This is a genomic window from Streptomyces sp. NBC_01012 (genome assembly GCF_045162755.1).
GTDB lineage: Bacteria > Actinomycetota > Actinomycetes > Streptomycetales > Streptomycetaceae > Streptomyces.
Map to the genome: position 1 here is coordinate 5,368,193 of NZ_CP108688.1, position 230,686 is coordinate 5,598,878.

Sequence of the window (230,686 nt, forward strand, 5' to 3'; positions counted from 1 at the left end):
TCGAGGAGCCCGACGAGGACTCCGAAGATGTCATCGACTGGCTGAAATTCACCGAGAGCCGCAGCGAGCGACGCGAGGAGGCCCGCCGGCGCGGGCACAACCGTATGGTCGCGCTGATAGTCGTGGTGGCTCTCGTGGTCGTCGGCGGAGCCGGTTACCTCTGGTTCGCCGGCAAGATCCCGGGAGTCTCCGGCAAGGACGAGCAGAACGCCACCGCGAGCGGTCCGCAGAAGCGGGACGTCATCGTCGTCCATCTGCACAACACCAAGAAGGGCGGCACCTCGACGGCGCTGCTCGTCGACAACTCCACCACCGGCCAGGGCACCACGGTCCTGCTCCCCAACTCGCTGGCCGTGGCCGCCGATGACGGGTCCACGACCACGCTCGGCAAGTCCGTCGACGACGACGGATCAACCGGCACCCGTGAGGCGATCGACACCCTGCTCGGCACCAGCATCAGTGGCACCTGGCGCCTCGACACCCCGTACCTGGAGAACCTCGTCGAGCTCGTGGGCAACATCGAGGTCGACACCGACACGGCCGTGCCCGACTCCAAGAAGGGCGCGGACCCCCTGGTGAACAAGGGGGAGGCGCAGACGCTGAGCGGCCCGATGGCCGTCGCGTACGCCACCTACCAGGGCTCGGGCGAGCCGGAGACCAAGCAGCTGGCGCGCTTCGGAGAGGTCATGCGAAGCGTGCTGCGCAAGCTGTCGGAGGATCCCAAGGCCGCGACCCTCACCATCGAGACCCTCGCGCAGATCCTCGACCCGTCCCTGCCGGAGCAGGACCTGGGCGCCTCGCTGGCGAAGCTGGCCGGGCACGCCAAGGTGGGCGACTACAAGACGGAACTGCTCCCGGTCCAGGACGACGGCACCCTGACCGAGAAGGCGACCGAGGATGTCGTCAAGGACGTCCTGGGCGGCAAGGTGAAGGCCCCGGACCAGGGTGCGGCCGTACGCGTCGGCATCAAGAACGCCACGGGGAACACGAAGGGCACGGAGTACGCCAGGGTCCAGCTCGTCAACGGCGGCTACGCCTTCGTGGACAGTGGCAAGGCGGACACCGCGACCTCGTCCGAGGTGGTCTACGAAGCGGCGGAGGACAAGGCCGCGGCGGTCGAGGTCGCCAAGACGCTGGGTCTGCCGGACAGCGCGGTGAAGAAGGGGAAGACCGCGGCGAACGCCGATGTGTCGGTCACCATCGGACAGAACTACAAGATCGACGACCAGACGTCGTGACAACCTCGCGACGGTCTCGCGCGGGCGAGGTCGTCAGGGCTGTCGGCGGTCCGTGAGACCCTAGAGGTTGATCTGACCGCCGACGAAAGCCTGCATGTGACCGCCACGGACCGCTCCATCGAGCTCATCAACGCCGCTGCCCAGGCAGCGGCCGACCGGCTCGCGCACGACATCATCGCCTACGACGTCAGCGACGTGCTGTCGATCACCGACGCCTTCCTGCTGGCCTCGGCTCCCAACGACCGCCAGGTCAAGTCGATCGTCGACGAGATCGAGGAGCGGCTGCAGAAGGAGCTCGGCGCCAAGCCGGTGCGCCGCGAGGGCGACCGGGACGCCCGCTGGATCCTCCTCGACTACGTCGACATCGTGATCCACGTCCAGCACAGCGAGGAGCGTGTGTTCTACGCGCTCGAGCGGCTGTGGAAGGACTGCCCCGAGATCGACCTCCCCGAGGACGCTCTCAAAACCCGGGGCAAGGCCGAGGAGCACGCCCAGCTCAACGGCGGCACGGAAGGTGACCAGAGCTGAACGGCAGCACGAGCGGCAGGGGCCGCAAGATCGTCCTCTGGCGGCACGGCCAGACGGCATGGAATCTGGAGCGCCGTTTCCAGGGTTCCACCGACATCGAGCTGACCGGGACCGGCGTCGGTCAGGCGCGCCGCGCCGCCCGGCTGCTCGCCTCGCTGGAGCCGGACGCGATCGTGGCGTCCGACCTGCGACGGGCAGCGGCCACGGCTGCCGAGCTCGCCTCGGTCACCGGACTCGATGTCGCCCATGACGCGGGGCTGCGCGAGACGTACGCGGGTGCCTGGCAGGGCCTCACGCACGAGGAGATCGTCGAGCAGTACGGCGAGCAGTACGCCGCGTGGAAGCGCGGTGAGCCGGTCCGCAGGGGCGGTGGCGAGCTGGAGACCGAGGTCGCCGACCGGGCCGCCCCGGTGGTGCTGGAACACGCGGGCAAGCTGCCCGACGCGGGCACGCTCGTCGTCGTGAGCCACGGCGGCACGATCCGGACGACCATCGGCCGTCTGCTCGGTCTCGAGGCCCACCACTGGGAGGGGCTCGGAGGGCTGTCCAACTGCTGCTGGTCCGTGCTGGGCGAGGGCGCGCGCGGCTGGCGCCTGCTGGAACACAACGCCGGGACGCTCCCGGAACCCGTGCTCGGGGACGACGACTAGGACGGCCTCCCGAGGCCCCCTCGGGGCGGCGGGGGCCGGATTTCACTTTCCGGCTCGTCGCAGGCTAAAGTTCTTCTTGTTCGCGACGCGGAAACGCACGGAAACACAGCGAACAGCGGGGCTATAGCTCAGTTGGTAGAGCGCCTGCATGGCATGCAGGAGGTCAGGAGTTCAATTCTCCTTAGCTCCACAGGCAAGATCCCGTCCCCGGCAGGGGGCGGGATCTTTTTTTACCGGTTGTGGAGAACCGGAGCGGTGACACGTGCCGGTCCTGCCTCAACTGCCCTTGCCCGCCCGGGGCAAGGGCCGACAGGGTGCTCCCGCGCCTTCCTCGCAGGTACGCCGGACGATCCGGTGCCCTCCCTCCGGCCCGAACGCGCCCGGTCGGGACGCTCGTCGGGCTGACCCTCTTGCGAGGCCATGGCAGAATCGGAGCGCCGGAGGGGGCGACGGACCGATCGGGAGGGAGCGCGATGCCTGCGAGCCGCGTACGGGCCCCAGGCCCGCCCCTTACCCCCACGGCGATCCACCGGTCCACCCTCCGCCTCTACGCCACGTGCACGGCCTGCGGCCGCCCCCGGAGCTGACCGGATGGGTGCACACAGGCGGAAGTGCGACTGGTGCGGCAGCGGTACGCCCATCGTCCGGGACATGGACCCGGTCAATGCGGAGTTCCAGTACTGGTGCGAGGAATGCGCACGGGCGCTGATCATAAAAGGGGACCCCATCGAGACGTACCGTGAGCTCGAGGGTGAGCCCATCTACGGTCGGCTCCTCGAGGAGCACTGCACACTCAAGCGGTTCTACTCCTTCGCCACGGCCTGACACGGCGCCTCAGGGCAGGTCGCCCCCGTGGAGCAACCGCTGGTCAGGGCGTTCCGCACCGGTCATATGCGGACAGAGTGGAAACGATTTTTGATGGGCCGCCGGGACCGTGTAATGTTCTCGATGTCGCCAGGGAAACCGGGCGGCACACTTCACAGCACGGGGCTATAGCTCAGTTGGTAGAGCGCCTGCATGGCATGCAGGAGGTCAGGAGTTCAATTCTCCTTAGCTCCACAGTGAAGAAGCGGGTCATCCGAATGGGGTGACCCGCTTCTTGTTGTCCCGCTTGCCGTCCCGCTTGTTGTCGTGATCGGCAGTCTCGGCCCCGTCTCCAGCGCCGTCCCTGTCCTCGCCGGGCCGGGTGACGGGCCCGTGCGGTACCCTGACGCCATGCGTGCCGTACGCCTTCTGCTTAGCGAGCCGCGCTGATCATTCCCGACCGGTGAGAATGCCTGGTCGGACTCGGCGCGGCGTCCCCTCCTGTGCGAGGGGATTTTTCGTTTCCGTAGACGTGTGTCCGTAGACGTGTGTCCGTGGACGTGGGCGCCGGCAGATGACGATCGATGGAGCTTTGAGGATCATGAGCGAGACGAACACCGCGGCCGAGGTGGCCGCGCCGCACCGCTACACGGCAGCGATGGCCGCCGACATCGAGGCACGCTGGCAGGACTTCTGGGACGCCGAGGGGACGTACGAGGCTCCCAACCCGACCGGTGACCTGGCGGGCGATCCGGAGCTGGCCGCCAAGCCGAAGAAGTTCATCATGGACATGTTCCCGTACCCCTCGGGGTCCGGACTGCATGTCGGCCACCCGCTGGGCTACATCGCCACCGACGTCTACGCCCGCCACCAGCGGATGACCGGGCACAACGTCCTGCACACCCTGGGCTTCGACGCCTTCGGCCTGCCGGCCGAGCAGTACGCCGTGCAGACGGGCACACATCCGCGGGCCTCCACCGAGGCCAACATGGAGAACATGAAGACCCAGCTGCGCCGGCTGGGCCTGGGTCACGACAAGCGCCGTTCCTTCGCGACGATCGACGCGGAGTACTACAGGTGGACCCAGTGGATCTTCCTGCAGATCTTCAACTCCTGGTACGACACCGAGGCCGACCGGGCCCGCCCGATCGCCGAACTGGTCGCGCAGTTCGAGAGCGGTGAGCGCCCGGTACCCGGCGGCGGCCGGTGGGACGAGCTGAGCACCGCCGACCGCGCCGACATCCTGGGGCACTACCGCCTGGCGTACGCCTCGGACGCCCCCGTCAACTGGGCGCCCGGTCTCGGCACGGTGCTGGCCAACGAGGAGGTGACGGCCGACGGGCGCTCCGAGCGCGGCAACTTCCCGGTCTTCAAGTCCAAGCTGCGGCAGTGGAACATGCGCATCACCGCCTACGCGGACCGGCTGCTGAACGATCTGGACGGGCTGGACTGGCCCGAGGCGATCAAGCTGCAGCAGCGCAACTGGATCGGCCGCTCCGAGGGCGCGCGTGTCGGCTTCCCCGTCGACGGGGCAGGGGACATCACCGTCTTCACGACCCGTCAGGACACCCTGTTCGGCGCGACCTACATGGTGCTGGCCCCCGAGCACGAGCTGGTCGAGCGGATCATCCCCGCCGCCTGGCCCGAGGGAACCCACCCGGTGTGGACCGGCGGCCACGCCAACCCGGCCGAGGCCGTCACCGCCTACCGCAAGCAGGCCGCGGCCAAGTCCGACGTGGAGCGCCAGGCGGAGGCCAAGGACAAGACCGGTGTCTTCACCGGCGCCTACGCGACCAACCCGGTCAGCGGCGAGAAGGTCCCCGTCTTCATCGCCGACTACGTCCTGATGGGCTACGGAACCGGCGCGATCATGGCCGTACCGGCGCACGACGCGCGCGACTTCGCCTTCGCGCGCGCCTTCGAGCTGCCGATGCGCTGTGTCGTCGAGCCCTCGGACGACCGGGGCCTGGACCCCTCGACGTGGGAGAACGCGTTCGCCCCGTACGAGGCCAAGCTGGTCAACTCCGCGAACGAGGAGATCTCGCTGGACGGCCTGGGCGTCGTCGACGCCAAGGCGAAGATCACCGAGTGGCTGCAGGCGCAGGGTGTCGGCGAGGGCACCGTCAACTTCCGGCTGCGGGACTGGCTGTTCAGCCGGCAGCGCTACTGGGGCGAGCCCTTCCCCATCGTGTACGACGAGGAGGGCATCGCCCACGCGCTGCCCGAGTCGATGCTGCCGCTGGAGCTGCCCGAGGTCGAGGACTACTCGCCGCGCACCTTCGACCCGGAGGACGCCGACACGCAGCCCGAGACCCCGCTGTCGCGCAACGCCGACTGGGTCGACGTCACGCTGGACCTGGGTGACGGCGCCGGCCCGCGTAGGTACCGTCGAGAGACCAACACCATGCCCAACTGGGCCGGTTCCTGCTGGTACGAGCTGCGCTACCTGGACCCGCACAATGACCAGCGGCTGGTCGACCCGGCGGTCGAGCAGTACTGGATGGGACCGCGCGAGGGCCGGCCGACCGGTGGCGTCGACCTGTACGTGGGTGGCGCCGAGCACGCCGTGCTGCACCTGCTGTACGCCCGGTTCTGGTCGAAGGTGCTGCACGACCTGGGGCACATCTCGTCCGCCGAGCCGTTCCACAAGCTGTACAACCAGGGCATGATCCAGGCCTTCGTCTACCGGGACAGCCGCGGTATCGCGGTCCCGGCCGCCGAGGTCGAGGAGCGCGACGGGGCGTACTACCACGCAGGCGAGAAGGTCAGCCGCGTCCTGGGCAAGATGGGCAAGTCCCTGAAGAACGCCGTGACGCCCGACGAGATCTGCGGCGAGTACGGGGCGGACACCCTGCGGCTGTACGAGATGGCCATGGGCCCGCTGGACGTCTCGCGTCCCTGGGACACCAGGGCCGTCGTCGGCCAGTTCCGGCTGCTTCAGCGGCTGTGGCGCAATGTCGTCGACGAGGAGACCGGTGAGGTCACCGTCGTGGACACGGAGCCCGGCGAGGACACCCTGAGGGCGCTGCACAAGGCCATCGACGGCGTCGGCCAGGACATGGCGGGCATGCGCTTCAACACGGCCATCGCCAAGGTCACGGAGCTGAACAACCACCTGACGAAGGCGGGCGGTCCGCTGGCACGGTCGGTCGCGGAGGGGCTGGTGCTGCTGGTCGCCCCGCTGGCGCCGCACGTGGCGGAGGAGCTGTGGCGCCGGCTGGGCCACACCGGATCCGTCGTGCACCAGGACTTCCCGGTCGCGGACCCGGCGTACGTCGTGGACGAGACCGTCACCTGTGTGGTGCAGGTCAAGGGCAAGGTCAAGGCGCGCCTGGAGATCTCCCCGTCGATCTCGGACGCGGAGCTGGAGGCGCTGGCCCTGGCCGACGGGAACGTCGTCGCCGCACTGGGCGGGGCCGGGATCCGCAAGGTGATCGTGCGGGCGCCGAAGCTGGTCAACATCGTTCCCGCGTAACGGCGCCGGGGCGGTCTGGCGGCGCTCCCGGCAGGCGGTCCCGGCAGGCTTGCCAGGGCTTTCCCCTACGGGCAGGTTGAGGGTTCCGGTGGAACCCCCAACCTGTCTGTTCCGTTTACGGTGGAAGGGGTGACCGCACACCGGCGGCCCGCCCGACGACCCGAGGGACGTTCATGGAAGCCGTGATCCTGATCCTGGCCCTGCTGTTCGTGGCCTTCATGGCGCTCGGGGTGTATGCCGGTGTGAAGACGGTGCGCGCGGCCAAGCGTGGTGTGGACCGGACGGTGACGCAGGCGCGCCGCTCGGTCGAGAACACCGCCCTGTGGGCCAAGAGCTACGGCCAGCCGGGCGTGCAGGGAGAGCTCGCACAGCTGAGGCTCACGCTGCGTACATCGATGCGTGCCACCCAGGACGCGCTGAACGCCGGGGTGGCGCAGGACGGCTCCCTCGCTGAGTCGCTGGGGCTCTTCCAGCGTCTGAGCGTGCACGGACACGAGCTCGACGACGAGCTCAAGAGCTTGGAGCGCGAGCCGGACCGGGCGACGGTGGCCTCGCTGCTGCCGGGCCTGAAGGAGCGCACCGAGCACATCACGCACTCGGCCGAGTCGCTGCGCTGGGCGGCGCGTGACAGGGCCAAGCGGTTCGCCGACGACGATCTGTCCGCGCTCAAGGCACAGATCGATCTGGAGGCCGGGGCCCTGCGTCACTGGACGACCGAGGAGCCCGCGGCACCGGGCGGGACGACCGGGCGAAGCTGGAGCGGGCCCGCCGACGAGGAGACGGCCTCTTCCGCCACGCCCTCTTCCCCCACGCCCTCCTCGGCCACGCCTCCTCCGCCCACGTCCCCACCTCCCTCGCTCACCGCTCCGGACACGAGGCCGCACACGGGGTATCCGTGGCAGAAGTCCGCCAGGCCGGAAACCACGAACTGACGCGCACCGACGGCGGGTCCGGACGTCTCCCGAAGATCCGGGACGGGTCAGGGACGGATGCCCGACGGACCGGAAATGATCAGCAGGTCGGTCCCGGGCTGCCGAGCTCCCGCCCTGGAAGGTAATCTCCGGCTCATGTCCCGCCATGTCGCGATCGTCACCGATTCAACGGCCTACCTGCCGCCTCAGACGATGGAACGGCACGGCATCACCGCGGTGCCGCTGACCGTCGTCCTGGGGGATCAGGCACTGGAGGAAGGCACGGAGATCTCGGCCAGATCGCTGGCCCTGGCTCTGCAGAAGCGCCGCTCAGTGACCACGTCACGGCCCAGCCCCGACGTCTTCGCCGCTGCCTACCGCGCCGCGGCCGACGCGGGGGCCTCCGGCATCGTCTCGCTCCATCTGTCGGCCGAGTTCTCCGGTACGTACGACGCCGCCGTGGTCGCCGCGAAGGACGCACCCGTGCCGGTGCGTGTGGTCGACTCCGGCATGGTGGCCATGGCCCTGGGCTTCAGCGCGCTCGCCGCCGCCGAGGCCGCCGAGGCGGACGGCGGCCTGGACGAGGCGGTCGCGGCGGCCGAGAAGCGGGCGGCGGGGACGTCGACGTTCTTCTACGTCGACACGCTGGACTACCTGCGCCGGGGCGGGCGCATCGGAGCGGCCCAGGCGCTGCTGGGGTCGGCCCTGGCGGTCAAGCCTCTCCTTCAACTCGACGGGGGACGCATCGAGATGCTGGAGAAGGTGCGGACGGCGTCCAAGGCGGTCGCACGGCTGGAGGAGATCGTCGCCGCGCGGGCCGGCACGGGTGACGTGGACATCGCCGTCCATCATCTGGCCGCTCCTGAAGGGGCCGAGCGGCTGGCGGAGCGGCTGCGGGGGAGGGTTCCGGGCCTTGTCGACCTGCATGTGAGCGAGGTGGGCGCGGTGATCGGGGCGCACACCGGGCCTGGGCTGCTGGGAGCAGTGGTCGCGCCGCGCTGAACTCCACCCCGGCGGGTGGCGGAGTTATTCACAACTGGTGAGTTATCCACTGTATTTGGGGCAGCTCGGCGGATTTCCTCGGAAGTGTCTAGCGTCATGAGGCATGACCTTCCGATCGCTTCTCGTCACCGGCCGTGCCATCGATGAGCTGAGCCTCACAGTCGGCGCGTCGGCGCCTTCCGCACGCCCGTCCGCGGATCTGCCCGCACGAAGGTCCGCGGATCTGCCCGCGCACGCGGCCATGGATCCACCTACGCGGCCCACCACGGGGCCACCAGGGCGCCGGCCCACCCATCGGGCCACGGACGGTGCCGCGCGGCCTGTGTCCCATGGGGCCGGTGCGGCGGGCCGTCCCAGGAGAGGGCCGGGTGTACGCCCCGGCGGGGCGGCCGGCACCTCGCCCGGCAGCGCGGCCACCCACACGTCCGGCGGGCGGGGCGGGCACCGGCGGCGTACCGGGCGTGGAGCGGGGGCGGAGCTCGCGGCTGCCTCCCGGCTCCGCGCGGACGCGCTCATGGCCGCCGACCGGGTTGCGGACAGGGGCGTCGATCGGGTCGCCGACCGGGTCGCGGAGAGGGGCGCGGGCCGGGCTGCGGACAGGGTCGAGGGCAGGGGGGCGAACCGGGCCACCGCCGGTCCGGCGTCCTCCGTGCCGGTGACGGCGCCGATGCCGGTGCCAAAGCCCGCGCCTGCGCCCTCCGGTGGGGCCGCGCGGGGGCGCCCGACCCCTTCCTGGGCGGCCCGTCCGCCGCGCCCGATGCCCGATGCGGGTTCCCCGAAGGACCCGCCCGCCGAGCCGTCGGTCCCGCCGCGTGGTGGAGCGGGCGAGGGCTCCGCCGCGCGGACGCCGTGGTGGCGAGAGGCAGGCCCCGCTCTGCGTGACCGGTTACCCCTGTGGGTGCAGCTGCGCTGCGGTCTGGAGCCACGCGCGCTCGCCGCGCTGGCCGTCATCCTGGTCGGGGCGGCGGTGTTCGCGGCGGTGCATTTCTGGTCGGCCCGCCCGGAGGCCGTACATGCTCCCGACCGGGTCACGGAGGCCGCCGCTGTCCAGGCGGGAGGGCCGGAGTCCCCGAGCGCCCCACAGCAGCCGGGTGCCTCGCCCGCTCCCGACGCGGGGCCGCGGGCCGGCGCCGGCACCTCGCCCGGCGGGCAGATCGTCGTCGATGTCAGCGGCAAGGTACGCCGTCCCGGGATCCAGCATCTTCCGGCAGGCTCCCGCGTCGTGGACGCCCTGCGTGCCGCGGGGGGTGTTCGTGAGGGCGCCGATGTCAGCGTGCTCAACCAGGCACGTGTCCTGATGGACGGCGAGCAGGTGGCGGTGGGCCTGCCCGGAGCGCCGCCACCTCCAGGCACAGGCGGCCCGGGAGCGGGCGGCGCCGCGGCGGGAGGGGCCGGGCCAGGGGCGCAGGTGAGCCTCGGCACGGCGACGGCCGAGCAGCTCGAAACCCTGCCTGGTGTCGGGCCGGTGCTGGCCCAGCACATCGTCGACTACGGCACCGAGCACGGGGGTTACCGCTCCGTCGATGAGCTGCGTGAGGTCAACGGCATCGGCGAACGCCGGTTCGCGGAGCTCCGGCCGCTGGTCAGGCCATGAGAGCCCCGGACGTCCACACGGACTCGGGCCGACGGCTGGGCGCTGCGGACCCGCACCAGGAGGCTCCGGCAGATCTGCGGCTGGTCCCTCCGGCGCTGGCGGCCTGGGCTGCGTCCGTGCTGGCCCTGGGGGCACCGGGCCGATGGGTGGCTGCTGGTGCGGTTCTCCTCGGGTGCGTGGGGCTGGGCCTCGTCGCGGTACCCCGGATCGCGGCGCGAGCCGGGTCCCCAGGCGGGGCGGATCCCCTGCGGTCGGCGGACCGGGCCGTGCGGGGCGACCCGGCGGCCGGAGCCACCGGGCCGGCTGTGCTGCTCCCGCGTGCCGGGGTGCGCACCACGGCTGTGGCGGGGGTGCTGCTCTGCGCGGCGGCCGGTGCCGCGGCGGCCGGGCTCCAGGGCGCGGATTCCCGCAGCGGTCCCGTCCCCGCGCTGGCGCAGTCGTATGCGCGGGTCGTGGCGGAGGTCACCGTCACCTCCGACCCACGGCGGACCCGGCCGCGGGTGCTGGGCGACCACAGCACGCCGGCGTCCCTGCTCCTGGACGCCGGGATCGACAGGCTGACCGCCCCCGACGGCACGGTCACCAAGCTCCGCACACCGGTGCTGGTCATGGTCTCTCCGGGTGACGCGGCGGAGCGGTGGCAGCGGCTGCTGCCCTCGACGGGGCTCCGCGTCAGCGGGCGGCTCGCTCCACCGCGCCACGAGGGGGAGCGGATCGCAGCCGTGCTCGCCGTCGACGCGGACGGCCCACCGACGGTCATCACGGAGCCCAGCCTTCTGCAACGCGTGGCGGGGCGGTTACGGGCAGGGCTGCGGGAGGCCGGCGAAGGACTGGACGCCGATGCGCGGGCTCTCCTGCCGGGGCTGGTCGTCGGCGACGTCTCGCGGGTTCCGCCCGACATGCACGATGCCTTCAAGGCCACCGACCTCACCCACCTGCTCGCCGTGTCGGGCTCCAACCTGTCGATTCTGCTCTTCCTGCTCATCGGCCCACCGGGAAGCGCGTCACGCAGTGAACGCCGCGGCCTGGCACCCCGGCTGGGCATCTCCCTGCGTACGACCGCCCTGACCGGCGGCGGGATCGCGCTCGCCTTCGTGATCGTGTGCCGCCCCGAGCCGAGCGTCCTGCGCGCCGCCGCCTGCGGCATGATCACCCTGCTCGCCATCGGGACGGGCCGACGCAGATCGCTGATTCCCGCGCTGGCCACGGCCGTTCTGCTGCTGGTGCTGTACGACCCGTGGCTGGCCCGGAGTTACGGCTTCCTGTTGTCCGTCCTCGCCACCGGGGCGCTCCTCACCCTCGCGCCGAGGTGGAGCGACGCCCTTCAACGGCGCGGGGTTCCCACGCGGCTTGCCGAGGTGCTGGCCGCGGCGGGCGCCGCCCAGGCGGTCTGTGGACCCGTGGTGGTGGTCCTGGCGTCGCGGGTCAGCCTGGTGGCGATCCCGTGCAATCTGCTGGCCGAGTTCGCGGTCGCGCCGGCGACGGTCCTGGGTTTCGCCGCGCTCGCCGTGGCTCCCGTGGCCATGCCGGCGGCCGAAGTGCTGGCCAGGATCGCCGGATGGCCGGTCGGGTGGATCGCGTCCGTGGCCCGCACCGGGGCCGCGCTTCCGGGGGCGGAGGCCGACTGGCCGGGCGGCTGGCGCGGTGCGGCCCTCCTGGCGGCCCTCACGGCCCTGCTGGTGCTGTCGGCCCGCCGCCTGGCCCGCCACCCCTGGGTCTGCTCCGCGGCTGCGCTCCTGCTGGTGCTCGCGGTGCTGAGACCGGTGCCGCTCACCCGGTTCATGACGGGATGGCCACCACCGGGCTGGTCCTTCGCGCTGTGCGACGTGGGGCAGGGGGATGCCATGGTGCTCGCGGCCGGGGACGGCACGGGGGTGGTCGTGGACACCGGACCTGAGCCCCGCCTCGTGGACGGGTGCCTGCGCGACCTGGGCATCACCCGCGTGCCTCTGCTGCTGTTGACCCACTTCCATGCCGACCATGTGCGTGGCCTGCCCGGGGCGTTGGGCGGCCGGGAGGTCGGCATGATCCAGACGACGAGCCTCGACGAACCGAAGGAGCAGGCGGCCTTCGTGCGGAGAACGGCAGCGGCTGCGCACGTCCCGGTGGTCCGGGCCGTACCGGGTGAGCGGCGTCGGACGGGACCTCTCGACTGGCAGGTGCTCTGGCCCGAGGCCGGGGCACCGGGCGCGGCGCCGTCCTACCCGACCGAGGAGCCCAACGATTCCAGCGTCACCCTCCTCGTCCGCTCGGGCGCCCTGACCCTGTTGCTCCTGGGCGATCTCGAACCTCCGGCACAGCAGGGCGTGTTGCGCGGCCATCCGGCACTGCCCCGGGTGGACGTGCTGAAGGTCGCGCACCATGGCTCCGCCCACCAGGACCCCGCGCTCCTGCGCAGTGCGCACCCGAGAATCGCGCTGATCAGCTGCGGTACGGACAATCCGTACGGTCATCCGGCTCCCCGTACGCTCGAAGCGCTCGAAGCGGCGGGGGCGAAGGTGCTGCGCACCGACGTCCATGGTGCGATCGCGGTGACGGGTTCGGGCGCGGAGCTGCGTGCGGCAGGCAGGTCATGAACCCCCGGTGCGACCGGAGCGGCGTCCGGCGACCGCTGTCAGACCAGCCAGGCGCCGTCGCGCATCAGCTCGCGCTCGGCCAGCTCGTTCACCTCGCGCCACGCCTTGACGACGTACGGAGTGAGGCGCAGATACACCCAGGCGGAGCGTCCGCGCAGGTCCCAGTGGAGCTTCTCGACAAAGGCGTCCACCGACCCGGCGGGCAGATCCGCCCCTTCGACGACCTCCGCCGTCCCCTCGATCAGCACCACATCGCGGGTGTGCCCGATCGTGGCCCTGGCCTGCCCGGACGGCGTCAGGTTCACCGCCGTCGGATTGGTGCGCCGCGTGGCCATCAGCAGCGTGCCCCGGTCCCAGACGAACGACAGCGGCACCAGACACGGCACACCGTCGGCCGACGCCGTTGCCACCCAGAGGTCTTCGTCCTTCTCCAGGCGATCGAGTGTGTCCTGCTTGCGCTGTTCCGGGCCGCGTGCCGCTTCTCGCTCTGTCATGGCCGACACGCTAGCCACCGGCATCCCCCGCCACATCAGGCCCAGGACCTAGGCCGGTGGACTCATGGCGTCGCCGCACACGGCGCGACAGACTTCCCGTATGGCCCGTACGAACGAGCAGCCACGGCAGCACGCGCCTGCCCCCACCACCGCCTGGGTGGACGCCTATCTGGAACGCGTCGGTGCGGTACGGCCCTCCCGCGCCGACGCCGGGGCGCTGCGCGAGCTTCAGCGCTGCCATCTGACGACCGTGCCCTTCGAGAACCTCTCGATCCATCTCGGCCAGGACATCGTCCTGGAGGAGGAGAGACTCGTCGGCAAGGTCGTCGAGGACCGCCGAGGCGGCTTCTGCTACGAGCTCAACGGCGCCTTCGCCGCGCTGCTGCGCGAGCTCGGCTTCCGCGTCACCCTGCTCCAGGCGCGGGTGTTCGGCGACGGTGGACGCCTCGGCATCCCGTACGACCACATGGCACTGCGCGTGGAGACCGACGACGGTACGGGCCCCTGGCTGGCCGACGTCGGGTTCGGCGACCACGCCCTGCACCCGCTGGATCTGGAGGCACGTACCGAACAGGACGATCCGTGCGGCAGGTTCCGCTTCCGGGCGGCGCCCCAGGGAGACCTCGATCTGCTGCGCGACGGCTCGCGGCAGTTCCGGCTGGATCCCCGGCCGCGCGTGCTCGCCGACTTCCGAGCGGGTTCCTGGTACCACCGCACCTCGCCGGAGTCCCACTTCACCCGGTCGCTCGTCTGCTCCCGGCGCACCGAGGACGGCCGGGTGACGCTCCGGGGGCACACTCTGATCACCACCACGCGGGGCGAGCGGCAGGAGACGGAGCTGCACGACGACGCCGAGGTAGTGGCCGCCTATCGCGACCACTTCGGTCTGACGCTCGCCCGCCCGCCCGAGGTACGGCGGCAGTGCGGGTGAGCGGGTGAGCGGACACCGATCGTTGATTCCGGATGGCCGATTCCGGATGGCCGACCCCGGATATCGGTCAATACGGATCTTCGGTAGCACCTGCGGACAGTGACGCACAGCAGCCCACAACCCACTCTGAGCTGCAGCGTTTGCCTCGAACGTCGCAACAGTGGTCGAATGCGTATTCGTCGGCGGGCCGCTGCTCCGACAACGACGTCCGGCTGTCATGGGTCCGAGGTGATAACCGCCCCTGGGAGTACGTGCGCATGTTCGGTCGTTGGCTAGGCAGCAGAGCGAAGTCCGGGACCGCACAGAGCAACGGCCTCGCCGGACTCCAGGTGCCGCAGAACGCCGGAGTGCTGAGCTGCCGGGTGCTGGACCCGGTGTCCGAGCCCGTGCGGCAGGCCGAATTCGTCGTCACCGACAGCGCGGGCCGCAAGGTCGTCGGCGGAGAGACGGACCCCTTCGGGAACGTCGTCGCCACCGTTCCTTCGGGCGAATACCGTCTGGGCGTCACGGCTGAGGGCTTCACGCCCTTCCACGGCTCGGCCGCCGTGACGGAATCCGGTCACGCGAGCCTCGGCGACGTCACCCTCCAGGTCTCCCAGCCCCCGCAGCTGCCCGATCCGGGTGAGTGGGAGATCGAGCCCTCGCACACCCAGATCGCCTTCACGGCACGGCACATCGGCATGGCTCGTATCCACGGCAGGTTCAACACCTTCGCCGGTGCCGTGCGGATCGCCGACCGCATGGAGGACTCCGCCATGCACGTCATCATCGACGCCTCGTCGATCGACACGAACGTCCGGATGCGCGACGACCACCTGCGGTCCGCCGACTTCCTCGACGTCGCGCGCTACCCGACCCTCGAGTTCTACAGCGACCGCTTCGTCCACCGGGGCGGCACCCGTTGGGGTGTCACCGGGGCACTCACCCTGCACGGCGTGAGCCGCACCGTGACGCTGGACACCCAGTACCTCGGTCTGGGCAACGGCCTGGAGGGCGAGACCCGCGCCGCCTGCCGGGCGACCACCGAGCTGCACCGCGAGGACTTCACGCTCACCTGGCAGACGATGCTGGCGCGGGGCATCGCCGTGGTCGGCCCGAGCATCACGATCGAGATGGACATCCAGATCGTCCCCAAGGGCTGACACCGGCACCCCGCATCCGGCACCCCGCACCCTCGCGCCCCGGCACCCTCACACCAGCACCCTCACACCGGTGGTCGGTGGTCGGTGGTCGGTGGCCGGTCCGGCCCTTACGGTGCCTCCAGCCAGCCTTCGTACTCCGCGGCGAACGCGTCGAGTGCCGCGGAGTCCAGTCGGGCGGCCGGGTCCTCCACCACCACCAGCCACTGGGCGTCCTCGGCGTCGTCCTCGCCGGCCAGTGCGTCCCGTACGAGCTGTGGCTCCTCCGTGACGCCGAACCGGTCGGACAGCTCCCCTGCGACCTCCTCGGCCGCGTCGCGGTCGGGCAGCACCAGCACATGTCTCACATCGCTCACCCGGACATTCTCCGGTACGCCGGTCCGGGCGGTGCGCCGGGGAGGCTGTCCGGCGGCCCTGTCACAGGGGCGTGGGATGCTGGACCGCGATGGCCACCAGACGTAGTTCCACCGACGACCCGCTCGCCCCCGTCACGCTCGCCGTGGGCCAGGAGGACCTGCTCCTGGACCGAGCCGTGCAGCATGTGGTGGCCGCGGCCCGTGCTTCCGACGCCGACACCGACGTCCGCGACCTCACATCGGACCAGCTGCAGCCCGGCACGCTCGCGGAGCTCACCAGCCCTTCGCTCTTCGCCGAGCGCAAGGTGGTGATCGTGCGCAACGCGCATGACCTCTCCGCGGACACCATCAAGGACGTCAAGGCGTACCTGGGTGCCCCCGCCGAGGAGATCACCCTCGTCCTCCTGCACGCGGGCGGCGCCAAGGGCAAGGGCCTGCTGGACGCGGTGCGCAAGGCGGGGGCGCGCGAGGTGGCGTGCCCCAAGACCACCAAGCCGGCCGAGCGGCTGTCCTTCGTGCGGTCGGAGTTCAGGGCGCTCGGACGCTCGGCGTCCCCCGAGGCGTGCCAGGCGCTGGTGGACTCCATCGGCAGCGACCTGCGGGAGCTGGCGAGCGCCGTCTCGCAGCTGGCATCGGACATCGAAGGCACGATCGACGAGGCCGTCGTGGGCCGTTACTACACGGGCCGGGCGGAGGCATCGTCCTTCACGGTCGCCGACCGCGCGGTCGAGGGCCGGGCGGCGGACGCGCTTGAGGCGCTGCGATGGTCGCTGTCCACCGGAGTCGCCCCTGTCCTGATCACCAGCGCACTCGCGCAGGGCGTCCGGGCGATCGGCAAGCTCTCCTCGGCCCGGGGTGGCCGGCCGGCCGACCTGGCCCGCGAGCTCGGCATGCCGCCCTGGAAGATCGACCGGGTCCGCCAGCAGATGCGCGGCTGGACACCCGACGGAGTGGCGGCGGCCCTGATCGCGGTCGCGGCGGCCGACGCCGGGGTGAAGGGCGGCGGGGACGACCCCGAGTACGCCCTGGAGAAGGCCGTGGTCGCCGTCGCCCGCGCGGCACGCTCCGGCGGCCGCTGACGCGACACCGGCACGCCCTCGAAGGGCAGACCCGTACATGAAGCAACACATACGAAAGCCCCGGCCGTCGTCCTGGGGAGGACAAGGCCGGGGCCTTCGATTCACGCTTGGTGTGCCGCACCCGCGTGGCGAACGCAGGTTCGGTGTGCGGCACGGGTGCCGGTCAGGAGCGGGAGAGAGGGCCCGCTGAGTCCGTTCCGGCGATCACATCAGTAGCTCAGCCCTGGAGGGCGGCAACCTTGAGCGACAGCGCCGACTTCTTGTTGGCGGCTGCGTTCTTGTGGATGACACCCTTCGAGACAGCCTTGTCGAGCTGACGGGAGGCGTCGCGGACGGCCAGGGTGGCCTTCTCGACGTCACCGGCAGCGGCAGCCTCACGGGCCTTGCGGATCGAGGTCTTGAGCGAGGACTTGACGGCCTTGTTGCGCAGGCGCGCCTTCTCGTTCGTCTTGTTCCGCTTGATCTGGGACTTGATGTTCGCCACGAAAGAGCCTTTTCAGGTTCGTTGGATCTTCTATGTGCGCCACGCCGCTTCTGAGGGCCACGAGGCACAGCTGCCCACGGTAGCAGTCACCCTCGGACCGGCCCAAACCGGTCCCGGCCCCGCAGGCGTGGGAGCATGGAGGCTACGTATCGATCCGTCCGACCCGACATCGACCCGAGACACGGCGTCCGACGTCTCAAGAATCAGGACCCTGCGTGCCCGCGACTCCTACCAACGTGCCCGAGCCGAGCCGTACCGACCCGGCGCTGATCCGCAACTTCTGCATCATCGCGCACATCGACCATGGCAAGTCGACGCTTGCCGACCGGATGCTCCAGCTGACGGGAGTGGTCGACCAGCGGCAGATGCGCGCTCAGTATCTCGACCGGATGGACATCGAGCGCGAGCGCGGCATCACCATCAAGTCCCAGGCGGTACGTCTGCCGTGGGCGCCCACCGAGGACCAGGGCCCGACCCACATCCTCAACATGATCGACACCCCGGGCCACGTGGACTTCACCTACGAGGTCTCCCGCTCGCTGGCCGCGTGCGAGGGCACCATCCTGCTGGTCGACGCGGCCCAGGGCATCGAGGCCCAGACGCTGGCCAACCTCTACCTGGCGATGGAGAACGACCTCACCATCGTCCCGGTGCTCAACAAGATCGACCTGCCCGCCGCGCAGCCCGAGAAGTTCTCCGAGGAGCTGGCCAACCTCATCGGTTGCCAGCCCGAGGACGTGCTCAAGGTCTCCGCGAAGACCGGCGTCGGCGTGGACGCCCTGCTGGACCGGGTCGTCAGGGACGTCCCGCCCCCGGTCGGCCAGGCCGACGCCCCCGCCCGCGCGATGATCTTCGACTCGGTCTACGACGCGTACCGCGGTGTCGTCACCTACGTCAGGGTCGTCGACGGTCAGCTCAACAAGCGCGAGCGCATCCGGATGATGTCGACGGGCGCCACCCACGAGCTGCTGGAGATCGGTGTCTCCGCCCCGGAGATGACCCCGGCCGACGGCATCGGAGTGGGCGAGGTCGGCTACATCATCACCGGTGTGAAGGACGTCCGGCAGTCCAAGGTCGGTGACACCATCACCTCCCTGAACAAGGGCGCGACCGAGCCGCTGGGCGGCTACAAGGACCCGAAGCCGATGGTGTTCTCCGGGCTCTACCCGCTGGACGGCTCCGACTACCCGGACCTGCGTGAGGCCCTGGACAAGCTCCAGCTCAACGACGCTGCCCTGGTGTACGAGCCGGAGACCTCGGCCGCGCTCGGCTTCGGCTTCCGCGTCGGCTTCCTCGGCCTGCTGCACCTCGACGTGATCCGCGAGCGCCTGGAGCGCGAGTTCGGTCTCGAACTCATCGCCACCGCTCCCAACGTCGTCTACCGCGTCGACATGGAGGACGGCACCGAGCACACCGTCACCAACCCGAGCGAGTTCCCCGAGGGCAAGATCGACAAGGTGCACGAGCCGGTCGTCAGGGCCACGGTCCTGGCGCCCAGCGAGTTCATCGGCGCGATCATGGAGCTCTGCCAGAACCGGCGCGGCACCCTGCTCGGCATGGACTACCTCTCCGAGGACCGGGTGGAGATCCGCTACACCCTGCCGCTCGCCGAGATCGTCTTCGACTTCTTCGACCAGCTGAAGTCCAAGACCCGCGGTTACGCCTCGCTCGACTACGAGCCCACCGGTGAGCAGTCCGCCCAGCTCGTCAAGGTCGACATCCTGCTGCACGGCGACAAGGTCGACGCCTTCTCGGCGGTCACGCACAAGGACAAGGCGTACGCGTACGGCGTCCGGCTCGTCGCCAAGCTGCAGAAGCTCATCCCCCGGCAGAACTTCGAGGTGCCGATCCAGGCGGCCATCGGTTCCCGGGTCATTGCCCGTGAGACCGTCCGCGCCATCCGCAAGGACGTCCTCGCCAAGTGCTACGGCGGTGACATCTCCCGTAAGCGGAAGCTGCTGGAGAAGCAGAAGGAAGGCAAGAAGCGGATGAAGATGGTCGGCAACGTGGAGGTGCCGCAGGACGCGTTCATCTCCGTCCTGTCGACCGACGAGTCGGCCGGCGACGGCAAGGGCAAGAAGTAAGGGCGAGAAGTAGGGTCGGTCCTGGTTCGTACCCGTGAGTAGCCTGTTGGGCCCCTGTGCCGCGGACATCCGCGGCGCAGGGGCCCGGTTCGTTATCAAGCGGCGGCCCGTTGCCTCTTACGTGACGGTCCCAGTCGCTCTAGTCTGATCACCACCCCGTTAGTTACTCGCCAGTTAGTTACTGGCCGGTTGACCAAGCAGGCAGAGCGGGAACGAGAAGCAGGACATACAAGCAGCAGCACCCATGAGCCGGTCGTAGCAATGCCGCAGGCCCGGAGGACGTCGTGAGCGACACACAGACCTTGATCGATAGCCGACCGCCCTCCGTGGCGAATCTCTTCATCGAACGCGTGGCGGCAACCCCGGACGGGGAGGCCTACCGCTATCCGGTTCCGGCCGCCTCGGGTCAGGGCCCGGACGACTGGAAGTCGCTCACCTGGGCGCAGGCCGCCGAGCGTGTCCACGCCATCGCGGCCGGTCTGATCGTCCTGGGTGTCCAGCCGGAGGAGCGGGTCGCGCTCGCCTCGTCGACCCGCGTCGAGTGGATCCTCGCCGACCTCGGTGTGATGTGCGCGGGCGCGGCGACCACGACGATCTACCCCTCCACGAACACCGAGGAGTCCGCCTTCATCCTGGCCGACTCCGACAGCCGCGTCCTGATCGCCGAGGACGCCGCCCAGCTGGCGAAGGCCCGGGAGAGCAGGGCTGGGCTGCCCGAGCTGGCGCATGTCGTCGTCATCGACCCGGCCGGCGCGGAGCCCGTGGAGGGCGACCCCGACGGCTGGGTGCTCACCCTGGCCGATCTGGAGGCCCGGGGCGCGGAACACCTGGCGAAGAACCCGGACGCGGTCACCGACCGGGTCGCGGCGATCACCCCCGACCAGCTGGCGACGCTGATCTACACCTCGGGCACCACCGGCCGCCCCAAGGGTGTACGCCTGCCGCACGACAACTGGTCGTACATGGCCAAGGCGACCGTGGGGACCGGCCTGATCACCGCGGACGACGTCCAGTACCTCTGGTTGCCGCTCGCGCACGTCTTCGGCAAGGTGCTCACGTCCGGCCAGATCGAGGTCGGTCATGTCACGGCAGTCGACGGACGCGTCGACAAGATCATCGAGAACCTCCCGGTGGTCCGGCCGACCTACATGGCGGCCGTACCCCGCATCTTCGAGAAGGTCTACAACGGGGTCGCGGCCAAGGCGCGGGCCGGCGGCGGCGCCAAGTACAAGATCTTCCAGTGGGCGGCCGGGGTCGCCCGCGAGTACGCCACGGTGTCGCAGGACAACTTCCGGCGTACCGGCAAGGCCTCCGTGCCGTTCGCGCTCGGGGCCCGGCACAAGGTCGCCGACACCCTCGTCTTCGCCAAGATCCGGGAGGCCTTCGGCGGGCAGCTCCGCGCCTGTGTCTCCGGCTCGGCCGCCCTGGCACCCGACATCGGCCTCTTCTTCTCCGGGGCCGGCATCCACATCCTGGAGGGCTACGGGCTCACCGAGTCCAGCGCCGCCTCCTTCGTCAACCCCGGCGAGGCCTACCGCACCGGGACCGTCGGCAAGCCGCTCCCCGGCACCGAGGTCCGGATCGCGGACGACGGCGAGATCCTGCTGCGCGGCCCCGGCCTGATGGAGGGCTACCACCGGCTGCCCGAGAAGACCGCCGAGGTGCTGGAGTCCGACGGCTGGTTCCACACCGGCGACATCGGCGAGCTCTCCCAGGACGGCTATCTGCGGATCACCGACCGCAAGAAGGACCTGATCAAGACGTCGGGCGGCAAGTACATCGCCCCGGCGGAGGTCGAGGGACAGTTCAAGGCGGTGTGCCCGTTCGTCTCCAACATCCTGGTGCACGGCGCGGACCGTAACTTCTGCACCGCCCTCATCGCGCTCGACGAGCCGACACTCATCGGCTGGGCCAAGGAGAACGGGCTCGGTGACAAGACGTACGCCGACGTGGTGGCGTCGCCGCAGACCGTGGAGCTGATCGAGGGCTATGTGCGGCGCCTCAACGAGGGGCTGCAGCGCTGGCAGACCATCAAGAAGTTCCGGCTCCTGCCGCGCGACCTCGACATCGAGCACGGCGAGCTGACCCCCAGCCTCAAGCTGAAGCGGCCGGTCGTCGAGCGCGCGTACAAGGACCTCATCGACGACATGTACGCGGGCTCCCGCGAGGCGTAGACACCGAACGCGAGGCGTAGACACCGATCGCGAGGCGTAGCTGCGATCAGGGCCGGTGGGTGCGGGCGCACCCACCGGCCCCGCACGTTCCTGGCGCGGCTCCGGCCACTTCCGTCACTCGGCGCTTATGGGCGCGCCCGGTCTGTCACCCTGTCGGGATACGTCAGCGGTGTTTCGCGAGACCCTCAGGAGCCGCACCATGGGGCCCATATCCTTGCAACGGGGCATCGTCCAGCGTCCCGGCACCGCCGTCGCCGGCCGGGGCGACGATCCGCGCCGCGTCGCGCGCACCAGCCTGCCGGGCATCCCTCAGGCCTCGGCCGCGGCCCGTCGATTCGTCCGGGCGGCGCTCGCCGACTGGACCGCGCTCGGCCTGCCCAGCGCGGGAGAGTTCGGCGAACGGCTCACCGACGACGCGCTGACGGTGGCCAGCGAGCTGGTCACCAACGCGGTCGTGCACACGGGTACGGCGGTGGAGCTGCTCATCGGCCTCGAGGACTCGGCCGGTCCCGAACCCGCCGCACTCGTGCTGGAGATCACCGATCACCATCCCGCCAGGTCGGTGCGCGACGAGCGTGCCGAGCGGCCCGACCCCGCCGAGTACGGCCGGGGACTGCAACTCGTCGCGACCCTCGCCGAATCCTGGGGCATCACCTACCGCACCGGCCTCAAGACCGTCTGGGCCCGCCTCCCCGGCGACGACGGCTACGGACTCCCCGACGCTCCGGCAGCGGACGGCACCACCCCCGGGCGCGGTGCACGCGGCGGCGCGGTCCTCGCACCCCCGGCCGGGGACCAGGACCGAGACCACGCGGGCCGGGCAGGCGGCGACGCGGGCTGGGCAGGCGGCACCGGGCTCTCCTTCCTCGCCGAGGCCTCCGGCCTCCTCACGGGCCAGCTCGACGAGGACCTGGTGGCGTCGACCGCGGGCCGGCTCCTGGTGCCCAGGATCGCCGACTGGTGCGCGATATGGCTGGAGTGCGAGGGAGGCGGCCCTGCGGCGGCCCCCAGGCTCGCCGGGGTCTGGCACCGGGACGAGACCCGGACCCGGCTGCTGCGGCCCGCACTGGAGAAGGAGCCGCTCCGGCTTCCCGGGAGCGTCGGTACGGGCCCCGTACCCATGCCCTGGCCGCCGGGTGCCACCGCGGGGTCCGAGGACGGCACGGGCGCGGCCCTCGCCCACCGCATCATCTCGGGCGGGCGCACGCTCGGCGCCGTCCTGGTGGGCCGCGAGGGGGCCGACCGGATCCCCGAGGACGCCGCGGCGCTCCTCACCGACTTCGTACGCCGGGTCGGCCTCGCCGTGGGCGCCGCCCGCGCCTACACCCGGCAGGCCACCATCAGCCGCATCCTCCAGCGCGGCCTGCTGCCGAGCAAGGTCGCCGAGATACCCGGAGTCACCAGCGCGCTGGTGTACGAGCCCGGGGACGACGGCGTGGTCGGCGGCGACTTCTACGACCTCTTCCCGTGCCCCGGCGGCCGTTGGTGCTTCGTACTCGGGGACGTCCAGGGCAGCGGCCCCGAGGCCGCCGTCGTCACCGGCCTCGCCCGGCCCTGGCTGCGGCTGCTGTCCCGCGAGGGGTTCCGCGTGGGGGAGGTGCTCGACCGGCTCAACCGGCTCCTTCTGGACGACGCGATGGAAGCGGCCGAGGCAGCCGCCCTCATGGTCGCGGCGGCGGGCGGGCGGCGGATCGAGGAGGGCAGGACGGAGGAAGGCCGGATCCAGGAGGGCCGGCAGATCCAGGACGCCCGGATCCACGAGAGCCACGGGGCCCAGGAGATCCAGGAGATCCACGAGATCCAGGACGGCTCCAGGTCCCGTTTCCTCTCCCTGCTGTACGGCGACCTCGTCCCCCTCCCGGACGGCAGGGTGCGCTGCACCGTGGCGAGCGCCGGCCATCCGCTCCCGCTGCTGCTGAGCCCCGACGGCTCCGTACGCCCGGCCGCCGAGCCTCAGGTGCTGCTCGGGATCGTCGATGACGTGGCGTACGAGAGCCAGAGCTTCGACCTCCTGCCCGGCGACAGCCTGCTCTGTGTCACCGACGGCGTCACGGAGCGGCGCTCCGGGCGGCTGATGTTCGACGACGGTGACGGCCTCGCCCGCGTCCTGGCGGGCTGCGCGGGGCTCCCGGCCGCCGGGATGGCCGAGCGCATCAAACGGGCCGTCCACACCTTCGCCGAGCGCCCGCCCGACGACGACCTGGCCCTGCTCGTCCTCCAGATCGACAAGCAGATCGACGAGCAGACCGACGAGGAACGGCACACGGCCGTACGGGTGAGTCCTCCCGCCGAGTGACAATGGACGGTATGCCTTCCGTACTGCCCGATGGTGAGCCCGTGCCCGACGACGGGGCGCTGCCCCGCCATGCCCTGGAAGGCGCCGCCGAACGGCCGCTCGGCTTCTACCTGCACGTGCCCTACTGCGCCACCCGCTGCGGCTACTGCGACTTCAACACGTACACCGCGACCGAGCTGCGCGGCTCGGGCGGCGCCCTGGCGTCCAGGGACAACTACGCGGCCCATCTGACCGAGGAGGTCCGCCAGGCCCGCAAGGTGCTCGGCGACGACCCCCGCCCGGTGCGTACGGTCTTCGTCGGCGGCGGTACGCCGACGCTGCTGCCCGCCGCCGACCTGGTCCGGATGCTCGCGGCGATCCGTGAGGAGTTCGGTCTTGCCGATGACGCCGAGATCACCACGGAGGCCAATCCGGAGTCCGTCGATCCGGCGTATCTCGCGGCGCTGCGCGAGGGCGGCTTCAACCGTGTCTCGTTCGGCATGCAGAGCGCACGGCAGCACGTCCTGAAGGTCCTGGACCGCACCCATACGCCCGGCAGGCCCGAGGCCTGCGTCGCGGAGGCACGCGCGGCCGGCTTCGAACACGTCAACCTCGACCTGATCTACGGAACCCCCGGCGAGTCCGACGACGACTGGCGGGCCACCCTCGACGCCGCGATCGGAGCGGGCCCCGACCATGTGTCGGCGTATGCGCTGATCGTCGAGGAGGGCACCCAGCTCGCCCGGCGCATCCGCCGGGGCGAGGTCCCGATGACGGACGACGACGTCCACGCCGACCGTTATCTGATCGCCGACGAGGCGATGGCGGCGGCGGGCTTCTCCTGGTACGAGGTCTCGAACTGGTCCCGCACCCCCGAGGGACGCTGTCTGCACAACGAGCTGTACTGGCGCGGGGCCGACTGGTGGGGCGCGGGACCCGGCGCCCACAGCCACGTCGGAGGAGTCCGCTGGTGGAACGTCAAGCACCCCGGGGCCTACGCGCAGGCACTGGCCGAGGGCCGCTCGCCCGGCGCCGGCCGTGAGGTGCTCGGCGACGAGGACCGCCGGGTCGAGCGCATCCTGCTGGAGTTGCGGCTCGTCGACGGCTGCCCGCTGTCGCTGCTCGCCCCCGCCGGGCTCGCGGCGGCCGGCCGCGCGGTGACGGACGGGCTGCTGGAGCCGGGACCGTACGGCGAGGGCCGCGCGGTCCTCACGCTGCGGGGGCGGCTGCTGGCCGACGCCGTGGTGCGTGACCTGGTGGACTGAGGGACCGGCTCCGCAGCCGGTCAGCGGCCCGGAGCGTCCAGGGGCACGGTCACATGGTCGATGAGATGCTCCACACACCCCAGCAGTTCCGGCTCCAGGTCCCGGTAGGAGCGGACCGTGGACAGGATCCGCTGCCAGGCCGCGCCCGTGTTCTCCGGCCAGCCGAGTGCACGGCACACGCCCGTTTTCCAGTCCTGCCCGCGCGGGACCACCGGCCACCCGGGGATGCCCACGGACGAGGGCTTCACGGCCTCCCAGACGTCGATGTACGGATGTCCCACCACCAGGACGTGCGCGTCGGTGACCTGCGCGGCGATCCGGGATTCCTTGGAGCCGGGCACCAGATGGTCGACGAGCACGCCGAGCCGGGCGTCAGGGCCCGGCGCGAACTCCCGCACGATCGCCGGGAGGTCGTCGACGCCCTCCAGGTACTCCACCACCACGCCCTCGACGCGCAGGTCGTCGCCCCAGACCCGCTCGACGAGCTCGGCGTCGTGCCGGCCCTCCACATAGATACGGCCGGCCCGCGCCACCCTGGCCCGCGCGCCCGGCACCGCCACCGAACCCGACGCGGTGCGCGTGGGCCGTGCGGGGCCGCCGGCCGAGGGGCGTACCAGGGTGACGACCTTGCCCTCCAGCAGGAAGCCGCGCGGCTCCATCGGGAAGACCCGGTGCTTGCCGAAGCGGTCCTCCAGCGTGACCGTCGGCCCCTGGGCCGTCTTCTCGCACCGGATCACCGCCCCGCAGAAGCCGCTGACGGCCTCCTCGACGACCAGATCGGGCTCGGCGGGGACCTCGGGGGCGGGAGCGGACTTCTTCCACGGCGGAGTCAGGTCCGGCTGGTAGCTGCGCATGGCACGACGATAAACGGACGCCCGTTCACGACACGCCGTTCATGGCACGGCGAAGCGAGCCGTGCACGCCGTTCACGACACGCCGAAGCGGGCCGCCAGCTGATCGCGCTGCGCCCGTACGAACGCCGCGTCCACCACCGCCCCGTGCCCCGGCACGTACAGCGCGTCCTCGCCGCCCAGTTCCAGCAGCCGGTCGAGCGCGGCGGGCCAGCGCGAGGGGACCGCGTCGCGTCCCGCCTGCGGCTCGCCGGACTCCTCGACCAGGTCGCCGCAGAGCATCACGACGGGGGAGCCCGGCACCAGGACCGCCAGGTCATGGCCGGTGTGGCCCGGCCCCACATTGGCCAGCAGCACCTGGAAGCCGCCGCCGAGATCGAGCGTCCACTCGCCGCTCACCTGGTGCCTCGGGACCACCAGGACGTCCGTGGCCGCCGTGGCGTCCGCCTCGCTCATGCCGTGCCGTACGGCGTCGGCGCGCAGCTCCTCGGCACCCCGCCCCAGCAGTTCCGCCGTGCCGACCGCCCCGTAGACCTCCGCCCCGGAGAAGGCGGCGGTGCCCAGCACATGGTCGAAGTGCGGATGGCTCAGTGCGATATGCGTCACCCTGCGGCCCAGCAGTGCCTCGGCCTGGGTGCGCAGTTCCGCTCCCTCCCGGAGCGTCGCACCGGTGTCGTAGAGCAGGACGCCGTCCGTCCCCGCGACCAGTGCGGCGGTCGCGTCCCAGCCGGGGAGGCGTCTGCGTCCCGTACCGTTGCCCAACCGCTCCCAGCCGAACTCTTCCCAAGAGGCGTCCATACGGCGACGCTATCGGCAACGACCTGCGTGTCCCGTGACGGGCGTGGCCGGTCGCCCTTGCCCCGGGCCCACCTCGCCCCCGTACACTGGCCGGGGGATCGCTGGCACTCGAACGCACAGAGTGCCAGGCAGACGCCGGAGGACCACAGCTGGAGGTGTGCGCGGTGCTCAGCGAACGCAGACTCGAAGTGCTGCGCGCCATCGTCCAGGACTATGTCGGCACGGAGGAGCCCGTCGGCTCCAAGGCGCTCACGGAGCGGCACAGCCTCGGGGTCTCCCCGGCGACTGTCCGTAACGACATGGCGGTGCTGGAGGACGAGGGCTTCATCGCCCAGCCGCACACGAGTGCGGGGCGTATTCCGACGGACAAGGGCTACCGGCTCTTCGTCGACAGGCTCGCGGGTGTGAAGCCCCTGTCGTCGCCGGAGCGCAAGGCCATTCAGAATTTCCTCGACGGCGCGGTCGACCTCGACGACGTCGTGGGCCGCACGGTCCGGCTGCTCGCGCAGCTGACCAGGCAGGTCGCCGTCGTGCAGTACCCCTCGCTGACCCGCTCGACGGTCCGGCACGTGGAGCTGCTGTCGCTTGCCCCGGCCCGGCTGATGCTCGTCCTCATCACGGACACGGGCCGGGTCGAACAGCGTATGATCGACTGCCCTGCACCGTTCGGAGACACCTCGCTGGCCGATCTGCGGGCCCGGCTGAACAGCCGGGTCGTCGGACGGCGCTTCGCGGACGTCCCGCGGCTGGTGCAGGATCTGCCGGAGTCCTTCGAGGCCGAGGACAGGGGAACCGTATCGACGGTGCTCTCCGTCCTCCTCGAAACTCTGGTCGAGGAGACGGAGGAGCGGCTGATCATCGGCGGCACCTCCAATCTCACCCGCTTCGGACACGACTTCCCTGTGATGATCCGGCCGGTGCTGGAGGCATTGGAGGAGCAGGTCGTGCTGCTGAAGCTGCTCGGTGAGGCAACGGATTCAGGCATGACCGTACGGATCGGGCACGAGAACGCCCACGAGGGGCTCAACTCCACGTCCGTCGTCGCGGTCGGCTACGGTTCGGGCGACGAGGCAGTCGCCAAACTCGGCGTGGTCGGACCGACCCGCATGGACTACCCCGGAACGATGGGAGCGGTACGCGCAGTGGCACGTTACGTCGGACAGATCCTGGCGGATTCGTAAGTGGCCACGGACTACTACGCCGTACTAGGCGTGCGCCGCGACGCATCTCAGGACGAGATCAAGAAGGCATTCCGTAGGCTCGCCCGCGAGCTCCACCCGGATGTCAACCCGGATCCGAAGACCCAGGAGCGGTTCAAGGAGATCAACGCCGCTTACGAGGTGCTGTCGGACCCGCAGAAGAAGCAGGTCTACGACCTCGGCGGTGACCCGCTGTCCGGCTCGGGCGGCGGCGGTGGCGCGGGAGGGTTCGGAGCCGGCAACTTCGGCAACTTCAGCGACATCATGGACGCGTTCTTCGGCAACGCCGCGCAGCGCGGGCCGCGTTCGCGCACCCGGCGCGGCCAGGACGCGATGATCCGGCTGGAGATCGACCTCAACGAGGCGGCCTTCGGCACGACCAAGGACATCCAGGTCGACACGGCGGTCGTCTGCACGACCTGCAGTGGCGAGGGCGCCGCACCCGGCACCTCCGCGCAGACCTGTGACATGTGCCGCGGCCGTGGCGAGGTCTCCCAGGTCACCCGGTCCTTCCTCGGCCAGGTCATGACCTCCCGGCCCTGCCCCCAGTGCCAGGGCTTCGGCACGGTCGTGCCGACCCCGTGCCCCGAGTGCGCCGGTGACGGCCGCATCCGCTCGCGGCGCACCCTCACCGTGAAGATCCCCGCAGGTGTCGACAACGGCACCCGGATCCAGCTCGCGGGCGAGGGCGAGGTCGGCCCCGGCGGCGGCCCCGCCGGGGATCTGTACGTCGAGATCCACGAGGTCTCGCACGCCGTGTTCCAGCGGCGCGGCGACGATCTGCACTGCACGGTGACCATCCCGATGACGGCTGCGGCGCTCGGCACCCAGGTGCCGCTGGAGACGCTCGACGGGATGGAGGAGATCGACATCAGGCCGGGCACCCAGTCCGGGCAGTCGGTCCCGCTGCACGGGCGCGGCATCACGCACCTGCGTGGCGGCGGGCGCGGCGATCTGATCGTGCACGTCGAGGTCATGACCCCGACGAAGATGGACCCCGAGCAGGAGCGCCTCCTGCGGGAGCTGTCCAAGCTGCGCGGTGAGGAGCGGCCCACGGGCCAGTTCCAGCCCGGGCAGCAGGGGCTCTTCTCCCGTCTGAAGGACGCCTTCAACGGCCGCTGAACCCTGTCACCGCACCGCCCGCCGGCCTCCGTACCGGCGGGCGGTGCGGTGCGTGCGGGGCGGTGCGGCGCCGCCCCGCAGGGTACGGAGGGCTGATTCGGCACGATTCGCGGGACGTGGCACGATGCCGTCATGTCCTTGGCGCTGACGGATCTCTGCCGCTACCCCATCGTGCAGGCCCCGATGGCGGGCGGTGCCTCGCGGCCGGAGCTGGCCGCCGCCGTCGCCGACGCCGGGGGGCTCGGATTCCTCGCCGCCGGTTACCGGACGGCGGAGGGGATGTACGAGGAGACCGAGCAGCTCCGGAGGATGACCAGAGGTCCCTTCGGCGTCAACCTCTTCATGCCGCAGCCGCTGCTCGCCGACACCGGCGCCGTGGAGGTCTACCGCCACCAACTGGCCGGTGAGGCCGCTTGGTACGAGACCCCGCTCGGCGAACCGGACACCGCGGGCGACGACGGCTACGAGGCCAAGGTCGCGATCCTGCTGGAGAATCCGGTGCCGGTGGTCTCCTTCACCTTCGGCTGCCCCACCCGCGAGACCCTCGACGCGTTCGCCGCGGCCGGCACGCTCACCCTCGTCACGGTCACCTCGGCCCAGGAGGCGCGGGACGCCGAGCGGGCGGGCGCAGGCGCGGTCTGTGTCCAGGGCACCGAGGCGGGCGGTCACCAGTCCACGCACCGCGACGACCCGGAGGGCGGTCTCACCGGCACCGGGCTGCTCGCGCTGCTCGCCGAGGTCCGCGAGGCCGTGCGGCTGCCGGTCGTCGCGGCCGGCGGTCTGATGCGCGGCTCCCAGATCACGGCTGTACTCGCGGCCGGGGCCGACGCCGCCCAGCTCGGTACGGCGTTCCTGCCGTGCCCCGAGTCGGGGGCGCACCCCCTGCACAAACAGGCCCTGACCGACCCGCTGTTCACGACCACGGCCCTGACCCGGGCCTTCTCCGGCCGCCCCGCGCGGGGGCTGGTCAACCGGTTCGTACGGGAGCACGGGGCGTACGCCCCCGCCGCCTACCCGCAGGTGCACCAGGTGACCAGCGGGCTGCGCAGGGCCGCCGCCAGGACCGGGGACGCCCAGGGCATGGCCCTGTGGGCGGGCCAGGGCCACCGGATGGCACGAGAGCTGCCCGCCGGGGAGCTCGTGGCCCTGCTCGCCGCCGAGATGGATGCCGCGCGTGCGGCCATGAGCGTGAGGAGTGACCGGTGACGGCACCGGTGTTCGTCGTCGAACAGCTGCCCGGCGGAACGGAGTTCGTGCTGGAAGGCCCCGAGGGACGGCACGCGGTGTCCGTGAAGCGGCTGAACCCCGGGGAGGACGTCGTCCTGACCGACGGGCGCGGCCGCTGGGCCGAAGGCGTCGTACGGGCGGCCGAGGGCAAGGACCGGCTCGTCGTCGGCCTGGGGCCGGTGCGCGAGGAAGCCGCGCCCGCCCCGTATGTCACGGTCGTCCAGGCGCTGCCCAAGGGCGACCGAGGAGAGCTCGCCGTGGAGACGATGACCGAGACGGGCGTCGACGCGATCGTGCCCTGGCAGGCCTCGCGCTGCATCACCCAGTGGAAGGGCGACCGCGGGCTCAAGTCCCTCGCCAAGTGGCGTGCCACCGCGCGCGAGGCGGGCAAGCAGTCGCGCCGGGTGCGGTTCCCCGAGGTGGCGGACGCCATGACGACCAAGCAGGTCGCAGCCCTGCTGGCCGGCGCGGACTTCGCGGGCGTCCTGCACGAGGACCGGGAGGTCCCCGGCGCCCCGCTCGCCACCGCCGAACTCCCCACCCGGGGAAGCATCGTGCTGGTCGTCGGACCCGAGGGCGGGGTGGCGCCGCAGGAGCTGGCCGCCTTCGCCGACGCGGGAGCGCCCGCCTACCGGCTCGGCCCCAGCGTGCTGCGCACCTCCACCGCCGGGACGGCCGCGGCGGCCCTGCTGATGGGACGCACCGGCCGCTGGGCGTAGCCCGATGCGGGTCCGCGGGCCACCCCTGCACGGCGGACTCCGGCCAACACAGCGCCAAGAAGCGGGTCCGCGGCTTAGGGTGATCGGTGTGACCCAGCCTTCCTACCTCCGGTATCCCCATGTCCAGGGCGACTTGATCGCCTTCACCGCCGAGGACGATGTCTGGCTGGCGCCGCTGGACGGCGGCAGAGCCTGGCGTGTGAGCGCGGACAACCGTCCTGTCACCCAGCCCCGGATATCTCCCGACGGAAGCCTCGTCGCCTGGACGTCCACCCGCGACGGGGCACCCGAAGTCCATGTCGCACCGGCCGACGGCGGCCCGGCCAGGCGGCTGACCCACTGGGGCGACGCGCGCACGTCCGTGCGCGGCTGGACCCCCGACGGCGACGTCCTGGTCGTCAGCAGCCAGGGACGCAGATCGCTGCGGCACACCTGGGCCCTGGCCGTCCCGGTCGACGGCGGCCCCGCCCGGACCCTGCCGTACGGACCGGTCGGCTCCCTCGCCCACGGTCCGGGAGGGCGGATGCTGCTGCTCTCGGCCTCCATGGGACGCGAGGCGGCCGCCTGGAAGCGCTACCGGGGCGGGACCGCGGGCAAGCTCTGGATCGCCGGGGCGGACGACGCCACCGGAGAGTTCACCCGGATCCACCCGGACCTCGACGGCAACCTCGAATGCCCGATGTGGGTCGGCGAGCGCATCGCCTTCCTCAGCGACCACGAGGGCGTCGGCGCGCCCTACTCCTCCCTGCCCGACGGCACGGACCTGCGCCGGCACTCCGGCCTCGACGGCTTCTACGCCCGGCACGCCACCACCGACGGCACCCGCATCGCCTACGCCGGCGGCGGTGAACTCCTGCTTCTGGACAGCCTGGAGAGCGACGCGCCCCGCCACCTCGACATCCGGCTCGGCGGCCAGCGCGCCGACCTCCAGCCCTACTCCGTGTCCGTCGGCTCCCACCCGTACACCGCGTCCCCCGACCGCACCGGCCGCGGCAGCGCGGTCGGGTCCCGCGGCGCCGTGCACTGGGTCACCCACCGTGAGGGACCGGCCCGTGCGCTGGCCGACGAACCCGGCGTACGGGCCAGGCTCCCGCACACCTTCCAGGCGAACGGCGAACAGTACGTCGTCTGGGTCACCGACGCCGAGGGCGACGACGCGCTGGAGTGTGCCCCCGCCACCGGCACCGCACCCGGCGCTGTGCCGCGCCGCCTCGCCGCCGGCCGGATCGGCCGGGTCCTGGACGTGGCCCCCGCCCCCGACGGCAGCCGATTCGCCGTCGCCGCCCACGACGGGCGGGTGCTGATCGTCGAGCGGGAGAGCGGCGAGGTGCACGAGGTGGACCGCAGCGAGGACGGTGATGTGTCCGGGCTCGTCTTCTCGCCCGACTCCTCCTGGCTCGCCTGGTCGCACCCAGGGCCGGAGCCGCTCAGCCAGCTCAGACTGGCCCACCTCGCGGACCTGTCGGTCACCGAGGCCACCCCGCTGAGGTTCCGGGACTTCGCCCCGGCCTTCACGGCCGACGGCAAGCATCTGGCCTTCCTCTCCGAGCGTGCCTTCGACCCGGTCTACGACGCGCATGTCTTCGACCTGGCGTTCGTCGGCTCCTGCCGGCCGCACCTGCTGACGCTCGCCGCCACCACTCCCTCCCCGTTCGGGCCGCAGCTCCACGGCCGCCCGGCCGAGAGGGAGAAGGGCGGCGGCGACGCCGACGACAACCCCACCGCGCTCCCCGTCACCCGCATCGACCTCGAAGGACTCGCCGACCGGATCGTGCCGCTGCCCGTCGAGGCCGCCCGCTACTCCGAGCTCCGGGCCGCCAGGGACGGGCTGCTGTGGCTGCGCCACCCGGTGACCGGGGTGCTCGGCACCGGCGTGGCCACACCCGGCGCCCGCACCCCGGGACCCGTCCTGGAGCGGTACGACCTGGAGAAGCTGCGCTGCGAGGAAGTCGCCCCCGACATCAGCGGGTTCGCGGTCAGCGGCGACCACAAGAAGCTGGTCCTGCAGAGCAACGGCGGGCTGCGGGTGATCCCCTCCGACAGCCGGGTGTCCGGGGACTCCGACGACGACGGCGACAACCACGTCACCGTCGACCTCTCCCGGGTACGCCGCACCCTCGACCCGGCCGCCGAATGGCGCCAGATGTACGACGAGGCCGGCCGCATCATGCGGGACAACTTCTGGCGTCCCGACATGGGCGGCGTCGACTGGGACGGAGTCCTGGAGCGCTACCGGCCGGTCCTGGAGCGGGTCGCCACCCACGACGACCTGATGGATCTGCTCTGGGAGGTGCAGGGCGAACTCGGCACCTCCCACGCCTATGTGACCCCGCCAGGCGGCCAGGGTGACGACGCCGCCGGCCAGGGACTGCTCGGCGCCGACCTCTCCCGGGCCGGGGACGGGACCTGGCGCATCGACCGGATCCTCCCCTCGGAGACCTCCGACCCCGAGGCCTGGGCCCCGCTCGCCGCACCGGGCGTCGCCGTGCGCACCGGGGACGTGATCCTGGCGGTCGACGGCCACCGCGTCGACACCCTCACGGGGCCTGCCCCGCTGCTCGCCGGGGCGGCGGGGAAACCCGTCGAGCTGACCGTGTCCCCGGCCGACGGCGGTGCGCCCCGCCATGTCGTGGTCGTGCCCATCGCCGACGAGGAGGCGCTGCGCTACCACGCCTGGGTCGCCGACCGGCGCGCGTACGTACGCGAGCGGTCGGGCGGCCGGCTCGGCTACCTCCATGTCCCCGACATGGTCGGCTCGGGATGGGCCCAGATCCACCGGGACCTGCGTACCGAGGTGGCCCGCGAGGGACTCGTCGTGGACGTACGGGAGAACCGCGGCGGTCACACCTCGCAGCTGGTGGTCGAGAAGCTGGCCCGCCGCATCGTCGGCTGGGACCTGCCGCGCGGCATGCGGCCCACCAGCTACCCGGGCGACGCACCGCGCGGACCGGTCGTGGCGGTCGCCAACGAGTACTCCGGCTCGGACGGCGACATCGTGAACGCCGCCATCAAGGCGCTGGGCATCGGCCCGGTGGTCGGCACCCGCACGTGGGGCGGTGTCGTGGGCATCGACAACCGCTACCAGCTGGTCGACGGCACGCGGGTCACCCAGCCGAAGTACGCCTTCTGGCTGGAGGGGTACGGCTGGGGCGTCGAGAACCACGGCGTCGACCCGGACGTCGAGGTCGTGATGACCCCGCAGGATCATGTGGCGGGGAGGGACCCGCAGTTGGACGAGGCGATCCGGATCGCGCTCGACTCACTGGCACGGACCCCGGCGAAGACGGCCCCGCCACTGCCGTCGGCGGACACGGAGGCGTAGCGGGGCGATGCATGCGGTGCGGGGTGGCGCGGGGCTGCCCCGCGCCACCCCGTCGGCCTCGGACCGCCGCAGGGCCGAGTCGGCCCCTCTCCCGCCGAGGTGCCCCGATAGGCTGCCCCGTGACCGACCACCACGACCCGGGAGCACTCCATGGCGGGAGAGCCGCAGACCGACTGCCTGTTCTGCAAGATCGTCACGGGGGACATCCCGGCGACCATCGTCCGCGAGAGCGCGACGACCGTCGCCTTCCGCGACATAAACCCCCAGGCCCCGACGCACGTCCTGGTCATCCCCAAGGCGCACTACCCGGACGCCGCCTCGCTCGCCGCGGCCGAGCCGGACATCGCGGCCGACGTGCTGCGTGAGGCAGGCCTCGTCGCCGCCGACGAGAAGATCACCGACAGCGGCTACCGCATCGTCCTCAACACCGGCGCCGGCGCCGGCCAGACCGTGTTCCACGCGCACGCCCACGTCCTGGGCGGTCGCGGAATGCAGTGGCCCCCCGGTTAGGGACGCCCCCTCATGTCCGTAAGGGAACTGGTGGTGCTCGGCACCGCGAGCCAGGTGCCGACCCGGCACCGCAACCACAACGGCTATCTGCTGCGCTGGGACGGCGAAGGCATCCTCTTCGACCCGGGTGAGGGGACCCAGCGCCAGATGCTGCGCGCCGGGGTCGCCGCGCACGACATCAACCGGATCTGCGTCACCCACTTCCACGGTGACCACTCGCTCGGCCTGGCAGGGGTGATCCAGCGGATCAACCTCGACCAGGTCCCGCACCCCGTCACCGCCCACTTCCCGGCGAGCGGACAGCGCTTCTTCGACCGGCTGCGGTACGCGACCGCCTACCGTGAGTCCGTCGAGCTGACCGAGGCCCCGGTCGCCGCCGACGGCGTACTCGCCACCACCGGCGCGTACACCATCGACAGCCACCGGCTGTCGCACCCGGTGGAGTCCTACGGCTACCGCCTCACCGAGCCCGACCGGCTGCGCATGCTGCCCGAGAAGCTCGCCGAGCACGGCATCCGGGGGCCGGACGTCGGACGGATCCAGCGGGACGGCGTCCTGCGGGGCGTCCCGCTCGACGAGGTGTCCACGACCCGCCGCGGACAGCGCTTCGCGTTCATCATGGACACCCGGCTCTGCGACGGCGTGTCCGCGCTCGCCGAAGGATGCGACATGCTGGTCATCGAGTCGACGTTCCTCGACGAGGACAGCCGGCTCGCCGCCGACCACGGTCACCTCACGGCCGGCCAGGCGGCCCGGGTGGCGCAGGAGTCCGGCGTACGGCACCTCGTGCTGACGCACTTCTCCCAGCGCTACACCGACCCCGACGTCTTCGAGCACCAGGCCAGGGCAGCCGGCTTCGAAGGCGAACTGACCATCGCCCAGGACCTGATCAGGGTCCCGGTACCCACCCGCCACACGTGAACGAGAACCCCGTGCACCTCCCCAAAGCCGAACTCCACCTCCACATCGAAGGGACGCTCGAACCCGAGCTGGCCTTCGCGCTCGCCGCACGCAACGGCGTCGAACTGCCCTACGCGGACACCGAAGAGCTCCGTAAGGCCTACCTCTTCGACGATCTGCAGAGTTTCCTCGACCTCTACTACGCGCTCATGGCGGTCCTGCGCACCGAGGAGGACTTCGCCGAACTGGCCGACGCCTACCTCGCCCGCGCCGCGGCCCAGGGCGTCCGGCACGCCGAGATCTTCTTCGACCCGCAGGCCCACACCGACCGCGGCGTCCCGATCGGCACCGTCATCGAGGGGCTGGGCAGGGCGCTGGACCGCAGCGAGGAGAAGCACGGCATCTCCACCCAGCTGATCATGTGCTTCCTGCGGGACAAGTCCGCCGAGTCGGCGCTGGAGACCCTGGAGGCCGCGAAGCCGTATCTGCGCCGCGTCAGCGCCGTCGGCCTCGACTCGGCCGAGGTCGGACACCCGCCCGCGAAGTTCCGCGAGGTGTACGCGGCGGCCACGGCGCTCGGCCTGCGCAAGGTCGCCCACGCGGGCGAGGAGGGCCCGCCGGAGTACATCCGGGAGGCACTCGACATCCTCGGTGTCGAACGGATCGACCACGGACTGCGCTGCGTGGAGGATTCCGAACTGGTGGACCGGCTGGTCTCCGAGCGGATCCCGCTGACGCTCTGCCCGCTCTCGAACGTGCGGCTGCGGGCCGTCGACGTCCTGGAGCAGCACCCGCTGCGGTCCATGATGGACGCGGGCCTGCTCTGCACGGTGAACTCCGACGACCCCGCCTACTTCGGCGGATACGTCGGGGACACCTTCCACGCCGTGCACGAGGCGCTCGGCCTGGACCGGGAGCAACTGCGCACCCTGGCCCGGAACTCCTTCGAGGCGGCCTTCCTCGACCACGACGAGGAGCGCAGGGCGCGCTACCTCGCCGAGGTCGAGGCCTACGTGTTCGACTGACCGCCCCCGCCCGCCGTACGGAACGCGCTGCGCACCAGCCGTCTCCGCCACAGCGCGGGCACGCTGATCTCCGCGACCGCCTGTTCCGGCGCGCCCAGCTCGGGCACCGCGCCGGACAGGCCGTTGCCCCGTGCGGCGAGCAGCGCGGCCGGGGCGCCGCCCCTGCGCCGTACGGAACCCGGCACCAGCGGCCGGCCCCCGGTGTGCAGGGCGACGGCGGTGACTGGGGCCGCGACGAGGAGTGTGGCGGCCCCCAGGATCAGCCCCATCGCCGTATAGCCGGCCTGCTCGGAGAGCACACTGCCGAGCAGGGGACCGCAGGCCGTACCGACGGACGCCGCCGAGCCCGCCAGGACCGCCCAGCGGCCGCGTGCGTCCAGCGAGGCCGCCAGCCCGATCAGATAGGTCAGGACGACCGGGTAGAAGGTGTTCCACGCGATCTCGCCGGCCGCGAACGCCCCGAGCCCTTCGGCGGACGAGCTGAGCACGATGCTCCCCGCGATGATCACCGTCCCGAGGGCGATCGGCAGCGCACGCCCGAGCCTGGCCCCCAGCACCCCCGCGCCCATCACCCCGAGGAGCCCCGCGCCCAGAGCGGCGGCGAACACCGCGCCGACGGCCACCTCGGAGAGGCCGACCTGCTCGGCGCCGATCCGGCCGCTGACGCCCCACAGGGCGTTCTGCGCCATGGACCAGACGGCCATCCCGCCCGCCAGCACAAGACCCGACCGCCGGTGCGGCAGCCGTCCCCGCACCGGAGAGGTCCCGCAGGCGGGCGACGAGCCGCCCAGCCGGGAGGTCGCCGGCCACACGAGCAGGGCGACCACCGCGATGCAGGCGAACGGCAGCCGGTGGCCGCCGCCCAGATGGGGGATCGTCAGATAGAGCGCGCCCGCGGTCGCCGAGACGCTGAGCAGCCCCAGCGACGAGGTCCGGTGCGGGTCGCGCCGCACCGCGATGCCGGCGCTGGCGACGGCGGTGGCCGCACCGGATCCGAAGCCTCCGGTCACCACCCCCGCGATCACCAGGGGCATCGAGGTGGTCAGCGCGGCGCAGCCGTAGCCGAGCGCGGCGAGCAGCAGCCCCGCGCGCGCCGGGCCGCACGCCCCGAAGCTCTCGGCGCGTCCCGCCAGCGCGAAACCGGCCGATGCGGAGCTGAGCAGGAGGGCGCTGCCGACCAGGCCGGCCTGGGCCGGGGTCAGGTCGAGACAGGCGCTGAGGCGGCCGACGAGGGTGGGGAGCAGATAGGCGGCGAGGTACCCGGCGGTGAACACGGCGACCAGGGGCCACGCGGCGCGAGGGCGCGAGGACATGGGGGTTCCTGAGGACATGCCGGAGTAGGCAGTAGTGAGGCAGGGGAGGGCAGAGGGGAAGCGCAGAAAAGCGGGAGAAGCGGCACTCGTCCTGTCCTGAACGGTGCTCGCGGGGCAATTTGTATCAAGAGGGCCAAGATGACGGAAATCCGACTCGTTGTGATCTGAGTCACAGTGCGGTTTTGCGGGCTTTCCGGACGGGTAGCCAGTTCCATTTGCGCGGGTGGGGGCGTGAGTGGGGGAACGGGTGGGAGCGCCGCTCGGAGCCGGCTCCTCCGAGCGCGCGGACCCTCCGGACGAGGCATCGGATCCGGCACACTTGGCCGCAACTCGCACATGCAAGATCCGCCTCGGCCGGGGGAACGCACGGTGACTACAGCTGATCCAGCCATCGACCCGCTGCTCGGGCTGCGCGCCCCGCAGGACCCGGACTGTGATGTCTTCCTGACCGGCACGGTCTTCCTCGACATCATCTTCACCGGGCTCGACAGCGCACCGGTGCGCGGGACGGAGTCCTGGGCCCGGGGGATGGGATCCAGCCCCGGCGGCGTCGCCAACATGGCCACCGCACTCGCCCGGCTCGGCCTGCACACCTCGCTGGCCGCCGCGTTCGGCGACGACCACTACGGCGAGTACTGCTGGGACGCGCTCGAACAGGGCGAGGGCATCGACCTGTCCATGTCGCGCACGGTCCCCGGCTGGCACTCGCCCGTCACCGTCTCCATGGCGTACGAGGGCGAGCGCACCATGGTCTCGCACGGCCACGAGGCCCCCGCGCCGTCCGTGGCGCCCGGCCGTACCTTCCCGAAGTGCCCGCCGCGCGCCCGCGCCGCCGTCGCCTCGCTCACCCCGGGCCGCAGCGAACCCTGGGTGGCCGGGGCCGCCAGGGGCGGCGCGATGGTCTTCGCCGACGTCGGCTGGGACGAGACCGGCCGCTGGGACCTGGACGCCCTGCCCGATCTCGGGCACTGCCTGGCCTTCCTGCCCAACGCCGAGGAGGCCATGCGCTACACCCGCACCGACTGCCCGCGCGCCGCGGCCCACGCCCTGACAGAGCGGGTCCCCCTCGCCGTGGTCACCCTGGGCGCGGACGGCGCCTACGCGGTGGACCGGGCGACCGGGACGGCCGCCGAGGTGCCCGCCATCGCGGTGGAGGCGCTCGACCCCACGGGGGCCGGTGACGTCTTCGTCGCCGGGTTCGTCACCGGGACACTCGCCGACTGGCCGCTCGCCGACCGCCTGGCCTTCGCCGGACTGACGGCCGCCCTGTCCGTGCAGGAATTCGGCGGGTCACTCTCCGCACCCGGATGGGCGGAGATCGCGGCCTGGTGGCAGCAGGTACGCACCTGCGCCGACCAGGATCCTGCGGCACTGGAGCGCTACGCCTTCCTGGAGGAGCTGCTCCCCGCCACCAGCAGGGCATGGCCGCTGCGCCGTGCCGTTCCGACCATCGGCTTCCGGCAGTGAAGGGCTGATGATCACCGGGTAAAACCTCTCGGTGTTGTCGGTGCGGAGTCGTACGCTGGTACTCCAGAGGCGGTCGAGCAGCGACTGCCCTGCAACGGGAGGTATGCGCAGGCCCGAGGGCCGGCCCATGACTCAGTCACCCACACAGCCGCAGGCGCGCGCCCAGATCCGTATCCCGGCCGCACACCCCATGGTGATGCTCCTGGGGTCGGGCGATTCGCTGCTGCGCGTGATCGAAACGGCGTTCCCGGCCGTCGACATCCATGTCCGGGGCAACGAGATAAGCGCGACTGGCAACGCGGCGGACGTCGCCCTGGTCCAGCGCCTTTTCGACGAGATGGTGCTGGTGCTCCGCACCGGGCAGCCGATGACGGAGGACGCTGTGGAACGCTCGATCGCCATGCTCAGGGCGAGCGGGAACGGCACCGGGGACGGGGAGGAGACACCCGCGGAGGTGCTCACCCAGAACATCCTCTCCAGCCGTGGCCGCACCATCCGCCCCAAGACGCTGAACCAGAAGCGGTACGTCGACGCGATCGACAAGCACACCATCGTCTTCGGCATCGGCCCGGCGGGCACAGGCAAGACCTATCTCGCCATGGCCAAGGCGGTCCAGGCCCTGCAGTCCAAGCAGGTCAGCCGGATCATCCTGACCAGGCCCGCCGTCGAGGCGGGGGAGCGGCTCGGCTTTCTGCCCGGCACGCTCTTCGACAAGATCGACCCGTATCTGCGCCCGCTCTACGACGCCCTGCACGACATGCTCGACCCCGACTCGATCCCCCGGCTGATGGCCGCGGGCACCATCGAGGTCGCGCCGCTGGCCTACATGCGTGGCCGGACCTTGAATGATGCCTTCATCATCCTGGACGAGGCGCAGAACACCAGCGCCGAGCAGATGAAGATGTTCCTGACCCGCCTCGGCTTCGACTCGAAGATCGTCGTCACCGGTGACGTCACCCAGGTGGACCTGCCGACCGGCACCAAGAGCGGTCTGCGTCAGGTCCAGGACATCCTGGAGGACGTCCCGGACGTGCACTTCTCCCGGCTCACATCCCAGGATGTCGTCCGGCACAAGCTCGTCGGCCGTATCGTCGACGCGTACGAGAAGTACGACAACGCAGAGGGCCGTGACGGCCGCAACGGGAAGTAGTCGCAGCGCACCATGTCGATCGACGTCAACAACGAGTCCGGAACCGAGGTCGACGAGCAGGCGATCCTCGACATCGCCCGCTACGCGCTCGCCAGGATGCGGATCCACCCGCTGTCCGAACTCTCGGTGATCGTGGTGGACACCGCGGCCATGGAGCAGCTCCACATCCAGTGGATGGACCTTCCGGGCCCGACGGACGTCATGTCCTTCCCGATGGACGAGCTCCGCCCCCCGGCCAAGGACGACGAGGAGCCCCCGCAGGGGCTCCTCGGTGACATCGTGCTCTGCCCCGAGGTCGCCAAGAAGCAGGGCGAGGACGCCGAGACGGAGCACTCGATGGACGAGGAGCTCCAGCTCCTCACCGTCCACGGAGTGCTGCACCTCCTCGGTTACGACCACGAGGAGCCCGACGAGAAGGCCGAGATGTTCGGACTCCAGGCGGCGATCGTCGACGGCTGGCGCGGTGAGCGCGGGCTGACCGGGCCCTCACCCGCCCCCACCGTTTCGTGAGCCTCCCTCTCGTCTTCGGTGCGGTCCTGCTGGTCGTCGTCGGCTGGCTCGCCGCCTGCGCCGAGACCGGCATCGCGCGCACGTCCAGCTTCCGTGCGGCGGAAGCGGTCCGGGCCGGGCGGCGCGGCAGCGCCAAGCTGGAACAGGTCGCGGCCGACCCCACCCGCTATCTCAACGTGGCCCTGCTCGTGCGGGTCGCCTGCGAGATGTCGGCGGGCGCGCTCGTCACGTACGCCTGCCTCAAGGAGTTCCCCGAGACCTGGGAGGCGCTGGCGGTCGCCATCGGTGTGATGGTCCTCGTCAGCTATGTCGCCATCGGGGTCTCGCCGCGCACCATCGGCCGCCAGCACCCGCTGAACACGGCCACGGCCGCCGCGTACGTCCTGCTGCCGCTGGCCAGGATCATGGGCCCGATCCCACAGCTGCTGATCCTCATCGGCAACGCGCTGACCCCCGGCAAGGGCTTCCGCAAGGGCCCCTTCGCCAGTGAGGCCGAGTTGCGCGCGATGGTCGACCTCGCCGAGCAGGAGTCGCTCATCGAGGACGAGGAGCGCCGCATGGTGCACTCGGTCTTCGAGCTCGGCGACACCCTCGTGCGCGAGGTCATGGTGCCCCGCACCGACCTGGTCTGCATAGAGCGGTACAAGACGGTCCGTCAGGCACTGACCCTCGCCCTGCGCTCCGGCTTCTCGCGGATCCCGGTCACCGGGGAGAACGAGGACGACATCGTCGGGATCGTCTACCTCAAGGACCTGGTCCGCAAGACACACATCAACCGGGACGCGGAGGCGGACCTCGTCTCCACGGCGATGCGCCCCGCCGCGTTCGTCCCCGACACGAAGAACGCCGGTGACCTGCTGCGCGAGATGCAGCAGGACCGCAGCCACGTCGCCGTCGTCATCGACGAGTACGGCGGCACGGCCGGCATCGTCACCATCGAGGACATCCTGGAGGAGATCGTCGGTGAGATCACCGACGAGTACGACCGTGAGCTCCCGCCGGTCCAGGAGCTGGAGAACGGCTGCTTCCGGGTGACCGCCCGGCTCGACATCGGCGACCTCGGCGAGCTGTTCGGCCTCGACGCCTACGACGACGAGGACGTGGAGACGGTCGGCGGTCTGCTGGCGAAGGCGCTCGGGCGGGTCCCGATCTCCGGAGCCTCCTCGGTCGTCGACCTCCCCGACGGCCGCAAGCTCCGCCTCACCGCGGAGTCCCCGGCCGGCCGCAGGAACAAGATCGTCACCGTGCTGGTGGAGCCGGAGGAGGCAGGGACGCCATGACGCCCCAGGAACTGCGCACGTTCTGCCTGGAGTTCAACGCGGGCGTGGAGGAGTTTCCCTTCGGGCCCGAAGCCTCGGTCTTCAAGGTCCTGGGCAAGATGTTCGCCCTCAGTGTGCTCGACGCCCGGCCTCTCAAGATCAGCCTCAAGTGCGATCCGGACGACGCGCTGCGGCTCCGCAAGGAGCACCCCGCCATCGTCCCCGGCTGGCACCTGAACAAGCGGCACTGGAACACCGTGACGGTCTCCGAGCTCCCGGACCGGATGGTCCGGGAGCTCGTGGAGGACAGCTACGACCTGGTGGTGGCCGGGCTCCCCAAGGCGGAACGCCTGCGCCTGGACCGGCCGTAGGCTCTCAGCCGGCCCGGCGCAGCCCGGCTCCCACCGCCAGGCCCGTCACGATCAGGATCACCGCGGCGGCGGCCACCACCAGGCGTACGCCGTCGAACAGCGAACCCTGCGTGGTCGAGAGCACCCCCAGCAGCGGGATGCCGATCGTGAGGCCCACCTGCTGGGTGGTGGTGACCAGGCCGGTCGCCAGGCCCTGCTCCTCGTTCGGCACACCGGACGTGACCGTCAGCCCGTAGCCGATGATCGCCCCGAGGTGGCAGGCGCTCGCCAGCGACACCGCCACGGTGGCCACCCAGACGCCCGAGTCCTCGCCCAGGCCGAGCAACGCCGCGATGAACACGCCCTGGCCGATCAGCGACAGGACCAGCACCCGGCGGGCACCGATAAGGCCGACGACCCTCGGGACGTACACCCCGGCGGCGACCGAGGCCAGGCCCTGGACCCCGAAGACGAGCCCGGTCCCCAGAGCCGACAGGTGCAGCAGGTCCTGGAGGTAGAGGGTGAGGACGAAGACGATGGTGCTCATCATCGAGAAGGTGGCCAGACCGCCCAGATTGCCGAACGCGACCGTACGGCGCCGCAGCATCGGCAGGGAGACCAGCGGCGCGGCCGAGCGCGACTCGATGACGACGAAGGCGGCCGGCAGGGCCACTCCCAGCACCAGGGTGACGCGTACGTCCGTGCCGCCGAAGCCGTGCTCCGCCGCGGTCGACAGTGAGTAGATCAGCGCGAGCAGACCGCCGGTGACGGTGACGGCGCCCGGCACATCGAGCGCGGGCCGCCGCGGGGTACGCGACTCCGACAGCAGCTTCGGCGCCAGGGCGAGCACGATCACGGCGGCGCCGGTCAGCAGGCCCATCGTGGAGCGCCAGCCCAGGGTGTCGGTGAGTACACCGCCCGCCACCATGCCGACGGTGAAGCCGAGGGAGAGCAGGGTGCCGCTGATGCCCAGCGCCCGGTCCCGCAGCGGGCCCTCGGGGAAGGTCGTGGTCAGGAGGGACATCCCGGTCGGCACGATCACAGGTCGTCGCCCAGTTCAGGGCCGCCTGTTCGGACAACCCGGACGACGACGGATTCCGCGCGGTGGTCGCCGAGGTGAAGGAGCTCAGCCCGGAATTCGCGGAGCTCTGGGACCGCCGCGATGTCGCCCCCGGCGGCCAGATCAGCAAGGAGCTCCAGCATCCGCTCGTCGGCACGCTGCATGTGGAATCCACCCAGCTGCGGGTGCCGGCCCGCCCGGACCTGGTGATCGTGCTGCACACACCGCTGCCCGACACGGGCACGGAGGCCAAGCTCCAGTGGCTGGACTCGCCCGAGGGCAGGCGCGGCTCGATGTACCAGGTCCCCGGGTGAACCGACCCCGTCGCGGAGAGGCCGCCCGTGCCCTTCGTATGCTCAGCACATGACCGACAGCACTGACCTCGGCCCCGAGGACCGCAAGATCGTCACCCTGGCACGCAGCGTCCGCGCCCGCAACGGAGTGCCGGAGGGCGCGGCGGTGCGGGACGAGACGGGACGTACGTACGCCGCCGGAACCGTGGCCCTGGAGTCGCTGAAGCTCAGCGCGCTGCAGACCGCCGTCGCGATGGCGGTGGCCAGTGGCGCCACTTCCCTGGAGGCGGCGGCCGTGGTTTCCGGGTCCGTGACCGCCTCGGACGCCGACCTGGCCGCCGTGCGTGACCTGGGCGGTGCCGGCACTCCCGTGCTGCTCGCCGCGCCCGACGGGACGCTCAGGTCGAGCGTGACCGCGGGCTGATTCGGGGCGGCGGCGCCCTCCTGTGCAACTCGGCCGCCGGGATCGGGGAGAATGGGCGCCATGAGCGCTCGACCGAACACCGAAGCCGCTGCGCAGCAGGCTGAGAACACCGCCCCCCACCGGGCCGGCTTCGCCTGCTTCGTGGGCCGCCCCAACGCGGGCAAGTCCACCCTCACGAACGCTCTGGTCGGGAGCAAGGTGGCGATCACCTCCAACCGGCCCCAGACCACCCGGCACACGGTGCGGGGCATCGTGCACCGTGACGACGCCCAGCTGATCCTGGTGGACACGCCAGGGCTCCACAAGCCGCGCACGCTGCTCGGGGAGCGGCTCAACGACGTCGTGCGGACCACCTGGGCCGAGGTCGACGTCATCGGCTTCTGCCTGCCCGCCGACCAGAAGCTCGGCCCGGGCGACAAGTACATCGTCAAGGAACTCGCCGGGATCAAGAAGACCCCGAAGATCGCGATCATCACCAAGACCGACCTGGTCGAGTCCAAGGCGCTCGCCGAGCAGCTGCTGGCCGTCTCCGCGCTGGCCGACGAGCTCGGCTTCGAGTGGGCGGAGATCATCCCGGTCTCGGCGGTCAAGGACCAGCAAGTCGATCTGCTGGGCGATCTGATCGCTCCGCTGCTCCCCGAGAGCCCCCCGCTCTACCCGGAGGGTGACCTCACCGACGAGCCCGAGATGGTCATGGTCGCCGAGCTCATCCGGGAGGCCGCGCTGGAGGGGGTGCGGGACGAGCTGCCGCACTCCATCGCCGTCGTCGTCGAGGAGATGCTGCCCCGCGAGGACCGGCCCGCGGACAAGCCGCTGCTGGACATCCACGCGAACGTCTACATCGAGCGGCCCAGCCAGAAGGGCATCATCATCGGCCCGAAGGGGAAGCGGCTCAAGGACGTCGGCATCAAGTCCCGCAAGCACATCGAGGCGCTGCTGGGTACGCCGGTCTTCCTGGACCTGCATGTGAAGGTCGCCAAGGACTGGCAGCGCGACCCCAAGCAGCTGCGCAAGCTGGGCTTCTGAGCCGGGCCGAGGCCCGCCGGCCGGAGGCCGGCGCAGCCGTGCGAAGCCGCTGAGGCCCCTGGGCCGAGGGGTGCGAGTGCGGCGTGGAGAGTGGGCCCCCAAGCAGCTGCGCAAGCTGGGCCTCTGAGCCGGCTTCCCGTTGCCTGAGCCGGTCTCCCGGGCCGTGATCCGGACGGAAGGCCTACGCGCCTTCCTTGAGGACCCGGGAGATCAGTGTCCGCTGGGCCTCGGTCAGCCGTGGGTCCGCGCAGTCCGCAGTCCGGCCGTCCACGGTGATCCGGTAGCGGAAGCCGTCCGGGACTCCGGCGGGCGGGCCGCCCCGGTCGGCGGCGAGCGCCGACTCGGCCAGGGCTTCCCAGTCGGCGGCGTCGGGCCGTCCCGAGGTCTCGATCTCGCCGTGGCGTGCGATGCCGGCGAACCCGCCGGTCCGGCTCACCTGAATGCGCATGCGTACCGGCTCCTGCCTGACACCTGACACCTGACACCGACCTCGGCCCGGACGGGGGCCCCGGCCCCGCGTGTATCTACCCGGTCAGCGGGTCGGCACGCCCACCTCCGACCATGCCTTGAGCACCGCCTCGGCCTCGTCCCCCTCCCCGAACCTGTGCCGCGCCGCCGTGACCGTGAGCTTGGCGAAGTCCTTGAAGGACGCGTCCTGGGCCAGCTCGCCGCCGGTCAGCACGTCGAACCAGATGCGGCCCGCCCGCTCCCAGGCGTTACCGCCGAGTGCCGTGGCCAGGAGGTGGAAGGCGCGGTTGGGGATGCCGGAGTTGAGGTGGACCCCGCCGTTGTCCTCGTCCGTCTCGATGTAGTCGTCCATCGACCCGGGCTGCGGGTCCTTGCCGAGCACATCGTCGTCGTACGCCGTGCCCGGGGCCTTCATCGAGCGCAGCGCGACACCGCTGACCCGGGGGGCCAGCAGCCCCGCGCCGATCAGCCAGTCGGCCTGGTCCGCGCTCTGGCCCAGCGAGTGCTGCTTGACCAGGGAGCCGAAGACGTCGGACACGGACTCGTTGAGCGCGCCCGACTGGCCCTCGTAGGCGAGGTTGGCGGTGTACTGGGTGAGTCCATGGGTCAGCTCGTGGGCGATCACGTCGATGGCGACGGTGAAGTCCAGGAAGATCTCTCCGTCGCCGTCCCCGAAGACCATCTGCTCGCCGTCGAAGAAGGCGTTGTTGTACTTCTCGTCGTAGTGCACGGAGCCGATGAGCGGGAGGCCCTTGCCGTCGATCGAGCTGCGGCCGTACTCCGTGAGCAGCAGCTCGAAGGTGGCGCCGAGTCCGGCGTACGCGCGGTTGACGCTGGCGTCCTGGGTCGCCTCGTCGCCCTCGTCACGGACCTTGACCCCGGGCAGGTCGGTGCCGTGCCGGCAGTCGTACAGGGTGCGGTGCGGCTTGGTGGGGACGGGCGCCGATGTGCGGGCGGCCTGGACGGTCCGGGCGAGCGCGGTCACCCGCCGGTGGTGCCGCCTGGACCCGTCGGCCTCCAGGGTGCGGCGGGCGGGATCGGCCAGTTGCGGGTCGTCCGACTGGGAGAGCTTGTCGAGGAGGTGGGGCGGCACGATGGTGCAGAAGACGGGCTGGAACCCGTTGTTCGGTCGAAGCTGCATGCAAATGACTGTGGCACTCCGTCACCACTCTGTCACTGGTTGCGATCAGGATTGACGAAATAGAGTGATGTATCACTGTTCCGTCTCCACGACGGACGAATCCCGCATACTGATACGGGCCGACAGGCCGGACGCCCCTCGGTTAGTGTTGCCGCATCGTGCGTTTCGGGCTGCTCCTCCTTAGCTGCCGCGGCGAGGGCCTGTAGTCGTAGGCCGGCTCCCTCCCCGCGGAGTTCGCTGGTGCAGTGACACAGTCGGCCGCCCCTGCTGGACCTCAGAGGAGCCGTACGCCATGACCGCAGTGAATCCCCCCGCGCGCACCGATGCCGTCGCCACCACCCCCGTCGGTGGCCCCACCCCGGTGACCAACGCGGGTCAGCTGCAGAAGCCTTCCGGAATGCCGGTCCACAAGTACCGCGGCTACGAGGCCGTGGACATCGCCGACCGCACCTGGCCCGACAACCGCATCACCGTGGCCCCCCGGTGGCTGTCCACCGATCTGCGCGACGGCAACCAGGCCCTGATCGACCCCATGTCGCCGGCCCGTAAGCGCGAGATGTTCGACCTGCTCGTACGCATGGGCTACAAGGAGATCGAGGTCGGCTTCCCGTCATCCGGCGAGACCGACTTCGCGTTCGTACGCTCCATCATCGAAGAGGGCGCGATCCCCGAGGACGTGACGATCTCCGTCCTGACGCAGGCCCGCGAGGAACTGATCGAGCGCACCGTCGAGTCGCTGGTCGGAGCGCGGCGCGCCACCGTCCACCTGTACAACGCCACCGCACCCACCTTCCGCCGCGTGGTCTTCCGCGGCACGAGGGAAGAGGTCAAGCAGATCGCCGTGGACGGCACCCGTCTGGTCATGGAGTACGCGGACAAGATCCTGGGCGACGAGACGATCTTCGGCTACCAGTACAGCCCGGAGATCTTCACCGACACCGAGCTGGACTTCGCCCTGGAGGTCTGCGAGGCCGTCTGTGACGTCTGGCAGCCCGAGGAGGGCCGCGAGATCATCCTCAATCTGCCCGCCACCGTGGAGCGTTCGACGCCCTCCACCCACGCGGACCGCTTCGAGTGGATGTCGCGCAACCTGTCCCGCCGTGAGCACGTCTGCCTGTCGGTCCACCCGCACAACGACCGGGGCACCGCCGTCGCGGCCGCCGAGCTGGCCATCATGGCGGGCGCCGACCGTATCGAGGGCTGCCTGTTCGGCCAGGGTGAGCGCACCGGCAACGTCGACCTGGTCACGCTGGGCATGAACCTCTTCTCGCAGGGCGTCGACCCGCAGATCGACTTCTCGCAGATCGACGAGATCCGGCGCACCAGCGAGTACTGCAACCAGATGGAGGTTCACCCGCGCCACCCCTACGCGGGCGACCTGGTCTACACCGCCTTCTCCGGCTCCCACCAGGACGCCATCAAGAAGGGCTTCGATGCCATGGAGGCCGACGCGGCCGCCCAGGGCGTGACGGTCGACGACATCGAGTGGGCGGTGCCCTACCTGCCGATCGACCCGAAGGACGTCGGCCGTTCCTACGAGGCGGTCATCCGGGTCAACTCGCAGTCGGGCAAGGGCGGAATCGCCTATGTCCTGAAGAACGACCACAAGCTGGACCTGCCGCGCCGCATGCAGATCGAGTTCTCCCGGATCATTCAGGCCAAGACCGATGCCGACGGCGGCGAGGTCACGCCGACCGCGATCTGGTCGACCTTCCGGGACGAGTACCTGCCCAGCCCGGAGAACGCCTGGGGGCGCGTGCAGATCCGCTCGGGCCAGACGACCACCGGCACCGACGGCCAGGACTCCATCACCGTCGAGGCCACCGTCGACGGCACGGACACGCTGCTGACCGGCACGGGCAACGGCCCGATCTCGGCGTTCTTCGAAGCGCTGCAGGCCGTCGGGGTCGACGCCCGTCTGCTGGACTACACCGAGCACACGATGAGCGAGGGTGCGAGTGCGCAGGCGGCCTCCTACATCGAGTGCGCGATCGACGGCAAGGTGCTGTGGGGCATCGGCATCGACGCCAACACCACGCGTGCCTCGCTGAAGGCGGTCGTCTCCGCGGTCAACCGCGCGACCCGCTGACCCCACCCCGCGGCATTCGGGACATACATCCGATACACCGCTGAACCGCCTGGTCCGAGAACCCCGTTCACCCGCCGAGGGTGGGCGGGGTTCGGCCATATCCCGGTCTTGTGACGTCCAGGATACTGACGCGACATCACGCATGTGGCTAACATCACGTCCAACGTGGCAATGGTGCCTCGGGGGAGTTGCGGAGGTGTGCGACGTGCGGACAGCCAAAGGACAACACACCCTAAGACTGCGCATCTACGGCATCCGTACCGTCTGGGACACCGTCGGTGACGGCGAGTTCTTCTGCCCGTGCTGCGGGGGCGACCGCAACTACCGGCGCCTTACGGGACGTCGGCGCCTCACCGTCCTCGGACTGCCGCTGCTCTCCAGGGGCAGTGCGGGGCCCGTCGTCGAATGCGCCGCCTGCGGGACGCGCTGCGCGCCCGACGCCCTGGACCGCCCCACCACCACCCGCTTCTCGGCGATGCTGCGGGAGGCCGTGCACACCGTCACGCTCGCCGTGCTCGCCGCGGGCGGCACCACCTCCCGTACGGTCCTGGAGACCGCGGCGGCCACCGTCCGCGACGCGGGCCTCGACGACTGCTCCCAGGAGCAGCTCTTCACCATCGTCGAGGTGCTCGCCGCCGACACCGGGGCCGGTGACGGCGCCGACCCCGCGGCCGATGCCTGCGGCGCCGCACTCGCCATCGAGCTCCACGAGGTCCTGAAGCCGCTCGCGCCGCACCTGGCGGTGCCCGGCCGCGAGGCGCTCCTGCTGCGCGGCGCCAGGATCGCGCTCGCCGACGGCCCGTACAGCCCGGCGGAGCGTGAGGTGCTGACCACGGTGGGCGGTGCGCTCCAGCTCTGTCCCGCGGACACGGCGAAGCTCCTGGAGGCCGCGCGTACGCCCTCGTAGGCCCGCCACGCCCCGGTGGGCGACAATGGCCGTATGAGCTTGTTCCGGGACGACGGCGTCGTGCTGCGTACGCAGAAGCTGGGCGAGGCCGACCGGATCATCACGATCCTGACCCGCGGCCACGGGCGGGTGCGCGCCGTCGCGCGCGGGGTGCGCCGCACCAAGTCCAAATTCGGCGCGCGGCTCGAACCCTTCTCCCATGTGGACGTGCAGTTCTTCTCACGCGGCAGCGAGCTGATCGGACGCGGCCTCCCGCTGTGCACCCAGAGCGAGACGATCGCTCCGTACGGCGGCGGCATCGTCTCCGACTACGCCCGCTACACCGCCGGCACCGCGATGCTGGAGACCGCCGAGCGGTTCACCGACCACGAGGGTGAGCCAGCGGTCCAGCAGTACCTGCTGCTCGTCGGAGGGCTGCGCACCCTGGCGCGCGCCGAACACGCGCCGCATCTCATCCTGGACGCGTTCCTGCTGCGCTCGCTGGCCGTCAACGGCTACGCCCCCAGCTTCGTCGACTGCGCCAAGTGCGGAATGCCAGGACCGAACCGGTTCTTCTCCGTCGCGGCGGGCGGCGTCATATGCGGCGACTGCCGGGTGCCCGGCAGCGTCGTACCCTCGGCGGAGGCCGTCGAACTGCTGAGCGCGTTGCTCACGGGCGACTGGGAGACGGCGGACGCGTCCGAGGCGCGTCATGTCAGGGAGGGGAGCGGGCTCGTGTCCGCCTATCTGCACTGGCATCTTGAGCGCGGCCTGCGCTCGCTGCGGTACGTGGAGAAGTGACACAGGGAGACGAGAGAAGCTCATGGCAGTACGCGGGATGCTCGGTGGTCGTAACCGGTCCGATTACAGGACGCCCGAGCCGCACCCCTCCGGCGCGACCCCGCCGAAGATCCCCGGCGAGATCGTGCCCAAGCACGTCGCCATCGTGATGGACGGTAACGGCCGCTGGGCCAAGGAGCGGGGTCTTCCGCGCACCGAGGGCCACAAGGTCGGTGAGGGCGTCGTCATGGACGTTCTCAAGGGCTGTATCGAGATGGGCGTCAAGAACCTCTCGCTGTACGCGTTCTCCACGGAGAACTGGAAGCGTTCGCCGGAGGAGGTGAAGTTCCTCATGAACTTCAACCGGGACGTCATCCGGCGCCGCCGCGACGAGATGGACGAGCTCGGCATCCGTATCCGCTGGGTCGGCCGCATGCCGAAGCTGTGGAAGTCCGTCGTCCAGGAGCTCCAGGTCGCCCAGGAGCAGACCAAGGACAACGACAGGATGACGCTGTACTTCTGCGTCAACTACGGCGGCCGGGCCGAGATCGCCGACGCGGCGCGGCGCATCGCCGAGGACGTCGCGGCGGGGAGGCTCGACCCCTCGAAGGTCAACGAGAAGACGTTCGCGAAGTACATCTACTACCCGGACATGCCGGACGTCGACCTCTTCGTGCGGCCCAGCGGGGAGCAGCGCACGTCCAACTACCTGATCTGGCAGAGCGCCTACGCCGAGATGGTCTTCCAGGACGTCCTGTGGCCGGACTTCGACCGCCGCGACCTGTGGAACGCCTGCCTGGAGTTCGCCCGGCGCGACCGGCGCTTCGGCGGCGCAGAGGAGATCACCAAGGCCTGAGGGCCTGTCGCGCAAGACGCGTGGAGGGGGCCCCGACGCCGGGGCCCCCTCCACGCGTCCGTGTGCCGGGGGTGTCAGCCCTCGGCGCCCGCGCACTCCGCGCAGGTCCCGAAGATCTCCACCGTGTGTGCCACGTTCACATAGCCGTGCTGGGCGGCGATGGTCTCGGCCCACTGCTCCACGGCGGGACCCTCCACCTCGACGGCCTTGCCGCAGACGCGGCAGACCAGATGGTGGTGGTGGTCACCGGTCGAGCAGCGCCGGTAGACGGCCTCGCCGTCGGTCGTGCGCAGGACGTCGACCTCGCCCGCGTCGGCCAGGGACTGGAGCGTGCGGTAGACCGTGGTCAGCCCGACCGAGTCACCCCGGTGTTTGAGCACATCGTGCAGATCCTGGGCACTGCGGAACTCGTCGACCTCGTCGAGCGCCGCCGCGACCGCCGCCCGCTGCCGGGTGGACCGGCCGCGCACCGGAGCCGCGTTCGTGCCACTGATCGGCGCCGTCGCCACAGCTGCCTCCTCGTGTCGCCCGTACGTGTGTCGGGCCATTGTGCCAGCCCGCCCCGTCGACACGGTCACACCTGAACGTCGTCCGGTGCCGGGCGGGCAGCCGGTACCTCAAGGGTGCACCGCTCCGCCTCGCTCTCGCGGAGCCGCGCGCGTCTGCGGGCCAGCGGCGTGGCGAGCGCCGTCAGCAGGATGAACGCGGCGATGGCCAGCAGCACGATCGTCGCGCCGGGCGGCACGTCCTGGTAGTACGAGGCCACGGTGCCGGCCAGCGTGACGGCCGTGCCGATGACGACGGCCAGCACGAACGTCACCTTGAAGGACTTCGAGATCTGCTGGGCGGCGGCGACGGGCACCACCATCAGCGCGCTGACCAGCAGCAGGCCGACGACCCGCATCGCCACGGTGACGGTGACGGCGGCCGTCACGGCGACCAGCAGATTGAGCGCGCGCACCGGCAGCCCGGTGACCCGGGCGAACTCCTCGTCCTGGCTGACCGCGAACAGCTGACGCCGCAGCCCGACAGTGACGAGGATCACGAAGGCGGCCAGGACGGTGATGGTGGTGACGTCCTCCTCGGAGACCGTCGAGAGCGAGCCGAAGAGATACGACGTGAGGTTGGCGTTGGAGCCGGTGTCGGAGAGGTTGATCAGCATCACCCCGCCCGCCATGCCGCCGTAGAAGAGCATGGCCAGGGCGATGTCGCCCCGGGTGCGTCCGTACCAGCGGATGAGTTCCATGACGACCGAGCCGGCCACGGCGACCAGCGTCGCCATCCAGACCGGGTTGGTGGAGAGCAGGAAGCCGAGGCCGACGCCGGTCATCGCGACGTGCCCGATGCCGTCGCCCATCAGGGCCTGGCGGCGCTGGACGAGATAGATGCCGATGGCGGGGGCGGTGATCCCGACCAGGACGGCCGCGATCAGGGCCCGCTGCATGAAGGGGGGGTTCAGGAATTCCAGCATGATCAGGTCAGCAGTCCCGTCCGGACGGGCTCGGAGGCCGCGTGGGGGTGTACGTGGTCGTGGCCGGGCAGGGCGTGCTGGCCCACGGCCTCGGGGGGCGGTCCGTCGTGCATGACGCAGCCGTCGCGCAGGACGATCGCCCGGTCGATCAGCGGCTCCAGGGCGCCGAGCTCGTGCAGGACGAGGAGCACCGTCGCCCCGCCGGCGACCTGCTCGCGCAGTGTCGTGGCGAGGATCTCCTGGCTGGCCAGGTCGACGCCCGCCATCGGCTCGTCCATGATCAGCGCCTCGGGCTCGGCGGCCAGCGCGCGGGCGATCAGCACCCGCTGGTGCTGGCCGCCGGAGAGCGCGTTCACGGAGTCCTTGGCGCGGTCGCCGAGGCCGACGAGCTCGATGGCCCGGTCCACGGCCGCCCGGTCCGCCTTGCCGGGGATCCTCAGCTTCGTACGCGACAGCCGCCCGGAGGCGACGACCTCGCGGATCGTGGCGGGGACGCCGCCCGCCGCCGTGGTGCGCTGCGGTACGTATCCGACGCGGGACCACCGGCGGAAGCGGCGCAGCGGTGTGCCGAACAGCTCGACGCTGCCACCGGTGAGCGGCACCTGGCCGATGACGGAGCGTACGGCGGTGGACTTGCCCGATCCGTTGGCGCCGAGCAGCGCCACAACCTCGCCCCGGTGGACGGTGAGGTCGACACCGCGCAGCACCGGGCGCGCGCCGAGCGTCGCCGTGGCTCCGCGCATGCTGATCACGGGTTCTGGCGTACTGGGCTCGGGCATGATCGCCTCCGGTGCTGCTACGGGTGGTCCGGGTACCGCGGGGGTCACTTCGCGCCGAGAGCCTTCTGCAGGGCTGCGAGGTTGGACTTCATGACCTCGATGTAGTCAGCACCGGCGGACTTGTCGGTGATTCCTTCCAGCGGGTCCAGAACTCCGGTCTTCAGTCCGAGGTCCTTCGCCAGGGTCTTCGCGGTCTTGTCACTGGCGAGCGTCTCGAAGAATACGGTGGTCGCGTTGTTCTTCTCCGCGATGGTGTGGATCTCGTCGATCCGGGCCGGGCTGGGCTCGGCCTCGGGGTCGAGGCCGGCGATGCCCTCCTGGACGAGGCCGTAGCGCTCGGCGAGGTATCCGAAGGCGGAGTGCGTGGTGATGAACGTCTTGGTCGCGGTGTCCTTCAGCCCGGTCTTGTACGCGGTGTTCAGCTCGTCGAGCTCGGTGACCAGGGTGTCCGTGTTCTTGCGGTAGTCGGCGGCGTGGTCGGGGTCGGCCTTCTCCAGGGACTTGCCGACACCCTTGGCGACCTCGGCGTACTTCACCGGGTCCAGCCAGATGTGCGGGTCGAGGCCGGCCTCCTCGCCCTCGTGGTCGTGGTCCTCGCCGTGCTCCTCGTCTTCGCCGTGGTCGTGGTCGTGGGCGTCGACCTCGGAGCCGTGGTCCTCGAGCGTGGTGAGCTTCGCCGCGTCCACGGTGTTCTTCACACCGGCCTGGGCGACGGCGTCGTCCACGGCGGGCTGGATGCCCTTGAGGAAGAGGATGTAGTCGGCGTCACTCAGTCCGCCGATCTGCTTGGGGGAGAGCTCCAGGTCGTGCGGCTCGGTCCCCGGCTTCGTCAGGCTCGTGACGGAGACGTGCGACCCGCCGATCTCCTCGGCGAGGAACTGCATCGGGTAGAAGGACGCCACCACGTCCAGTGTGCCGTCGCTCCCGCCCTCGGCCGCGTCGGAGGTGGAACAGGCGGAGAGCGCGGTGAGGCCGAGAGCGACTGCTCCGGCGACGGCGGCTGTGGGTATGAGGCGACGTACGTTCATGACAGTCATTTTCAACAAAAGTGGAAACGATTGTCAACAAGGCTGATGAGATGCCCGGATCCGGACCGGGTGACCGCGATGCGCCCCACCGATTTGATATGGGGGGTGCGCCCGCCGGTAATCTGGGGTATTCGCCCGCCCGTCATTCGAGCACCCCCCACCGAGGCGCTCGCCGCGCCGCCCCCCTGTCCAACTTTCGTCGTCGTAATGAAGAGAGCACCGTGGCCGCCGACAAGATCGACACCATCGTCAGCCTGAGCAAGCGCCGTGGCTTCGTCTACCCCTGCAGTGAGATCTACGGTGGCCAGAAGGCCGCCTGGGATTACGGGCCACTGGGCGTCGAGCTGAAGGAGAACCTCAAGCGCCAGTGGTGGCGCTACATGGTCACCTCGCGCGAGGACGTGGTCGGTCTCGACTCGTCGGTCATCCTGGCCCCCGAGGTCTGGGTCGCCTCCGGCCATGTCGCCACGTTCTCCGACCCGCTCACCGAGTGCACCTCCTGTCACAAGCGCTACCGCGCCGACCACCTGGAGGAGGCGTACGAGGAGAAGCACGGCAAGCCCCCGGTCAACGGCCTCGCCGACCTCAACTGCCCCAACTGCGGCAACAAGGGCACCTTCACCGAGCCCAAGCAGTTCTCGGGTCTGCTCTCCACCCACCTCGGCCCCACCCAGGACTCCGGCTCGGTCGCCTACCTGCGCCCCGAGACCGCCCAGGGCATCTTCACCAACTTCGGCCAGGTGCAGCAGACCTCGCGCAAGAAGCCGCCGTTCGGCATCGCCCAGATGGGCAAGTCCTTCCGGAACGAGATCACTCCGGGCAACTTCATCTTCCGCACGCGTGAGTTCGAGCAGATGGAGATGGAGTTCTTCGTCAAGCCGGGCGAGGACGAGGAGTGGCAGGAGTACTGGATGCAGCAGCGCTGGAACTGGTACACCGGCCTCGGCATGCGCGAGGAGAACATGCGCTGGTTCGAGCACCCGCAGGAGAAGCTCTCCCACTACTCGAAGCGCACCGCCGACATCGAGTACCGCTTCCGCTTCGGCGGCGGCGAGTGGGGCGAGCTGGAGGGTGTCGCCAACCGCACCGACTACGACCTCACGGCGCACTCCAAGGCCTCCGGCACGGACCTCTCCTACTTCGACCAGGAGAAGAGCGAGCGCTACACGCCGTACGTCATCGAGCCCGCGGCCGGTGTCGGCCGCGCGATGCTGGCGTTCCTCCTCGACGCGTACAGCGAGGACGAGGCTCCCAACGCCAAGGGCGTCATGGAGAAGCGCGCCGTGATGCGCCTCGACCCGCGCCTCGCGCCGGTCAAGGTCGCCGTCCTGCCGCTGTCCCGCAACCCGCAGCTGTCGCCGAAGGCCAAGGGCCTGGCCACCGACCTGCGGCAGAACTGGAACATCGAGTTCGACGACGCGGGCGCCATCGGCCGCCGCTACCGTCGCCAGGACGAGATCGGCACGCCGTTCTGCGTCACCGTCGACTTCGACACCCTCGACGACAACGCGGTGACCGTGCGCGAGCGCGACACGATGAAGCAGGAGCGCGTCTCCCTGGACCAGATCCAGAGCTACCTCGGCTCCCGCCTGCTGGGCTGCTGACGCACCCGCTCCACAGCACGAAGCCCCCGGTTCCGCCGCACGGAACCGGGGGCTTCGTGCACACTGGGCGCACTCGTCCACAGGGAGGCCAGGATGCCGTCCATGACCACGAGCAAGGTCAGCAGATGGGACCAGCACGGCCGTGAACACGTCGTCCACGTAAGGAAGTCGGGAATGTCGCGGCAGTTGACCTGCGACACCTGCGGATGGCGCAAGGGCGCGCAGTTCCTGCCCTGGCTCAAGGCCGAGGAGCATCTGACCGAGGCTCATCAGGCCACGGTCGACCCGACGGCCTGAGAGGCTGTCGGGCGCGGCGGAAAAAACCGGATGAGGTACCCCCTTCCGCCGGGGTACCTTGTCGCCATGTCTTCGTTCTTCCAGATCTACGAGTGAGCGCGCGACGGGCCCGACCGCCCGTCGCCCACCGGATCGATACACGACACGTCATCCTCACCTCCTCATGACGAACGGGAGAACACCGTGGCCAAGAGCCGCAACAACCTCCTCGGCGTGGGCGGACAGCGCAAGAAGCTGTCCCGCGCCGAACAGCAGGGCGCGGGCCCCGCGCGCAACGACGACCGCAAGGCCGCCGAGGACAAGAAGCAGGAGCTGGTGCGCAAGATGCGCGAGCGCGCCGCCGCTGCCGCCGAGGCCGCGCCGGCGCAGGACGCCCCGGCCGACAGCTGATCCCCTCGTACGACCGCGGGCCCGGACCACCTCGGTGGTCCGGGCCCGTGTCCGTCCCGCTCACCTCACTGCACGGGGCAGACGCAGGCTCAGCAGGGTCGTCAGGACGACGGCCGCCAGCTGCACGAGCAGCGTCACGATCAGCGCGTCCCGCATCCCCGAGCCCGAGGCCAGCGACAGGAATAGCGTGCCGAGTGTGGCGACCCCCAGCGCCAGGGTGGCCTGCTGGGTCGTCGTCATCACACCGCCGCCCACCCCGGCACGCTCGGCCGGTACGTCGGACAGCACGATCCGCATCAGCACGGGCAGTTGCAGCCCCTGCCCCAGGCCCGCGATCGCGATGCCGGGCAGCAGGCCCAGCAGCCCGAGGTCCGGCCAGCCGCGCCACACGGTCAGCGCCAGCACCGTGACGCCGACGCCCTGGATCAGCCCGCCGGCCGTCACGACCCGGCTGCCGAAGCGGCGTACCAGCCTGGGGCCGGCCAGCGAGGCCACGAAGAAGGCGGTGGCCATCGGCGCCAGGGAAAGACCTGCCGCGGCCGGGCCCATCTCCAGGCCTTGCTGGAGGGCCACCGCGATCACGAACATGAAGCCGCCGAAGCCGATCGAGAACGGCACCACCAGAGCCAGCCCGCGCCGCAGCGAGACAAGCCGCAGCAGGCTCGGCGGCACCAGCGGTGTCCTGCCCAGCGCGTCGGCCCGGCGCTCCACCCGGTAGAAGGCCGCCGCGGCGAACGGGAACAGGGCGAGGGACACCCAGGTCCACAGCGGCCAGCCCGCGGCCCGTCCCTCGGTCAGCGGGGCCAGCAGCGTCACCAGGGACGCGGCCAGCAGGAGCGTGCCGGGTACGTCGACGGGGGCGGGCCGGTCCGAACGCGTCTCCGGCACCGTGCGCACGGCCAGGACCAGCCCCACCACCGCCACCGGGACGTTCACCAGGAACACCGACCGCCAGCCCGCGCTCTCGCCGAACACCGAGGACAGCGGGGCCGCGGAGACCAGGACGCCGCCGAGGATCTGGCCGGCGACCATGGAGAGCCCCGCGGTCGCCCCGTACAGGCTCATGGCACGCGCCCTACGGTGCCCTGCCGTGGCCGACTGGATGGTGGCGAGCACCTGCGGCAGCATCAGCGCCGCGGCGGCGCCCTGCGCCACCCGTGCCCCCACGAGGGTCCAGGCGTCAGGGGCCAGACCGCAGGCGAGCGAGGTGAGACCGAAGGCGGCCATCCCGATGAGGAAGAGCCTGCGCCGTCCGGCCATGTCGCCGAGGCGCCCGCCGAGGACGAGCAGTACGGCGTAGGAGAGGCCGTAGCCCGCGACGACCAGCTCCAGGAGCGCGGGGCCCGCGGCCAGGTCGTGGTCGATGGTCGGCAGGGCGACGTTGACGATGAAGAAGTCGATGAGAGGCAGTGCCGCGCCGAGCAGCACGGTGAACAGCCCGAGCCCGCCGAGCACCGGCGTGGGGTGGTCGTGCCGTGCCACCGGGGTGCGGGTGGCGGATGGGTTCGTCAGTACAGAGGATTCACTCACGGCATCGACGATGGACCTCTCCTCAGCCTGGTACCAGAGTGTCTTTATCCTGGTACACGGAGCACCTGGCAATACGCCCGGACATTCGGCACGCTGGAAGCATGGCGACCGTGGCGAGCGAAGCACCCGAGACCGAGATCCGGCGGCACGAGCTTGCCGGATTCCTCCGCAGCCGTCGTGAGCGGATCACCCCCGAGCAGGTCGGCCTGGCCAGGGGCCGCCGCAGGCGGACCCCGGGGCTGCGCCGAGAAGAGGTCGCACAGCTCTCCGCCGTCGGCGTCACCTGGTACACCTGGCTGGAGCAGGCGCGCGACATCCAGGTCTCCCCGCAGGTCCTCGACTCCCTGGCCCGCGCCCTGCTGCTGGACCGCAGCGAGCGCACCCACCTCTTCGCACTCGCCGGTGCCGTCGACCCCGCGCCGGGCTCGGACTGCACCGGCATCACCCCGGCCTTCCAGGAGATGCTCACGCGCCTGGAGCCCTTCCCGGCCTGCATCCAGAACAGCCGGTACGACATCCTCGCCTACAACCGCACCTACGGCAGGCTGCTGTGCGACCTGGACGAGGTCGCCCCCGAGGACCGCAACTGCATGCTGCTCGCCTACATCAACGAGCAGTGGCGCTCCTCCGTCGTCGATCTGCCCGGCATGCGCCGGGTGATGGCCGCCAAGTTCCGCGCCGCGATGGCGGAGCATCTGGCCGAGCCCGCCTGGAAGGCGCTGCTGGCGAGGCTGGAGGCCGTCTCGCCCGAATTCGGCGAGATCTGGGCCCGGCACGAGGTCGTCGGGCCGTCGAACCGCACCAAGATCTTCCGTAACGCCGAGGTGGGGCTGCTCAGGCTCGATCACACGGATCTGTGGCTCGGCCCGTCGGCGGGCCCGCGCATGGTGACGTACGTCCCCTCGGACGAGCAGTCACGGCTGGGGGTGGAGCGGCTGATGGCGACCGTGCTCGCGGAGTCCGGCGAGGAGTCCGCCGCCGATCGGATCCCCACCACCGGTCAGCCCCTCGTGGATTCCCGTGCGGCGTCCTTCGTGGAGGCCTGAGCGGCGTCCTGCGTGGAGGCCTCAGCGGGCGGCATCCCCGCCGCGTGGGGCGTGCGGGACAATGGGGCCATGACCACGCTCGCCGCCCCTGCCCTCCCGCTGCTCCGGATCGGCCCGCACACCGTGCAGCCGCCGGTGGTGCTCGCGCCCATGGCCGGCATCACCAACGCACCGTTCCGCACCCTGTGCCGAGAGTTCTCGGGGGGCAAGGGGCTGTTCGTCAGCGAGATGATCACCACACGGGCGCTGGTCGAGCGCAACGAGAAGACCATGCAGCTCATCCACTTCGACGCGAGCGAGACCCCGCGCTCCATCCAGCTGTACGGGGTGGACCCGGTCACCGTCGGCAAGGCGGTCCGGATGATCGTCGACGAGGGCCTCGCCGATCACATCGATCTGAACTTCGGCTGCCCCGTCCCCAAGGTCACCCGCAAGGGCGGCGGCTCCGCGCTCCCGTACAAGCGTCCGCTCCTCCGCGCGATCCTCCGTGAGGCCGTGGCCGAGGCGGGCGATCTGCCGGTCACCATCAAGATGCGCAAGGGCATCGACGACGACTACACCACCTACCTCGACGCGGGCCGCATCGCCGTGGAGGAGGGCATCACGGCCGTCGCCCTGCACGGCAGGACCACCGCCCAGCACTACGGCGGCACGGCCGACTGGGACGCCATCGCGCGCCTCAAGGAGCACGTCCCGGAGATCCCGGTCCTCGGCAACGGCGACATCTGGAGCGCCGACGACGCGCTGCGGATGATGCGGGAGACGGGCTGCGACGGCGTCGTCGTCGGCCGTGGCTGCCTGGGGCGCCCCTGGCTCTTCGGTGACCTGGTCGGCGCCTTCGAGGGCACGGGGGAGAGGCAGGCGCCGGCCCTGCGCCAGGTCGCGGAGGTCATGCTGCGGCACGCGACGCTGCTGGGGGAGTGGATCGGTGACGAGAGCCGGGGCGTGATCGACTTCCGTAAGCATGTGGCCTGGTATCTCAAGGGCTTCGCCGTCGGTTCGGACATGCGCAGGAGGCTCGCGGTCACCTCGTCCCTGGAGGAACTGGGCGGGCAGCTCCAGGAGCTCGACCTGGACCAGCCCTGGCCGGACGGCGCGGACGGCCCGCGAGGGCGTACCTCGGGCAACAACCGGGTGGCGCTGCCGGACGGCTGGCTCAAGGACCCGTACGACTGCGCGGGCGTGGGCGCCGAGGCGGAGCTGGACACCTCGGGCGGCTGACCGGGGCCCTGCGTCGGGCCCCTGCACCGGGGCACCGAGTGCCCCACGAGGGGGCCTGCTCAGATGAGCGGTATTTTCCCCTTGAATGCCGTGCGTTGCGCCGCGATTTCGCGGTGGAGGGGTGAGATCACCTCCTCCCGAGAGGTTCCGATCACGCTCTGTCGAGTACGCATAGCTTGATGGTGACCAGATGTCGACGCGCGGGCGTCCGGATAGTGACATCTGAGCGCGGGTCGGGGCGTGATTCTCGCCACCCCTGAGGGGTGTTTAGCTCAGATGAGCGCTCTTTTGGTTGCTGTACTTCTCAAATGGCGGCACTGGGTGCCAGGCGGGTTTACTTTGATCGATCAAAGCATCCCTCACTCTGTGTGGAGCTCAAGTGCCATGATGCGCACCATCGGTGATGGTGCCTTCAAGAGGTGAACGTTCTTCCTCCATGTGGCGCAGGGGCGCATCACTTTCGATCTGCTGGCGGACGGGTGGTTGCGCCCTCACGACGCGCAAGTGGCCGTACCCAGAAGCCTTCGATCTGGGTATGTTCCTCGCCGTCAGGGCAGCCACCGCGTCCTCGAGGAGTCGAGACCCGTGTCGGAACACAAAGACCCCCAGAAGTTCGTCTACGACTTCACCGAGGGCAACAAGGATCTGAAGGATCTTCTGGGCGGCAAGGGTGCCAACCTGGCCGAGATGACCAACCTCGGGCTGCCCGTCCCTCCGGGCTTCACCATCACCACCGAGGCCTGCAAGGTCTACCTCGACAGCGGTGACGAGCCGGCCGAGCTGCGCGACGAGGTCGGTACGCACCTGGCAGCGCTCGAGAAGCGAATGGGCAAGGACCTCGGCCAGGCCGACGACCCGCTGCTGGTCTCCGTCCGTTCCGGCGCCAAGTTCTCGATGCCCGGCATGATGGACACGGTCCTGAACATCGGCCTCTCCGACGCCTCGGTCGTCGGTCTCGCCGCACAGGCCGGCGACGAGCGCTTCGCCTGGGACTCCTACCGCCGTCTCATCCAGATGTTCGGCAAGACCGTGCTCGGGGTCGACGGCGATCTCTTCGAGGAGGCGCTGGAGGCCGCGAAGACGGCCAAGGGCGTCACCGTCGACGTGGACCTGGACGCGGCCGACCTGAAGAAGCTGGTCAAGGAGTTCAAGAAGATCGTCACGCGGGACGCGGGGCGCGACTTCCCGCAGGACCCGCGTGAGCAGATGGACCTGGCTGTGAAGGCGGTCTTCGACTCGTGGAACACCGACCGCGCCAAGCTCTACCGCCGCCAGGAGCGCATCCCCGGCGACCTCGGCACGGCCGTCAACATCTGTTCGATGGTCTTCGGCAACCTCGGCCCCGACTCCGGCACGGGCGTCGCGTTCACCCGTGACCCGGCCAGCGGCCACCAGGGCGTCTACGGCGACTACCTCCAGAACGCGCAGGGCGAGGACGTCGTCGCGGGTATCAGGAACACGGTGGCGCTCGCCGACCTGGAGTCGATCGACAAGGCGTCGTACGACCAGCTGATGAAGATCATGGAGACGCTGGAGACCCACTACAGGGACCTCTGCGACATCGAGTTCACCATCGAGCGCGGTCAGCTCTGGATGCTCCAGACCCGGGTCGGCAAGCGCACCGCAGGCGCCGCCTTCCGTATCGCCACCCAGCTCGTCGACCAGGGCCTCATCGACGAGGCCGAGGCACTTCAGCGGGTCAACGGCGCACAGCTCGCGCAGCTGATGTTCCCGCGCTTCGACGACGCGGCCACGACGGTCCTGCTGGGGCGCGGGATCGCCGCGTCGCCCGGCGCGGCCGTCGGCAAGGCCGTCTTCGACTCGTACACCGCGGTCAAGTGGTCGCGGTCCGGCGAGAAGGTCATCCTGATCCGCCGCGAGACCAACCCCGACGACCTCGACGGAATGATCGCCGCCGAGGGCATCCTGACCTCGCGCGGCGGCAAGACCTCGCACGCCGCGGTGGTGGCGCGCGGCATGGGCAAGACCTGCGTCTGCGGTGCCGAGGAGATCGAGGTCGACACCAAGCGCCGCCGGCTCACGGTCGGCGAGACCGTGGTGGAGGAGGGCGACCTCGTCTCCGTCGACGGCTCCACCGGCAAGGTGTACCTCGGCGAGGTACCCGTCGTGCCGTCCCCGGTCGTGGAGTACTTCGAGGGGCGCATGCACGCGGGCGCCGATGACGCCGACGAACTGGTCGGCGCCGTGCACCGGATCATGGCGTACGCCGACCGGGTACGCCGGCTGCGGGTACGGGCGAACGCGGACAACGCCGAGGACGCCTCGCGGGCCCGTCGTTTCGGTGCCCAGGGCATCGGCCTGTGCCGCACCGAGCACATGTTCCTCGGTGAGCGCCGCGAGATGGTCGAGAAGCTGATCCTCGCGGACACCGACGACGAGCGGGAGGCCGCGCTCGCCGCGCTGCTCCCGCTCCAGAAGGCCGACTTCATCGAGCTGTTCGAGTCGATGGACGGGCTGCCCGTGACCGTACGGCTGCTCGACCCGCCGCTGCACGAGTTCCTGCCCGACATCACGGAGCTCTCCGTACGGGTGGCGCTCGCCGAGTCCCGCAAGGACGCCAACGAGAACGACCTGCGCCTCCTCCAGGCCGTGCACAAGCTGCACGAGCAGAACCCGATGCTGGGTCTGCGCGGTGTCCGTCTCGGCCTGGTCATCCCCGGGCTGTTCGCCATGCAGGTACGCGCCATCGCCGAGGCGGCGGCGGAGCGCAGGAACGCCAAGGGCGACCCGCGCGCGGAGATCATGATTCCGCTCGTCGGCACGGTCCAGGAGCTGGAGATCGTCCGGGACGAGGCCGACGGCGTCATCGCCGACGTCGAGGCGGCCACCGGTACGCGGCTGAAGCTGAGCATCGGCACGATGATCGAGCTGCCCCGCGCCGCGCTGACCGCCGGTCAGATCGCCGAGGCCGCGCAGTTCTTCTCCTTCGGCACCAACGACCTCACCCAGACGGTCTGGGGCTTCTCCCGCGACGACGTGGAGGCCTCGTTCTTCACCGCGTACCTGGAGAAGGGCATCTTCGGGGTGTCGCCGTTCGAGACGATCGACAAGGACGGCGTCGGCGCCCTCGTACGCAGCGCCGTGGAGGCCGGCCGGGCCACCCGCCCGGACCTCAAGCTCGGTATCTGTGGTGAGCACGGCGGGGACCCGGAGTCGGTGCACTTCTTCCACGAGGTGGGCCTCGACTACGTCTCCTGCTCGCCCTTCCGCATTCCGGTAGCCCGGCTGGAAGCGGGCAGGGCAGCCGCCGAATCGCGGGGCAGCGACAGCCGTTGAGACCCGGCGGGCCTCGCCCGCCGCGATTCCGGATACCGCCGTCGGATATCGGAGACCCTCATCGTTCCCACGGCGGAGCCGGATTACCGGGAAGCGGCGGCACCCTGTGCGGGGGTGCCGCCGCTTCCTCGTGCCGCCTCTTCCTCATTTGAAATGCGAACCATTTCTCTTTACGCGTTCGTCCCGCAAATCGGTGGGGTGCGGTCCGGGGATCCCCACCCCCGGACCGCACCCGTTTACCCCGTCGGGTGCGGAGCCGCACCGTCGTTCACCGCCGCCGAACGGGCGAAGCCCCCCACGGCCCTCAACCGCTCTTTCGGTGACGCCGGATACGCACCCGACGTCGTACAGCTTTTCGGCTGGCGGGGATACGGGCGAGACATTTCAACTGTGGCCGAAACCCCGTGGTGACCTTCCGTGACGCCCCGCATACGCTTCTGCGGGGGAAATTGCGAGTGCAACAGGTGGGGGTCAGGTGCTGCGTATCCATGTGTCCGGGATGGACCTTTCGCGTGTGCGGATGGCCACGAGGCCGGACGCGATGTGGGAGACCATTCTCAGTTTTCACCGGCTGAGAGACAGACGGGGGTCCACGGTGTTCGGGAAATGGCGGAAGGAATCCCGTAACCGGTTGAATGGTGAAGCGCGCCTGCTGTCCGCTGTCGTTCCGCTCCGCGGCTATTTCCCCGACTTCCTGACGCCTTCCGTGGGAGGCGCCGAGCCGTTCGGGCTCGACGCCGGAATGGAGGCGCTGCGGGACACGCCCACGGACCGCATCCGCGGGGAACTCGGCCTGCTGGCGGGCGGAGCCGCCCGTACACGCCGCCCGTCCGGCGCCACGGCCGCAGCGCTTCCTGAGGCGGCTCTGGCCGAGGGGCGCCCGGAGCCGCTGGGGCGCCTCATCACCACCCTGCGCGCCTACCACCGCGCCGCGGTCGAGCCGTACTGGCCGCACATCAGGGCGAGCGTCGAGGCCGACCGCGCCGTCCGGGGCCGCGCCCTGCTGGACGGCGGTGCGGACGAGCTCCTGGCCACGCTGCCGCCGATGATCCGCTGGCGGGCCCCCGTGCTGGAGGCGGACTACCCCGTCGACCGGGAGCTACGGCTCGACGGGCGCGGTCTGCTTCTGCAGCCGTCGTTCTTCTGCCGGGGCACCCCTGTCGTCTACCGGGACCCGGGCCTCCCGCCGGTCCTTGTCTACCCGGTCACCCACCCCGGTGCCCCGGCCGTCGCCGAGCCGGGTCCCTGGCTCGGCCGGCTGGTGGGCCACACCCGCTCCACGGTCCTGCGCTCCATAGGCAACGGCTGCACGACGAGTGAGCTGGCCCGCAGGACCGGGGTGTCCCTGGCGTCGGCGAGCCAGCACGCCAGTGTGCTGCGGGAGGCCGGCCTGGTCCGCACCCTGCGCCACGGCAGCTCGGTCCTGCACACCCTCACCCCGCTGGGTGCCGCTCTGCTCAGGGGCGGAGCCCCGGTCGCCGTGCCCTGATCCGGAAGGGCGGATCCGGAAGGGCGGACGGTCCGAGCGATGAGTTCCGCGCCGCGCGGCGGTCTCCCCTCTTGTAAGCGCTCGTACGGAGCGCGTGGGAGCACCGCAGAGTGCCGGACGGAAGAGTGGAACCATCATGACCCAGCCTCAGATGATCTTCGTGAACCTGCCGGTCAAGGATCTCGCCACGACGAAGAACTTCTTCGCGAAGCTCGGCTTCGGCTTCAACCCGCAGTTCAGCGACGACACGACGGCCTGTCTGGTCATCAGCGACACGATCTTCGCCATGCTCATCAGCGAGCCGAGGTTCAAGGACTTCACCAAGAAGGAGATCGCCGACGCGTCGAGAACGACCGAGGTTCTCATCGCCCTCAGCGCGGACAGCCGCCAGAAGGTCGACGAGCTGGCCGACGCCGCGCTCGCCAACGGCGGCTCGCCCGCCAACGAGCCCATGGACGAGGGCTTCATGTACGGCCGTTCCTTCCAGGACCCCGACCACCACATCTGGGAGGTCGTCTGGATGGACCCGGCCGCCGTCGCCGGACAGGCCTGACATGGCGGTACGCCTCAAGGGCTGCCCTCGCGGACCGGGAAGACCGGGACCGAGACGTCGTCGTCGTCCAGGCAGGCGCCCGTTGCCAGGTCGAAACGCTGCTTGAGCAGCGGCGACGCGACGAACGGGCGTCCGCCGGCGGAGCCGGTCAGGCCCCGGGAGAGGACGTACGCACCGGTGAACGGGTCGCGGTTGTCGATCGCGTACGCCCGGCCCGCCCGGTCCACGAACAGCGCGACCTGCCGGCCGTCGGGGAGGAGCGCGGCCACACCGCGCCCCGGGGTCAGCAGGTCACGGTCGCAGACCGTGAGCCAGTCGTCCCCGTCCGCAAGCTGGATCGTCATCGGGAAGTCCCTTCGAGAGTACGGACGGCGAGCACGGGGCCCGCGAGGATGTCCAGGTCGGGCTTGACCTGGTCGCGCTCGGGGACGAACTTGACCGAGGGGTCGGGTGCGTCGGGGGCGTTGACGAAGGTGACGAAGCGCCGCAGCCGTTCCGGGTCGTCGATGGTCCCGGCCCACTCGTCGCGGTAGCCGGCGACATGGTCGGCCATCAGCCGCTCCAGCTCGTCGCAGAGGCCCAGCGAGTCGTGGACGACGACGTCCCGCACATGGTCGAGGCCGCCGTCGATCCGGTCCAGCCAGGTCGAGGTGCGCTCCAGGCGGTCCGCCGTGCGGATGTAGAACATCAGGAACCGGTCGATGAGGCGGACCAGTTCGGCGTCGGAGAGATCCTGGGCGAGCAGGTCCGCGTGGCGCGGGGTGGCGCCGCCGTTGCCGCCCACGTAGAGGTTCCAGCCCTGTGCCGTGGCGATGACCCCGAAGTCCTTGCCGCGGGCCTCGGCGCACTCCCTGGCGCAGCCCGAGACCGCCGACTTCAGCTTGTGCGGGGAGCGCAGCCCCCGGTAGCGCAGCTCCAGGTCGATGGCCATCCTCACCGAGTCCTGCACGCCGAAGCGGCACCAGGTCTGCCCCACACAGGACTTGACCGTGCGCAGCGACTTCCCGTACGCGTGCCCCGACTCGAAGCCCGCGTCCACCAGGCGCGTCCAGATCAGCGGCAGCTGGTCGACGCGGGCGCCGAAGAGGTCGATCCGCTGACCGCCGGTGATCTTCGTGTAGAGGCCGAAGTCCCGGGCCACCTCGCCGATCACGATCAGCTTCTCCGGGGTGATCTCACCGCCGGGGATGCGGGGCACGACGGAGTACGAGCCGTTGCGCTGGAGGTTGGCCAGGAAGTGGTCGTTGGTGTCCTGGAGGGCGGCCTGCTCGCCGTCCAGGACATAACCGCTCGCGCCGACCGTCGGGGCCAGCGAGGCGATGACCGAGCCGACCGTGGGCTTGCAGATCTCGCAGCCGTCGCCGCCACGCGCCTCCTCGCGGCCGTGCGAGTCGAGGAGTCCCGCGTACGTCGTGATGCCCAGGGTGCGGACGATCTCGTAGAGCTCACCGCGGGTGTACGCGAAGCAGCCGCACAGTCCCTGGTCCTCGGGCTGCGGCAGCAGCTGTCCGATGACCTTGACGCAACTCCCGCAGCCCGTACCGGCCTTGGTGCACTGCTTCACCTCGGGCAGCGTGGTGTGCTCGCGGATCGCGCCCTTGGTGACGTTGTGGCAGGAGCAGATCACGGCCTCGTCGGGCAGCGCGGACGGGCCGAGGACGACCGGGCCGCCGCCCGTGGCGGCCGGCAGCACCAGCTGCTCGGGGGCGACGGGGAGCACCGTGCCGGTCATCGGCCGCAGCGTGCCGTACTGGTCGGCGTCGCCGACCAGGACCCCGCCGAGCAGGGTGCCGTCCTGGCCGATCACCAGCTTCTTGTAGACACCCGAGCGGGAGTCCGCGTACACGACGTCGAGGCAGCCGTCGGCCGTGCCGTGCGCGTCACCGAAGGAGGCGACGTCCACGCCGAGCAGCTTCAGCTTCGTCGAGAGGTCCGCGCCGGTGAAGGAGGCCGCGTTGCCCGCGATCACCTCGGCCGCCGCGAGGGCCATCTCGTAACCCGGGGCCACAAGGCCGTAGACCCGGCCGTCCGATGCCAGCGCGCACTCGCCTATCGCGAAGACGTCCCGGTCGGAGGTGCGGCACTCCTCGTCGACGACGATGCCGCCGCGCGGGCCGACCGCCAGATCGCAGTCGCGGGCCAGCTGGTCCCGGGGGCGTACGCCGGCGGAGAAGACGACGAGGTCGGTCTCGAGCGAGGAACCGTCCGACAGGGACATGCCGCCGACCCGGCCGTCCCCGCCCACGGTGACCTCCTGGGTACCGACGCCCGTGTGGACGGTCAGGCCCATGTTCTCGATGGTGCGCAGCAGCGCGGCACCGCCGCCCTCGTCGACCTGGACCGGCATCAGCCGGGGCGCGAACTCCACGACGTGCGTGTCGAGCCCGAGCCCCTTCAGCGCGCCGGCGGCCTCGAGCCCGAGCAGCCCGCCGCCGACGACCGCGCCGGTCCTCGCGTGCTTCGCGTACTCCTCGATCGCGAGGAGGTCCTCGATGGTGCGGTAGACGAAGCAGCCCTCGGCGTCCTTGCCGGGAACGGGCGGGACGAAGGGGTACGAGCCGGTGGCCAGCACCAGCGTGTCGTAGAGGAAGACCTCCCCGGAGCGCGCGGTGACCGCCCGCCCCTCGCGGTCGATGCTCTCCGCCGGATCACCGACGCGCAGCTCGATGCCGTGGCGCGCCATGAAGTCCGGCTCGACGAGCGACAGGTCCTCGGGCGTCCGGCCGGAGAAGTAGGAGGTCAGCTGCACCCTGTCGTACGCGGGGCGGGGCTCCTCGCAGAGCACGACGACCCTGGCGGTACCGGCTGCCGCGGTCAGTCCGCGGTCGGCGAGCGCTTCCAGGAACCGCTGTCCGACCATGCCGTGCCCGACGACCACGATCGTCGGCACGCCTGCGGTGGGGGCGGTCGGGGGAGTGGACACCGGCATCAGAGGCCTCCGTCGTTGGTGAGCAGGTGGAGCGGGGACATGTCGGTGGGGAGGGGCGTCGTCGTCCTGCCAGGTCCACGTGCCGGGTTCGCCGCCCGTGCCGGGTTCGCTGCCCGTGTCCTCATGCCGACGAGCGTGCGCGGCGGGTGTTACCCGACCGCATCCCTCCTGTTTCCCGGGGGGAACCTTGCGCTCAGCGTGCGCGGACGGCCGCTGTGAGGGGCCGGCAACTGGTTGGACCGGACCCTCTAAGCTCGTGGATATGCCCGAGATCACGCTGACCACCCTGGTCCTGCTCTGTCTGGCCGCCGCCGCGGCCGGCTGGATCGACGCGGTGGTGGGCGGAGGCGGCCTGCTCCTCCTGCCCGCCCTGCTGCTGGGTCTCCCGCACGTCCCGGCCGCGCACGTCCTGGGCACCAACAAGGCCGTCGCGATCGTCGGGACCTCGGGCGCCGCCGTGACCTATGTACGGAAGGCGCCGGTGCGGGTCGGGGTCGCCGTGCGGATCGGGCTCATGGCGCTCGCCGGATCGATGACCGGTGCCTTCTTCGCCGCGGGGATCAGCAGCGATCTGCTCCGTCCGGTGATCATGGTGGTGCTGCTGGCCGTCGCGGCCTTCGTGATGCTGCGGCCGTCCTTCGGCACGGCGGCGGCGGGCGACGGCACGGACCGTAAGGTCACCCGGGCCCGCGCGGTCACCGCGGTGGTGCTGGTCGGCGGTGGCATCGGCTTCTACGACGGGCTGTTCGGGCCCGGCACGGGCACCTTCCTGGTGCTGGCGCTGACCGCCGTGCTCCACCTCGACCTGGTCACCGCATCCGCCACCGCCAAGATCGTGAACGTCTGCACCAACGGCGGCGCGCTGGCGATGTTCGCCTACCAGGGCACCGTCCTGTGGCAGCTGGCCGCGCTGATGGCCGTATTCAATCTGGCGGGCGGGATGCTCGGGGCGCGGATGGCTCTCCGCAAGGGCAGCGACTTCGTCCGCGGGGTCCTGCTGGTCGTGGTCTTCTCGCTGGTCGCGAAGCTCGGCTTCGACCAGTGGACCGCCTGACCGGGCGATGCGGTCCCCGGCGGTCGGTGTTCCCGGTCAGTCCTCCCCGGTTCGGTGCTCCCCGGTGAGGTGGGCGTACGCCACCACGTTGCCCTGGTAGCCCGTCTCGCGGGTGAAACCGCCGCCGCAGGTGATCAGCCGCAGGGAGGCGTGCGCGGTGGGGCCGTAGACCCGCTTGTCGGGGAACGCGTCGTTCTCGTACACCTCGACCGCGTCGATGGAGAAGACGGCGGTGCGGCCGTCCCGGCGGTCGATCTCCACCGCCGCGCCCTTCTTCAGGGAGCCGAGGGCGTAGAACACGGACGGTCCCTCCGCGTTGTCGACGTGACCGGCCACCACGGCGGTGCCCTTGGCGCCGGGCGGTGTGCCGCCCTCGAACCAGCCCGCGAGATTCCGGTCGGCGGCGGGCGGAGCGTCGAGACTGCCGTCCGCGCCCAGCGCCAGGCCCGTCATGGGCGCGTCCACCCCGATGACCGGGATACGGATCCTGACAGGTGCGGAGGCGCGCAGCGGTTCGGCGGCCCGGGCGCCCGGCCGTACCTCGGGGCCCGCCGCGAAGGCCTCGGCGGTCGAGGGCTGGGGGGCGACGGTCCGGGGGGCCGCGCCGTTGTGGACCAGCCAGGTGCCGCACAGCGCGGCCACGCCCACCAGCCAGGCCCTGGCCCTGAGTGCCGTCCTGTCCACGTCCCGTCCTCCGTCGGCCGCCTCAGTGGCGGGGGCCGTCGGCGCGGCGGCGGCGGATGAGCAGCAGACCGCTGATGGACGCCGCCCCGACCAGGCCGGCGCCCGCGGCGAGCTGGGCGGTGTCGGGGGCGGCGCTGCCGCCCACACCGGTCCCGACATGGCCGGAGGGGTGGCTGGGACCGGTGCTGGGTGCGGTCGTGGGCTTGTGCCCGGGGGACACGGGAGGCTTCCCCGCACCGGGGTCGGTTCCCGGGGCTGTTCCGGGGTCGGTCCCGCGCGAGGGCGCGGTCTCCGGACGGTCGCCCGGCTTCGTGCCGGGAGCCGTTCCGGTGCCGGTCCCGGGCTGCTGGAACGTTCCGGCGCCGGACCCGTCCCCGATCCCTGTGTCGCCCTCTTCCTCCACCCCCGCCTCCGCGTCCGGCCAGGAGGACCCCGACACCGCTGCCGGGTCATCGGCCGTGTCCAGGCCTCCGGTCGGATCGGTCAGATCCGGACTGTCGGCCGGTCCTGGGTCATCGGCTCCTGGGGCATCGGCTCCGGCGTCATCGGCTCCCAGGCTTTCGGCGCCGAGGTTTCCCGCCACGAGGTTTCCGGCCACGCTTCCGGACCGGGCCCCGGCCCCGGACCGGTCCAGGCCCCCGGCCGCCGTCCCACCGTCGCCGCAGGGGGCCGCCGTATCGGTGCCCGCCGTGTCCTCGGCCCCGCAGTCCGCGGCCGCGCTGAACCCCGGTCTGCCGAGGCTGTCCGCGTGCGCGGACGGGATGGCGAGGCCGAGTGCGGCGGCGGTGAGCGCCGCGGCGGCGGTTCCGGTCACGAGGCGGGCAGGGCGGCTGTGCATGGGAATCCTCCGGGCAGACGGATGTGTCCTGCCCTCGATGCAAGGCGCCGGGGCCTCCGGCCGCATGCTGACGTGGCGTCAGTTCTCACCCGTACGGACCCGGGAACGCGCCCGCCGGGGCGATCCGGTGCAGGTCGCGGCGGTGGGGGAGGCCGTCGGGTCCGCCGGTGCCGATCGGGTGAGCCCGCCACCCCGAGAGAGTGTGATGCGGATCACATGTATGGGTGTCGGCGGGCCGGGCACACGGTCTCTACCCCCCCCACGGGACGGTAGCCCCCGCCGGCCCCACGGCAGCCGCCCTCACCGGTTCATCCCCCCTTGGAACCGGTGAGGGCGGCGTCGTTCTCCCCTCCTCGGCCTCAGGCCGTCCCCCGGCCTCAGCTCATCGCCGACCAGTCGACGTCCGGCGGGCGTACGCGGGCGCACCGCGGCTGCCCCTTGTCGTCGGTCAGCCGGAGCCTGGCAGTGAGGTGACCGGTGCGGGTGGCGGCCTCCAGGACCTGCGGGTCGATGTCGCTCATCATCAGCTTGGCCCGGCGGAACATGGTGAACGCGCCGGAGTCGTCCACGGTCCCCCAGGACAGATGGACGAAGCGCCCCCCGAACCGGTTCTGGATGTACGGCCCCGACACCTCGATGCCCTCCTCGGTGGACAGGGTGGCGCAGTCCAGGGTCCAGGAGGCACGCTCGGCGTCGCCGGGATGCAGTCCGAGCAGTTCGCCGGGGCGGTCCTTGCGCTGCACACCGACATGGATGTTCCGGTAACCGGCGAAGTCGGTGTCGGGGCCGCAGGAGCGGCCCGGGAGTTCCGAGGCTTCGATGTGGATCCGCATGTCAGACGGTCTCGCGCGGAGCGTCCTCGTACACCTGGTCGAGCAGCTTCATCGCATCCTCGTCGACGGCGAAGGAGGTGTCGTCGATCCGGTGGACCGGTGCGATGCCCTGCGAGTTGGTGACGAACGCCGCCCGGTACGCACCGAGTCCGTCCAGCGTCACCCCGCGCCGCACCGAAGGGCGGCCGGTCTGCGCGAGTCCGCTCTCCAGCAGTGCCATGGTGATGCCGGTCAGCGCGGGCGCGTCGGGCCAGACGACCGAAGTGCCGTCCCAGAAGCCGATGTTGGTGATCGAGCCCTCGGTCACCGTGTCGCCGGGCAAGGTCAGCAACGCCTCGTCGAAGCCCGCCTGCCTCGCCTGCTGCCCGTAGTAGATCTGGGGGAACTCACCCGAGCGCTTGATGTGCGGCAGGGGGCGCGCGTACGGGACCGACATCAGGCTCCGCGGTGCGCCGTCCGCCGCGGCCGGCTCCCGCACCGTCACCATCAGCACCGTCCGCGTGCTGCCGGGCGGCAGGAAGCCGTGCACCCGCACCGACGCGTCCCGTATCCCGGCGCCGTCCAGCGCGTGCCCGATCAGTCCGCGCACGTGGTCCCGGTCCAGGGGGAGTTCGAACAGCTCACGGTTCGCGGAGTCCAGCCGGTCCAGGTGCAGCGCGAGGCCGCGCACCGTCCGCTCCCTGACCTGCATCGCGGTGAAATGGCCGAAGTCGGAGAACGCGGGGATCCTCAGATCCTCCCCGGTGGCGGGGCGGCCGTCGAACTCGACGTGGAGGACCGGTGCGGGGGATGTCATGGCCCTCAGCGTAATGCCGTGGAGTCGCGCTTGACCTCAATCATGGTTGAGGTGTGAGTCTCTTCCGTATGGACCTCAACACAGCAGTTCCCGCCCCGTCCGACGCCCCGCTGAAGGTGGCCGTCATCCTCGGCAGCAACCGCGAGGGACGCTTCGGCCCCGTCGTCGCCCAGTGGTTCATCGGGCGGGCCGCCGATCACCCGGACATCGAGACCGAGCTGATCGATGTCGCCGAGACCGAGCCGCCCGCCACCGGAACCGCCGCCGTCGAGGTGGCCCCGCGACTGGCCCGTGCCGACGCCTTCGTCGTGCTGACCCCCGAGTACAACCACTCCTACCCGGCCCCGCTGAAGAACCTCATCGACCGGCACTTCGCCGAATGGCAGGCCAAGCCCGTCGCCTTCGTGTCGTACGGCGGAATCTCCGGCGGCCTGCGGGCCGTCGAACACCTGCGTCAGATCTTCGCCGAACTGCACACCGTCACCGTCCGCGACACCGTCTCCTTCCACAACGCGGGCGCGCTCTTCGACGACGGGGGTGCGCCCAAGGACCCGGTCCAGGCGGACGGGGCGGCCAAGCGGATGCTCGACCAGCTCGTCTGGTGGGGCCGCGCGCTGCGCGAGGCCAGGACCCGGCACCCGTACGGCGGCTGAGGCCGCGGGAGCGACAATCGGGGGCCACGGACACCGACAGCGAGGAGACCCGGGGATGACCGAGCCCGCATGGCTGACCGTACTGACCACGACGGACAGCGAGGGGAAGGCCCAGGCCCTGGCCGCGGGCGCGGTGGACGCCAGGCTCGCCGCCTGTGCCCAGATCTCCGCGCCCGTCACCTCCGTGTACCGGTGGGAGGGAGCCATCGAGTCCGATGAGGAGTGGCAGGTGCTGTTCAAGACGACGGCCGCACGGTACGACGAGCTGGAGGCCCACCTGGTCGCCGCGCACGACTACGCGACACCCGAGATCATCGCGACGCCCATCGTGCGCGGCAGCCGGCGCTATCTCGACTGGGTGTCCGCGGAAACGGCGCCCGTCGCGTCGCTGTGACCGAAGCCGGGCTGCCCTTCTTCGTGTACGGCACGCTGCTCCCCGGTGAGCCGAACCATGACCGGTTCCTCCGGGGCCGCACCCAGGAGGAGCGCCCCGCCCTGCTGCCCGACGCCCTCCTCTACGAGGGTCCGGGCTATCCGTACGCGATCGAGGGCCACGGCACCGTCCGTGGTGCGCTGGTCACCGCGACGCCCGGTGCGTACGCGGAACTGCTCGCGATGCTGGACGGCCTGGAGCAGTACCTGGGTCCGGGCCACCCGCGCAATCTGTACGAGCGGGTGGCCCGGCGGGCCGTCCCCATGACGCCGGACGCCCCTGCCGGCCCGGAGGCGGACCTTTCCGGCCGTCCCGGGACAGGCCCCTTGGGCGGTCCTCGGTCAGGCCCGCCCAACGGGCCCGGGACAGCACCGTCCGTCCGGCGCGGGTCCGTCCGCGCCTGGGTCTACCTCGCCGCAGCCCCCGTCGCCCGCTCCCTGCGCGCCGGCGGTACACCCGTACCGAACGGCGACTGGCTCAGCCCGCCCCGCCGTCCCCGTCCGCCCCGCCCGATGCCGTGAGGTCATCCGTGAGGTCGTCCGCGAGCGCCTCCGCCACCCCCGGCTCCTTCGGGCCGAGGAAGTGAGGGTCCGGTTCGAACACGGCGTCCAGAAGCGCCTTGCCCGCCGCGAACACCTCCCGCGTCCCGCCGTAGTACCAGGTGACATCGTGGGCGTCGTCGGCCCCCACCCCGTACGCGTCGATCCCCGCCGACCGGCAGAGGGTGATCGCCCGGCGTATGTGGAAGCCCTGGCTCACCAGCACGGCCCGGTCGACCCCGAAGATCCGCTTGGCCCGGACGCAGGAGTCCCAGGTGTCGAAGCCCGCGTAGTCGCTGACGATCCGTCCGTCCGGGACGCCCAGCGCGGTGAGATACGTACGCATCGCGTCCGGTTCGTCGTACTCCGCGCGGCTGTTGTCCCCGGTGACCAGCACGACCCGGACCTTGCCCGCCCTGTAGAGCTCGGCGGCGGTGTCCAGCCGGTGCGCGAGATAGGGCGAGGGCCGGCCCTCCCACAGCCCCGCCCCGAACACCACGGCGACCTCCCGCGCCGGTGCGTCCGCCACCGTGCGCACCCGGGCGTCGGCCGAGGTGTGCAGCCAGGCCGCGGGCGCCAGCGTCACCGCGCAGGCCAGCATCAGCGCCTGCACCAGCCGCCGCTGCCCCCGCCGGGTCCTCAACCACATGCGCCGCCCCCCGTGCTCGTGCCCGATCACTCGTGGACCGGCTCTCACAGGGAAGGGACGAACGGCGAGGGCGAACGGTTCGCCCCGGTGCGCCCGGCGTGAACAGCCACTGACACCGATGACCCGCCCCCTGTGAGGCGGACGCAAACACCCGTCACCGGTGCGAAACGGCCCGGCAACGTCCCCCCGGCACCATCGGTCCATGACGGAGCCGGCACCCGAACACCCCCGTGAGCCCCAGCCCCTCGACAGCGCGGCGCAGCTCCTGACCCGCATCACCGCACAGCTCGGCACCCAGCTCAGCCTCGTCTCCCCGAACGGAACCCGCAGGCCCATGCACCGCAGCCCCCGCAGCTCCGCCCCCACCCTGGTCGCCGTCGCGCACGGCAGCCGGGACCCGCAGGCCCTGCGCACCGTCCTGGAGCTGCTGGACCGGGTACGGGAGCTGCGGCCGTACCTCGACGTCAGGCTCGGTCACATCGAGCTGAACGAGCCCCTGCTGCCGGACACACTCGACGCCGTCGGGCGGGGCGACGCCGTGCTCGTCCCTCTGCTGCTCGGCCGAGGCCACCACGTACGGCACGATCTGCCCCGGGCAGCGGCGTCCGCGCCCCGCCTCAGGACCCGGATCGCGGCCCCGCTCGGACCGCACCCCCTGCTCGTCGAAGCCCTGTACGAGCGCCTCCTGGAGGCGGGCTGGCGGGAGGCGGACGCCGGCAGCGGCAACGCCGCCGTCGTGCTGGCCGCCGCCGGGTCACGCGACCCCGACTCGGACGTCGACGCACGCCGTACCGCCGCGATGCTCAGCGACCGCATCGGCGGGGTGCCCGTCATACCCGCGTACGCGTCGGCGGCCACGCCCGATGTGCCCGCCGCCGTGCGGGCGCTCACCGCCCGTGGCCGCCACCGGGTGGCCCTCGCGTCGTACTTCACGGCCCCCGGCCGCTTCGCGACCCTCTCGGCCGCCGCCGCACCGGGCATCGCAGCGGCCCCCATCGGCGCACACCCCGCCCTGGCCCGCCTCCTGCTCCACCGCTACGACCAGGCCCTGACCAGCCCTGCCCCCGCAGCCGGCGCCCTGACGCACCCGCCCCTCCTCGCCTCCGCCTGACCGCCTCTGTCGGCGCCTCCGTCTAATGTCAAGGACATGGACGGTACGCACGACCCCAGGGACACGCCCGACACGCCCTACGGCGCCGCCGACACCGAGCGCTGGGACACCGAGCCCGACAAGCGGCCCGGCCGCACCGCCTTCCAGCGCGACCGTGCCCGGGTGCTCCACTCCGCCGCCCTGCGCAGGCTCGCCGGCAAGACCCAGGTCGTCACCCCTGGCACCCGCGGTCTGGCCTGGGACGCCAGTCCCAGGACCCGGCTCACCCACTCCCTGGAGTGCGCCCAGGTCGGCCGGGAGCTCGGCGCCGCGCTCGGCTGCGACCCCGACCTCGTGGAAGCGGCCTGCCTCTCCCACGACATGGGCCACCCGCCCTTCGGCCACAACGGCGAACAGGCGCTCAACGACTTCGCCTCCGACTGCGGCGGCTTCGAGGGGAACGCCCAGTCGCTGCGCCTGCTGACCCGCCTCGAACCCAAGCGCTTCGTCCGTGACCCGCGCAGCGGCGAGCTCGTCAGCGTCGGACTCAACCTGACCCGGGCCGCCCTGGACGCCGCCACCAAATACCCCTGGTCCCGGGGCACGCACCCCACCGACCCGGGGTCACCGAAATTCGGGGTGTACGAGGACGACCTGCCGGTCTTCGACTGGATCCGCAAGGGCGCGCCGCAGGACGGCAGATGCTTCGAGGCCCAGGTGATGGACTGGTCCGACGACGTCGCCTACTCCGTGCACGACTTCGAGGACGGGCTGCACGCCGGACACATCGACCCCGGCTGCCTCTTCTCCGAACCCGAGCGCGCCGAGATCTGGGGCGTCGCCATCGGACGGTACGTCCCGGCGGACACCGATCCGCAGGAGCTCGCCGATGCCCTCGACCGGCTCACCGCCCAGGAGTGGTGGCCCCACGGCTACGACGGCACGGCGGTCGCCCAGGCCCGGCTGAAGGACGCGACGAGCCAGCTCATCGGCCGGTTCTGCCTCGCCGCCGAGGCCGCGACCCACTCCGCGTACGGACCCGGGCGGCTCGGCAGATACGGCGCCGAACTGATCGTCCCGCGCGAGGTGCGCAACGAATGCGCCGTCCTCAAGGCCGTCGCCGACCGTTACGTCATGCAGCGCGCCGAGCAGGAGGCCATCCGCGCCGACCAGCGGATCGTCATCGCCGAGCTGGCCGCCGCCCTGACCGCCCGCGCGCCCGAAGGCCTCGAGCCGCAGTTCCGCGCGCTGTACACGGCCGCCCCCGACGACCGGGCCCGCAAGAGGGTCCTCGTCGACCAGATCGCCGCACTGACGGACGCCTCCGCGCGGTCCCTTCACGGGAGCCTCACGAGCATTGGGCAGACTGGGGCATGACCGGGCCACATGCCAGCGGCCGTGACCTGATCGGGGCACACCCTCTTTCGCCATCACCCTGCGTGCGGGACGCTCGCAGGTGGCGGCGCCGCGCAGCACAGTACCGAGGAGGCATCAAGTGGTCGACGCACATCGGACGTTCGTCATCATCGGCGGAGGGCTCGCCGGAGCGAAGGCGGCCGAGACACTCCGGGCGGAGGGCTTCAGCGGCCGGGTGATCCTCATCGGCGACGAGCGCGACCATCCCTACGAGCGGCCTCCGCTGTCCAAGGGCTATCTGCTGGGCAAGGACGAGCGGGACTCCGCCTTCGTGCACGAGACCGCCTGGTACGCGGGCGCCGACATCGAGCTGCACCTCGGCCAGATGGTCACCTCCATCGACCGGGAAGGCCGGTCGGTGCAGCTCGGCGACAACACCGTCGTCCACTACGACAAGCTGCTGCTGGCCACCGGGGCCGAGCCCCGCCGCCTCGACATCCCGGGCACCGACCTGGTGGGCGTCCACCACCTGCGCCGCCTCGCCCACGCCGACCGGCTGCGCAACGTACTCGCCGCCCTCGGCCGCGACAACGGCCACCTGGTGGTCGCCGGAGCCGGCTGGATCGGCCTGGAGGTCGCCGCGGCGGCCCGGAGTTACGGCGCCGAGGTCACCGTCGTCGCCCCGTCGGCGACCCCGCTGCACCACGTCGTCGGCCCCGAGGTCGGCCAGATCTTCACCGAGCTGCACGCCGAGCACGGCGTCCGCTTCCACTTCGGCGCCCGCCTCACCGAGATCACCGGACAGGACGGCCTGGTACTCGCCGCCCGCACCGACGACGGCGAGGAGCACCCCGCCCACGACGTGCTCGCCGCGATCGGCGCGGCCCCGCGCACCTCGCTGGCCGAGGCCGCCGGGCTCGACATGGCGAGCCGTGCCGAGGGCGGCGGTGTCGTCGTCGACGCCTCGCTGCGCACCTGCGACCCGCACATCTACGCCGCAGGGGACATCGCGTCCGTCCACCATCCGCTCTTCGGCGGCCGGCTGCGCGTGGAGCACTGGGCGAACGCCTTGAACACCGGCCCCGCCGCCGCGAAGGCGATGCTCGGCCAGGACGCCCCGTACGACCGGGTGCCGTACTTCTTCTCCGACCAGTACGACCTCGGTCTGGAGTACTCCGGCTGGGCGCCGCCCGGTTCGTACGACCAGGTCGTCATCCGGGGCGACGCGGGAAAGCGCGAGTTCATCGCCTTCTGGCTGAAGGACCACCGGGTGCTCGCCGGGATGAACGTCAATGTGTGGGACGTCACCGAGAGCATCCAGAAGCTGATCAGGGCCGCTGGGCCGGTCGACCCGGACGCCCTGGGCGACCCCACGGTGCCCCTGGACTCGCTGCTCTGAGCGGTGGCCCCGGGCATCGGACGACCGGCCGGCGCCCGGGGAGAGCCCCGCGCGGCCGGCCGGTCCCGGTCGTCCGGCCCCACCCGTAGACTTCACCCGTGGCAGGCAGGATCAATGACGACGACGTGAAGGCGGTCCGGGACGCGGTCCCGATCGACGCCGTCGTGTCCGAGTACCTTCAGCTGCGCAACGCGGGCGGCGGAAACCTCAAGGGACTCTGCCCCTTCCACGACGAGAAGTCCCCCTCCTTCCAGGTGAGTCCGGGCAAGGGCCTGTTCCACTGCTTCGGCTGCCAGGAGGGCGGCGACACGATCGCCTTCGTGATGAAGATCGATCACCTCACCTTCTCGGAGACGGTCGAGCGCCTCGCCGGCCAGGCGGGCATCACCCTGCGGTACGAGGAGGGTGGCTACAACCCCTCCCACCAGCGCGGCGAGCGCATCCGCCTGGTCGAAGCACACAAGATCGCCGCCGATTTCTACCGCGAGCAGCTGAACAGCCCCGAAGCGGAGATCGGCCGGGCGTTCCTCGCCGCACGCGGCTTCGACCAGGACGCCGCGACGCACTTCGGCGTCGGCTACAGCCCCGCCGGCTGGGACCACCTCACCCGCTTCCTGCGCGGCAAGGGCTTCAGCGACAAGGAGCTCATCAGCTCCGGTCTCTCCCAGGACGGCCGCCGCGGCCCCATCGACCGCTTCCGCGGCCGGCTGATGTGGCCGATCAGCGACACCTCGGGCGACACCGTCGGCTTCGGCGCCCGCAAGCTCCGCGACGACGACAACGGCCCGAAGTACCTCAACACCCCCGAGACCGCGATCTACAAGAAGTCCCAGGTGCTGTACGGCATCGACCTGGCCAAGAAGGACATCGCCAAGGCGAGCCGTGCGGTCGTCGTCGAGGGCTACACCGATGTCATGGCCTGCCACCTCGCCGGGGTCACCACCGCCATCGCCACCTGCGGCACCTCGTTCGGCAACGACCACATCAAGATCCTCCGACGGCTCCTGATGGACAACGGCAGCGCCCGCGTCATCTTCACCTTCGACGGTGACGCCGCGGGCCAGAAGGCCGCCCTGCGGGCCTTCGAGGACGACCAGAAGTTCGCCGCCGAGACGTACATCGCCATCGCCCCCGACAACATGGACCCGTGCGACCTGCGGCTCGCCAAGGGCGACGACGCCGTCCGCGACCTGGTCGAGCCCCGCACCCCGCTCTTCGAGTTCGCGCTCCGCCAGATCGTCGGCCGCTACGACCTGGAGACCCCGGCGGGCCGCGCCGCGGCGCTCGACGAGGCGGGGCCCGTGGTCGCCCGTATCAAGAACAGCTCCTCGCAGCACGAGGTCGCCGTCCAGCTGGCCGGGCTGCTCGGCATCCTGGACACCCAGTTCGTGGTCAAGCGCGTGGGGCAGCTCGCCCGCTGGGCCCGCGACCGGGGCGAGCGCGGCCCCTCGCAGGGCGGGCCCTCCCGAGGCGGCCCCCCGCGCGAACAGATCCAGGCGCCGAAGGCACCGCCAGGCCCCGCGCTCAACCTCCGTAGCCCCGCCCACCGCACGGAGCGCGAACTGCTCAAGCTCGCCCTGCAGAAGCCGGCCCTGGTCTCCCCGGCGTTCGACGCCTACGGCATCGACGAGTTCACCGCCCCGCCGTACGCGGCGGTGCGCCAGTGCATCGCGGAGGCGGGCGGTGCGGAGCTGGGCGTCGCCGAGACCCGCGAATATCTGGTCCAGGTGCTCGACGCGACCCCCGACGACACGGTCCGCAAGCTCGTCACCGAGCTCGCCGTCGAGGTCTTCCACGGCAAGTCCATCGACGAGTCGTACGCCGGCGAGCATCTGGTCAAGGTCCGTCTGCGCGCCGTCGACCGCAGGATCGACGACGTCCAGAGCAGCCTCGCCCGGCTCGGCAGCAATGTCGCCCCCGACCATCTGGCCGCCGCGCAGAACGAGGTCTGGGTCCTCCAGCAGTACGCCCAGTCGCTGCGCAGCCACGGGGCCGACGCCCTCTGACCCGATACGGCTCCAGGCCGCCCCGTCACGCGCCGGGCGCAAAAAGTCACCGCACGCCCCTCGTGGCGGCGATGTGTCGTACCCCACACTGGGGGGCGGTGCCTGAGAAGGTCGCGGCCGGTCCGCCCGGGGCGGACCTCCATCCCCGCGATCCGGCAGCGATCACCTGGAGGTCGCCCCCGTGCAGACCTGGACCGTGCCGACCACGACCGAGCATGTCCCGGCGATTCCCGCGCAGAACCGGGTCACACGCCACCCGGAGACGGCGGGCACGCCCGAGCCGGTGCTGGAGGAACCGGTGGAGCCTCCCGAGCCGTCCGAGCCGCGCGGCCGCCAGGAGACAGGCGGCCCGACAGCCGATCTCTTCCGCCAGTACCTGCGGGAGATAGGCCGGATACCGCTGCTCAGCGCCGCCGAGGAGGTGGACCTCGCCCGCCGGGTCGAAGCGGGACTCTTCGCCGAGGAACGGCTGACCGGCACACCGGAACCCGACGCCCGGCTCGCCCTCGACCTGGACCGGATCGTGGTCATGGGGCGGATGGCCAAGCGCCGGCTCATCGAGGCCAACCTCCGCCTCGTGGTCTCCGTGGCCAAGCGCTACGTGGGCCGGGGCCTGACCATGCTCGACCTGGTCCAGGAGGGGAACCTCGGGCTGATCAGGGCGGTCGAGAAGTTCGACTACGCGCGGGGCTACAAGTTCTCCACGTACGCGACCTGGTGGATCCGCCAGGCGATGTCCCGCGCACTGGCCGACCAGGCCAGGACCATAAGAGTCCCGGTGCATGTCGTCGAGCTGATCAACCGGGTCGTACGCGTCCAGCGCCGCATGCTCCAGGAACGCGGCTACGAGCCGACGGCCGAAGAGGTCGCCGCCCAGCTCGACCTGACGCCCGAACGCGTCGTCGAGGTCCGGCGGCTCGCCCAGGAACCCGTGTCCCTGCACGCCCCCGTGGGCGAGGAGGACGACGTCGCCTTCGGTGACCTCATCGAGGACGGCGACGCCGCCTCACCCGTGGAGACCGCGGCCTTCCTCCTGCTGCGCCGGCACCTGGAGACGGTGCTCTCCACCCTGGGGGAGCGGGAGAGGAAGGTCGTCCAGCTGCGCTACGGGCTGGACGACGGGCGGCCCCGCACGCTCGAGGAGATCGGCAGGATCTTCGGCGTGACACGCGAACGCATCCGCCAGATCGAGTCCAAGACGCTCGACAAGCTACGGGGCCACGCCTTCGCCGACCAGCTCAGGGGCTACCTGGACTGAGGACCAGCTCAGGGGCTACCCGGACCGAGTGGCCGCCGGAGCCCCGCGACCCCCCCTACGCACCGCTTCCGCTCTTCCGCCGCTCCGCCGCCGTCCCCAGAAGGGCGCCGACCGAGACACCCAGGGCCATCCCGACGCCGACGCCCAGGGCCAGATTTCCGGTCAGCGCACCGAACGCCGCCCCGAGACCCGCACCCACACCGATTCCGAGCCCGACGCCGGTCCCACGACCGCCGCCGGCCCTGTTTCCTCCGCTGCCTTCTGCCATCCCCGCCCCGTTTCTCTCGTACCGCTGCCGGCAGGCGCCGTCAGTCGACCTCGGCCAGCGCCTCGGCGAACTGCGCCGCGTACAGCTTGGCATAGGCGCCCTCGGCGGCCAGCAGTTCGTCGTGCGTGCCCTGTTCGACGATCGAGCCGTTCTCCATCACGAGGATCACATCCGCGTCCCGGATCGTCGAGAGCCGGTGCGCGATCACGAAGCTCGTACGGCCGTGGGCCAGCCGGGCCATCGCCTTCTGGATCAGCACCTCCGTACGGGTGTCCACCGAGCTGGTGGCCTCGTCGAGCACCAGGATCACCGGGTCGGACAGGAACGCCCGCGCGATGGTGATCAGCTGCTTCTCACCCGCGCTGACCCCGGCACCCTCGTCGTCGATGACCGAGTCGTACCCGTCGGGGAGCGTACGGACGAAACGGTCCGCGTGGGCCGCACGCGCGGCCTCCTCGATCTCCTCACGGGTCACCTCGCGCGAGGCGCCGTAGGCGATGTTCTCCGCGATCGTGCCGCCGAACAGCCAGGTGTCCTGGAGCACCATGCCTATGCCCGACCGGAGTTCGTCCCGCGACATCCTCGCCGCGTCGACCCCGTCGAGGGTGATCCGGCCGCCCGTGACCTCGTAGAACCGCATCAGCAGATTGACCAGCGTCGTCTTGCCCGCGCCGGTCGGGCCCACGATCGCGACCGTGTGACCCGGCTCCACGCTCAGCGAGAGATCCTCGATGAGCGGCTTCTCCGGGTCGTACCTGAAGGACACGTTCTCCAGCGCGACGCTGCCGCGCAGCTCCTTCGGCCGCTCGGCCGGGTCCGGGTCGGGCGCCTGCTCCTCGGCGTCCAGCAGGCCGAAGACCCGCTCGGCGGACGCGATGCCCGACTGCACCAGGTTCGCCATCGAGGCGACCTGCGTCAGCGGCATCGAGAACTGCCGCGAGTACTGGATGAACGCCTGCACATCACCGATCGACAGGGCACCCGACGCCACCCGCAGCCCGCCGACGACCGCGACCAGCACATAGTTCAGGTTCGACACGAACATCATCAGCGGCTGCATGATCCCGCTGTTGAACTGGGCCTTGAAGCCCGCCTCGTACAGCGCGTCGTTCTGCTCGGCGAAGTCCTTCGCGGACTCCTCCTGCCGGCCGAAGACCTTCACCAGGCTGTGGCCGGTGTACATCTCCTCGATGTGGGCGTTGAGCTTGCCCGTCACCTTCCACTGCGCCACGAAGTGCGGCTGCGAGCGCTTGCCGACGCGCGCCGCGACGAACACGGACAGCGGGATCGTCACCAGCGCGACCAGGGCGAGCAGCGGAGAGATCCAGAACATCATGATCAGCACACCGACGATGGTCAGCAGGGAGTTGATGAGCTGGCCCATCGTCTGCTGCATCGTCTGCGAGATGTTGTCGATGTCGTTCGTCGCCCGGCTCAGCACCTCACCGCGCTGCTGCCGGTCGAAATAGGAGAGCGGAAGCCGTGCCAGCTTGGTCTGCAGGTCCTCGCGCAACTGGAAGACGACCCGGTTGATCACCCGGATCGACAGCCGGGTCGACACCAGCATCAGCAGCCCCGCGCCGACGTACACCACCAGTGCGGCGAGCAGGACCTGCCCCACCGCGCCGAAGTCGATGCCGTCGCCCGGGGTGAAGTCCACCCCGCTCAGCATGTCGGCGAGCCCGCCGTTGCCCTGCTCACGCAGGCCGTCGACGGCCTGGTCCTTCGTCGTGCCGCCCGGCAGCCCCCGCCCGACGACACCCGCGAAGATCAGGTCCGTCGCCTTGCCGAGGATCTTCGGCCCCACCACGGAGAACGCCACGCTCAGCGTGCCGGCCGCCAGCATCAGATACAGCGAGGACTTCTCCTTGCTGAACCTCCGCAGGAGCCGCTTCCCGGACCCCTTGAAGTCCATGGACCGCTCGGTCGGCGCTCCGGCCATCATCCGTCCGCCCGGTCCGGCCATCAGGCGGCCTCCGCTTCCGTCAGCTGGGAGAGCACGATCTCCCGGTAGGTTTCATTGCCGTCCATCAGCTCGTGATGGCTGCCCGTCCCGACGACCCGGCCCTCGTCCAGCACCAGGATCCGGTCGGCGTCACGGATCGTGGACACCCGCTGCGCCACGATCACCACGGTCGCCCCCTGCGTCTCGCGGGACAGCGCAGCGCGCAGCGCCGCGTCCGTCGCGTAGTCCAGGGCCGAGAACGAGTCGTCGAAGAGATAGATCTCCGGCCGCTGCACCAGCGTCCGCGCGATGGCGAGGCGTTGCCGCTGGCCACCGGAGACATTGGTGCCGCCCTGCGCTATCGGCGCGTGCAGACCGTGTTCGAGAGCCTCCACGAAGCCCTTCGCCTGCGCCACGTCCAGCGCGTGCCACAGCTCCTCGTCGGTGGCGTCCGGATTGCCGTAGCGCAGATTCGTCGCGACCGTCCCCGAGAAGAGATACGGCTTCTGCGGGACCAGGCTCACGGTCTTCGCCAGCAGCACCGGATCCAGGGTCCGCACATCCGTACCGTCGACCAGCACATCGCCGTTCGTCGCGTCGAACAGCCGGGGTACGAGCCCGAGCAGCGTCGACTTCCCGCTGCCCGTCGATCCGATGATCGCGGTCGTTTCCCCTGGCCGCGCCACGAGATCGACCGAGCGCAGCACAGGCTCTTCCGCACCCGGGAAGCGGAACTCCGCGTCCCGTATCTCCAGATGGCCGTGCTTGAGCAGCTTCGTGACCGGGGAGGTGGGCGGAACCACGCTCGACTCGGTCCCCAGAACCTCCTCGATGCGCTCGGCACAGACCTCCGCGCGCGGCACCATGATGAACATGAAGGTGGCCATCATCACCGACATCACGATCTGCATCAGATACGCGAGGAAGGCGGTCAGCGCCCCGATCTGCATCCCTCCGCTGTCGATGCGGTGCGCACCGAACCAGACCACGGCGATCGACGACAGGTTCACCACGGTCATCACCGTCGGGAACATGAGGGCCATCAGCCGCCCCGTCGACAGCGCCACAGCCGTCAGCTCCGTGTTGGCGCCGCGGAAGCGTTTCTCCTCGTAGGCGTCACGGTTGAAGGCACGGATGACACGGTTGCCGGTGATCTGCTCGCGCAGCACACGGTTCACCTTGTCCAGCCGCACCTGCATCGTGCGGAACAGCGGCCGCATCCTGCGCACGATGAGGCTCACCGCGATACCCAGGACCGGCAGCACGCCCAGCAGCACCGCCGACAGCGGGATGTCCTGACCGAGCGCCATGATGACGCCGCCGACACACATGATGGGCGCCGACACCATCAAGGTGAACGCCATCAGGACGAGCATCTGGATCTGCTGCACGTCATTGGTCGTACGCGTGATCAGTGAAGGAGCCCCGAACCGCCCCACCTCACGGGCGGAGAACGACTGCACCCGGTCGAAGACCGACGCCCGCACGTCCCGTCCGAGAGCGGAGGCCGTACGGGCGCCGTAGTAGACCGCCCCGATGTTGCAGATGATCTGGATGATGCTGACGGCGATCATCACGCCGCCGAATTCCAGGATGTAGCCCGTGTCACCCTGCACGACACCGTTGTCGATGATGTCCGCGTTGAGGGTGGGCAGATAGAGGCTTGCGCAGGTCTGCAGGAGCTGGAGCAGCACCAGCAGCACGATGGGACGTCTGTACGGACCCAGATGGGTCCGCAGGAGTTTTATGAGCACGCGAGTCTCTCGGAGTCGGCGAAGGGCAGAGGCCGGTCCATACTCCGGCACTCCGGACCCCGACTGCCAACGCTTTTTTCCAAGTCCCGGTCAAAAGTCCGGGGCCGCGCTCCCCAGGGCCGGCACGGCTCTCCCGGCCGGCGCCCGGCGCTCCCCGGGCGCCTCCACAGGGCCCGCTCGCGCGTCCCCCCTCGTGCCGTGACTCTCGTGCCGCGCCCCTCGTGCCGTCGCGTGCCGTCTCTCTCCGGCCTCGCTCCTCAGTCGGTCTCGCCGAACGCCCCGGGGTGGATCTGGTCGCGTGTGGCGCCGTACTGCTGGCGCACCGCGCGGCCCACCGGGAGCTCCTCACCCGGCTCCAGCACCTGCGCCGCGGCGTCCTGCCAGGCCGGGGGAGTACGCGGGTCGAGCGTCCCCTGCGAGACCCCGAGCGCCCACGCCGCCTGCCGGGCAGCGCCGAGCGCCGCGTACTCGGCGGGCTGCGGCACGACGACCTGGGTGCCGAACACCCCGGGCGCCATCGCCTGCACGGCGGGCAGTTCGGCGGCGGCGCCCAGCAGGAACACCCGCCGCACCTCAACGCCCCGGTCCCGCAGCACATCGAGTGCGTCGGCCAGCGAGCACAGCATCCCCTCGAAGGCGGCCCGCGCCAGATGCTCCGGCTTCATCGACTCACGCCGCAGCCCGCTCAGCGTCCCGGCGGTGTGCGGCAGCTGCGGGGTGCGCTCACCCTCCAGATAGGGGAGCAGGACGAGCCCCGATGAACCGGGCGTCGACTTCAGCGCCAGCGCGGACAGTTCCTCCAGCCCGTCCACGCCCAGCATCTCGGCCGTACCGCGCAGGGCGCGTACGGCGTTCGAGGTGTGGACCACCGGCAGGTGCATCCCGGTCGCGTCGGCGAAGGAGGTGATCATCCCCGTGGGGTCGGCCAGTGCCTCGTGATGCACGGCCATCACCGAGCCCGAGGCCCCCAGCGACACCACGGCGTCCCCGACGGCGACACCGAGCCCGAAGGCCGCGGCCATCGTCTCGCCGGTGCCCGCCGAGATCAGCAGCCCCTCGGGCGTCGTCCCCGCGGCGTCGGCCGGACCGAGCACCTCGGGCAGCGCGGCCTGGTGGCCGAGCGCCAGCTCCACGAGATCCGGCCGGTAGGACCCCGTACCCGCCGACCAGTAACCGGTACCGGACGCTGCCCCCCGGTCGGTCGTCCGCCGCGCCGGCCGGCCGAGCAGCTGCCACACCAGCCAGTCGTGCGGCTGGAGGACGGCGGCGACCCGCTGCGCGTTCTCCGCCTCCGACCGCACCAGCCAGCGCAGTTTCGACACGGGCTGCGCGGCCTGCGGCACGGCACCCACGGCCTCGGCCCAGGCCTCCCGCCCGCCGAGCCCGTCGACCAGATCGGCCGCGGCCGCCTGCGCCCGCCGGTCGTTGCCGAGCAACGCGGGCCGTACGAGATTGCCCTGGTGGTCCAGTGGCAGCAGCCCGTGCTGCTGCGCGGACACACCGATGGCCTGCACACCTTCGAGCAGCCCTCCGGAGGCCGCCTCACCGAGTGAGAGCAGCCACGCCTGCGGATCCACCTCGGAGGCCTTGGCCTCGATGGGATGCGCGGCGTACCCCTGCCGCAGTACCGCACCGGTGTCCGTGTCGCAGACGACGATGTGCGTGAAGGCGGATGAACTGTCCAAGCCGGCCACTATGCCCATGGACACGATTCTGCCGCACCCGAGGACCGATCCGTACGCGGACCCGTCCTGTGCCGGGCTGCGCGCCCGGCACAGGACCAGGTCTCATCTGTCGGTCAGGTGTTCGTCGTACCCCAGTCGTCGCTGCCGGTGTGGCCGTTGCGCTCCCGCAGCGAGCGCACCCGGTCGGAGACGGACGCGGGGACCTTGTCCCCCACCTTCTCGCTCACCGAGTGGTACGCCTTGCCGGCGAAGTCCCGGCCGCCGTGCGCGGCGGACTCCGCCGCGTTCCGCACGGCGGGATTCTCGGCCAGCTGCTGCGCGGCCTTCTTCAGCTGCTCGTAGCGCTCGCGCCCGGCCCGCGTGCCGAGCACGTAACCGAGCGCCACTCCGGCGATGAACGTGAGCCGGTACCGCATGGCTGCCACCCTTCCTTCGACCCTGCGACGTGTGCTGCCCCGCCTACCCCAGGACAGCGGAGATCACCCCGGCCGATACCGATTGGCGGAGCACCCCCCTGCTTGCGCTAATGTATGTGTCGCAGCGAACGTGCGCCGCTCGGCAGCCGCCAGGCAGGTACGATTCGAGGCACCGCAGCAATCCCCTGTAGCTCAATTGGCAGAGCAGCCGGCTGTTAACCGGCAGGTTACTGGTTCGAGTCCAGTCGGGGGAGCGCGATCCCCTGTAGCTCAATTGGCAGAGCATTCGGCTGTTAACCGGAGGGTTACTGGTTCGAGTCCAGTCGGGGGAGCGATGCGGGAGAGGACCCTACGGGGTCCTTTTTCGTGTGCCCGCGTATGTGCCCGCGCGAGGGCGTCCCGTGACTCTTTCGGGGCGATTCCGTACCGCCGGGAACCGGGCAGCGAGCAGCGCAGTCTTCATGGTCATGCGAAGCCGAGCATCCGCAGCAGGAGATCGTATGACCGGCTATGCTGCGGCAGAAGGCGCGCACACTTGTACGCGCCACGCCGAAACGGGGCGGTAGCTCAGCCGGTTAGAGCAGCGGACTCATAATCCGTCGGCCGTGGGTTCGAGTCCCACCCGCCCCACCCAGCATCCCCAGGCAGAATCGTTCTGACCTGGGGAAACGCGTTTTTCGGGGGCGTTTTGCATGTGGCGTTCGCCTCGCGGGGGTGTGGTGAACGCGGGTTCTCGCGCATCGAAGGTGAGCTCTGAACGGCCTTGACCTGGGGTTTTCTAGCCAAGCCTTCGTGGGAGCGTTGTGGAGTGGTCCCACGGCCCCCGGGAAAAGGTGCGGGGGCGTCGCGCCCGTCTACGAACGGCCCTCGGTCGGGTCGGCCGCCGACGAGGACACCCGCGCTACAGAGTGTCGTTTCGTGTGCCCGCAAGGAGAGCTCGGCTCACCGTCGCGCGGAGACGATCCGATGGTGCTGCAAGGTGAGGTTCTTGCCGTGCTGCTCGGAAGCAGGGCGGGGAGCGGGCGGTGTGCCGAACGCGTGACTGAGCCTCGTTCGAGATGGATCGATCCGGGCGGCACGAATTTTCGGTTCCTCCAGCCCCCGGAGGTTTCGTCCGCTGGCAACGGGGCCCGGCTCAGGCTGGCTGGATGGCGCCCGGCAGCTCGTGGACAGCCTTGACGAGGGGGGCGAGCGCGGAGTCCTCGGCCGCCTCGTCCAAGGCTTTGCTCAGGGCTGTGTTGTGGGTGGGGCGGGCCTCGTCCAGCAGGCGCATGCCGGCGTCGGTCACATCCGTGTAGATGCCGCGACGGTCGGTGGGGCACAGGTAGCGCGAGAGCAGCCCGCGCTGTTCCAGCCGGGTCACCAGTCGCGTGGTGGCGCTCTGGCTGAGCACGACGGAGTCGGCGACCTGGCGCATCTGCAGGTGCCCGCCCTCGTCGTTGTGCTGTCGTCCGAGCACGTCGAGGAGTGAGTACTCGCGGGCGCTCAGCTCGTGCCCTGCCTGGAGTGCGCGTTCGATGCAGCTTTCGATGCGGCCGTGCAGCAATGAGAGGGCTGACCACCTGTGCGCCAGTGCGGTCATCGCCGGGTCGGTGGCGGTCATGAGCAGCTCCCTCGGGCTGGTCTGGCGGGCGGTGCCGCGTTGACAGGGACCTGCGGGGTGCAGCCCCCGATTAAGTGTACCGCGCTTGCGGTTATCCGGCGCCTGCAACTATTGTGAACGCAGGTAAGGGGCGAATGCATCTTCCGTTCGTCAGTCGCCACTCTCCCTCATTTCTTTGCGCCGTCCGAGGATCCTTGTCATGCCGCTCGTACTGCTACCCCTGGCTGTAGGTGCATTTGGAATCGGCGCCACGGAATGTGTGATCACGGGGCTGCTGTTCCAGGTCAGCCGCAGACCCTGCATCCGCGGCCCTCACCTCTGCCCCGGGTGCCGTCCTGGCTGCCGACTCAGGGGCCGTGCCGGCCCTGGCGAGCGCTATCCGCTCCTGGTCGCCGCGACCCGCGGCCGTCCATCCCTCACCTTAGGAAGTGCCCCATAAACACCACCGTGACCCCGCTGACCACAGCCGACGCCGAGACCCTCATCGCTGCCGCGCGCCGAGCCGCTGACGAAGCGGAAGGCCCCGTCAATATCACCGCCTCTCGACGCGGGCGGGCACCTGCTGGCCTTCCGTCGTGACGCGCGCGCCGTGCTCATCTCCGGCGAGACCAGCACCGCCAAGGCCTGCATGCACCGCCTTGCAACTGAACGCACCGACCGCTGAACTCGCCGACCTGGTCAAGCCGGACGGCCCCTTCCACTCGTTGCCCACGGCGCTGAACAAGCCCCTGTTGTTCATCGGCGGCGGAGTGCCCGTCCACCGCGGCGGTCAGCTCATCGGCGCCCTCGAGCTCGGTGGCGGCGCTCCCCGGCAGGACCACGGCTTCGCCCGGACCGCGCTCCAGGCCCTCTGACCAGCCTCCGCTCGCACCGGGTCGGCGTCGATCAGCACTGACCGGCAAGGAAATTACCGACAGCACCACCGAAAGGCCCCTCATGACTGCCATCCCGAACGTGACACTCAACAATGGTGTGGTCATGCCGCAGCTCGGCTTCGGCGTCTTCCAGGTCCCCGACGAGGAGACCACCGCCGCCGTCGCCAGCGCCCTTGAGGCCGGTTACCGCAGTATCGACACCGCTGCGGTCTACGGCAACGAGGGAGGCGTCGGCAAAGCCCTCAACGCCTCCGGCCTTCCCCGCGAGGAACTCTTCGTCACGACCAAGCTGTGGAACGACGACCAGGGCAAGGGCAAGGCCCTGGCCGCATTCGACGCCTCCCTGGACAAGCTAGGCCTCGACTACGTCGACCTCTACCTGATCCACTGGCCCACCCCGGCCCGCGATCTGTACGCCGAGACCTACAAAGTGTTGGAGGGGATCCTTGCGAGCGGGCGCACCCGCGCCATCGGCGTCTCGAACTTCCGCGTGCCCGACCTGCAGCGGCTCCTCGGAAACACCGGTGTCACCCCGGCCGTCAACCAGATCGAGCTGCACCCCGCGCTCCAGCAGAACGAGCTGCGCGCCTTCCATGCCAAGCACGGCATCGCCACCGAGGCGTGGAGCCCGCTGGCCCAGGGAGCGGTCCTCGGGGACGAGCCGATCGTGAAGATCGCCGGAGCACACGGAGTGTCCCCGGCGCAGGTGGTGCTGCGCTGGCACCTTCAGAGCGGCAACATCGTGATCCCCAAATCCGTCACTCCCGAGCGCATCCGGCAGAACCTCGACGTCTTCGGCTTCGAGCTGAGCGATGTCGAGATGTCCGCCATCGCGGGCTTGGACCGCGGTCTGCGTACCGGCCCGGACCCCGACACCCTCAACTGACCGCCGCCCCGAGCGCCCGTCCCGTCCCTCGTGTCACGGGGGCGGGTGCTCGGGGTACCTGCCGTACACCGGCACAGGATTACCTGCAGCCTCACACCCTTGACAAGGAGGAACCATCGTGCAGATCGACCTTTCCGGCCGCACCGCCCTGGTCACCGGCTCCACCCAGGGCATCGGATACGCCATCGCAGTCGGCCTCGCCCGCGCCGGGGCCCGGGTCGCAGTCAACGGCCGGGGCGCGGAGCGCGTCACGGCCGCGGTGGACCGGGTGCGTGCCGACTCCGGCAGTGACGACGTCATCGCCGCAGTGGGCGATCTGGCGACCGAGAAGGGTGCCGCGGCCGTGTTGGAGGCCGTCCCAGTGGTCGACGTCCTGGTGAACAACCTGGGCATTTTCGGCTCCGCTGCCCCGCTGGAGATCGACGACGCGGAGTGGCGCCGCTACTTCGAGGTGAACGTTCTCTCCGCCGTCCGGCTGATCCGCGCCTATCTGCCCGGCATGACGGAACGGGGCTGGGGCCGCATCCTCAACCTCGCCAGCGACTCGGCCGTGGTCATTCCCGCCGAGATGATCCACTACGGCATGACCAAGACCGCGCTGCTCGCCGTCAGCCGGGGCTTCGCCAAGGAGGCGGCCGGCACGGGCGTGACCGTCAACTCCGTCATCGCCGGGCCGACGCACACCGGCGGCGTCGAGGACTTCGTCCGTGAGCTGTTCGGCGACAAGCTGCCCTGGGGCGAGGTGCAGCGCGAGTTCATGATCAAACACCGTCCGCAGTCCCTGATCCAGCGCCTTATCGAGCCCGAGGAGATTGCCCACATGGTCGTCTATCTCGCCTCGTCCTACGCGTCCGCGACCACCGGCGGTGCCCTGCGCGTCGACGGCGGCTACGTCGACTCGATCCTGCCCTGAGCAGCCCGGCAGCCGTCGGCTCCCCGGTCCCGCTTGTGGTCGGAGCGCCAACTCAACAGGCAACTTTCATGCGCCGATAGCCCGCGTTTGCATTTAATAGCGTGTGCAAGTAACATCGTATGCAAGTAAAGCTGCGCAGGGCCCACCCGAGGCACCGAGCGGCTCGCCACCACGCACGAAAGGGAGCTCACCTGATGAGCCTCACTCACCTGCTGCCCGGGTCGCTGGGCTTCGGAACCGCCCCCATGGGCAACATGTTCCGCGCCATCCCCGAGGAAGAGGCCCAGGCCACCCTCCAGGCCGCCTGGGAACAGGGCATCCGCTATTACGACACCGCACCGTTCTACGGCGCGGGCCTGGCCGAGATCCGGCTCGGTGAGCTGCTGGCCCAGCAGCCCCGGGACTCCTACGTCCTCTCGACGAAGGTCGGCCGCGTCATCCTCGACGAGGAAGAAGACCCGTCAGCCCGTGAACTCGGTGAGAAGGGCGGTCTGTTCGAGCACGGCCGCCCCAACAAGGTGGTCGATGACTACACCGCTGACGCGACCAAGCGCTCCATCGAGGACAGCCTCAAGCGGCTGAACACCGATCGGCTCGACATCGTCTGGGTGCACGACATCGCCCAGGACTTCCACGGCGACCGATGGCTCGCCCAGTTCGAGACGGCCCGCACCGGTGCCTTCCGGGTCCTGGACGAGCTGCGCGATCAGGGCGTGATCAAGGCCTGGGGCCTGGGCGTCAACCGCGTCGAGCCCGTCGAACTCACCCTCGCCCTGGACGAGCCGCGCCCCGACGGCTTCCTGCTGGCCGGACGCTACACCCTGCTGGACCACCGCCAGGCCCTCCAGCGACTGCTGCCCGCGGCGCAGGAACAGGGCGTCGACATGGTCGTCGGCGGCCCTTACAGCTCCGGCGTCCTGGCCGGCGGCACCCACTTCGAGTACCAGGAGGCCCCGGCGCACATCGTGGAAACCGTCCGGCGCATCCGGGAACTGACCGACCGGCACGGGGTGTCCATCAAGGCCGCCGCGCTCCAGTTCGCGCTCGCCCACCCGGCCGCAGCCGCCGCGATTCCCGGCGCCACCCGCCCATCCCGCATAGCCGAAGACCTCGGCGCCCTGCGCGAGGAGATCCCCGCCGCCTTCTGGCACGACCTGCGCGCTGCCGGCCTGCTCGACCAGGCGGCCCCGCTCCCCGCCGGCGTCTAACCCGCCCCGCACCCACTCCCCACATCCCCCCCACGTAAAGGAGTCACCATGGCCTCCACTTCCGTGAGCCGCGTCGTCCAGGCCTCCCCCGAGCAGGTCTGGGAACTGATCGGCGGCTTCCACTCCCTGCCCGACTGGCTGCCGTACATCCCCAAGACCGTCTCCGAGCAGGGCGGCCGGGCCCGACGGCTGACCAACGCCGAAGGCGGGGTCATCGTCGAGCGGATGACCGCGTACAGCGCCGAGGAGCGCTACTACAGCTACGCCATCCACCAGGCGCCCTTCCCCGTCACCGGCTACCTCTCCACCCTCCGCGTCTTCTCCGTGCCCGGCAGGCCGGAGGCCGCCGAGATCCAGTGGAGCGGACGCTTCGTGCCCGAAGGCGTGAGCGACGAGGAGGCCGAGACCCTCTTCACCGGCATCTACCGGGACGGACTGGAGGCCGTGACCACGGCCCTCGCGACTCGATGACCGAGGTCACCAGGACCGGGTCCTGATGGCGGATGGCCTGTGACCGGACACCGCAGCAGGCTTCGCAACGAGGGGCCCGACTGGTCACCTGACCAGCCGGGCCCCTCGCTGTTCTGTTTGTCAGTGTCACTGACCTCGGCTCGCCGTCGCCACCTGGAGGACGAGCACTGCAACGCCACCGCTGCTGCCGCGGCGCTGCCCGCTGCCCAGGCAGCGGCCCGGAGGCTCAGAGCAGGGAGAGTTCCGTGGTGAGCTTCTCCAGGGGCTGCCAGGTCAAGCCGACAAGCGCCGTGTGCTTCCATGCGATCCGCCCTCCAAGGGCGATGAGGAACACCGAGCGCCTGAGGCCGACGCCGGGGGCGGCTACGCCGAAGAGCTTGGCCACGGTGCGGTCCGGATCGCTGAGCAGGGGCATGCGGAGGTTGTTCTTGCGGGCGAACTCCTCGTGGCTGTCGATGTCCTGCGGGCTGATGGCCCAGACCTCGGCACCCAGTTCGGTGAACTGTTCCAGCCCGCTCGAGTAGGAGCACAACTGCTTGGTGCAGACACTTGAGTTGTCCTGCGGGTAGAAGGCGAGGACCAGGGGACGCGCGCGTCCGGTGTCGAGTCTGTAGGTCCCCCGGGTGAAGTCACCGCCGCGCAGCACGCCTCCGGAGAGGACGAACTCCGGTGCGGTACTTCCTGTTTCTATCGAGCCTGCCATTGTGTCTCCTTGGGTGCCGTCCGTGCTGGGTGAGCTGGTGCGAACGTCGTGCCGTTCATCGGGTGGCCGTCGCCGCCTGCCGGATCAGACCGCTCACGGTGTCCGGGCGGGTCAGCATGACGGCGTGAGGCGCGTTGACCTCGGTGGTGTGCGCGTGAGCCCGCTTGGCCATGAAGCGCTGGGTGGCCGGGGGCAAAGCGTGGTCCTGGCGCGTGACCAGGTACCAGGAGGGAATGCCTCGCCAGGCGGCGTTCGTCGCGGTCTCTTCGAGCGCCGCGGCGCTGATCGGCCGTTGCACGGCGGCGAGGCTGTTGGCCTTGCGTGCGGACAGGGGCGCGGCGAACACGTCACGGTACTTGTCGGGCTTGATGGAGAGGTCCACGCCACTCGCGCCGTTGCCCATGTCGAAGGGAACGGGGTTCAGCGCGTCCGGTGTGGCGTGCGAGCCGGGATTCTTGGCGACCAGCGCGCCGAGTGACTCGCCCTTGTCCGGCGTGAAGGCCGCGACGTAGACGAGTGCCTTCACATTGGGCTCCTCCGTGGCGGCCTCCCCGATGACCGCGCCGCCGTAGGAGTGCCCGACCAGGACGACCGGGCCCTCGATGCTCTCGATCCGGCTCTTCACGTAGGCCGCGTCCGAGGCGAGCCCGCGCAGGGGGTTGGCGATCGCCTGTACGGGATATCCCTGGGCCTGCAACCGGTCGATCACCGGGCTCCAGCTGGAGGAGTCGGCCCAGGCACCGTGTACAAGCAGGACGGTCGGCTTCGGCGCCGAGTGCGAGGCGGCAGCTGCGGCTGCGACGGTCTTCCCGTCATCCGAAGGGTTGCTGGCGAGGGCGGGGACTGCGACGGCGGCCAGGGCTGCCGCGCCGGCGACCGCGAGTACGGCGCGGCGGGTACGGCGTGCGGGCTGGATGTGGCGTCGGGACATGGTGTGCCTTCTCTGCTGGTGGCATGAGGAGACCCAGAGGGCTCCACGAGTAGATGGAACGTTCTATCTACTTCGCTGACCGTAGTGCTCGCTCTTGTGATCGTCAATCGACGACTGAATCGCTGGAAGCTTCGATGGCTGAGGAGTTGACTGGCAGTGGGTGACCTGATCCAGAGGGATCGAGGGTGCGGTCGTCTCGCCGTTCTGGTGGAGAACGGTCGTTCCGGTAGAGTGGTGCAATGACCCCGTCCCAAGCCCCCGCGGCAGCGTCTCCGGCCCGAGCCCGGCTCCTGGAGACGGCCTCCGCCATTTTCTACGCCGACGGCATCCGTCACGTCGGCGTGGACCGCATCATCGCTGAGGCCCAGGTCACCCGGGTCACCTTCTACCGCCATTTCCCCAGCAAGGAAGACCTCGTGCTCGCCCATGTCGAGCAACGCGACCAGCAGATCAGGTCGGTGGTGACGGAGGCATTCCGGACGAGTACCGACCCCGAGGCTCTGCTGCTCATGATGATGGCGGGCATCGGGGCGGAGATCTGCGGGCCGGGCTTCCGTGGCTGCCCGTTCATCAACGCCGCCGCCGAGTACCCGGACCCCGAGCATCCTGTCCGGCGGGCGGTCCAGGCCCACCGGACCTGGTTCCGGCAGACGGTCCTGAACCTCGCGACCGCTGCGGGCTGCACCGACAGCGAGCACACCACCGCGGTGCTGATCCTCCTGCGGGACGGTGCTATGGCCGGGGGAGACCTGGATGATCCGCCATCGGTGCGTGAGCACTTGATGCGGACTGTCTCAGCCCTCCTGGAGGACGGGCGCAAAGCCCGGTAGCGAGGGCGGTGTCCGCCCCGCCGGTCCCTACATCACCCTTCCGTTCGCCCCAACCGACAGGTCGGAAAATGCAGCAGCCGCAGAATGAACTCGGTGCCTTCCTGCGCGCGAACCGCGCCCGCACCGAACCGACCGACGTGGGTCTGCTCGCCGGTGGTGGCAGCCGAAGAGTCAAGGGCCTGCGGCGGGAAGAGGTGGCTGTGCTCGCCGGCGTGAGCGTCGACTACTACGCGCGCCTGGAACAGGGGCGCGAGCGCCACCCCTCACCGCAGGTGGTCGACGCGGTGGGGCGGGCGATGCGCCTGACGCCGGACGCGCGGACCCATCTCTTCCGGCTGGCGGGCCTTCACCCCGCGCTCACCTCGGCCGCGGGCCGTGACCTGGTCCATCCTTCTCTGCTGCACCTGCTGGACGCCTTTCCCGCAGCCGCCGCCTATGTGCTGAGCCCCGCCTTCGACGTACTCGCGAAGAACGCTGTCGCCACCGCACTTCTCGCACCCTTCGAGGGCACCTCGAACATGGTCCGGGTGCTGTTCCAGCATCCTCGTGCGCGAGAGGTCTTCGTCGAGTGGCCCGTCGTGGCGCGCGCCACGGTGCACGCGCTGCGGCTGCACGCGGGCCGGTTCCCCGACGACCCCGGCATCAGCGGTCTCGTGGCCGAAATGTCGCAGGAATCACCGGACTTCCGGGGGTTGTGGCAGGAGAACGAGGTCGAGAGCATGACCCGTGCGTACAAGGTCTTCGTGCTGCCCGGCGCCGGCCGTATCGAGCTGACGTACCAGACCTTCGACGTCCACGACGCTCCAGGACAGCAGCTCCTGGTCGGCGTGCCCGAGCCCGGCAGTGCGAGCGCCTCGGCGGTCACGTCCCTCGTGGCGCCCGCCGAGCGCGGCGCGACCATCGCGTGATGTCCTGCCGGCGCCGCGACGGCGGTGTGCGGGAGCTCCGCGCCGGCTCCGACCCACGCGGGGCCGCCCCGTTCGCGGCTCCCGGATAGGTTCGTTCCATGATCACCACCTCTGCTCGGCTGCTTCGGTTGGTGTCCTTGCTGTCGAGCAGGCCCACCTGGTCCAACGCGGAGCTGGCGCGGCAGCTGGACGTCACCGAGCGCACGGTGCGCCGGGACGTCGACAAGCTGCGTGAGCTCGGCTACGGGGTGGAGTCCGTGCCGGGGCCGGGTGGCGGCTACCGCTTCGGCGCGGGCAACCGTATGCCGCCGCTGAACCTGGACGACGACGAGGTCTTCGCTGTGGCCGTGGCGCTCAGGGAAGCCGCACACGGTGCTGCACTGGGTGCCGACCCGGCAGCACTGTCGGCACTGCTGAAGCTGCGACAGATCCTCCCCACCCGGATGGCGAGGCGGCTGGAGGGGCTCGATGCCACCGTCGAACACACTCCGCGCTGCGAGACCCCCCGGGCGTCCGCCGACGTGCTGTTGCTTCTGGCCTCCGTCTGCCGGGCGTCCGAGCGCACCACGCTCACCTACCGCGACATGCACGGCACCACCACGGTCCGGTGCGTCGATCCGCACCGCCTGGTGTACACCGGCGCACACTGGTACTTCGTGGCCCGCGACGTAGAACGGTCGGCCTGGCGGACGTTCCGTGCGGACCGGGTCGTGGAGGTCGTGTCCACCGGAGAAGTGATCGAGGTGCCGGACGCCCCGGACGCCGCGCAGTTGGTCTCCGACACCATCACCCGCACCGGATATCCCTTCTTCGCCCGCGTCCGGCTTCCACTGTCCTACGACGACGCCCGGCGCCTGGTGGCACCCATCGTCGCCACCCATGAATCCGACGGGCCGAACGCGACGGTCATCAGCATCGGCGGGTCCGACCCCGACCAGCTCGCCGGCTACCTCCTGAGCCTGCGCACGCCGCTGGAGGTGCTGTCCCCCGACTCCGTTCGCGAGGCGCTGCTCGCCCGGCTCGACGCTCTGTACCGAGGGAACGAAGCGGGCCGGCAGGGAGCCGACGAGCAGCCGTGACGAGCCGCTCGTGACGACCGGGCGGGTCACGCGGCGACCGGTGAGAGACCAGGACCGTATGTGTCCGGATCTGCTCCTAGCCTGGATGCAAGGCACACAGCACCGATCGCGTCACCGCTCGGGACGTGCCTTTCCCGCAGTCCCACCTCATTACCTGTCTATGGGAGCGCATCATGTCAGCCACCCCCCGCCTGCTGGTTTACGGAGCCACCGGTTACACCGGGAAGCTTGTCGCCGAGCACGCCAAGGAGTCGGGCCTCGACGTCGTCGTGGCCGGCCGCAACCAGGAGCGCGTCAAGGCACTCGGTGAGGAACTCGGTGTCGACAGCCGGGCATTCACGGTCGATGACCCCGCACTCCTGCGAGACGCGCTCGACGGCATCACCGTGGTCCTGAACGTCGCCGGCCCCTTCCAGCGCACCGCGGGCCCGCTGATGGACGCCTGCATCGACAAGGGTGTGCACTACCTCGATACCACCGCCGAATACGACGTGTTCGCCACCGCGCGTTCCCGGCACGCCGAGGCCGCGGCGGCCGGCGTGATGGTCATGTCCGGCGCCGGCTGGGACGTCGTGCCCAGCGACTGCGTGGCCGCCCATGCTGCGGCACGCGTCGACGAGCCCGTCGGTCTGCGCCTGGCGCTCAAGCTCCTCAGCGCGACCCCCGAGGAGTCGGAGGGCTTGAATCTCTTCTCCCGCGGGTCCATCGTCAGCGCCACCGAGGGCATCGGTGACCTGGGCGTGCTGGTCCGCAAGGACGGGGACATCGTCGCCCTGCCGGAGCCCAAGGCAGCCTCGTTCGACTTCGGTGACGACGGGCTCGAAGAGTGCGTATCGGTGTCCATGGGCGACCTGATCACCAGTCACTACGCCACGGGCGTCCCCTCGATCGAGGTGTACGTGCAGGTCGGGCAGCCGCTCCCCATCGACCTGGACCTCTCGACGCTGCCTGACGGCCCTACCGCCCAGGAGCGGGAGGTGGGACGCAGCAAGGTCGTGGCCGAGGTCACCGGCCGGGACGGCAGCGTGGTCCGGTCCCTGATCGACACACCGACCGGCTACCGGTTCACCCAGCTCTCCTCCGTGGAGATCGCCCGCCGCGTGCTGGCCGGCTCCTTCACGCCCGGCTTCCAGTCGCCTTCCTCCGCCTACGGCCCCGAACTGGCTCTCGCCGTCGGCGACTCGCAGATCAAGGACCTGTAGGGGACACCGTGGGTGGGCCGGCCCACCCACGGATCCGAGTGGAACATGGGTGTGTGGCACCCAGGAAGACAGGTCCTTCCTGGCCGGTCGACGCGCGAACAGACTGAGGGTGTTCGCCCGCCGGGGCGAGCGAATCCCCCTGTCGAAAGGCCACTGCCATGCCTGCTTCCACCCCCTCGATCTCCAGTGCCCGACAGATCGAGAACCTCATCGCCCGCTACTCGCACCTCGTCGACGACGGCGACTTCGCGGAGTTCGGCGCACTCTTCGAGAACGCGGAGTTCGTGTCGGGTGAGGTGATCCTCCGCGGTGGGAAGGCCGTCGAGGACCTGATCAGCTCGATGCTGGTCGTGCACGACGACGGAACCCTGCGCACCCGGCACATCACGACGAACATCCTCATCGAAGTGAACGAGGACAACGACAGCGCCGAAGCGCGGTCGTACTACAACATCCTCCAGGCAGTGCCCGGCCTCCTGCCGCTGCAGATGGTGGCGGGCGGACGCTACCGCGACCGCTTCGAGCGGCGTGAGGGGACGTGGTCCTTCGCCCGGCGGGAGGTCACCATCGACTTCACCGGCGACACCCGCTACCACCTCAAGACCCCGGACGCCTGAAGCGCACCGAAGGACCGGCTCGCATCAGGCACGCCGACTTCCGGTGCGCCGAGCCGGGAACGAATGCGGATGCGCATGCACGTGCCCTCCATGGCGCCCGTGGGCTCGGCACCCCGCGGGAGCACCGGGGAGCGACGGGAGAACTCCCTGGGGGAGTTCCTCCGGGCCCGCAGGTCCCAGCTGGCTCCCGCGGACGTCGGCCTGAGCACCGGTGGTCGTCGCCGCCGGGTGAATGGACTGCGCCGGCAGGAGGTAGCGGTCCTGGCACACGTCAGCGCCGACCACTACAGCCGACTGGAGCAGGGCCGGGAGCGACACCCTTCGCCCCGGATCGTCGAAGCCCTCGCCCAGGCCCTTCGTCTGGCCCCGGATGCACGGAGCCACCTGTTCCGTCTCGCCGGACTCAACCCGAACCTGCGTCCCGACACCGCACGCGGACAGGTGCACCCGGAGCTACTGCACATCCTGGACGCCTCTCACCAGGCAGCGGCCTACGTACTGAGTCCCTGCTTCGACATCCTGGCGGCCAACGCGCACGCCCAGGCACTGCTGTCCCCCTTCGCCGGTAGCGATCAGAACCTGCTCCGGATCCTCTTCACGCACCCCCGGGCACGGACCTACTTCACCGAATGGCCTGTGGCCGCCGCCGGCTCGCTGCACACGCTGCGCCTCAACGCCGTCCGGCTGCCCAACGACACGGAAATCGTGGACCTCATCACCGGCTTGTTCGCCCAGTCGGCCGACTTCGCAAGGAACTGGGAGAACAGCGCCGCGATCGGCCTGGACCACGCGTACAGAAAGGTGGTCCACCCAACAGTCGGACACATCGAACTCTCGTACCGCGTCCACGGCGTGGCGGCCGTCCCTGGACAGCACCTGCTGGTCGGAGCTCCCGCCCCGGGGAGTCGCAGTGCCGAGGCCTTCACCTACCTCGCGGCCATGGGCGGACAGCAGCCATGACAGCCACGACCGCCTACTCGTCTTCCGCCGTACAGGTGGCAGAGAAAGAGATCATCGTGAACACACGCGCGCACATCGGAGTCACCGGACTCGCGGTGATGGGCCGAAACCTGGCCCGGAACTTCGCACGCCACGGCTACACGGTCGCCGTCCATAACCGGACCCCGTCGCGTACGAAGGCCCTCATGGAGGAGTTCGGTCACGAGGGCACCTTCGTACCGGCCGAAACCGCCCGGGATTTCGTCGATGCCCTGCAGCGCCCTCGCCGACTCATGATCATGGTGCAGGCAGGCGCCGCCACGGACGCGGTCATCGATCAATTCGCCCCGCTACTGGAGTCCGGGGACATGATCATCGACGGCGGGAACGCCCACTTCGCCGACACCCGGCGTCGTGAGGCAGATCTACGCGAACGCGGCATCCACTTCGTCGGAGCAGGTGTCTCCGGCGGTGAGGAGGGCGCCCTGAACGGGCCGTCCATCATGGTGGGCGGTTCGAAGGAGGCCTACGCCGTCCTGGGCCCCATGTTCGAGACCATCAGTGCCCATGTCGGCGGGGAGGCATGCAGCACGCACATCGGGTCCGACGGCGCCGGCCATTTCGTGAAGATGGTCCACAACGGCATCGAGTACGCCGACATGCAGCTCATCGCCGAAGCCTACGATCTGCTCCGCCAGGTCGCCCAGTACAGCCCGGCCGAGATCGCCGGGATATTCCGCACCTGGGACAAGGGGCGACTGAAGTCCTATCTGATCGAGATCACCGCCGAGGTCCTCTCCCACACGGATGCCGACACCGGGAGGCCGTTCGTCGACGTGGTCGCTGATGCCGCCGGGCAGAAGGGCACCGGCCGCTGGACCGTACAGACCGCGCTCGACCTCGCCTCCCCTGTCACGACCATCGCGCAGGCGACCTTCGCACGCGCGGCGTCCGGACAGTCCGCCCTGCGTACCGCATACCGTCCGCTGCCCGGCGGCATGCACATACCGAAGAGTCGCTCCGAGGCAGAACGCTTCACGTCACAGGTCGAGCAGGCCCTGTACGCCTCCAAGGTCATCGCGTACGACCAGGGCTTCACCATGATCCAGGACGCCGCGCTCGCATACGGCTGGGACATCGACTTCGGAGCGGTGGCCGGCATCTGGCGAGGCGGCTGCATCATCCGCGCCGCCTTCCTCGACCGTATCCGCACGGCGCACAAGGCCGCCCCCGACCTCGTCAGCCTGCTGGCCGAGCCCGTGTTCGCCGAGGAGATCACCGCAGCCCAGGTCCCCTGGCGTGAGGTCGTCGCCACCGCTGCCCGACGTGGTGTCCCCGCTCCCGCGTTTGCCGCGGCACTGTCGTACTACGACACCCTGCGGGCCGACCGGCTGCCCGCCGCGCTGCTGCAGGGCCAGCGGGACTATTTCGGCGCTCACACCTACCGGCGTACCGACCGGCAGGGCGCCTTCCACACGCACTGGGCGCACCCCGACCGCCCTGAAACAGAGGTCTGATCCGGGCCGTCGCGTCCACAGTCACCGACGGTCTGCCTGGGTGTGGCACACCCACCCTCGCACAACCTCCCTCTTCGGGGCCCTGTCGGCGAGTGTGGAGTCCACACCCCACCGCGGACCATCGTCCGCATCCGCAGTTCTGAGACTTACTCCGAGAATCCAGAAGGAAACGCCATGTCACTCACCTCATACCGCACCCTCGGCCGCTCGGGGCTCCGCGTGAGCCCTCTCGCCTTCGGCGCGATGAACTTCGACGACGGCAGCTGGGGCTCCGGCCCCGAAACCTCGTTCGGTCTGCTGGACCATTACCTCGACGCCGGTGGCAACTTCGTGGACACCGCCAACATGTACAACGGCGGCGCCTCCGAAGAGACCCTGGGCCGCTACTTCGCCCAGCGTCCCGGTCGCCGGGACCGCGTCGTCCTGGCGACCAAGTTCGGCGGCAGCATGGCGGCCGACGATCCCAACTCCGGCGGTGCCGGCCGCAAGGCGATCCGCACTCAACTGGACGCATCCCTGCGGCGGTTGAACACCGACTACATCGACCTCTACTGGATGCACCAGTGGGACCGGCACACTCCAGTCGAGGAGACCCTTTCCACCCTCACCGATCTGGTCCGCGCGGGCAAGATCCACGCCATCGGCCTGTCCAACGTGCCCGCCTGGTGGGTCGCCGAGGCCGCCACCACCGCCCGGCTGCGGGAGTGGGAGCCCGTCGCGGCACTCCAGGTGGAGTACTCCCTGCTCGCCCGTAGCGTCGAGGGCGAGACCTTCGGAGCCGCCCGCCGCTTCGGACTCGGCATCACACCGTGGAGCCCGCTGGCCAGCGGCGTCCTGTCCGGCAAGTACTCGCGCACCACCACCGAGGTGGCCGGTTCCGGGCGCACCGCGTACGCCGCCTCCTACCTGAGCGAACCGACCTACGTGCTCCTCGACGCCCTGCGGGAGATCGCCGACAGCCTCGGTACGACAGTGGCAGCCGTGGCGCTCGCCTGGGTCCGGCAGCGCTCCGAGGTGACGTCCACCCTGGTCGGCGCCCGGACACAGGAGCAGCTGGCCGCCAATCTCGCCTCGCTCGACGTCACGCTCACCGACACGCAGATCGCCGAACTGAACAGCCTCACGGCACCCACCCTCGACTACCCGCACAGCATGATCGAGTCCATGGTCGGCTTCCAGCAGGGCGACACCACGGTCAACGGCCTGTCCGCCAAGGCGTTCGTTCGCTGACCTCCCTCAGCATCACTGCGTGACGAGAACGGAACACACCATGGCCGAGACACTCGAGATCACCACCTTGTGCCCAGCACCGGGCCTCACCGCCGACGACTTCGTCCAAGCGAACGCGGACATCGACGCATATCTGAAGCGACAGCCCGGCTTCCTGTGGCGACGCATCGTCGAGACCGGCGACGGACGCATCATCGACATCGTCGCCTACGACAGCCTGCCGCACGCCCGCGCCGGCGCCGCCGGAATCACCGGCGAGATGGCGGACTCTCCCGTCCATGCCACGATCGACCATGACAGCGTGGACTGGCAGCTCACCACCGCGCTGCACCACGTCACATGACGGAGAGACCAGCATGCCGTTCGCCGACGAACTCATCAGCCGCCACACCGTGCAGAATCTGACGCATGCTATTCGGGCCGCCGCTCCGGATGCCACCCTCACGGCACTGCATGCGGCAGCACGGCAGATCGGCCCGCTGCCCCTCAGGCAGCGCGCCGACCTGCTGCGCGACGCACTGCTGACAGACCTACCGGGCGATTACGGCACACTCGCCCGGACCGTACGAACAGCCCGCGACTCCGCACCGCAGTTCACCGGATGGCTGATCTGGCCGGTCACCAGCGCGGTCGCCACCCGCGCCGTCCAGGAAGACGAGACCGCCGCCTTCGACGACGCGATGGCGCTTCTCGCCGAGCTCACCGGGCGACTCTCCTCCGAGTTCGCGATCAGAACACTGCTGCGACACGACCTCGACCGGGCGCTCAACACCATCGCGAGCGACTGGACCCGATCGGCGGACCCCGAGGTGCGCAGGCTCGCCTCCGAAGGCACCCGTCCCTACCTGCCCTGGGCGGTACGGGTGCCGCAGATCCTGACCCGTTCCGGAGCGACGGTCCCCATCCTGGACACCCTCTACCGGGACGAGAGCGAATACGTACGCCGCTCGGTCGCCAACCACCTCAACGACCTCAGCCGCGACCAACCCGAGCTCGTCGTCGACACGGCGCGCCGCTGGCTGGACAGTCCTGATGCCACCACGGAACGCCTGGTACGGCACGGGCTGCGCACGCTCATCAAGCGCGGCCACCTCGGTGCACTGGAACTGCTCGGCTTCGCTCCCGCGGTCCTGGACGTGGCCGGGCCCCGGCTGGACCGGGATGTCGTCCCTCTTGGCGAGAGCGTCCGGCTCACCGCCTCGATCCGCAACGTAGGTGATACTGCGGCGCGGCTGACGATCGACTACATCGTGCATCACCGCAAGGCCAACGGAAACCGGACCGGTAAGACCTTCAAACTCGCCACCCGAACCCTCGCACCGGGTGAACAGACGGAGGTGATGCGGGAGCACTCGTTCCGGCCGATCACGACACGGCGCTACTACCCGGGGCGGCACGCAATCTCCCTCCAGATCAACGGAGTCGAGTCCGACCGGGCCGAATTCGAGCTGGCCCCCACGGACACACCGTGACGGGCGGCACGGAGGGAGGCGGGGCGGTCTCCGGGCCCTTGTAGGCGATCACCGGCCACGTTCACCTCGCATCGTGTGTCACCCGTCTGCCGACAGACCGCATCACCACACCGACAGACCAGGACCAAATTCGTCCGCATCTGCCTCTAGCGTCGTCAGTGACATCGATTGCCCCGGAGGGACCCTCAATGAACGAGATGCCGACACACGACGAGAAGGCCGGCCTCATCGAGGCCGAGGACAGGGCGCTGCAGGTCCGAGCCCAGTACGAGCAGATCGAGCAGCGCGTTCTGGGCCGGACCTGGACACTGCCGGAACTCGCGCTCGGCTTCACGAACGACGCAGCCTACGTCGGGCGCCTGGTGCTGGCCGCCGAGCGCACCTGGGGCATCGACGGTGACGTGGACGCCGAACTGCGGCACAAGCTGGCCGAGTGCCTGTGGTGGGTCTTCGTGCTCGCCGACCGGCTCGACGTCGACATGCCGGAAGCCTACGAGGCCACCATGGACCGCATCGGCGACGGGCTGCAGCGCACCCTGCACAGCATGCCCAAGGGCTGACACAGAGTTGATGCGCCGTTCGTCGGCGGCAGCCTCACAGTGCCTGAAGCAGTTCCTGCACCTGCTGTCGCAGTGCCTCTCGTACGGTGTCGGGCGACAGGACTCGCAGAGGCGTGGCCCGGCTGAGGAGGTAGCGGGCAAGGTCTTCAGCGTCGTAGCCACCGATTTCGACGAGGGTGGCATCGGGCCCGTCCGGGCGGTGGACACCCATCGTGGTGGGGATGAGCTGCACTGCTCGGTCCATGGGCAGAGGCACACGAACCGTCGTGTACAGCGGGAATGTGCCCGCCGGGATGGATTCGCAGACCAGTCGTGCGGCGTCGGGCGGATCGGAGATTGCTGCGGCGCGCCCCGTGGTCCGGATCCGTACGACCCGGTCGGCCCGGAAGGTGCGCCAGTCGCCTCGCGCCAGGTCCTGGGCCACGAAGTACCAGCGGCGGGCCGTATGTACGAGGCGGTAGGGGGCGATCTCCCGGTTCGTGACCCGGCCTTCCCGGTCGCGGTACGTCAGGGTGACGCGCTCCTGTCGGCGGCATGCGGCGGTCAGTTCGAGCAGCATGGCCGAGGCGATCTGAGGCTCTTCGGTTCGCGGAGTATGGACCAGGGCCGCGTCCATTTCGGCCAGCCGTATGGCCATCCGGGGCGGCAGGACCTGGCGCAGTTTCAGGAGTGCCGACAGTGCGGAGTGATCACCGCCGAGTACGCCGCCGAGTGCGGCTTCGCGAAGCCCGACCGTCACGGCCAGGGCCTCGTCGTCGTCGAGGATCAGTGGTGGAATACGGGTCCCGGCCTGAAGGCGGTAGCCGCCCCAGGGCCCGGCGTCGGACTCGACCGCGTAGCCGAGCTCCCGGAGTCTGGCCACGTCACGCCTGACGGTGCGCTCATGGACCTCCATTTTCCCTGCCAGTTCGGCGTTCGTCCACGAAGGGCGTGCGGACAGCAGGCCGACCAGGCGCAGCAGACGGGCAGAGGTACTGATCACGGACGAAAGTCTTCCCTATGACCAGGACTGAAGCTGTCCTGGTCTCGCCGTAGCGTCTTCTTCATGACCACAGAACACATCTCCGCACATGAACTCGGCCGGCCGCAGCACCGGATCTGGAGTGAGATCGAGCCGACGCCTCTGGGGGACTTCGGCAACCAAATCATGATCAAAGCGCTGACCGCCGACAAAGCACAGGTGCTGCACGTGACGATCGCGGCGGACACAGTAATCCCCAATCCTGCGGATCCGGGCGAGCAGGAAGTCCACCCGATGGAGCAGATCGACGTCATCCTGACCGGTCGCATGGCGTACGTCGTCGACGGAAAGAAGCTTGTCCTGGGGCCGGGCGAGGCACTTGGCATCCCGGGTGGAGTGCCCCATTCCGCAACTGCGCTCGAGGACACCACCATGATCGAGGTCTTCACACCGGTCCCGGACTTCCCGACCGGTGAAGTGCGCACACCGTGAGCGCCGTGTCGCACAGATACACATGCGACGCAACCTCAGCGCGGGCGCGCCGGCGTCTGTTCGGTCCGGCACGAGCTGAAACGGAACATGTGGACAACGACGGCAGAGGAAGGTGAGCGTTCGGCGGTGACGGGTTACGCCCTTCACCGCCGAACGACAGTCAGCACCCCAGGGGCCGGCCCCGCCGGCAAGGAGTCTTCTGATGAGCGCTCATACCGATACCGATCCTGCGATCCGCTACCTGGCCGTCACCTTCGACTGTTCCGACCCCGCCGAGCTGGCTCGCTTCTACAGCGAGGCCCTCAACCTGCCCATCACTCTTTCCACTGACGGCTTCGTGCTGCTGGGCCGTGAGGGTTCACCCGGGCTGGGCTTCTACCGCTTGGACGACTACCGACCTCCCAGCCGGTCGGACCTCTCGGTGCCGAAACAGGCTCATCTCGAACTGGGGGTGGACGACCTGGACACGGCCCAGGCCCGGCTCATCGCTCTGGGAGCCGTCGTAGCGGACGTGCAACCGCTTCCCGGCCGGCGGCGCATCCTTCTGGACCCCGCCGGCCACCCTTTCTGCATCACCCTGTGAGGCCACGCTCGCCCTCGGGCAGGGGTGTCGACCATGCGTCTTGCGGACGCAGGTCACGGGCTTCGTCGTCCGAGTGCTGTCGTTCCCCGCGAGCGCCTCGGGGCGTCGGTGTGGTGCTCACGCGTCGGCGCCTCAGTGGTGCTGACTGACGGGGATGTAGTTGGCGTACGCCTCGATGCGGGTGATCAGGCCGGTGCCGTCGAAGCCGAAGTGCACCGCGGCGTGCACCTCACCACGCTTGCCATCGTTCGCTGTCACGTGCACAACGTGCTGCTGGAGGACCTCGTCCGGCTGAGAGAGCTGGCGGAGAATGTCGTAGCGGATCGATTCGTAGGAGCCGATCTGCCGTCTCAACCCCTCGAAGTACTCCTCGAACGTCTCATCGCCCTTGCCGTCGTTGTGCCAGACGGTGGCTGTCTCGGTGCACAGGGCACGCGCGGACTTCCAGTCGGACTTCTCCAGTGCGCGGAGGTAGGTGATGACCTTGTCCTTGAGGTTCTGGCTCATGGTGGTCCCTTTTCTGATGGGATCTGTGGGTCGTCGACGGGGGCGGGGCGGTTCCGGTCGGAGGTGCTGGATCAGGATGCGCTCGCCTCGGTACCGGTTTCAGGCGGTGGCTGTGGGGTGGTCGGATCAGACGCCCGGTGCGGCCGACGTGAGGAGCGGCAATCTGAGCCGACGCCCCGATGCCTTCATGGATCGGGGCATCGGTCTCGCCCGGCGTTCAGGCGGGCGGTGGGCCGTCGTGGTTCACGATTCCGTAGTCCGACGCGAGGTCGGTGTGCTCGGAGTCTGCTCGCGCGTCGGCGGGTCCTACCGTGTGGAAGAGCCCCTCGACGGCTCCGGGGTTGTTGATGACGAGGACCTCTGCGGTCGGTGTGATCGTCTGGAAAGTGTGTGGGACCAGCCGAGATACGTAGATGTAGGCGCCTGCCTCGGCGTCGTGCACCTCGCACTCGTCCAGCGAGGTCGACCCGACCCAGAACCGGACGCGGCCGGACAGGACCACCCAGCTCTCGTCCTCCCGGCTGTGGGTGTGCAAGGGCGGCGCATCCTCGCGGCCGACGGTGAGACGCATGACGCTGACCGCTCCGCTCGTCTCGGCGTTGGTCGCCACCTGCTCGATGACCTTGTTGTAGTAGGGGAAGTCCTGGCCATCGCCTGGGTTTCGTATGAGGGCAATGCTCATGTTGAGGTCTCCTTGCGGCGTGCTGCCTCAATGAGGCGGCCGGTTCGTCGAAGCCGATGTGGTGGGCGCTGCGGCGCACGGGCGGAATTCGGCGGTGCGGTCCGTACGGCGGGTGTGCCCGCGCGCCACGGTGGTGAGGGCACACCGGCGGAAGAGCGCACGGTGATGCTTTGAGGCTGCTCGGGGTCACGGTCGGCCGAGCCGTCGGCTCAGGTCGTCGGCGACTGTGGTTGCTGACGGATCCAGTCGGGGAGGAGGGCGTACAGACGGGCAGCGATCTCTTCCGGGTCGCAGTCGGTGTTGCCCCCGACGGCGGCAGAGAAGACTCCGTGCACGCCGGAGGCGGTAAACACGTCCTCGACCGAGTTGTGCGGGCCGGATTCCCGCTCGTCGGTGCCGAGGTCGCGCCGAAGAGCGCGGAGCTGCTCCAGGAGGAGGTCGCCGATCCCCATCAGTCCGCTCGGTGATCGCCAGGTCGAAGCCAGCAGGAAGAGGCTCCTGCGCTGCCTGAGCGAGTCGAGCATGGCGTTCAGCGTCGCCACTGCCACGGCGGTCGGGTCCGCGCCCATGTGTCGATCGCTGATGTTCAGGACGTGGAGGGCGCGGAAATCGTCTGCGATCACGTACACCGCCGCCTCTTCGACGGAGTCGAAGTGGTTGTAGAAGGTGGCGCGGTGGATGCCGGCGGCTTCGGAGAGGGCAGAGACCGAGGGGCACAACTGTGTCCGCTGCATGAGGTCGGCAAGTGCATCGGCGATCGCCCGTCGCGAGCGCGTGAAGCGCGGGTCCGCGTCGTTGGCCAGGGGCTGATCACTCACCATGGACGCACTTTACTTCGCGGGTGATCGCAGCGCTTCACCCCCCGGGGCCGCTGGGGCAATCGCCGAGAACCGGCCATCGGCAGGTACGCCAAGGGCGCGTCGCAGGCGCCGACAAGGAGACCCAGGCTTCGCCCCCGTGCGGCGTGTGGCCGACAGGGCGGCAGGGGAAGGCCCGAGTCCCTGCCGCCTCCGGCGACGGCCGCCGTTCGAGCACGGGGATTCGCGTCGGACATGTCGCTCCTTCGGTCGGGTTCGCTCTCGACGCTACCACTATTCGACACCTGTCGATCAGTGGTCTACGGTGGATCGTGTACCGACCCGCCAAGTAAGGAAGCACCATGTCGACAACAGGCAGCAGCACCTCCACCGCGGCAATCGCGGACAAGTTCGCCGTGGTGGAGACCATCTACCGATACGCAGCCGGCCTCGACCTGCGTGACAAGGGCCTACTCGCGTCCGCGTTCACAGACGATGCCGTAGCCGATTTCGGTCCGGCCACGAGAAAGGCCGGCCAGGAGTACCCGCCGGTGGAAGGCCGCGAAACCATCGCCGCAGCCCTGTTGGCCTCGCTCAGTCACCTGGACACCACGCACTCCGTGAGCAACCCGCGCGTGAGCCTGGACGGCGACAAGGCGCACCTCGAAGCGATCGTGGCGTGCCAGCATCTGCCCCGAGAGGACCACTCCCGCCACGTCCTCATGACCAACCGCTACGACGTCGCACTTGTCAGGAGCGGCGACGTCTGGCTCATCCAGCACGTCACCGTCGACAACGCCTGGACCCAAGGAGATCCCACCGTCCTAGCCGGAATCTAGGAACCTGCCTGGCGAGGGGCCGTCTCCGCATCGTTCTCAGCAGTCCCGAGGGGTCAAAGCCCCGCACTCCAGCCGACACGGTGTAGCAGTAGGCCCGCCCCCGACGCCTCCATGCCTGCGGCGCATGCCCTGACCCCTTCGTCGTCAACAGGCGGCAGCGGCCTGAAGGTGCCGCCGCAGGCAGCCGGGACACCTTGTCACTCTCTCCAACACGATCGGAATCTCATGAGCGAACACCCCGGTCCGGACTGCTCGGACCGCAGCGAGATCCTCGGCCTGCTCACGGCCTACGTCTTCGGCCTCGACCACCGCGACTTCACTCGCGTTGCCTCCGTCTTCACCGAGGCGCCGAGGTGGAGAACGTCTTCGACACCTACCTTGCGGAGGGAAAGCAGTTCAGCGGCCTGACGACCGGTGGCAGCGCGGTCGCGGACGGCGCCCGCCAATTGTTCAAGAGCCTCGACGCGACGCAGCACTTGCTGGGTGCCCAAACCGTCGAAATCGCGGATGCGGGAGCGCACGCGTCCACGCAGATCGTCGCCCATCACCACCGGGGTGGAGGCTACTACCACACCGGCGACACCTACGAGGACGACCTCGTGCGCACCGCCAATGGCTGGCGCATCTCACGCCGTACTCTGCGCATCCACTGGACAACCGGCAGCCCTGGCGTATTTCTCATGGCGTAAAACCTCGGAGCGGCCCAACTGCTCTGGCGATCGGTGATCCCAGCACATAGCTGCCGGCGCCGGTCCAGGCCGAAGGCCGCGCGTGGCGCTTCACTGCCCCGGCAGGCCGACATTTCCCCTCCACGGCCGCGGTCTCCAGCTGCGCCGCACCGGTCCCCATGTGCTCCTCCATCCCGGTGCAGCCTCCGCACAGGACGTCAGGGCTGTGCGGCGCACCCCCTTCGTGCAGCCTTTCTCATGTGCGTCGCGTCCATGAGTGTGGTGTTTTTACACCCCACCGGATCCCCACGACACCCCGGCTTCGACGCCCTGCACAAGCCCGGAGCGGAACCCCTGACCCGTCAGGCACCGCGGGCAGCGTGGCGCAATAGCATCTGAACATATTCTCGCGATGAAGGAGATATGGCACCGCGATAAGGCAGAGTTCCACGGCGAATTCGTGAACTTCGATCCCATCTATTCGTGGACCAAACCTGTGCAACGCCCGCATCCCCCGGTCTGTATCGGTGGAGGAGAAAAGGCATTCGCCCGGGTGGTGGAAGTCGGAGACGGCTGGTTTCCCAACCCTCAGTCGTCCGACGGCCTGAAGCCGAAAATTGAGCGGCTGCGCGAATTCGCAGGCCGTGAAGTTCCGGTGACAGTCCTGCACGTGGGGGCGGCCGAAGCTGAGATCGTCAACGGATACGGACAGGCCGGTGTGGAGAGGATCGTCTTTCCCCTCGACACGGAGGCGACCGACCCGCTGGCAGACCTCGATGAATTGGTCGCGCTCGCAGTTGACCTGGCAGTCGACCTGGACAGTTCGCTGATTCCGGGCACCAGTGAGCGCGAAGCGTGAGTCATTCTGTTTCATTTGCATGGAGAGCCGGCGTGCCTCGACTCCCTCCTCCAGAGGGATCGGTCTGCAGTTGATGGCCAGGCCCGCCTCCCTCGGCCCGCAGGCGGTCGTGACCTCGGCGTTCACGCAGCCGGGAGTCCTGCCGCGCCATCCACGGAACAGCCAACTCAGCGATGAGTGAACCGGGCTGTTTCCTCGGGATACCAGTGCAGATGCGATGCGAAAGAGCCGTACGGGCCAAGACAGACGTCACAATCTCTTCAACCTATACGGCTCCCCTCATGCCATGGCCCAGCACGGCGTTTCGTGGAAATTTTGGTCGATCTTCGCCCGGCCTCATCGGAGTTGAGGCAAGAAGGCGGTCGGGCTGCAGCCCCTCACCACCGGAATTCACCGTCGTAGAGGCGTCGGTGCCGCCATTCGCCATGCCACCGCAGGCGCCGGTAGGCGTGTGGGTCGGGCAAGGTCCGGCGGCGAAACTCTGCGTCCAGACACGCCACCACTCGCCCGAGTTCGGCGCGGGACGGCTGTGGAAGCGAACGCAACGCTTCTTGCAGAATATCCCGGGCGTTCGCCACGTCGACGAGCGAGGACTCCGGATGGGGAGAGGCTGGGAAGCACAGGTCTAGGTTGCGGCCGGGCTGTCGCAGGAACGCCCGGTAGTACCTGAGCGCGGCTTCCACCGCCCCGTCCCACAAGCCGTCCCGCAGCCCGGCCCAGGAGTCACCGTGCTCACGCTCCGTGCGCTGGATCTCGGCGCAGGTGCGCTCGGACAACCCGGGAATTCGACAGGTCCAAGGGCTCCAAACGGGCGGGACCGGATTTTCGGCGCGAAGCGCGCCGGGCCGCCTACGCGGCATGGGCCTTTCGGTTGGTCATCATGCTCGCGATCATGCCGGACGGCCTGACAGCCCACAAGGCCCTGCGGCCCTCACCGCCTCCCGGCAAACTCGCACCATCCGATCTTCCCGGCTTGCGCTCGCCAGCAACCCACTTGTCGAACGGAGCCTCGATGAACAGCAGCCCACGCCCCGCTCTGTCGCGGACCCCGACATCGGCGATGCAGCGTGGAGGGCCACCGCCGCTGTCGTGCACGTCGCAGTAAGAAGAAGGAGCTCGTCGGAGAGTTCAGGAACGGCGGCCGTCAGTGGCGGCCGGCGGGTGACCCAGCGGGGTGGGCGTCCACGACTTCGCCGACCCGCAGATGGGCAAGGCCGTCCCCCCATGGGGTCAACGACATCGAGGCGAACACCGGTTGGGTCGACGTCGGCACCGATCACGACACCGTCGCGTTTGCCGTTGAGTCAATCCACCGCTGGTGGCACGGCCAGGGCCAGGACGCCTACCCGCGGCGACCCGGCTGCTTGTCATTGCCGATGCGGACGGATCTAACGGCAACCGCACCCGGGCCTGGAAACTCGAACTCGCACGGCTCGCCGCCGAAAGAGACCATCACCGCGTGTCATCTGCCGCCTCGGCGCGTCGAAGTGGAACAAGGTCGAGCACCGTTTGTTCTCGCGCATCACCATGAACTGGGGTGGCCGCCCGCTGACCAGCCACGAAGTCATCGTGAACAGCATCGCAGCGACCCACCACCCGCACTGGACTGCGCGTGCAGGCCGCGCTCGGCACCGACAGCTATCCCATCGCGGTGCAGATCGGCGACGTAGAGATGGCCGCCCTGCTGTCCGACCCCTCCCTGACCGGGATGCCCCGGTTCGCCAGCAGCCGCACGGCCATGCACCGCACCCTCCTCAAGAACAGAAGACACTGCTCGAGGCCCAGAGCATCACCATCCCGCCCGCGAAGACCCCACCCGCGTCCCCTCGCAGTCCTCCAAGCCAGGGTCCTCGCGCTGACCGGCGGCACCAGCACCAAGCTCAAGACACCGTGTTGATGACCTGCAAGCCCTTGGAGAGCGAAATACTCATCGAGTGGGTGCGGTGTTCGTCAAGATGCTGATCCTGTGGAATTCTGACAGAATGGAGAAATTCCTCGTCGGAAGCGCCCCTTAAGGAGCTCTTCATGCCTGAGCCCGGAGCCATCACCTCCCACCTTGCCGCAGCGGACACACCAGAGCTTGTGCGCGCGCCAGAGGCGACGTTCCTCTCGGTGGGCGGCTCGGGCCGTCCGGGGACCGAGGCTTTCTATCGCAAGATGGCCTTCGTTACCGCGGTGGAGGCGTCCCTACCCGGTGCGGCGAGGATTTCTCCATCGGATGCATGTGTCATCGAGATTCTCTACTGGTATCCGAAGCAGGCCGAATCTGTCGAGATCGAAGACTTTTACACCGGCAACAGCATCGATCTCCTTGAGTACCGCATCACCACCCGCGTCGCCGACTCGACCACCCATAACGCAGTTGTGTCGGCCCGCCGTGACGCGGCGGGCCGTGCCGACGATCCGGGTGGCGAAGTGGAGCTGTTCACCTTGCCCGAGAGCCTTGTGGTGCAGGTGATGCATCACGGGCCTTTCAAGGACGAGTTCGAAACTCTCGCTCGGCTTGGCGCGTTCGCCCGTGACAGGGGCCTTCGGCGCTCCGGTCCGCATCGAGAGATCCACATCGACCCCTTTACCGCACAGACGCCGCAGGACGCGTTGCGGACCATCTTGCGTGACCCTGTCGCCTGACCTGCAGGTCTCACCAATGACCGCGGTTCGAAGCCCGCAATAGGATCGCCGAGCGTCCCGCGCTCTCGCCGTGGTGTTGGCCTACTGCCCGGTAGACGAGGGTGAGGGGCAGATCCAGGTGGTCGACCACCGGCGTCGTGCGTCGTTGACTCACCCCCTGCCCGCCTCTGACCGTTCGGTGACCTTGCCGGACGGCCCTCTTGTCGCCGGACAGAGGCGCCTCAGGTCGTAACCGCCCCGGGGCCCCGCCTGGGCGGGGCCCCGGGGCGGCCGGTAGCCGGGGCTGTCGCCCTGGTTGACCGTTTCGGGAAGGCCCAGCAGTGCCGTCCTCCGAAGCCAGTGGCTCACCCTCGAGTGCGGAAGCAGCAGCTGGCGTTCGCCGCTGCCACCACACTGGGCGGCACTCGGTCGAAGAAGGTGGGCCGGCCTGGGTGGTGCACACCCGCGGTCACCCGGCGGGCTAGCTTCGAGAGCGTCGGCCGCTGAGACCGAAGAGGGCAACGAGCACGGCGGCGGTACCTAGGCCGGCCGCTGTCCAGAAGGCACCCGCCAGGCCGGGGACGAAGGTGCCGGGCTCGCCGCCGCTCGTGTGGACCGCGACGATGACGGCGATGCCGAGGGAGCCGCCCACCTGCTGAACCATCTGCAGAAACCCGGACATCGACCCGCTGTGCCGGGCAGGCACCCCCTCCATGATCAGCATCGTCCCGGGGGTGAACACGAGGGCGACACCGAGGCTGTGGAGCACCAGGGGGGCCACGACCCCGCCGACGTAGGTGCTGGAGTCGTCCAGGGCGGCGAACCAGATGAAGCTGATGGTGACCAGGGCCGTGCCGAGGACGAGCAACCGACCGGCTCCGAACCGCCGTACGAATGCGGGAACGAACTGCGTGACGATCAGGATGGTGCCTGTCAGGGGCAGGAAGGCGAGGCCGGCGACCAAGGCGCTCATGCCCAGCTCCCGTTGGTAGAACTGCACCAGCGTGAACAGCAGGGAGAAGTGGACCCCCACGGTGAGCCCCATGGCGCCCAGGGCCGTTGCGCGCTTGCGATGACGAACCAGGGAGAGGTCGAGCAGCGGGAGCCTGACGCGCCGCTCGACGGCGACGAACGTGGTGAGCAGGACGAGAGCGAGGACGAAGGTGACCACCGTTCCCGCGGTGGCCCAGCCTGTCTCTGCGGCGTGCACGAAACCGTAGACGAGGGCCAGCGACCCGAGGGTCGCGGTGATCGCTCCCGCCACGTCCACCCGGCCTCCGGTCGGCCGGTCCTCCTTGACGAGCCATTGGACGACGAGAACGACGACGGCCCCGATGGGCAAATTGATCAACAGCCCCCACCGCCAGGAGAAGAAGGCGGTCAGCGCGCCACCGACGATCAGGCCGAAGGACGAGCCCACTGCGGAGGCGGCGGTGAACAGTGCCATGTTCCGGCTGCGGGCATGCTCGTCTCGGGCGATGGCGGTGATCAGGGACAGGATGCTCGGTGCCGCGATGGCCGCTCCGACTCCCTGCGCCACCCGGGCGACGACCATGATCGTCGCGTCGGGGGCGAGGCCGGCGGCCAGTGACGCGAGAGCGAACAGCACTGTTCCGATGGTGAAGACCCGGACCCGGCCCAGAACGTCGCCGAGCCTACCGCCGAGCAGCATGAGTCCGCCGAAGGCCAGCGCGTAGGCGTTGGGCACCCATGACAGACCGGCGGGGGAGAAGCCGAGATCCTGTTGCAGTTGGGGGAGTGCGACCGTCACCACCTGCGCGTCGAGTTGCAGCATGAGCTGCGTGGCCAGGATGGCGACCGTGGCCAGGGCGACGAAGCGCGGCACGGCCACGGTGGGCACCCTGCGGTGTTCCGTCGGGGCCGGGGATGTATCGGCATCGCTGCCGGTGTGGACGGACATGCCACCTCATAGGGGGATGGTTGATGAAAACGCGGAGGGAGGCCGCACGTGCGAGCGGCTGGCACCTGCACGAGGGGCGAGGAGTTGCTTCTCGCCCGGCACGGCCGTGTAGTCGAAGCGATGCCGTTAGTGTAACTAGGGTAGATACACTTTAGCAATTGTCGACGGCGGACCGGACTTCGACCGCGAGAGGCCCCGCGTCGTCCGCCACGTATGCAGGGCTTCTCCTCGTGGTGTCACCCGCCCGTGTGGCAGGACCGATACGAAGAGGGGTGAACATGAAGAACTGGATGACCGGATAGCACGCGTCACCGGCTGGGGGACGGTTATCGGGCGTGCCGTCGCTCGGTGAGCGCTGACGGTGGCAACCCTGGTATAAGCCTGTACGCGGCATCCAGGTCCGCCGCGCACTGTTCGGCACGCTCCTGAGCACAGGGGTTGGGTGGCCGAGGCGCCCGGGTAAATGGTCTCAGCCCCGGCCCTATCGAGACCGGAGGCTTCCGTGAATCCCAGGGCGAGACCTCGGGGGAGGCTGAGCGCACCGGGAAGGCTGGGCCACGACCCCCTCGGTCGTACGGGGAAGCCGGCAGGGATGCCTCGGCGGCTCTCTTCCTCGCCACCGACGAGAGTTCCTTCGTGACCGGTAGGGAACTTCACGTGGATGGCCGTATGACTATCAGGCGCCCAGCGTGTCGGCGGTCGTGCGGCCGACACCTTGGTGTCTCGCGAGCCAGGGGCGATCGCGAGGCACGCAAAGTCGTCCTACCGGTACGCCAAGAGGGAGCGCCGTACGCCGGGCCGACGGCCACAGTTGCCGCGGCCGAGTGGCGTGACCTCGTGAACGGTCAGCGGGCCCCGGCGGATACGGAGTGGAACGCCAGCGTGTCGCGCAGGACGTCTGCCACGGTGGTGGCCGACAGTGACCGGCAGAGAGCCTCAGTCGCCTCTTGATACACCTGACCCAGGGCGTGCTGGATGCCGAAACCCACGTAGCACTCCGCGTTGGGATCCGAGGCGTGCATTCCGAAGATCGGCTCCTCGGGGAGTGCCTGGTAGACGTTGAGAAGAGAGATCTTCTCCGCCGGACGGGCGAGGTTCCAGCCGCCGTTGCGTCCGTGGGTGACCTCTACCAGTCCGGCATCCTTGAGCTGCCCGAGGCAGCGCCGGATGACGACGGGGTTGGTGTTGACGCTGGTCGCGATGCGCTGGGACGTCGCGACCTCTTTGTCGGTGCCCCGCCGGTCATACGCCAGCCAGGTCAGGATGTGGACGGCCAGGCTCATACGGCTGTTCGCGCTCACGCGGGCTCGCCTCCCTCGGTCGATGCCGGTACTGACTGGCGCTCGCGCACGCTGCCGGCGACACTAAAAACTGTAACAGTTACAGAAAAACCGGGCGCCGCGTGCTCCAGCCGGGTCGCATGCCGCTCGGGCGTCCGCGATCGTGACGCAGGCCATCCGCAGCAAGTCACGTGCCGACGTTGCTCGCGGAGCTGGGCTGCGCCGTTCGTCCCTGCTGTGCGGACATCGCACACGCCCGACAGGGATCACTGGTCAAGCTCCTGGCCGAGGGGATCGCTGAGGGAGGCGGCGATGCGCTGGGGCGTTGTCTCCCCTTTGTCGATGCCGCGCCGGTCGCACGCCAGCCAGGTCAGGATGTGCACGGCCGAACGCGTGCGACTTTTCACGCACACGCCGCACGCCCCTGACCCCTTTTCCACGAAGGAGCTCCCCGCTCCGCCAGCGCTGGAAAGCGCGACGACCGACGTTGCACCGATATTTCATGGTCACCGCGTCTGGGCAGTGCGACCGTGCGCGCCTACGGGGCGGGCAGCTGGGGCGCCCATGTATACCGCCGTCCGCACTTCCGGCAGGGCGGTTTCGCCGCTGTCCGGTCCGCAGCGAAACGTCCTGCAGGCCGTCTGCTACCTAGACCTGGGCGAGGCCGCCATCGACAAAGAGTTCGGCACCCGTGGTGAACGAGCTCTGGTCGGAAGCGAGGAAGACGGCGGCGGAGGCCACTTCGTCCACGTGCCCTACCCGCCCCATGGGGATGGAGCTGGCGAAGTTTTCCTTGAGTTCGCGCTGCGCATCGGCGTCGTCACCCGCGAAGCGCAGGAGACCGGGGGTCTCGACGGGGCCGGGGCTGATCGAGTTGACCCGAATCTTGCGTCCCGCCAGCTCGGCTGCCCAAGACCGGGCAAAGTTGCGCGCAGCCGCCTTGGTGGCGCTGTAGACGCTCATCGCCGGAATGCCCTGGGAGGCATTGGTCGAGGAGGTGAGGATGACCGAGGCGCCCTCGGGAAGGAGTGGGAGCGCCTTCTGCACAGTGAAGAACATGCCCTTGACGTTGATGTCGAACGTTCGCTCGTACTCCTCCTCTGTCACGTCTGCGAAGCCTGTGACGCCGCCCACTCCTGCGTTCGCGAACAGCACATCGAGCCGTCCGCTGCGCTCCCTAATGGTCGCGAACAGGGCGTCGAGATCATCGAGCCTGGACACGTCGCTCTGCACCCCCACGGCGTCCGCGCCGATCGCTGCCACAGCGGCATCGAGCTCAGACTTGCGGCGCCCCGTGACGTAGACGGTGGCGCCTTCCCGTGCGAAACGCTGGGCCGCGCCCAGACCGATACCAGTGGTACCGCCCGTGACCAGGGCGATCTTTCCGTCAAGCTGTCCCATTGCCCACTCCTTGGAGAATTGCTCTGAGGCTGGCTCTGCAGGCTGCGGGGAGCCCGCCACCTCCAGTGAAGGACGCCGGAGGTGCTGCACCAGCCGCTCAAATAAAATATAACAGCTTTGATTACACTTTGCCGTGGGTGTCGGCGGCGACCCGCATCAGCGGTGTGTCGCCACCCCCTCACCTCGCCGCACTGCCACGCCGTGGTGCCGCGACGCGGCCTTGTGGCAGCCCGGGGGCGGACCACAAAGCGAGCGAGCGGGCCGCGCCGAACGACGGCAGGCTCGGGCCCGCCCGTATCCCTAGATATGTTCGCCTTGGAGGAACGGGTAGTCGGTATACCCCTCGGGGCCGGATGTGTAGAAGAGTGCCGGGCGCGGCACGTTCTCCAGGTGCTCGCCCTGCCAGCGCTCCACCAGGTCGGGGTTGGCGATGGCCGCTCGGCCCACGGCCACGACATCGGCGTGAGCGGCCTCGATCAGCTCCACCGCTTCCTCGCGCGTCGTGATCGAGATGGACCCGCTGTTGGCCATCAACTTGCCACCGAAGCGCCGGCGCAACTGCTGGGCCAGCTCTCCCCCCAGCTCCTTGTGCAGGAGGGAAAGGTAGGCCAGGCCTAGCGGGCGCAGTTGGTCCAGTAGGTGACCGTAGGTGGCCAGGGCGTCGTCCCTGTCGGTCTCCAGGGCGTCCTTGATGTTGCGTTCGGGCGAGATCCGCAACCCGACCCGCCCGGCGCCGATGGCCTTCGCCACTGCCGTGACCACCTCGACGACGAAGCGGGCCCGGTTCGTCGGTGTGCCGCCGTACTCGTCGGTGCGGTGGTTCGACGCTGGGGAGAGGAACTCGTGTAGCAGGTATCCGTTGGCGGCGTGGACCTCTACGCCGTCCAAGCCGGCCTCGATCGCCCGGCGGGAGGCCGTGATGAAGTCCTCAAGTGCCGCTCGGGCTTCCGGGGCGGTCAGTGCCTGCGGCACTGGGTAGGGCTGCTTGCCCTTCTCCGTGTGTCCCTCACCGTTGATCGCGATCGCGCTGGGAGCCAGGATGCGCCGCCCTCCGTTGACATCGGGGTGGGTGACGCGACCGGCGTGCACGACCTGCATCACGATGCGGCCGCCTTGAGCATGCACCGCCTCGGCCACCCGCCGCCAGCCGGCCGCCTGTTCGTCAGTGACAATGCCCGGCTGCCCCACGAAGGCCTGCGACTCGCGGCTGGGGTAGACGCCCTCGGTGACGATCAGTCCGAGGCTCGCTCGCTGTCGGTAGTGCTCGACCATCAGGTCGCCGGGTATGCCGGAGGGGCCCGACCGCATCCGAGTCAGCGGGGCCATCGCGACACGGTTGGCGAGCTTGATGTCTCCGAGCGAATCGGGCGTGAAGAGAGACGGTTTCGCGGATGTCGATGCCGACGTCATTGATGTGACTCCGTTCCGGAATGGGTGAACGCACGGGTGGGGCCGGCTCCTGAGGTGTGGTGCGGGAGCACTCGTTCCGTCCCGTCACCACTCGCCGGGGGGGGGCTCCGTCCCTCTTGGATCAACGGCGATGAGCCCCCACGGGCCCGCTTTTCCTTGCTCCGCAGGACGGCCGGTCCTGTCGGCGCGACACTGTGTAAGCTGTATCAAGGTTCGTTACATTAACGCGCCGACCGGCACCCCCTGTCAACTTCCAGGAGCACCCTCATGTCCGCACACCTCCACTCCCTTTCAGAAGCCCCGTTGAGCGAGGGCTACGACGCCGCCACCCGTGATGACCCGGAGTTCGCTCAGCACTTCGAGCACCGCTTCACCACCATCGACGGCCTTCAGATGCACTACGTCGTCGGAGGCGATGGCCCCCGCACCATCGTGCTGCTCCATGGCTTCTCGGAGAGCTGGTACGAATATCGGGCGATCATGCCCGACCTGCTGCCGGGCCACACGGTCATCGCCGTGGACCTGCCGGGACTTGGGGACACCACCGGTGAGCTGCCCTCGCACGACAAGGCCACGCTCGCCCGCTACGTGCACCGCCTGCTCCTCCAACTCGGCCACCAGGAGGGGGTGCAGTTGGTCGCGCACGACTTCGGCAGCGCCGTCGCTTATGCCCTTGCGGCTCAGTGGCCCGAACAGTTCGACGGCTTGATGATCATGGACTTTGGCCTCGTCGGCGGTTCACTCACCTTCGACCAGCTCAAGCCGCTGTCGTTCCACTTCTCCTTCTTCCAGCAGGAACCGCTCTTCGAGCAGCTCGTAGCCGGACAGGAGCGCCTCTTCCTCTCGTACTTCTATCAACTTCTCGGCGCACCGGCCCCGGAGAAGAGCCTCGAGGAGTACGCGCGCGTCTACGGCCGGCCGGGCGTGCTGCACAACGGGTCGCGCTACTACCAGGCATGGCCGCAGGACGAGGCCGACAACCGCCGACTCATGCTCAAGCCCCTGGACATGCCCGTCCACATCATCGCCCAGGCGCAGCTCTTCGATGCGTTCCACACTGCCCTCAAGGACGCCGCTCCGCACGCGACCGGCAGCCCTGTCGAGGGAGTGGGGCACTGGCTCCTGCACGAGGCACCCGGACGCGTACTCAAGGAGATCAGGGCCTTCTTCGACTACCAGGACTGATCGTTTCCGTCCTTGTTCCGCACCACCACCATGAGGAGGAAAACGTGCTGGACCACGTGGAGATCCAGGTCGCCGATCCGGAGAAGAGCGCGGCGTTCTACGACGCCGTCCTCGCACCTCTGGGCGCCGGTCGTCGTATCGAGCACCAGCAGCGTATCGGCTACGGGCTCGGGCGCCCGGAGTTCTGGATCAGTCCGGTTGTCGGACCGGCATCGCCCTCACGTGAGACGCACCTCGGCTTCGCGACACCCGGCCGTGACGCGGTCGACGCCTTCTACGCCGCGGCCGTGGCCCAGGGGGCGCCGGTTCTGCACCAGCCGAAGGTGTGGCCGCAGTACCACGACAGCTACTACGCCGCCTTCGTGCGGGACCCGGACGGCAACAACGTGGAGGCCTTCTGCGAGAACCCGGCCTGATGCCGCTCGGCGTAACCGGTACGAGCGAGGGCCGAAGCGGAAATGACGATGACGCCACGTATTCCTGCTTGCGCTCGTCCGGGACAGTAGCGGTCGTCCCGCCTTGAAGAGGGCCTCGTTCCACCGAGGGTATTGGTGCGGGTCGGGCCGGGCGTGACCTGGTGGGTTAGCCGGTGTCGGCCCCGGCTTTTGCTGTTGCGGGGGCGGTCGGTGGCGATGTTCGAGAACACGTGGATGCCGCCGCCACCGGCGGACCCCTCGCGCTCGTCCACGGCTTCATCCATACCACTGAGTCCGCTGGCCGATCCTGTCCTTCGTTCTCGCAGCAGTACTGCTGCTGCTGGGCTGAAGGCCGGCCGTCATGGCGCTCATCGGCGGCACCTGATCGGCCATCCTCCTCGTGGTCGTGCAGCACTGCCAACGCGCGCTGCATTTGGGCACCTGGCGTCGGGCTTCGCATTCACTCGCGCTCACTGGGGCGCCCCTGATCAGGGTGAGTTCGTCGCTTCCCTGCCCTCGACTCCGCCGGCAACTACGCCACGGGCCGTCCTGCCCGCGCTGCTCATCCAAAGCGTCGGGGCGGCCATGGGTTTCACCCCGACCGCAGTGGTGATCAGGCCCGGTCCGGAAGCGGAAGACGCCGGCTTCATGTCAGGCCTACTCCAGACCACCCAGCAGGTCGCAGGCTCCCTCGGCTTCGCGATCACCGTCGCGTACATGCCGCAGGTGACAACGCCGCCACCTTTCCCTTCAGCCCGGGCCCGACCTTCTGCGTAGCGGCAGCCACGACCTTCGCCGCCACGCCTCTGGGCCTGTTCGACCTTCACCCGCCCGGTGGCGGAGCCTGCCCGACAGCTCCGATCTCCTACCCGACACAACGAACACCACAGGGCCTCGGCCACAACACCAGAAGGAAGGAACTGACCATGGGACAGCTGTCCGACAAGGTCGCTCTCATCACCGGCGGCACCGCAGGTATCGGCCTGGCCACCGCCCGGCGCTTCATCGAGGAGGGAGCCTTCGTCTACATCACCGGCCGACGGCGACCGGAACTTGATGCCGCCGTCGAGAACCTCGGCACCCAGGCCGCCGGCGTCCAGGGCGACGTCGCCGACCCTCATGCCATCGGCCAGGTAATCAGCGCGATCAGGCAACGTCACGGCCGGCTGGACATCGTCTTCGTCAATGCGGGCGGCGGCAGCGTGATCCCTCTGACCGAGATCACTCAGAAAGACTACGACCGGCATTTCTCCGTCAACGTGGCCGGAGCGCTGTTCACCGTGCAGAAGGCCCTGCCTCTGATGACGAACGGCGGCTCCATCATCCTCGTCGGTTCGGTCAGCGCCTCCCGCAACGTTCCCCAGATGAGCCTGTACGGCGCGACCAAGGCCGCCCTGCGCAGCCTGGGCCGTTCTTGGGCCTACGAACTGACTGAACGCGGTATTCGCGTCAACATTTTGAGCCCCGGCCCCATCGATACCCCTGCCACCTACGTCGCGGCCGGTGCGCACGACGACGAGTCCCGGCAGCAGGTCAGGGACCAGATGGGCAGCAGCATCCCCCTGGCCCGCATCGGCCGCCCCGAGGAAGTGGCCGCCACCGCGGTGTTCCTGGCTTCCGACCAGAGCTCCTTCACCACGGGCGCCGAACTCTTCGTCGACGGCGGCCTGGGACAGATGTGACCGCACACCCCCACCACCGACCACGCGACCGGACGGGCCGTCACAAGCCGGCCGCCCAGAAGGTACGGACATGACACGCGATCCCCACACCTGGCACATCACCGCCGCCTGAGCAGGCCTGGGGCAGTCACTCACCGAGACGCTGCTCCGACAGGGCCACCGCGGCGCGGCGACCGCGATGACCGCGTCGCCTGTGCGGACGAGTACATCGACACGCAGCACGCCAGCGACGTGCTGCTCCCTGACCTGACTTCTCCCGTCCACCAACGACCAATTCATGCACCACAGAAGCAAAGGAAAAGGGTAATGACGCAGAACACCCAGCAGATCGACGGTCGCGACGAAGCAGAGATCCGGTCGGTGATCCTTGGATATGTGGAGGCGCTGGATAGCCGCGACTTCGGTCAGCTTGCGGCCGCGTTCACCGACACCGCAGAGCTCGAAAACACCTTTGAGAGCTACATCCCGGGCGGCGAGGACTTCACCGGCGTGATGGCCCGGGGCGCGAACGAGATCGCAGGTGCCATTGGCGACCTCATGAGGCGGCTCGATGCCACCCAGCACTTCCTGGGAGCGATCTGGGTCGAGCCCACCGACGAGGGAGTACGCACGCGAACACAGATCATCGCCCACCACCACCGCGGCACCGGTTTCTACCACACCGGCGGCACGTACACGGACTCATTCGTCCGCACCGACAACGGGTGGCGCATCGACCGCCGTGTATTGCACACCTTGTGGACCACGGGCGAGCCGAGCGTGGTCACAGGCGCCTGAACTCCTGCCGGATTGAGCGGCCGCTCCAGTGGCGAGAGAGCCGACTCCGGGCTCAGCGGTAGCTTGCTGGTCCGCTCTCCGCCAGGGACGGCGATGCAGTCGGCAAAGTGGGCCGCTCCGCGCCGGCATAGCAATCGAGCACTACGCAGCGTGACAGGGGGCAGGTGGAGGCCGGTAGTCTTTCCCGTCTCGGAGGAGGAGTCAGGAACGCGGCCGGGGATTCTTTCTGCGCTCCTCGGAGCCAGTTGTTGTACGTGTACAGGGGCAGTGTGGCGAACGCCTAACCAACCCCCGTTCGAGCCGGACCGAGAGGGACGCAGCCGGATGGAAACGGGCCGCTTTGTCCGTTGTTTTGGCATCGTCGCAGGTGAGAGGCGTCACCCTTTTGGGTTCGAGTCCCACCCGCCCCACCGAGCGTCCCCGGGCAGAATCGACCTGACCTGGGGAAACGCGTTTTTCGGGGTGTTTTTGCGTTAGGCGTTCGCCTCACGGGGGTGTGGCGGGCGTGGGTCCTCGCGCATCGAGAGTGCTTCCAGTACCGCTGTGACCTGGGCTTTTCTGGTCTTCCGGTCGCGGGACCGTTAACAGTGGCCCCACGGCTGCCCCGGGGAGGCGGCGGTGGGACCGACTGTGCCCCAATCGGTGCGGAGCATCTCGTGCACGGATGGTGAGGGTCTGACCGCAGGCCCCGGGCACGCAGTTTCGGTTGAGGCGGAGTGCCGAGGGGCGCGCCCCGGGCCATCTGAGCTGGAGTGGCGTCGCAGTCGGTATCTGTCAGGTACATGCCGTCAGCGGGCCGGAAGCACAGCCACCGGCCCGCGATGTACAGGGCGGTCGAGCCATGCGAGTCGGCTCAGCCGGCGGGCAGTGTGTCCTCGGCCTGGTCTGGGAGTGCCCAGCCGGTGAATCCGGGACCGAGGGGACGAAGCCCCTGGCGACGCATGCGCATCTCTCGGACGGTCAGAACGCCTGCATGTACACCCGGGCCTTGTGGGTATCCAGTTCGAGGACGTGGATCTCGATCCACTGGACCTCGCTCCTGCGGCTGTCCCCGACGCAGGGCGGGCAGACCCCGGCCCAGCGGACGCCCTTCTCGGCCTGGGGCTCGGCGAGGCCGAGATGTCCGAAGAGTTCGGTAGGGGACGGGAGATCTTGGTTCCTGGCGCGCAGGGCCTTCTCGGGACGCAGGTCCTCTGCCACCTGTACCGCGGTCTTCTCGTTGGTGACGAAGGAGAGCAGGTAGATGTCCTCCTGCGGATTGATCTGCACGGCGCCCTTCACCTCCGTCGCGCTCTCGGGTACCGCCACCTTCATGAACGCCGATGCCTCCGGGGCGCCCATGTCCTTTCCCCAGTGCGAGGCGCGCCCGTCCGTCGTCCGGTGATCATCCCCGTCGGCACTCGAACAGGCTGTGAGGAGCAGGGCGGCGGTTCCGAGGACCGTGAGCATCCGTGGCCGCAGGGTAGATCGGTCGTTCACCGGTTTTCCTCGTCGCCGCGCGAGACGTCCCCGCGGGATCCTTCACGGCCAGGGTCCGCCGGTGTCACCCCGGGGGCTGAGCCGCTGTTCAGGTCCTGGGTGTAGGTGCTGCTGCTGCCGCGCATGTCGAATTCCTGAGCGAAGCCCACTTTGTGCAGTCGCCCCATGTCGTCGTCGGGAATGGTGACACCACCGGGGAACGTAGTCGATTTGCCGGAGTCCCAGTTGTACCGGTCCCACACGTTGACCTGGTAGTCGAGCGAGACCTGTGGCTTGCCACCGTCGCCCGGACTGACGGTGACCATGCCAGACACGTTCTGCTGGTGCGACCCGACCGCGTGAAACCATTCGTCCTCACCGAAGGTCCGCCCGATCGCCTGGCTCTCCACGGGAACAACGACGGTCCTGTCGCCGCCGGCCTTCTCGTACTCATCAAGGGCCTTCTGACGCCAGGCTTCCTGGTTCTCGGCGATGTGAAGCGTGCCGACGTCGGTCCGGAACCCAGAATCGTCGTGCAGGATGCGGTCGACGTCGAGGTCGAGCGGCTCGCCGGTGCCGCTGAGGTAGTGCTGCATGTTGCGGGATGCCGCGACCTCCCCTGCGACATCGCCACCCGTGGCGATCGCTTGAGCTTGCGTCAGGATCCAGAGGTCGTGGGCAGTGGGGTTCTCCGTGTCGAATGCTCCCGAGCCGGCGTCGGCCGGCCTCCACTCGTACAACGGGGCCATGATCCCTGCTTCACGAAGGTCGTCGCCGCGCTCTCGCAGCAGGATGCCGCGGGTGGCCGGATCGAGATCACGCCACCACTCCGCCACGGCGGCCCTCCCCTTCGGCATGTTGGCGGCCTTGCCAGCCTGCTCCAGGGAGGGATAGGGGCTCTTCACCGGGCTTCTGTTGAAGCCGTTCATGGTCCCGTCCATGATGTCGGAGTCGACCACGGCGGCTGCGAGGGCGAGCCTGATGCCGTCGTCGGCGTCAGTGACCGCCTGGACCGCCTGGTCGAGGAGATGCGTCCACCGGGTCACCTGCGCGCGCACGCTTTCCTGGTAGCCGGGGTCATGCACATACGCACTGAGTGCGCTCCGACTGAGCTGTTCGGTATCGAACGAAACGACGCCCTGGTCGGAAATGCGCATGCCGTCCTTGAACGCGTCGGTGCGCACGGTGTTTACCCTGCCGCGGAGGGCGACGAGCTGGGTGTGTGAATCCCTCAGGATGGACGCAATCGCCTTGGCCTCCTTCTGAGCCCCCTGCAGCTCCTTGAGTGTCACGGTGAACCTATTGTTCGCGGCATCGGCGCTCTGGCCGACCCACGACTCTCCGAGTGAAACGCCATGGACATCTCGTTTGTACTGCTCCTCGATCGTCTTGGACTTGCCCGCCATCTCACCCCACTTGTCGGCGGCGTCGGTGAGTGTGGACAGGTCGCTGCTCATCACTTCGTGATAGGTCGGCATGCATCCCCCGGGGCGGTCGGTCGGCTGGTCAGTACCCGTCGATCGGGGACGGCGGAGCCAGTTGCGAGCCGATGCCGATGTCGTCGTTCTGGAAGTCGATGCCCGTTTTGCTCAGGGCGTGCTTTTCCGATGCCAGTCGGCCAAGCAGTGCTTTGACCTGCTGTTCCCACGTCCTGTGCGCCTTCTTCAACGCACCCGAAGCGTCCCAGCCGTACCCATCTCTGGCGCCGAACTCCTTGACCGCCGCCTTTACGCTCTCGGTGGCGTGTTTGCCGTCCCTCTCGACGTCGGGTTCCAGATCATCGTTGATGGCCTTCGCCGCCGCCTGCTTCTTTTCCGGGCTCGACGCGAGATCCGGGGCGCCGCCGGTCCCTGCCGCCGGGGGGAGCTGGTTCAGTCGCATCGGGTCTGTGCGCCTGGCGGCCACATCGTTCTTGATCTGATTCCACTCGTCCCAGGCCATGGCCCCCCTGTCAGCGTGTCCGTTCCCAATAAACATACGGAACGGGGTCGGGCCAAAGGCTCGCCGTCAGCACGGCCCCCGGTGGCGCCGAGCACGACGGTCAACGGCAGCCACTTCTTGTCCATCAGTCACTGTCCCATCGACTTGTCGGCGTCGCCCATGCCGTTCCCGTACCACTGCTCGGTGATCGACTGGAGGTGGTCCTCGTACTCGCCAGGGCTCGCGTCCAGCTCCTGCTCCGAGAGCCCTCGTTCCAGTGCCATCCCGCGCAGCATGCCGTTCATCTGCTTCTGGCCGTAGTCGTAGTGTTTGATCATGTTGTTGCGGGTCTCGGCGTCCACATCGGTATCCGCATTGTTCAGGTGCTCGTTCATGCCGAAGTCCACCGAGCGCTGAATCGCGTCACCGAGGACTGGGACGGGGGTCAGCAGCCCGCCGACCACGTGGTAGTTGAGCACCCTCTTGTACGCATTGGCATCCTTCTCCGCTTGGCCCAGGTCGTAGATCACGTCTCCACGTACGCCGTCGAGGTGGCCGAGCACCGAGGCGGACTGCTTGACCCAGGCCCGCAGCTCCGGGTCCTCCTTGCGGAAGGAGTCCGCCGGGAAGTCGTCGAGCCCCTCACTGATGACCACGGTCTGCGAGCCATGGATCATCTTGTAGGCGTTGGGGTCCTCCGCTGTGGCTCGGATGATCCGGGTGAGGTCGCCGCGGTCGATCTCCAACTGGTTGAAGTCGCTCGGCCCATCCGTTTTCATGCCGAGGATCTGGTGTACATCGGAGCCGTAGTCGGCGATCATGTCGGCCATGGGCAGCCGCATGGAGACGGGGACGGCGCTCTGGTCCTTGTGAAGTGCTTCCGTGTACTCGCCCATCACCCGCTTGAAGATCGCGGTCTCGGCGGCGTCGTGGTGTACGGGCACCGGGTGCGTCGGTGAGCCGGGCACGCGGCCGGTGGCCGCGGACTCGAGCGCGAGGCCCAGCTCGGCGCGTGCCGAGGTGTACTGCGTCTCGTCCGGCATCTTGCTCTCGACTTCGCCGCCGGGCCATTCCCGGTCCTCCAAGAAGTACTTGAGGTTGTCGGTGGTGTCCGGGGCGAAGTAGTGGGTGGAGGCGGACGGGTTCCGGCTCATGGCGTTCAGCAGGCCCTTCATCGGGTCCTCCTGCGTTCCCTGCCAGTTCTTCATGACGCCGTCGTAGGCGTCGTCGTTGTTCGTCTCCCACTCACGGATGGTGTCGCCGACCTCGGTCAGGAAGGCCTCGCTGTAGACAGGGTCGCCCTCGTCCTTCCTCCAGGGCGAAGACTTCTCCTTGAGGGCCTTGTAGAGGCGGGCATCGGTGCCGGAGAGCTGGCCGTCGCGGCCGCCCGACTCCAGGCTGCTGGCGAGCAGCAGAACGGCGTCCTGCTGCTCGCGGCCCTGGTAGCTGAGTTTTGTCATCAGCTGCTCGGCGAAGGCCGGTGAGTCCTTGCCTTCCTCGGCGAGTGTGAGGAGCCGCTCGCGCTCGTCGTCGTCGAGGTATTCCCAGCGTGCGTAGAGCTTGGCGACTTCGCGGCCGTTCTCCGCCTGCTGCTGTTCCTCGGCACGCATCCTCTTGGCGTCGGCGACACCACTGAGGTCGGTGCTTCCGAAGTCGTTGGGGTGGTGCTTGATCAGGGCGCGCAGGCCCCAGGCGCAGAGCTCATCGGCTTCGTTGGCGCGTTTCAGGATCCCGTCGATCTTGCCGCGCAGCTGTTCGAACTGTGCCTCGGTGGCCAGGGGTTCGGTGCTGTCCTTGGCCCGGCGGTCAGGGTGTATTCGATGGCTGAGGACGCCGTCGGGGTAGATGGTGATACCCGGAGGTGGATTCTCGTATGTGTGCTTGAGGTCGTCCTGAGCTGTCTTGAAGAGGGTGTGGGCGTCCTTGAGGAGGTCGCGTACGGACTCTGCCTCGGTGACGGCGTCACCGAATTCCTTGGCGGTCTTGGTGACGAACTCTTTGGTGACGGTGGCGTTCTCGCCCTTCCAGCTGGACTTGTCGGCCTTGGTCTTCATGGCCGATGCGTCGGTCCGGAGCGGTGAGGTCAGCTTGCCGATCATCTCGGTCCACTGGGTCACCGCCGTGTCGAGCGGGCCGAGTCTGGCAGTGAGGAGCTGTTCGAAGGTGGGCATGGCAGCGGCTCCTTACTGGAAGTACTTGCTGATCTGCGAGGCGGGAACGGCCCCGTCCGCTTCCGGGGCGACGGGACCTACGATGCGCAACTGCGTCTCGATCCACTCGTCGTCGGCCTTTTTCGAGGCTTTCGTGTAGTCGAGGTGGTTGGAGATGTGGGCGCACGCCTGAAGGAGGGTCTTCACCTGCGTTTCCCACGTTCCGATCACTTCCGTGAGCGCAGCGCCGGTGTCGAACCCGTGGCCCTTGAGCTGGGGTGACGGGGGCCCAGGAGTGTGCGCCTGGTTCACCGTTCGTAGCGGAAGCGGCATGCCACCACGTGGATGATGGCGTCCTCATCGATGCGGTACACCAGTCGGTGTGCGGAGTTGATGCGCCGCAGGCGCTGGGCCATCGCGGGCGACCGCAGCAGGTGGTCGGTCTCTTTCAGTGCCTCGTACTCGGCGAGCGAGACGACGACCATCGGCTCATGGCCGGCCCGGGTGATGATCAGCTCCTCGGCGTCGTTCTCCACTGCGTCGAGGGCGTCGGCGATGCCCGCGCGTAGCTCGGTGACACTCATCGTCTTCCTGATGTACACGATGACGTACGGAGTGGATCCCTATATGACTGATCGCGATCCGCCTCCGGTCGGTCATGGAGTTCGGTCCGCGGTGGCATCGGGATGCGGCAGAAGCGAGGCTTCCGCTCGGTGCGGTTGAGAGGGACGTGATCGTCGTCCGCCGTGCCTCCTTCACGGCGTGTGCCAACATCCGGTCGGCTTTTGCCTGATGGTTCTCCCGTGGACGGGCCGGGGCCGGGTGCCCGCGGTTCCGGGGGCACGTCCGCGCCGCCGGTCCGTCCGCTCAGTCGCAGAGGCTTGCCACGACGAGGCTGTCGAACGCGAGACGGCCGGACTGCCATGCGGTGACCCGGACCGCGGCGTCCTCGCTCGCGTCCTGCGCGGGGAGTCTGGTCGCGAAGATATGGCAGGGGGCGGTCAGGGTCAGGGGGGTGTGGAAGGCGCTGCGCAGTTCGACGGGGAGCACGCGGTAGGGGGCGCAGGCCGCCTGGACGGCCTGACGGGCCGCCTCCACCAGGACCATGCCGGGGATCTCGTCCGTGGGGTGGTCGAAGAGTACGGGGTGGCCGGGCTCGATCCTCAGGTCCCAGGCCAGACCACGGCGTGCGGCGGCGGTGTGGGGGATCCCGAGGACGACGTCACGCTCGTCCAGGCGCCCCACGATCTCGGGCGGTACGGGATCGGACAGGGGCGGGTAGGCGCCGCCCTCCATGGCGGTGGGGTCGGCGAGGGTCGATGCGTGCAGCGTCAGCCGGCCCGCACCGGCGAAGTCGTCCCCGCGCAGGAGGTCGGCCTCCAGGGTGAGGGCGGTGAGGGCGTCCTGTCGGCGACGGACGTCGGTGGCGGCCACCTCCAGCCGCATCTCCGCAGGACGGTCGCCCAGCAGGGTGGCACCGGGGATGATCTCGAACTCCAGTTCGGTTATGCGGAAGTGATGTTCCGCGCGGGCGCCGTAGTACGTCTGTCCGATCAGGACGGAGGCCTGCCGTAACGACTCGGCGGCGAGCAGAGGGTCGTACCAGACACCGGCGACGGGTGTGTAGAAGTGGTGTCCGTGCGGCCACTGCGCGCCCAGCCGGAACGCGTCGGCACCCAGGCGCCGCCAGTCCGTGATCAGTACCTCGGTCACCGCGCTGCGGTCGACGAGATGGCGCGGGGCGCTGCGGATGAAGCGGAGGTCGGCCCCGCCCCTGGCCTCCGGCGGCAGGGCAAGGGTGAGCCTGGAATCGGTGAGGGACACGCAGGTTGCCTTTCTCGTGGGCGACGAGGCGGGGTCGCGTACCGGTGGAGGGTGCCGACGCCGTCCGGCGGTCCGAGGGTGCCGGACGGCATCGGACCGGCGGACGGTGAGGCATGTGGTGAATGGCTGGACCCGCCGTGCCCGGGGCCGCCGGAAGCCGGGTCCCCTGGCCGGGTACACCGGCGATCCGGCTCATGGCTCAGGCAGCGGCCAGCGCGGTGAAGCGGCCGGCGTGGAAGACCAGGGGGCCCGCCTGGTCCGTCAGGGCGCCCTCCAGGGCCTCGGCGATGACCAGTTCGTGGTCGCCCGCCGGGTGGACCGTGCTGATGCGGCAGTCCAGCCAGCCGAGGCCGTCGGCGGGAATCGGGTGTCCCGCACGGGTCGCCGACCACTCCCCGGCGGTGAACCGGTCGGCACCCTTGGTGCTGAACAGGCGGCACAGCTCCGCGTGCCGGTCGCCGAGGATCGTCACGGCGAAGGACCCGGTGTCGCGGATGGCGGGCCAGGTGGAGGAGGAGCCGGCGGCGCACAGGGCCACCAGCGGCGGGTCGAGGGAGACGGAGGTGAAGGAGTTGACCGCCATGCCCTTGGGGCCCTCGGCCGTTTCGGCGGTGATGAGCACCACTCCCGTGGTGAACCGGCCGAGTATGTCGCGGAACGAGCGTTGCTCCAGCATGAGTTCTTTCCGATCGGAGAGGGCGGCCGCCGGGCCGGCGGGGAGCCGGCCCGGCGTGCCGAGGGGCGGACTTCCGGTGAAGGACGGACGGTCCTACCGGTTGCGGGCGGCGATCGCGAAGTCCACGGCTTCCTGGGGGCGCGCCGCCGAGCCGGTGATGCGCGGGGCGACATGGCGGGCCAGCAGCTCCATGCTGCGGTTGGTCTTCTCCCACGAGGTCCAGTCGGCGACGTAGACGAGCAGCGTGCCGAAGCCACCGGTGATCTCGTGCAGGCGCTCGATGCCCGCGACCACGTCGTCCACGGATCCGACGAGCGCGCCGCCGGCCTCGACGCGGGCCTCCAGCGCCCTCTCGCGCGGCACGTCCGGGCTGAGCACCTCGCGGCCGGCCGCCTTGCCGAAGTACTCGAACAGCCAGCGGTCGTAGCCCTCGCGCACGTCCGCGTAGGCCTCCTCGCGGGTCTCCGCCACATGCACCGGGAGCGCGATGCGCCACTTGTCCCGGTCGAGGGTCTGTCCGTTCTCGGCAGCGGCCTCCTCGGCGTACTTCCACTGGTGGGCGAGATTGATGTGCGCGGGGGCACCCGGCGTCAGGAGGGCGAAGGGCAGCGCGAACGAGGTCATGCTCAGCCCGTACTGACCGATCAGCCGCGGGCTGGACTGCGAGGTGCCGGAGGTGGCGACGGCGACCTCGATGCCCTGCGGGCTGAACCGCGGCAACTGAATCTTGGCGTCGTGGAGTTCGAACCAGTCCGTCTCCTGGGTGATCCGCTCGTCGCCGTTGACGAGCTCCATGACGGTCGGCAGGGCCTCCTCGAGACGGCGCCGCTGCACCGGCTGCTCCAGACCGAACATCTTCGCGTCGAACGGCACACCCGGGCCGACACCCAGGATGTACCGACCGCGGGTGAGGTGGTCGAGGTGGACGGCCCGGCTTGCCACATGGAAGGGGTGGTGGCCGGAGAGCGGTACGACGCCGTGGGCCAGCTTGATCTGCGTGGTGCGCTGCGAGGCGGCGGCGATCATCGTCTCGGGCGCACCGACGAGGCCCCAGCCCAGGGTGTGGTGCTCGCCGAACCACGCCTCGTCGAAGTTCAGGTCGTCGACGTACTCGACGAGGTCCAGGTTCCGGCGTATCGCCAGGTGCGGGTCCTGACCGGTCTCGTGGACGGGGGACAGGAAGATACCGATACGGCTGTGCACAGTGAACCTCCGGAAGACGTGAAGGGAGAGGTGAAGGGGGACGTGAAGGGGGACGTGAAGGGGTGCGGGGGGAGACGGGAGAGAGACAGCGGCCGGCCGGGCGTCAGGCGACGCGGTAGACCGCGTCCTTCAGGACCCGGACCTTCTCGTAGTCGGCTGTCAGCGTGGCCTGGTCGGGCGCGGTGAGGAACACGCGTAGCGAGCTGGTCAGGAGGTCGACCGTCGGCTTGATCCGGGAGCCGGGCGCGAACTTCACCCCGGCGAAGAAGACACTCTCCCGGGCACGGATCTCCGCCACGGCCGTCTCGTCGACGGACGCCACCACCCCGTCAAGATCGGTCGGGGTGTTGTAGACGACGGCGGGCTGCTTCCTGGTGTACGTCCTGCCCGCGTACCCGGCGCGGAACTCCTCGGGCCGGGTGTACGCCTGTGCGGTGAGCGCCGCCTGGTTGTGACCGAGGCACACGTCGTGGAACGGGGCGTGGAGGTTGCCGTTGAGACGTGTGCCGATCTCGACCAGGACGGGGCCGTCGGCCGTGACGATGACCTCGGCGTGGGCCGGCCCCCAGGCGATGCCGAGCGCGCCGAGTACCTCGTCGACATACGCGGTGAGCCGGGCGACCACGGGGTTGTCGTCGGGGTCGGCGAGCAGGTCGCGGTTGTAGATGTTCTTGCCGGACGGGAGCAGCGTCTTCTCGTACTCCCAGACGCCGCAGACATAGCGCTCGCCGTCGCTGCTGACCGTGTCGACGATGTACTCGGTGCCCTTGAGGTAGGACTGCACCAGTGCCTCGGTGTTGGCGAGGCCGAAGATGTTCGGGGTGTCGAGGACGGTACCGGCGGCGGCGCGGACCGCATCGGGGCCGTCGCAGACGAAGACTCCGTCGGAGGCCGCCGAGCTGAGCGGCTTGACGACGACCGGGTACCTGCCGTGCTCCTCCGCCCAGGCCACGGCCGCGTCCGGGGTACCTGCCTTGAACTGGTCCGCGCAGCGCACCCCCGCCCGGCGGAGCGTCTCGATCATCTCGTACTTGTCGCGGCGCGCCGCGGACAGTGCCGAGCCGTTGGACGGGACGCCGACGGCCTCGCTCAGCCGGTCGGCGAGCGGCACGGACGACTCCTGGCCGGCGATCACACAGACCGGGTCGAGACCGCGCACCAGGCCGGCGAGCGCGGACTCGTCCGTGCCCACCAGGTTCCTCCGGTACGCGGTGAGGTCCGGCGGCGCCATCGTGGGGATCAGCTCAGGGGTGCTCTGGACGTGGATGACGTCCGTGTCGCACGCGGCGAAGGCGGCCGGGTAGAAGTTGCCTGCGGAGTATCCGTCGACGATGACCGCGACGGGGCGTGGACCTCTGTTGGTGTTGCCGCTCATGAGTGGACCTCTGTCTCGGAGTCGATGAAGCGGGCCAGACGGGCGATGCCCTCACGGATCGCGGGGACGTCCAGATTGCTGAAGCCGAGGCGCAGGGCTCGTTCGCCGCCGCCCTCCAGGTGGAACATGGTCATCGGTGCCCAGCTGACCGCGTGGTCGCGGGCCGACCGCTCCATGGCGGCCAGATCGGCGTCGAAGGGCACCTCGACGACCAGGAAGAACCCTCCGCGAGGCCGGTTCCAGCGCACCCCGTGCTCGGCGTACCGCTCGGGCGGGAAGTGCTCGGCGAGGGCGTCGAGGGTGGCGGCGAGCCGCTCCTGGTAGACGGCGGCCAGATCGCGGGTGACGGAACGCAGGTCGTGTCCCGCGTCCACGAGGATGCCGCCGATCGCAGCCTGGGAGAGCGAGGACGAACCGACGGTGAACATCGCCTTGGCCTTGGAGAGCTCCTGGGCGAGGGTGCGCCGGACGCCGTCCTCGCCGACGACCGTGCGGTCACCGACCAGATAGCCGAGACGGGCGCCGGGGAACGCGGACTTGGCGAAGGATCCGAGGTAGACGACGTCACCGCGGGTGTCCAACGACTTCAGGGTCGGCAGCCGCTCCTCGTCGCTCGCGAACAGCCCGTAGGGGTTGTCCTCCAGGATGGTGAACCCCTCCTCAGCGGCCAGTTCGAGCAGCCGGTGGCGGGCGTCGAGGGGGACGACCGTGCCCGAGGGGTTGGAGAAGTCGGGGACCAGATACAGCGCGGTGGGCCGCTTGCCCTCGGCGCGTACGGCGCGCACCGCGGCGGCCACCGCCTCCGGTTCGAGGCCGTGCGGGCCCTCGGTGACCGCCTTCACCGGGATGTCCAGCATGCGGGCCGCGCCCCTGATGCCGACGTACGCCGGAGAGACGGACAGCAACACGTCGTCGGGCGAACGGAAGAGGCCCCGCAGAGCGATCAGCGCCGCCTCCTGGAAGCCGTGCGTGATCATGATCGATTCGGGGGTGACATCGATGTCTTCATCCGTGGAGAGCATCCGTGCGACGTCTTCCTGGATGAACCCGTTCACCGGTCCGTACTGGAAGTGCAGCCGTGTGATGCGCTGTTCGGGCACCCCCCTCTCCCGCAGGTGTGCGATGTAGCGGTCGACGTAGGACGAGAGCTTCCCGAGGTCGTGCGTGCCGTCATGGGGGGCACCCGACGAGAAGGACAGGGCCTCGGGGAACTTCATCGCCGTCTCGCTGAGCAGGCGCATCGAGTCCATGTCCGGATCGACGATGCCCGCGTGCAGGGCTTCGCGCCGAAGGGCGGTCTCTTGTTGAACGGTCGTTACGGACACGTCAGTTGATCCTTTCGGGGATCTCCGGGGGGTGGGTACGGCGACGGGGTGCGGCAGCGGGGTCCTCGGGGGTCAGGCCACGGCCGGCCGGGGCGCCCCGATCCAGGTGCCCTTGCCGGGCGCCCACCGGCGGATGCGGACGTCACGGACGATGCCGCCCTCGACGTAGGGCTCGGCCTTCAGGATGTCTTCGAGCCCGGCGCGGTCCTCGGCCTCGTAGACGAGGAGGCCGCCGTTGGTGTCCTGGAGGGGGCCGGCCAGGAGCAGTACGCCACGCTCCGTGAGGGCGCGCAGGTAGTCGGTGTGGGCGCCGTGCAGGTGTTCCCGGCCCGCGCGGTCGACGTTGTACTCGAACTCGACGACGAACGTCGCCATGTTGCCTCCTGGGGCAGTTGCCTGTGGGGGGTCACGGGGGTGCGGGGCTCACATGTAGAGGCCGCCGTTGATGTCGATGACCGATCCGGTGGAGTAGCCGGCGCTCTCGGAGCAGAGGTGGAGCACGCTGCCGACCGCCTCGGCCACGCTGCCCATGCGCCCCATCGGCAGCCTGGACAGCACGGCCTCCTTCTGCGCCGGGTCACGTCGCTCCCAGGCGCCGGCGACCCGCTCGGTGGCGATGGGGCCGTGCGCGACGACGTTGAGGACGACACCGTCTGCGGCGAGCTCGTACGCCATCTGCTTGGTCATGCCGATCACGGCGGCCTTGGACGCCACGTACGCGGCGTTGTTGAAGTGGCTGTACGTACGGCCGCCGGCCGAGGCGAAGTTGACGATCCGGCCGTAGCCGTCGGCGGCCATGCGCGGGGCGCACACCTTGACCGCTATCCAGCTGCTGACCACGTTCTCCAGGAACGACTGGTCGAAGTGGTCCGTGGTCAGGTCGGCGTAGTTGATCACCCGGGTGTCACCGCCGACACCGTTGACGAGGATCGACGGGGCGAACCGCTCGACGACGTCGGTCAGCAGGCGCTCGGCAGCGGGGATGTCGGTGATGTCACCGACGACGGCCTCGACCTTCGTGATCCGCCCCAGCTTCTCGGCGAGCCGGCCCAGGGCCTCCGGGTCACGGTCGAACAGGACGAGGGTGTGGCCCTCCTCCGCGAGGCTGCGGGAGACCTCGGTGAGGATGCCTCCGGCCGCGCCGATCAGCAGTGCGGTGCGGGGGGTGGGTGCGGACATGCTGGGTCACCTGGTTTCCGTGGTCAGATTTTCTTCGGTGGGTTTCGGGGGAGTGGTTTCGGGGCCGGCCCCGGTCGTGAAGCCCGCCAGCCGCGGCAGCAGCGCGAAGCCGAGTGCCACGGCGAGGCCGAGGCCGAGGACGGACATCCACAGCGCCGGGTAGCCGCTGCTGTGTGCGAGGGCGAGCCCGGCAGGGCCTCCGACGACGAAAGCGGCGTTCCAGGCGAAGAAGTACGAGCCCTGGTAGGTGCCGATCCGCCCTGCCGGAGCCCGGTCGGCGATGAAGGTCGCGGACATCGGCGCCCAGATGACCTCTCCGAGCGTCCACACGACGGTGGCGAGAGTGAAGGCGATCATGCTGTGGGCGAAGACGTTGCTCCCGAAGCCGAGAGCCATGAACAACGCCGCCAGGATCAGTGGCACATGGGCCCGCATCGAACCGACGAGACGGGGCACGAGAGGGAGCAGCACGATGGACAGCACCGCGTTGACCGCGAGGACGAACCCGATGTTCCCGCTGGTCAGTCCCGCGTCCCTCATGCCCAGCGGGAACGCGGAGTTGACCTGGAGGTAGACGCAGGCCAGCAGGAAGGTCAGCAGGAGGAAGCCGACCAGCACCGGGGTCCTGAAGGGCTCGGCGATGTCACGCGCGGCGGACCTGAGGAGAGTCGGGATCCCGGCTGTCCTGCCGGAATCCCGCACCGGCGGCGGGTCGGCGGGTACCGCGAACACCAGAGCCGCGTAGATCAGGCTGGACGCCGCCCAGACGATGAAGAGTGCGGTGGGGCTGACTTCGAGGAGGAACCCGGAGAGGACCGGGCTCAGCGACATCCCGATGTTGAAGCCCACCAGGAAGAGGCTGTACGCCTTCGAGAACTGCTCCTTCGGGACGATCGAGGAGATCAGCCCGGCTCCGGCCGGCCGATCGACCGACGAGAGGAACCCGGTGATCAGCGACAGCGCGCACAGCACGACCACGTGGTCGGCGAGGGCGAAGAGCAGAGCCATCGTGGCGGCGACCGGCTGGGCGGCGACGATGGTGCGGCGTGGCCCGATGAGATCGGCGACCACTCCTCCCACCAGCCCGGAGAGCACCACACCCGCGCCGAAGAGACCGACGACGAGCGGGGTCGTACCGGGAGCCACGAGCCCGTTGTCCTCCAGGTAGAGGACGAGGAAGGCGGGGGCGAGCGTCCCGAGCCGGCTGACGGTCTGCCCGCACCACAGCAGCCAGAACGCTTTGGGAAGGGTCATCAGGGGCTTTCCGTTCGTGTCGGATTCGTGGTGGCCCGCGACGGCGGAGCCGCGGGACGCGTCGGCGGTGACGAAGCCCGCGACGAGGTCTCCGGGGCCCCGGTCGGGGAAGGCCTGGCCGGACCCGTCGACCCCCGGGCCGAACCCGCGGGGCTCACCGGGACCCGCGCCCCGCGCGGTGGCCGCCCGGACCGGGGGCCGTGGACGGACCGGGCGGGGGCGCCCGGCCGTGCGGTGGCCGAGCCGAGCGTGCCGTAGGCGAAGGCGGCGGAGACCAGCGTCATGTGGTGGTGCCAGCCGGGGTACGACCGCCCCTCGAAGGCACGCAGGCCGAAGGAGTCGGCCAGCTGTTCCATCGTGTCGGCGGCCCGTAGGTGCAGCCGGGCCGCCGCCCGTACCTCACGCGGCGGCCGGTCCACGAGGTCGGTGAGCCAGATCCGGCCGTCGCCCGAGCCGTCCGCCCCCTGCCCGCCGATCAGGCGAAGGGCGACGGGGGTGCCGGGGAGGCGGACCACCCCCGTCGCCACAGTCGTGGCCCGGGGGTGGAGCGGTGCCCTGGCCGGGCGCGCCGCGAGGACGTCCCGCGCGGGTACGGCACCTTGGTCGGGCCGGGCGCCCTGCGTACCGGGGGCGGAGCGATCGGGGAGTACGGCGAGGTCGTCGGGTACCGCCACGACGAACCGGCGCCGCCGGGCGAGGAGCCCGCCGACCAGGGCGGTGGTGTCCGCGAACCCGACGAGGTCCGCGACGACGGGCAGTTGGCCGGTGGCCGGTTCCGACAGGGTCCGGGTGACGCCGTCGACCAGGTCCAGCACCTGCCTGTCGGCGGGGCCCCGGGTCGAGGGGGCACTCTCGGGGACGCGGGCCCGGCTGCGTAACTCGGGGTCATCGGCCCAGGCGCCGGGCAGCAGCAGCCGCCAGTCGACGGGGACCGTCGCGGCGTCCGTGGCGAGGAAGGCGGCCACACCGATCTGGCAGTTGACGGTGCGTCCCTCCTGCGGGACGAAGCGTCGGTGCACCCCGCAGGAGCGGTCCCCCCGCTTGGGCAGCACCGCCGTGCCGATGACCAGGGCACGCGGCAGGGCGCGCCCCACGACCCAGTCGGTGAGCCGGGCGCGGACCGGCTGCCACCCCCAGGGGCTGGCGTTGACGAACTGGTGCAGGGCCTGGGCGGCCGTGGCCGAGCCCGACACGGTGCCGGCGAGCCGCCGTGCGGTCTTGCGCCCCGGCGTCACCAGCAGGCCTCGGGTGTACACATGGGCCCATCGGCGCTGGTCCGCGCGGGGCAGCTCTTCGAAGACCTCGGCGACGAAGGCGTCGAAGGAGGCCCGGTCGAGGGCGGATCCGGCCCGTGTGCGGGCCGACCGTAAAGCGGGCACCGCGACCGCCGTGGTGGCCGGCCCGTGAGCCGTCGTGGACAACGTCCTCGCCATGACGCCTTCCCTTCCTCTGGACCGGTTGCATCCGGCGGGTCCGCCTGTCCGAAGCCCGCCCTAGAAAAAATAGAGAACGACTTCTTTGTTTTCAACCGGGCGAGCCACTCCGGCTGCGACTTCGGGGAGTCCACGCGTCCACGAGCCTCCTGCCTGTGGCTTTACCCGGGCAAAGGCCAGCGGCCTACCCGGGGAAATCCGCAGGCCGCAGGTACACCGCCGCCGCCAGCGCCTGCTCCGCGGCTCGGAGCCACCCCGGCCCGAGCCCCCGGGAGGTGAGAGCGACGGTCAACGCGCCCCTGAACGACGACAGGTACAGAGCTGCTCCGGGCGGCCCGTCCCCGGAGGCCGCGGCCGCCCGGAACCCCGTCACCCTCCTCAGGTGCGGACCGAGCACGGTGTCCACCGATCCGGCGTCGGTGACCCGCAGTTCGGGAACGCCCGAGTCCACCGCGTCCCGCTCGACGGCCCGGCGGATCCCCGCGTGCCCCCGCCGGTCCGGGCGCCAGGCGCGCACCGCCGGACACAACGCCCTCGCGTGCGCTCCGGCCCCGACCACGGCGTCGTCACCCGCCACGGGGCGCAGGGGTACCCGTATCACTCCCAGCGCACACCCCGGTTCGGTGATCAGCGCCCGCTCGGCGAACCGCCGCCGCAGGGACAGGGCCGTCGCCACGGTGACTTCCCCGCGGCCGGTCTCCCGCGCGAGCGGTCCGGCCAGCACGGCCGCGAGGAACCCGCCGACCGTCAACTGCCGCGCCCCGCACCAGTCGCGCAGCCGACGGCTCTCGTACGGTGTCAGCGTGAGGGCCACGGGGTCGGCGGCACCCCCTCCGGGACCGGCCCGACGCTCACCGGGTCCGGCCTCGTGCCCGGCGTACGGCGCCACGGACCGCCGGGCCCCGGGCCGGGGCCACGCCGAAGGCACGCAGCCGCCGCAGGAGCACGGGCCCCCGCCCTCGTAGGTGAGCGTGTCGGTGTCGGGCGGCAGCGGCTGTGCGCGCCCCCGGACGTTCTGGCCACCGGACGCCCCGAGCAGGGCGTCCAGCAGGGGCCGTACGAAACGCCCGGTGGAGTAGCCGTCGCAGATCGCGGGGTGGAGGGTGAGCCGGAAGCGGGTCGAGCCGGTCCGGTCGTGCCCGGCCCACAGGCGCCACAGTCGTTGCCCCTCCGCCAGTTCGTCGTCCGTCCCGCTCACGGCCGAAGGGGGCGGGAGGGAGTACGGTCCCGGCGCCCCCTGGCAGAACCGCAGCCCGTCGTCGCCGGTGTCCTCGATCCGCAGCGACAGCGACGGCAGCCGCCGGACCCACGGTCCCACGGCCCGCTCGATCAGCTCCGGCGGGAGGGCACCGTCCACGGCGAAGGAGACGGTGAGCCGGCCGCTGCCACGCAGCAGCGTGTGCGCGTGGGCGAACGCGGCCTCCGTGCCGCTGAGCCGGCGCACCTCCCTGCCGTGTTCCCGCACCCCCCGACCCCCGCTCACGGGTGCCCGCACGTGGCGTCCGGAGCCGGTGAGGCGTATCGCACGGTGTTGGACAGCGTGACGTCGTGGCTGGTGAAGTCCAGCGTCACGCGGTCGCGGTCGGCCATCTCGAACCCGCCGTGAAAGCTGCTGCGGTCCGCCCCGATGTAGACGTAGTGGACGCGGCCCGGGGCGAGCAGGGCCTCGTAGGAGAGCAGTTCGGACATGATGGCGTCGAGCCCGTAGTGCAGGGCCTTGACGCCGGTGGTGAACTCTCCCCGCCAGCACGGACCGCCGTCCCGCTCGACCGTGACCCGCCCGGTGACATGGCGTGGTGGTTCGTCCAGGAACAGCCAGGGTGCCACAGCCGCGTCGCAGAGCTTGGCGTAGGACAGATGGCCCCGGTGGCGGCGGAACCGTCCGATGTCGGTGAGGTCGTTGCCGAAGGTGTGACCGACGTACCGGGGCCGCCGGTCGTCGTCGGTGACGTACACCAGGACGATCTCCGCCTCCTCGGTCAGCGCCACCGATGAGGCCGGGGCGCGCAGGTCCTCGCCCGAGGTCCTGAGCACATCACCGAGACCCTTGAGGAACCAGTTCGGCTGGGACGGGGTGTCCGCGTCCACCTTGACGTTGTGGGTCTGCATGAAGCCGCTGACCATGGCGTCGCCGGGATGGCCGGGGAGCAGCGGCGGACGGAAGGTCACCGTGTCCTGTTCCCCGGCCGGGACGGTGACGGTCCCGGAGACCGCGCGGAGCGCGGCGTCGACATCGCCCCGTGTGAGCAACAGCTTGCCCAGGTCCAGGCCGCGGAGCGGTGTGAGGTGCAGCGGCTCGCCCTCCCCGGGCAGGCCGAGGCCGAAGTACCGTTCGTTCCGGTAGGTGCATTCGAAGAGTACGGTCATGTGAGTGTCCGCCTTTCGGGCGTGGGCGCACGCAGTGGGTGCGCCAGGTGGGTGTGCGACGGTCGAAGGGGACGAGCCGACCGGGGCGGGCGGCCCGTCCGGAAACGCCGGTGCGTCAGAAGTCGCGTACGGCCCAGCGCTCCGCGGCCCCGGTGAGTTCCAACCCCCAGCCGGTGCCGTGCGCGGGCGACAGGGTGTTGGTGCCGCGGTCGACCGTGGGGGGCGGGGTGACGATCATCTCCGGGAAGAAGCGATCGGACTGGCCCGCCTCGACGGTGACCGCGTCCGGACGGCCGAAGGCCAGGGCGCGGCCCGTGTTGATGAGTGGCCCCACCTCGGCGACCTGGACGCCGAACTGGAACCGGACCCCGTGCCGCCGGGCGTGGTCGACGAGCCCGGCGGCCGGCAGCGGCCCGCCGTTCTTGGACACCCGGATGTTGAACGCGTCGCAGGCCCCCGACTCGACCGCCGTACGCGCCTCCCGGGGCGTGCACACCGACTCGTCCAGCATGATCCGGGCCCCGCCGTCGCGCCGCAGCACGCGCAGCGCCTCCCAGGACCCCTTGGGCAGCGGCTCCTCCACGTAGTCCACGCCGGCCTCGGCCAGGCGGCGGGCGTGGCCGACCGCGTTCGCGGGTGTCCAGCACATATTGGCGTCGACCATGACGGGGACCTCGTCGCCGACCTTGGCGCGGATCGTGCCGACGGTACGGGCGTCACGCCCGATGTCGCCCGACGCCTTGATCTTCACGAAGTGGAACGGGCCCCGGGTGGCCAGGAACTCCTCCACGTCCAGGCTGAGGTCGAGCACCTGTGAGACGGCGAGCGAGCCCGGACCCTCGGGGGCCACCCCGGGCAGCAGCTCGGACGCGCCGACCCCGAGCCTGCGTCCCAGCCAGTCGAGCATCGCCGTCTCCAACAGACAGAGCAGATTGTTGCCGCCGCCGATGCCGAAGGTGCGCGCGAAGCCGTCCCGGTGCAGGAGAGAGAGCAGCTCCCCGGGCTCCCGGCCGGTCAGCAGCGCGTACACCGCCTGGAAGTCCACCTGTTCGAGCGCGTCGCGCACACTGGCGGTGGTCTCACCCGTGACGTACGCCCGGGGAGCGCACTCGCCGAGGCCGTCCACACCGCCGGCCGAGAGCCTCAGCACCAGGCTGTCCGACGTACGGCGCCGGGCGGCGGGATGGTCGAACGGCGTCCGCATGGGCAGCTCGACGTGGTAGAGCCGGGCCCGCCCGCGCTCAGGCGCCACGGTTCAGCCCCTGCAACAGGGTGTACGTCGACGTCCAGTCGATCAGATCGCCGGCGACGTCGGTGTAGAAGAGGTAGTGCTTGTCGGTCGGGAACTTCATGATCGCGCCCCGGCCGCCCACCACGTCCTGGAAGACGGAGTGGGCGGCGTCCAGGTCGACGAGCGGATCGGTCATCCCGGAGACGAAGGTCGCGGCGGGCACCTGGTTCCTCACGGGTCCCGGTTCGAGGTAGCGCCGCTCCAGTTCGAGCAGCACGGCCCGCGAGCGAGGTGTCAACTTGCGTACGGCCAGGTCGTCGTGGTCGATGAAGTGCCGGTACTTGGCCTGGTCGGTGAAGTCCGCGGAGTCCAGCCCCGCGTCCCACAGCTGCTCGCTGCTGTCCGCGGCGAGCGCCGCGCGTGCCTCCGGGGTGAGGGTGGCGTGCATCCGGCCGAGCCAGGTGGAGCAGAACACGGCCGCGTCGTACGAGGTGGTGAACCCTTCGTAGCGCAGCAGGGCCGCCATGAAGGAGCCGCCCAGGCAGTGCCCGAACAGGGACAGGGGCACGTCGTCGCCGATCAGCTCCCGGACGAACGCGGCGGCGCGGGAGTAGTCCCGGAGGACGGTGTCGGCATCGGGTATCACCCCGGGCGTCCCGGGGCTGATGCCGCTGCTGCGCCGGTCGAGGACGAAGAAGGCGATGTCGTTGTCGGCGAACTGGGGGCCCACTTCCCACAGCCACCCGGCGTGGCTCTGCAGTCCGTGGAAGTAGAAGACGGCTCCCTTGATCTGTTCCGGCCGCCACACGTGCATGGCGAGGCGGGTGTCACCGCACGGCAGGTCGATGATCTCGCGGCGGGTGTTCTGCGGGGGCCTCAGGGTCTCGATCACGGTCAGTTCTCCTCGGTGAATCGTGATGAATCGTGGCGAATCATGGTGATGGATCGTGGTGGTGCCGCGGGGCACCGCGGACGGGGCCCCGGAGGGGCATCGGCACAGGCCGCCGCACCGTCAGGCGGGCAGCACGGCGTCGACGAAGTCGATGTCCTTCTGGAAGGGCTTGTACTTGTACTGGGTGGCGTTGCCCCGCTGACGCCGGGACTCGACGTACGCGGCGATCGCTCCCTGTGCGACGGTCCGCACCTCCATGGCGCCCAGTCGTCCGCTGTCCCGCTTCGAGGCGTACTCGATGTTGATGACGGACAGCCGGCGGTCGATCGCGGTGGACAGCTCGCGGTCGAGCCCGGCCCCGGGGCGCGGTACCTCGACGACGACGGTGTACGACGGCAGCTCGTCCCAGCGCGGGCCGCACATGTACAGCCCGGTGTCGAGCCCGGCGGTCTCCAGCCCCTCACGGATGGCCTGGGTGACCTGGCCCTCGGTGATCTTCTCGCCGGTGAAGGAGTGGAAGATGCCGTCGCGGTGGGTGAAGTGGACCCAGGGTGTGCCGTCCACGATGCGGTCGACGCGGTAGATGTCCCCGGTCCACAGTCGGTAGAGGCCGTTTCCCTGGGACATGATCAGGTGGTAGTCGGAGCCTGCCTCGACCTCGTCGCACAGCAGTGTCTCGACCGTGCCGCCTGTCTCCAGGAGCGAACCCAGCGGCACGTCGGCGGGGACGAACTCGAAGTACGCCTGGCTCACGGCGAGCGGCTGGCTCTCCAGGGTGTCGTCCACGGGGATCGTGGTCACCCCTTCCGTCCCGCAGCTCATGAACGGCAGTTTGGCGACACCGGGAAGGACGGCTTCCAGCCGCGGTCGGTACAGCTCGGCGGAGGCCGAGAGCCAGCAGCTGTACAGGGTCAGCGACGGCCATATGTCGACGAGGCTGAAGTCGGCCTTCGCCAGGATCTCTTCGAGACGCCGTGCGGCACGGTCGTCGGGGTCGGTCCACGGCCTGCCCTGGAGGGTGCCGTCGCGCAGGTCGCGCACCAGGTCGGTGCCGTACTCGGCGATCAGGTCACGCATCGAGACCAGGGTGCTGGGGTTGATCGCCGAGATGTAGTGCAGGTCCTTGCCGATGAGGTTCCGTATGCGGTGGTACATGCGCCCCGCGTGGTCGGCCGGGGTGTCGGGGCCGAACCAGGGGGACTCGTACCACGGCGGGTTCCAGTCACGGCTGTTGATCTGTGGGTGCCGGTTGCTGATCGCCTGGTGCTCGACTCCGTGCACGAAGTCGTACACGTCCTCCCGGACGGTCTGGGTGTCGAGAGTCGCCCAGGGGTGCGCGAGGATCTCCGGGTGGTGTTCCATATAGGTGCCCCACATGGCCTTCATGGCCGGTATGCGGTAGGTCAGCAGCCAGTGCAGGGTGTACGGGACGCGCTTGGGGGTTCCCGTCGTCCCGCTGGTCTTGAGCCAGCGCAGTACGGGGCTGCACGACAGGATGCCGCCCTTGGTGCGGGTCTCCCGGTCGATCTGCTCGGTGAAGTCGTTGTAGCGCATGATCGGGAGCACCGAGCGGAAGGTGGACGGGTCGGCGGCGACCACGTCGTACCCCTGCTCCTTCCAGTGCAGAGAGCTGGTGCCGATGTCGATGAGGTCGTCGAGCACCCGGGCCTGGGCGGTTCCCGGATCCTTGAGGTCGGCGAGCAGGCTCTCACGTGCCTGGAAGCACTCCTCGACGAAGGGGTCGCGCCGTGCCTGCCAGTGCTGCTGCCACTGCGACGGCCGGGGTGTCCGTGTCCGGGGCGGTGTGGGTGCCTGAGGTGCCTGCGGTGCCTGTGCTTCCTGTCGTGTTTCCATTTCTCTGTCTCCTCATCGGGCTGGACGGGCGGGGGAAAGAGCCTGTTTTCGGGCATGCGTCGGCGCCGCGCGGCGGTCGCCGGGCGGTGGTGTGAACGGGGTCGGCGCGGGTGGGTCAGGCGCCGTTCGGGTGGGCGGGGCCGGCCGCGGTGCCGTCGCCCTCGCCCGCCGCGAGCGCGGCGAGCTCGTTCAGGTCGTACAGGGCTTGGCGCTTGGTCCCGTACCGGGTGATCCGGCCGCGCCTGGCCCACTGGCGGATCGTGCCCTCGCGGACCCCGAGGGCGAGTGCCGCGAGCGAGGTGGGGACGCGCGTGCCGCGTGCGGGGTGCTCGGCCTTCATGCCGGCTCCCCTGCCTGCTCGATTTGTTGACGACGCTTCACGAGCAGCCACTGGCGCGGCGTGAGCACATGCCCCGCCGTGCACATCGGCCCGCGCAGCACCAGGTCGCCGCCGCGCGCGGGGAGCGATACCTCGGCGTCGCAGTCCGGTTCGACGCACCGGCCGAGCGGTACGAGTTCCGGCCGGGGCGGCGCCACGACGCGCCGCAGTGCTGCGGCCACACGGCCGATTTCGTCGGCAGCCGGGCCCGCGGCGGGATGTGCGGCCAGGAAGTCCGCATGCCGGCCGAGGAAGGCGGCCAGCCCGGGGACGGTCCGCTCCGGCGGTGCCTCGGCGGAGTCGGCCTCGTCGAGCACGAGCCGGGCCCACGACGCCAGGCGTACGACGGCGTCGTGGCGGGCCTCGAGCGCGGTGTCGTCCACGGGCGGAGCCACGGGCCGGTGGCCGGTGGCCCGCACCAGGCTCCGCTGCCGAGCGGGGAGTACGAGTTGCTGCTCGCTGTCGTGGTGCAGCGCGGGCAGCGCGGCCAGATCGGCCGCCAGGGCACGCCGGCAGGATCCGCAGAGCAGCGCACCGGGTGCGGCGCGCCTGCTCCGAAGAGTGTCGGTGCGGGACGCCCGACGGCATCGGCTCGACGTGCACTGCTTCGTGAGGGGCTGCGAGGGTTTCGGGTCGGCCATGGGTACGGGTCGCCTCACCTTCGGGGAGAAACAGGACCGTGTCAGGAGAACAAAAAAGCGCCGCTCTATGGCGGCGCGACGGCAGTGCGAAGACTCCTGGAATTGGGCAGACTGCCTCGCGAAAGAGTGTTACACAGTTGCTGGGCCGACCGCAAGGGTTCGCTGAGAAGTAGTCAACTGACGTGTCCGGCACGGTGGTTGGCGATGACTTCGGCCGTGGTCGACGAGGGCGAGGGGCTGTCCGACAGAGCCCAGGGGCACGAACGACGGATGCCGCTCGCCCCGGAGCATGCGGGGCGAGCGGCATCCGTCGTCGGGGCCTGTCAGCGGGGAGCGGGTGCACCGAGCACTCGGTCGCGCAGTGCGGGGAAGTCGGTACGTGTCTTCGTGACGAGTTCCGGGTCGAGATCGACGACGAGCGTCTCCTCCCCGGCCCCCGCCTCGGCGACCACCTCGCCCCACGGGTCGACCACCAGGCTGTGGCCGGCCTGTTCCACCCCGGCGTGCGTACCGGCGGTTCCGCAGGCGAGCACGTACGCCTGCGACTCGACGGCACGGGCGCGGGCCAGCAGGGACCAGTGGGCGCGGCGGGCCGTCGGCCAGCCGGCCGGGATGAGGAACATCTCGGCACCGGCGTCCACCAGCATGCGGAACTGCTCGGGGAACCGCAGGTCGTAGCAGGTGGCGAGCCCGGCCGTCGGCCCTCTGTCGCCGAGCGTGACGGTGACCGGCTCCTCGCCCCGGGCCAGCAGAGCGGCCTCGCCCCGGTCGAAGCCGAAGCGGTGGATCTTCCGGTACCGCTGCCTCGGCGTACCGTCGGGCCCGAAGACGAGAGAGGTGTTGTAGAGGGTCCCTTGCGGGGCGCGTTCGATGATCGACCCCGCGTGCAGCCAGACCCGCGCCGACGCGGCGGCCTCGCTCATCGTGCGGGCCGTGGCGCCGTCCAGCGACTCCCCGTGGTCGTGGAACGCGTCGAAGTCGAACGCGCCGACCGTCCAGAGCTCCGGCAGGATCACCAGGTCGGCGGTGTGCTGCTCGCGGACGAGGTCCGCGGCTCTGGCCCGGCGCTCGGCCGGGGTCTCTTCCGGTCGTACGGCGATCTGTAGAAGTGCGGCGCGCACGGTGTCTCCGTTCGTGGAGGATCGGCGGGCGGGTCAGCGCAGGTGGGAGGCGCCGTTGACGTCGAGCACGGTGCCGCTGCACCACTCCGCCTGCGCGCTGCTCAGCCAGGACACGGCGGCGGCGATGTCCGTGGGAGCGGCGATCCTGCCGAGCGGGCTCTGCCTGCTCACCTGCTCCTCGGCGGGTCCGACGAGCATGGGTTCGGTGAGGTCGGTGCGGACGAACCCGGGAGCGACGGCGGTCACCGCGATGCCGAGCGGGCCCAGCGACTGGGCGAGCGACTGGGTCAGGGCGTGGAGGGCCGCCTTCGTCGCCCCGTAGGCGGGGGCGTCGGGTTCGCCGCGATAGGCGCCCCGCGAGCCGACGTTGATGATGCGCGCACCCTGCGCCCCCTGGAGCCGGCGCTGGAGGTGCTCGACGTGGTGCCAGATCAGATCGGCAGGTCCGAACAGGTTCACGTCGACCAGGCGTCGCCAGTCCGCCTGCCAGTCCTCGTAGGTGGTGGTGGCGACGGGATGCTCGGCGTAGACACCGGCGTTGTTGACCAGTACGTCGACCGCTCCCAGCTGGTTCACCGCGGACTCCATGATCTCGCGGGCCGCTCCGGGCGCTCCGACGTCTCCGGTGACCAGGGCGTGGCCGGTGCCCGGCAGGGACTCGAGCACCGCCTTCGCGGCAGTGGAGTCGGCCCGGCAGTGCACGGCCACCCGGTGCCCGGTGACGGCGAGTTCGGTCGCGATGGCGGCCCCGATGCCCCGGGAACCACCGGTGACGAGCGCGCAGCGTCGAGTCATGGATCCAGCCTTTTCGTCGTAGGAATTCGTTACGCGTACGGTCACGCGGCGAGCCTCAGGGCGGGGGCGAGGCAGTCGTACAGTCGTCGGCGGCGAGCCTGCGGGCCACCGGCACCCGGCCCGGCGACGGACGCCTGCCGAGTATCAGGGACCACAGCCGCTCCAGCTGTGCGCGGACCTCCTTGCCGCTGTGGCCCGCCCGCAGGGCCGATTCGGCGCCCGCCATCAGATAGACCGCGACCAGCTCCAGTTCGTCGGGCCCGGGACCGGCTCCCGGCCGCTCACGGACCTGGGCGACCACGTTCCGCAGGGCGTCCCGCCAGAGCGTCTGCCAGCAGGACGGGACGGCCTCCTCCCGGGTGAGCCTGGCCGTCGCGCGGACGCTGATCTCCTCGTCGAGGAGTGTGGCGACCGCGAGGGTGAAATCGGTGACCGGAGGGGCCGGAACAAGCCGTGCCAGCTCCTCCCGGGTGATGTCCTCGGCATGGAGGCAGACCGCCCTGGCCAGTTCGGCCTTCGCCGGGAAGTGGAAGCTGAGCGCTCCCATCGTCACCCCACAGGCCCGATGCACGGCGGACAGCGAGGTCCCGGCATATCCCTGCCGGTCGAACTCGGCGGCCGCCGCGGCGATCAGGGCCTGCCGGGTGCGTTCCGCTCTCACCTGCTTCACCACGGGATCGACCTCGGCATCCTTCACGGGAACTGACCCCCACGGGTCGCCCGGACGGCGATGTGCGCTCCGGGCAGCGAGGGGTGGGGGTCTCCGCGCCCCGCCGACCGCCCGCTTTCCGGGCGTACGTCGAGAAGGCACGGCCCCCTGTTCCTGCGAACGTACCTCCGGCGCACCTCGCAGACTCCTCCTGCTCCCGACCCCGGGACGATTTCGCCAAGTCGGTTGCACCGGACAGGGCGTCGCCACACCATCCGGGTGGGCGTCCGGCCCGGAGGCGGAACCCTCCGAGCCCTTGTGGTCAGCCTGTCGCCATCCGGGTCCGGTACCAGTCCGCGGCCCCGGCCAGCCGGTCCAGCGGGCCAGGTCCTGGAGCGACCCCGGTGAGCCGCCAGATCTCCTCACTCGCGTACCAGTGGTCGCGGGCCAGCAGGGCGAACTGTCTCTCGCTGACGCGGCCAGGGGTTTCCCGCAGCAGCGCCAGGCACCGCTCCCAGGGCAGGTCGCCGGTGACCCGGGGCAGCACGGCCAGTTCGGTGAGGCGCGCCATGAGGTCATGGTTGCGCACCGGCACCGGGTGGCTGGCGTGGTGCACGCCGTGGGGCAGGTCCCCGGGCGTCGTGGCCAGGGAGCCGAGCAGCCGGGCCAGGTCCTCGACGTCCACGGCCGACAACCGTCCACGTCCCCCGTCCCAGCGGTGCGGCACCCGCCGCAGCAGTTCGCCCAGCGCGGGTACGACCCAGCGGTCCCCCGTGCCGAGGACGAGTCCGGGCCGGAGCACGACGCCGCCCGCGTCGAGCACGATCCGCTCCGCCGCCAGCCGGGTCCGGCTGGCGGCGGACACGGGGGCCGGGGCGACCCCGTCGACGGGGATGCCCCGGTGGGGGCCGGGTCCGTACACGGCGGCCGTGGACAGCTGGACGATGCGTCGCACGCCGGCACGCCGCGCCGCTCCGACGATCGCGCGGGTGCCGCCGACGTTGGTCCGCTCGCACTCCTCGGCGTCGCCATCGACCCGGCAGGCGAGATGGACGAGGACGTCGGTGCCCTCCGCCGCGTCGCCGAGCGAGCCGGGATCGGCCAGGTCCGCGTACACCCGGTCCACGCCCGGGGGCGCCGCCGGGCCGGTGGGGACGCCGCGGGTGACGGTGCGCACCTCGACGTCGGCACCGTCCGCGCGCTCGCGCAGCAGCCGGTCGAGCACCGCCCGGCCCACGAACCCGGTCGAGCCGGTCAGCAGCACGCGTACGGGGCTCACCGCGTGGCCCTGCCGGGGAGTTCCCACGCCTCCCGCGCCTCGGGCTCCGCCCCGCCCGGGATTCTGTCCGCGGCGTTCTGCGGGAAGATCAGCGTGTCCATCACCTCCGGTGGTGCGAGGGCCGGCAGCAGACATCGGAGCATGTTCTCTATGAGCTCGGGCAGGTCGGCGCGGTTGGTGGCGAGCCGGGACATGATCTGCGTGCCGGTGTAGGCGGCGACGATCACCGGCGGATATGCGTGCTCGTCGACGCCCGGGCGCAGTTGGCCCATTTCGCGGGCCTCGGTCAGATGCGCGCGGAACTGCTCGGCCCACCAGTCGTAGATCGAGTAGTCGAGCAGGTTCACCTCGCTCTGTTCGACGGCGAGCCGGACGCCCGCCCGGAAGAGGACGTTGGAGCGCATCTCCACGGCGAGGTACTGGCACACGTCGATCAGCTGCTGAAGGCCCGCCCCTTCGCCCGGCCACTGCAGTTCGGCTGCCTGTTCGACGACGACCGCACGGGCCAGGTCCTGCTTCGACTTGAAGTGGAAGTACATCGCGCCCGTGGTGATGCCTGCCTTCTGAAGGATCGAGTTCAGCCCCGCCCCGTGGTATCCGACCTGGTCAAATGCCTCCGCGGCCGCGTGGATGAGTGCGGAGCGGGTGCGTTCGGCGCGTTCCTGCCGTTGCCGGGTCATCGGCGGTCTCCCTTGTACCTGTAGACAAACAAAAAGAACGACCTCTATTTTATTCACGTCGGCGTGTTCGTGTCACCGCGAACGCCTTCGTCTCATCTGCGTGTGCCCAGTCGCGAGCCACTGCATCAAGGGGACCAACCATGTCTGTGAGCCTTGTCCAGCGCGCCATCGAAAGCCGTTTTGATGCGGTTTCCGCCGCAATGACGCACAAGACGAACCAGAACGAAGTGCTGCTCCGCGGCTGGCGCAGGACGGCGCCCGACGCCTTCACCGTGACAGCCGCCTGGCCAGCCGCACATCCGTTCTACGTCAGCCGCCAAGGGCTGCACGACCCGCTTCTCCTCAGTGAGACCGTACGCCAGACGCTGCCACTGCTGTCCCACGGTGCCTACCAGGTGCCGGCCGGCCACCAGTTACTGTGGAAGGACTTCAGCTGGACGCTCGACCCGGAGGTGACCTTCGCCGACGGAGACCCGGCCGAGCTGGAACTGCACATCACCTGCGACGACGTGACGTACCGCCGGGAGCGCGCCGCCGCGATATCCCTCCACGTCGACGTCGAACGCGCGGGCCGGCCGATGGCCAACGCCCGCTCCCGCTTCACCATCCAGGACCGCACGGTCTACAACAGGCTGCGCGGCGGGTACGCCGACGCCGCCGCGTCCACGTCGGGAGCCTTACCCTTGGCGCCGCCGGCGGGCCTCGCCCCGTTCGGCCGCGACCGGTTCGAAGACGTGGTGCTGTCCGCCACCAACCGCCCCGACCGCTGGGAACTGCGCGTCGACACGACCCACCCCGTCCTCTTCGACCACCTTGTCGACCACGTCCCCGGCATGCTGCTGCTGGAGGCCGCCCGCCAGGCCGCACTGTCGATGGTGCATCCCTGGCCGATGGCCGTCACCGGCATGGACTCCGACTTCGTGAAGTACGCCGAGATGGACGCCCCCTGTGCCCTCGCGGCCGAGCGGCTGGCGGACCCCGGCAAGGTGCGGATCAGTGCCCGGCAGCACGACCGGGAGATCTTCTCCAGCGTGGTGACCCTGGCGGCCCTGCCCGGCGCGCTCTTCCCCGGTGTGGCCTGAGGCACCCGCCCGCCCCTCCGGCGTGCCGGGCCCGGCGCCTCGGGCTCCCGGCTCCGCCGCCGTCAGCCGGTCCCGGGCGGGCCCGAGGAAGCGGCCGCCTCCTGGAGTGCACCCAACAGGCCGCGCAACGCGTGCTGTTCGAGTGCCGCCTCCCGGACGACGGCCGAGATCACCCGGACGGGTTCGGGGTTGCGGACCGGGCGCACGACGACTCCGGGGTGGCGGTCGCGCAGTCCCAGACCCGGCATCAGTGCCACGCCGAGCCCGCCCGCGACGAAACCCTGCGCGGTGGCGTAGTCCTCGCTCCGGATGACGAAGTCGGGGCTGAACCCGGCCGCGGCGCAGGAGTCGATCACGGCCTCCAGGCAGGGTCCTGGCGGCTCGCAGCCCACCCACTGCTCGCCGGAGAGATCGTGCAGATCGACGATCTCCTGGTGGGCGAGTGGATGGTCGAGCGGCAGCACCGCGGCGTACGGGTCGTCGAGGAGGTGGACGAGCCGGAAGCCCCTGCCGACCCGGCCCGGTCCCTGGACGACCACGGCCAGGTCGGCCCGTCCCCGCACCAGCTCCTGGAGCGGGTCCTCCGGATCGGTCAGCTCGGCGTCGATCCGGATGCCGGGGTGCTCGGCGCGGAGCCCGGCCAGGGCGGGCGCCACCAGCGCGGAACCGGCGGTGGCGAAGTAGCGCACCGACAGCCGCCCGGTGCGGCCGGCGCGGAGATCGGCGAGCGCGGTCTCCGCCTGGGCGACCGCCGAGCTGATCAGCGCCGCGTGCTCGGTGAGCAGCAGGCCGGCCGCGGTGGGGCGCACACCACGGCCCACCCGCTCCAGCAGCGCGGTGCCCGCCTGCTTCTCCAGCGCCGCCATCTGCTGGCTGACGGCGGAGGGTGTGTAGCCGAGGTGTGCGGCGGCGGCTGTGACCGTACCGCTGCTGACCACCGCGCGCAGGACCTGCAGTCTTCTCACATCGAGCATGTAGTACAGCTTAACGGATCAGGTAGAACCATTTGCTTGTCTTCACGGCTGGGCTGAGGCACCTTCGAAGAACCGTGACACCGGCCGAGCGCCGGGGGCCGCTGAGGTTTTGTCACGGAGCCGTGCTGAACCGAGTGGAGGAAGCATCGTGAACAGCAGTACGCGGAGCCTCTGGGGCGGGTTGCGGATCGCGGTGCTCGCCCTGCTGTGGGGCTCGACGTTCCTCTGGATCGAGCTGGCCCTGCGCGGGCTCTCCCCTCTCCAGGTCACCTTCGCGCGCTGTGTCCTCGGCGCACTCGTCCTCGTCGTCGCCTGTTACGCGACGGGCAACAGGCTGCCCCGGGGTTTCGCCATCTGGCGGCACATCGTCATCGCGGCCTTCTTCTGCAACGCGCTCCCTTTCGCCTTGTTCAGCCTGGGCCAGCAGAGTGTCGACTCCGGGCTCGCCGGCGTACTGAACGCCACGACCCCGCTCTGGTCGATCGTCCTGGGCCTCGCCCTCGGCTCCGAACGCGGAATCGGCCCGGTCCGCCTGGCCGGCCTGTTGCTCGGCTTCGCCGGCACGATCCTGATCTTCGCCCCTTGGCAGGCGACCGGTGCCACGGGCTGGGGCACCCTCGCCATCCTCGGCGCGGCCGCCAGCTACGCCGTCGCCTTCACCTACATGGGTCGCACCCTGGTCCGTAAGGGCAATCCCACCATCTCGCTCTCCGCGGCCCAGCTCGTCGCCGCCGGCGGACTGACGGCCGTCGCCGTGCCGATCGGAGGGTTGCAGTCGATCGACCCCAGCCCGACGGTCGTCGTCGCGGCCATCGTGCTGAGCGTCTTCTGCACCGCCATCACCTTCCACCTCACCTACCGGATCATCAACGACGAGGGCGCCACCAGCGCCGCCGTGGTCGGCTACCTCCTGCCCGTCGTCTCCGTGCTCCTCGGAGCGGTCTTCCTGAGCGAGGACATCGGCGTCCGGGTGGTGCTGGGCATGGTCGTCGTCCTGCTCGGGGTGGGGATGACGCGCCGGCAGGGCGTCCCGCCCGTCACCGTGACGGCGGCGCCCGTGCCGTCGGCGGTCGCCGACCCCGTTCCACGGGAGCCGGTCGCCGGGGGAGCACCGCTCGCCGAGGGTGTGCCGCTCGCCGAGGACCCGGCGCCCGCCCGCCCGGCCGGACCGCAGGACGCCCGATGACCGCGGGAGCACCCCGGCCGGGGCTGTGGCAGGTGTACCGCGAGCTGACCGAAGGAGCCGTCCACACGGACCTCACCCATGCGTTCCGGCCGGGCCAGCCGCATTTCCCGGGCTTCGACGACGAACAGCGTGAGACGCCCTTCGATCTGGACCGGGGCGACGGATTCACCGTCCACCGCTACTGCCTGGTGGGCCAGTGGGGCACCCATGTCGACCCGCCCGCCCACTTCGTGGCCGGGGCCCGCACGCTGGACCGGATCCCGGTGAGCGAGATGGTTCTCCCGCTGGTGGTGCTCGACATCTCCGCCCGGGTGGAGACCGACCCCGACGCCACCCCCACCCTGGACGACGTGAGGTCCTGGGAGCGCCGCAACGGACCCGTTCCGGCAGGCTCGTTCGTCGCTCTGCGCACCGGATGGAGCCGGCGCTGGCCGGACCCGGTGGCGATGGCCAACACGGACGAGGCGGGTGTGAGCCACCGGCCCGGCTGGTCGGCCGACGTCCTGCGCCATCTGATCGAGGACGCCGGTGTCACCGCCGTCGGCCATGAACAGTCCGACACGGACCCGGGGCTCGCCGTCTCCGAGGGCGACCACGGTCTTGAGCGGTACGTGCTGGACCGTGACCGCTGGCAGATCGAGCTGCTGACCAACCTGGAGGGGCTCCCGGAGGCGGGCGCCCTGATCGTCGCCAGCTGGCCCAAACCGTACGGCGGTTCGGGATTCCCGGCCCGGGTGTTCGCGATCCACCGGTGAAGGCGGCCGTTCGGGCCGCCTTCACCTCGTCCCCTGCCGGCTGAACCACGATCAGGCGGTGGCCACCGCGAAGACGTGGATGATTCCGCCGCTCGTGGTGGAGGGAAGCGTCACGCTCGCCAGCTGCTTGCCCGCCTGGAGCGTGATCGGCGCCGAGGAGAAGACCTCGGTGCCCACCGGGTCCTTGCCGCCGCCCTGGACGTCGCGGTACGTGGTGTGGACCGCCACCGTGTTGCCGTACGACGGCTGCCCGGAGCCCCCGTCCAGCGTCCAGTCGCTGAAGCCGATGTCGGCCTGTTGTGTGGTGCCGTCGGTGTACGTCAGCGTCAGCTTGCCGTCGGCCGCGCCCTCGGCGGCGCTGCCCAGCAGGCTCAGCTTCGTGTCGCCGTCGGCGGGGTGGACGTTCAGCACCTGCGGGGTGGTGCCGGTCACCTCGATGTTGTCGGGGTCGCCGGCGCCCACCTCGGGCCAGGTGAAGTCGAATCCGTCGGACGAGACCGTGCCGCCCGGTGTCGCGCCCGCAGCGGCGAGCGCGGCGGCCGAGTAACTCCAGCCCTCACCGTCGAAGTCGGCCTGCGGTTCCGTGTCGTCGGTGGAGATGCCGGTGCTGTTGCGGTTCCACAGCAGACCGTTCTTCTCGGCGACGGTCACCGCGAACGAGGTCTTCGGGAGTTCGGTCCCGTCGGAGGACTTCAGCGTCACCGGGACCGTGTAGTGGCCCTCGGCCGTGTCCGCCCCGGCCGACACGGCGAGCTTCGCGTTCACCGAGCCGCCGGCCGGGACGGTGAAATCGCCCTCCGCCGGTGTGACGGTGACACCGGCCGGAGCCGTCGCCGTCCAGTGCACCGAGGTGGACCCGGACTGAAGGCTCTGCACCTTGACGGTGGTCTCCGCGCCGCCCGAACCGGGCTCGGTCTTCACCTGCTCCGGGGTGGCGCCGGTGAAGTACTTCACGCCGCCGCCGGGGAAGGACGGCGGGGCGTCGCTCGCCGCGCTGCCCCAGGAGGGGTCGGCCGTCGCGCCGAGCGTGTAGTCCAGCGTGCCGCCACGGGTGACGAACGAGGCCGGGACCCACGGCTTGTCGGAGGTGCGGCCGTCGACCTTCAGGCCGTGGATGTAGCTGTTGGCCGACGAGGCGGCCGGCGCCTTGATCGTGAGGGTCTTCCCGTGGCCGGTGTGCACCACCGCGTGCGGGAACAGCGGAGCGGTGAGGACCAGGTCGGCGCGGCTGGGGTTCTGCGGGTACATGCCCAGCGCGGAGAAGACGTACCAGGACGACATGGTGCCGGCGTCGTCGTTGCCGGGAATGCCGCCAGGCGCGTCGGTCCACAGCTGGTCCACCTCGGCGCGGACCGTCTCCTGCGTCCGGTACGGGGCACCGAGGTAGTTGTACAGGTAAGGGGCGTTGATGTCGGGCTCGTTGGTCGGGTCGTAGCGGGTGGCGTCCTCCGCCGTGAAGTCGAACTTCCCGTCCGGGGTGCGGAAGAAGGCGTCCAGCCGCTCCACCGCCGCGTCCTTCCCGCCCATCGCGCCGGCGAGCCCGGCGACGTCGGAGTAGACCATCCAGGTGTAGCGCGCGCTGGAGCCCTCGACGAAACCGCTGCCGGTGCCCGGTGTGAAGGTCCCGGCCCAGGTGCCGTCGGCCTTGCGGTCGCGGATGTACCCGCCGTCGGCTGTGGCGTTGGCGTCGAAGACGTTCGACCAGTTGCCCGAGCGCTCCAGGAACTTCTTCGCGTCCGCGGTGTTCCCGGTCTGCCGGGACAGCTCGGACAGACCGTAGTCGGCCGCCGCGTCCTCCAGCGTCTCGGCGGCGCCGCCCCAGCAGTGGCAGTTGTCGGCCGGTACGTAGCCGAGCTCCAGGTACTTGTCGAGCGCGGGCCGCTGGCCCACGCACTCGACGTTGCAGCCCGAGCTGTCGGAGTCGTTCGCCGTCGGTACGGTGGCCGCCTTCACCAGCGACTTCAGCGCCCCCTTGACGTCGAAGTCGTGGCCGCCGAAGGCGTAGATCCCGGCGAGCGCCGCGTCCGACGGGTCACCCGACATCACGCTTGTCTTGCCGTTCTCCAGCAGCCAGCGGTCCCACTCGCCGTCGTTCTGGCTCGCGTAGTTGTAGAGGGACTGGGCGTAGTCGCTGCCCGCCCGCGGGTTGACCAGCGTCATCAGCTGCACCTGCGCGCGGTACTGGTCCCAGCCGGAGAAGGTGCCGTACTGCGCCTTCTGCCCCTTGGCGAGCCGGTGCGGTTTGCGGTCGGAGCCGAGGTAGCGGCCGTCCACGTCGTTGGTCAGGGTGGGTTCCAGCATGGAGTGGTACAGCGCGGTGTAGAAGGTGGACCGCTGGGCGTCGGTACCGCCGCCCACCTCGATCGTCCTCAGCGCCTTGTTCCAGGTCCTGGCGGCCTGCTTCCTGACGGAGTCGAAGGTCTCGTGACGCCCGTTCTCCGCGCTGAGGTTGTCCTCCGCGTTCTGCGCGCTGACGTAGGAGACAGCGACCTTGGCCTGCGCGTCGGTGGTGCCGTCGGCGAAGGTGATGTACGCCCCTGAACCCTTGCCCGCCACGGGGTTGCCGGACGAGCTGTACCCCGTACCGCCGGAGGCCGAGGTGGAGCCGGGGGCGACGGTGTCGTCCGTCCAGGTGCCGACCTTCGCGAAGTCCTTGTCGAAGTGGGCGGTGAAGTAGAGCGTGTAGAGGTCCTTGCGGTTGTTCGCGCTCTGCGGACCGCAGAAGTTGCCGGCGGAGACCGAGCCCGTCACGGTCCGCGCCGCCTTGTCGATCTTCACGGTGGCGGCGGTGCTGCCGCTCTCCGAGTTCGAGGTGCGGAAGAGCATGCTGGCGGGCTTGTCGGCCGGGAAGCCGAACCGGCCCGTGCCGGTGCGGGCGGTCGTGGTGAGTGCCGCCGAAACGCCGCCGGCCAGGCCCACCTTGTAGTAGCCGGGGGAGGCGGTCTCGTCCGTGTGCGAGAAGTCGCTCGCGTACTTCGCGTCGGTCGCGTCCGCTGTGGGCGAGGTGTCGACGTCACCCACGTACGGCATGATCGGGATGTCACCGTTCGCGCCGGAGCATCCGACGCCGTTGAGGTGCGTCAGGCTGAAGCCGCGGATCTTCGTCGCGTCGTACTGGTAGCCGCCGGGGGCGGGCGTCGAGACCTGCTTGCCCTTCGAGTTCTGCGGGCTCCAGGCCAGCATGCCGAACGGCTGGACGGCGCCCGGGTAGGTGTTGCCCGCGTTCGCGGTGCCGATCAGCGGGTGGACGTACGACACCGGGTCCTTGACGGTGGTGTACGAAGATGCTGCCGACGCGGGAGCGGCTGTGGAGGCCAGCCCCAGTGCGGCCATGGCGGTCACCGCAACGCAGCTGACAGCTCTGAGCCCGGGGTGCGTCCGACGGCTGTGCGTGCGGTTGTGCGTGTCTGACACCGATCCTGCCCTTCGTGTGTGACGGACGGTCAACGGGCCGGAGCGGAAGCCCGTTTGCCTGCCCGGGCGATTCTGTGCCGACAACGTTGTCAACGACGGGAGGATGCTCCTCCTGCCGCACCGGGGGTGTCAAGGCCTCACGAGGCTCCGCCGCGCCGCGGGTGCGCACGGGCCGGAGCTGTCCCGCGGCCGTCGTCGGGCGACGGCGGGACAGCTCCGGCCGGGTCATCCGCGGTCGTGGGTCAGGACTCACTCACCTCGGCCGCGAACCAGTCCACGCTCATCTCCGCGCCGGAGGTGATGTCGGCCCCGGGGGAGGTGCAGCCGCAGACCTTGTCCGGGTACGAACCACCGATCGCCACATCGAAGATGGCGAAGAATCCATGGTCGACGGCGGCCTTCCAGGTCGCGTCGGACACCTGGTCCTGGTCCACCGCGAACGTCTCGACATCGTCCAGGTAGAAACGCAGCTGCTCCGCGTCGGCGTCCCTGCGGTCGACGATCACCGAGTACGTGTGATACCCGGACTGGCAGCCGTCGCAGGCCTGCAGGTCGCTGCTGATCCCGTCGGGATCGTTGCACTCGCCCGCCCACTCACCGCAGTGGAAGGTGGTGGAGTGCTGGCTGAGCGCGTTGACGTCCTCCATGATGTCCAGCTCGCCGATGCTGGGCCAGTTGGTCGCCCCGGCGGGGCGGGCGTCGGCGCCCATCGCCCAGAAGGCCGGCCAGTAGCCGAGTCCGCTCTCGGGGTCGGGCTGCTTCAGGGAGGCGCTGAGCCGCATCTGTCCGCCCTCGGGTGCGGCGAAGTCGGTGCGCTGGGTCTCCACCCGGCCGGACGTCCAGTGCCCCGAGTCGTCCCGTATGGGCTTGATCACCAGGTGACTCGAGCCGTCCTGGTAGACGTTGTCCGTCGAGTCCGTGGATGTCTCGATCTCGCCGGTGCCCCAGTTGGCTGCGCCGCCGGGGTAGCTGGTGCCGATGTCGTACAGCCAGTCGGCGGTGTCGAGGCCTGTTCCACTCGCGCCGTCGAAGTCGTCCCTGAACATGGTGGTCCAGTCGGCGTCGGCTGTACGGGCTTGTGCGGCCGGTTCGGCGGCCGCGGCGGTGTCGCCGGAGAGCCCGGCGGGACCCGTCACGCCCATGAGCCCGGCCAGTGGCAGGCAGAGCGCGAGTGCGGCGAGAGTGGCCGGCAGACGCCGTCGGGTGTGGCGTCCGGGGCCGGGGGAGATGCCTTGAGACCTGCCGAAGGAAGTGATCCTGTTCATGGGGTCTGCTTTCGTGGGGTGGGGGGACAGGCGACTGAGAGCGCTCTCAACCACCTTGCGGACGACTGTCGGGCACGGCGGCTGGACCCGTCAAGGTGCTTGTGGCGTTCACTTCTTGAAGGCAACTGGGCGCAGGAGGCGGTCAGTTGATGCAGGGCTTTCACCAGCGGTGGGCGTTCTCAGCCAACGGTCACCCGGCGAAAGCGCGTCAGAGCCAGCAGCATGAACGCCCCAGTGATCAGGCATGCGCAACCGAGTGCGTACGGCAGGGCGTGGACGACCGGCCACGCGTCGCTCACCGGGGCACCTCCGGGCTCCGGGTTGCCGAAGAGGTTCCGTACGGCCGTCGCCGTGGCCGAGACCGGGTTCCACTCCGCCACCGCGCGCAGCGGCCCCGGCATCGTGTGCGTCGACACGAACGCCGACGACACGAAGGTCACCGGGAAGAGCCACAGCAGCCCGGCGCTCTGCGCCACCTCCACGCTGCGGGCCATCAGCCCGATGGCCGCGCCGACCCACGACATGGCGAAGGCGAACAGCAGGATCAGGAGGTACGCGAGCAGTGCGTCGCCGACGGACGCGCGGATGCGCCACCCCACCAGCAGCCCGCACAGGGAGGTGACGACCAGCGTCACGGTGCTCATCAGCAGGTCGGACATCGTGCGGCCCAGCAGCACGGCCATCCTGGGCATGGGCAGCGACCGGAACCGGTCGACCATGCCCTTGTCCATGTCGTTGGCCAGCCCCAGAGCGGTGAACGCCGAGTTGAAGGTGACGGCCTGCGCGAAGATCCCGCCCATGAGGAACGTCCGGTAGTCCGCCCCGCCGAGGCTGCCCCCGAAGACGTACGCCAGCAGCAGTACGAACATCACCGGTTGCACCAGGGCGGCGATCACCGAGCCGGGGGTGCGGCGCAGGTTCAGAAGGTTGCGCCAGGCGACGATGGACGAGTCGCGGGCCAGCCGCCGCGGGGACGTCATCGTCCTGCCTCCGCAGCGCCCGCGCCGACGGTCCTTCCGGCGGGCGCCGGGCCGTGGGAGGCCTCCGGCCGTCCGGTCAGGGACAGGAAGACATCGTCGAGGGTGGGCGGCGCCAGTGCCACGTCCCGTACGGCGATGTTGGCCAGCCGTAGGCAGCCGAGAGCGTACTCAAGGCTCTGAGCGCCGTGCTCGGTGGCGATGGTGAAGCGCCCCGTACGGGAGTCCAGGGCCGGCGCGTGCGGGCCCAGGGCGCCGAGGATCTCGGCTGCCGCCAGGTGCGCCGCGGGGTCGGCGACAGTCAGCGTCAGCCGCTCGCCGCCGACCCGGCCCTTGAGTTCGGAGGCCGAACCCCGGGCGACCACACGGCCGTGTTCGATGACGACGATGGTGTCGGCCAGCCGGTCGGCCTCTTCCAGGTACTGCGTGGTGAGCAGGACCGTCGTACCGCCGTCGACGAGTTCCTGGACGGACGCCCAGGTGTCGGCCCTGCTGCGCGGGTCGAGCCCCGTGGTCGGCTCGTCCAGCACGACGACGGGCGGGCGGGCGACCAGCGCACCCGCCAGGTCCAGGCGTCGGCGCATTCCACCGGAGTACGTGCCGCTCGGCCGGTCGGCGGCGTCTTCGAGCCGGAAGCCTTCGAGTAGTATCCCCGCTCTGCGCCGGGCGGCGTGCCGCCCCATCCCGTACAGGCGGGCGACCAGATAGAGGTTCTCGCGGCCGGTCAGTTTCTCGTCGACCGCGGCATACTGGCCGGAGAGGCCGAGGCTACGCCGCACGCTTTCAGGGTCCCTGCGCACGTCGTGCCCGGCCACCCACGCCTGCCCCCCGTCCGGCCTCAGCAGCGTGGACAGCACGCGCACCGCGGTGGTCTTGCCCGCCCCGTTCGGGCCGAGCACCCCCAGCACGGTGCCGGGTGCGGCTTCCAGGTCCACACCCGCCAGGGCTCGCTTGTCCCCGAAGCTCTTGGTGAGCCCTTCGGCGCGTATCGCCGCGTCGCCCTGCCGCTCCGTCATCGCTGCCTCTCGTCGCGTGGGGATCTGGGTGCCGCATGCCTGGTTCAGGCCATGGCGACGCGGGCGCTCCTGGGCGTGATGTCCGTCCAGTGCTCCTCCACGTAGTCCAGGCAGACGGGGTGGGGGGCGGGGCCGAAAACGGTCTCCCACCCTTCGGGGACATCGGCGAAGGACGGCCACAGGGCATGCTGGCCCTCGTCGTTGACGAGGACGCGATGCCGGGTCTGCGGGTCGTCGAAGGGGTTCGTCATGCGGGGTCTCCTTGTGCGGTGTCGTGACCGGCGCGCAGTGCGGCGGCCAGAGTCGTGCCGATCTGCGTCCGCGCAGCCGGCTGCATCATCTGGGCGTGCGCGCACGCCACGTCGTGGTTCTCGATGTGTCCGTCGATGTACGGCGCCCACAGTTCGAGTCCGAAGGTGTCTTGCGGGCGGCCCTCGGTGGCGGTGAAGAAGAGGACGGGACCGCGGAAGGTACGGGGGGTGTACGCGCGCATCAGCCGTGCCTGGCCGGCGAAGTTGTCCACCATCGTGTCGATGGTGGCGGGTTCGAGAGACCCGAGCGGACTGCCGCTGCGGCGGAACGCGTCCCGGACCGCGGTCGCCTCGACCTCGCCGTCCCCTTCGAGGGCCTCCTCGCCCACGCCGATGTTGGACAGCAGAGCACGGAACACGGTGTCGCGGCCGGCGCTGTCCAGGTCGTCCAACGGCGCGATCGGGAAGGCGTCGAGGATGGTCAGCAACGCGATGTGCTCACCGGCCTCCTGGAGCTGTACCGCGACCTCCTGTACGAGGTTGCCGCCGAAGGACCAGCCGAAGAGGTGGTACGGCCCGTGCGGCTGCACGGAGCGAAGCTCGGCGACGTACACGGCCGCCATCGCTTCCATGCTGTCCGGGAAGGGGGCCGCGCCGTCGAGGTTGGGAGTCTGCAGGCCGTACACCGGCTGGCCGGGGTCCAGGTGGGGCAGCAACCCGCCGTACGACCAGGCCAGCCCGCCCGCCGGGTGGACACAGAACAGGGGTGGGCGGTCACCGGTGGTGCGCAGCGGCAGCAGTGTCGCCAGCGGATTGTCGTCCGCTTCGTCGAGGAGGCGTTCCGCGAGCGCGGCGACGTTCGGTGCCTCGAAGAGGCTGCGGATGCTGACCTCGACACCGAGGGCCGTGCGGATGCGGCCGATGAGCCGGGTCGCGAGCAGGGAATGTCCGCCCAGCGCGAAGAAGTCGTCGTCGATCCCTACCTGTTCCCCCACTTGTTCGACGCCGAGTACCTCCGCGAAGAGGGAACACAGCACGTCCTCGCGGGGATTGCGAGGGCCCCTGCCCCTGTCGGTGCCGTCGGTGCTGTGGGCGAGGGTGGCATGCGCCGGGTCGGGCAGGGCCTTGCGGTCCAGCTTGCCGCTGGGAGTGAGCGGAATGCCGTCCAGCAGCTGCCAACCGGTGGGGACCATGTACGCGGGCAGATGGCGGGCTGTGTGGGCCCGAATCGCTGCAGGAACGGCGGCTGGTCCGGCCGCTTCGGTCAGGACCAGGTAGGCGGTGAGTCGTGTGCCCGCCGGGCCGCCGTCATCGGCGGTCACGGCGGCCCGTACGACATCGGGGTGTGCTTCGAGCACTGCCACGATCTCGTCGGGCTCGACCCGGAAGCCGCGCACCTTGATCTGGCTGTCGGCGCGTCCGGCGAATTCGAGTGCGCCGTCGTTGCCGCGCCGCGCACGGTCTCCGGTGCGGTACATCCGTGCGCCCGTGGGGCCGTACGGATCGGGTACGAAGCTGCGGGCCGTATCGGCCGGCCGGCCGTGGTAGCCGAGCGCGAGGCTGTCGCCCGCGAGATACAGGTCGCCGACGACGCCCACCGGTACGGGACGCAGCCGCGCGTCCAGCAGATAGGCGCGGGTGCCGGTGGTCGGCGTGCCGAGGACGGGTCGGTCGGCCTCGGCGAGCGGGGTGACGAGGGTGTCGATGGTGGCTTCCGTCGGGCCGTAGAAGTTCCAGGACCGCACCTCGGGCACCTCGCGCAGTGCGGTCCACAGCGCCTGCGGGACCGCCTCGCCGCCGAGAACGACGACCGACGGGCGGTGCTCGCTGCCCGGTGTGAGCAGACCGGCGTCCAGCAGCTGACGTACGTGGCTCGGTGTCGACTCCAGGACATCGAGGCGGCGGGTGCGTACCGCTTCGACGAAGGCTTCCGAGTCGCGCCTGGTCAGGTCGTCGAGCACGTGCAACTGGTGTCCGTCGACCATCCACAGCACGGGGTCGAGAGAGGCGTCGAACGACAGGGCGGCGGTCAGGGCCACCCGCAGTCGCCGGCCTCCGCTCGCGCGCACCGCGGGGGCGAAGACCTGCCGTCGGTGGTGGTCCAGCAGCCGGGCCAGCGAGCCGTGCCCGACGAGCACCCCCTTGGGGCGACCGGTCGATCCCGAGGTGTGGATGAGGTACGCCGCGGAGTCCGGCGCGGGACGGACGACCGGCTTGGGAGTGGCGGGTGCCGCCAGGTGGCGGGCCGGTTCCGCGCTGTCGAGCACCAGCCGGGGCCGGCCGTCCCCGACCCGGCCGACGGTGGCGTCGGCGGTGACGACGAGCCGCGGGCGGGCGTCGTCGAGGACGGCGTCGATGCGTGCTTGGGGGAGGAACTCGTCGACTGGCGCGTACACGCCACCGGCCTTGAGCACGCCCAGCAGGGCCGCGATGGAATCGACGGACCGGGGCAGCAGCACGGCCACCACGTCACCGGGGTGCACACCGGATTCCGTCAGCAGGGTGGCGATGTGTCCGGAACGGGTGTCCAGCTCCGAGAACGAGATCCTGCCGTCCGGTGCGGTGACCGCGATGTCACCGCTGCGGGATACGGCGACCGTCTCGGCGAACCGGTCGAGGACGGTCGCCGGACCGGTGGACGCCGCGTCTCCATGGCCGAGGAGCAGCAGCCGCCGCTGCTCGGCCTCGTCTGTCAGGGCCAGGTCGGCGACCTTGGTACCGGGTTCGGACACGGCCCGGTCGAGCAGCCGCAGGAACCACCGCGTGATCCGGTGTGCCGTACCCGTGTCGAAGAGATCCCGGCTGAACTCCAGGGTGCCGTCGAGGATGTGCTCGCCGGGCGTGGTCGCGGGCCGCTCGGTGAAACCGAAGGAGAGATCGAACTTGGCTCCTCCGGTGTCGACTCCGTCCATCCGCGCCCGCAGGCCCGGCAGCTCCAGGTGCGGCGGCCGGGTGTTGTTGAGGGTGAGCATCACCTGAAAGAGGGGATGCCGGGTGAGGGAGCGCGTGGGCTGCACGGCCTCCACGAGGCGCTCGAACGGGAGCTCCTGGTGGGCGTAGGCGGCCAGGTCGGTCTCCCGCACCCGGGCGAGCAACTCCCTGAACGTCGTCTCCGGGTGCACGCCGGTGCGCAGGGCGAGGGTGTTGACGAAGAAGCCGACGAGCGGTTCGAGAGCCTCGTCCGTCCGTCCGGCCACAGGCGTGCCGATGGTGATGTCCTCCCCGGCCCCCGTCCGGTGCAGGAGCGCCGCCAGTGCGGTGTGCAGGACCATGAACGTGCTGGTCGCGGACGTCCTGGCCAGCCGGCCGATGCCCGCGGTCGTGTCCGCGGGCACCTGGAAGGCCACCGTGCCGCCGCTTCCGCCGGAGACGGCGGGCCTGGGCCGGTCCGTGGGGAGAGGCGTCTCCTCGGGTGCCCCGGACATCTCAGCGGTCCAGTACGCCAGTTGAGCAGCCGACAGCGAGGCCGGGTCGGCGGCACTGCCGAGCAGCCCGCGCTGCCACAGGGTGTAGTCCCTGTACTGGACCGGCAGCGCCGTCCAGCTGGGCGAGCGTCCGGCCGTCCGTGCCGCGTAGGCACCGGCCAGGTCCTGGGCCAGCGGGCCCATCGACCACCCGTCGGCCGCGATGTGGTGCACCGTGATCAGCAGGGTGTGCCGGTCATCGGCCAGCCGGAAGAGCTCGGCGCGCAGCGGCATCTCCTGCGCCAGGTCGAACGGCCGCCCGCTCGCCTCCCGCAGAGCATGTGCGAGAGCCGGATCGTCGAGGGTCGTCACCGGCATGCCGGGGCGCGCGTCACCGGCGGCGAGCACGGCCTGGAAGGGTTCGCCACCGCTGACCTCGACGAGGGTACGCAGACTCTCGTGCCGGGCCGTCACGTCGGCGAGCGCCCGGTGCAGCGCCGTACGGTCGAGGGTGCCACTCAGCCGCACCGCGACCGATATGTGGTAGGCGGCGGCCTCCGGGTCCAACTGGTGCAGGAACCAGAGCCTTTGCTGTGCGGGGGACAGCGGGGTCCTGGCGGGCCTCGGGGCCTTTCGCAGCGCCGGGCGGGCCGTACCCGCCTCGTCCAGCCGCTCGGCGAGCGCCACCGGGGTGGTGGACTCGAAGAGGGTACGGACCGGCAGCTCCACGCCGAACGCCGAACGGATCCGGCCGATGAGCCGGGTGGCCAGTAGCGAGTGACCGCCCAGCTCGAAGAAGTCGTCGCCCCGGCCGACCTGTTCCTGCCCGAGGCTCTCCGCGAACAGGGCGCACAGGATCTCCTCCTGCGCTGACCGGGGCGGGTCGGTGTCGATCGCTCCTCGGGAGGCGTCCCCGGCCGTGGACAGCGCGGTGAAGTCCACTTTGCCGTGTGCGGTCAGCGGCAGCTCGGCCATGGGCACGACCGCCGTCGGCACCATGTAGGCGGGGAGCCGGTCGGCCAGGTAGGCGCGCAGAGCGCGGGCGGACAGTTCCTGCCCGTCGCAGGCGACGACCCAGGACACGAGCCGTCCCTCGCCTCCGGCGTCCGTCCGTACGGTGACCGCGGCGTGTGCCACGTCGGGGTGTGCGGTGAGCACCGTCGCGATCTCGCCGGTCTCGATGCGGAATCCACGTACCTTGACCTGCCCGTCAGCACGCCCCACGTATTCGAGGCGGCCCTTTCTGCGCCGCACGAGGTCGCCCGTGCGGTACATCCGGGTGCCCGGGACACCGTACGGGTCAGGCAGGAACCGGGCCGCCGTGGCGGAGGGACGGTTCTCGTACCCGCGGGCCAGTCCGGCGCCGGACAGGTACAGCTCACCCGTGCCGCCCGGAGCGATGGGACGCAGCCGCTCGTCGAGTACGCGGGCACGGGTGGCCGCGACGGAGTGACCGAGGTGGGGACGGGTACCGGTGGTGATGCGGCCCATCACGCTGTCCACCGTGGTCTCGGTGGGCCCGTACAGGTTCCACACCGCGACGCCCCGCAGCGTCGACAGCTCCTGCCACAGCGACTCGTCCACAGCTTCGCCGCCCAGGGCGAGGACCCGCGGGCGGGACTGACCGGGGGCGAACAAGCCGCAGATGCGCAGCTGTTCGAGGAACGAAGGAGTGGTCTCGACGACATCGATCGCGCTGTGGTGCACGAGAGCGGTGAGCGCCTCGGGATCGCGGCGGGTCGCGTCGTCCACCAGATGCAGTTCGTGTCCGGCGACCATCCACAGCAGCGGGTCCCAGGAGGCGTCGAAGGTCATGGCAGCCGTGAGCGCGACCCGCAGCGGCAGGCCGTTGTTCCTGGCTTCGGCCGGCTCCATCAGCGTCTCGCGGTGGCTGGTGAAGAGGTTCGTCAGGGACCGGTGCTCGACGACAACACCCTTGGGCAGGCCCGTGGACCCGGAGGTGTGGAGCACGTAGGCGGCGTCCTGGGCGCGCGGCATCCTGGGAGGGATCCCCCCGGCCGTGCGCCACACCGCCGGGTCGTCGATGAGCAGACTCGCCGCGGTCGGCGACAGCGCGTCCCGGGTTCCGGCCGTGGTCAGCAGCAGCCGGGGCGCGGCGGTGTCGAGGATCAGCTGGTTGCGGGAGCGGGGATGCGAGGGGTCCACCGGTACGTACACGGCTCCGGCCCGCAGCACACCGAACAGCGCCACGATGTGCAGCGATGTGCGAGGCAGGGCCACCGCCACCCGGTCGCCACTGCCGACCCCGGAGTCCCTGAGCAGGCAGGCGAGCTGCTCGCTTCGCGCCAGCAGCTCCCCGAAGCTGAGGCGGCCGTCGGACGCGACCACGGCGGTACGGGCAGGCTGGAGGGCGGCGCGGGTGGTGAGTACGTCCACCACCGTCCGGTCCTCGTCGGCCGTGCCCTCCCGGGTGACGGACGACCCGGCCACCGGCTTCCGGGTGGCCCGGGGCAGTTCGTCCAGGGCCGCGTCGCACTGGTCGGGTGTCAGGAAGCCGACGTCGGCAGTGGGACGGTCGGGGGCGGCGAGGGCCGCCCGCACCAGGCGGGTGAAGTGCTCGGCGAAGCGCTCGACCGTGCTGCGGTCGAAGAGGTCGTCGCTGAACTCGATCTCGCCGCCCACACCGGCGGGCGCGCCGTCGTCGTCGTGTTCCTCGGTCAGGTCCCAGGTGAGATCGAACTTGGCTCCGGTGCGACCGATGGAGGCCTCGTGGGCGACGCTGAGGTCCGGCAGCGAGGGGCGGGGGGCCGGGGTGTTGTTGAGGCTGAGCATGACCTGGAAAAGAGGGTGCCGGGAGAGTGAACGCGCTGGCGCTATCTCCTCCACGACGCGCTCGAAGGGGATGTCCTGGAGTGTGTACGCCGCGAGATCGGCGCTTCGGACCCGCTCCACGAGCTCGCGCAGGCTCGGCGCACCGGACGTGTCGGCCCTCAGCACCAGTGTGTTAACGAAGAAGCCCACCAGGTCGGCGAGTGACTCGTCGGTGCGCCCCGCCACCGGCGTACCGATCGCGATGTCGTCACCGGCGCCCAGGCGCGTCATCAGGGCGGACAGCGCCGCGTGCAGCACCATGAACGTGCTGGCCCCGCAGCCGGCGGCCAGCCGTACCAGCGCGCGGTGCGTGTCGGCGTCGAGCCGTACGGGAACGGCCCCGCCCCGGCCGGACGGCCGGGCCGGCCGTGGGCGGTCGGCGGGGAAGGTCAGTTCCTCGGGGAGCCCTTCGAGGATCTGCGCCCAGCGTGCGAGCTGGCGTCCGGCCGGGCTGTCGCCGTTCCGGGGGTCGCCGAGCAGGTCACGCTGCCACAGGGCGTAGTCGGCGTACTGCACGGGAAGGGCGTCCCACCGGGGCATCTCGCCGGCGACGCGCGCCGTGTAGGCGGTCGCCAGGTCGTGCAGGAGCGGGCCCATCGACCAGCCGTCCGCCGCGATGTGATGGAGCGTCAGTACGAGTACGTGCTCGTACTGACCGACAGGGAACAGCTGGGCGCGCAGAGGCAGTTCCCGGCCGAGGGCGAAGGGCGCGCGGTCGGGCTCGATGGATGTGGATCCCTCCGGCATCACCACGAGCGTGGGGCGGGCGGCCTCCGGAGTGAGGATGCGCTGGTACGGGCCCTCCTCGTCGACGGCGAAGAGGGTGCGCAGACTCTCGTGCCGTGCCGTGAGGTCGGCGAGCGCGTCGACGAGCGCTTCCCGGGCCAGCGGGCCCGACAGCCTGAGCGCTACCGGAAGGTGATAGGCGGCGCCGGTGTCGCCCAGCTCATCGAGCAGCCACAGCCGCTGCTGCCCGAAGGACAGGGGCAGCCGCTCGGGTCGCGGCGAGACGGCCTCGACCGGCGGCCGCGCGGTCGGGGCGGTGTCCAGTGCGGCGATGAGACCGGCCGGGGTCGGCGACTTGAAGAGGACACGGATCGGCATCTCGACGCCGAAGGCGCCGCGTATGCGACTGACCAGGCGGGTCGCCAGCAGCGAATGCCCGCCCAGCAGGAAGAAGTTGTCGTCCCGGCCGGTCCGGGGCACGCCCAGGCACTCGGCGAAGATCGAGCACATCAGTTCCTCGTCGGGGGTGCGCGGTGCGCCGCCCCTGGCCGCGACCGGCGTGGCCTGCGGCAGGCGGTCGGTGTCGAGCTTGCCGTTCGGGGTGAGCGGCAGCCGGGGCACCGTCGCCCATGCCGTCGGCACCATGTGCTCGGGAAGCAGGCCGGCCAGGGCGTCCCGTACGTCCGTGAGGTCGCCGATGCCGTCGCCCACCACGTACGCGGCGAGCCGTCCCACCTCGTCAGGGGACCCGGCCGGCGCGACCGCCGCCTCGGTGACGCCCGGCAGGCTCCGCAGCGCGGACTCGACCTCGCCGGTCTCGACGCGGTAGCCGCGCACCTTGAGCTGGCGGTCACTGCGGCCCAGGAACTCCAGAGTGCCCTTCTCGCTCCAGCGGGCGAGGTCTCCCGTTCGGTACATCCGTCCGCCGGGCGGTCCGAACGGATCAGGAAGGAATCGCTCCGAGGTGAGCCCGGGGCGCCCGGAGTAGCCCCGCGCCACGCCTTCACCGGACAGGTACAGCTCACCGGTGGCGCCCCGCGGCAGCGGATGCAGCGAAGGGTCGAGCACATAGGCCCCGGCACCCGCGACCGGGCGCCCGATGGCCGGAGTGCCGCCCGTGATCCGGGTGGTCACCGCGTCGACGGTGGTCTCGGTGGGACCGTAGAAGTTGAAGACCAGCAGACCGCCCTGGCCGGCGAGCTCGTTCCACAGGGCATCGTCGACGGTCTCCCCACCGAGGGCGATCACCAGGGGCCGGTGCCGAGGGTCGCTGAGCAGTCCGGCGGTGAGCATCTGCCGCAGGTAGGTGGGGGTGGTCTCGACGGCGTCGATGCGCTGCCGGACGAGGAAGTCCACCAGCGCTTCGGGGTCGCGGCGGATCTCGTCGTCGACGATGTGCAGTTCGTGACCGGCGACCATCCACAGCACGGGGTCCCACGAGGCGTCGAAGGACGTCGCCGCGGTCAGTGCGACTCTCAGCCTGCGGCCGAGCGTTCGCTCGGCCAGGGCGTGTGTCTCCTGCCGGTGGTGTTCGAGGAGGTTGGTCAGCGAGCGGTGCTCCACGACGACGCCCTTGGGCCTGCCGGTGGAACCTGACGTGTAGATGACGTACGCCGCGTCCCGGAGGCCGGGCCCGGCCGGCTCTGCCACCACCGGCTCCAGGCCCGCCAGGGCCGGGTCCACCAGGGGAAGTGTGCCCCGCGGGTCCATGGCGCGTGCGGTCTCAGCCGTGGCGACGAGCGCGATCGGCTGTGAGTCCTCGATCATGAAGGCCAGCCGGTCGGTGGGGTACGAGGGGTCGAGCGGCAGATACGCGGCGCCCGTCCGCATCACCGCCACCATCGCCACCACCAGATCCGTGGACCGGGGCAGACCGACGGCCACCCGGGCGCCCGGCCCGGCTCCCCTGGCGGCCAGCACCCGGGCGAGGACGTCGACCTCGGCGTCGAGCTCACCGAAGGTGAGACGGGTGTGGCCGCAGACCACCGCGGTGTCACCGGGCGCGGTCCGCGCCAGGCCGGCGACCTGCTCGGGGAGGGTGGCCGGTCTCGGTGCCCAGGGATCGACGGGCGTCAGGGCGCCGAGCCCGAGTACCTGCTGCCGGTCGTCGGCGCCGACGACGTCCAGGTTGCCGATCGTCCGCTCCTCGTCGTCGGCGAAGGCCTCGATCAGGCGGCACAACCGCTCGTGATGGGCTGCCAGCTCCTGCGGGGTGTAGAGACCGGGGTTGCCGAGCAGGTCGACATGGAATCCGCCGTCGGCGTACGAGGCGTGCACGGCGAGGGCCATGTCCTCCACCGGGCCGATGGAGAGGTTGTGCAGTGTCGCCCGGTGCGGACCGAAGCTGAGGCGGTCGTCGAAGGCCAGGACGTTGACCGATGGGCCGGTCAGCGGAATGTCGGTACCGGCCAGGCCGAGGTCGTGGCGCAGGCTCTCCGACGGGTAGCGCTGGTGCGCCAGGACCTTGCGCGCCTGGGCCGACGCCTGCTTGGCGACGTCCGCCACCCGGTCGGACGGGGAGATACGCAGCCGCATCGGCAGGATGTTGCTGAGCATGCCGGGCGTCGCACGGGCCACCGGGGTGCGCCGCCCGGTCACCGGCAGTCCCAGGACGACCTCCCCGAGCCCCCGGCTGCGATGCAGATAGACCGCCATGGCCGTCATGAACAGCGTCGGCCATCCGGTGCCCGCCCGCCTGGCCGCCGCGCGCAGCCGCTCGGCGTCCGCGGCCGCGAACTCCCGGCGTACCCGCAACGCCCCGTGCCCGGGGGAACGCCGCTCGTCGGTCAGACCGGTGGGGGTGGGGGCGCCTGCCAGGTAGTCCGTCCAGAACGCGCCGTCCGCACGGTGCTTTCCGGAGGACCGGTACCTCTCCTCCTCGTCGATCAGCAACCCGAGGGCGGGTCCCGGCCGTGGCCCCTGGCCGGCCGGCGGCGGGGCGGGGGCCACGGAATCGGTGTAGACCTCGGCGATCCGGGCGAGGGCGAGCGCGGCGCCGTATCCGTCGAGCGCCAGGTGGTGCACCTGCTGGTGGAACACATGGTGTTCTTCGGCCAGGCGGTAGAGCGTCATGTGCACGAGCGGTCCTGTGGCGAGGTCCGTCGGCCGGCTCAGGCACTCCTCCATGCGCCGCAGCGCCTCGGCGCGCGGGTCGTCGTACCGTGACAGATCGACCAGCGGAACGTCGACGTCCGCACTCTCGTGAACGCGCTGGAAGGGAACGCCGTCGCGCGTACCGAACGTCAGACGCAGCGCCTCCTGCTCGTCCGCGACCCTGCGCACGGAGGCCCGCAGAAGCACCGGGTCGATCCGGCCCTGGATATCCGCGTACTCGGCCACGTTGTACGACGGGTTCCGCGCATCCATGCGCTGGGCGAACCAGAGACCGCGCTGGGCCGCGGTCAGCGCGAGCGTGGGGGCAGAAGGCCCGTCGTACGGTGCGTCGGTCACGCGTCCTCACCTCGGTGGGAACCATCGGAAGCCGGTCGGCGTCGCGGTTGCGAATCCGTGCCACGGCGCGTGTGTGCACGGCCGAGGGCTCCAGATGGTCGTCGTTGTCCCAAATGGGCTGTCACACCGGTGATTCGGAGTCGCAAAGCCAGCGGATTGGTGGCGTGATGCACGGCACATCCATGGAGGGGGGTTGCGCACTTCGCGGGCGCATACATGTCGAACGGTGTTGATTCCGCGCCGGTCGGCAATCCGTACGGCGGGTGGCTCCGAACAACCCGCGTAGGGGTTCAGTCGTAACGAGACATGGAGTGTCCATGAGCATCGCCGCAACCACCCTGCGTTGGAGCGCCGCGACCGCGGCCGCCGGCGCACTGCTGATGTCGACCGCGACCATCGCCGGAGCCGCCGAGGCCCGTGAGCCGGCCGCACCGACGGCGCAGTCCATACGGGCGGACCAGCCACGCCAGGCCTCTTCGGGCACCACCTACGCCTACCGGGGCGTCCAGGGTGGCAATCTGTGCCTGCTCTCGCGCTGTTCGGTGGGCGGGCCGGCGCCGTGGGACAACGCCGGGCCGAGTAACACCCAGGGCTTCAACCTCTGCCTGCTCGCGGTCTGCGACGTACGCCCCTGACACCGGCCCCGGACGGAGCTGTTCCGAAGGCCGCGGCAGCTGTACAGCCACGCCCTGCTGTCCGTCCACGAGCTGGACGGACAGCAGGGCGTGGCTGCAACCTCGGCGACTTCTGTCTCGCCGGCGTCGAGTGCCGGCAGGCGCTGCGGGTCGGGTCCCGGGAGGGCATGTGTTCGCGGCCTCCCGTACGACGGCGGGACTGTTGCCGCTCGCCGACCTGCCCGACGACGGACCGGCCGAGCTCTACGCCTCCCGGAGCGGGACCGGGACCGCCCCGTACCGCCTCCTCCGAGGCCGCCACGCCGAGCTTCGGCTTTCGACTCCGTCGACCGCACGGCTGACGGGGAAGGGACTGCCGGCGGCCTGCGGCTGCGCCCTGGGGGAGGAGGACCGCCACGAGGCCGCGGTGCCCGTGCCCCGTGGCACCGCGAGCCCGGCCCGGTCCGAACGTAGGACCCTAGCTGCCCACGGCGCAGGTGGCCCCGTTGAGCTGGAACCGCGGCGGCGGCGACGCGTCACCCGTGTGGTCGGCGAGATAGCCGAGGGTGATACTCGCGCCCGGAGCGATCGTGGCGTTCTGCGAGGCGTCGACCGCCTCGACCATGTCGCCCGACTGGGTCAGGTCCGTGCTCCAGTCGGAGACGACGGTCTGCCCCAGGGGCAGCGGGAATTCGAGCGTCCAGCCGTCCACGGGCTCGCTGCCCGTGTTGGTGACGGTGAGGTCGACCGTCGTGCCCGTACCCCACTCCGTGACCGTGCGGTCGACGCGGCAGGTGGGCTCCTCCTGTGCGAACGACATCCGGTGCAGGCCGCCGGGCAGGTCGTTGACCATGTAGAACTCGCCGTCGGATGTCGTCCCGATCGCCGTCACCTGGGTCGGCGTCTGCCCGATCTCGGCCTGCTCGTACCCGCCTTCGCCGTCGGGGCGCAGGGCCCAGACCGTGGACGAGCAGTAGTCCGTGGCGATGTACGTGCCGTCGGCCAGATCGGCGTACTCCTGGCCCCGGTAGACATGGCCGCCGATGAGCGCGCAGCCGCCGGTGTACGGGGAGTAGGTGAAGACCGGGTCGGTGTACGTCTCGCCCGACACGCAGTCGCCGCCCTCGAACTTCTCCAGGCCCTCGTAGCAGGACCAGCCGAGGTTGAGGCCGCCCTGCCCGGGGGCGAGGTGGTCGACCTCCTCCCAGCGGCCCTGGCCGACATCCCCGATCCACATCGAGCCGTCGGCGGCGTCGAAGGAGAACCGCCACGGGTTGCGCAGCCCGTACAGCCAGATCTCCTCGTGGGCGCCCGCCGTGCCGACGAACGGGTTGTCCTCGGGCACGCAGTAGGGGAGCGGGTCGCAGCTCCGGCTCACGTCGATGCGCATGATCTTGCCCAGCAGGGTGTCCAGATGCTGCGCGGAGCGCAGGGGGTCGGCCGAGCCGCCGCCGTCGCCGATGCTCCAGTACAGATCGCCGTCCGGACCGAACGTGAGCTGGCCGCCGTTGTGGTTGGTGTTCTCGGTGTGCGCCTGCGAGAGCAGGACCTCCGGGCCGGAGCCGTCGAGCCGGTAGCGGGCGAGGGTGACCGCCGCGTCGGGCAGCGCGGTGTACGCGAGATACAGGGTCTGGCTGTCGGCGAAGTCGGGCGGGAAGGCGATGCCGAGCAGGCCGCGCTCGTTGCCCGACTCGTCGACGGCCGACGTGATGTCGATGACGGGGGTCTCGGCCAGGCCGGTGTCCGGGTCGTAGACCCGGACGGTGCCGGACTTCTCGGTGATGAACAGCCGGTCCGTGCCGTCGTCGGGGGACGCGACGGCGGTGGGCCGCTTCAGGCCCGAGGCCACCTGGGTGGTGGTCGCGCTGAGCGAGGTGAGCGGCACGGACGGGGCGGCCTCCGCCGCCCGGGTCCCGGCCGGCGCGGAATCCGCCGTGGCGGGGGCCGAGAGTGGTGCGGTCAACAGGAGAGCGAGCAGAAGGGGCCAGGCCCAGCGGCGTCTTGACATATGTCGGCTCCAGAGGGGGGACGCGCATCAAGGTTCCATGGAGAGCGCCAAGCACGGCCGAACCGCATCACCAGCACCGTGGGAGCGCTCCCGCACCAGGCTGAGGGTCTTGGAACGGGACGGCAACGCGCGATTGAGCCACCTTCAGGCCGCATGGCGAAAAACAGCCCCGCGGTGGGCGGGGTGCGGCCCCCTCGTGGAGGGCCGCACCCCGTGTCTCAGGGAGCCAGGGCCGGCGGGGCGGCGTCGACGCCCCAGTTCGTCGGCTTGCCGGAGAGCTTGATCCTGATCGTGCCGGAGTGGAGCAGCTCCTTGTGGGAGAGCCAGCTACGGTGCAGCCTGCCCCGGTCCGTGCTCACGGAGGACACGTACTGGAGCTTCGACGCGCTCGCGCCCGGGGCCTCGATGCGGATCCGCCGCCCGTGTTCGGGCCGGATCTCGACCTTGTCGAACATGGGCGCGCTGACGATGTAGTCGGCTGAGCCCGGCTGGGCCTCGAAGACGCCGGCCATGGCGAAGACGAGCAGCGACGAGGTGGCACCGAGGTCGTCGTTGCCCGGCATGCCGTAGGCGTCGTCGGTGAAGAGCGTCCGCATCGCGCGCAGTACGGCCGAGGTCTTCCAGGGCGCACCGGTCCACGCGTACATCCACGGTGCGTGGAAGTCGGGCTCGTTGTTCGGGTTGAAGGCGAAGTTGTTGTGGTAGTCGTACGCGCCGGTCACCCAGGAATCCGACGCGGCCTTCGCCGGGTCGGTGAGCACGGTCGGCATGTCGAAGAAGGTGTCAAGCCGCTGCTCGGCCTTCTCCTGACCGCCCATGAGGCCGAAGAGCGCCTCCGGGTCCTGCTGGGCGAGCCACTGGTACTGCCACGCGGTGCCCTCGTGGAACGCGCCGGACTGCGTGGGGTCGGGGTCACCGGCGACGGTGCCGTCCGCGTTCCTCGTGACCGGGAACCCCGAGAAGCCCTCCGAAGTGACGTCGGCGTCCCAGAGCTTGGCGAAGTTGTCGCAGCGCGGGGCGAGCTTCGCGGCCTTGTCCCGGTAGCCGAGGCCGTCGGCCATCGTGGAGAGCGCGCAGTCGGCGAGTGCGTACTCAAGGGTGGCCGAGCCCGCCTGGCGGCTGTCGCCGTACGTGTAACCGGGCAGGTCCTGGTAGCCGACCCAGCCGTTCTCGACGTATGTCGGGTTGCCGTCACGGCCGCGGAAGGCCGACTGGTCCGACGGGACCTCGTTGACGTTCTTCCAGAGCGCGTCGAAGAGCCGGCGCGAGGTGTGGTCGTCCAGCAGCCCGCGGTTGTAGAGGTCGACGACCCAGGGGGTGACGGGGTCGCCGCTCATCACGTTGGTCTCGCCGTTGCCGAGGCCCCAGCGTGGCACCCAGCCGCCGTCCTCGTGGACGCGCAGCACGGACTTGGCCATGTCGGTGGCCTTGTCCGGGGCGATCAGGGCCACCAGCTGGTTCTGCGAGCGGTAGGTGTCCCAGAGCGAGAACATCTGGTAGTACGTCGCGTCCGACCGGTGCACCTTGTCGTCGAAGCCGCGATAGCGGTTGTCGACGTCGGAGCCGATCGACGGGTGCAGCAGCGAGTGGTAGAGGGCGCTGTAGTAGGTGCGCTGGTCGGCGGTGCTGCCGCCCGCCACGCGCATACGGTTCAGCTCGTCCCGCCAGGCGTCGTGCGCACCCGAGCGGGCCTTGTCGAACGAAGCGGGCTGCTCGGCCCTGCGGTTGAGGCGCGCACCGTCGACCGAGGTGTAGGACAGGCCCACCGACGAGCCGACCTGGTCGCCGCCCGCCGGGTCGAACGACAGCCAGGCGCCGGCGCGCTGGGTGCCGCGCGACGCCTCACGGGTGCCCGGGGCGAGAGTGTCGTCGGACCAGGTGCCGAACGTCGAGAAGGTCCGGTCGAACTTCGCGCTGAAGTAGACGCGGTAGCGCTCCTTGCCGGTCTCACCGCAGAAGTTGCCGCCCTGGAGCCAGCCCTCGACGGTGTCCTTGCCGACCACCTCGATGTCACCGGCGTAGGTGCTGCCGTTGCTCTCGCCGGTCTCGATGAGGACGTTCTGCGCGTCCGATCCGGCGGGGAAGGTGTAGCGGTGCTGGCCGGTGCGCTCGGTCGCGGCGAGCTCTGCCCGGATGCCGTTGTCGAACGTCACGCCGTAGGAGCCGGGCGTACGGGTCTCGTTGTCGTGGCTGAACTTCGCCGCGTACGTCTCCGGGTCGGACGACGTGACCGCACCGGTGGTCGGCATGAACCGGACGTTGCCCATCGTCTGGCAGCCGACGCCCGAGAGGTGCGTGTGGCTGAAGCCGAGGATGGTGTCCTGCGCGTAGTCGTAGGACGCGTACTTGTTCAGCTGTGTGTCGGGGCTCAGCTGCACCATGCCGAACGGGGCCGCCGCGCCCGGGAAGGTCGTGCCGTCGCCGTTGTTGCCGATGGAGGTGTCGACGAGCGCGGTGGGGTCGGCGGCGAACCGCGGTCCCTGTTCCGCGGCGCCGGCGACGCCGGAGGTGACGGACACCGCGGCCAGGGTGGTGGTGATCAACAAGGTGGTGAATGCGCGCTGCAACGCTCTCATCGCGATCCTCTCGTAGACAACGTTGTCAATTCCGAGCCCGTTGATCTTTGCCGTTGCGCCGTCTTTCCGTCAACCTGTTCGTCAACCTGCTGTACGGGTCCCCGGGTGGGCTCGTTACCATCCCCTGTGACCGAAACCGCCGAACAAGGTGTATCCCGCACCCGCATACTCGCCGACCTGACGCCGCTGCGTTCCTCGCCCGACTACCGGCGGCTCTGGTTCGGGAACACCGTGTCCTGGATCGGACAGGGCATGACGTCCCTGGCGGTCTCCCTCCAGGTCTACGACATCACCGGGTCCGCGTTCTCCGTCGGGCTGATCGGCCTCTGCTCGCTCGTGCCGCTGGTGCTGCTCGGGCTGTACAGCGGAGCCGTCGCCGACACCGTCGACCGGCGCAAGCTGGGGCTCTTCAGTGCCGCCGGATCGTTCCTGCTCTCCCTCGTGCTCGCCGTGGTGACCTTCGCCGGGGTCGAGCACCTGGGGCTGCTCTACGCGGTCGTCGCCCTCCAGGCCGTGTGCTTCGCGCTCAACTCCCCGGCCCGCAGCTCGATGATCGCCCGGCTCCTGCCGCCCGAACAGCTGCCCGCGGCCAACGCGCTCAACGCCATGACGTCCACCACCGGCGGCCTGGCGGGTCCGATGCTCGGCGGCCTCATCGTCGGCTGGTGGGGCTACCGGTCGGCGTACACCGTCGACGCCATCACCTTCACCGCCTCGCTGTACGCGATGTGGCGGCTGCCCTCGATGCTGCCCGGCCGGGCGGCGGGGGAGAAGAGCGCCGGGCGGGCGTCCGTGCTGGACGGTCTGCGCTTCCTCGGCACCAGGCCCAATCTGCGGATGACCTTCTTCAGCGACCTGGGCGCCATGGTGCTCGCGAACCCGCGCGCCCTCTTCCCCGTGGTCGCCGTGGTCTGGTTCGGCGGCGACGCGAAGACCACCGGACTCCTGGTCGCCGCACCTGCGCTCGGGGCCCTCCTGGGCAGCGTCTTCTCCGGGTGGCTCGGCCGCATCCGCCGGCACGGGCTCGCGGTGCTGATCGCGGTGGCCTGCTGGGGCGGAGCCATCGCCGTGTTCGGGCTCACCCGGCAGCTCTGGCCCGGCCTTGTCCTGCTCGCGCTCGCCGGATGCGCCGACTCCATCTCGATGGTCTTCCGCAACACCATGCTCCAGGCGGCCGCGCCGGACGAGATGCGCGGCCGGTTGCAGGGCGTGTTCATCGTCGTCGTGGCGGGCGGACCACGGCTCGGTGATGTCGTGGCCGGCTCCGTGGCCGATCTGACCTCACCGGCCGTGGCGGTGACCGGCGGTGGCATCGCATGTGTGCTGGTGGTGTGCCTGCTGGGGCTGCGCTGGCGCGGCTTCGCCCGGTACGACGCGCGGGATCCGCAGCCGTGACAGCCGGTCCGCGCCCCGATCCGTCCCACATCAGCGCGGCCTGAAGGCGCCGAGGGCCCGGACGTCCCGGGGGAGGCAGGGTCAGCTGACGTCGGTGACCTTCGGCATCTCGCCCCCGGTCGTCGTCGGGTCGATGACCGAGAAGACACCGCCCTGTGGATCCGTCAGGGACGCGAACCTCCCGAACGGCATGGTCATCGGGCCGTACCGCAGCTGCCCGCCGAGCGACGTGGCCTTCTCCACGACCGCGTCGCAGTCCTCGACGCAGAAGTACACATTGAGGTGGGCGGGCACATCGGACGGGAACTCGTCCCCCATCTTCATCCGGCCGAGCAGCGGGTCCGCGCCGAGGTCGTAGAGGGAGAAGTCGATCGCGTCGTCGTCGACGTGCTTCACGCCGTAGCCGAAGACGGCCGGGAAGAAGGCGTCCGCCTTCGCCGGGTCCCGGGTGAAGACCTCGGCCCAGGTGTAGGCGCCCGGTACTGCCTGCGCCTCGAACCCCTTGTGGGCGTCCGGCTGCCACACCCCGAACACCACCCCGCCGGGGTCGGCGGCCAGCACCATCGTGCCGAACTCACCGACCCGCATCGGTTCCACCAGCACCTCGCCGCCGTGCTCGCGCACCTGCGCGGCGGTGGCGGCGGCGTCCGGCGTCGCCAGGTACAGACACCAGGCGGACGGCGCCTCCTGGCCGGGCGGCGGCGGCGAGAGCGCGGCCACCGCCTTGCCGTCCACATACGCCTGGGTGTAGTTGCCGTACTCCGGCATGGAGTCGCCGTAGGACCAGCCCAGAAGTTCACCGTAGAAGCGCTTCGCGCCCTCCAGGTCGCCGAACGTACCGTCGGCCCAGCAGGGGGTGCCCTTGGATTCCGCTGACATGACTCGGACCTTTCCGGTCGCGGTGAATGGGGCGAACGCGGTGCGTGATCTCCCCTGCCACGCTAAGGGCTGTCCCGGCCGGGCGCGCGTCCCTACGGACCCGCGGGGCCGACGATCGAGCGGGCGACCCCCAGCTCCACCAGGTCCTGGGGGCGCAGCCTGAGCTGGTCGGCGGTGGACCGTACCTCCTCGGGGCCGCGCTTCAGGATGGCCGCCGCCAGTTCAGGGGCGATCACCGAGAAGTAGCTGTCCGCGGTCACATGGGTGTTGTCCGGCGCTGCCAGGGCCAGCGCGCCGCCGGAGCCGCCCTCGCCGATCACCAGCGTCGTCAGGGCGACCCCGGCGCCCGCCACCGCCGCGAAGGCGTCGGCGATGGCGGCGCCCGCACCGGCACGTTCCGCCTCCGCGTCGTTGGCCGCGCCCGGGGTGTCGATCAGGGTGAGCACCGGGAGCCCGAGCCGGTCTGCGAGCCGGATCACCCGGGCCGCGGTGCGGTAGCCCGCGGGGCGGGTCGCGGTGCCGCACTGGGCGGCGTACGCCACGGGCCGCCCGGCGTGCAGGCCCACTCCGCAGAGCAGCCCGGGGTCCCGGCCGCCGCACCGGTCGCCGCTCAGGGACAGCCGGTCGTCGAAGTAGGCGTCCAGATAGGCCTCGGCCCGTGGCCGCGCCGCCGCCCTCGCCTGCTCCACCGCCGCCCAGCCGGTCGCGGGCAGGCCCGTGTCCGACAGGGCTCCCGGCACCGGGGCGGCCTGCGCCTGACCACCGGCCGCCAGGAAGGCCAGCCAGCGCCCCAGCGTCCCGGGCAGCTCGTCCGGGGTCACGACCGCGTCGACCTGGCCCGCCGCCAACTGCCCCTCGGCGGTGTACGCGTACGGATCCGCGTCGGCCGGCCGCACCCTGGACCCCCCGAAGCCGATCTGCGCCCCCGGCAGCGCCAGCACCACATCGGAGCCCGCTCCCACGGTGGCCCAGCCGCCCCCGGTCGTCGGATCCCGCAGCACCGCGATCTGCGCCTGCCCCTGGGCCCTCAGCCGTGCGGACGCGCCTGCCACCCGCTGCAGCTGTATCAGCGCGATCATGCCCTCCTGCATCCGGCTGCCCCCGGTGGCGACGAGCGAGACGAGCGGCAGCCCGAGCTCACCCGCAAGCGCGTACGCGGCCACCAGACGGTCCCCGGTGCTGCCGCCCAACGAGCCGCCCAGGAAGCCGAATTCGAAGGAGACCAGGACGCAGTCACGGCCGCCGACGACAGCCGTGCCGTACAGGACGGACTCCTCCTCGCCGGTCCGCGCCGATGCGAGCGCCCTGGACTCCGCGTACCCGGTCCAGCCGAGCGGGCCGTCCGGGGGAGTGGGGCCGGCGGGCGGCCGGTGTTCGCTGAAGCTCCCGGCGACGGCGTCGATCGCCGCCCGCGCCGACATGCGGCCACTCCTGGGGTCAGACACCGAGCGACCTCTTCATGATCTTGCCGAGCTCGTTACGGGGCAGCACGTCGAGGTAGCGGACGACGCGGGGGCGCTTGTGCGGGGCGAGCTGCCCCGCCACATGATCCGCCAGCTCCCGCTCCGCCGGGGGTGAACCGGGGTCAGCGGGGACCACCCAGGCGACGATCCGCTCGCCGAGGTCGTCGTCCGGCTCACCGGTGACGGCGGCCTCCCGCACCCCGGGATGGTCGAGCAGGGCGTTCTCGATCTCGCCGGCGCCGATCTTGTAGCCGCCGCTCTTGATGAGGTCCGTGGCCTTGCGCCCGACGATCCGCACATAGCCGTCAGGGTCGACCGTGGCCATGTCGCCCGTGCGGAAGAAGCCGTCATCGGTGAAGGCGGCCGCCGTGGCGTCGGGCCGGTTCAGATAGCCGGTGAAGAGGTTCGGGCCGCGCACCTGGACCTCGCCGATGGACGCGCCGTCCTGCGACGAGGCGTCCTGCGACGCGCCGTCCTGCGGCGAGGCGCCAGGGAGCGAGGCGTCGTGGAGCACCGTGCCGTCCTCGTCGACGAGCCTGAGCTCGACGCCGGGCAGCGGCGGGCCGACCGTCCCCGCGCGGGGTGCGCCGTCGGCCCGTACGCCCGTGTTCATCAGGGTCTCCGTCATCCCGTACCGCTCGATGACCCCGCGGCCGGTCGCCGCGGTGATCCGCTCGTGGTCGTGGACCGGCAGCGCGGCCGATCCCGAGACCAGCAGCCGGGCACCCGCCAGGGCCTTCGCGAGACCGGCGGGCGCGTCCGCGCCGTCCAGCGCGCCTGCCAGCCGGTGGTACATCGTGGGCACCCCGAACAGCATCGTCCCCCCGGAGAGCAGCTCCCGGGCCACCCCCTCGACCGAGAACCGGCCGAGGTGACGCACGGAGCCGCCCCTGCGCAGCGGGCCGAGCACGCCCAGGATCAGCCCGTGCACATGGAACAGCGGAAGCGCGTGGACGAGGACGTCGTCGCCGGTCCACCGCCAGGCGTCCTCCAGCGCGTCCAGCGAAGCGGCGACGGCCCGGCGGGGCAGCACGGCGCCCTTGGGCGGACCCGTCGTGCCGGAGGTGTAGACGACCAGGGCGGGGGACTCGGCGGACGGCTCGGGGAAGCGCTCCTCCTGGGAGCGGGCGGCCGTGTCGACATCCAGCCGCTCCAGGGAGCCCAGCGCCGCAGGCAGTACGTCGTCGGCCCCGGCCAGCACCATCGAGGGCGCGCTGTCGGCGACGATGTGCGCGAGCTCCCGCTCACCGGTCTTCGGGTTGAGCGGTACGGCGGGCACCCCGGCCCGCAGGGCGGCCACGACGGCGACCACCGTCTCCGGCGTGGAGGTGGCCCAGACGGCGACGCGCCCCGCGTCCGCGATCCGGGCGGCCAGGGAGGCGGAGGCCTCGGCCAACTGTGCGTAGGTCAGGACGTGTTCGCCGAACCGGACAGCCTCGGGGGAGTCCGTCCGGCCGGACGCTCCGCGCAACGCGGGCAGAAGAGAGGTCACACGCCGAAGCGTAGGGGGTGGCCTCGTCAGGCCGTCAGCTCTCCCGACGGATGGTCCGCATCCGGCCGTAGGAGTACACGGCGCCCGCCAGCGCCAGGTCGGAGAGCAGCATGAAGCCGATCGAGTACGAGTCCTTCGCGCTGTAGATGGCGCCCATGACCAGCGGTGGCACGAATCCGCCGAGCCCGCCCATCGCGCCGACGATGCCGGTCACGCTGCCCACCTCGGTCTGCGGCGTCACCTGCGAGACCAGGGCGAAGACGCTTCCACTGGCGGTGCCGAGCCCGGCCGCCATGCAGAGCAGCGCGGTCGTGCCGAGCGGGTCCAGCGGCGGGTCGAAGGCCTGGACGATGGCCGTCAGCGCCGCCACCAGCAGCGCCCCCGCCGTGACCAGGGCGGGGTGGACCCGGTCCGACAGCCAGCCGCCGACCGGCCGGAAGACGACCGTGACCAGCGCGAAGCCGGCCGCCTTGGTGCCCGCCTCGGTCGGCGACATCGCGTACCAGGTCTTCAGATACGTCGGCAGATACACCCCGAACGCGACGATGCCGCCGAAGCCGATCGCGTACAGCGCGGACAGCTCCCAGGTCACCCGCAGCCGGCCCGCCGCGCCCAGCCGGTGCGCCAGGGAGTCCGTGGGCACCGTGCGCCCCGGGCGGTCGGTGATGAGGACGGCGGCGAGCAGCGAGTAGACCAGCAGCGCCCCGGCGACGATCCAGAACGGCAGGTTCACGCTGTGCTCGGCGATCCTCGGCGTGAAGTAGCCGGACAGCGCGACGCCGCCCATGCCCATCCCGAACACCCCGAGCGCGAGCCCCCGTTTCGCCGGCGGGAACCACGAGTTGACCAGCGGGATACCGATCGCGAACGTAGTGCCGCCGAGCCCGAGCAGGAAGCCGACGGCCAGCATCGCCCCGTAGCTGCCCTTCGCCGGGATGAGCAGCAGCACCGGGACGATCGTCAGGGCGGAGACCACGGGGAACATCAGCCTGGCGCCGAACCTGTCGGTCAGCGCGCCCGCCGGGATGCGGCCCAGCGAACCGACGAGCACGGGCACCGCCACCAGCAGCGACTGCTGGAAGGAGCTCAGGCCGAGCCGGTCCTTGAAGTCGCCCGACAGCGGGGAGACCAGATTCCATGCCCAGAAGGTGAGCGTGAATCCGATCGTGGCCATGATCAGATTCCGGTAGGCGGCGGATCGGCTCGGGTCCTGGGCCGGGGCCCGCTCGGCGGTCGTGTCCACAGCGCAAGTCAAGGGCGGGCAGGAGGGCGTGGCACGGCGGGCTGGGCCATCCGGGTAAAGCACTCGCTCCGCAGACGCCCCATGGGCGAGGGGCCTCTCGGAGGCCCCGGCGGAGGGCCTCTCGACCGCCGTTTCCGGCTCCGGGCTGCGACAATCGCCGGTATGGAACGGCTGGACAGGGAGATCCTCGGAATTCTCCAGGAGGACGCCCGGATCTCGTACCGCGATCTCGGCGCACGCGTGGGGCTCAGTGCCAACGCGGCGGGGGACCGCGTGCGCCGCATGCGCCGCGACGGGGTGATCCGCGGCTTCACGGTCATCGTCGACCCGGCCGCCGACACCCGCTCGGGCCTCGTCGTCTTCATCGATGTGTCGCTGCGTCTCGACACGACGAACGAGGAGTTCGAACGCTCGGTGCTCACGCTGCCCGGCATCACCGAGGTGGTGCATGTGACGGGCGGCCACGACTACCTCGTACGCGCCACGGCAGCCGACCCCGGCTCGCTGGACGCGCTGCTGCGACGGCTGAAGAAGGACGCGGGCGTCGCCCACTCCAACACCAGGATCGCCCTCAGAGCGGCGCCTGCCAGATGACGGTCGGCGACCGGCTGCCGTCCTCGGCCCGCCCGTCGTCCGCGACCGCGAGCCGCACCGCGGCGCGCCCGTCGGGCAGCCGCGCCGTCGCGTCCACCTCGACCTCGACGGCCGACACGCCTGTACGCCGGTGCACGGCGGCCAGCGCGCCGCGCAGTACGTCGAGGAGCTCGCCGTCCACCGGCTCGGTCACCAGGGCGTCCACCGTGCCGGTGAACTGCACCGACGGCTGGAATCCCAGCGTCGCCGCCGCGCCGGCCGTCTCACGCAGCACCCGGCCGCGGAAGGTCGTGGGTGCGTCGGCCGGCGGCTGCTGAAGGGCGAAGATCGCGGTCCTGACCTCCTGGATGGTGGAGTCCAGCTCGTCGACCGCCTGTCCCAGCAGCTCGGCGGTCCCCGCGTCGCCCGCCAGGTCCTTGCGGCGGGTCGACTCCAGCATCATCTCCGTCGCGAACAGCCGCTGGACGACGAGGTCGTGCAGATCGCGCGCGATGCGGTCGCGGTCCTCGTAGACCGCCAGCTGCTCCCGGTAGTGCTGCGCGTCGGCCATCACCAGGGCGAGCGCCGCCTGGGAGGCGAACTGCGAGGCGAGCTGCCGGTCCAGCGCCGTGTACGGGGCCGCGCCGCGCCGGCGGGGGAGGGCGAGCGTCCCGATGAGCCTGCCGTCGTTCTGCAACGGCAGCATCATGCTGGGGCCGAACCGGGAGCGTACGTGCGTCGTCATCCGGTCGTCCGTCGCCGAGTCCTCGATGAAGACCGGCTCGCCGCCCAGCAGCTGGACCAGGACGGGGGAGCCGGGCGCGATGGTCGTGCCGACGATGCCGGCCGGGTCGTCGAGGGTGGAAGCGGCGACGATCTCCATCCCGCCGCCCGGGATCGGCTGGAGGATCACCCCGGCCGCCGCGCCGGCCAGCACCCTGGCACGCTCGGCGACGGTCATCAGGGCGTCCGTGGTCCCCGCGCCGGTCAGCAGCGCCCGGGTGACGGCCGCCGCCCCCTCGATCCAGTGCTCCCGCTGCCGCGCCGCCTCGTACAGGTGGGCGCCGCCGATCGCCGCCGCGGCCTGGGAGGCGAGCAGCCGCAGGAGCGCGGGTTCGGTGTCCGCGAAGCGCCCCGGTTCCTCGGCGGTGAGACAGAGACTGCCGAGCACCTCGGTGTGGACCCGGACCGGCGCCCCGAGGAAGGAGCGCATCGCGAGGAGCGGGGCCGGCATCGCGCGAGGGTGCGGGCCCGCCGTCAGATCCTGGACGCGCACGGCCTGTGTGTCGTCCACGAGAGCCCCGAACATCCCCGTACGCCCGTCCAGGAGCGGGCCCGCCGCCCGGCGTTCGCTGTCGGACATCCCGGTGGTGAACAGGTCGGTGACGTGGCCGTCCCTGCCGTGCAGGAGGGCCAGGGCGCCGTAGCGCGCCCCGGCCAGCGCCGTGGCGGTGTCCACGATGTGCTGGAGCGTGGTCCGCAGGTCGAGGTCCGTCCCCGCTGTCACCGGTGTGCCGTCGGCTATCGGCTGACGAGCGGGGCGAGGTCCAGCGGCTGGACCGTGCCGTCCAGCATCGCGCCGAGCCCCAGCACGGAGCACACGTCGGGCCGCTCGGCGATGCGCACCGGAACACCCGTCGCGTCGCGCAGCATCTGGTCGAGCCCCGGCAGCAGGGCGCTGCCGCCGACCATCATGATCCCGGACTCGGCGATGTCGGCCACCAGGTCGGGCGGGCAGTCGCGCAGCACCTTGCCCAGACCGTCGAGAACCGCGGTGAGCGGGGTGTGGATCGCCTGGCGTACGGCGGCGGTGTCGACCTGCACCGAACGGGCCAGTCCCGTCGCCACGTCACGGCCGTGGATCTCCGTCATCGCCGGGCCGTTGAGGGTGAGGCCGTTGCCCCGGAGCGCCAGTTGCAGCGGGCGCACGGACTGGCTGGGCAGCATCAGCTCATGGTGCTGGCGCAGATGCTGGATGACCGCGTGGTCGATGGCCTCGCCGCCGATCGGGATGCGTACGGCCCGCACGATCGAGCCGAGCGAGAGCACGGCGATCTGGGTGGTGGCGGCCCCGCAGACCATGATCATGGTGGCGGTCGGCTGCTCGACCGGAAGGCCGCAGCCGATGGCCGCGGCGATCAGGGTGTCGACCAGCTCCACCCGACGCGCGCCGAGCCCCACGAGGGTCTCGACGGCCGCGCGCTGGGCCAGCGGATCGGCGTCGTGCGGGACACAGGCGGCGGCCCGCAGCCGGGGCTTGCGGCGCAACTGGCGGCGGAGCTTCTCACCGAGCAGATGGCGCAGCATGCGCTGCGCCATGTCGATGTCGACGACGGTTCCGCCGGAGACCGGGCGGGCCACCCGGATGTACGCGGGCGTACGGCCGGTCATCTGTTCGGCAAGCGCGCCGACGGCGATGAGCGAGCCGGTGCGGGTGTTCACGGCGGCGACACTGGGCTCGTCGACGACGAGCCCCGCCCCCTTGACGTACACACGGGTCCTCGCGGCCCCGAGATCGACGGCGACATGGCAACGGCGCAGCTGTTCGAGACTGACGGACACGGCAGGTTCTCCCGAGAGCGCTGACGGGGGGCACCGGCGGTAGCCGGCTGTCCTGGCATCGTCGCGCCACGGCGGGGGCGGCGCGCGCTGGGTGAGCCGTAGGAGGGACCCGGGCTGACGGCGCGCCAGGTCGTCAGCGGGCGTCGTCGTCCGGCATCCGCTGGAACAGACCCCAGGTGAACTCGGCGACGCGGTTCCTGCCGTCGGCCGGGTCGGTGAAGGCCAGCGCCCAGCGGGTCGGCGCGCTGCCCTCCATGGGGCGCGCCGGGGCGAAGGCCCTGGCCACCTCGTCCACGGTGCAGGACCAGGGGCGCAGATCGGCGGCCGTGCGCAGCTCGGGGCCCGGGGCGCCGGGGGCGCGGACCAGCCACTCGTTCCACACGGCCCCGCCGGGGCCCGCCATCACCTCGAACCGCAGATCCGGCCAGAGCGGCAGCGGCCACAGCAGCGCGTCGCACTCCAGGTCGCCGACCTTGCGGCGTACGGACGTCTCGGGCTCGCCCAGCACCGAGCGGTAGCGGCGCAGCGCGCCCCGGCCGCGCGGGGCGCGCAGCATCGCCTGCCAGCGGCGGTTCGCCTCGCGCATGTCGGCGAGTGAGGCGCTCAGTTCATGGCGGGCTTCCTCGACGAGATCCGGCTGATGGTCGGCCATCCGGCGCAGCAGGACGAGTTGGAACTGAAGCGGCCCGAACGGGGCGGAAGCGGTCATGGATCCATCCTGCCGCGTGCACGGACGGAGGCGTCGCGCACCGGAGTTCTCGATTCCACACAGGATCCTCACCTGCGGGGCTTCCTGTGTTGTTCCGTGCACGTCTAGTCTGCGGGCGCAATGGATTACTGCCACCCGTGCCAACGGCACCTCAACGGGGCGCTGGCGTGCGCCGGTTGCGGGACCCCCGCCGACGCGCTGGACCCCTATGCCTCCGCTGCCCCCTCCGGCGGTACGGAGGAACCCGCCACCGAGACCCTGGAGTCCTCGGGACCCGCCGGTCACCGCCGCCGTGCCAGGAACGACACGGGACGCCGCCGCGGGGGGCACCGTCGGCGTGGCCGCACGCTGCTGCTGACGGCGGCGGGAGTGGTGCTGGCGCTGGGCGCGCTGAGCCTGGCCGAGCTGGCCATGGAGCCCGGGGGAGACGACGGCGCGTCGGAGTACGTACGCGAGGCCACGTCCGCCCCGACGGAGCCCGCTCCGTCCGCCTCGTCCCGCACGGAGCCCGACGGGGCAGGTCCTGTGGACGAGCCCAGCGCCGTGCCGGTCACCGAGTCCCGCTCCGCCACCGCGGGCGCGGACGCGCCCGCGTCGTCGTCCGCACCGGCCGGGCCCCCGTCGTCGTCCGCGCCCGCCGGCGCCTCGCCGTCCGCCTCGGCGTCCGGGACGGCGCCCACGGACCCCGGGGACACCGACCCGCCGGCCGAGCCGTCCGACCCGGGGAAGCCGACGGCGGACCCCACGTCGCCCGAGCCGTCGGACGACCCGGAGCCCACGCCTTCGCCCTCCGACGACGGCTGCTGGTGGTTCTTCTGCATCTGATTCTGGGGAAGCCCAGGTTCAGATGCCGTCGGCGTCGTCGCCCAGCATGCGCCGCAGCAGGTCGCGCAGCACCGTGCGCTCCGCGTCCGAGAGCTCGGCGAGCGGCTCCCGGGCGAAGTCCAGCGCGTCCCGCAGCTGCCCCGCCATCCGGATGCCCTCATCGGTCGGGGCGGCGAGCTTCACCCGCCGGTCGGCCGGGTCGGGGCGGCGTTCCACCAGGCCACGGAGCTCAAGACGGTCGACTATGCCCGTGATGTTGGACGGTTCGCACTTCAGTTTCCTGGCAACCTTGCGCATGGGCATCGGTTCCAGGGAGAGCAGCCCGAGCACCCGCGCCTGTGCGCCGGTCAGCGCGTGGGTGGCCGCGGCCCGGTCGTACTCCTCGTGGTAGCGCGCCACGACGCCGCCGATGAGCTGGATGACGTCCAGCGTGAGCGGATCCGTGCGCGAGTGGGTGGCCATGGCGTCCAGCGTACCGAATTACTTGACAAGGTGAAATATCTGGACGCATGGTTGTTTCATGTCCTGAAGCTTTCGCTTCCCGCCCGTGCGAGACCACCCCGTACGCCATCGAGTCCGTACGTCATCGAGGAGAACCCGAGCCCATGTCTGCACTTCCCACGTCCAGCCGCGAATGGCACCTCGTCGCCCGGCCGCACGGCTGGCCCGAGGCCTCGGATTTCGCGCTGCGCGAGGCGCCGGTGACCGCCCCCGGTGAGGGCCGCGTCCTCGTGCGCAACCTCCACTTCTCGGTCGACCCCTACATGCGCGGCCGGATGAACGACGTGAAGTCGTACACCCCGCCCTTCAAGCTCGACCACCCCATGGACGGCGGCGCGGTCGGCGAGGTCATCGCGTCGAACGCCGAGGGCTTCGCCGTCGGCGACCACGTCCTGCACGGCCTCGGCTGGCGCGAGTACGCCCAGGTGCCCGCCAGGTACGCGGTGAAGGTCGACGCCTCGCTCGCCCCGCTCTCCGCCTACCTCGGCGTGCTCGGCATGACCGGCCTCACCGCCTACGCCGGGCTGTTCGACGTGGCCTCCTTCAAGGAGGGCGACGCCGTCTTCGTCTCCGGCGCGGCCGGTGCCGTCGGCAGCCAGGTCGGCCAGCTGGCGAAGATCAAGGGCGCCTCCCGTGTCATCGGCTCGGCCGGCTCCGACGAGAAGGTCAAGCTCCTCGTCGAGGAGTACGGCTTCGACGCGGCCTTCAACTACAAGAACGGCCCCGTGAAGGAGCAGCTCGCCGAGGCAGCCCCCGACGGCATCGACGTCTACTTCGACAATGTCGGCGGCGAGCACCTGGAGGCGGCGATCTCCTCGTTCAACGTCCACGGCCGCGCCACCATCTGCGGGATGATCGCCCAGTACAACGCGACGGAGCCCACCCCGGCCCCGCGCAACATGGCGCTCGTCATCGGCAAGCGGCTGCGCCTCCAGGGCATGCTCGTCGGCGACCACTCGGCGCTCCAGCCGCAGTTCGTCCAGGACGTGGCCGGCTGGCTGGCCTCGGGTGAGCTCAAGTACCGCGAGACGAAGGTCGAGGGCATCGAGCACGGCTACGACGCCTTCGTCGGCCTGCTGCGCGGCGAGAACACCGGCAAGATGATCGTTTCGCTGGACGCCTGATTCGGACGGAAGGCCTATGCTCCGTGCAGGCCGTCGCGATCGTGGGCGCGAGTCGCGGCGCACAGCAGGAGGAGTATCCGCATGACCATCCAGCGCATCGACGTGGCCTACACCGCCGTCGCCACCGCTTCGAACGGCCGTGACGGCCGTGTCTCCACCGACGACGGCAGGCTCGACGTCGTCGTCAACCCGCCGAAGGAGATGGGCGGGAGCGGCGCGGGGACCAACCCCGAGCAGCTTTTCGCGGCCGGCTACAGCGCCTGCTTCCAGAGCGCGCTCGGCGTGGTCGCCCGCCAGGAGAAGGCCGACATCTCCGGCTCGACGGTGACCGCTTCGGTCTCCATCGGCAAGACCGAGGCGGGCGGCTTCGGCCTGGAGGTGGCGATCAGCGCCTCCATCCCGAACGTCGACACGGCCACCGCCCAGGCGCTCGTCGAGAAGGCGCACCAGGTGTGCCCCTACTCGAACGCCACCCGGGGCAACATCAAGGTGGAGCTCTCCGCCGGCTGAGGCCGGCCCTGATCGCGTAGGCCACGAGGGCCGCATTCCTTCCGCGGGGGTGCGGCCCTTTGCCGTGGGCGGCCGTGGGTGGCCGTGTGCGGTCGGGGGCGTGTCCGTATCCGGGAAAGCGCGCAGAGGCATTGACGGCCGAGGAGGTTGAACTCTACGGTCCCGTTCGAGGTTCCGAGCAGCATTCGAAATGTCGAACGAGTCGAACGAGTAAGGAAGCCATGACCCGCATCGCGCGCTTCACCCTCGACCCTGCCTTCACCGTCGGCGCCGTCGATCCCCGGCTCTACGGCTCCTTCGTCGAGCACCTCGGCCGCTGTGTGTACGACGGCATCTTCGAGCCGGGCCATCCATCGGCGGACGAGGCCGGACTGCGCACCGACGTCCTGGAGCTGATCCGTGAACTCGGTGTCACCGCCGTCCGCTACCCCGGGGGCAACTTCGTCTCCGGCTACCGCTGGGAGGACAGCGTCGGACCCGCAGCCGAACGGCCCCGTCGGCTCGACCTCGCCTGGCGCTCCACCGAGACGAACCGTTTCGGTCTCTCCGAGTACATCGGCTTCCTCAGGAAGATAGGCCCGGGGGCCGAACCCATGCTCGCGGTCAACCTCGGCACCCGCGGCGTCCAGGAGGCCATCCAGCTCCAGGAGTACGCCAACCACCCGTCCGGCACCGAGCTCTCCGACCGCCGCGCCGCCCACGGCGACCGGGACCCCTTCGGGATCAGGCTGTGGTGCCTGGGCAACGAGATGGACGGCCCCTGGCAGACGGGACACAAGACCGCCGAGGAGTACGGACGGCTCGCGGCCGAGACCGCTCGCGCGATGCGCCAGATCGACCCGGGAGTCCAACTCGTCGCCTGCGGGTCGTCCAGCCGCGCGATGCCGACCTTCGCGGCGTGGGAGGCGACGGTACTCGCCGAGACCTACGACCTGGTCGACTACATCTCGCTGCACGCCTACTACGAGGAGACCGACGGTGACCGTGACTCCTTCCTGGCCTCCGCCGTGGACATGGAGTCCTTCATCGAGAGCGTCGTCGCCACCTGCGACCACATCGGCGCGCGCCTGAAGTCCACCAGGAGGATCAACCTCTCCTTCGACGAGTGGAACGTCTGGTACCAGCGGCGCTTCCAGCAGGAGACACAGGAGAACCCCCTCGACTGGCCCGAGGCGCCCCGACTCCTCGAGGACAACTACAGCGTCACCGACGCCGTCGTCTTCGGCTCGCTGCTCATCGCGCTGCTGCGCCACGCGGACCGGGTGACCGTGGCCTGTCTCGCGCAACTGGTCAACGTCATCGCGCCGATCATGACCGAGCCCGGTGGCCCTGCCTGGCGCCAGACGACCTTCTTCCCCTTCGCCCAGGCCGCGCGGTACGGCCAGGGCCAGGTCCTGGACGTACGGGTGGACTCGCCCACGTACGGGACGGCGAAGTACGGCGAGACGGACCTGCTGCACGCCACCGCCGTACGCGACCCGGAGACGGGCGCCGTCACCGTCTTCGCCGTCAACCGCGGTCAGGACACCGCACTGCCGCTCGAAGTCGCCCTGGCGGGACTGGACCTGGACCGGGTCGTCGAGCACCTGGTCGTCGCCGACGCCGACCCGGAGGCCACCAACACCCTGGCCGAGCCGGAGCGGGTCGTCCCGCATGCCGCGAAGGGCACGGAGCTGACCGGCGGCACACTGAGTGCCGTCCTCGAACCACTGTCCTGGAACATGATCAGGCTGGCCTGACGCACACCGGCAAGCCGACGGCGCCCTCCCCCCGCGGGGAAAGGGCGCCGTCGCGCGGGGCAGGCGGTGTTACGAGCTGCCCTTGCGCTTGTTCCAGACGTCGAAGCCGACCGCTGCAAGCAGCACCGCGCCCTTGATGACCTGCTGCCAGTCGGTGCCGATCCCGACGAGGTTCATGCCGTTGTTCAGCACACCCAGGACCAGACCACCGATGATCGCACCGAGGACCGTGCCGACACCACCGCTCATCGACGCGCCGCCGATGAACGAGGCGGCGATGGCCTCCAGTTCGAAGTTGAGACCGGCCTTGGGCGAGGCCGCGTTGAAGCGGGCGGCGAAGACGAGTCCCGCCAGTGCCGCGAGCATGCCCATGTTCAGGAAGACCAGGAAGGTGACCTTCTTGTCCCGCACACCCGACAGCTTGGCCGCGGGCAGGTTGCCGCCGATCGCGTAGATGTGGCGGCCGATGATCGCGTTGCGCATCACATAGCCGAACCCGACGACCAGCACACCCAGGATGAGCAGCACGACCGGGGCGCCCTTGTAGCTGGCCAGCAGCAGCGTGACGACGAGGACGGCGGCGACGAGGGCGACCAGCTTCAGCAGGAACAGCTTGACCGGCGGCACTTCGAGGGCGAACTCCTGCTGCCGCTTACGGTCGCGGACCTCCTGGAGCACCACGAAGGCGATCAGGACGAGACCGAGCAGCAGGGTGAGGTTGTGGTAGTTGGTGTTCGGCCCGACCTCGGGCAGGAAGCCGTTGGCGACCTTCTGGAGGCCCTTCGGGAAGGGGCCGAGGGTCTGGCCCTGCAGGACGATCTCCGTCAGACCGCGGAAGAGCAGCATGCCCGCGAGGGTCACGATGAAGGAGGGTATGCCGAGATAGGCGATGAAGAAGCCCTGCACCGAGCCCGCGACGGCGCCGATGGCCAGGCAGAGCACCACGGCGAGCGGCCAGGAGAGATCGTGTTCGACCATCAGCACGGCGGACATCGCGCCGATGAACGCGGTCAGTGAACCGACCGAGAGGTCGATGTGGCCCGCGATGATGACGAGCATCATGCCGATCGCGAGGATCAGGATGTAGCTGTTCTGCAGTACCAGGTTGGAGACGTTGCGCGGCAGCAGCAGGTCGCCGCCCGACCACACCGCGAACAGCACCACGATCAGACCGAGGGCCATCAGCATGCCGTACTGACGCATGTTGCGGCGCATGCCGCCGATCATCAGCTGCAACAGGCCGTCGCCGGACGCCGATTCGTCCTTGCCCGGCGGCGACGGCGGGGTCTTGGCGGTCACATCGGTGCTCATCGGGTTACCTCTTTGTCCTTCGTCATCTGACGCATCAGCGCTTCCTGCGAGGCCTCGGCCCGCGAGAACTCACCCGTCAGCCGTCCCGCGGCCATCGTGTAGATGCGGTCGCACATGCCGAGCAGCTCCGGCAGTTCGGAGGAAATGAAGACGACCGCCTTGCCGTCGGCCGCCAGCCGGTCGATGACCGTGTAGATCTCGTACTTGGCGCCCACGTCGATGCCGCGCGTGGGCTCGTCCAGGATCAGCACCTCGGGACCCGCGAAGATCCACTTGCTGAGGACGACCTTCTGCTGGTTGCCGCCGGACAGCTTGCCCACCGGCTCGAAGACCGTCGGAGCCTTGATGTTCATGGACCTGCGGAAGTCCTCGGCGACCTGCTGTTCACCGTGTTCGTCGACCACACCCCGCTTGGCGACCTTGCCGAGAGCAGTCAGCGAGATGTTCCGGTTGATGGTGTCGATGAGGTTGAGGCCGTAGTGCTTACGGTCCTCGGTGGCGTAGGCGATGCCGTGCCCGACCGCCTCGGGGACGGTCTTCGTACGGATCTCCTTGCCGTCCCTGAGGACGGTGCCGCCCGCGTACCGGCCGTAGGAGCGCCCGAACACGCTCATCGCCAGCTCGGTGCGGCCCGCGCCCATCAGACCGGCGATCCCGACGATCTCGCCGCGCCGCACCTCGATCGAGACATCGTCGACGACCTTGCGCTGCTGGTCGACAGGGTGGTGCACGGTCCAGTTGCGGATCTCCAGAGCGGGCGCCGTCCCCTCCTCCGGGTGGTGCGGGGTCCGGTCGGGGAAGCGGTTCTCCAGGTCGCGGCCGACCATCCCGCTGATGATCCGGTCCTCGGTCGTCTCCGCGGCCTTCACATCGAGCGTCTCGACCGAGCGCCCGTCGCGGAGGATCGTGACCGAGTCGGCGACCCGGCGGATCTCGTTCAGCTTGTGCGAGATGATGATCGAGGTCATGCCCTGTTCCTTCAACGAAAGGATCAGGTCCAGGAGTTTGCCGCTGTCCTCGTCGTTGAGCGCCGCCGTCGGCTCGTCGAGGATGAGCAGCTTCACCTTCTTCGACAGCGCCTTGGCGATCTCCACCAGCTGCTGCTTGCCGACGCCGATGTCGGCGACCCGGGTCTCCGGGTGCTCGTCGAGGCCGACCCTGCGCAGCAGTTCGCTCGCGTGCCGCAGGGTGTCGTTCCAGTTGATCAGCCCGCGCTTGGCGTGCTCGTTGCCGAGGAAGATGTTCTCCGCGATCGACAGGTACGGCACCAGCGCCAGTTCCTGATGGATGATCACGATGCCGTGCTGCTCGCTCGCCCTGATGTCCTTGAACCGGCAGGTCTCGCTCTCGAAGAGGATGTCCCCTTCGTAGCTGCCGTGCGGATGGACGCCGGAGAGCACCTTCATCAGGGTCGACTTGCCGGCGCCGTTCTCCCCGCAGATGGCGTGGACCTCGCCCTGACGGACAGTCAATGTGACGTCCGAAAGCGCCTTCACACCGGGGAAGGTCTTGACGATCGAGCGCATTTCCAGGACGGGTCCCGCCATGGTCTTGCCTTCCAATCCTTGAGGGGCCCGGTTACTTGAGGTCGTTCTCGGTGTAGTAGCCGTCGTCGATCAGCGCCTCCTTGTAGTTGGACTTGTCGACGCTGACCGGCTGGAGCAGATAGGCGGGGACGACCTTGACACCGTTGTCGTAGGACTTGGTGTCGTTCACCTCGGGCTTCTTGTCGTTCAGGGAGGCCTCGACCATGTTCGACGCGACCTTGGCGAGCTTGCGCAGGTCCTTGTAGACGGTCTGCGTCTGCTCACCGGCGATGATCGACTTCACGGAGGCGAGCTCCGCGTCCTGGCCCGTGACCACCGGCATGGGCTTGGACTTGGAGCCGTAGCCGTCCGACTTCAGGGCGGAGAGGATGCCGATGGAGATGCCGTCGTACGGCGAGAGCACCGCGTCCACCTTGGCGCTGCGGTAGGTGGACGTCAGCAGGTCGTCCATGCGGCGCTGCGCGGCGCCGCCGTCCCAGCGCAGGGTGGTGATCTGGGTGAGCTTGGTCTGCTTGGACTTGACGACCAGCTCGCCCTTGTCCACGTACGGCTTCAGGACGTTCATCGCGCCCTGGAAGAAGTACCGGGTGTTGTTGTCGTCGTTGGAGCCGCCGAACAGCTCGATGTTGAAGGGGCCCTTCTTGCCGTCCTTCAGGCCGAGCTTGTCGACGATGTACGAGCCCTGGAGCTCGCCGACCTTCTCGTTGTCGAACGAGGCGTAGTAGTCGACGTTCTCCGTGCCGAGGATCAGCCGGTCGTAGGAGATCACCGGGATGTCGGCTTCCTTCGCCTGCTGCATCACGTTGTTGAGCGACTTGTTGTCGATCGCCGCGATGATCAGGGCGTCCACACCCTGCGTGATCATGTTCTCGATCTGCGAGACCTGCTGGTCCGGGTCGTCCTCGCCGTAGACCAGCTTGGGCTTGTAGCCCTTGGCCTTCAGCTCCTTCACGACGTTGGCGCCGTCGGCGATCCAGCGCTCGGAGGACTTGGTCGGCATGGCGACGCCGACGGTGGCGCCTTCGGAGCCACCCTTCTTCTCCTCGCCGCCGCCTTCACTGTTCTGGCCGCAGGCGGTCAGAGCGAGGGCGAGGGAGGCGGTGGAGGCTATGGCGGCAAGTGCGGCTCTGCGGTTGCGCATAGTCATCATCCTTGATGTGGGTCAGGGCCCGGTCCGTTGGCGCCGGAACACCCGGGGCGGATCGACCGAGAACAGTTGTGTGGGATTGTGCGCGACTGTGTCTTCTTTTGAGCGAAGAGTTTCCGGAACGTTATGACGAGAGGGCGAACCGGTTGAGCGGGCCCGGGAGTCGGGAGCCGAGAGGAGACATTCCTCCGTCCGCTCCGTGCCGGGCCAGCAGATCGAGGGCGAGGCGTCCGCGCCGGACGCGCTCGCGTGCCGAGTTCAGCGCGAGGTCGCGCAGATGGTGGCCGTAGGGGTAGATGCCGGGGGCCTTGGAGAGGCCGAACTTGAGGTAGATCGGGGCGCCGCGCCGGATCAGCTCCGCCGCCTCGTACATCCGCACATAGCCGCCGAGGTCGTCAGGTGCCTCGATGTAGAGGTCCATCGGAGCCCGTGAGGCCCGGCGGATCTCGGTGAACTGAGCGAGCGTCAGGTCGGAGGGGATGTTGACCGAGTCGGCGCCGAGCTGCTCGAACACGGCGTACGAGGCCGGGTTCACCGGCCCGATGAGCGCCGACACCTTGAAGGTGGTGTCCTCGGGCAGCACACCCTGCGCACGCAGCCTGTGCAGGGTCCACAGCACCCCCTCGTCGGCCACGAGCAGGCACTTCACGCCCAGCGCGGACGCGCGCAGGGCGTCCTCCACGCAGCCGGCCAGGGCGTCATGGCCCCGGGCGCGCAGGCCGGCGCCTCCGGAGTCCGTACGCACGGAGGCGCCGGTGTCCCAGGTGCCGCGCGGGCCGGTGAACAGGCAGAGCTCGATGCCCCGTTCGGCGCAGCCGTCCACCATCTCGGTGATCTCCGCGTCGGTCAGCATCCAGATGCCGCTGCCCTGGCTGATGCGGTGGACCGGGACGTCGAGCCTCGCGGACTCGTCCAGTACGACACCGAGGGCCTCGGGACCCTCCACGGACGGCACCTCGGTGCGCCAGCTCCCGCCGTCGGGGAAGGAGTGCGGGGAGGCGTCGGCCGGGGACAGGAGTGCCGGGCCGAGGCCGAGGGCGGTGAGCGCGTCGTCGCCGGGGCGGCGGGGGCCGGCTGTACCGGGGGAGGAGACAGGGGCGTCGGTCACGACTGGTCCTTCATGTTCGGTATTTCGGACGAAGTTCGGATCTCTGTGAACGCGATCTCGGGCAGCGGCGTGCAGCCGATGCGGCGCGGGGTCAGGGCCGCAGCAGCACCTTCCCGGTCCCCGGGTCCCCTGATCCCACCAGCGCCACCGCTTCGGCGAACCGCTCCAGCGGGAACTCATGGGTGATCAGCGGCGCCGGATCGAGCAGCCCGGCCGTGAACGCCCGCACCGCGTAGGACCAGGCCGCCGACGGCGCGCCGAAGACGCTGCGCACGGTGAGCTGGCTCAGCGACAGATGCACCGGGTCGATGCCCATGGCGCCCGGGGTGAACATCCCGGTCAGCACCACCCGCCCGCCGCGCCGCGCCAGCAGGCACGCGTCGGCGGCGGTGGACGGCGCCCCGGCCGTCTCGACGACCAGGTCGTAGCGGCCCCGCACCTCCTCGGACTCCTTGGGTGTCAGGGCCTCGCTCGCCCCGAAGTCCAGGGCCTGGGCGGCCCGTTGCTCCCTCGGGTCGATCACGGTGAGCTCCGTGGGCGACACCGCGGCCAGCAGCTGCACCGCGAGCAGCCCGAGTGTCCCCGCACCCAGGACGGCGATCCGTTCACCCGGTTCGGGCGCCCCGGCCCGCACCGCCGCCGCGATCACCGCGGCGGGCTCCAGCAGGGCCGCCGCGCGCAGATCCGCGTCGTCGGCCAGCGGGTGCAACAGCCTTGCGGGGACCACCACATGGTCGGCGAACGCGCCGGGCCGGGTGAACCCCGTCTCGTCGTACCCCGCCGTGCACAGCGACGTCTCCCCGTACCGGCACCGCTCGCAGCGCCCGCACGCCCGGAAGCCCTCGGCGACCGTACGCCGCCCGGTCAGCGCGGGGTCGACACCCTCACCCACCGCGTCGACGGTCCCCGACCACTCGTGCCCCGGCACCACGGGATAGCGCACATAGGCGGAGTCGCGGTGGCCGTCGAACACCTCGCGGTCGCTCATGCAGATCCCGGCCGCGGCGACCCGCACCCGGACCTCGCCCGGGCCCGGCTCAGGGAGCGGCCCCTCGGCCAGCCGGTGGCTGCCCGGCTCGTCGATCGTCAACGCACGCGAGAGGGCGCTCACTTGGGCTGCCTCTTCTCCCAGCCGTCCGCCCACAGGTCGAACCGCGCCTGCTGCTGCGGGAATTCAGCCGCCGCGTCCACGTCCAGCTCCACACCGAGCCCGGGGGCTTCGGAGAGCTCGAAGCAGCCGGTGTCGGGGTCGACCGTCGGGGCGCCCTTGACGACCTTCTTGATGTCCGCGTCCGCGAAGTCGTTGAAGTGCTCAAGGATCTTGAAGTTGGGGGTGCAGCCCGCGACCTGGAGGCTGGCGGCGGTCAGCACCGAGCCGCCCACGTTGTGCGGGGCGATCAGCGTGTAGTGGGTCTCCGCGGTCGCCGCCAGCTTGCGGGTCTCCAGGATGCCGCCGATGTGGCCGACGTCCGGCTGGATGATGTCGACGGCCTGGGACTCGAAGAGCTCCCTGAACTCGATCCGGTCATGGATGCGTTCACCGGTCGCGATCGGCACATCGACCTTCTCCGCGACCTTGGACAGCGCCTTGAGGTTCTCCGGCGGCACCGGCTCCTCCAGCCAGGCCGGCGCGAACGGCGCCATCTCGCGGGCGATCCGCACCGCCGTCGACGGGCTGAACCGCCCGTGCATCTCCAGCATCAGCTCGGTGTCGGGGCCGATGGCATCGCGTACGGCCTCGATGAGGGAGACGGCGTAACGTGTCTCCTCGTGGCCGAGCTCGAAGTGCCCCGTGCCGAAGGGGTCGATCTTCAGCGCCCGGTAACCGCGCGCCACGACACCCTGAGCGGCCTTGTGGTACGCCTCAGGGGTGCGCTCGGTGGTGTACCAGCCGTTGGCGTACGCCTTCACCCGGTCGGTGACCTTCCCGCCGAGCAGCTGCCAGACGGGGACCCCGAGCGCCTTGCCCTTGATGTCCCAGCAGGCCATCTCGATGACCGCGATGCCGGACATCACGATCTCGCCGGCGCGCCCGTAGTCGCCGTACTTCATCCGCTTGACGAGGTCCTCGACCGCGAACGGGTCCGAGCCGGTGATGTGGTTGACCGACGCCTCGTGCAGATAGCCGAGCAGCGCGTCCGTGCGGCCCAGCATCCGGGTCTCGCCGACCCCGGTCAGGCCCTCGTCGGTGTGCACCTGGACGTAGGTGAGGTTGCGCCATGGCGTGCCGACGACATGCGTGCTGATTCCGGTGATGCGCACGAGTGTTGCCTCTCCACGTGTTCAGTATTGCGTGTTCGATATTTCGTCGGTCGTTCGAAATGCTGGCGTGACGGTAGGACGAGCCGGAGGGCGTGTCAATGGTTCTCGCACGTACCCTGTCGCCATGAATGATCTCGGCGCGGGTTTCGGGTACCTGATGAAAGGCCAGCGCTGGGTGTTCGGCCACGGCCGGTGGTTCGGCTTCGGTCTGCTGCCCGCGCTGGTCACCCTGGTCGTCTACGCGGGCGCGCTGGTCGGACTGGCCTACGGCGCCGACGACTTGGTCGCATGGGCCACGCCCTTCGCCGACGACTGGTCATCACCCTGGCCGGGTCTCCTGCGCGGCACCCTGGTCGTCCTGGTCTTCCTCCTCGGGATGTTCCTCGCGGTCGTCACCTTCACCGCGGTGACCCTGCTGGTGGGCCAGCCGTTCTACGACGCGCTCTCCGAGGAGGTCGAGCGCGGCGAGGGCGGTGAGGTGCCCGAGTCGGACCTGCCGCTCTGGCGCGAGCTGTGGATCTCCGCCCGCGACTCCGTCCGTATCCTGCTGCGCGTCGCGGTCTACGGGGTGCTGCTCTTCGCCCTCGGCTTCGTCCCCGCCGTCGGGCAGACCGTGATCCCCGCCCTCGGCTTCTGCGTCTCCGGCTACTTCCTGTCCGAGGAGCTCACCGGCGTCGCCCTCCAGCGCCGCGGCATGGTCCTGAAGGACCGGCTCGCCCTGCTGCGCCGCCGCCGCATGATGGTCCTGGGCTTCGGCGTCCCGCTCGCGCTCGCCTTCGTCGTCCCCTTCGTCGCCGTGTTCCTGATGCCGGGCGCCGTCGCCGGGGCCACGCTGCTGGCCCGCGAGCTCGCGCCCCCGCCCGCGCCTCCCGCGGATCCTGAGCCGGCCCCCTCGTCGCCGTACACCCTGCGTAAGGACTGAGGTGTTCCTCGACGACCTCCGTGCCCGCCTCGGCGATCTCGTCGACGCCTCGTCACTGACCAGGGCGCTCTACTCGACCGACGCCTCGAACTACCGCGTCGTCCCACAGGCCGTCGTCATGCCCGGGTCGAAGGACGACGTGGTCGCGGCTGTCGGCGTCGCCCGCACCCACGGGGTCCCCGTCACCGTCAGAGGAGGAGGCACCTCCTGCGCGGGCAACGCCGTGGGCCCCGGGCTCGTGATCGACTTCTCCCGCTCCATGAACCGGGTCCTGTCGATCGACCCGGAAACCTCGACGGCCGTCGTCGAACCGGGAACCGTCCTCAGCACCCTGCAGAGCGCGGCGCTGCCCGCCGGGCTGCGGTTCGGCCCCGACCCCTCCTCCGGCGACCGCTGCACGATCGGGGGCATGATCGGCAACAACGCCTGCGGTCCGCACGGCCTTTCCTACGGGCGCACCGCCGACAACGTCGTGTCGCTGACCTGGCTGACCGGGCACGGCGAGATCATCACGGCCGGCTCGGGGACCGGCGCGCTCGACGCGGTGCCCGGTCTCGACGCCTTCGTACGGGAGAACCTCGCCGTGCTGCGCACCGAGTTCGGGCGCTTCGGACGCCAGATCTCCGGCTACTCCCTCGAACATCTGCTGCCCGAGAACGGCCACCACCTCGCCGCCGCCCTCACGGGCACCGAGGGCAGCTGCGGGATCCTCCTCGAAGCCACGGTCAGGCTCGTCCCCCGGGCAGCGGCCGCGGCTCTGGCCGTCCTCGGCTACCGGGACATGGCCGCCGCCGCGGACGATGTCCCGAGGCTGCTCCCCTTCCGTCCGCTCGCCCTGGAGGGCCTGGACGCACAGCTCGTCGATGTCGTGCGCCGGGCGCACGGCGGCGCCTCGGTCCCCGCCCTGCCCGCAGGCGGTGGATGGATCATGGCGGAGATCGGCGGCGCCACCGCGCGGGAGGCCGTCGACGCGGGACACCGGCTCGTCGCCGCATCGGGATCCTCCGACGCCGTCGTCCTGCCCACGGGTCCCGAGGCGACCAGGCTCTGGCAGATCCGCGCCGACGGCGCAGGCCTCGCGGGACGCACCGCCCAAGGCGAGCAGGCCTGGCCGGGCTGGGAGGACTCCGCCGTGCCCCCGGAGCGGCTCGGGGACTATCTGCGCGGAATCGAGGCCCTCATGGCCGACGAGGGCGTCTCAGGGCTGGCCTACGGCCACTTCGGCGACGGGTGCGTCCATCTGCGCATCGACTTCCCGCTGGAGACCGGCGGCGGACTCATGCGCAGATTCCTCGAACGTGCCGCGGCCCTGGCCGCCGAGCACGGCGGCTCCCTCTCGGGCGAACACGGGGACGGGCGTGCCCGCTCCGAGCTGCTGCCCACCATGTACAGCCCGGGGGCCCTGCGCGCGATGGAGGCCTTCAAGGCGCTCCTGGACCCCGGCGACCTCATGAACCCGGGCGTCGTCGTCCGCCCCGCACCGCTCGACGCCGACCTGCGACGCCCGCAGGCCGTCGAGCTCCTCGCCACCGACGGCTTCGCCTTCCCGCACGACGCGGGAAACATCACCGGGACGGTCCACCGGTGCGTCGGCGTGGGCAAGTGCCGAGCCGACCTGGGAGGGCAGGGCGGATTCATGTGCCCTTCCTACCTCGCTACACGGGAGGAGAAGGACTCCACCCGAGGGCGGGCGCGCGCCCTCCAGGAGATGCTCAACGGCGGTGTCCTCACCCGCGGCTGGAGCTCCCCGGAGGTCCACGAGGCCCTCGATCTCTGCCTGAGCTGCAAGGCCTGCGCGAACGACTGCCCCACGGGCATCGACATGGCGACGTACAAGGCCGAGGCGCTCCACCAGACCTACAAGGGACGCCTGCGCCCCATCAGCCACTACACGCTCGGCCGGCTCCCGCAGTGGCTGAGGCTCGCCGCGCCGCTGGCCCCGCTCGTCAATCTCACCGGCCGGGTCCCCCCGCTCCGCAAGGCGATGATGCGCATGATGGGCGCCGACCCCCGCAGGTCGCTGCCGCCGCTGCCCCGGGCGCCGTTCCGCCGGAGCGGCACGGGCGAACGCGTCAGGAGGAGGCCGGACGGGCACCGGGTGCTGCTGTGGGTGGACACCTTCTCCGACGCCCTGGCCCCGGACATCCCCGGGGACGCCGTCGAGGTCCTCACCGCCGCCGGGTGCGACATCGAGATCGCGGGCCCCGGGGCCTGCTGCGGACTGACCCTCGTCTCCACCGGCCAGCTCACCGCCGCGAAGGCCCGGCTCCGCACCACACTCGACCTCCTCCACCCCCATGTCAGGGACGGGAGGACCGTCGTCGGCCTCGAACCCAGCTGCACCGCCACGCTCCGCTCGGACCTCGTCGAGCTCCTCCCCGACGACACCCGCGCGACCGAGCTGTCCCGCTCGGTCAGGACCGTCGCCGAGTTCCTCACCTCCATCGGCTGGACCCCGCCGCGTGCCGCGGAGAAGCTGCTCGTCCAGCCGCACTGCCACCACTACTCCGTCATGGGATACGGCCCCGACCAGGCGCTCCTGGAGGCGATGGGCTGCGAGGTGGAGATCTCCGCGGGCTGCTGCGGGCTCGCAGGCAACTTCGGCATGGAGAAGGGCCACTACGAGATCTCCGCGAAGATCGCGCAGGACGGCATCCTCGCCAAGGCGTCCGCCGGCCCCGACCGGCGGATCCTCGCCGACGGGTACTCCTGCCGCACCCAGGTACGCGACCTGGCCGGACTCGACAGCCGCCACCTCGTACAGATCATCGCCGAGGCCCTCAGGCGCGAGACACGCTGAGGGGACTCGCGGTGTACGGCGGGCTCAGCGCACCGAGAAGCCGTACACCGTCTCCGAGGTGAACTCCTCGCCCGGCCGCAGCACCGTGCCCGGGAACTCCGGGCGGTTCGGCGAGTCGGGGAAGTGCTGCGTCTCCAGCGCGATGCCGGAGCACGGCTCGAACGGGCCCGCGCCGAGATGGTCGGCGGTGTAGAGCTGCACCCCCGGCTCCGTCGTACGGACCGTCAGCACGCGCCCCGACCCCGGGTCGTACAGCTCGGCGACCGGCCCGGCACCGGCCGGGTCCAGCGCGTAGTTGACGTCGTAGCCCGGGCCCACCGGCTTCGGCTCCCGGAAGTCGAACCTGGTCCCCTCCACCGGCAGGAGCTCGCCCGTGGGGATCGACTCCTCGTCACCCGGGGTGATCCGCCCGGCCGCGAGCCGCAGTTCGTGCCCGAGCGCGCTCCCGCTGTCCGCCCCGGCCAGATTCCAGTACGTGTGGTTCGTCAGGTTCACCACGGTCGGCGCGTCCGTCGTCGCCCGGTAGGCGATCCGCAGCGCGCCGTCCTCGTCCAGGGTGTACGTCACCGACACCGCGAGCCGCCCGGGGAAGCCCTCCTCGCCGTCCTCGGCGACCAGCGAGAGCCGCACACCGTCCGGCACCTCCTCGGCGTCCCACACCCGCTTGTCGAAGCCACGCCCACCGCCGTGCAGGGTGTTACGGCCCTCGTTGCGTGTCACCCGGTGCGTCCGCCCGTCGATGACGAAGCTCCCGCCCGCGATCCGGTTCGCGTACCGGCCGACGACGGCGCCGAAATAGGGGCCCGCGTACGTCTCGTACCCCTTGAGGTCGGGCAGCCCCAGGGCCACATCGGCCCGGCCGCCGTCCCGGCCTGGCACCACGACGGACTGCACCACGGCGCCGTACGTCAGCACCCGCACCCGGGTCAGGCCGCGTTCCAGCGTCCAGCGCCGGACCGGCGTGCGGTCGTCGAGCGTGGAGAAGTCTTCGCTGTGCACCGCTGTACCCGTCTTCACGATCATGAAGTTTACGCGGCGGGCCCCGCAGCGGTGACCTCGCGGTAAGCGATCTCCGCCAGCCTGGCCTGGCCGTCGCGGCCCGGGTGGAACCAGTCCCACCTGCTCAGCTGCGCCCCGGTGAAGCGGTAGTCGAAGACCGCCCCGCCGTCGTAGCGGCAGCGCTCGTCCGTGGCACAGACCTCCCGCAGCACGTCGTTGTACGCGACGACCCGCTCCCGCACCGCGTCGCGCCGCGCGACCGCCTCGGGGCCCATGTCGTCGGCGTCGCCCAGCATCGACCGGCAGATCCCCAGCTTCCAGATCTGCTTGCCCAGCGGGCTCTCCCGCCCGGTCGACCAGAGCCGCTTGAGATCCGGCACGCTCGACACATAGACGCCCGCCTCGGGCGCCGCGGCCCGCAGCTGCCGCAGCGACGCCTCGAAGGAGGAGCGGAAATCGGCCACCGGAGTCATCAGCCGCACCGAGTCCCGGCAGGCGTCGTTCGCGCCGATCATCACCGTGACCAGCTCGGGCCCGTCCTTCGCCGCCTGCGCCATCTGCTCGGGGAGCTGCGCGATCCTGGCGCCCGACACGGCGTGGTTCCAGCTGTGCGAGGCCGCCTTCGACGCCCCCAGAAGACGTACGGCGAGACTGCGCACCCCGTCGTCGGTCCCGGTGGCCCAGGACACCTCGGGGCAGTCGGTCAGCACCGAGCAGGCGTCGAAGCCCCGGGTGATGGAGTCCCCGACGGCCGCGACGGAGGCGGGGCTCGCGTTCCACACCGACGTCGGCGAGGGGCTCGGGGCGCCCGCGGTGCCGCGCGGCTCCGTGTCCCCGCCCCACGAGCACCCCGTGAGCGTGGCGGAACCGGCCAGCGCGACGGCCGCCGCGGTGGCCGCAGCCCGGACACGGAGGCGTGTCGAACGCTCAGGCATCGCTGCTTCCCCTCCGGTCGCACGGGTGACTGTGCCCCTGGCACACCTGGACAGCCCCAGGTGGCGGGCCCGCGCGCTCTCGCGGGTGAATGCTGAGCGAATCATGGGCCCGGGACCGACCGTACGTCACACACCCGGCCCCGGCGCACGGTAGCTTTTTCCCGTCGAACCAGTGGCGCCCGACCGGCCCGCGGACGAATCGGCGGGTATCAGTGGGTCGGGTAAGTTATCTCACGTCACATACTGTCCCTTTTCAGGAGATTCACTCCCGATGCTGTTTACTGAAGACAACCTCGGGAACCGGCCGGGAAGAGACGGTACGGGCGCGAGGCCGCTGGGGAAGGCGAACCTCGTCCCACACTGGAGGTCCCGGTGACGACACGTGGAGTTCTTTACGTTCACTCCGCACCGCGCGCGCTGTGCCCGCACGTCGAATGGGCGGTAGCGGGTGTACTCGGTGTGAGAGTCCAGCTGGACTGGATCAGACAGCCGGCCGCCCCTGGCACCTGGCGGTCCGAATTCTCCTGGAAGGGCCGCGCCGGGACGGCGTCGGAGCTGGCCTCCGCCCTCCGCGGCTGGGACCTGTTGCGCTTCGAGGTGACGGCGGAGCCCTGCCCGACGGCGGAGGGCGAGCGCTACAGCTCCACACCCGGCCTCGGCATCTTCCACGCGGTCACCGGCATGCACGGCGACATCCTGGTCCCCGAGGACCGGCTGCGGGCCGCGCTGGCCAGGTCCCTGCACGGCGAGTCGGACCTGGAGGCCGAGGTCGCCAAGCTCCTGGGCAAGCCCTGGGACGACGAGCTGGAGTCCTTCCGCCACGCAGGCGAGGGCGCCCCGGTCCGCTGGCTCCACCAGGTGGTCTGAGGCCCCCTCACCCCCGCGCCCCCGCCGTGCCGAAACGTTTTTGCGGCAGTGGGACAAAATCAGCCCCGCCGGCGTTTGAGGCGCGGGGGTCCGGGGACGGAGCCCCCCGGGAACGGCCCGCGGCATGCGAAAGACCCGCCTCCCCCCGGGGGAAGCGGGCCTCACAGCAGGCAGGCGGGTCAGACCGAGCGGAACGCCAGCACCACGTTGTGGCCACCGAAGCCGAACGAGTTGTTGATCGCGGCGACCGACCCCTCGGGCAGCGCCCGCGGCTCACCCTGCACGACATCCGCGTCGACCGCCTCGTCGAGCTGATCGACGTTGATGGTCGGCGGAGCCTTCCGGTGGTGCAGCGCCAGCACCGTCGCCACGGTCTCGATGCCGCCCGCGCCACCCAGCAGGTGACCCGTCATCGACTTCGTGGCGGAGATCGCGACATGGTCCAGGTCGTCGCCCAGCACCGCGCGCAGCGCCTTGATCTCCGCGATGTCACCCTGCGGCGTGGACGTGGCGTGCGCGTTCAGGTGAACGACCTCGGACGGCTTCAGGTCCGTCGTGTCCAGCAGATTCCGCATCGCGGCGGCGATGCCGCGCCCGGTGGGCTCGGGCTGCGCGATGTGGTGGGCGTCCGCGGACAGGCCCTGGCCCAGCACCTCGCAGTAGACCTTGGCGCCCCGCGCGGCGGCATGCTGCGCGGACTCCAGGATCACGACGCCCGCGCCCTCACCGAGGACGAAGCCGTCACGGCCCGTGTCGTAGGGACGCGAGGCCTTCTCGGGCTCGTCGTTGCTCTTGGACATCGCCATCATGTTGGCGAACGCCGCGATCGGCAGCGGGTGGATGGCCGCCTCGGTGCCACCGGCGACGACCACATCGGCACGGCCGGTGCGGATCATCTCGACGGCGTACCCGATGGCCTCCGCGCCCGAGGCGCAGGCCGAGACCGGGGTGTGGACACCGGCCTGGGCATTGACCTCGAGACCGACGTTGGCCGCCGGGCCGTTGGGCATGAGCATGGGGACGGTGTGCGGGGAGACGCGGCGTACGCCCTTCTCCTTCAGCACGTCGTACTGGTCGAGCAGGGTGATCACGCCGCCGATACCGGAGGCGATGACCGAGCCCAGACGCTCGGGCTGGATCTTCTCGTCCTCACCGGCCTTGCCGGTGAAGCCGGCGTCCGCCCACGCCTCGCGCGCGGCGATCAGCGCGAACTGCGCCGAGCGGTCCAGCTTGCGGGCGAGCGGCCGGGGCAGGACCTCGCCGGGATCGACGGCCGCGAGGGCGGCGATCCGGACGGGCAGTTCGGCGAAACGTTCGCCCTCGAGAGGCTTGACGCCGGACCGGCCGGCCATCAGACCTTCCCAGGTCGATGCGGAGTCGCCACCCAGCGGAGTGGTTGCGCCGATACCGGTGACGACCACGGTGCGATTGGTCGGGCTCACTGGAAAATCTTCTCCACGTGTAGAGGGTCGTGAATCAGCGGCGCCACCGCCGGGTGGCGACACACAGGACGGGCTGGGATCAGCCCTGGTGCTTCAGGATGTACTCGGCGGCGTCGCCCACCGTCTTGAGGTTCTTGACGTCCTCGTCGGGGATCTTGACGTCGAAGCGCTCTTCGGCGGCGACGACGACCTCGACCATGGACAGCGAGTCGACGTCCAGGTCGTCGGTGAAGGACTTGTCCAGCTGGACGTCCTCGGTCGGGATACCGGCGATCTCGTTGACGATCTCGGCGAGACCGGTGACGATCTCTTCCTGAGTGGCGGCCATGTTGGCGCTCCTTCGATGTGTTTCTGCAGGGTTCGGGCGTGCGGACCGGAAAGGTCCGGTTGCCTAGGGGAGGGTAACGACCGTCGCGGCGTAGACGAGACCCGCCCCGAAGCCGATGATGAGCGCCGTGTCGCCGCTCTTGGCCTGACCGGTCGCCAGGAGCCGCTCCATTGCGAGCGGAATCGAGGCGGCCGACGTGTTGCCGGTGGTTTCCACGTCACGGGCGACCGTGACGTTCTCCGGCAGTTTGAGCGTCTTCACCATCGAGTCGATGATCCGCATGTTCGCCTGGTGCGGAATGAAGACATCCAGGTCCTCCGGGGAGATCCCGGCCGCTTCCAGCGCCTGCTGGGCGACCTTCGCCATCTCGAAGACGGCCCAGCGGAAGACCGCCTGGCCCTCCTGCGTGATGGCGGGGAACTTGACCTCGCCCCGCTCGTTGAGCGGAAGGTTCGAGACATCGCCGATGTGGAGGTCGTTCCACGACACGGTCTGCTTGATCGTGTCGGACTTGTCACCCTCGGAACCCCACACCGTGGGGCCGATGGCCGGCTCCTGGGAGGGTCCGACGACGACCGCGCCGGCACCGTCGCCGAACAGGAAGGCCGTCGCACGGTCCTCCAGGTCGGTGAGGTCGCTCAGCCGCTCCACGCCGATGACAAGTACATACTCTGCCGAGCCCTCGACGATCATGCCCTTGGCGAGCGTGAGGCCGTAGCCGAAGCCCGCGCAGCCGGCGGAGATGTCGAAGGCGGCGGGCTTGCCCGCGCCGACGCGGTACGCGATGTCGGTCGCGACGGCGGGGGTCTGCTTGAAGTGCGAGACGGTGGAGACGATCACTCCGCCGACCTGCTCGGGAGCGATCCCGGCGTCCGCGATGGCCTTGCCCGCGGCCTCCACGGACATCATCGACACGGTCTCCTCGTCGGAGGCCCAGTGACGGGTGGCGATACCGGAGCGGGAGCGGATCCACTCGTCGGACGAGTCGATCGTCTCGAGGATCACCTCGTTGGGCACGACACGGGTCGGGCGGTAGCCGCCGACACCCATGATCCGTGCGTACGGGGCGCCCTTGCTGGGCTTGATCTTCGACATGCTCTCGGGCTCCTTAGGCGCCCGCGTGCTCGGAGATGAGCGCGCGGGCAGCTTCGAGGTCGTCGGGGGTCTTGAGCGCGAGGGTCTTCACACCGGGCAGCGCGCGCTTGGCGAGCCCGACCAGGGTCCCGCCCGGCGCGGCCTCGATGAGCGCGGTGACACCGAGCGCGGCGAAGGTCTCCATGCACAGGTCCCAGCGGACCGGGTTGGCGACCTGACCGACGAGCCGCGAGACGACCTCGTCGCCGGTGGCGACCGTCTTCCCGTCGGCGTTGGACACGTACGTCACCTTCGGGTCGGAGACCGTCAGGGAGCCGGCGGCGGCACGCAGCTTCTCCAGGGCCGGGGCCATGTGGTGCGTGTGGAAGGCGCCGGCGACCTTCAGCGCGACGACACGGCGTACGCCTTCGGGCTTGTCCGCCTCCAGCGCGGCGATCTGCTCCGCGGTGCCGGCGGCGACGATCTGCCCGCCGCCGTTGACGTTGGCCGGGGTGAGCCCCAGCTTCTCCAGGTGCGGGACCGTGACCTCCGGGTCACCGCCGAGGAGCGCGGCCATGCCGGTCTCGGTGGCCGCGGCGGCCTCGGCCATGCCGAGCCCACGGGTGCGTACGAGACGGAGTGCCGCCTCGTCGTCGATGACGCCGGCGAGCGCGGCGGCGGTGATCTCACCGACGCTGTGTCCCGCGACGACACCGGGCGAGGCGTCCAGCGCGGCGGCGGAGAGGAGACCCGAGGCCACGAGCAGCGGCTGCGCCACCGCCGTGTCGCGGATCTCGTCCGCGTCGGCCTTCGTGCCGTAGTGGGCGAGGTCGAGCCCGATGGCCTCGGACCATCCCGCGATGCGGTCGGCGGCACCGGGGAGTTCGAGCCAGGGAGTCAGGAAGCCGGGCGTCTGAGCGCCTTGGCCGGGAGCGACGAGTACGAGCACACTCACACTCTCTCTTGTGGACGGCCCTGGAGACCCGTGGGGACAAGGACGAAGAACCGTCGGGGGAATTGTTGAAGTTCGACAAAAGTCTAGGACTGAGTGTCCCCGGCAGCCAAGCGCCCCAGGATGAGGGCGATCCGGAGCGTGAACGCCGAACGCACATCGGACGGTGACCAGCCGGTGACGTCGGTCACACGTCGTAGCCGGTAGCGGACGGTATTGGGGTGCACGAACAGCATCCGCGCCGCGCCCTCAAGACTGCTCGCCTGCTCCAGATACACACTCAGCGTCTCCAGAAGTGCCGAACCCGCTTCTTCGAGCGGTCTGTAGATCTCCTCCACCAACTGGTCGCGCGCGGCCGGGTCTCCTGCCATCGCACGCTCAGGAAGGAGATCGTCCGACAGGACGGGCCTCGGAGCGTCCTGCCACGCCGAGCAGGCCTTGAGTCCTGCCGCGGCGGCCTGTGCGGACCTGGTGGCGGCGAGGAGGTCGGGCACCACGGGACCGGCGACGACGGGACCCGCGGCGTAGGGGCCGATCAGCGACTTCGCGACGTTCAGCGGGTTGTCGCTGCCGCCCGCGATCACGACCAGCCGGTGCCCGAGCACCCCTGTCAGGACCTGGAGCTTCGCGTGTCTGGCGGCCCGCCGGATGGCCTCCACGGTCAGCTCGCTGTCGCCCTCGGGCGCCGTGCCGAGGATCACGCACACATGCTCGGGGGAGTTCCAGCCGAGCGCGGCGGCCCTGGACACGGCGCCCTCGTCGGCCTCGCCCGACAGCACCGCGTTCACCACGAGCGACTCCAGCCGGGCGTCCCACGCGCCGCGCGCCTCGGCTGCCTGCGCGTACACCTGGGCGGTCGCGAAGGCGATCTCACGCGCGTAGACGAGCAGCGCCTCGCGCAGCACCGACTCGTCGCCCGGCGCGGCGACCTCCTCGATCGCGGCCTCCATGACCTCGATCGTCGTACGCACCATCTCGACGGTCTGCCGCAGGGTGATCGCCCGCGTCAGCTCGCGCGGGGCCGTGCCGAACACATCGGTGGAGATCGCCTGCGGTGTCTCCGGATGCCGGAACCACTCGGTGAACGCGGCGATACCTGCCTGGGCGACCAGGCCGATCCAGGACCGGTTCTCCGGTGGCATCGCCCGGTACCACGGCAGCGTCTCGTCCATGCGGGCGATGGCGTTGGCCGCCAGCCTGCCGGATGACTGCTCCAGGCGTTTCAGGGTCGCGGCGTGGAGATGGGCGTCGTGGGAGGCGGGCTGCTCAGGATCGGGTCGGGGCACGCACACAAGACTGCCTTATCGGGACAGGCGCACGGAGGGGCGGGGCGGAAGACCGGCCGACGGGGATACCTTGGGGGCGTGATGGACGTACGCCGCTCCGGGGACCGCTTCCGCGGCGGGGACCCGGCCACGGGTGACTCCGCGGGCATCGAGACGCTGCACGCATTCTCCTTCGGGCGGTTCTACGACCCGGACAATCTGCGCTTCGGGCCGATCCTTGCCTGCAACGAGGAGCGTCTCGCCCCGGGCGCCGGCTTCGACGAGCATCCGCACAGCCACACCGAGATCGTCACCTGGGTGGTGGAGGGCGAGCTCACCCACCGCGACTCCGCCGCGCACGCCACGGTCGTACGCGCCGGTGACGTCCAGCACCTCAGCTCGGCCGGCGGGGTCCGGCATGTCGAGCGCAACGACGGGGAACACCCGCTGACGTTCATTCAGATGTGGCTGGCCCCCCTGCACCCCGGAGGGGACCCCGCCTACACGCATGTCGCGGGGATCGCCGACTCCACCCCGTACGCCCTCCCCGAGGCGGGCGCCATGCTCCACGTGCGCCGGCAGTCGGAGGGCGAGCGGACCGCGGTGCCGGACGCGGCGGGCGTCTACGTCCACGTCGTACGGGGCCGGGTGCTCATCGCCGGGGAGGAGCTGGCCCCGGGCGACTCCGCCCGCGTCACCGAGCCCCGGGGCCTCGAACTGGAGGCGCTGGAACCGTCCGAGACGCTGCTCTGGGAGCTGGCCGGGGTGTGAGGCCGGCCTACGGGCGCCGCTCCAGCAGGCCGAGTTCGAGCGCCCTGACCACGGCGTGCGTACGGTCGTTGACGTCGAGCTTGGCGAAGACCCGCAGCAGATGTGTCTTCACCGTCGCCTCCGTGATGACCAGCCGCCGGCCGGTCTCCGCGTTGGACAGCCCGTCCGCGACCGCGCCCAGTACGTCCACCTCCCGTCTCGTCAGCGTCACCGGGGCCGGTTTCCGCATCCGGGCCACCAGCCGCGCCGCGACGCGTGGAGCCAGCACGGTCTCGCCCCGGGACGCGGAGTGGACCGCGTCCACCAGTTGCTCGCGGGTGGCGTCCTTGAGCAGGTAACCGATGGCACCGGCCTCGACGGCGCGCTCGATCTCCGCGTCGGTCTCGTACGTGGTCAGGATCAGCACCCGGGTCCGGGCCGGCCCCGCGACGATCTCCGTGGTGGCGCTCGTCCCGTCGAGGACAGGCATCCGCAGATCCATCAGAGCCACGTCGGGTTCAAGACGTTCGACGGTCTCGACGGCCGACCGGCCGTCCTCGGCCTCGCCGACGATCTCGATGGTGGGTTCGTCGGCCAGCAGGGCGATGACCCCGGCGCGCATCACCGTGTGGTCGTCAGCGACGACGATCCTGGCCTTGCCCGGCACCGCGCCGTTCGGCATGTCAGCTCCGTCCGTCGGTGGGAATCATGGCGAGGACGCGTGTGCCGTCGCCGACCGAGCTGGTGACGGTGAGGTCGCCGCCGAGCTCGGCGAGGCGTTCGCGCATTCCGTGCAGCCCGAAGCCGTGGGAGTCCCGCGTCATGAAGCCGCGGCCGTCGTCGGTGATCTCCAGTTCCACGCCGTACGGGAGCGTGGTGAGGACCACCTTCACCGCGGAGGCCGCCGCGTGCTTGCGGACGTTGGCGAGCGACTCCTGGGTGCAGCGCAGAAGGGCGATCCGGGTCTGCTGGTCGCAGATGACGTCCGGCAGTTCCGAGGTGACGTCGATGCCGGTGTCCTCGGTGAAGCGGTCCAGCGTCCTGCGCAGGGTGTCCGCCACCGAACCGGCGGCGACGCCGCTCCGTGGGGCCGAACCGACCAGGACGCGCGCCTCGGCCAGGTTCTCGCGTGCCGTGTTCTCGATCGCGAGCAGCTGCTTACCGCTTCTGCCGGGGTCGGTTGCCAGGCCGGACCTGGCCGCTTCGGCGAGCACGATGATGGACGCGAAGCCCTGCGCGAGCGTGTCGTGGATCTCCCGCGCCAGCCGTTCACGCTCGTCCGCCGCACCCTGACGCTGGTGCGCCTCGACCAGCCGGAGCCGGGCGCCCTCCAGTTCGGCGCTGAGCCGGCGGGCACGCGCGTCGGAGTCCTCGGTGATGTGGTGGACCACCAGTCCGATCGACACGCCCGCCGCGTAGCCGATGAGCGTGAAGATCACGTTGCCGGTGAGGAACTCCCCGTCCCAGCCCTGCCGCACGACGTTGCCGGCCACGACCCCCGCCGCGGCGAGACCGCTGAGAGCGATCGCGGCACGTGTGCTCGCGGTGTAGATCCAGAAGTGCGGAAGCGTCACCACGAAGAGCGCGGCGCTGCCGTCGAGCAGGTACGACATCGCGCCGAGGCCCACGACGAGTACGTACAGGTAGGGCAGGGGGCGCAGGACGGGGTTGCCGGGGAACAGCCCCACCGCGCCGTAGGACAGGGCGAGTACGGCGAGCAGCACCAGCACCGGGAGCCGCGTCGTGCCCGGTGCGTCCGCGACCGCGAGGGCCGGCGGGACCACGCCCAGCAGCACCCAGAAGACGGCGTTCCACCGGTGCAGCGAGGGTACGGTCGGCTCGGTGGCGGGCTGCGGCCGTGGTTTCACCGCGTCAGCCTACTTCTGCCAGGGGCCCGGCGGCGGGCGCACCGGCATGCCGGCTCCGCACCGGGCGGGCAGGCCACCAGGCACGCTCGCCGAGCAGCAGCAGGACCGACGGCAGGACCATGAGCCGGATGATCACGGCGTCCAGCAGGACGGCCACGGCCAGGCAGAACCCCATCTGCTTCATCTCGGTGAGGTGCAGGGCCACGAAGGCGCCGAACACCGTCACCATCACGATCGCCGCGCTGGTCACCACCTTGGCCGACCGGTTGATGCCTTCGAGCACCGCCTCACGGGCCGGCATGCCGTTCTGCCTGGCCTCCTGGATCCGGCTGACCACGAACACCTGGTAGTCCATGGACAGTCCGAAGAGGATCACCACGAGGAACAGCGGCACCCTGGACGCGATCGCGCCGAGGGAGTCGAAGGCCAGCAGGTCCTGTGCCCACGTCCCCTGGAAGACCGCGACCAGCATGCCGAGCGAGGCACCGGCGGACAGCAGATTGAGTACGACGCCGATGACGGCGATCACCACCGAGCGGAACGCCCACACGGTCATCAGGAAGGTCATCAGCAGGAGGAACCCGATGACCAGCGGCAGCTTGTGGCTCTCGTGCGCCACATAGTCACGGCCCCTGGCCACATCGCCGCTCACACCCGTCTCCACGCCGGCCAGCCGGCCGACGGTCGCGGGGATGTGGTCCTGGCGGAGGTGGACGAGCGACTCGATCGCCTCGGCGGAGGGCGCGGGGTGGGGGACCGCGAGTTCCAGCACACTGATCCGGCCGTCGGACGACGTACGCACCTCCGGCGCCGTGTCCTTTGCGCCCTTCATGCCCTTCACGCCCTTCGCGAACAGCGGATCCGACTGGGCCCGCCGGCCGAGGTCGGCCAGCGCCCGCTTCACCTCGGGGGCCCGCTCCGGGGTGGAGCGTGCGACGACCTCGTGCGTGACCAGGAGTTCGGGAAAGCTTCCGGTCAGCCGGTCGTAGACCTGCATGGCCGGGATGTCGCGGGAGAAGGTGTCCTTGCCCGGGTCGATGAGCTTCAGGCCGAGCGCGGGCGCGGCCAGGCCGAGCATGACGAGGACCGACAGGCACAGGGTGAGGGCGGGGCGGGTCCGCGCGGGGCGCAGAAGGGCGCCGAACACCCTCCCCGTCTCGGGCTTCGCGACACGGGCCGGCCTACCGCGCTTCGCCCGTCGGGCGGCGAGGCGCTCTGTACGCCTGCCGATGGCGACCAGCAGCGCGGGGAGCACGGTGAGCGAGCTGGCCACGGCGACCGCCACGACGAGGATGGTGCCGGTCGCCAGCGAGGAGAAGATCACATCGGTGGCCAGATACAGGGTGGCCGTGGAGACGATCACGGCGAGACCCGAGATCAGGATGGCTCGGCCGGCCGTGGCCGCCGCAAGCTCCACGAGGGCCTCCGGCCCGAGACGGCCGCCTGCGCGGGCCCGTTCCTCGCGCTCACGCTTCAGGTAGAAGAGCGTGTAGTCGACGCCCACCGCCAGACCGATGAGCAGGATGAGGTTCATCCCGACCCCGGCGTCCGGCAGGACGTGCGAGGCGACCATGGACAGTCCGATCGCCGCGGCGATCGAGGAGAGCGCCAGCAGCAGCGGTACACCCGCCATGACCACCGAGCCGAAGACGATCAGCAGGGTGATGACGGTGACGGGCAGGCTGATGCGCTCGGAGAGCGCGAGATCCTCACCGCGCTGGTCGTTGACGCCCTTGCTGATGGCGGGCGAACCTGTCTCCTCCACCACCAGATCCGGGTGGCCGGCATCCACGGCCGCCGTCTGCTCCAGGAGCGGGACGACGTTGTTCTTCCCCTCCAGCTCGGGGCCGTTCAGGACCACCGAGACCAGCAGGACCTTGCCGTCGTCCGAGCGGACGGGATCCGCCACGCTCTCCACCTCGGGCAGGTCCCGTCATCCGCGCGGTCACGTCCTGGGCCGCCGATCGGGCCGCGGCCATGTCCAGCTGCCCCGACCTGGCCCGGATCAGGACGTGCTCCGTGGGGGAGCGCTCCAGGCCGCCCTCGGCCGCCATCGCCTCGGCGTGTCCCGCTTCACCGACCCGGAAGTCCTCGGTGGTCGCCTGGTTGGTACCGGCCGCGATGCCGGCCACGAGGCACAGGGTGACGAACACGAACCAGCCGGCTATCGCGCGCCCGGTGTGCAGGGCGCTCCACCGGGCCATGCGCACAGATAGTTGTCTCATGCCAGGAATCCTGGCCGCAGCGGCGTCGCGCCCGACACGTCCTGCCGGTTGAACCTCTTGTCCACCGGCCGGTGGACAAGAGGGGTGGGGCCAGCGGTAGTTGCGCCGTGGCGTCGGGGGAGGTTGCGGACAGGAAACCCGGCTTTTTCAGGGCCGGACCCGTCCTCAACTCCTACTTGCCGGTGCCGACGGGGTCCACGGTGACCTTCTGGTCGGCGCCCTCGGAGACCTGGAGGCGGAGGGAGACCGAGAGGGACTTGGAGTGCGTCTCGTTGGGCGGAGTGACCTCGATGGAGCTGACGCGCGCGCCGGAGCCCTCGGCCGCCGGGTAGTGCAGGGTGAAGCGGGTGATCTCGCCGGGAGCGAGGGCGACGGCCGGCGCGGCGAGGTCGGTGCGCTTGGCGCTGAGGGGGCCGGAGGCGTCCTCGGACTTGAGGTCGACACCGGGGAAGCCCTTCAGCGAGCAGGTGTCGTCGCCGTTGTTCTCGAGCCGGACGACGAGGTCGTTCTCGCCCATGCCGTGCGTGGTGCTGAAGCCGAGGTCCGCGGTCTTGCAGGCGCCGGTGGTGATCTGCCCGCCGCCGCTGCCGGACCCGGCGGACTTCGTGGTGGTCGAGTCGTCGCCGGCGGCCGAGGTGTCCTTGTCGGAGGCGCTCGCGCTGCTGTCATCGGACGAGCCGCCCGAGGAGGACGAAGCGGAGGAGGAGTCGTTCGTACGTGTGGCGGCGTCGCTGTCGCCGCCCTGGCAGGCGGTGAGCGAGAGACCGGCGGTGAGGACCAGGGCGGCGAGGGTGAGGTTCTTGGTGCGCATGGTGTCTTCCTAGCGGTCGGTGCGTTCTGCCCGGTACGAGCGAGCCTTGCTGATCTGTAGGACCCGCGTCGGCCCATGGACCGTTCCCCTTGACCGCCCGCTAATACATGCCTGTTACATGCGATTACGGGGCGGGACGCAGCCGTGACCCGCCGTCCCTTGAACGCCGTGGACGGCACAGTCTCTTCACCGGTGCCACACCTCTCCTGCCCGTACGGGCGCGACACGGGTCGGCCCGCGCGGTCACCCGCCGTGCGTGTCGTACTCCGTTCTGCTGGCCTGGATCTCAGTGCTGTGCTCGATCGCCCAGCGGGCGAGCGCCAGGGCGGGCGGGATGAGGCTCTTCCCTCGGGCGGTGAGCGCGTATTCGACGCGGGGCGGGACCTCGGCGTAGGCGGTGCGGGAGACGAGCCCGTCCCGTTCGAGGTTGCGCAAGGTGAGCGTGAGCATCCGCTGCGAGATGCCGGGGATGTGCTGCTGGAGGTGGGTGAAGCGCATACGGCTCTCGTCGAGCGTCGCCACGATCAGCATCGCCCACTTGTCGCAGATCCGGTCGAGGATCCCCCGGATCGCCTTGCCGCCGCTCACCGGAATCGCGGTCGTGCTCGCCGTCGTGGCTGCGGTGGGTCTGGCACTGGTGCAGGTCGGTGGCCTGGCGCTGCATCTGTCCCGCGGCGAGGCGCGGGTGACCGGGCTCAACGTCGTGCTTCTGGTGCTGGCGGCGGTGGCCGTCTGGCTGGGGGGCGCCGTGTGGCTCTGACGGCCCCTGCCCGGTCGCACGGCGGACACTCAGTCCTTCGACGAGGCCGCCAGCTTGTCGAGTTCGCGCATCGCCTGGCTGTGGGCGCTCATACGGCGCGACACGATACCGATCGTGAAGAGCGACCCGCCGGCGACCGAGACCGGTATGGAGGCCCCGAGCACGGTCACGATCTCCTGGAGGTCGGGTTCGCGCGGGATGAACAGCTCCTTCGCGGCCCAGATCCACAACACGGCGGCGGCGACGAGCAGACCGACGCCCCAGGAGCGTACTTTGACTGCCCGGTCGCGGAATTCGAGGTCGAAATCACGTGATCGCATAGCCGCCGAATCTATCGGAACCGGTGGGCCCTCACTCCTTCCGCTTGGCCGCCTGCCTGTCCAGTTCGCGAACGGCCTGACTGTGCGCGCTGATCCGGCCTGTCACCGTGCCGAGCGTGAAGAACGTTACGCCGCCGGCCATGACCGGTATGGAGGACGCGAACAGGGCCACCGTCTTCGGCCAGTCACGGGCCCTCTGGCAACTTTGATCCGACCAGTCTCCCGTGTTGGCCGTGAACAAGCGGGACTCGCAGGGACCGTTCGGCAACACCAGCAGTGCGGCGCCCCAGAGCCAGAGGAACGAGGCCGCGGCCAGCAGGACGATGCCCCAGGCGCGTGTCTTTCCTGCCCGGTCGAGGAAATCGGTGTCGTAGTCACGGGTTCGCATGGTCGCCGAACTTATCGGAGGCCGATCGCGAAACTCCCACCGGTGGGGGCAGGTTCAGGGCGAGTTACGTCGCAGCCAGGTCTCCAGCGTCGTGAAGTCCGCGCCGGTGAGCCCCTGCCAGGCCTCGACGCGATGGAGGAGGGATTGCCCCGGGTGGTACGCCTCCACCCAGGTGCGGTCGACGTCGGTGATCTCGTCGTCGACCCAGGCGAAGGGCCGCCCGTCGGCGCACTGGGCGAGCCCGGGGGTCTTCCAGTGAAGCCCGCGCGTCCCCTCGTCGAGGGGTGGATCCGGCCAGTCCACCAGGGGCAGTTCCGGCAGGCCGAGCCGTGGCGCGACGTATTCGTTCGCGTCGGACATCCACGTCGTGGCCCACACCAGCTCGCACGGCAGCGCCCTCAGCCGGGGCCCGAGGGAAGGGTCGAGCCTGGAGAGCAGCGGGTTCGGTCCCGGCTCGCCGAACGTCGGGTACCCGTCCGGGAGTTGCTGCCGGGTCGCGCCGAAGGGGATCAGCGGGCCGTCGACATCGAGGAAGAGAAGCGGCAGCGGAGAACCGGCCACGCGTCAGCGCAGTCCGTCCACGAAGGTCTGCCAGGCGGCGGTGCCCATGATGAGGACGGGGCCGGCCGGGTTCTTGCTGTCCCGGACCGGGACGGAGGCGGGGCAGCCGTCGGCGATCTCTACGCAGTCGCCGCCGTTCGGGCCGCTGTACGAGGACTTCCGCCACGTTGCGGTGCCGGTGACCGTGCACTCGACGCATTCGCCGCCGGTGTTGCCGCTGTAGGACGACTTACGCCACGGCGCGCTCTTCAGATTCGGGCCGATTGCCATAACGCTCCTCCATCACACGGGTGATCAGTGCCGCGGAGTCCTCGATGGAGAGGGCTGCGGCCTGCAAGTGAGCGTAGCGGCGCGCGGCCTCCCTGATGGTCTCAGGGTTGGCGGTCATATGGCCGGAGATGAGGTCCTCCGTGTAGATCAGGTCCGGGTCGTCGCCGAAGCGCATCGCCGTGAACGACCCTGCCAAGCTGGAGTGTTCACCCGCCGAGAACGGCAGCACCTGGATCCGCATCCACCGGTGCCTCGTGAACTCCAACAGGCGGGCGAGTTGGTTCCGCATGACCTCGACGCCTCCGATCGGCCGGTGCAGTACCGACTCGTCCAGGATCGCCCAGGCCAGCGGGGGCTGTTCCCGTTCCAGGATCCGCTGGCGTTCCACGCGGGCCGCGACCAGGCCCTCCAGGTCGTCGGGCATCCCGGTGGCCAGCACCGCCCGTGCGTACTCCTCCGTCTGCAACAGCCCGTACACCAACTGCGCCTGGTACGTGGAGATGTACGTAGCCCGCGCCTCCAGCTCCGCGTACGGCTGGAACCATGTCGGCAGTTGGCTGCGCAGGACCAGGCCGACCAGGCGGGAGAAGACCCCGTCCGTACCCAGTGCCGCGTCCAGGCGTTCCGAGAAGTCGCGGGTCGGGACCTTCTTCGTCGTCTCGATCTGGCCGATCAGCGAGCCCGTGCAGAAGATGATTTCGCCGAGCTGGCCCTGCCGGAGGCCGTTGGCCTCGCGCTGGCGGCGTAGTTCCCAGCCGTAGTAGTCCAAGGGGGAAGCGCTGGGGTCGAGTGACTGCACGTTGGCCACGGCGGGGTGCCTCTCGCTTCAACGCCTGACGGCGTTCGTTTCGGGTCGTAGCCGAGAGTAATCATCTCGATGCATCCTGGTGACATGAATCACGTATCCGACACCCGGATCGGTGACGCGGAGGCTGCCGTCTATCGCGCCGATCTCTCGATGGGCGCGCACTCCGCCCGTCATCTGCGCCGCATTCTGCGGCTCTACCTCACTCGTTGGGGTCTGCTCGATGTGGCGGACGCGGCGGAGCTGGCTCTCACGGAGCTGATCGCCAACGTCGTACGGCATGTTCCCGGCCGCCGCTGTCAGACGCTGATCTTCCTGCTCCCCGCCGGTGGTGTGCGGGTCGAGGTGGCGGACGCGTGTGCCCGGTTGCCGCGCCCTGCCGTGGGGGACGTGCTGGACGAGGGCGGGCGCGGGCTGTTGCTCGTGGATGCCGTCACCGACGCCTGGGGTGTGGCCGAGCGCGGTGACGGGGGCGGGAAGACCGTCTGGTTCGAGTGTCTTGGCCGCAGGGCCAGGGCCGCCGCTCAGCGGGAGGAGGAGGCGGCGATCTCCGCCAGTACCGCGTCCGTGAACGGGGTCCAGGCGTCGGCCGCCCAGGGGCCGAAGGCCCGGTCCGTCAACGCGACGCAGGCCACTCCCGCGGACGGGTCGATCCAGAGGAACGTACCGGACTGCCCGAAGTGGCCGAAAGTGGTCGGGGACGAGGAAAGACCGGTCCAGTGCGGTGACTTGGAGTCGCGGATCTCGAAGCCGAGCCCCCAGTCGTTGGGGTTCTGATGACCGTAGCCGGGGAGTACGCCCTTGAGGCCGGGGTGCACGACGGTCTGGGCTTCGAGGACCGTGCGGGGGTCGAGGAGCCGCGGGGCCTGGACCTCCGCCGCGAACCGGGCCAGGTCGTCGACGGTGGAGACGCCGTCCTTGGCGGGTGAGCCCTCCAGGGACGTGGACGTCATACCCAGGGGGTCGAGGACGGCCTGGTGCACGTACTCGGAGAAGGGGATCTCGGTGGCCTTCGCGATGTGGTCGCCGAGTACCTCGAAGCCGGCGTTGGAATACAGCCTGCGGGTGCCGGGCGGCGCCGTGACCCGGTGCTCGTCGAAGGCGAGGCCGCTGGTGTGGGCGAGGAGGTGGCGGACGGTCGAGCCCTCGGGGCCGGCCGGTTCGTCCAGCTCGACCGCGCCCTCCTCGTAGGCCACCAGTGCCGCGTAGGCCGCGAGCGGCTTGGTCACCGAGGCAAGCGGGAAGCGGCGCGCGGTGGGACCATGGTTACCCAGGAGCGTGCCGTCCGAGGCGACGACGGCGGCTGCCGCGGTGGGGACGGGCCAGTTCTCGATCAGCGCCAGGCTCTGCATGGTCATGGGCCGAGCCTAACGGGAGCCGGAACGGGGATCACCACCCGATTACGCTTGCTTGGAGCGCACTCCAAGGTTCTAGCGTGGAGGACATGACGGTGATGGAAAGCGTTTCCGCACGTACGGACACCTGCGCTTCGGCCCCGAAGCCGCATCCGCGCCCCGAGGGCCAGGACAACTACACCATCAGCGAGGTCGTCGCCTACAGCGGGCTCACCGCCCACACGCTGCGGTGGTACGAGCGGATCGGGCTGATGCCGCACGTCGACCGCTCGCACACGGGCCAGCGTCGCTTCAGCAACAGCGACCTGGACTGGCTGGCCTTCGTCGGGAAGCTGAGGCTGACCGGAATGCCGGTCGCGGACATGGTCAGGTACGCCGAACTGGTGCGGGAGGGCGACCGGACCTTCACCGAGCGGCAGGAGCTGCTGGAGGCGACCCGGCGCGATGTGAGGACGCGGATCGCGGAGCTCCAGGGAACTCTGGCCGTACTCGACCACAAGATCGACTTTTATGGCGGCGCCCGTGTGACGGCGCCGGAGACGGAAAGGGTCTGACCATGAGCGAGACCGAGAAGATCACGACCGTGGAGCTCGCCGAAGGCGGTCCACCGGTCGGTGTGCAGGGACTCGGCTGCATGGGGATGAGCGAGTTCTACGGAGACACCGACGAGGCCTCCGCCCGGGACACCCTGGAGGCGGCTCTCGAGGTCGGTGTCACCCTCTTCGACACCGCCGACATCTACGGCGGCGGGGCCAACGAGACGTTCCTCGCGCCGTTCGTCGGGGCGCATCGTGACGAGATCACGCTGGCGACCAAGTACGCCATCGAGCGCCGGGACGACGACCCGCACTACCGGGGCGTGCGCAACGATCCCGAGTACATCCGTGGGGCCGTCGAGGCCAGCCTGCGCCGTCTGGGCACCGATGTCATCGACCTGTACTACATGCACCGCCGCGACCCGCTCGTCCCGTTCGAGGAGTCGGTGGGGGCGATGGCCGAGCTGGTGCGGCAGGGCAAGGTCAAGAAGCTCGGGCTGAGTGAGGTGACCGGGGACGAGCTGCGTGCCGCGCACGCCGTGCATCCGATCGCGGCCCTTCAGTCCGAGTGGTCGCTGTTCAGCCGGGACGTGGAGCGCACCGCCGTGCCCGCGGCCGTCGAGCTCGGGGTGACGCTCGTGCCGTACTCGCCGCTCGGGCGTGGGTTCCTGACCGGGGCGTTCTCGGACGCGGTCAAGGACCTGGGGGAGAACGACTTCCGTAAGCACCAGCCGCGCTTCACCGGTGAGAACGCGAAGACCAATGCCGCGCTGCTGGAGCCGGTGCGCGAGATCGCGGCGGCGCACGGTGTGACCGCCGCGCAGGTCGCCCTGGCCTGGGTGCAGCAGCGGGCGCAGGTGCACGGTCTGACGGTGGTGCCGATCCCCGGTACGCGTAAGCGCAGCCGTCTGCTGGAGAACGTGGCGGCGACCCGGCTCACGCTGACCGACCAGGAGCTGGAGCAGCTGGAGCCCATCGCTGGCAAGGTGGCGGGGGACCGGTACCCGGACATGAGCAACACGGCCACCGCGCGCGAGTAGCGCCTCACGAGGGAGCCGGCCGTCTCACGGCCGGCGTACCGCGTCCAGCAGTTCGGGGCCCGGCCACGATCGGCGGCCACCCGGGCGTTCGGCCTCGTGGACCAGGGCGGCGAGCCGTGCGTTGACCGGTGCCGTGAGGCCATGCCGTTCCGCCATGGCGACGACCTCGCCCTGGAGGCCGTCGATCTCCGTGGCCCGGCCGTGTTCCAGGTCGTCCCACATCGAGGAGCGCGCGTGCGCGTCCACCTGGAGGCCGGCCGCGGCGACACGGCGGAACAGGGCGTCGGGCAGGCGCAGGATCCCTGGCATGAGCCGGGCCGGCGCGGGGCCGAGGCGGGCCGGCCGGACTCCTGCCGCGGCGAACGCCGCCAGCGCCTCCTCCTGGCACAGCGCGAGGCACCTCCGGTAGGGGCGTGCGCCCAGCTGGTCGCGGAGCGGCAGGCCGGACAGTGCGTTCACCGCGTTGTTGAGATTCATCAGCAGCTTGGCGTGCTGTACCTCCGGCATGTCGTCCCGTGGCTCGACCGGCAGCCCGGCGGCCGTCAGAGCCGCCACGAGAGGGGCCGAGCCGGAGTGGCCGTCGATCATCAGAGCCCCGCCCGTGCCCTGGTGGAAGGTGTCGGGCGCGGTCCGCGCGACGTTGTACGGCACCATCCCCGCGAGCACGGTGACGGCGGCGGGGAGCTCGTCCCGCAGCAGGCGGGTGTTGTGCAGCCCGTTCTGGAAGCTGACGACGACGGTGTCCGGACGGAGCCTTCCGGCCAGTTCCCTTCCTGAGGGAATCGTGGCGGCGGACTTGACGGTGACCAGGACGAAATCGGCCTCGGCGACCGCGTCGGGTTCCTGTGTGAGCGTCAGCAGCTGTCGTGGGACGCGGGCTGTGGGGCGCGCCCCGCCGCTGAGCGTCACCCCGTCGCGCAGCCCGTCCAGCACCGAGGGACGCCCGATCAGTGTGACGTCCGCGTGCTGGGCGAGATGGCCGCCGAGGTAGCAGCCGATGCTGCTGGCGCCGAACACGACGATGCGCGGGCGATGGCCGCCGGTGGGATGAGGCATTCGGTATCGCTCCTGGTCCGCAGTTGTTACCCGAAAGTAGGCGGGAGTCGTCCTGGGATCAAGGGGCACGGTTCGCCGGTCACGGTCACGGTCACGCCAGCCCGAGTGCGAAGACCGCGAAGCCCGCCGCGAGCAGTGCGGCGACCGCCCGGCGGGCGTTTCCGGTGCGGCCGTCCTTCTCGCCGGGTGTCTCGAACCTGCGGGCGTAGCGAGTGATCAGCACCAGCAGGACGGCGAACAACGGCATCCACGCCAACCGGGCCAGGATCCAGCCGGCCGAGTCCGGGGTCGTCGTCAGTCCCGGCAGGGCTCCGGCGAAGGAGGCCGGGACGGCCGCGGCCAGCATCGCCGTCTGGTGCCAGCACAGGATCGTCATCGCCGACAGGTTGATGACGACGACCGGGGCCCAGAGGGCGGGGCGGCGCAGCGCCCGGCCGATCCGGCCGTGCAGCAGGATCGCCGCACCGCTCTGCGCCGAGGCCAGCGCGAGGACCAGCAGCGACGGGGGATGCGAGTTGGTCCGCGCCTCGCCCGGCACGCCGACCATCGACGCCGGGTAGTGGAAGACGAGCAGCAGCACGGCGAACAGGGCGGTGCCGCCGACGAGCAGCAGCCGGGCGCCGCGCCGGGAGACGCGGCCCTCGCCCCAGCTGACGCCGAGCTGGTAGGCGAAGAGCCAGCCGGGGAGGATGTTCAGCAGGCTCAGCCAGGAGGGCACCGCGTCCGCGTACGGCCCGTAACGCAGGAGGTCGACCGCGGCGACCGAGGCGATCAGCGGGGCGGCGGCCCAGCCGCCGAGCCGCCCTGCCAGGCGTACGCAGTACGGCGTGAGTGCCGTGACCACCACGTACACCCCGACGAACCAGAGCGGCTGGATCACCAGCGTCGCCCCCGTGCGCAAGGTGTCCTCGGGCACCCCGAGGGCGTACAGCACCGGAATCATCAGCGCCCACACGGCCGTCACACCGAGCACGGGTCTGCCCAGGCGGACCGTCCGGCCGCGCAGCCAGGCGCCGGTGGTGGAGGGCCTGCGGTGGTAGGAGAGGACCGAGGCGTAGCCGCCGACCAGGAAGAAGATGCCCAGCATCTGGAGCACCCAGCTCATCGGGGAGAGCGCGGCGAAGGTGGAGAGCGGGCTGGCGTTGTGCAGCGCGCCGTCGTCGTCCAGGGTGAAGCCGCCGAGCAGCCAGTGGCCGGTCGGTACGGCCATCAGCGCGAGGGCGCGCAGCCCGTCGACCGCGCGGTCGCGGTGGGCCGGGGTGCTCGCGTCGATGCGGGAGACCAGCTGTCGGGCACTCATCGGGAGACCCCCTGGGCGATGGCGGTGAAGGCGCGGAGCGAGTCCGTGCCGGGAGCGAAGTAACCGGTGTGGCCCTCGGCGTCCTCGGCCGGCACCCGGCGCGCGCCGAACTTCTCGCCGGCCGGGTCGGCGCCGTGCCCGAGCCCCGCCACCCGGACGTTCGGTACGTCGTCGATCCAGTCGGTGTCGTCCTTGGCCGCCCAGACCCGGGCCGTGGTGTGCAGCCCGCTCACGTCGTCGGCGCGCATCCCGGGGGAGCCGAGCACCACCAGGTCCGTGGCGCCGAGCCGGTGGGCCGCGAGCCCGCACACCACCGAGCCGTAGCTGTGGCAGAACACGACGGGTGCGGGCAGCCCGTCGGCGGCCAGGCCCGCGGTGAACCGGGTCAGCCGCTTCGCGCCCGCACCGGCGAGCTTTCCGCTCGCCGCGTCGAGGCCGACACCGACCGGGGTGGTGTAGCCGGCCCAGGCGATCACCGCGCTGCCCTCGCCCGTGCCGGCGTACAGCGACTTCGCCATGCCCGCCGGGGTGCCGTACACATCTCCGTCGCGGTCGAAGGTCCCGGCGTCGGTGTCCGACCCGGGCACCACGACGGACACATGACGCGCGGTGCGCAGGTCACCGAACACCTCGGCCACCTGGCCGCGCCCCCGCGGGTCGAACGCGAGGATCTGCCGGCCGGAGGCGGCGAGCCCGGCGTACCGGGGCTCGTGGGAGGCCCGCAGCGCCCGGGCGTTGGCGCGGTAACGCAGCTCCAGCGGGGCGCCGTCCAGATTGCCGACGACCGAAGGGTGGCGCGCCAGCAGCTGTTGCTGCTCCTTCGCGCTCAACTCATGGAAGAACGCCGCAACTTGCTGTGGAGTGGCGCGCGCCGGGTCGGGCAGCTCCCGCCCCAGCACCCCGTCGGCACGCCACGAGGCGCTGCCCGGCGGTGGCCCCGTCACCGCGTGCTGGGTGTTCCCCGACGCCCAGCCTGCCGTGCCCGCCACCATGGTGGCCGTCATCGCGGCGGCGGCCAGCGTCCTCGTGAATCGGCGCATCGTGCCCTCCCCATCCGGCGTGCGCACACCGTGCGGTGTGCCGGGGAGGAAGGTAGGAAGACGGTGGGCGCCCCGGCGTCACACCGGGGGGCCAACTGTGCGGTGATACCGGGGTAGGGGGCGTACGGGGGGAGATCCCCAGGGCGGCCCTGGGGATACCGGGAGGCGGGCTGAGGGTTGCCCGGGGAGCTCAGGTGGGGGACCGGGCTACGCGTCGCCCGGGGCCACCAGACCCGACTCGTACGCGAAGATCACGGCCTGCGCCCGGTCCCGCAGGCCGAGCTTGGCCAGCACCTTGCCGATGTGCGTCTTCACCGTCTGCTCGGCCAGCACCAGCCGCGCCGCGATCTCCTGGTTCGAAAGACCCCGGGCGATCAGCTCCAGGACCTCCCGCTCCCGAGGGGTCAGGGCGTTCAGCCGCAGCGAAGGACCGCCGGACGGTGCCGCAGGACGCTGACGTGCGAAGTCCGCGATGAGCCGCCGCGTCACGGACGGCGCGAGCAGCGCGTCCCCCGACGCGACGACCCGCACCGCCGAGATCAGATCCGCGGGCGGGGCGTCCTTCAGGAGGAACCCGGACGCTCCGGCGCGCAGCGCCTCGTAGACGTAGTCGTCGACGTCGAACGTGGTGAGCATCAGGACCTTCGGCCGGTGGATCACCCCCGCAGGGGGGCTCAGCAGCTCGCGGGCGGCGGCCAGTCCGTCCATCTCCGGCATCCGGACGTCCATCAGGACCACATCCGGATGCACCGACCTGCTGACCTCGACACCCTTGCGTCCGTCCGGGGCCTCGCCCACCACATCGATGTCGCTCTGCGCCGCCAGCAACGCGGCGAACCCGGCCCGCACCATGGCCTGGTCGTCGACGATGATCACACGGATGGTCACGGGTCCTCCGGAGTCGCGGAATGCGAGGGCGGCTGGGACGGCGGCAGCGGGAGCCGCGCGGCCACCCGGAAGCCCCCGTCCGGCAGCGGGCCGGTGTCGAGTGTGCCGCCGGTCAACCGTACGCGTTCCCGCATCCCGACAAGCCCGTGACCGGTCCCCGAGGTCTCCAGCGGCGAACTCTGCTGATCCGGCCTGCTGTTGACGACCAGCACCGTGAGATGGCCGTCGCGCGCCGTGACCGACACTCTTGTCCGCGCACCCGGCGCGTGCCGCACCACATTGGCCAGCGCCTCCTGCACGATGCGGTACGCCGACAGGTCCACCGTCTGCGGCACTTCGCCCCGCTCCAGCGCCTCCCGTACGTCCGTCGCCAGCGACAGCTCGGCCGGGAGCCCCGCCCTGACCGTCGCCTCCAC

205 protein-coding genes, 5 tRNA genes and 7 pseudogenes (2 of these 217 cut by a window edge) are annotated in these 230,686 nt (G+C 70.4%); 105 read left to right on the forward strand and 112 right to left on the reverse strand.

The annotated features are described in order from the left end of the window. From OG623_RS24015 to OG623_RS24065, 11 genes are all read left to right on the forward strand, one after another. Positions 1-1,238, forward strand: partial view of an LCP family protein gene (locus tag OG623_RS24015; RefSeq protein ID WP_406149160.1) — the 3' portion only. Its footprint begins 523 nt before the window's first position; only the last 1,238 of its 1,761 coding nucleotides appear in the window; its start codon lies beyond the left edge, outside the window; the stop codon is at positions 1,236-1,238. 96 nt (positions 1,239-1,334) lie between these two features. Continuing rightward, on the forward strand, positions 1,335-1,766 hold the full coding sequence (rsfS, locus tag OG623_RS24020; protein ID WP_406149161.1) for a ribosome silencing factor: 432 nt from the start codon (positions 1,335-1,337) through the stop codon (positions 1,764-1,766). Continuing rightward, a complete protein-coding gene (locus OG623_RS24025) occupies positions 1,763-2,416 on the forward strand; it encodes a histidine phosphatase family protein (RefSeq protein ID WP_406151977.1) in 654 nt (217 codons plus the stop codon). Before rsfS ends, OG623_RS24025 begins: the two co-directional genes overlap by 4 nt. Positions 2,417-2,533: 117 nt before the next feature. Continuing rightward, positions 2,534-2,606: transfer RNA gene (locus OG623_RS24030), tRNA-Ala, on the forward strand. 401 nt (positions 2,607-3,007) lie between these two features. Further along, the gene (locus tag OG623_RS24035) at positions 3,008-3,241 is read left to right on the forward strand and encodes a hypothetical protein (RefSeq protein WP_033305681.1); all 234 of its coding nucleotides are present in this window, start codon (positions 3,008-3,010) and stop codon (positions 3,239-3,241) included. A 161-nt stretch (positions 3,242-3,402) separates the two neighbouring features. Next, positions 3,403-3,475: transfer RNA gene (locus OG623_RS24040), tRNA-Ala, on the forward strand. Between the two features lie 346 nt (positions 3,476-3,821). Beyond that, positions 3,822-6,695, forward strand: coding sequence for a leucine--tRNA ligase (leuS, locus tag OG623_RS24045; protein ID WP_406149163.1), 2,874 nt, complete (start codon positions 3,822-3,824; stop codon positions 6,693-6,695). Between the two features lie 173 nt (positions 6,696-6,868). Then, positions 6,869-7,627 (forward strand): hypothetical protein, encoded by a 759-nt coding sequence (locus OG623_RS24050; protein WP_406149165.1) that lies wholly within the window; start codon positions 6,869-6,871, stop codon positions 7,625-7,627. 135 nt (positions 7,628-7,762) lie between these two features. Further along, positions 7,763-8,608 carry a DegV family protein gene (locus OG623_RS24055; RefSeq protein ID WP_406149166.1) on the forward strand — a complete coding sequence of 282 codons (846 nt, stop codon included), beginning with the start codon at positions 7,763-7,765 and terminating at the stop codon, positions 8,606-8,608. A gap of 757 nt (positions 8,609-9,365) precedes the next feature. Next, on the forward strand, positions 9,366-10,202 hold the full coding sequence (locus OG623_RS24060) for a helix-hairpin-helix domain-containing protein (protein ID WP_406149167.1): 837 nt from the start codon (positions 9,366-9,368) through the stop codon (positions 10,200-10,202). After that, positions 10,199-12,778, forward strand: coding sequence for a ComEC/Rec2 family competence protein (locus OG623_RS24065; protein WP_406149169.1), 2,580 nt, complete (start codon positions 10,199-10,201; stop codon positions 12,776-12,778). The genes OG623_RS24060 and OG623_RS24065 overlap by 4 nt, the downstream gene beginning before the upstream one ends. Before the next feature lie 38 nt (positions 12,779-12,816). On the opposite strand, the gene OG623_RS24070 is transcribed toward OG623_RS24065, so the two are convergent. Beyond that, complete coding sequence (locus OG623_RS24070; protein ID WP_406149170.1) at positions 12,817-13,272, reverse strand: pyridoxamine 5'-phosphate oxidase family protein; 456 nt, start codon at positions 13,270-13,272, stop codon at positions 12,817-12,819. 100 nt (positions 13,273-13,372) lie between these two features. Here OG623_RS24070 and OG623_RS24075 point away from each other — a divergent pair, with 100 nt between their 5' ends. Next, positions 13,373-14,203, forward strand: a complete 831-nt coding sequence (locus OG623_RS24075; protein WP_406149171.1) for an arylamine N-acetyltransferase — start codon at positions 13,373-13,375, stop codon at positions 14,201-14,203. Between the two features lie 257 nt (positions 14,204-14,460). Next, positions 14,461-15,345 (forward strand): YceI family protein, encoded by an 885-nt coding sequence (locus OG623_RS24080; RefSeq protein WP_406149173.1) that lies wholly within the window; start codon positions 14,461-14,463, stop codon positions 15,343-15,345. Between the two features lie 107 nt (positions 15,346-15,452). Here OG623_RS24080 and OG623_RS24085 read toward each other — a convergent pair whose 3' ends face one another. Next, the gene (locus OG623_RS24085; RefSeq protein WP_362887707.1) at positions 15,453-15,698 is read right to left on the reverse strand and encodes a hypothetical protein; all 246 of its coding nucleotides are present in this window, start codon (positions 15,696-15,698) and stop codon (positions 15,453-15,455) included. Positions 15,699-15,787: 89 nt separating this feature from the next. On the opposite strand from OG623_RS24085, the gene holA reads away from it, so the two are divergent. Then, complete coding sequence (gene holA, locus OG623_RS24090) at positions 15,788-16,777, forward strand: DNA polymerase III subunit delta (protein WP_406149175.1); 990 nt, start codon at positions 15,788-15,790, stop codon at positions 16,775-16,777. A gap of 217 nt (positions 16,778-16,994) precedes the next feature. Here the strand turns inward: holA and rpsT are convergent, their stop codons facing one another. Beyond that, on the reverse strand, positions 16,995-17,261 hold the full coding sequence (gene rpsT / locus OG623_RS24095) for a 30S ribosomal protein S20 (RefSeq protein WP_362887711.1): 267 nt from the start codon (positions 17,259-17,261) through the stop codon (positions 16,995-16,997). A 215-nt stretch (positions 17,262-17,476) separates the two neighbouring features. Between rpsT and lepA the strand changes: the two genes are divergently transcribed. The 4 genes from lepA to hemW all read left to right on the forward strand — a co-directional run bounded on the left by lepA (position 17,477) and on the right by hemW (position 25,059). Next, positions 17,477-19,345, forward strand: coding sequence for a translation elongation factor 4 (lepA, locus tag OG623_RS24100; protein ID WP_406149176.1), 1,869 nt, complete (start codon positions 17,477-17,479; stop codon positions 19,343-19,345). A 284-nt stretch (positions 19,346-19,629) separates the two neighbouring features. Continuing rightward, positions 19,630-21,519, forward strand: a complete 1,890-nt coding sequence (locus OG623_RS24105; protein WP_406149177.1) for an AMP-dependent synthetase/ligase — start codon at positions 19,630-19,632, stop codon at positions 21,517-21,519. 199 nt (positions 21,520-21,718) lie between these two features. Further along, a complete protein-coding gene (locus OG623_RS24110) occupies positions 21,719-23,815 on the forward strand; it encodes a SpoIIE family protein phosphatase (RefSeq protein WP_406149178.1) in 2,097 nt (698 codons plus the stop codon). Positions 23,816-23,826: 11 nt separating this feature from the next. After that, positions 23,827-25,059, forward strand: a complete 1,233-nt coding sequence (gene hemW / locus OG623_RS24115; RefSeq protein WP_406149179.1) for a radical SAM family heme chaperone HemW — start codon at positions 23,827-23,829, stop codon at positions 25,057-25,059. Positions 25,060-25,079: 20 nt separating this feature from the next. Here hemW and OG623_RS24120 read toward each other — a convergent pair whose 3' ends face one another. Together OG623_RS24120 and OG623_RS24125 are read right to left on the reverse strand one after the other, a co-directional pair. Then, positions 25,080-25,913 carry a DUF3097 domain-containing protein gene (locus tag OG623_RS24120; protein WP_406149181.1) on the reverse strand — a complete coding sequence of 278 codons (834 nt, stop codon included), beginning with the start codon at positions 25,911-25,913 and terminating at the stop codon, positions 25,080-25,082. Between the two features lie 72 nt (positions 25,914-25,985). Further along, entirely contained in the window at positions 25,986-26,708 is a 723-nt protein-coding gene (locus tag OG623_RS24125) for an MBL fold metallo-hydrolase (RefSeq protein ID WP_406149182.1), read from the reverse strand. 164 nt (positions 26,709-26,872) lie between these two features. Here OG623_RS24125 and hrcA point away from each other — a divergent pair, with 164 nt between their 5' ends. The 8 genes from hrcA (at position 26,873) to OG623_RS24165 (ending at position 36,732) form a co-directional block, all read left to right on the forward strand. After that, positions 26,873-27,889 carry a heat-inducible transcriptional repressor HrcA gene (gene hrcA / locus OG623_RS24130; RefSeq protein WP_406149183.1) on the forward strand — a complete coding sequence of 339 codons (1,017 nt, stop codon included), beginning with the start codon at positions 26,873-26,875 and terminating at the stop codon, positions 27,887-27,889. Continuing rightward, the gene (gene dnaJ / locus OG623_RS24135) at positions 27,890-29,029 is read left to right on the forward strand and encodes a molecular chaperone DnaJ (protein WP_406149184.1); all 1,140 of its coding nucleotides are present in this window, start codon (positions 27,890-27,892) and stop codon (positions 29,027-29,029) included. A gap of 132 nt (positions 29,030-29,161) precedes the next feature. Continuing rightward, entirely contained in the window at positions 29,162-30,235 is a 1,074-nt protein-coding gene (locus OG623_RS24140) for a nitronate monooxygenase (protein WP_406149185.1), read from the forward strand. Beyond that, on the forward strand, positions 30,232-30,975 hold the full coding sequence (locus tag OG623_RS24145; protein ID WP_406149187.1) for a 16S rRNA (uracil(1498)-N(3))-methyltransferase: 744 nt from the start codon (positions 30,232-30,234) through the stop codon (positions 30,973-30,975). The genes OG623_RS24140 and OG623_RS24145 overlap by 4 nt, the downstream gene beginning before the upstream one ends. Positions 30,976-31,063: 88 nt before the next feature. Then, positions 31,064-34,297 carry a S41 family peptidase gene (locus OG623_RS24150; RefSeq protein WP_406149188.1) on the forward strand — a complete coding sequence of 1,078 codons (3,234 nt, stop codon included), beginning with the start codon at positions 31,064-31,066 and terminating at the stop codon, positions 34,295-34,297. Between the two features lie 150 nt (positions 34,298-34,447). Beyond that, the gene (locus tag OG623_RS24155) at positions 34,448-34,807 is read left to right on the forward strand and encodes a histidine triad nucleotide-binding protein (RefSeq protein ID WP_406149190.1); all 360 of its coding nucleotides are present in this window, start codon (positions 34,448-34,450) and stop codon (positions 34,805-34,807) included. Positions 34,808-34,819: 12 nt separating this feature from the next. Further along, positions 34,820-35,728 carry a ribonuclease Z gene (locus OG623_RS24160; RefSeq protein WP_406149192.1) on the forward strand — a complete coding sequence of 303 codons (909 nt, stop codon included), beginning with the start codon at positions 34,820-34,822 and terminating at the stop codon, positions 35,726-35,728. 11 nt (positions 35,729-35,739) lie between these two features. Continuing rightward, positions 35,740-36,732, forward strand: coding sequence for an adenosine deaminase (locus OG623_RS24165; RefSeq protein WP_406151979.1), 993 nt, complete (start codon positions 35,740-35,742; stop codon positions 36,730-36,732). Here OG623_RS24165 and OG623_RS24170 read toward each other — a convergent pair. Then, positions 36,717-38,045 (reverse strand): MFS transporter, encoded by a 1,329-nt coding sequence (locus tag OG623_RS24170; protein WP_406149194.1) that lies wholly within the window; start codon positions 38,043-38,045, stop codon positions 36,717-36,719. The genes OG623_RS24165 and OG623_RS24170 overlap by 16 nt on opposite strands. Positions 38,046-38,381: 336 nt before the next feature. Here OG623_RS24170 and OG623_RS24175 point away from each other — a divergent pair, with 336 nt between their 5' ends. From OG623_RS24175 to OG623_RS24195, 5 genes are all read left to right on the forward strand, one after another. Beyond that, complete coding sequence (locus OG623_RS24175; protein ID WP_406149196.1) at positions 38,382-39,512, forward strand: carbohydrate kinase family protein; 1,131 nt, start codon at positions 38,382-38,384, stop codon at positions 39,510-39,512. Between the two features lie 127 nt (positions 39,513-39,639). After that, positions 39,640-40,662, forward strand: a complete 1,023-nt coding sequence (locus OG623_RS24180; protein ID WP_406149197.1) for a PhoH family protein — start codon at positions 39,640-39,642, stop codon at positions 40,660-40,662. 12 nt (positions 40,663-40,674) lie between these two features. Further along, positions 40,675-41,172 (forward strand): rRNA maturation RNase YbeY, encoded by a 498-nt coding sequence (gene ybeY / locus OG623_RS24185; RefSeq protein WP_406149198.1) that lies wholly within the window; start codon positions 40,675-40,677, stop codon positions 41,170-41,172. Beyond that, complete coding sequence (locus tag OG623_RS24190) at positions 41,169-42,452, forward strand: hemolysin family protein (RefSeq protein ID WP_406149200.1); 1,284 nt, start codon at positions 41,169-41,171, stop codon at positions 42,450-42,452. The genes ybeY and OG623_RS24190 overlap by 4 nt, the downstream gene beginning before the upstream one ends. Beyond that, a complete protein-coding gene (locus tag OG623_RS24195) occupies positions 42,449-42,802 on the forward strand; it encodes an MmcQ/YjbR family DNA-binding protein (RefSeq protein ID WP_406149201.1) in 354 nt (117 codons plus the stop codon). Before OG623_RS24190 ends, OG623_RS24195 begins: the two co-directional genes overlap by 4 nt. 4 nt (positions 42,803-42,806) lie before the next feature. On the opposite strand, the pseudogene OG623_RS24200 reads toward OG623_RS24195, so the two are convergent. After that, positions 42,807-43,823, reverse strand: a pseudogene (locus OG623_RS24200) (MFS transporter); the annotation flags it as partial. Here OG623_RS24200 and OG623_RS24205 point away from each other — a divergent pair. From OG623_RS24205 to era, 3 genes and pseudogenes are all read left to right on the forward strand, one after another. After that, a pseudogene (locus OG623_RS24205) lies at positions 43,820-44,155 on the forward strand (XRE family transcriptional regulator); the annotation flags it as partial. The pseudogenes OG623_RS24200 and OG623_RS24205 overlap by 4 nt on opposite strands. A gap of 49 nt (positions 44,156-44,204) precedes the next feature. Then, on the forward strand, positions 44,205-44,558 hold the full coding sequence (locus OG623_RS24210) for a cytidine deaminase (RefSeq protein ID WP_406149202.1): 354 nt from the start codon (positions 44,205-44,207) through the stop codon (positions 44,556-44,558). A gap of 51 nt (positions 44,559-44,609) precedes the next feature. Beyond that, the gene (gene era, locus OG623_RS24215; protein ID WP_406149203.1) at positions 44,610-45,584 is read left to right on the forward strand and encodes a GTPase Era; all 975 of its coding nucleotides are present in this window, start codon (positions 44,610-44,612) and stop codon (positions 45,582-45,584) included. Positions 45,585-45,765: 181 nt separating this feature from the next. On the opposite strand, the gene OG623_RS24220 is transcribed toward era, so the two are convergent. Together OG623_RS24220 and OG623_RS24225 are read right to left on the reverse strand one after the other, a co-directional pair. Continuing rightward, positions 45,766-46,032: a protealysin inhibitor emfourin gene (locus OG623_RS24220; RefSeq protein ID WP_406149204.1), complete on the reverse strand. Its 267-nt coding sequence runs from the start codon at positions 46,030-46,032 to the stop codon at positions 45,766-45,768. 84 nt (positions 46,033-46,116) lie between these two features. Next, positions 46,117-47,193 (reverse strand): M4 family metallopeptidase, encoded by a 1,077-nt coding sequence (locus OG623_RS24225; RefSeq protein WP_406149206.1) that lies wholly within the window; start codon positions 47,191-47,193, stop codon positions 46,117-46,119. Between the two features lie 292 nt (positions 47,194-47,485). Between OG623_RS24225 and leuA the strand changes: the two genes are divergently transcribed. The 4 genes from leuA to OG623_RS24245 all read left to right on the forward strand — a co-directional run bounded on the left by leuA (position 47,486) and on the right by OG623_RS24245 (position 51,804). Beyond that, a complete protein-coding gene (gene leuA / locus OG623_RS24230) occupies positions 47,486-49,282 on the forward strand; it encodes a 2-isopropylmalate synthase (RefSeq protein ID WP_406149208.1) in 1,797 nt (598 codons plus the stop codon). A gap of 205 nt (positions 49,283-49,487) precedes the next feature. Beyond that, complete coding sequence (locus tag OG623_RS24235; RefSeq protein ID WP_406149210.1) at positions 49,488-50,189, forward strand: TerB family tellurite resistance protein; 702 nt, start codon at positions 49,488-49,490, stop codon at positions 50,187-50,189. A 33-nt stretch (positions 50,190-50,222) separates the two neighbouring features. Continuing rightward, on the forward strand, positions 50,223-50,969 hold the full coding sequence (gene recO / locus OG623_RS24240; protein ID WP_406149211.1) for a DNA repair protein RecO: 747 nt from the start codon (positions 50,223-50,225) through the stop codon (positions 50,967-50,969). A gap of 22 nt (positions 50,970-50,991) precedes the next feature. Further along, the gene (locus tag OG623_RS24245) at positions 50,992-51,804 is read left to right on the forward strand and encodes an isoprenyl transferase (RefSeq protein WP_406149213.1); all 813 of its coding nucleotides are present in this window, start codon (positions 50,992-50,994) and stop codon (positions 51,802-51,804) included. 74 nt (positions 51,805-51,878) lie between these two features. Here OG623_RS24245 and OG623_RS24250 read toward each other — a convergent pair whose 3' ends face one another. The 4 genes from OG623_RS24250 to OG623_RS24265 form a co-directional block, all read right to left on the reverse strand. Next, the gene (locus tag OG623_RS24250) at positions 51,879-52,313 is read right to left on the reverse strand and encodes a Fur family transcriptional regulator (RefSeq protein WP_406149215.1); all 435 of its coding nucleotides are present in this window, start codon (positions 52,311-52,313) and stop codon (positions 51,879-51,881) included. A gap of 65 nt (positions 52,314-52,378) precedes the next feature. Next, positions 52,379-53,278, reverse strand: coding sequence for a metal ABC transporter permease (locus OG623_RS24255; RefSeq protein ID WP_406151981.1), 900 nt, complete (start codon positions 53,276-53,278; stop codon positions 52,379-52,381). Then, on the reverse strand, positions 53,278-54,054 hold the full coding sequence (locus tag OG623_RS24260) for a metal ABC transporter ATP-binding protein (RefSeq protein ID WP_406149217.1): 777 nt from the start codon (positions 54,052-54,054) through the stop codon (positions 53,278-53,280). Before OG623_RS24260 ends, OG623_RS24255 begins: the two co-directional genes overlap by 1 nt. Positions 54,055-54,098: 44 nt before the next feature. Next, on the reverse strand, positions 54,099-55,082 hold the full coding sequence (locus OG623_RS24265; RefSeq protein ID WP_406149219.1) for a metal ABC transporter substrate-binding protein: 984 nt from the start codon (positions 55,080-55,082) through the stop codon (positions 54,099-54,101). A gap of 221 nt (positions 55,083-55,303) precedes the next feature. Here OG623_RS24265 and OG623_RS24270 point away from each other — a divergent pair, with 221 nt between their 5' ends. From OG623_RS24270 to OG623_RS24280, 3 genes are all read left to right on the forward strand, one after another. Beyond that, a complete protein-coding gene (locus tag OG623_RS24270; RefSeq protein ID WP_406149220.1) occupies positions 55,304-56,686 on the forward strand; it encodes a glycine--tRNA ligase in 1,383 nt (460 codons plus the stop codon). 93 nt (positions 56,687-56,779) lie between these two features. Further along, positions 56,780-56,983: a hypothetical protein gene (locus OG623_RS24275; protein WP_362887775.1), complete on the forward strand. Its 204-nt coding sequence runs from the start codon at positions 56,780-56,782 to the stop codon at positions 56,981-56,983. A gap of 183 nt (positions 56,984-57,166) precedes the next feature. Further along, complete coding sequence (locus OG623_RS24280; RefSeq protein WP_406149222.1) at positions 57,167-57,373, forward strand: DUF6243 family protein; 207 nt, start codon at positions 57,167-57,169, stop codon at positions 57,371-57,373. Between the two features lie 60 nt (positions 57,374-57,433). On the opposite strand, the gene OG623_RS24285 is transcribed toward OG623_RS24280, so the two are convergent. Continuing rightward, positions 57,434-58,903: an MFS transporter gene (locus OG623_RS24285; RefSeq protein WP_406149223.1), complete on the reverse strand. Its 1,470-nt coding sequence runs from the start codon at positions 58,901-58,903 to the stop codon at positions 57,434-57,436. 101 nt (positions 58,904-59,004) lie between these two features. On the opposite strand from OG623_RS24285, the gene OG623_RS24290 reads away from it, so the two are divergent. The 5 genes from OG623_RS24290 to OG623_RS24310 all read left to right on the forward strand — a co-directional run bounded on the left by OG623_RS24290 (position 59,005) and on the right by OG623_RS24310 (position 66,509). Further along, positions 59,005-59,949 carry a helix-turn-helix transcriptional regulator gene (locus OG623_RS24290; RefSeq protein WP_406149224.1) on the forward strand — a complete coding sequence of 315 codons (945 nt, stop codon included), beginning with the start codon at positions 59,005-59,007 and terminating at the stop codon, positions 59,947-59,949. Between the two features lie 69 nt (positions 59,950-60,018). Continuing rightward, a complete protein-coding gene (gene dusB, locus OG623_RS24295; protein ID WP_406149226.1) occupies positions 60,019-61,170 on the forward strand; it encodes a tRNA dihydrouridine synthase DusB in 1,152 nt (383 codons plus the stop codon). A gap of 585 nt (positions 61,171-61,755) precedes the next feature. After that, positions 61,756-64,467 (forward strand): pyruvate, phosphate dikinase, encoded by a 2,712-nt coding sequence (gene ppdK, locus OG623_RS24300; RefSeq protein WP_406149228.1) that lies wholly within the window; start codon positions 61,756-61,758, stop codon positions 64,465-64,467. A 475-nt stretch (positions 64,468-64,942) separates the two neighbouring features. After that, positions 64,943-65,956, forward strand: coding sequence for an ArsR/SmtB family transcription factor (locus OG623_RS24305; protein ID WP_406149230.1), 1,014 nt, complete (start codon positions 64,943-64,945; stop codon positions 65,954-65,956). 136 nt (positions 65,957-66,092) lie between these two features. Then, complete coding sequence (locus OG623_RS24310; RefSeq protein WP_406149231.1) at positions 66,093-66,509, forward strand: VOC family protein; 417 nt, start codon at positions 66,093-66,095, stop codon at positions 66,507-66,509. A gap of 14 nt (positions 66,510-66,523) precedes the next feature. Here OG623_RS24310 and nirD read toward each other — a convergent pair whose 3' ends face one another. Together nirD and nirB are read right to left on the reverse strand one after the other, a co-directional pair. Beyond that, the gene (gene nirD, locus OG623_RS24315; protein ID WP_406149232.1) at positions 66,524-66,853 is read right to left on the reverse strand and encodes a nitrite reductase small subunit NirD; all 330 of its coding nucleotides are present in this window, start codon (positions 66,851-66,853) and stop codon (positions 66,524-66,526) included. Then, a complete protein-coding gene (nirB, locus tag OG623_RS24320; protein ID WP_406149233.1) occupies positions 66,850-69,438 on the reverse strand; it encodes a nitrite reductase large subunit NirB in 2,589 nt (862 codons plus the stop codon). Before nirB ends, nirD begins: the two co-directional genes overlap by 4 nt. A gap of 262 nt (positions 69,439-69,700) precedes the next feature. Here nirB and OG623_RS24325 point away from each other — a divergent pair, with 262 nt between their 5' ends. After that, on the forward strand, positions 69,701-70,492 hold the full coding sequence (locus OG623_RS24325; RefSeq protein WP_406149234.1) for a sulfite exporter TauE/SafE family protein: 792 nt from the start codon (positions 69,701-69,703) through the stop codon (positions 70,490-70,492). Positions 70,493-70,528: 36 nt separating this feature from the next. On the opposite strand, the gene OG623_RS24330 is transcribed toward OG623_RS24325, so the two are convergent. The 4 genes from OG623_RS24330 to OG623_RS24345 form a co-directional block, all read right to left on the reverse strand. Next, on the reverse strand, positions 70,529-71,176 hold the full coding sequence (locus OG623_RS24330) for a class F sortase (RefSeq protein WP_406149236.1): 648 nt from the start codon (positions 71,174-71,176) through the stop codon (positions 70,529-70,531). Positions 71,177-71,198: 22 nt separating this feature from the next. Further along, positions 71,199-72,014 carry a hypothetical protein gene (locus OG623_RS24335; protein WP_406149237.1) on the reverse strand — a complete coding sequence of 272 codons (816 nt, stop codon included), beginning with the start codon at positions 72,012-72,014 and terminating at the stop codon, positions 71,199-71,201. Positions 72,015-72,391: 377 nt separating this feature from the next. Next, positions 72,392-72,847, reverse strand: a complete 456-nt coding sequence (locus OG623_RS24340) for a DUF5990 family protein (protein ID WP_406149238.1) — start codon at positions 72,845-72,847, stop codon at positions 72,392-72,394. A gap of 1 nt (position 72,848) precedes the next feature. Continuing rightward, positions 72,849-73,643, reverse strand: a complete 795-nt coding sequence (locus OG623_RS24345) for an aminotransferase class IV (RefSeq protein ID WP_406149239.1) — start codon at positions 73,641-73,643, stop codon at positions 72,849-72,851. A 68-nt stretch (positions 73,644-73,711) separates the two neighbouring features. Here OG623_RS24345 and OG623_RS24350 point away from each other — a divergent pair, with 68 nt between their 5' ends. The 3 genes from OG623_RS24350 to OG623_RS24360 are packed head-to-tail and all read left to right on the forward strand — an operon-like array spanning position 73,712 to position 75,250. Next, positions 73,712-74,296 (forward strand): NADPH-dependent FMN reductase, encoded by a 585-nt coding sequence (locus OG623_RS24350; RefSeq protein ID WP_406151982.1) that lies wholly within the window; start codon positions 73,712-73,714, stop codon positions 74,294-74,296. A gap of 55 nt (positions 74,297-74,351) precedes the next feature. After that, on the forward strand, positions 74,352-74,690 hold the full coding sequence (gene cutA / locus OG623_RS24355) for a divalent-cation tolerance protein CutA (RefSeq protein WP_406149240.1): 339 nt from the start codon (positions 74,352-74,354) through the stop codon (positions 74,688-74,690). Then, positions 74,687-75,250: a gamma-glutamylcyclotransferase family protein gene (locus OG623_RS24360; RefSeq protein WP_406149241.1), complete on the forward strand. Its 564-nt coding sequence runs from the start codon at positions 74,687-74,689 to the stop codon at positions 75,248-75,250. Before cutA ends, OG623_RS24360 begins: the two co-directional genes overlap by 4 nt. Here OG623_RS24360 and OG623_RS24365 read toward each other — a convergent pair. Next, the gene (locus tag OG623_RS24365; RefSeq protein ID WP_406149242.1) at positions 75,207-75,917 is read right to left on the reverse strand and encodes a vancomycin high temperature exclusion protein; all 711 of its coding nucleotides are present in this window, start codon (positions 75,915-75,917) and stop codon (positions 75,207-75,209) included. The two genes, OG623_RS24360 and OG623_RS24365, sit on opposite strands and share 44 nt — an antisense overlap. A 202-nt stretch (positions 75,918-76,119) precedes the next feature. On the opposite strand from OG623_RS24365, the gene OG623_RS24370 reads away from it, so the two are divergent. From OG623_RS24370 to OG623_RS24390, 5 genes are all read left to right on the forward strand, one after another. Then, entirely contained in the window at positions 76,120-77,028 is a 909-nt protein-coding gene (locus tag OG623_RS24370) for a sirohydrochlorin chelatase (RefSeq protein WP_406149243.1), read from the forward strand. A 36-nt stretch (positions 77,029-77,064) separates the two neighbouring features. After that, a complete protein-coding gene (locus tag OG623_RS24375; protein ID WP_406149244.1) occupies positions 77,065-78,384 on the forward strand; it encodes a deoxyguanosinetriphosphate triphosphohydrolase in 1,320 nt (439 codons plus the stop codon). 118 nt (positions 78,385-78,502) lie between these two features. Continuing rightward, positions 78,503-79,762 carry an NAD(P)/FAD-dependent oxidoreductase gene (locus OG623_RS24380; RefSeq protein WP_406149246.1) on the forward strand — a complete coding sequence of 420 codons (1,260 nt, stop codon included), beginning with the start codon at positions 78,503-78,505 and terminating at the stop codon, positions 79,760-79,762. A 98-nt stretch (positions 79,763-79,860) separates the two neighbouring features. Further along, positions 79,861-81,768 carry a DNA primase gene (gene dnaG / locus OG623_RS24385; protein WP_406149247.1) on the forward strand — a complete coding sequence of 636 codons (1,908 nt, stop codon included), beginning with the start codon at positions 79,861-79,863 and terminating at the stop codon, positions 81,766-81,768. 166 nt (positions 81,769-81,934) lie between these two features. Then, positions 81,935-83,026 carry an RNA polymerase sigma factor gene (locus OG623_RS24390; protein ID WP_406151983.1) on the forward strand — a complete coding sequence of 364 codons (1,092 nt, stop codon included), beginning with the start codon at positions 81,935-81,937 and terminating at the stop codon, positions 83,024-83,026. 55 nt (positions 83,027-83,081) lie between these two features. Here OG623_RS24390 and OG623_RS24395 read toward each other — a convergent pair whose 3' ends face one another. From OG623_RS24395 to OG623_RS24415, 5 genes are all read right to left on the reverse strand, one after another. Continuing rightward, positions 83,082-83,294: a hypothetical protein gene (locus OG623_RS24395; RefSeq protein ID WP_406149249.1), complete on the reverse strand. Its 213-nt coding sequence runs from the start codon at positions 83,292-83,294 to the stop codon at positions 83,082-83,084. Positions 83,295-83,334: 40 nt separating this feature from the next. After that, a complete protein-coding gene (locus OG623_RS24400) occupies positions 83,335-85,260 on the reverse strand; it encodes an ABC transporter ATP-binding protein (protein WP_406149250.1) in 1,926 nt (641 codons plus the stop codon). After that, positions 85,260-86,993: an ABC transporter ATP-binding protein gene (locus OG623_RS24405; protein WP_406149251.1), complete on the reverse strand. Its 1,734-nt coding sequence runs from the start codon at positions 86,991-86,993 to the stop codon at positions 85,260-85,262. The genes OG623_RS24400 and OG623_RS24405 overlap by 1 nt, the downstream gene beginning before the upstream one ends. A 257-nt stretch (positions 86,994-87,250) precedes the next feature. Then, the gene (locus tag OG623_RS24410; protein ID WP_406149253.1) at positions 87,251-88,696 is read right to left on the reverse strand and encodes an FGGY family carbohydrate kinase; all 1,446 of its coding nucleotides are present in this window, start codon (positions 88,694-88,696) and stop codon (positions 87,251-87,253) included. Between the two features lie 95 nt (positions 88,697-88,791). Beyond that, the gene (locus OG623_RS24415) at positions 88,792-89,094 is read right to left on the reverse strand and encodes a YtxH domain-containing protein (protein WP_406151985.1); all 303 of its coding nucleotides are present in this window, start codon (positions 89,092-89,094) and stop codon (positions 88,792-88,794) included. A gap of 181 nt (positions 89,095-89,275) precedes the next feature. Between OG623_RS24415 and OG623_RS24420 the strand changes: the two genes are divergently transcribed. The 3 genes from OG623_RS24420 to OG623_RS24430 all read left to right on the forward strand — a co-directional run bounded on the left by OG623_RS24420 (position 89,276) and on the right by OG623_RS24430 (position 89,724). After that, positions 89,276-89,348 (forward strand) — tRNA-Asn (locus tag OG623_RS24420). A gap of 5 nt (positions 89,349-89,353) precedes the next feature. Beyond that, positions 89,354-89,426: transfer RNA gene (locus tag OG623_RS24425), tRNA-Asn, on the forward strand. Positions 89,427-89,650: 224 nt separating this feature from the next. After that, positions 89,651-89,724, forward strand: a tRNA-Ile gene (locus OG623_RS24430). A gap of 505 nt (positions 89,725-90,229) precedes the next feature. Here OG623_RS24430 and OG623_RS24435 read toward each other — a convergent pair. Further along, positions 90,230-90,697 carry a MarR family winged helix-turn-helix transcriptional regulator gene (locus OG623_RS24435; RefSeq protein WP_406149255.1) on the reverse strand — a complete coding sequence of 156 codons (468 nt, stop codon included), beginning with the start codon at positions 90,695-90,697 and terminating at the stop codon, positions 90,230-90,232. A gap of 435 nt (positions 90,698-91,132) precedes the next feature. Here OG623_RS24435 and OG623_RS24440 point away from each other — a divergent pair. The 5 genes and pseudogenes from OG623_RS24440 to OG623_RS24460 all read left to right on the forward strand — a co-directional run bounded on the left by OG623_RS24440 (position 91,133) and on the right by OG623_RS24460 (position 95,050). Beyond that, a pseudogene (locus tag OG623_RS24440) lies at positions 91,133-91,551 on the forward strand (heme-binding protein). Between the two features lie 82 nt (positions 91,552-91,633). Continuing rightward, positions 91,634-92,458, forward strand: coding sequence for an aldo/keto reductase (locus OG623_RS24445; RefSeq protein WP_406149256.1), 825 nt, complete (start codon positions 91,634-91,636; stop codon positions 92,456-92,458). Between the two features lie 118 nt (positions 92,459-92,576). Next, positions 92,577-93,371, forward strand: a complete 795-nt coding sequence (locus OG623_RS24450; protein WP_406149257.1) for an SDR family NAD(P)-dependent oxidoreductase — start codon at positions 92,577-92,579, stop codon at positions 93,369-93,371. 194 nt (positions 93,372-93,565) lie between these two features. Then, positions 93,566-94,579, forward strand: coding sequence for an aldo/keto reductase (locus OG623_RS24455; RefSeq protein ID WP_406149258.1), 1,014 nt, complete (start codon positions 93,566-93,568; stop codon positions 94,577-94,579). A 48-nt stretch (positions 94,580-94,627) separates the two neighbouring features. Further along, entirely contained in the window at positions 94,628-95,050 is a 423-nt protein-coding gene (locus OG623_RS24460) for an SRPBCC family protein (RefSeq protein WP_406149259.1), read from the forward strand. A 226-nt stretch (positions 95,051-95,276) separates the two neighbouring features. On the opposite strand, the gene OG623_RS24465 is transcribed toward OG623_RS24460, so the two are convergent. Together OG623_RS24465 and OG623_RS24470 are read right to left on the reverse strand one after the other, a co-directional pair. Further along, on the reverse strand, positions 95,277-95,753 hold the full coding sequence (locus OG623_RS24465; protein WP_406149260.1) for a peroxiredoxin: 477 nt from the start codon (positions 95,751-95,753) through the stop codon (positions 95,277-95,279). A gap of 55 nt (positions 95,754-95,808) precedes the next feature. Beyond that, positions 95,809-96,684 (reverse strand): alpha/beta fold hydrolase, encoded by an 876-nt coding sequence (locus tag OG623_RS24470; RefSeq protein ID WP_406149261.1) that lies wholly within the window; start codon positions 96,682-96,684, stop codon positions 95,809-95,811. Between the two features lie 239 nt (positions 96,685-96,923). Here OG623_RS24470 and OG623_RS24475 point away from each other — a divergent pair, with 239 nt between their 5' ends. From OG623_RS24475 to OG623_RS24525, 11 genes are all read left to right on the forward strand, one after another. Next, positions 96,924-97,514, forward strand: coding sequence for a TetR/AcrR family transcriptional regulator (locus tag OG623_RS24475; RefSeq protein WP_406149262.1), 591 nt, complete (start codon positions 96,924-96,926; stop codon positions 97,512-97,514). Between the two features lie 68 nt (positions 97,515-97,582). After that, the gene (locus tag OG623_RS24480; RefSeq protein ID WP_364811417.1) at positions 97,583-98,422 is read left to right on the forward strand and encodes a helix-turn-helix transcriptional regulator; all 840 of its coding nucleotides are present in this window, start codon (positions 97,583-97,585) and stop codon (positions 98,420-98,422) included. A 98-nt stretch (positions 98,423-98,520) separates the two neighbouring features. After that, complete coding sequence (locus OG623_RS24485) at positions 98,521-99,501, forward strand: YafY family protein (RefSeq protein ID WP_329042500.1); 981 nt, start codon at positions 98,521-98,523, stop codon at positions 99,499-99,501. A 173-nt stretch (positions 99,502-99,674) separates the two neighbouring features. Beyond that, a complete protein-coding gene (locus OG623_RS24490; RefSeq protein ID WP_329042498.1) occupies positions 99,675-100,703 on the forward strand; it encodes a saccharopine dehydrogenase NADP-binding domain-containing protein in 1,029 nt (342 codons plus the stop codon). A 158-nt stretch (positions 100,704-100,861) separates the two neighbouring features. Continuing rightward, on the forward strand, positions 100,862-101,320 hold the full coding sequence (locus tag OG623_RS24495; protein ID WP_406149263.1) for a nuclear transport factor 2 family protein: 459 nt from the start codon (positions 100,862-100,864) through the stop codon (positions 101,318-101,320). A gap of 75 nt (positions 101,321-101,395) precedes the next feature. Then, the gene (locus tag OG623_RS24500) at positions 101,396-102,280 is read left to right on the forward strand and encodes a helix-turn-helix transcriptional regulator (RefSeq protein WP_406149264.1); all 885 of its coding nucleotides are present in this window, start codon (positions 101,396-101,398) and stop codon (positions 102,278-102,280) included. A gap of 56 nt (positions 102,281-102,336) precedes the next feature. Continuing rightward, positions 102,337-103,776, forward strand: coding sequence for an NADP-dependent phosphogluconate dehydrogenase (gene gndA / locus OG623_RS24505; RefSeq protein ID WP_329205549.1), 1,440 nt, complete (start codon positions 102,337-102,339; stop codon positions 103,774-103,776). Between the two features lie 174 nt (positions 103,777-103,950). After that, the gene (locus tag OG623_RS24510) at positions 103,951-105,006 is read left to right on the forward strand and encodes an aldo/keto reductase (protein WP_329205546.1); all 1,056 of its coding nucleotides are present in this window, start codon (positions 103,951-103,953) and stop codon (positions 105,004-105,006) included. A gap of 40 nt (positions 105,007-105,046) precedes the next feature. Further along, entirely contained in the window at positions 105,047-105,349 is a 303-nt protein-coding gene (locus OG623_RS24515) for a hypothetical protein (RefSeq protein ID WP_406149265.1), read from the forward strand. Between the two features lie 13 nt (positions 105,350-105,362). Further along, positions 105,363-106,478, forward strand: a complete 1,116-nt coding sequence (locus OG623_RS24520; protein WP_406149266.1) for a DNA alkylation repair protein — start codon at positions 105,363-105,365, stop codon at positions 106,476-106,478. A 188-nt stretch (positions 106,479-106,666) separates the two neighbouring features. Then, entirely contained in the window at positions 106,667-107,038 is a 372-nt protein-coding gene (locus OG623_RS24525) for a hypothetical protein (RefSeq protein ID WP_406149267.1), read from the forward strand. 34 nt (positions 107,039-107,072) lie between these two features. On the opposite strand, the gene OG623_RS24530 is transcribed toward OG623_RS24525, so the two are convergent. Continuing rightward, the gene (locus OG623_RS24530; protein WP_406149269.1) at positions 107,073-108,020 is read right to left on the reverse strand and encodes a helix-turn-helix transcriptional regulator; all 948 of its coding nucleotides are present in this window, start codon (positions 108,018-108,020) and stop codon (positions 107,073-107,075) included. A 63-nt stretch (positions 108,021-108,083) separates the two neighbouring features. Between OG623_RS24530 and OG623_RS24535 the strand changes: the two genes are divergently transcribed. After that, positions 108,084-108,491, forward strand: coding sequence for a cupin domain-containing protein (locus OG623_RS24535; protein WP_351277180.1), 408 nt, complete (start codon positions 108,084-108,086; stop codon positions 108,489-108,491). A gap of 202 nt (positions 108,492-108,693) precedes the next feature. Next, positions 108,694-109,074 (forward strand): VOC family protein, encoded by a 381-nt coding sequence (locus OG623_RS24540; protein ID WP_406149271.1) that lies wholly within the window; start codon positions 108,694-108,696, stop codon positions 109,072-109,074. Between the two features lie 132 nt (positions 109,075-109,206). Here OG623_RS24540 and OG623_RS24545 read toward each other — a convergent pair whose 3' ends face one another. The 3 genes from OG623_RS24545 to OG623_RS24555 all read right to left on the reverse strand — a co-directional run bounded on the left by OG623_RS24545 (position 109,207) and on the right by OG623_RS24555 (position 111,084). Next, on the reverse strand, positions 109,207-109,581 hold the full coding sequence (locus OG623_RS24545) for a nuclear transport factor 2 family protein (RefSeq protein WP_406149273.1): 375 nt from the start codon (positions 109,579-109,581) through the stop codon (positions 109,207-109,209). A gap of 217 nt (positions 109,582-109,798) precedes the next feature. Further along, positions 109,799-110,263: a cupin domain-containing protein gene (locus OG623_RS24550; protein ID WP_406149275.1), complete on the reverse strand. Its 465-nt coding sequence runs from the start codon at positions 110,261-110,263 to the stop codon at positions 109,799-109,801. Positions 110,264-110,472: 209 nt separating this feature from the next. After that, positions 110,473-111,084 carry a TetR/AcrR family transcriptional regulator gene (locus OG623_RS24555; protein WP_406149276.1) on the reverse strand — a complete coding sequence of 204 codons (612 nt, stop codon included), beginning with the start codon at positions 111,082-111,084 and terminating at the stop codon, positions 110,473-110,475. 338 nt (positions 111,085-111,422) lie between these two features. Between OG623_RS24555 and OG623_RS24560 the strand changes: the two genes are divergently transcribed. The 3 genes and pseudogenes from OG623_RS24560 to OG623_RS24570 form a co-directional block, all read left to right on the forward strand. Beyond that, the gene (locus tag OG623_RS24560; RefSeq protein ID WP_406149278.1) at positions 111,423-111,899 is read left to right on the forward strand and encodes a nuclear transport factor 2 family protein; all 477 of its coding nucleotides are present in this window, start codon (positions 111,423-111,425) and stop codon (positions 111,897-111,899) included. 194 nt (positions 111,900-112,093) lie between these two features. Beyond that, on the forward strand, positions 112,094-112,588 hold the full coding sequence (locus tag OG623_RS24565) for a nuclear transport factor 2 family protein (protein WP_406149279.1): 495 nt from the start codon (positions 112,094-112,096) through the stop codon (positions 112,586-112,588). Positions 112,589-112,952: 364 nt separating this feature from the next. Then, positions 112,953-113,426: pseudogene (locus tag OG623_RS24570) on the forward strand (LLM class flavin-dependent oxidoreductase); the annotation flags it as partial. Positions 113,427-113,803: 377 nt separating this feature from the next. On the opposite strand, the gene OG623_RS24575 reads toward OG623_RS24570, so the two are convergent. Further along, positions 113,804-114,202: a hypothetical protein gene (locus tag OG623_RS24575; protein ID WP_406149281.1), complete on the reverse strand. Its 399-nt coding sequence runs from the start codon at positions 114,200-114,202 to the stop codon at positions 113,804-113,806. 291 nt (positions 114,203-114,493) lie between these two features. Between OG623_RS24575 and OG623_RS24580 the strand changes: the two are divergent. The 3 genes and pseudogenes from OG623_RS24580 to OG623_RS24590 all read left to right on the forward strand — a co-directional run bounded on the left by OG623_RS24580 (position 114,494) and on the right by OG623_RS24590 (position 116,057). After that, positions 114,494-114,957, forward strand: a pseudogene (locus tag OG623_RS24580) (ISAzo13-like element transposase-related protein). Next, entirely contained in the window at positions 114,954-115,388 is a 435-nt protein-coding gene (locus tag OG623_RS24585) for a hypothetical protein (RefSeq protein ID WP_406151986.1), read from the forward strand. The pseudogene OG623_RS24580 and the gene OG623_RS24585 overlap by 4 nt, the downstream one beginning before the upstream one ends. Before the next feature lie 63 nt (positions 115,389-115,451). Beyond that, positions 115,452-116,057, forward strand: a complete 606-nt coding sequence (locus OG623_RS24590) for a GyrI-like domain-containing protein (RefSeq protein ID WP_406149282.1) — start codon at positions 115,452-115,454, stop codon at positions 116,055-116,057. A 460-nt stretch (positions 116,058-116,517) separates the two neighbouring features. Here OG623_RS24590 and OG623_RS24595 read toward each other — a convergent pair whose 3' ends face one another. Continuing rightward, entirely contained in the window at positions 116,518-117,957 is a 1,440-nt protein-coding gene (locus tag OG623_RS24595; protein ID WP_406149284.1) for an MFS transporter, read from the reverse strand. 438 nt (positions 117,958-118,395) lie between these two features. Between OG623_RS24595 and OG623_RS24600 the strand changes: the two genes are divergently transcribed. After that, a complete protein-coding gene (locus OG623_RS24600; RefSeq protein ID WP_406149285.1) occupies positions 118,396-118,908 on the forward strand; it encodes an SDR family oxidoreductase in 513 nt (170 codons plus the stop codon). Here the strand turns inward: OG623_RS24600 and OG623_RS24605 are convergent. The 4 genes from OG623_RS24605 to OG623_RS24620 all read right to left on the reverse strand — a co-directional run bounded on the left by OG623_RS24605 (position 118,803) and on the right by OG623_RS24620 (position 122,048). Then, positions 118,803-119,258 carry an Rrf2 family transcriptional regulator gene (locus tag OG623_RS24605; RefSeq protein ID WP_147985178.1) on the reverse strand — a complete coding sequence of 152 codons (456 nt, stop codon included), beginning with the start codon at positions 119,256-119,258 and terminating at the stop codon, positions 118,803-118,805. The genes OG623_RS24600 and OG623_RS24605 overlap by 106 nt on opposite strands. 245 nt (positions 119,259-119,503) lie before the next feature. Continuing rightward, positions 119,504-119,644: a hypothetical protein gene (locus OG623_RS24610; RefSeq protein WP_187281952.1), complete on the reverse strand. Its 141-nt coding sequence runs from the start codon at positions 119,642-119,644 to the stop codon at positions 119,504-119,506. Positions 119,645-119,885: 241 nt separating this feature from the next. Then, the gene (locus OG623_RS24615) at positions 119,886-120,638 is read right to left on the reverse strand and encodes an SDR family NAD(P)-dependent oxidoreductase (RefSeq protein ID WP_147985179.1); all 753 of its coding nucleotides are present in this window, start codon (positions 120,636-120,638) and stop codon (positions 119,886-119,888) included. A gap of 300 nt (positions 120,639-120,938) precedes the next feature. Next, on the reverse strand, positions 120,939-122,048 hold the full coding sequence (locus tag OG623_RS24620; RefSeq protein ID WP_147985180.1) for an alkene reductase: 1,110 nt from the start codon (positions 122,046-122,048) through the stop codon (positions 120,939-120,941). Positions 122,049-122,315: 267 nt separating this feature from the next. Between OG623_RS24620 and OG623_RS24625 the strand changes: the two genes are divergently transcribed. From OG623_RS24625 to OG623_RS24640, 4 genes are all read left to right on the forward strand, one after another. Further along, positions 122,316-123,233, forward strand: coding sequence for an alpha/beta fold hydrolase (locus OG623_RS24625; protein WP_200694939.1), 918 nt, complete (start codon positions 122,316-122,318; stop codon positions 123,231-123,233). Between the two features lie 44 nt (positions 123,234-123,277). After that, a complete protein-coding gene (locus OG623_RS24630) occupies positions 123,278-123,649 on the forward strand; it encodes a VOC family protein (protein WP_406149286.1) in 372 nt (123 codons plus the stop codon). Positions 123,650-124,575: 926 nt separating this feature from the next. Next, positions 124,576-125,331, forward strand: coding sequence for an SDR family oxidoreductase (locus OG623_RS24635; protein ID WP_147985183.1), 756 nt, complete (start codon positions 124,576-124,578; stop codon positions 125,329-125,331). Positions 125,332-125,637: 306 nt separating this feature from the next. Continuing rightward, entirely contained in the window at positions 125,638-126,108 is a 471-nt protein-coding gene (locus OG623_RS24640; protein ID WP_406149289.1) for a nuclear transport factor 2 family protein, read from the forward strand. Positions 126,109-127,068: 960 nt separating this feature from the next. Here OG623_RS24640 and OG623_RS24645 read toward each other — a convergent pair. The 27 genes from OG623_RS24645 to OG623_RS24775 form a co-directional block, all read right to left on the reverse strand. Continuing rightward, positions 127,069-127,587: a hypothetical protein gene (locus OG623_RS24645; protein WP_406149290.1), complete on the reverse strand. Its 519-nt coding sequence runs from the start codon at positions 127,585-127,587 to the stop codon at positions 127,069-127,071. Next, the gene (locus OG623_RS24650; RefSeq protein ID WP_406149291.1) at positions 127,584-129,044 is read right to left on the reverse strand and encodes a hypothetical protein; all 1,461 of its coding nucleotides are present in this window, start codon (positions 129,042-129,044) and stop codon (positions 127,584-127,586) included. The genes OG623_RS24645 and OG623_RS24650 overlap by 4 nt, the downstream gene beginning before the upstream one ends. Before the next feature lie 28 nt (positions 129,045-129,072). After that, positions 129,073-129,507, reverse strand: coding sequence for a hypothetical protein (locus OG623_RS24655; protein WP_406149292.1), 435 nt, complete (start codon positions 129,505-129,507; stop codon positions 129,073-129,075). Positions 129,508-129,635: 128 nt separating this feature from the next. After that, a complete protein-coding gene (locus OG623_RS24660; RefSeq protein ID WP_406149293.1) occupies positions 129,636-131,657 on the reverse strand; it encodes a DUF6571 family protein in 2,022 nt (673 codons plus the stop codon). A gap of 12 nt (positions 131,658-131,669) precedes the next feature. Beyond that, complete coding sequence (locus OG623_RS24665; RefSeq protein WP_406149294.1) at positions 131,670-131,843, reverse strand: hypothetical protein; 174 nt, start codon at positions 131,841-131,843, stop codon at positions 131,670-131,672. Positions 131,844-131,944: 101 nt separating this feature from the next. Beyond that, on the reverse strand, positions 131,945-132,238 hold the full coding sequence (locus OG623_RS24670) for a type II toxin-antitoxin system prevent-host-death family antitoxin (protein WP_406149295.1): 294 nt from the start codon (positions 132,236-132,238) through the stop codon (positions 131,945-131,947). A gap of 265 nt (positions 132,239-132,503) precedes the next feature. Next, positions 132,504-133,460, reverse strand: a complete 957-nt coding sequence (locus OG623_RS24675) for a ScbA/BarX family gamma-butyrolactone biosynthesis protein (protein ID WP_406149296.1) — start codon at positions 133,458-133,460, stop codon at positions 132,504-132,506. Positions 133,461-133,659: 199 nt separating this feature from the next. Beyond that, the gene (locus tag OG623_RS24680; RefSeq protein ID WP_406149297.1) at positions 133,660-134,136 is read right to left on the reverse strand and encodes a flavin reductase family protein; all 477 of its coding nucleotides are present in this window, start codon (positions 134,134-134,136) and stop codon (positions 133,660-133,662) included. Between the two features lie 93 nt (positions 134,137-134,229). Further along, complete coding sequence (locus OG623_RS24685) at positions 134,230-135,339, reverse strand: LLM class flavin-dependent oxidoreductase (protein ID WP_406149298.1); 1,110 nt, start codon at positions 135,337-135,339, stop codon at positions 134,230-134,232. Positions 135,340-135,442: 103 nt separating this feature from the next. After that, positions 135,443-136,714 (reverse strand): ATP-grasp domain-containing protein, encoded by a 1,272-nt coding sequence (locus OG623_RS24690; protein WP_406149299.1) that lies wholly within the window; start codon positions 136,712-136,714, stop codon positions 135,443-135,445. After that, positions 136,711-138,039, reverse strand: a complete 1,329-nt coding sequence (locus OG623_RS24695) for a PLP-dependent aminotransferase family protein (RefSeq protein WP_406149300.1) — start codon at positions 138,037-138,039, stop codon at positions 136,711-136,713. Before OG623_RS24695 ends, OG623_RS24690 begins: the two co-directional genes overlap by 4 nt. Before the next feature lie 72 nt (positions 138,040-138,111). Continuing rightward, entirely contained in the window at positions 138,112-138,414 is a 303-nt protein-coding gene (locus tag OG623_RS24700; RefSeq protein WP_406149301.1) for a YciI family protein, read from the reverse strand. Between the two features lie 48 nt (positions 138,415-138,462). Beyond that, complete coding sequence (locus OG623_RS24705) at positions 138,463-139,218, reverse strand: SDR family NAD(P)-dependent oxidoreductase (RefSeq protein ID WP_406149302.1); 756 nt, start codon at positions 139,216-139,218, stop codon at positions 138,463-138,465. A 6-nt stretch (positions 139,219-139,224) separates the two neighbouring features. Then, the gene (locus tag OG623_RS24710) at positions 139,225-140,472 is read right to left on the reverse strand and encodes an MFS transporter (RefSeq protein ID WP_406149303.1); all 1,248 of its coding nucleotides are present in this window, start codon (positions 140,470-140,472) and stop codon (positions 139,225-139,227) included. Then, the gene (locus OG623_RS24715; RefSeq protein ID WP_406149304.1) at positions 140,472-141,905 is read right to left on the reverse strand and encodes a transposase; all 1,434 of its coding nucleotides are present in this window, start codon (positions 141,903-141,905) and stop codon (positions 140,472-140,474) included. The genes OG623_RS24710 and OG623_RS24715 overlap by 1 nt, the downstream gene beginning before the upstream one ends. A 184-nt stretch (positions 141,906-142,089) precedes the next feature. Beyond that, entirely contained in the window at positions 142,090-143,349 is a 1,260-nt protein-coding gene (locus OG623_RS24720; protein ID WP_406149305.1) for a hypothetical protein, read from the reverse strand. A 35-nt stretch (positions 143,350-143,384) separates the two neighbouring features. Continuing rightward, positions 143,385-144,272 carry an FAH family protein gene (locus OG623_RS24725; RefSeq protein WP_406149307.1) on the reverse strand — a complete coding sequence of 296 codons (888 nt, stop codon included), beginning with the start codon at positions 144,270-144,272 and terminating at the stop codon, positions 143,385-143,387. Positions 144,273-144,387: 115 nt separating this feature from the next. Then, positions 144,388-145,524, reverse strand: coding sequence for a mandelate racemase/muconate lactonizing enzyme family protein (locus tag OG623_RS24730; protein WP_406149309.1), 1,137 nt, complete (start codon positions 145,522-145,524; stop codon positions 144,388-144,390). Further along, entirely contained in the window at positions 145,514-146,395 is an 882-nt protein-coding gene (locus tag OG623_RS24735) for an alpha/beta hydrolase (RefSeq protein WP_406149311.1), read from the reverse strand. Before OG623_RS24735 ends, OG623_RS24730 begins: the two co-directional genes overlap by 11 nt. A 120-nt stretch (positions 146,396-146,515) precedes the next feature. Then, positions 146,516-148,249: a GH3 auxin-responsive promoter family protein gene (locus OG623_RS24740; protein WP_406149312.1), complete on the reverse strand. Its 1,734-nt coding sequence runs from the start codon at positions 148,247-148,249 to the stop codon at positions 146,516-146,518. A 115-nt stretch (positions 148,250-148,364) separates the two neighbouring features. Further along, on the reverse strand, positions 148,365-148,589 hold the full coding sequence (locus OG623_RS24745; RefSeq protein WP_406149313.1) for a transcriptional regulator: 225 nt from the start codon (positions 148,587-148,589) through the stop codon (positions 148,365-148,367). Continuing rightward, entirely contained in the window at positions 148,586-149,269 is a 684-nt protein-coding gene (locus tag OG623_RS24750; RefSeq protein WP_406149314.1) for a hypothetical protein, read from the reverse strand. Before OG623_RS24750 ends, OG623_RS24745 begins: the two co-directional genes overlap by 4 nt. Before the next feature lie 323 nt (positions 149,270-149,592). Then, a complete protein-coding gene (locus tag OG623_RS24755) occupies positions 149,593-150,390 on the reverse strand; it encodes a carbon-nitrogen family hydrolase (RefSeq protein WP_406149315.1) in 798 nt (265 codons plus the stop codon). 33 nt (positions 150,391-150,423) lie between these two features. After that, on the reverse strand, positions 150,424-151,185 hold the full coding sequence (locus OG623_RS24760; RefSeq protein ID WP_406149316.1) for an SDR family NAD(P)-dependent oxidoreductase: 762 nt from the start codon (positions 151,183-151,185) through the stop codon (positions 150,424-150,426). Positions 151,186-151,240: 55 nt separating this feature from the next. Beyond that, positions 151,241-151,882, reverse strand: coding sequence for a TetR family transcriptional regulator (locus OG623_RS24765; protein WP_406149317.1), 642 nt, complete (start codon positions 151,880-151,882; stop codon positions 151,241-151,243). A gap of 274 nt (positions 151,883-152,156) precedes the next feature. Further along, a complete protein-coding gene (locus OG623_RS24770) occupies positions 152,157-153,140 on the reverse strand; it encodes an NAD-dependent epimerase/dehydratase family protein (protein ID WP_406149318.1) in 984 nt (327 codons plus the stop codon). After that, a complete protein-coding gene (locus OG623_RS24775; RefSeq protein ID WP_406149319.1) occupies positions 153,110-153,793 on the reverse strand; it encodes a ScbR family autoregulator-binding transcription factor in 684 nt (227 codons plus the stop codon). The genes OG623_RS24770 and OG623_RS24775 overlap by 31 nt, the downstream gene beginning before the upstream one ends. A gap of 200 nt (positions 153,794-153,993) precedes the next feature. Between OG623_RS24775 and OG623_RS24780 the strand changes: the two genes are divergently transcribed. Beyond that, positions 153,994-154,875: a ScbA/BarX family gamma-butyrolactone biosynthesis protein gene (locus OG623_RS24780; protein WP_406149321.1), complete on the forward strand. Its 882-nt coding sequence runs from the start codon at positions 153,994-153,996 to the stop codon at positions 154,873-154,875. Between the two features lie 62 nt (positions 154,876-154,937). Here OG623_RS24780 and OG623_RS24785 read toward each other — a convergent pair whose 3' ends face one another. After that, positions 154,938-155,849 (reverse strand): LysR family transcriptional regulator, encoded by a 912-nt coding sequence (locus OG623_RS24785; RefSeq protein WP_406149322.1) that lies wholly within the window; start codon positions 155,847-155,849, stop codon positions 154,938-154,940. A 145-nt stretch (positions 155,850-155,994) separates the two neighbouring features. On the opposite strand from OG623_RS24785, the gene OG623_RS24790 reads away from it, so the two are divergent. Together OG623_RS24790 and OG623_RS24795 are read left to right on the forward strand one after the other, a co-directional pair. Next, complete coding sequence (locus OG623_RS24790) at positions 155,995-157,035, forward strand: DMT family transporter (RefSeq protein ID WP_406151988.1); 1,041 nt, start codon at positions 155,995-155,997, stop codon at positions 157,033-157,035. Next, a complete protein-coding gene (locus tag OG623_RS24795; RefSeq protein ID WP_406149323.1) occupies positions 157,032-157,790 on the forward strand; it encodes a cyclase family protein in 759 nt (252 codons plus the stop codon). Before OG623_RS24790 ends, OG623_RS24795 begins: the two co-directional genes overlap by 4 nt. 51 nt (positions 157,791-157,841) lie before the next feature. On the opposite strand, the gene OG623_RS24800 is transcribed toward OG623_RS24795, so the two are convergent. The 6 genes from OG623_RS24800 to OG623_RS24825 all read right to left on the reverse strand — a co-directional run bounded on the left by OG623_RS24800 (position 157,842) and on the right by OG623_RS24825 (position 175,125). After that, entirely contained in the window at positions 157,842-161,123 is a 3,282-nt protein-coding gene (locus OG623_RS24800) for a GH92 family glycosyl hydrolase (RefSeq protein WP_406149325.1), read from the reverse strand. Positions 161,124-161,446: 323 nt separating this feature from the next. Further along, positions 161,447-162,469, reverse strand: coding sequence for a glycoside hydrolase family 16 protein (locus OG623_RS24805; protein ID WP_406149327.1), 1,023 nt, complete (start codon positions 162,467-162,469; stop codon positions 161,447-161,449). A 179-nt stretch (positions 162,470-162,648) separates the two neighbouring features. Next, positions 162,649-163,449 (reverse strand): ABC transporter permease, encoded by an 801-nt coding sequence (locus OG623_RS24810; protein ID WP_406149329.1) that lies wholly within the window; start codon positions 163,447-163,449, stop codon positions 162,649-162,651. Further along, entirely contained in the window at positions 163,446-164,462 is a 1,017-nt protein-coding gene (locus OG623_RS24815; protein ID WP_406149331.1) for an ATP-binding cassette domain-containing protein, read from the reverse strand. The genes OG623_RS24810 and OG623_RS24815 overlap by 4 nt, the downstream gene beginning before the upstream one ends. A 44-nt stretch (positions 164,463-164,506) precedes the next feature. Next, positions 164,507-164,713, reverse strand: coding sequence for an MbtH family protein (locus OG623_RS24820; protein ID WP_406149332.1), 207 nt, complete (start codon positions 164,711-164,713; stop codon positions 164,507-164,509). Beyond that, a complete protein-coding gene (locus OG623_RS24825) occupies positions 164,710-175,125 on the reverse strand; it encodes an amino acid adenylation domain-containing protein (protein WP_406149334.1) in 10,416 nt (3,471 codons plus the stop codon). The genes OG623_RS24820 and OG623_RS24825 overlap by 4 nt, the downstream gene beginning before the upstream one ends. A 317-nt stretch (positions 175,126-175,442) precedes the next feature. Here OG623_RS24825 and OG623_RS24830 point away from each other — a divergent pair, with 317 nt between their 5' ends. After that, entirely contained in the window at positions 175,443-175,760 is a 318-nt protein-coding gene (locus OG623_RS24830; RefSeq protein WP_406149335.1) for a hypothetical protein, read from the forward strand. Between the two features lie 457 nt (positions 175,761-176,217). On the opposite strand, the gene OG623_RS24835 is transcribed toward OG623_RS24830, so the two are convergent. Together OG623_RS24835 and OG623_RS24840 are read right to left on the reverse strand one after the other, a co-directional pair. Beyond that, complete coding sequence (locus OG623_RS24835) at positions 176,218-177,747, reverse strand: PQQ-dependent sugar dehydrogenase (RefSeq protein ID WP_406149337.1); 1,530 nt, start codon at positions 177,745-177,747, stop codon at positions 176,218-176,220. A 218-nt stretch (positions 177,748-177,965) separates the two neighbouring features. Further along, a complete protein-coding gene (locus OG623_RS24840; RefSeq protein ID WP_406149339.1) occupies positions 177,966-180,323 on the reverse strand; it encodes a GH92 family glycosyl hydrolase in 2,358 nt (785 codons plus the stop codon). A 126-nt stretch (positions 180,324-180,449) separates the two neighbouring features. On the opposite strand from OG623_RS24840, the gene OG623_RS24845 reads away from it, so the two are divergent. Continuing rightward, entirely contained in the window at positions 180,450-181,718 is a 1,269-nt protein-coding gene (locus OG623_RS24845) for an MFS transporter (protein ID WP_406149341.1), read from the forward strand. 81 nt (positions 181,719-181,799) lie between these two features. Here the strand turns inward: OG623_RS24845 and OG623_RS24850 are convergent, their stop codons facing one another. From OG623_RS24850 to OG623_RS24865, 4 genes are all read right to left on the reverse strand, one after another. After that, entirely contained in the window at positions 181,800-182,597 is a 798-nt protein-coding gene (locus OG623_RS24850) for a VOC family protein (RefSeq protein ID WP_406149343.1), read from the reverse strand. 92 nt (positions 182,598-182,689) lie between these two features. Beyond that, a complete protein-coding gene (locus tag OG623_RS24855) occupies positions 182,690-184,018 on the reverse strand; it encodes a carboxyl transferase domain-containing protein (protein ID WP_406149345.1) in 1,329 nt (442 codons plus the stop codon). A gap of 16 nt (positions 184,019-184,034) precedes the next feature. Next, complete coding sequence (locus OG623_RS24860; protein WP_406149347.1) at positions 184,035-185,552, reverse strand: acyl-CoA synthetase; 1,518 nt, start codon at positions 185,550-185,552, stop codon at positions 184,035-184,037. A gap of 34 nt (positions 185,553-185,586) precedes the next feature. Then, entirely contained in the window at positions 185,587-186,726 is a 1,140-nt protein-coding gene (locus OG623_RS24865) for a nitrate/nitrite transporter (protein WP_406151989.1), read from the reverse strand. 231 nt (positions 186,727-186,957) lie between these two features. Between OG623_RS24865 and OG623_RS24870 the strand changes: the two genes are divergently transcribed. Beyond that, a complete protein-coding gene (locus OG623_RS24870; RefSeq protein ID WP_406149349.1) occupies positions 186,958-187,389 on the forward strand; it encodes an Lrp/AsnC family transcriptional regulator in 432 nt (143 codons plus the stop codon). Here OG623_RS24870 and OG623_RS24875 read toward each other — a convergent pair. The 3 genes from OG623_RS24875 to OG623_RS24885 form a co-directional block, all read right to left on the reverse strand. After that, on the reverse strand, positions 187,367-188,875 hold the full coding sequence (locus tag OG623_RS24875) for a GAF domain-containing protein (RefSeq protein ID WP_406149351.1): 1,509 nt from the start codon (positions 188,873-188,875) through the stop codon (positions 187,367-187,369). The genes OG623_RS24870 and OG623_RS24875 overlap by 23 nt on opposite strands. A 14-nt stretch (positions 188,876-188,889) precedes the next feature. Continuing rightward, a complete protein-coding gene (locus OG623_RS24880; protein WP_406149353.1) occupies positions 188,890-189,930 on the reverse strand; it encodes a rod shape-determining protein in 1,041 nt (346 codons plus the stop codon). Between the two features lie 133 nt (positions 189,931-190,063). Next, the gene (locus OG623_RS24885) at positions 190,064-190,639 is read right to left on the reverse strand and encodes a hypothetical protein (RefSeq protein WP_406149355.1); all 576 of its coding nucleotides are present in this window, start codon (positions 190,637-190,639) and stop codon (positions 190,064-190,066) included. A 120-nt stretch (positions 190,640-190,759) separates the two neighbouring features. On the opposite strand from OG623_RS24885, the gene OG623_RS24890 reads away from it, so the two are divergent. Next, complete coding sequence (locus tag OG623_RS24890) at positions 190,760-191,464, forward strand: hypothetical protein (RefSeq protein WP_406149357.1); 705 nt, start codon at positions 190,760-190,762, stop codon at positions 191,462-191,464. Between the two features lie 18 nt (positions 191,465-191,482). Here OG623_RS24890 and OG623_RS24895 read toward each other — a convergent pair whose 3' ends face one another. Then, entirely contained in the window at positions 191,483-191,926 is a 444-nt protein-coding gene (locus OG623_RS24895; protein WP_406149359.1) for a MarR family winged helix-turn-helix transcriptional regulator, read from the reverse strand. 143 nt (positions 191,927-192,069) lie between these two features. Between OG623_RS24895 and OG623_RS24900 the strand changes: the two genes are divergently transcribed. The 3 genes from OG623_RS24900 (at position 192,070) to OG623_RS24910 (ending at position 195,338) form a co-directional block, all read left to right on the forward strand. Next, positions 192,070-193,089: an NADP-dependent oxidoreductase gene (locus OG623_RS24900; protein WP_406149361.1), complete on the forward strand. Its 1,020-nt coding sequence runs from the start codon at positions 192,070-192,072 to the stop codon at positions 193,087-193,089. An 81-nt stretch (positions 193,090-193,170) separates the two neighbouring features. Further along, positions 193,171-193,599: an organic hydroperoxide resistance protein gene (locus OG623_RS24905; RefSeq protein WP_406149363.1), complete on the forward strand. Its 429-nt coding sequence runs from the start codon at positions 193,171-193,173 to the stop codon at positions 193,597-193,599. Positions 193,600-193,820: 221 nt separating this feature from the next. After that, on the forward strand, positions 193,821-195,338 hold the full coding sequence (locus tag OG623_RS24910) for an alpha-N-arabinofuranosidase (RefSeq protein WP_406149365.1): 1,518 nt from the start codon (positions 193,821-193,823) through the stop codon (positions 195,336-195,338). Positions 195,339-195,407: 69 nt separating this feature from the next. On the opposite strand, the gene mmsB is transcribed toward OG623_RS24910, so the two are convergent. From mmsB to OG623_RS24940, 6 genes are all read right to left on the reverse strand, one after another. Next, on the reverse strand, positions 195,408-196,649 hold the full coding sequence (mmsB, locus tag OG623_RS24915) for a multiple monosaccharide ABC transporter permease (RefSeq protein WP_406149367.1): 1,242 nt from the start codon (positions 196,647-196,649) through the stop codon (positions 195,408-195,410). Next, a complete protein-coding gene (gene mmsA, locus OG623_RS24920) occupies positions 196,646-198,196 on the reverse strand; it encodes a multiple monosaccharide ABC transporter ATP-binding protein (protein ID WP_406149369.1) in 1,551 nt (516 codons plus the stop codon). The genes mmsB and mmsA overlap by 4 nt, the downstream gene beginning before the upstream one ends. Positions 198,197-198,227: 31 nt before the next feature. Continuing rightward, the gene (chvE, locus tag OG623_RS24925) at positions 198,228-199,337 is read right to left on the reverse strand and encodes a multiple monosaccharide ABC transporter substrate-binding protein (RefSeq protein ID WP_406149371.1); all 1,110 of its coding nucleotides are present in this window, start codon (positions 199,335-199,337) and stop codon (positions 198,228-198,230) included. A gap of 130 nt (positions 199,338-199,467) precedes the next feature. Continuing rightward, entirely contained in the window at positions 199,468-200,451 is a 984-nt protein-coding gene (locus OG623_RS24930) for a hypothetical protein (RefSeq protein ID WP_406149373.1), read from the reverse strand. Positions 200,452-200,542: 91 nt separating this feature from the next. Further along, complete coding sequence (locus tag OG623_RS24935; RefSeq protein WP_406149375.1) at positions 200,543-201,562, reverse strand: zinc-binding dehydrogenase; 1,020 nt, start codon at positions 201,560-201,562, stop codon at positions 200,543-200,545. Next, entirely contained in the window at positions 201,559-202,713 is a 1,155-nt protein-coding gene (locus OG623_RS24940) for a mandelate racemase/muconate lactonizing enzyme family protein (RefSeq protein WP_406149377.1), read from the reverse strand. Before OG623_RS24940 ends, OG623_RS24935 begins: the two co-directional genes overlap by 4 nt. A 124-nt stretch (positions 202,714-202,837) precedes the next feature. On the opposite strand from OG623_RS24940, the gene OG623_RS24945 reads away from it, so the two are divergent. After that, on the forward strand, positions 202,838-203,635 hold the full coding sequence (locus tag OG623_RS24945; protein ID WP_406149380.1) for an EI24 domain-containing protein: 798 nt from the start codon (positions 202,838-202,840) through the stop codon (positions 203,633-203,635). 1 nt (position 203,636) lies between these two features. Beyond that, complete coding sequence (locus OG623_RS24950) at positions 203,637-206,435, forward strand: FAD-binding and (Fe-S)-binding domain-containing protein (protein ID WP_406149382.1); 2,799 nt, start codon at positions 203,637-203,639, stop codon at positions 206,433-206,435. Positions 206,436-206,459: 24 nt separating this feature from the next. Here OG623_RS24950 and OG623_RS24955 read toward each other — a convergent pair whose 3' ends face one another. Further along, complete coding sequence (locus OG623_RS24955; RefSeq protein ID WP_406149384.1) at positions 206,460-207,458, reverse strand: aldose epimerase family protein; 999 nt, start codon at positions 207,456-207,458, stop codon at positions 206,460-206,462. A 5-nt stretch (positions 207,459-207,463) separates the two neighbouring features. Then, positions 207,464-208,369: an SGNH/GDSL hydrolase family protein gene (locus OG623_RS24960; protein WP_406149386.1), complete on the reverse strand. Its 906-nt coding sequence runs from the start codon at positions 208,367-208,369 to the stop codon at positions 207,464-207,466. Positions 208,370-208,741: 372 nt separating this feature from the next. Between OG623_RS24960 and OG623_RS24965 the strand changes: the two genes are divergently transcribed. Then, on the forward strand, positions 208,742-209,236 hold the full coding sequence (locus OG623_RS24965) for a DUF3145 domain-containing protein (RefSeq protein WP_362887963.1): 495 nt from the start codon (positions 208,742-208,744) through the stop codon (positions 209,234-209,236). Positions 209,237-209,415: 179 nt separating this feature from the next. Here the strand turns inward: OG623_RS24965 and fabF are convergent, their stop codons facing one another. The 5 genes from fabF to OG623_RS24990 all read right to left on the reverse strand — a co-directional run bounded on the left by fabF (position 209,416) and on the right by OG623_RS24990 (position 214,318). After that, on the reverse strand, positions 209,416-210,678 hold the full coding sequence (gene fabF, locus OG623_RS24970; RefSeq protein WP_406149388.1) for a beta-ketoacyl-ACP synthase II: 1,263 nt from the start codon (positions 210,676-210,678) through the stop codon (positions 209,416-209,418). Positions 210,679-210,757: 79 nt separating this feature from the next. Then, complete coding sequence (locus OG623_RS24975; RefSeq protein ID WP_362887967.1) at positions 210,758-211,006, reverse strand: acyl carrier protein; 249 nt, start codon at positions 211,004-211,006, stop codon at positions 210,758-210,760. Positions 211,007-211,069: 63 nt separating this feature from the next. Continuing rightward, the gene (locus OG623_RS24980; protein ID WP_406149390.1) at positions 211,070-212,101 is read right to left on the reverse strand and encodes a ketoacyl-ACP synthase III; all 1,032 of its coding nucleotides are present in this window, start codon (positions 212,099-212,101) and stop codon (positions 211,070-211,072) included. Between the two features lie 13 nt (positions 212,102-212,114). Continuing rightward, positions 212,115-213,029: an ACP S-malonyltransferase gene (locus OG623_RS24985; RefSeq protein ID WP_406151991.1), complete on the reverse strand. Its 915-nt coding sequence runs from the start codon at positions 213,027-213,029 to the stop codon at positions 212,115-212,117. Positions 213,030-213,118: 89 nt separating this feature from the next. Continuing rightward, positions 213,119-214,318 (reverse strand): helix-turn-helix domain-containing protein, encoded by a 1,200-nt coding sequence (locus OG623_RS24990; RefSeq protein WP_362887973.1) that lies wholly within the window; start codon positions 214,316-214,318, stop codon positions 213,119-213,121. 81 nt (positions 214,319-214,399) lie between these two features. On the opposite strand from OG623_RS24990, the gene OG623_RS24995 reads away from it, so the two are divergent. Next, entirely contained in the window at positions 214,400-215,068 is a 669-nt protein-coding gene (locus OG623_RS24995; RefSeq protein ID WP_406151993.1) for a pirin family protein, read from the forward strand. Between the two features lie 7 nt (positions 215,069-215,075). Here the strand turns inward: OG623_RS24995 and OG623_RS25000 are convergent, their stop codons facing one another. The 5 genes and pseudogenes from OG623_RS25000 to OG623_RS25020 form a co-directional block, all read right to left on the reverse strand. Beyond that, entirely contained in the window at positions 215,076-215,729 is a 654-nt protein-coding gene (locus OG623_RS25000; protein WP_406149392.1) for a response regulator, read from the reverse strand. Position 215,730: 1 nt separating this feature from the next. Beyond that, positions 215,731-216,915: a sensor histidine kinase gene (locus tag OG623_RS25005; RefSeq protein ID WP_406149394.1), complete on the reverse strand. Its 1,185-nt coding sequence runs from the start codon at positions 216,913-216,915 to the stop codon at positions 215,731-215,733. Positions 216,916-216,919: 4 nt separating this feature from the next. Then, positions 216,920-219,140 (reverse strand): annotated as a pseudogene (locus tag OG623_RS25010) (MMPL family transporter). Positions 219,141-219,312: 172 nt separating this feature from the next. Continuing rightward, positions 219,313-219,951 (reverse strand): DUF4232 domain-containing protein, encoded by a 639-nt coding sequence (locus tag OG623_RS25015; protein WP_406149396.1) that lies wholly within the window; start codon positions 219,949-219,951, stop codon positions 219,313-219,315. Between the two features lie 243 nt (positions 219,952-220,194). Further along, complete coding sequence (locus tag OG623_RS25020) at positions 220,195-220,539, reverse strand: winged helix-turn-helix transcriptional regulator (protein WP_406149398.1); 345 nt, start codon at positions 220,537-220,539, stop codon at positions 220,195-220,197. Here OG623_RS25020 and OG623_RS25025 point away from each other — a divergent pair. After that, positions 220,526-220,711 carry a DoxX family protein gene (locus tag OG623_RS25025; RefSeq protein ID WP_406149400.1) on the forward strand — a complete coding sequence of 62 codons (186 nt, stop codon included), beginning with the start codon at positions 220,526-220,528 and terminating at the stop codon, positions 220,709-220,711. The genes OG623_RS25020 and OG623_RS25025 overlap by 14 nt on opposite strands. Before the next feature lie 29 nt (positions 220,712-220,740). On the opposite strand, the gene OG623_RS25030 is transcribed toward OG623_RS25025, so the two are convergent. From OG623_RS25030 to OG623_RS25050, 5 genes are read right to left on the reverse strand one after another with little or no spacing between them, the layout of a single operon-like run. Continuing rightward, the gene (locus OG623_RS25030; RefSeq protein WP_406149402.1) at positions 220,741-221,031 is read right to left on the reverse strand and encodes a hypothetical protein; all 291 of its coding nucleotides are present in this window, start codon (positions 221,029-221,031) and stop codon (positions 220,741-220,743) included. Positions 221,032-221,062: 31 nt separating this feature from the next. Continuing rightward, positions 221,063-221,419 (reverse strand): hypothetical protein, encoded by a 357-nt coding sequence (locus tag OG623_RS25035; RefSeq protein ID WP_406149404.1) that lies wholly within the window; start codon positions 221,417-221,419, stop codon positions 221,063-221,065. Positions 221,420-221,473: 54 nt separating this feature from the next. Continuing rightward, positions 221,474-221,980, reverse strand: a complete 507-nt coding sequence (locus OG623_RS25040; RefSeq protein WP_406149406.1) for a hypothetical protein — start codon at positions 221,978-221,980, stop codon at positions 221,474-221,476. Positions 221,981-221,983: 3 nt separating this feature from the next. Continuing rightward, entirely contained in the window at positions 221,984-222,250 is a 267-nt protein-coding gene (locus tag OG623_RS25045) for a DUF397 domain-containing protein (RefSeq protein ID WP_406149408.1), read from the reverse strand. Beyond that, complete coding sequence (locus OG623_RS25050) at positions 222,210-223,058, reverse strand: helix-turn-helix domain-containing protein (protein WP_406149410.1); 849 nt, start codon at positions 223,056-223,058, stop codon at positions 222,210-222,212. The genes OG623_RS25045 and OG623_RS25050 overlap by 41 nt, the downstream gene beginning before the upstream one ends. Before the next feature lie 150 nt (positions 223,059-223,208). Here OG623_RS25050 and OG623_RS25055 point away from each other — a divergent pair. Continuing rightward, positions 223,209-223,556 (forward strand): annotated as a pseudogene (locus OG623_RS25055) (ATP-binding protein); the annotation flags it as partial. A gap of 23 nt (positions 223,557-223,579) precedes the next feature. Here the strand turns inward: OG623_RS25055 and OG623_RS25060 are convergent. Beyond that, positions 223,580-224,407, reverse strand: a complete 828-nt coding sequence (locus OG623_RS25060; RefSeq protein WP_406151995.1) for a serine hydrolase domain-containing protein — start codon at positions 224,405-224,407, stop codon at positions 223,580-223,582. Positions 224,408-224,499: 92 nt separating this feature from the next. On the opposite strand from OG623_RS25060, the gene OG623_RS25065 reads away from it, so the two are divergent. Together OG623_RS25065 and OG623_RS25070 are read left to right on the forward strand one after the other, a co-directional pair. Next, positions 224,500-224,964, forward strand: coding sequence for a MerR family transcriptional regulator (locus OG623_RS25065; protein WP_406149412.1), 465 nt, complete (start codon positions 224,500-224,502; stop codon positions 224,962-224,964). Between the two features lie 2 nt (positions 224,965-224,966). Then, on the forward strand, positions 224,967-225,986 hold the full coding sequence (locus tag OG623_RS25070) for an aldo/keto reductase (protein ID WP_406149414.1): 1,020 nt from the start codon (positions 224,967-224,969) through the stop codon (positions 225,984-225,986). 24 nt (positions 225,987-226,010) lie between these two features. On the opposite strand, the gene OG623_RS25075 is transcribed toward OG623_RS25070, so the two are convergent. The 5 genes from OG623_RS25075 to OG623_RS25095 form a co-directional block, all read right to left on the reverse strand. Next, the gene (locus tag OG623_RS25075; RefSeq protein WP_406149416.1) at positions 226,011-227,042 is read right to left on the reverse strand and encodes a 2-dehydropantoate 2-reductase; all 1,032 of its coding nucleotides are present in this window, start codon (positions 227,040-227,042) and stop codon (positions 226,011-226,013) included. Positions 227,043-227,133: 91 nt separating this feature from the next. Further along, positions 227,134-228,342: an acyltransferase gene (locus OG623_RS25080; protein WP_406149418.1), complete on the reverse strand. Its 1,209-nt coding sequence runs from the start codon at positions 228,340-228,342 to the stop codon at positions 227,134-227,136. Next, the gene (locus tag OG623_RS25085) at positions 228,339-229,382 is read right to left on the reverse strand and encodes an alpha/beta hydrolase (RefSeq protein WP_406149420.1); all 1,044 of its coding nucleotides are present in this window, start codon (positions 229,380-229,382) and stop codon (positions 228,339-228,341) included. Before OG623_RS25085 ends, OG623_RS25080 begins: the two co-directional genes overlap by 4 nt. Positions 229,383-229,589: 207 nt before the next feature. Next, a complete protein-coding gene (locus tag OG623_RS25090; RefSeq protein WP_406149422.1) occupies positions 229,590-230,270 on the reverse strand; it encodes a response regulator in 681 nt (226 codons plus the stop codon). After that, positions 230,267-230,686, reverse strand: the 3' end of a protein-coding gene (locus OG623_RS25095; RefSeq protein ID WP_406149424.1) for a histidine kinase. It continues 930 nt past the right edge of the window; 420 of the gene's 1,350 nt are visible here — the last part of the coding sequence; its start codon lies beyond the right edge, outside the window — the gene reads right to left on this strand; its stop codon occupies positions 230,267-230,269. Before OG623_RS25095 ends, OG623_RS25090 begins: the two co-directional genes overlap by 4 nt.

Bases quoted from the DNA above. Each gene is read 5' to 3' on its own strand.
- OG623_RS24080 (WP_406149173.1), top strand. From the start codon at position 14,461: ATGTTCGGTCGTTGGCTAGGCAGCAGAGCGAAGTCCGGGACCGCACAG.
- OG623_RS24710 (WP_406149303.1), bottom strand. From the start codon at position 140,472: ATGACCCTTCCCAAAGCGTTCTGGCTGCTGTGGTGCGGGCAGACCGTC.
- OG623_RS24955 (WP_406149384.1), bottom strand. From the start codon at position 207,458: ATGATCGTGAAGACGGGTACAGCGGTGCACAGCGAAGACTTCTCCACG.
- OG623_RS25030 (WP_406149402.1), bottom strand. From the start codon at position 221,031: ATGCGATCACGTGATTTCGACCTCGAATTCCGCGACCGGGCAGTCAAA.
- OG623_RS24350 (WP_406151982.1), top strand. From the start codon at position 73,712: ATGGACCTCAACACAGCAGTTCCCGCCCCGTCCGACGCCCCGCTGAAG.
- OG623_RS24650 (WP_406149291.1), bottom strand. From the start codon at position 129,044: ATGCCGACCTATCACGAAGTGATGAGCAGCGACCTGTCCACACTCACC.
- OG623_RS24410 (WP_406149253.1), bottom strand. From the start codon at position 88,696: ATGGGCATAGTGGCCGGCTTGGACAGTTCATCCGCCTTCACGCACATC.
- OG623_RS24620 (WP_147985180.1), bottom strand. From the start codon at position 122,048: ATGACGTCGGCATCGACATCCGCGAAACCGTCTCTCTTCACGCCCGAT.
- OG623_RS24995 (WP_406151993.1), top strand. From the start codon at position 214,400: ATGGACGTACGCCGCTCCGGGGACCGCTTCCGCGGCGGGGACCCGGCC.
- OG623_RS24785 (WP_406149322.1), bottom strand. From the start codon at position 155,849: ATGCTCGATGTGAGAAGACTGCAGGTCCTGCGCGCGGTGGTCAGCAGC.
- OG623_RS24160 (WP_406149192.1), top strand. From the start codon at position 34,820: ATGTCCGTAAGGGAACTGGTGGTGCTCGGCACCGCGAGCCAGGTGCCG.
- OG623_RS24260 (WP_406149217.1), bottom strand. From the start codon at position 54,054: ATGCCCGAGCCCAGTACGCCAGAACCCGTGATCAGCATGCGCGGAGCC.
- OG623_RS24345 (WP_406149239.1), bottom strand. From the start codon at position 73,643: ATGACATCCCCCGCACCGGTCCTCCACGTCGAGTTCGACGGCCGCCCC.
- OG623_RS25080 (WP_406149418.1), bottom strand. From the start codon at position 228,342: ATGAGTGCCCGACAGCTGGTCTCCCGCATCGACGCGAGCACCCCGGCC.
- OG623_RS24585 (WP_406151986.1), top strand. From the start codon at position 114,954: ATGAACTGGGGTGGCCGCCCGCTGACCAGCCACGAAGTCATCGTGAAC.
- OG623_RS24110 (WP_406149178.1), top strand. From the start codon at position 21,719: ATGGGGCCCATATCCTTGCAACGGGGCATCGTCCAGCGTCCCGGCACC.
- OG623_RS24895 (WP_406149359.1), bottom strand. From the start codon at position 191,926: ATGGCCACCCACTCGCGCACGGATCCGCTCACGCTGGACGTCATCCAG.
- OG623_RS24540 (WP_406149271.1), top strand. From the start codon at position 108,694: ATGAGCGCTCATACCGATACCGATCCTGCGATCCGCTACCTGGCCGTC.
- OG623_RS24640 (WP_406149289.1), top strand. From the start codon at position 125,638: ATGACGCAGAACACCCAGCAGATCGACGGTCGCGACGAAGCAGAGATC.
- OG623_RS24050 (WP_406149165.1), top strand. From the start codon at position 6,869: ATGGAAGCCGTGATCCTGATCCTGGCCCTGCTGTTCGTGGCCTTCATG.
- leuS (WP_406149163.1), top strand. From the start codon at position 3,822: ATGAGCGAGACGAACACCGCGGCCGAGGTGGCCGCGCCGCACCGCTAC.
- OG623_RS24225 (WP_406149206.1), bottom strand. From the start codon at position 47,193: ATGCAGCTTCGACCGAACAACGGGTTCCAGCCCGTCTTCTGCACCATC.
- mmsB (WP_406149367.1), bottom strand. From the start codon at position 196,649: ATGAGCACCGATGTGACCGCCAAGACCCCGCCGTCGCCGCCGGGCAAG.
- OG623_RS24520 (WP_406149266.1), top strand. From the start codon at position 105,363: ATGCCGTTCGCCGACGAACTCATCAGCCGCCACACCGTGCAGAATCTG.
- OG623_RS24780 (WP_406149321.1), top strand. From the start codon at position 153,994: ATGACGCACAAGACGAACCAGAACGAAGTGCTGCTCCGCGGCTGGCGC.
- OG623_RS24455 (WP_406149258.1), top strand. From the start codon at position 93,566: ATGAGCCTCACTCACCTGCTGCCCGGGTCGCTGGGCTTCGGAACCGCC.
- OG623_RS25035 (WP_406149404.1), bottom strand. From the start codon at position 221,419: ATGCGAACCCGTGACTACGACACCGATTTCCTCGACCGGGCAGGAAAG.
- OG623_RS24525 (WP_406149267.1), top strand. From the start codon at position 106,667: ATGAACGAGATGCCGACACACGACGAGAAGGCCGGCCTCATCGAGGCC.
- OG623_RS24905 (WP_406149363.1), top strand. From the start codon at position 193,171: ATGACCATCCAGCGCATCGACGTGGCCTACACCGCCGTCGCCACCGCT.
- OG623_RS24850 (WP_406149343.1), bottom strand. From the start codon at position 182,597: ATGTCAGCGGAATCCAAGGGCACCCCCTGCTGGGCCGACGGTACGTTC.
- OG623_RS24835 (WP_406149337.1), bottom strand. From the start codon at position 177,747: ATGTCAAGACGCCGCTGGGCCTGGCCCCTTCTGCTCGCTCTCCTGTTG.
- OG623_RS24805 (WP_406149327.1), bottom strand. From the start codon at position 162,469: ATGAACAGGATCACTTCCTTCGGCAGGTCTCAAGGCATCTCCCCCGGC.
- OG623_RS24595 (WP_406149284.1), bottom strand. From the start codon at position 117,957: ATGTCCGTCCACACCGGCAGCGATGCCGATACATCCCCGGCCCCGACG.
- OG623_RS24480 (WP_364811417.1), top strand. From the start codon at position 97,583: ATGCAGCAGCCGCAGAATGAACTCGGTGCCTTCCTGCGCGCGAACCGC.
- ybeY (WP_406149198.1), top strand. From the start codon at position 40,675: ATGTCGATCGACGTCAACAACGAGTCCGGAACCGAGGTCGACGAGCAG.
- OG623_RS24400 (WP_406149250.1), bottom strand. From the start codon at position 85,260: ATGGCCGGACCGGGCGGACGGATGATGGCCGGAGCGCCGACCGAGCGG.
- OG623_RS24975 (WP_362887967.1), bottom strand. From the start codon at position 211,006: ATGGCCGCCACTCAGGAAGAGATCGTCACCGGTCTCGCCGAGATCGTC.
- OG623_RS24395 (WP_406149249.1), bottom strand. From the start codon at position 83,294: ATGGCAGAAGGCAGCGGAGGAAACAGGGCCGGCGGCGGTCGTGGGACC.
- OG623_RS24335 (WP_406149237.1), bottom strand. From the start codon at position 72,014: ATGCACAGCCGCCCTGCCCGCCTCGTGACCGGAACCGCCGCCGCGGCG.
- OG623_RS24865 (WP_406151989.1), bottom strand. From the start codon at position 186,726: ATGGCCACGATCGGATTCACGCTCACCTTCTGGGCATGGAATCTGGTC.
- OG623_RS24140 (WP_406149185.1), top strand. From the start codon at position 29,162: ATGTCCTTGGCGCTGACGGATCTCTGCCGCTACCCCATCGTGCAGGCC.
- OG623_RS24690 (WP_406149299.1), bottom strand. From the start codon at position 136,714: ATGAGCGGCAACACCAACAGAGGTCCACGCCCCGTCGCGGTCATCGTC.
- holA (WP_406149175.1), top strand. From the start codon at position 15,788: ATGGCCACCAGACGTAGTTCCACCGACGACCCGCTCGCCCCCGTCACG.
- OG623_RS24800 (WP_406149325.1), bottom strand. From the start codon at position 161,123: ATGGCCGCACTGGGGCTGGCCTCCACAGCCGCTCCCGCGTCGGCAGCA.
- chvE (WP_406149371.1), bottom strand. From the start codon at position 199,337: ATGCGCAACCGCAGAGCCGCACTTGCCGCCATAGCCTCCACCGCCTCC.
- OG623_RS24810 (WP_406149329.1), bottom strand. From the start codon at position 163,449: ATGACGTCCCCGCGGCGGCTGGCCCGCGACTCGTCCATCGTCGCCTGG.
- OG623_RS24500 (WP_406149264.1), top strand. From the start codon at position 101,396: ATGCACGTGCCCTCCATGGCGCCCGTGGGCTCGGCACCCCGCGGGAGC.
- OG623_RS24220 (WP_406149204.1), bottom strand. From the start codon at position 46,032: ATGCGCATTCAGGTGAGCCGGACCGGCGGGTTCGCCGGCATCGCACGC.
- OG623_RS24635 (WP_147985183.1), top strand. From the start codon at position 124,576: ATGGGACAGCTGTCCGACAAGGTCGCTCTCATCACCGGCGGCACCGCA.
- OG623_RS25075 (WP_406149416.1), bottom strand. From the start codon at position 227,042: ATGCCTCATCCCACCGGCGGCCATCGCCCGCGCATCGTCGTGTTCGGC.
- OG623_RS24840 (WP_406149339.1), bottom strand. From the start codon at position 180,323: ATGAGAGCGTTGCAGCGCGCATTCACCACCTTGTTGATCACCACCACC.
- OG623_RS24660 (WP_406149293.1), bottom strand. From the start codon at position 131,657: ATGCCCACCTTCGAACAGCTCCTCACTGCCAGACTCGGCCCGCTCGAC.
- OG623_RS24070 (WP_406149170.1), bottom strand. From the start codon at position 13,272: ATGACAGAGCGAGAAGCGGCACGCGGCCCGGAACAGCGCAAGCAGGAC.
- OG623_RS25065 (WP_406149412.1), top strand. From the start codon at position 224,500: ATGACGGTGATGGAAAGCGTTTCCGCACGTACGGACACCTGCGCTTCG.
- OG623_RS24445 (WP_406149256.1), top strand. From the start codon at position 91,634: ATGACTGCCATCCCGAACGTGACACTCAACAATGGTGTGGTCATGCCG.
- mmsA (WP_406149369.1), bottom strand. From the start codon at position 198,196: ATGGCGGGACCCGTCCTGGAAATGCGCTCGATCGTCAAGACCTTCCCC.
- OG623_RS24310 (WP_406149231.1), top strand. From the start codon at position 66,093: ATGACCCAGCCTCAGATGATCTTCGTGAACCTGCCGGTCAAGGATCTC.
- OG623_RS24415 (WP_406151985.1), bottom strand. From the start codon at position 89,094: ATGCGGTACCGGCTCACGTTCATCGCCGGAGTGGCGCTCGGTTACGTG.
- OG623_RS25015 (WP_406149396.1), bottom strand. From the start codon at position 219,951: ATGCGCACCAAGAACCTCACCCTCGCCGCCCTGGTCCTCACCGCCGGT.
- OG623_RS24745 (WP_406149313.1), bottom strand. From the start codon at position 148,589: ATGAAGGCCGAGCACCCCGCACGCGGCACGCGCGTCCCCACCTCGCTC.
- OG623_RS24590 (WP_406149282.1), top strand. From the start codon at position 115,452: ATGCCTGAGCCCGGAGCCATCACCTCCCACCTTGCCGCAGCGGACACA.
- OG623_RS24510 (WP_329205546.1), top strand. From the start codon at position 103,951: ATGTCACTCACCTCATACCGCACCCTCGGCCGCTCGGGGCTCCGCGTG.
- OG623_RS24900 (WP_406149361.1), top strand. From the start codon at position 192,070: ATGTCTGCACTTCCCACGTCCAGCCGCGAATGGCACCTCGTCGCCCGG.
- OG623_RS25045 (WP_406149408.1), bottom strand. From the start codon at position 222,250: ATGGCAATCGGCCCGAATCTGAAGAGCGCGCCGTGGCGTAAGTCGTCC.
- OG623_RS24550 (WP_406149275.1), bottom strand. From the start codon at position 110,263: ATGAGCATTGCCCTCATACGAAACCCAGGCGATGGCCAGGACTTCCCC.
- OG623_RS24555 (WP_406149276.1), bottom strand. From the start codon at position 111,084: ATGGTGAGTGATCAGCCCCTGGCCAACGACGCGGACCCGCGCTTCACG.
- OG623_RS24060 (WP_406149167.1), top strand. From the start codon at position 9,366: ATGCCCGATGCGGGTTCCCCGAAGGACCCGCCCGCCGAGCCGTCGGTC.
- OG623_RS24485 (WP_329042500.1), top strand. From the start codon at position 98,521: ATGATCACCACCTCTGCTCGGCTGCTTCGGTTGGTGTCCTTGCTGTCG.
- OG623_RS24910 (WP_406149365.1), top strand. From the start codon at position 193,821: ATGACCCGCATCGCGCGCTTCACCCTCGACCCTGCCTTCACCGTCGGC.
- OG623_RS24560 (WP_406149278.1), top strand. From the start codon at position 111,423: ATGTCGACAACAGGCAGCAGCACCTCCACCGCGGCAATCGCGGACAAG.
- OG623_RS24740 (WP_406149312.1), bottom strand. From the start codon at position 148,249: ATGGAAACACGACAGGAAGCACAGGCACCGCAGGCACCTCAGGCACCC.
- OG623_RS25000 (WP_406149392.1), bottom strand. From the start codon at position 215,729: ATGCCGAACGGCGCGGTGCCGGGCAAGGCCAGGATCGTCGTCGCTGAC.
- hemW (WP_406149179.1), top strand. From the start codon at position 23,827: ATGCCTTCCGTACTGCCCGATGGTGAGCCCGTGCCCGACGACGGGGCG.
- OG623_RS24855 (WP_406149345.1), bottom strand. From the start codon at position 184,018: ATGTCGGCGCGGGCGGCGATCGACGCCGTCGCCGGGAGCTTCAGCGAA.
- OG623_RS24460 (WP_406149259.1), top strand. From the start codon at position 94,628: ATGGCCTCCACTTCCGTGAGCCGCGTCGTCCAGGCCTCCCCCGAGCAG.
- OG623_RS24495 (WP_406149263.1), top strand. From the start codon at position 100,862: ATGCCTGCTTCCACCCCCTCGATCTCCAGTGCCCGACAGATCGAGAAC.
- leuA (WP_406149208.1), top strand. From the start codon at position 47,486: ATGACCGCAGTGAATCCCCCCGCGCGCACCGATGCCGTCGCCACCACC.
- OG623_RS24515 (WP_406149265.1), top strand. From the start codon at position 105,047: ATGGCCGAGACACTCGAGATCACCACCTTGTGCCCAGCACCGGGCCTC.
- OG623_RS25060 (WP_406151995.1), bottom strand. From the start codon at position 224,407: ATGCAGAGCCTGGCGCTGATCGAGAACTGGCCCGTCCCCACCGCGGCA.
- OG623_RS24545 (WP_406149273.1), bottom strand. From the start codon at position 109,581: ATGAGCCAGAACCTCAAGGACAAGGTCATCACCTACCTCCGCGCACTG.
- OG623_RS24870 (WP_406149349.1), top strand. From the start codon at position 186,958: ATGGAACGGCTGGACAGGGAGATCCTCGGAATTCTCCAGGAGGACGCC.
- era (WP_406149203.1), top strand. From the start codon at position 44,610: ATGGGCGCCATGAGCGCTCGACCGAACACCGAAGCCGCTGCGCAGCAG.
- OG623_RS24470 (WP_406149261.1), bottom strand. From the start codon at position 96,684: ATGTCCCGACGCCACATCCAGCCCGCACGCCGTACCCGCCGCGCCGTA.
- OG623_RS25070 (WP_406149414.1), top strand. From the start codon at position 224,967: ATGAGCGAGACCGAGAAGATCACGACCGTGGAGCTCGCCGAAGGCGGT.
- OG623_RS24885 (WP_406149355.1), bottom strand. From the start codon at position 190,639: ATGACCGCTTCCGCCCCGTTCGGGCCGCTTCAGTTCCAACTCGTCCTG.
- OG623_RS24370 (WP_406149243.1), top strand. From the start codon at position 76,120: ATGACGGAGCCGGCACCCGAACACCCCCGTGAGCCCCAGCCCCTCGAC.
- OG623_RS24700 (WP_406149301.1), bottom strand. From the start codon at position 138,414: ATGGCGACGTTCGTCGTCGAGTTCGAGTACAACGTCGACCGCGCGGGC.
- OG623_RS24980 (WP_406149390.1), bottom strand. From the start codon at position 212,101: ATGTCGAAGATCAAGCCCAGCAAGGGCGCCCCGTACGCACGGATCATG.
- OG623_RS24655 (WP_406149292.1), bottom strand. From the start codon at position 129,507: ATGGCCTGGGACGAGTGGAATCAGATCAAGAACGATGTGGCCGCCAGG.
- nirD (WP_406149232.1), bottom strand. From the start codon at position 66,853: ATGACGATCCAGCTTGCGGACGGGGACGACTGGCTCACGGTCTGCGAC.
- OG623_RS24815 (WP_406149331.1), bottom strand. From the start codon at position 164,462: ATGACGGAGCGGCAGGGCGACGCGGCGATACGCGCCGAAGGGCTCACC.
- OG623_RS24275 (WP_362887775.1), top strand. From the start codon at position 56,780: ATGCCGTCCATGACCACGAGCAAGGTCAGCAGATGGGACCAGCACGGC.
- OG623_RS24750 (WP_406149314.1), bottom strand. From the start codon at position 149,269: ATGGCCGACCCGAAACCCTCGCAGCCCCTCACGAAGCAGTGCACGTCG.
- OG623_RS24705 (WP_406149302.1), bottom strand. From the start codon at position 139,218: ATGTCCGCACCCACCCCCCGCACCGCACTGCTGATCGGCGCGGCCGGA.
- OG623_RS24490 (WP_329042498.1), top strand. From the start codon at position 99,675: ATGTCAGCCACCCCCCGCCTGCTGGTTTACGGAGCCACCGGTTACACC.
- cutA (WP_406149240.1), top strand. From the start codon at position 74,352: ATGACCGAGCCCGCATGGCTGACCGTACTGACCACGACGGACAGCGAG.
- OG623_RS24265 (WP_406149219.1), bottom strand. From the start codon at position 55,082: ATGAACGTACGTCGCCTCATACCCACAGCCGCCGTCGCCGGAGCAGTC.
- OG623_RS24065 (WP_406149169.1), top strand. From the start codon at position 10,199: ATGAGAGCCCCGGACGTCCACACGGACTCGGGCCGACGGCTGGGCGCT.
- OG623_RS24760 (WP_406149316.1), bottom strand. From the start codon at position 151,185: ATGACTCGACGCTGCGCGCTCGTCACCGGTGGTTCCCGGGGCATCGGG.
- OG623_RS24960 (WP_406149386.1), bottom strand. From the start codon at position 208,369: ATGCCTGAGCGTTCGACACGCCTCCGTGTCCGGGCTGCGGCCACCGCG.
- OG623_RS24715 (WP_406149304.1), bottom strand. From the start codon at position 141,905: ATGGCGAGGACGTTGTCCACGACGGCTCACGGGCCGGCCACCACGGCG.
- OG623_RS24325 (WP_406149234.1), top strand. From the start codon at position 69,701: ATGCCCGAGATCACGCTGACCACCCTGGTCCTGCTCTGTCTGGCCGCC.
- OG623_RS24170 (WP_406149194.1), bottom strand. From the start codon at position 38,045: ATGTCCTCGCGCCCTCGCGCCGCGTGGCCCCTGGTCGCCGTGTTCACC.
- OG623_RS24155 (WP_406149190.1), top strand. From the start codon at position 34,448: ATGGCGGGAGAGCCGCAGACCGACTGCCTGTTCTGCAAGATCGTCACG.
- OG623_RS24180 (WP_406149197.1), top strand. From the start codon at position 39,640: ATGACTCAGTCACCCACACAGCCGCAGGCGCGCGCCCAGATCCGTATC.
- nirB (WP_406149233.1), bottom strand. From the start codon at position 69,438: ATGCCGGTGTCCACTCCCCCGACCGCCCCCACCGCAGGCGTGCCGACG.
- OG623_RS24055 (WP_406149166.1), top strand. From the start codon at position 7,763: ATGTCCCGCCATGTCGCGATCGTCACCGATTCAACGGCCTACCTGCCG.
- OG623_RS24465 (WP_406149260.1), bottom strand. From the start codon at position 95,753: ATGGCAGGCTCGATAGAAACAGGAAGTACCGCACCGGAGTTCGTCCTC.
- OG623_RS24890 (WP_406149357.1), top strand. From the start codon at position 190,760: ATGGATTACTGCCACCCGTGCCAACGGCACCTCAACGGGGCGCTGGCG.
- OG623_RS25085 (WP_406149420.1), bottom strand. From the start codon at position 229,382: ATGCGCCGATTCACGAGGACGCTGGCCGCCGCCGCGATGACGGCCACC.
- OG623_RS24775 (WP_406149319.1), bottom strand. From the start codon at position 153,793: ATGACCCGGCAACGGCAGGAACGCGCCGAACGCACCCGCTCCGCACTC.
- OG623_RS24340 (WP_406149238.1), bottom strand. From the start codon at position 72,847: ATGCGGATCCACATCGAAGCCTCGGAACTCCCGGGCCGCTCCTGCGGC.
- OG623_RS24210 (WP_406149202.1), top strand. From the start codon at position 44,205: ATGACCGACAGCACTGACCTCGGCCCCGAGGACCGCAAGATCGTCACC.
- OG623_RS24375 (WP_406149244.1), top strand. From the start codon at position 77,065: ATGGACGGTACGCACGACCCCAGGGACACGCCCGACACGCCCTACGGC.
- OG623_RS24625 (WP_200694939.1), top strand. From the start codon at position 122,316: ATGTCCGCACACCTCCACTCCCTTTCAGAAGCCCCGTTGAGCGAGGGC.
- OG623_RS24680 (WP_406149297.1), bottom strand. From the start codon at position 134,136: ATGCTGGAGCAACGCTCGTTCCGCGACATACTCGGCCGGTTCACCACG.
- OG623_RS24195 (WP_406149201.1), top strand. From the start codon at position 42,449: ATGACGCCCCAGGAACTGCGCACGTTCTGCCTGGAGTTCAACGCGGGC.
- OG623_RS24945 (WP_406149380.1), top strand. From the start codon at position 202,838: ATGAATGATCTCGGCGCGGGTTTCGGGTACCTGATGAAAGGCCAGCGC.
- OG623_RS24820 (WP_406149332.1), bottom strand. From the start codon at position 164,713: ATGACGAACCCCTTCGACGACCCGCAGACCCGGCATCGCGTCCTCGTC.
- OG623_RS24435 (WP_406149255.1), bottom strand. From the start codon at position 90,697: ATGACCGCCACCGACCCGGCGATGACCGCACTGGCGCACAGGTGGTCA.
- OG623_RS24075 (WP_406149171.1), top strand. From the start codon at position 13,373: ATGGCCCGTACGAACGAGCAGCCACGGCAGCACGCGCCTGCCCCCACC.
- OG623_RS24245 (WP_406149213.1), top strand. From the start codon at position 50,992: ATGGCAGTACGCGGGATGCTCGGTGGTCGTAACCGGTCCGATTACAGG.
- OG623_RS24795 (WP_406149323.1), top strand. From the start codon at position 157,032: ATGACCGCGGGAGCACCCCGGCCGGGGCTGTGGCAGGTGTACCGCGAG.
- OG623_RS24475 (WP_406149262.1), top strand. From the start codon at position 96,924: ATGACCCCGTCCCAAGCCCCCGCGGCAGCGTCTCCGGCCCGAGCCCGG.
- OG623_RS24365 (WP_406149242.1), bottom strand. From the start codon at position 75,917: ATGTGGTTGAGGACCCGGCGGGGGCAGCGGCGGCTGGTGCAGGCGCTG.
- OG623_RS24175 (WP_406149196.1), top strand. From the start codon at position 38,382: ATGCAAGATCCGCCTCGGCCGGGGGAACGCACGGTGACTACAGCTGAT.
- OG623_RS24125 (WP_406149182.1), bottom strand. From the start codon at position 26,708: ATGGACGCCTCTTGGGAAGAGTTCGGCTGGGAGCGGTTGGGCAACGGT.
- OG623_RS24290 (WP_406149224.1), top strand. From the start codon at position 59,005: ATGGCGACCGTGGCGAGCGAAGCACCCGAGACCGAGATCCGGCGGCAC.
- OG623_RS24120 (WP_406149181.1), bottom strand. From the start codon at position 25,913: ATGCGCAGCTACCAGCCGGACCTGACTCCGCCGTGGAAGAAGTCCGCT.
- OG623_RS24725 (WP_406149307.1), bottom strand. From the start codon at position 144,272: ATGACCGTACTCTTCGAATGCACCTACCGGAACGAACGGTACTTCGGC.
- recO (WP_406149211.1), top strand. From the start codon at position 50,223: ATGAGCTTGTTCCGGGACGACGGCGTCGTGCTGCGTACGCAGAAGCTG.
- dusB (WP_406149226.1), top strand. From the start codon at position 60,019: ATGACCACGCTCGCCGCCCCTGCCCTCCCGCTGCTCCGGATCGGCCCG.
- OG623_RS24615 (WP_147985179.1), bottom strand. From the start codon at position 120,638: ATGGGACAGCTTGACGGAAAGATCGCCCTGGTCACGGGCGGTACCACT.
- OG623_RS24535 (WP_351277180.1), top strand. From the start codon at position 108,084: ATGACCACAGAACACATCTCCGCACATGAACTCGGCCGGCCGCAGCAC.
- OG623_RS24035 (WP_033305681.1), top strand. From the start codon at position 3,008: ATGGGTGCACACAGGCGGAAGTGCGACTGGTGCGGCAGCGGTACGCCC.
- OG623_RS24830 (WP_406149335.1), top strand. From the start codon at position 175,443: ATGAGCATCGCCGCAACCACCCTGCGTTGGAGCGCCGCGACCGCGGCC.